This is a genomic window from Streptomyces sp. CLCI03 (assembly GCF_053615355.1).
The window spans coordinates 57,672-283,929 of sequence record NZ_CM132132.1; the positions used below are offsets into that span (position 1 = coordinate 57,672).

Sequence of the window (226,258 nt, forward strand, 5' to 3'; positions counted from 1 at the left end):
AGTGCGCCCGCCGGGGTCACCGAGAACGTGTCGGGGGCGTCTTCGGCGAGCAGGCCGAGGGCGGTCAGGGCACGCAGCAGGCGTGTCATGGGCTGGTGCGCGGCCCCGGCCGCGGCGGCCACGTCGGCAGCTGTGCGCGGTGCGTCGCCGATCAGTTCCACGATCTCCAGGCGGACCGCCGCGCGCAGGGTGTGCGCGGCCATGCTCCCGAACGCGAGCCGGACGACGAGTTCCCGGCCTGCCGCCGTCTGTGCTGCTCGTACCTCGGTGTTCATCACGGGCCTTGGTTCCTTCCTTCGGGTCGACCGATCACCGGTCGGTCCGGATACGGGTGGTCAGGTCTCGGTGGACGTGGTCAGGCCGGCCAGTGCACCGGGCGTGCACCCGGCGAGGGCCTGGACATCGCGGTGAAGATGGGGCTGGTCGACGTATCCGCACGCCGCGGCGACGTCGCCGGCTCTCGCGCCGGCGAGGAGCGCCCGAGCGGCGTGGTCGAAGCGGACCAGCATGGCGGCGCGTTTGGGGGTCAGACCGACCTGGGCGCTGAACCTGGCCCATAGCCGCTTGCGGCTCCATCCGCAGGACGTGGCCAGGTCGCCGATCCGTACTTGCCCGCGGCCGGCCACGATGGCGTCCCAGACGGCGGCGACCTCGGCAGCCATGGGCGGGGCCCCGGCGGCCCTCCGTCTGAGGAATCCGTCCGTGAGCGCGAGGCGTTCCTGCCAGGATGCGGTGTCGGCCAACTGCTCGCGCAGCAGCCGGGCGTGCCGCCTCCAGAGGTCCTCGAGTCCGGTGATGGAGCCGTCCAGTTCGAGCGGGGAAACGCCCAGCAGGGCGTAGGCGGCCCTGGGTGACAATGCCACCTCGACGCATTCGACGCCCTCGCCGCGAATACGGGCCGGACCCGGTGAGAGGGAGGCGACGAGACCGCTCAGCGGCCGGTTCCCGGAGTCGCTCTCCACCGTGACCGGGCCTGCTCCGAGCCCGATGACGACGATGACGGCGGGCTGCGGCAGGACCCGCATGTCCAACCCGCTGCCCGTACGGTCCCGGAACCCGGCCATCCGTACGCCGTCGAGTGAGGTTCCCCCCAGGGGGCGGGCGACCTCCCAGCGGTTGTGAGCGGCGGTGCGCTCCGGGGGCGTGTCCCCCACGTCGTCTCTGGACATGCCTCCAGGCTCGCTGAAGGCGCGGGCCCTTGTCTTGGACAAAAATTCCGCGCCGTTCCGCGGTCCTGCCGTGCAGGGGGCGGATCGGGACCGGCGGGAGGCGAGTTCGAACCAGGCACCCCGGATCCGGTCCTCGGCCAGGGGTCACTCCCAGGGGCCGGTGCAGTGGGGCGTGTACGGGCCGAAGCAGTCGCCCTTGCGCGGCTGCGCCCGGAGCACCGTGCAGGTGCTCCGGACGCAGCCGGCGGGTCAGGCGTGCTCGGGGGCCATGGCGCCGATCATCTCCGCCAGCACGGTCCGCCGCTCCTCCCCCGGGCGGGGGCGGAGCGGACGGGCCAGGCGTGCGCTGTCGTAGTGCCAGCGGTGATCGAGGTCCTGGGCCACCGCTTCGGTGGCGCGGGACTGCGCCCCGGTGCCGAGCAGTTCCGTGAGGTCCTGCGCCAGATCCTGCCAGGACACGTGGCCGCTGCACGCGTTGGCGACCCCGTGCACGGGCCGGTCCAGGCATGCGACCACCGCACGGGCCAGGGCGGCCGCGTGCACCCAGGCGGCTCCGTACCAGTCGTGGCCGTCCGTGCCGGGACGCGGCAGGTCGATCGGGTGGCCCTGGCGGGCGGCCTGGTAGAGCGTGCCGATGGCACCCCAGCGCAGCTGTTCGCGCAGCCGGTCGTGCGCGCCCCAGACGATCGGTGAGCGTACGGCGCTCGCGCCACCGCGCCCCTCGGTGCCCGCGGCACGCAGCAGCATGGCCTCGCAGTCGAGCTTCGTCCTCCCGTACGGGCTCACGGGCTCGTGGGACGGTGCCTCCTCGGCGACCCGGTCCGTGGCGGGATGACCGTAGGCGTCGACGCTGCTGACGAAGACGAAGGGGCCGCGCCGCCAGGCGTCGACCATCGTCTCCATCGCCGCCCTGTCGATGTCGTGCCGGGTGAAGGTGCAGGCGGCGTGGACGACCGCGTCCGCCTGCGCCACGGCGTCCCGCAGTCCGGCCAGGTCGGAGAGGTCGCCCTCGATGACGTCGACGCCCTCGGTGGCGATCAGATGGGCGGACTCGGGCCGGGCCAGCGCGAGCACGGGGCGCCCCTGCGCGACGAGTTCGCGTACGACGAACGCGCCCACGCCACCGGTCGCGCCGGTGACCAGCACCGTTCCCGGGCGGACGGCGCGGGAGCGCGGAGCCGGCCTGCTCGCGGTCTTCGCGGCGCTCTGCTGCGCCGCCCGTTCGTCGAGGAGTGCGGTCAGGGCCCGCGGTGTGCGGGCCTGGAGCACGTCGAGACCGGTGAGCGGCAGTCCGAGGTCCGTACGCAGCCGCTCGGCGAGCTGAACGGCCTTCAGTGAATGGCCGCCGAGGGCGAAGAAGTCGTCGTCCGGCGACGGCGCGAGGCCGAGGACCTCGGTGAAGCCCTCCGTGACGGCTTCGGCCGTGGGGCCGCAGGGGGTGCCCGGCGCGGACGCCTCGGGCAGTCCGGGGAGCCGGGTGTGATCGAGCGGGCCGGCGGTCGTGCGGGGCAGCGCGTCGAGGAGCGTGACCGTGGCGGGCACGGCCTCGGGTGCGAGCGAGCGGCGCAGGAGACCCAGCAGTTCGTGGCCGGAGGTGCCGACGCTGTCGTGGAGGACGGCGTAGGCCAGGGGCGGTCCCTGATCGGGCTGGACCACGGTGGCGTCGGCGACGCCCGGGTGGGCACGCAGGGCTTGCGCGGCGGGGTGGCGGTCGCCTTCCGGCGTGTCCTGCCGGGCGTCTGCCGGAACCGCTCCGTCCCCGGCGCCTTCCGCTTCGGTGCCTTGCCGCTGGTCTTCCGGTACGGCACCCTCACCCTCCGCAGCGGCGCCGTCCGCGCCGGCCCGTGCACCGGAGGCGCTGTCGTCCGGGTCGGGAAGAGGGAGCGTGCTCAGGGCGCGTTCCGGGTCGGCCGCGACCGCGTGGAGCAGGGCCGCGTAGTCCCGCAGGGCCGCCTCCGCCACGGTGTCGTCCAGCGCGTTCGGGTCGTACTGGACCAGTGCCCGGGGCCGTACGGCCCCGTCGCCGGGTGCCAGGCCGTAGGACAGGGTGAACTTCGCGCCGTCGGAGGGTACGTCGACGTACTCGGCCGACGTACCGGGCAGCCGCAGGACGGTCGGCTCGCCGAGGACGTCGGAGGTGACGCGGACCAGCGCGGTGCCGTCCGCGCCGCGGGCTCCGGCGCCGAGGCGTTCGAGGACCAGGTCGAAGGGGATGTGCCGATGGCGCTGGGCTTCGAGGAGCGCGTCGCTCACGCGCCGCAGCAGCTGGGCGAAGGTCGGGTCGCCGGAGGCGTCGACCCGTACGGGCAGGGTGTTGACGCACAGGCCGACCAGGCCACGCATGGCGGTTCCGCTGCGGTGGGTGCCCGCCACGCCGATGACGAGGTCGTCGTCGCCGGTGAGGCGGTGCAGTGCGGCGAAGGCCGCGGTGAGCGACACCGCGAAGAGGGTGGCCCGCCGCTGTGCGCCCAGCGCCCGCAGGGCGTCGGGCACGGCGGGCTCCAGCGGCACGCTGCGCGCGGCTCCGGGACGTACGGATGCCTGCGGCGCCGCCGCGGGCCGGGGCAGGCGCGGCGGGACGGCGTCGGCCAGCAGGTCGCTCCAGCGGTCCAGTTCCGCCGCGAAGCCGGGCAGGTCCTCGTGCTCGCGGCGCGCGTGGTCGGCGTACTGCGGCGGTACGGGCAGGGCGGTGCGGCCGTTCCCGTCGGTGGCTTCCGCGTAGAGGACGGCGAGTTCGTCGGCCACGGTCTCCAGTGAGGCCCCGTCCACGGCGATGTGGTGGAACGTCAGCAGCAGGGTGTGGTCCTGCGGGCCGTGGCGTAGGACCAGCGCCCGTACGGCGTCGCCCGCGGCGAGGTCGAACGGCCGGGCCGTCTCGCGCCGCAGCAGCCCCGGGGCGTTCGCCGGGTCGGTGTCGACGACGTGTACGGGGATCGTCCGTGGCGTCGGGAGGACCTCCTGGTGGGGCTCGCCGGCGCGCTCCGTGTAGCGGGTGCGCAGGATGGCGTGCCGGGCCACCAGCCGGGTGAGGGCGGTGGCGAGGGCGGCCACGTCGAACGGGCCGCGCACCCGGGTGGCGAACGGTACGTGGTACGAGTCGCCGGCTCCGCCGAGCCGTTCCATCAGCCACATGCGCCGCTGGGCGCGGGACAGGGGGACGACGCCCGCGGCCGGCCGGGCGGTGGTTCCGGATTCGGCGGTGTCCTGCGGTGCGCGACCGTCGTCGACGGCGTCCGCGGCGGCGGTGGGCCCGTCCGTCGTCCGCCGGCTTTTCCCGGCGCGGGCCCTGCGCAGCAGCTCCTGCTGGAGCTGGTCCTTGCGGTTGCGGGCCGCGGAGTCGGTGTCAGTGGACATCGCTGTGCTCCGGGGTCTCGGGGTGGAGGTCTTCGTGCGCGGCCAGCAGGACGCGTTCGACCAGTGCGGCCTGCGCGGCGACGGTCGGGGCGGCGAAGAAGTCGGCGAGGGAGAGTTCCACTCCGAGCTCCTCGCGGAGGTCGTCGGTGACGGCGAGGGCGAGGAGGGAGTGGCCGCCGATGAGGAGGAACTCGTCGTCGGCTCGGGTGACCTCGATGCCCAGTGCCTGGCTCCACACCTCGGCGACGGCCTGTTCCAGTGGTGTCATCCGGGCCGCCGGCACGTCGGCGGGCCGGCTCTCGGTGGCGTGCGCGCGTCCGGAGAGGGCACGCCGGTCGACCTTGCCGGCCGGGGTGAGGGGCAGCCGCTCCAGCACGGTGACCGTGTCGGGGACGAGATGGCCCGGCAGGACGGCGGTGAGCCGCTCGCGCAGCGCCGTGCCGTGCGGGACGGGGCCGGGCGCGGCGACGACGAACGCGACGAGGCGCGCCTCGGGGGTGCCGGCGCCGTCGACGGTGACGGCGGCGTCGTCCACGTCCGGCTGCTCGCGGAGGGCGTGTTCGACCTCGGCCGGTTCGATGCGGAAGCCGCGCACCTTGACCTGGTCGTCGTTGCGGCCGTGGAACTGGAGGATGCCGTCGGTCCGGAGGGAGACGATGTCGCCCGTACGGTAGAGCCGCCCCGTGGCGGCCCGCTCGACGAACCGCTCGGCGGTGAGTTCGGGCAGGCCCGTGTATCCGTGGGCGAGCCGGCTGCCGCCGATCCACAGTTCGCCCCGGTCGCCGTCGTCCACCGGGTGACCATCGGGGTCCAGGACGTGCGCCGTGGCCCCGGCCATGGGTCGGCCGATCGGGACGGGCCCCTCGCAGTCCCGTGCGGTGACCCGGTGGGCGGTCGCGAAGGTGGTCGTCTCGGTGGGCCCGTAGCCGTTGACGAGTTCCAGCCAGGGAAAGGCGGTGAGCACCTCGCGGGCCTGTGCGGCGGCCATCGCCTCGCCGCCCACGACGACCGAACGGAGCTGGGCGAAGACGCGGGAGCGGCGGGCGGCGAGCTGGTGGAAGAGGGCCGTGGTGAAGAACGCCACGGTCACGCCGTGCCGCTCCACGTGCTGGGCCAGGTCCTCCAGGGAGGGCCGCTGCTCGGTGCATACGACGACGGCCGCGCCGTTGGCGAGCGCGACCCAGACTTCGAACGTCGAGGCGTCGAAGGTCATCGGGGAGTGGAACAGGACGCGGTCGCGGCCGGAGACGGTGACGTAGTCCGGTGCGGTGACCAGCTCGGCGATGGCCCCGTGCGGCACGAGGACGCCCTTGGGGCGACCGGTGGAGCCGGAGGTGAACATGATGAAGGCCGGGCTGTCGGGGTCGGACGCGTCGAGCGGCCGACCGGTCGTCAGCGGAGCCTCGGGCAGGGCGAGGACGGGGCCGGGCAGGGTGGCCGCGTCCAGCAGCTTCGCGTCGCCGACGGTGAGCGTCACCTCCGCGTCGGCGATCATCGCCTCGGTGCGCGGGCGGGGTTGGGCGGGATCGAGCGGCACGCATACGGCACCGGCCAGCCACAGGCCGAGCTGCGCGACGATGGTGCGGGAGGACCGCGCCGTCAGGAGCGCCACCCGGTCGCCGCGCTCGACCCCGTGCTCGCGCAGGTACGCCGCGAGGGCGCGGCCGGCCCCGAGCAGACGGCCGTAGGTGAGGGTGGTGTCGCCGTCGACGACGGCGAGGGCGTCGGGGGTGCGTTCGGCGTGCCGCGCGACGAGTGCGGGCAGGGCGGTGGCCGGCGCCGTCGGCCGGACGGGCGCGGCGGTGGCCGCGTCCGGCGGCGGTACGGGGGTGCCGTGCGCCGGGTCGGCGGGCAGCGGGGTGACGGTGGTCATGTCAGGCTCCTTCCGGGCGCGCGGTCAGGCGCTGGTCGAGGAGGGCGGCGAAGGCGCGCAGGTCCGTGCTGCGCAGCAGCTCGGGCGCGCGCAGGCGCACTCCCGTCTCGCGTTCGACGGTCGCCAGCAGCCGTGCGGCGACCACGGAGGTGCCGCCGGCGTCGGTGAAGTGGTCGCCGAGGCCGGTGTCGGGCCGGCCGAGGAGGTCGCGCACGGTCGTCAGCACGAGCCGTTCGGCGGCGGTGACGGCAGCGACCGCGTCCGTGCCGGTGCCGGCAGCGGCCTCGACGGGATCGCCCGAAGCGGCGGCCAGGGGCGATTGCGGCGCCTGGGCCTGAGCCGCCAGGGCGGGGCGGTCCACCTTGCCGTTGGCGTCGAGCGGGAAGCCCTCGACGATCCGGACGGCGGCGGGAACGGCCTGCTCGGGGAGCCAGGACCGGACCGCGTCGAGGAGGTCCCCGGGCGCCGGGTCGGCGCCGTCGGTGGGCCGTACGTGGGCGACGAGGCGGCCGTGGCCGGAGCTGTCGCGCAGGACGGTGACGACAGCGGCGCGTACCCGGGGATCCTGCTCGAAGGCGGCCTCCACCTCGGCCGGTTCGATCCGGACTCCGCTGATCTTCACCTGGTCGTCGAGGCGGCCGAGGAAGTCCAGGCTGCCGTCGGTGTTCATCCGTACCCGGTCGCCGGTGCGGTAGAGCCGCTCGACGGCGGGCAGCTCCGCGTCCGGCGCGGGCGCGGTGAACCGGCGTGCGGTGAGCTCGGGGTCGAGGTACCCCAGTGCCAGGCAGTGGCCTCCGACGCGCAGTTCGCCCTCCTGCCCGCGGGCGACGGGGCGGCCCTCTTCGTCCGTGACGACGAGGGTGACGCCCGGGAGCGCGGTGCCGATGGGCGGCGGGGTCGGGTCCCCGGCCTCCGGGTCGGTGCCGCGCATGGTGTGGGTGGTGGTGACGACGGTGGCTTCCGCGGGGCCGTAGGCGTTGTGGACGGTAGCGGTGACATCGGCGCCGGGGCGGCGGCGCATGCGGTCGCCGCCGACGACGAGATGGCGCAGCTTCAGGTCCTGCGGCCACGGGCGGTCCAGGAGCGGCTCGACGGTGGGGGTGGCCGCCACGGCGTGCGTGAGGGCGGTGTCGCGCCACCAGTCGGTGAGGACGCGGCTGTCCCAGCGGGTGTCGTCGGGTGCCGGGACGAGGGCGGCGCCGGAGGTGAGGGCCGCCCACAGTTCCAGCAGGTGCGGGTCGAACGCGACGCCGATGAGCAGGGACTGGCGGTCGCCGGGGGCGAGGCCGGTCTCGGAGCGGTACCAGTCGAGGGCGACGGAGAGCGAGGACTCGGCCACGGCGACCGCCTTGGGGCGGCCGGTGGAACCGGAGGTGAGGACGGCGTACAGGGCGCCTTCGGGGGCGCGCCGGGTGCCGTGGACGGAGTCCGCGACGGCCGCCACGGCGACGGCGGGGGCGTTGACTCCTTCGGTGGGCAGCGGAAGCGGGAGGTGCTGCCCGCCGCGGTGCTCCTCGGGCAGGAGATCCGGGTCGCCGATGAGGCAGGCGACGTCGAGGTCCTCGGTGACGGCCTGGATGCGGCGTTCGCCGGGCCGGGGGCCGAGGGGCAGGTAGACGGCGCCGAGCCGGGCGAGCGCGACGGCGGTCACGACCAGGGCGGTGGACCGGTCGAGGCAGACGCCGACGAGGTCGCCGGGCCGGACCCGGTCGGCCAGATCGGCGGCGACCAGTGCGGCCGCCGCGTCGAGGTCCTGGTAGGTCCAGATCCGCGGGCCGTCGATCACGGCCGGGGCCTGCGGGGTGTTCCGGGCCCAGCCCTCGAAGCGGGCGAGGACCCGGGTCGGTTCGGCGCCGGGGCCGTGGGCGACGCTCGGCGCGGAGCCGGCGGGGGCGGAGTCGGGGCCGGTGGCGAGGGCGGTGTCGAGGGGCAGGGCGGGGGCGGCGGGCGTGGCCGGGGACTGGATCATCACGACTCCGTGGAGGGGGTGGTGGTGGCGAGGGCATCGGCCTGGTCGGCGAGCACGGGGTTGCGGAAGAGGATCCGCAGTGGCGGGCGGGTGCCCAGCCGGGGCTCGAGCCAGGCGGCCAGCTCGGCGGCCAGCAGGGAGTGGCCCCCGCTGTGGAAGAAGTGGGAGCGGGCGTCGAAACGGCTGTGGCCGAGGACCGTGCGCCAGCCTTCGGTGAGCAGCTCCGTCATGGGGTCGTCGGACCCGGTGGTGGCCGCGGGCTCGGGGTCGGCGTCGGTCCGGGCACCGGGGGCACCTTCGGTGCCGTTGCCGGGCCCGGCGGCTGTGTCGGCGTCGAGCGCCGCCGCACGCCGGGACAGGGCCGTACGGTCGGGCTTGCCGCCGGCGAGGGTCGGCATGACGTCCAGCCGTGCCCAGCGGGCGGGCACGAGGGGACCGGGCAGGCGGCCGCTCAGCTCGGCGTGCAGCGCCTTCTCGTCGAAGTCCGCGTCGTCGGCCCCGGCTTCGAGGAAGCCGACGAGCCGGGGCCCGCCGGAGCTCTCCCGGTCCAGTACGACGGCGCAGGAGCGGCCCCCCAGTACCGCGGACGCGGCCGCCTCGATCTCCTCCAGCTCGATGCGGTGGCCGCGCAGCTTGATCTGGTTGTCGCGGCGCCCGAGGAAGTAGAGCAGGCCGTCGAGGCCGCGGTATCCGAGGTCACCGGTGAGGTAGACGCGCTGTCCGCCGGCTGCGTCGAGGGTGACGAACCGGGCGGCCGTCGCCTCCGTGTTGCCCGCGTAGCCCTCGGCGAGACCGGGGCCGGCGACGGCGAGTTCGCCGACCGCGCCGGACGGCAGCGGGCGGTGGTGGGCGTCGAGGACGTGGATCCGCTCGCCCGGGAGCTCGGTGCCCAGGGGGATCTCGGCGCCCTCGGCGAGGGCGTCGCGGGACACCTCGTGGACGGTCGAGCTGATGGCCGCCTCCGTGACGCCGTACACGTTGAGCACGGTGGCGTCGGTGTCGGCGAGGACGCCGCGCAGTGCCTCGACGGGGAGGCGCTCTCCGCCGAGGACCACGAGCCGGGGCGCCCAGCTCTCGTCCCGCAGTACGGGGCGCAGGTCCTCGCGGGTGGCGAGGAAGTAGCTGGTGGGCAGGTTGGCGACGGTGACCCGGGCGGACACCAGCGCTTCGGCGAGCTCCGCGCCCGTGGGCACCTCGTACTCGGGCAGGACCAGGCACGCACCGGCGTACAGGGCCGGCAGCACCTCTTCGAGCGCGACGTCGAAGGACGGCTGGGCGAACATCAGCACCCGGTCCGAGGTGGTGAGGCCGAAGCGGTCGGCGGTCGCCGTCAGGTGGTGCACCAGCGCCGCGTGGCCGACGGCGACCGGCTTGGGCGTGCCGGTGGAGCCGGAGGTGTGGATGACGTACGCGGTACCGGGGAGTTCGGTGGTGCCGTGGGCCGGGGGCAGGACCGGGGCGTCGATCCGGGCGGTCGGCAGTCCTTCCGGCAGGGCCGGGGTGCCGTCACCGGTGAGGACCAGCGCCGGGGCGAGCCGCTCCAGCAGCAGGCCGAGCCGGGCCGGCGGATCGGACGGCGAGAGCGGGCAGTAGACGGCGCCGGTCCGCAGGCAGGCGAGCAGGGCGACGAGGGAGTCGGTGCCCCGGGGCAGTACGACGGCCACCGGACGGCCGGGCGTGACGCCGGCGGTGCGCAGCCGCTCGGCGAGGGAGCCGACGCGCTCGTCCAGTTCGCCGTAGGTGAGCCGGCGGGCGCCGCACAGCAGCGCCGGCTGCGACGGGTGCCGCCCGGCGACGGGGTCCAGCGGATCGCGGTCGGCGGGGACGGGCACGGGCTCGGCGGCCGGCTCCACGGCGGTGGGGTCCAGGTCGGCCAGCGGGGTCTCGGGGCTGTCGAGGTAGGCGCGGAGCAGGTCCAGGAAGCGACCGGACAGCAGGCGGGCGACGTCCTCGCCGAACAGGTCCGTGTCGTAGTCCCAGACCAGGGTCATACCGGGCGAGCCGTGGCGCGTGGTGACGCCGCGCCGGTCGTCCGGGAGCAGGACCACGTCGAGGTCGAAGCGGGTGGTGCCGGTGTTGAAGCCCTCGAAGAGGGTGATGTCGAGGCCGGGTACGTCGATCTCGGGCAGCGGCGCGTCGTGGGCGCTGAACATGACGGAGAAGAGGGGGTTGTCGGCGCCGGAGGTGTGCATGCCCAGTGCCCGGGTCAGCTCCTGGACCGGTACGTCCTGGTGCGGGAGCGCCCGGATGAGGGTGTCGGTGACCTCGTCCATGGTGTCCTGGGCGGGTGCCGCGCCGTCCAGGACGAGCGGCAGCGGGATGGTGTTGACGAACATGCCCACGGCGTCCTCGTAGCCGAGGGGGCGGTTGCCGACGGCGGTGCCGATGACCATCCGGGAGCGGCCGCTGTGCCGGCGCAGGAGCTCGGCGAACAGTCCCAGGAGCGTGGAGAAGGGGGTGAGACCGCGTGAACGGGCGTGCCCGCGCAGGCGTTCGGCGAGATCGGCGCCGATCGTCTGGCGCAGCTGTCCGCCGTGGTGCTTGCGGCGGGCTCCGGGGCGGGTCAGGCCGGGCAGCGGCAGGTCGTGCTGCTGATCGCGCAGTTCGGCCCGCCAGAAGTCGAGGGATTCGGGGGCGTACGCGGCCTCGGCGCGCTCCTGGACGTGGTCCGCGTACGAGGAGGCGGGCGGGAGCTGGAGGGTCTCGCCGAGGACGTGGGCGCGGTAGACGCGGAAGACGTCGTCGAGCAGGATCGCGAAGGAGTGCCCGTCGTGGATGAGGTGGTGCTCGACGTGGATGAGCCGGTGGTGGCGCTCGGCCAGGCGCACGAGCGTCCAGCGGATCAGCGGTGCCTCGAACGTGTCGAGCGGTGTCTCGGCCTCGGTGCGCAGGAGGCGCGCGAAGGCCGCCTCGGGGTCCGCCTCCGAGCTGAGGTCGGTCGTGCGCAGCCTCGGCGCGCACGCTCGGGCGACCCGCTGCGCCGGTACGGAACCGGCGGAGGCGACGAGTTCGAGCCGCAGGCCGGGGTGGCGGGCGAGGGTGGCTTCGAGACCCAGGCGCAGCGCGTCGGTGTCGAGCGTGCCCCACAGGTCCAGTGAGGCGGTGAAGTTGTAGGCGCGACTGCCGGGCTGCATCTGCTCGTGCAGCCAGACGATCTCCTGCGAGGAGGAGAGGGGAAGCATGGGCGATCCCTGAGGTTGTGGGTCGGTTTCCGGTGCCGGGTCACGGTCGTGTCCGGCGGTCGTGCGGACGGCGTCGCGGGTCGCGCGGTGCCGCTTTCTGCGTGGGGGGGGATGCCATGGGGGGAAGTCGTGGGGTACGCGGTGGCGCGGGAGGCCGGGTGGCCGGGAGGGCGTGGGCTCCGGTGCGCGGCGGTCACGGGTCCGTGACGCGCCGGGGCGCCGCGGCGGGATCGGGTGCCTGCAGGGCACGCGGGCGTGCGGTCGGCGGTCTCCCGGGATGTGTGCGTGGTGCGGGCCGTACCGCCGGTGGCCGGGTCGCCGCGGCGCGGCGTGCGCGGGTCGGCAATGACTCGGGGCGGCGGCGCGGCACGGTCACTGCACGGTGCGCTCCGAGGGGCGCAGCGCGTGGGTGAGCGCGTCGAACGCGCGGTGCGCGCGCTCGTCGTCGAGCACCGCCCGGTCCCACACCATCCGCAGTCGGATCTCCGCCCCCTGGGTGACGGAGACGGCGAAGGGGCCGCGGACGGGTCTGCCGTCGACATGGACCTCCCGGCCCTCGACACCGGCCAGTACGAGGGGCGGACGACGGCTGTCGTCGTCCACGGTGAGCAGTCCGTCGAGCCCTCCGGTCCAGGCGGAGCCGGCGGCCCGAGCCGCGGCCACGACGGCGTCGAACGGTACGTCGGCCCGGTCGAGGTCGTCCCACCAGGCGTCGGCCAGCGCCTCCTGGTCGGTGCCGCTGCCGGGTCCGTCCGCCTGCCCGGTGTCGGCCGGGAAGACGAGCGTGTTGAGGAAGCAGCCGACGACCGGCTCCGCGCCCGGCGGACGGCCGCCCCACGGGTAGCCCAGCGGGACGGTGCGGCCGGGGCCGTACAGTTCGCGGGCCGCGGAGCGGCAGGCGTCGAGCAGTGCGGGGAAGGACACGCCGCTGTCGTGCGCGGGCAGCCGGGCCTGCGCGGCGCCGCTGGGCCGCGCGCCCTCGGGGACACGGGCCGGACCGGGCGCCGGGGCGTGGGCCCGCAGCGCGCGCAGCCGGCCGGCCCAGTAGGCGGCCGCCTCGGGCGTCTCCGCCTTTTCCTCGGCGGCGAGTTGGCTCAGGACCACGTCGCGGTAGGCCGTGAGTTCGGCGTCCGTCTCCCCCGGTGCGACGGGGGCACCGATCGCCTCCTCGCTGTAGGCGGCGCCGAGTTCGTCGACGATCCGCGCCAGGGAACGGCCGTCGCAGACGGCGTGGTCCAGGGCGACGGCGAGGATCTCCTCCTCGTGTTCCTCGTCGCGTACGAGGAAGAGCCTCAAGGGGGAACCCTGGCCGTCCCAGGAGTCCAGCGCGCGGCGCAGCGCGTCGGCGGCCGACTCCCCCGGCAGGAGGGCCGGGCGCGCCAGGTCGACGTCCGGGTCGGCGACGCGCAGGACGGGGGTCCCGCGGACGACGCCGGGCCGTGAGCGCAGGGCCGTGTGCCGTGCGGCGAGCCTGGACGCCGCTGCCCGCAGGCGTTCGGGGTCGACGGTTCCGTACGGGAACGCGAAGAACATCGGCACCAGGTCGGGGCGGCCGGAGGGGTCCAGCGAACGCACCAGCAGGAAGCGGCGCTGCGCTCCGGTGACCGGCAGTACGGTGTCGGACCGGTCGCCGGTGAGGCGCCGGTAGCGGGCGAGGTACTGACTCGTGATGCTGGGCACGTGGTCCTCTTCGTCGTCGCCGCAGTCGCGCGGGCGGGTGGCGCGGCCCCTGCGGACGGGGCGGTGAGTGGTCGGTGGCGGCGGGCGGGGGCCTGGCGGCGGCCGGGGTGGGGCGGTCAGCGGGTGGGAGCGGGGGTGGGCCGTTCGTCACCGTCGACGGCGGCGGTGGCGGTGGCGGTGGCGGTGGCCGTGAAGCGCGGTGCCCCGGGTTCGGCGCCGGCGTCCGCGTCCTCGTGCGGTCCGGGCAGGTCCCGCATGCGGCGCAGCGGGGAGAGCAGCAGCGGCAGGGGTACGGCGAGGATGCCGACGGCGCACCAGGCGAGGGCCGTGCGCGATCCGTAGGACTGGGCGAGGGCTCCGCCGAGGAGGGCGCCCAGCGGCAGGGTGCCCCACATGAGGAAGCGCAGGGTGGCGTTCATCCGGCCGAGCAGCCGCGGCGGGCACATGCCCTGGCGGAAGCTGACCTGGGCGACGTTGTACACGACCGCACCGAAGGAGACGACCGCCGATCCGGCGGCGAACAGGACGGCTCCGAGCAGCCCGTGCCCGGACAGGGGCCACAGCAGCGCGAACGGGCCGGTCACGAGGACGGACAGGAGCATGACCCGGGCCTGCCCCAGGCCGGCCGCGAGGCGTCCGGCGCACACGGCGCCCAGGAGACCTCCCACGGCCGACGCGGACAGCACCAGCCCGAGCCCGCCGGCCTGCAGTCCGACGACACGGACGAGGTGCACGGTCTGGGTCGCCATGAGGACGGCCGTGCAGAAGTTGGCGAGGCCGGTCGTCAGGGCGATGACGCGGAGCAGCGGATGGCCGAAGACGAAGCGGACGCCCTCGCCGATCTCCTTGCGCAGGGAGGCTCCCGCAGCCGCGGGCTCGGGTGCTTCCTCGGTCCGCCGGACGCGCTGGAGGAAGAGGGCGGAGAGCAGGTAGCCGACGGCGTCGACGATGACCGCGAACTGCGCCCCGACGAGTTGGACGAGTCCGCCGCCGATACCGGGACCGGTCACGTGGGCGGTGGAACGGACCGTCTCCAGGGCGCCGTTGCCGGCCACGAGCTGGTCACGGGGCAGGATCTGCGGGAGGTAGCTCTGGTGCGCGACGTCGAAGAACACGGTGGCCACGCCGGTCACGAGCGCGACCACGTAGAGCTGGGCCATGGTCAGGGCGCCGACGAGGGCGGCAGCGGGGATGCTGGCCATCGCCACGGCGCGTAGCAGGTCCGCGCGGATCATCAGGGGACGCTTGCGCATCCGGTCGGTGAGCGCTCCGGCGGGCAGGCCCACGAGCAGGAAGGCGGCGGTCTCCGCGGCGGTCAGGAGGCCCACCTGAAAGGCGGGAGCGTCGAGTTCGAGGACGGCCACCAGCGGCAACGCCACCAGGGTCACTTGTGCACCGAGCTGTCCGGTGGCGGCTCCCGCGATTAGCAGTCGGAAGTCGCGCAGGCGCAGAGGGCCACCGGGGGTGGCTCGGGATGTGTCGGACATGTGAACGACATTCACGGACCCATCGCTCAACAGTCAAAGTAAACCTGTCACTTTCGGACTTGTTTTGCTGCGCTACGGTCACAGATCGGAAAATCTTTCGCGCCATCCGGGGTACGGCCGCCTTAATTCCTGTCGGTTGCGTATGCGGCGCGAGGCGGACGGGGCAAGGGGGACCGGGGGCGCAAGGAGCCGTCGAGCGGCGCCACTTACCCTGAGTAACGGATTCCATCCTGACCGAAAAGACCCACCCCCGACCGCGCCCCCGCGGAGCCATCCATTCCGTCCGCTATGCGGACGGCCGGCACCGCTCAGCCACACCACGCCCCGCGTCGGGAACCCCGGACGGGGCCACGTATCACCTCAGGCCGTCCCGCCCCGCCCGATCGGCGCCGGCCGTGGTCCGGCGCGCACGGAGGTCGCCCGACCCACAGGGTGGACCGCCGTCGTACCGGTGATGCCCAGGAGAAGTCGGAGGCGCCGCTGCCCGTGCGTCTCATACCCTCGGCCCGAACCGACCCGTCGAAATCACCAAGGACTCTGTGAATCACTCCGATCTCCTCGCCAAGGCCCCCTCGCTCGCAGCCGGCATGGCCGCCGCCACTCACAGCCCGGACGTCCAGCTGTCCCAGACTCGCCACCGCGCCTCGCTCGTGGCGGGCTGGCGCATCGCACCCGGCTCCACCGTCCTCGAACTGGGCTGCGGCCAGGGCGACATGACCGCCGTCCTCGCAGAGGCGGTCGGTCCCGAAGGGCGCGTGGTGGCCGTTGACGTGGCCTCACCCTCCTACGGGGCGCCGGTCACGCTCGGAGAATCGGCAGCCCGGCTCACGGCGGGCCCTCTCGGGCCACGCATCGACTTCCGCTTCGGCACCGACGTCCTCGACCCGTCGGTCGACTTCCCCGAAGGCACCTTCGACCATGTGGTGCTGGCACATTGCTCCTGGTACTTCGCGTCGCTGGGACAACTGCGAGACACGCTGGCCCGGGTGCGGCCGTGGGCGCGGCGACTGTGCTTCACCGAATGGGACCTGACGCCTACCTCCGACGACCAGTTGGCGCACCTGCTCGCCGTGCTGGTCCAAGGACAGGTCGAGGCCGCGGGATCGCACGGCGAGGGCAACGTCCGCACACCCTTCTCCCGTGAGAGCCTGCTGCGGCTCCTGCCCGAGGCCGGCTGGACGGCCGACGGCAGCGATCCGGTCGACACCGAAGAACTGCAGGACGGCGACTGGGAAATCGCAGCTTGCCTCGAACTGGTGGGAAGCGATGAGCATCTGGCCGCGCTGCCCGAACCGGTGCGACAGCTCGTCCTGAGTCAGGCCGACGTCCTCCGGGCCGTTGCCGAGCCGCGCGGCAACCGCGCGCTCGCCGCGTATTCAGTCACCGCGCGCTGACATGGCCCCCGGCCGGACCCCAGCACACCGCCCTCGGCTGCCGCCCACGCCCATCCGGCTCCCCTTGCCCTGAGCCGTGGGCGGGCCGCCGTAGCCGCCGTCGAGCCCGCCCCCGGTCATCGGCGTCGAAGCCCGAAGCTATGAGCGGCGTGAGCGATGCGTTCCCTGGCGCGAGCCGCCCGGCGGCGCTAGCCCACGGCGGTGGGGTCCTCGTCGACGACGGCCAGGGTGAACGCGTGGCCGGCCGGGTCGGCGTAACGCCGCAGGGTGGTCCGGCTGCCCGGCAGGCTTCCGTCGTCCTCCGCCGCCACCGGGCGCGCTCCGAGGGCTACGGCCTCTCGCTCGGCCTCGTCGAGGCTCCGCTGCTCCACGAGAATGCGCACGTGGGCTTGTTGGGAGCCCTCCGGGAGAGGCCAGCTCGGCGGTACGTGGTCGGGGTCCCGGCGCACTCCGAGGACTACTCCGGTGCCGCCGGTGATGAGGAGGAGCTCCGCGTCGCCCGGTGCCGGTCCTGCCGAGGCACCAAGCAGTTCGGCGTAGAACTGCGCCAGCGACTCCGGCTCGGCGCTGTCCAGGACGAGAACGGCTGTCTTGGGTACGGTCATGCACCCCGTGTGCCCGCTGCCGGTGCCCATACACGGGGCGTGCGTGGCCGGAGGGCCGCGCTCGATCCCTCAGGAGCGGACGCGGAGTGCGACCTCTCACTTCTGGTCGCCCGATACGGCGCCCATGTCCTCGACCATGAAGTTGCCGTCGAGCGCCGCCCACACCCGCTGCACCGCACGAGGGCCTCCATGGAGGGTGACATCGACCGCGCCCTTCGCCCGTACGGGTACCGCCTGACGCTCGGCCGGTTCAGCCACCGGAACGTTCTTTTCGTATCCGTCCATCAGGGCGTCCTCTCTCGTGCGTGCGGCATCGGTGCGGGTTCGCCAAGCGTGGCGGGTCGGCCGTCGTGCAGCCGTCGGAGGGCGGGTCCGGCCGCGGCCGCGAGATTCCACGTCCCGGTGTCGTGATTCTGGTCGAGTCGGCGTGCGGGCAGGCCAGCCGCACCGTCAGCGCGGGGCGGGGCGGGGCGGGGCGGGGCGGGCGGGTACCTGGTCCAGGTGGCGCGGGGAGACGTGGGGTCGGCCGTGGTGGGTGGTGTCCAGCGAGCGCGCCCACCGGTCGTTCGCATACAGCGGTGTGGCCCTTCACCCTATGGATGAGTTGCGCCACGAGAGTGAATACGTCCGAGTGTTGAGCAGGCGCCACGGTTTCACTCTGGTGTGATTTCAAGCTGAATCTCGGGCTGAGCGCTTCGGCCCCGACGTGCTGCGCGAGAGGCAATACCGGTGGGCTCACAAACCTGGTGGGAGGACCTTCCCAAGGTCGAGTGGCCCGACGTTCCGTCAAGCGTCACCACGCGCGCAACGTGGTACCACCAGAACATGCGCAGCGCCCGCTGGAGGGCGAAGTTGCTGGATCTGGCGATCCTGGTTCTAGCCGCGGGAGTGCCCTTCGCCGTCGCGGTCAAGGCTGACAACTGGGTTGTTGCGCTTCTGGGGTCCCTCACCTCCCTGCTTACAGGGATGCGCCATGTCTTCGACCCCCAGGGAGACTGGATCAGCTTCGCCCGGGTGTACGTGCAGATCGAATCCGAAGTCATCCGCTACAAGCAAGCTTTGGATGAGTACAGCGACCCGGCCTCCGCCCCACGCGTTCTTGCTGCGCGCATCGAAAAGATCGCGGTGGAGGAAACCGGCGAATGGACCCAGCGTCTTCCCCGCCCTGCCACCCCAGGAACCGGCCCATAGCGACAACGCCTTCCGGAATCCGTCCGGCAGGCTCGGCCCACGGGTCACCGGCCACTCCCGTGCGCATGGCCGGCACGTCTCGCCCGGTACCGCGGCGTCGGCCGGAGCGGGGTCAGCCGGCGGCTGCCGCGGACCATCCGGGTGTCTCGTCGTCCGGGAAGGCGCTACCGCCGTCGGCCGGTACGGAGCCGGGAGGCCAGGACGCGAGCAGCCGGTCGTCGGCAGCGGCGACGCGGTGGGCGGGCGGCTGCGGTGACGGGCGACGGCCGGGTCACGGACGCCGCCGCTCTCGGCCGAGGCCGGATCGGGAGCGGCTCCTCGCCCTCACCGCCGTCCGCCACGCCCCGGCCCTGGTCGAACGGCGCACCGCCTTCGGACGAATCGCCGGGCCACCCCACCGCACCGGCCGGACAACCACCGACCCGCCGACCCGCCGACCGACGAGGACGAACTCCTTGGCCGCGGCAACGCCGGACTGACCTGCGGGGGCAGCCGCGCAGGTCAGTCCGGTCAGAGGGTGTCGAGTGACTCGCGCGCGGTGAAGTGGTACAGCCCGACCCTCGGCTTGGCGACGGTACCCGTGGTGGCGAGTGGCAGGCTGACGCCGTCGGCGTTCGGCATGTGGCTCGGGTCGGCCAGGATGTTGATCTCGTCGGCCACGGGACCGCCGCCTCCCGAGGGGTTGAGGTCCACCGCCGCGTAGGTGGTCGCCCCGGGCCGCACCGGGTGCGCCGGCGCCCCGCCCAGACCCTCGGGCGGCGTGGCCTGGATGCCGAGGGCGGAGCCCTTGGCGCTGAAGCCGATGGCGGGGTGGAAGTCGAGGCCGCACGTGGTGGAACCGTTGTTGGTCACCGTGACGACCCGGACGGTCGCCGGGAAACCCTGCGGCGAGGTGACCTTGACGGTGAGGTTCCTGGCGGAACAGGGGTGGGTGTAGGCGTAGGCGTCCTCGGTGGTCGGGTCGGTGCCGCCCGTCGCCTTCCCCTTGCCGTCGGGGTCCGTCGGCGTCGGGCCGGCGGCGCCCGCCGGATCGCCGGTGCCACTCGGGCCGGCCGCCGTCGGAGTCGCCGACACCGTCGCCGTGCCGGAAGCGGCCGGGGTGCCGGAAGCCGACGGCATGCCCGTGCCCGCCGTCGGCGACGCCTTGAGCTTCCCGTCCGTGCCGCCGCTGCCGCCGCTCCCGCAGCCGGTCAGTGCCAGGGCGAACCCGACGGCGGTGGCAAGGGCCGCAGCACGGCTCCGGTGGATGCGCATGGTGGAACTCTCCGTCTCGTACCTTCGGACGAAAGTCGCCCGAACGGCAACAATATGATCTACGCGGTCCGGTGAGCCGGGAACGACACCTACACCCCGCGCCCCGGACGACCGACGGCCCACCGAACCGACCGCAGGACCCATTCCCGGACCGACCGCGGCAGGGGGCCCGCGTCCCCGGCCGCCTCGGCGCAGGTCGTGGCCCTGCTGGTCCGCTGGGATAGGGCCGCCCTACAGCGAGGTGACCGCCCCGGGATCCCACCGCTCCCCCTCCATCGCCCGGACCCCGGAGACGGAACAGGCCTGCGGGCGTGGTGCGTCGCGTGTGCGGACGACGGTCTCGGGAGCGACGGTCGGACTGCAGGTCGGGCCGGGACGTACAACCCTGGCGGTAGCCGGGAATCAACTTCCGGCGGGCCGACAGGGGCGGTGGGCGGCCGTTACGTTGTCGCCGCCCGAACATCCGTGACGGAGGAGCGCCGCATGACCCGTTCGGCCCACCACCCCCGCAGGCGCGTGGCATGGGGGACCTCCCTGATCCTGATCGCGATCACCGCACTTCTCGGAGGGGGCGCGCCCGGCGCCTCCGGAACGGCAAGCGCCGCGGAGGTCGGGACCACGTCCGTCCCGGTCCTGTCCTGGGGGCCGTGCGACGGGGCGAAGGACGGCTTCGAATGCGCGACGGCCCGAGTGCCCTTGGACCACCGCCGGCCCTCCGGGCCCACCCTCGCGCTCGCGGTCACCCGCCGACCGGCGGCCGACCCCGCGCACCGGACCGGCGTCCTGGTGCTGCACCCGGGCGGGCCCGGGAACTCCGGGGTCGACTTCGCCCGCAACAGCTACGAGGCGCTGCCCGCCTCCCTGCGCGACGCGTTCGACGTCGTCGGGTACGACATGCGCGGCGTGGCGCGCAGCGGGCAGGTGGAGTGCTGGGACGACCAGGAGTACGCGGCCGCGGTCGACGGAGCGCGCGGCGCGCCGGGGCCGGGGTCAGGGGCCCTGAGGGAGGCGGTGCGCCAGGCCGCCGACTTCGCCGCCGCCTGCCAGGAACGCTCCGGGGACCTTGTTCCGTTCGTCGGTACCGGGTCGAACGCCAAGGACCTCGACCTGCTGAGACAGGCGTTGGGCGAGGAGACGCTCACCTTCTACGGCCGTTCCTTCGGCAGCTACGTCGGTACGGTCTACGCCGCGCAGTTCCCGCGGCGGGTGCGTGCCATGGTCCTGGACGGGGCCTACGATCCGCACCGCTACGCGGACGTGCCGTACGCGTACGACGCCGCGCAGTTCACCGTCCTGGACGCGGCCGTCGGCCGGTTCCTGGACTGGTGCGGGCGCGAGGTGGCGGCCTGCGGGTTCGGTGAGGGCCGGCCACGGCAGGCGTTCGAGGCGTTGAAACGCGACCTGGACGCGAACCCGGTGATCACCGCGAGCGGACGTCCGGCCACCGGCTACACCCTGGCCTACCGGCTGATGTTCAACATCAACGCGGGCAAGGAGATCTGGCCGTACCTGGGACAGGCCCTGCGCTCGGCCCAGGCACGGCAGGCCTCGTTCCTTCTGTCACCGCCCTCCCCCGCGTCGTTCGACTTCCTCACCGTCAACACCGCCGTGGAATGCGCCGACCGCCGCTACCCCGACAACCGTCTGCTGCTGGGCGCGCTCTTGACCGTCGAGACGGCATCCGCACCCCTGCTCGGGCCGCCCATCGGGTGGGGGCCACCGACCTATGACCACAACCACGCACCCGCCTGCACACAATGGCCGGCGCAACGCCCCAGCCGCTTCGAGGGCTCCTACCGGGCTACCGGTTCGGCCCCGATCCTGGTCCTCGGCACGACCGGAGACCCCGACACCCCCTACCAGGACGCCGTGACCCTCGCCGGAACACTCGACAGCGGACGCCTGCTGACCTTCGACGCCGAAGGACACACCGCCTACAACCGCAGCACCTGCGTCAGCACCCTCGTCGACGCCTACCTCAGCACGCTCGCCCTGCCCCCACGAGGCACTGTCTGCACGGACGAGACACCCCCACAACCCCTCGGCCACCGCACCCCGATCATCGGGACCGACGAAACACAGGACGCGATCCCCGCTCCACACTGACAGCCACGAACGGGCGGAGGGAGCGGCCGCCGGACGACCGGGCTCCGGGCGTCACCACAGGCCCGGGGCCGGTCCTGACGCCCCGGGAGGACAGGCTGCCCGTCGCACCATCCGTCCGAGGGGCGTAGCGGGCCTGGTCCCTGCCTCTGCTCCTCACCGCGCGGCTCGCGGCCTCGGGATGCGTCACCGTCCGCCCGGTTCCTGCCTCAGCGATTGCGGTCAAGTACGACCACGTCATCGCCCATGCCGATGACGAGCCCTTGGCCGACGGCGGTCATGCACTGGGCCCGCGTCGGCAGCGCGACCGTCTCCCGGGGCCGGGCCGGCGCGAGATCCCAGACGTGGACCGTACCGCTGCCGTCCAAGGTGATGGCGTCCGTACGGTCGTCCCACGTGGTGCAGGCCACCGCGAGAACTCCTGACGGGTGTCCCGCGAGGGTGGACCGTAGGGTGCCGTCCGTCAGATCCCAGACTTGTACCGTGGCGTCGTTCCCGCCCACGGTCAGCGCGTGGGGGCGACCCTCCAGGACGGTGCCGGCGAGTGCCCGTATCCAGTGGTGCCCCGTGTGAACGGTGGCGGTGACACGTCGGCCCTTCTCCGTGAGCCGCCACAGTCGCAGTGCGGCGTCATCGCTGCCCGTGAGGAGGTGGGGGCGGCCGTCGACCGTGACGGGCTCCATGGCCCGCACCGCCGACCGGGTGCGGTCACTCTGGAGCGGACGCTCCGCGTCCTCGTCCGGATCCCACACGCGGATGGTCCGGTCCTCGTCCGAGGTGACCACGCAGGGACGACCGTTGACATCCGCCCACGCCACGGTCTCCACTCGGCGGTCGGGTCCGGGAAAGTCCCGAAGCCCGGTCCCTGCGGCGAGGTCCCAGACCCGGGCGACGCCGCAGCAGCCTCCGACGGCAGCGTAGGGGCTGTCGTGGACCGTTGTGCACGCCAGCGCCTGCACACGGTGCCCGTGGGGCAGGGTGCCTCGTTCCGTCCCATCGGCCAGGTCCCAGACCCGTATGGTGGTGTCGCCTCCGGTGACGACGTGCGGACGGCCGTCGATCTCCACGGCGTCCACGGCCTGCACGGTCCCGGTGTGTCCCTTGCGTCCCGCGGGCAACTCGGCGTCACCCAGGTCCCATACGCGCGGGGGCGCGGAATGGCCACCGCTCACCGCGTACGGGCGCCCTTCGATCTCCGTGGTGGCCAGCGCGTCCACATAGCCGTGGTGCCCGGTCAGGACGGCGCGCTCCGTGTGCTCGGTCAGATCCCACACGTGCACCGTGCAGTCACCACCGGCCGTCAACACGTGGGGGCGTCCTTCGAGGTCGAAGCAACTCACGGCGGCTATCCAGGAGGGGTGCCCGTCCAGCACAGCGCGCTGCGAGCCGTCGGTCAGGCACCAGACCCGTGCCGCGTGCTCCCCGCCGCTCCCGGTGACGGCGTGGGGGATGCCGTCGATCACCGTGCAAGCCACCGAGTGGACGGCCGACGTGTGACCGGTGAGCACGGCCCGCTCGACGCCGTCCTCCAGGTCCCACAGCCTCACCGTGTTGTCATAGCCCCCGGTCACGGCCACGGGTCGACCTGCGACCTCGCTGAACGCCACCGCTCGTACTTCCTCGGTGTGACCGGGCATCCGCGCACGTTCCGACCCGTCGACCAGGTCCCACAGCCGGACCAGGCAGTCCTCTCCCGCCGTGACGGCGTGCGGTCGGCCGTCGATCACCGTGCAGCCCACCGCGCGTATCCAGCCCTTGTGGCCTCCGAGGGCGAACCGCTCGGCCCCGGTGTCCAGGTCCCACACTCGTAGGCTGCCGGAGCAGGTTCCTGTGACGACATGGGGGCGCCCGTCGATCTCGACGCAGTCCAGTGCGTAGACCCCGTCGTCCTCGGTGATGACAAGGCGTTCGGTTCCGTCGACCAGGTCCCACACACGGACGTTCGCGTCGTAGCAGCCGGTCACCGCATGGGGACGCCCGTCGATGACGGTGCACGCGACGGCGTCCACGCCCAGCCCTGTCTTGGTGAAGCGCAGCGCCGGATGAACCATCGTGCCGGTCGCCCAACGCGGCCGCCACGGGCGGCCGCGAGACAGCTCCCGGGCGAGGGCGGTCTCGCCGTGGCGCGCGGCGTCGACGGCGAGGATGTCCCGCCTTTCGGGCAGGCTCGCGGTGGCATGGACGTGGACAGATGCCCGGTAGATACTCCGCCGCACCGAGCCCCGGGACGAGCCCGGGATGTTGAGCGCGCGGAGCAGTCCCCGCGGGTCCGCGTGCACCAGGTAGGCAGCGTCCTCGAGTATCTCGTCCAGGGCACCGGCCGCGGCGGCGTGGGCGGCGAGATGGTCGACGATGTACGGTGCGGCAGCCGGCCAGTCGCGGTGCCCACTGTCCCCGTCGAGGGGCACCTCGGCCAGCAACGCGCTCGTGATCGCCCGTTGCGTCTGCCGCTCGCCCGACCGAGCACCCCGGGCACGCAGCCGGTAGGCCACGCCCTCCGGTGTCTGTGTCTCGACCAGGAGTTCGCCCGCCCGGTCCCGGAACACGCTCACGTCCTGAGCCGTCCACGGGTGACCCGACAGGGCACGTGCCAGGACCACCCACAGGGCGAATGGCAGGCCCTCGCCTTCGGCGAACGCCAACGGCCGCAACAGCGCGGCTTCATCGTCGGAATCCGGCGCCGTCCCGACGGCCCTGGTGCCGTTCGCCATCCCCGCACACTCCTCGCAGCCCGTTCATGGCCCGGTCCCTCCCCACTGCGGGTGGACGGGTCACCAACCTGGTCACGGATGCTACAGACAGCCGCTCGGTGGCGGAGGCCTCCAGCGCCGCGGCGCAACCCCGGCGGGCGGGGTGGGGCGACGGTGCACGAGATGCCGAAGCCGAGAAGGCGGCCGCGAAGAAGAGGCGGCCAAGCCGTTCGGAGCCGTCTGCGGCGGTGTTCCGGTGGACGAACGGCTCAGAGCACGCCGTGGGTCTCCTTGAAATGCCCGCATCTCACCCACTGGTCGCCGCCCACACCGCCGTGGTCGGGGAACTCCGTCCGGCAGGGGTCGTCGCCACCCGAGCCCTTGTAGCGTCGGCAGCGGCACCGGTGCGGGGTCGGCGGAGGTGGCAGCTCTCCGGAACACTTGAATTCGAGCGAGTTCCACTCAGCGCGGCTCAGCTCCAACCCCGACTCGCGGATCATCTCCATGGCCTTGTCCTGCGCTTCGATGAGCAGCGCGGCTGCCTCAGCCAGAATCTGCGACTGCGCGTCGGTCCTGTCGTTCCTCTTCGACACGGACATCTGCGTCCTCCTGATCGGTCAGATCTGGGCGTGCTCGGATTCCGTGTGATCGCAGGTCCTGGTGGGCGATCCCGTGCCGAAATCCGGGCCGGTGAAGTCGGTCCAGGAGTTGAGGCAGGGTTCTTCGCCGCCCGAGCCGCCATAGTCGCCGCAGCCGCAGAAGTGCGGGGTCGGCGGAGGGTCCAGTGCGGCGCGCACGGGCGGCTCCTCCGGTTCATCCATCAGGGGCCAAGAGAACGAACAGCGAGCGCGCTGTATCGCGCCCGGTACGAGCTGCGGGGTATCTGTCACCGGCCGCTGATGATTCCGGCAGGCTGCGGGCCTGGCCCGCAACCGGTCGGTCACGGTCTCCGTCCGTCCAGTGGCCGAGGACACCGGCCTCCAGGGCAGCGCCGCAGCCGCCGCGAAGACGACCTCCAAGAAGACGGCCTCGAAGAGGAACCCCACAGAGCCGCCGAGGAGCCGGATGAGGTTGGAAGGGAGCTCCGTGAGTTCCGCGGGGAGGGGAGGGCCCCGTGCCGCATCCGTCAACTGCCGCGTCTGGCCGGATCGGACCCGGCCGATCATGCGCTCCCCCAGGGGAGTCAATTGCCAGACGCATATGCGCGTCGTGGCCGGTTCCGTCTCCGAGGGCCCTACCGTGGCGTGCGCAACGCAGGCTTGACTCGGGCGCCCACGTCTTGCCGTCCATGTACCGACCACGAAAGGGGTGAGCGTGAACGCTCGCTTCGGCATGAAGCAGAGAGTCGTGCTTGGGTTAACGGCGCTGATCGCGATCGCCGCCGGGACTGCCCCGGCCTCCGCCCTGACCGGCGCAGATCTGGGAAGCTCGCACCACTGGGGCGTCATCACCCGCAACACCATCGGCTCCCCCGTCGCCGCGCTGAGGGACGGCCCGTACGGATCGTTCGGTGTGACGGGGACCGCCGCGAGGCCGCCCTACGGCCGAGGCAGCCTCGGAATCGAGGTCGCGGACCGCTCCACCTCTCTCACTCCGTCCAGTGAGAAGGTCAGCTTCGGCAACGAGGTCGACTTCTACGGCAAGCCGATCCTCGGCACCCAGGGTCTGAACCAGGTCGGTTTCCACGTATTCCAGACCGGCGAGAACATCTCCTACGGCGGCCCGACGAACATGCCGAACATCACGTTCGAGATCAATCCGAACCTCACCGCGACAACCACCACCTACTCGTCGCTGGTCTGGCTGCCACCGGCCTCCCCCGTGACGAACGCCTGGAGCGGCTACCTGGACGCCACCACGACCGGTACCTGGTTCCTCACGGGCAACGCGGGCACCGCGACGGGCTGCAACCTGGCGACCCCGTGCCCCTTCCCCCAGCTGAAGACCGCGCTCAACGACGGCGGCGCACAACCGACCATCTACACCGCCGCGGTGGGCAAGGGCCGCGACAACATGTGGATCGGCGCCGTCGACGGCCTACGGATCAACAGGACCATCTACGACTTCGAGGCTTCCGGAGTCAAGACACGTCGCACCGGCTGAACGCCTGACCGGCAGGGCATCGTCGTCCGCAGCCGTGAGGCCGCGGACGACGATGCCGGCACAGTGCGGCCCGGCCCGGTCCGGCCACGGTGAACGGCGACGGCCGGTTGGCGAAGTAGATCACGAACAGGCGGCCCGCGGACGTGATCCCGATGTCTTCGCCTTCGGAATCTGCGGGCCCCACCGGGCCCCTCGGGTCGGCCGCGGCCGCGTCGAGCAGGTCCCGGACCGTCTCCTCGGCGTGCTCGGGGTGTTCGGGGAGTTCGGGGAGGACCTTCGCGGCCGGTGTCGAGCGGCGGACCCGCGTACGAGTGCGGGCTCACCCGCGGCGCCGGCCGCGCAGCTCGGCCTTGTCCACAAACCCCGTCTCGCAGCGCCCGGAAGCCGTGAACGCGTCGACCGCGGGAGCGGTGTCGGCCGACCTCTCAGGCTCCCGGGCCGCTCGGCCGCTCGGTGGCGGCGGGGACGGAGTCCTCCGTGTAGTAGCGCCGGAGGAGTTCCCGCTCGGCGTCCCGGTGCGGGAACATGAAAAGGATCAGCAACGCACCCAGGGCAACGGCGGCCAGGCCGACGGTGTACGCCCAGTCGTCGCCGTGGAGGAACGACTGCCGTGCCGCCGCGACGATCTGGTCGGCGTACTGGGGGTGCTGCTGAGCGACCTGCCCGGCGGAAGCGAACGACTTCGTCAGCTCGCTCTGAACCTGGTCCGACACGTCCTTGCTCTCGGGGGAAGCGGCGATCGCCGCGCTGAAGGCCGAGGCGTAGCCGGCGGTGAGGAGTACGCCCATGACGGACTGCATGACGGCCCCGCCGAGGTCCCGTTGCAGGTCGGCGGTGCCTGATGCCATGCCGGCCCGTCGCACGGGCACCGATCCGGTCAGCGAGTGGGATGCGGGCGTCCCCGCGAAGCCGGCTCCGATTCCGATGAGCACGTAGGCGAGGCCGATCTGCCAGTAGCTGCTGTCCTCGCCCCAGAACAGCAGCATCCAGGCAAAGGCGAGGAAGAGGAACGTGTAACCGATCAGCAGGGTAGTGCGGGCGCCGCGTGTCTCGACCAGCTTCGCGGACCGTGGTGCCACGAGCACGATCATCACGACGAGGGGGAGGATGGCGGCACCGGCTTCGACGGGGTTGTACGCGAGTACGTTCTGCAGGTACTGCTGGCTGATGAACGCCGACCCCATCATGGAGCCGTACACGATGATTCCCGCGCACGCGGCGACCCAGAACGTACGCCGGCCGGCGATATGGAGGTCGTACAACGGGTTGGGGGCCCGGCGTTGGCGCCAGAAGAACGCCGCTCCGGCAGCCAGGGCGATCACGACGAGGCCGACGACCAGTGCCCCCTGGCCGGGGACGGCGGCGAAATTGATCGCCAGCACCAGTCCCGCGATCAGGAGGACGGACAGGATGCCGCCGAGGTTGTCCACCGGTTCGGCCGACTCGTTGGCGTGTGCGGGGACGAACAGCAGGGCCATGACCAGCGCGACCACGGCGAGGGGCAGAGTGACCAGGAACACCGACCCCCAATAGAAGCGTTCGAGCAGCGCGCCCGCGATCACCGGCCCGAGCAGGGAGATGCCGCCGCCCAGGGCCGACCACAGCGCGATCGACTTCGTCCGTTCCGGCCCCGCCCACAGGGCGGTGATCAGCGCCAGGGTGGTCGGGTAGGCCATGCCGGCCGAGAGCCCGCCGAGAACTCGGGCCAGCACGAGGACGGTGTCGTTCGGCGCGTACGCGGCGAGCAGGCAGGCGGGGACGGACAGAGCGATGCCGAGGAGCAGCAGCAGCTTGCGCCCGTGACGGTCGCCGACCGCACCCAGATAGAGCACCGATGCGGCCAGACCGAGGGAGTACCCCACGGCAATCAGGTTCAGCATGGTCTGGGAGGAGTCGAAGGCCTTCCCGATCGCGGGCAGCGCCACGTTGGCCACCGACAGGTTCAAGTTGGCCACCGCGGCAACGATGATCAGGGACGCCAGAACGAGCGATGCCCGCCCCGGGGCCTCACGCGGAACGTCGATGCGAGGCGCGACGCTTTTCGACATGGAACCTCCGGGGCGAAGTCGGGCTCGGCGAGAGTCTTGCCTGATCCGCCGCGCAGCACATCGCCCCATTGGGATGACACGCGCAAACCTCGTCCTCGATGCCGACCACGCCCCTGACCGACCCCGGCCACCGCACAAGGAACAGCCCCGCGATCCGTCTCAGCGAAGGTTGACCGTCTGACACCCCCGGTCAGGCTCCGACAGGCGCCCCAGCTCCCAAGGGGGAACGCGGCCACCCCGTGTGACTGAGCGCCGTGGAAAGGCCCGTCCGGCGAACTGCACGCTCACTGCCGCGCCACGGACAAGCCGTCTCGCCCATGAGGTGAAGGGCTCGGAAGGCCGGCCTCCGCCACGGGCCGCCGTCCCTCACCGGCCTTCGGCGCCGTGACCGGTCGGATTCCCACTCCCCGCTCTAGTCAAAGTTGACTAGAGTGGCCGTATGACCGCGAAAACGATTCCGATCCTGCCGTGCCTCACCCTCCGGCCCGTCCTCGACTTCTACGTCGCGCTCGGCTTCGAAGTGACCTTTCAGCAACGGAGCCCCAACCCCTACGCGGTCGTGGAGCGAGGAGGTATCGAGCTTCACTTCTTCGGCCTGAAGCAGTACGAGCCGACCCGGTCGATCAGCACGTGCTACGTGGTGACCGACGACGTCGACGGCCTGCACGATGCCTTCCGGACCGGCCTCAAGGCGGCGTACGGGAGGGTCCCCACGCGTGGGCTGCCGCGCATCGGGCCGCTGAAGGACATGTCGTACGGCGTGCGGCAATTCCTCATGACCGATCCGGGAGGCAACTGCATCCGTGTCGGGCGACCGACGGGCGGGGACCCACACCACCGACCCGCACCGGACGAGACCTTCGCCCGTGCACTTCACATGGCGTCCCTGTTCGCGGACTCGAAGGACGACCCGAGCGGCGCCGCGAGGATCATCGATCGCGCCCTCCGCATGAAGGACGAACGACCCACCCCGGTGCAACTGTTCCGCCTCCTGGTCCTGCGAGCGGATACCGCCGGCCGCCTCGGCGACAGCGAGACCATGACGACCGCCCTCGATGAGGCCGCTGCAGTTCACCTCACCCCCGAGGAACAGGAGTCGGTCCACGACGACATCGCACGCTTCAAGGATCTCCGCGGGACTCTTCGGTCGCCATGACGTCCTGCCCCGCGTCGATCACATACTCGACGAGCTCGGCCCTGACGGCCGCGCGGACGGAGATGTCGGTGCTCTCCCTGATCAGCCGCAGAGTGAGGCGCCGCACCATCGCGGCAGCGCCCTCCCCCAGGTCACCGTCGTGGCCGGGCGCCGGCAAGGTGGCGACCACCGCCGCGAGGGTATCCGTGCATGACCGGTCGACCTGGGCGAGGGCCATGAGTGCGTCGTTCCCCGCGGTCCGGGCCAGGTGCGGTGAGGTCGTGAGGATCTGGTCCAGGATGACACCGACATGCGGCCACCGGCCCGGGGCTGCGGCTGCGGTGAGGACGGTCATCGAGCGGGCGATCCGGGAAGCGGGCGGGGCGGGCCGGCCTTCGGCGGCCCCGGACAGAACACTGACCAGTCGCGGTGCCCAGATCGCGGGCGGGTGCGCGGACAGGGCGCGCCCGGGGATGGTGAGGGCCAGGAAGTCCTCCGCGAGCCGGTCCGGGTAGAGGGGTTCGAGGGCCGAATCCGCGAACATCGCGGGGTAGCAGACGGCATGGTCCTTCAGGATCCGCTCGGTCGGGGTGCCCAGTCCGAGACCTGCCACGGTGTCCCATGCCTCGGCGTACGGTGTCGCACCGTGCAACGCGGTTCGAAGGTCGTGCCGCGGGCCGCGATCCGTTCCCGGGCCGGTAGGGAGTACCCCTCGGGGCGGGGCAGGGAAGCGCGCTCCTCGTCGGTGACGATCAGCAGGATGTCGGGGCGACCGGTCATGTCGTGCCCTTCGCCCGCCACGCGTCGACGGGGAGGTCGGACGGCGGTCGACCGCCTCGCGCGCACTGGTAAGGACGTCGTCGAATCTAGGGCGGGAGGTCGGTCGGGACCGTTCGGGACGCGACCGACCACGGCCGGACGGGTGATGCGGATTCGCCCGCCGGGCCCGCACAGGATCGCGAGTACGAGGTCGAGGTGCCGCTCGCGCGGTTTTGTGGGTGACCCGGTCCCGTCGCTCGGCCACGGGCTCGGGTGCTGGTGGACGGGTTCGGCGTGCGGATCATCGCCGCCCGCCCCCGACGCCGCCGAGGTCATAGGCCGGTGGGGTGCGCGTGGCCGGCGTCGACAGGGACAGCGCCGCGTGCTCCCGGTGGGCGGAGACGACCAGGAGGTGATCGGCGGGTTCGCGGCGCCCCGCCGCCCCGTTTTGAGTGCTCCGGCGGCGTGCTGGTGGACCCGGGCGACGGTGGAGTCGACCGACACGGTCCAGTCGATGTCGTCGTCTGCATCCGCGGCGGCCGGGACCGAGGCCGGGACAGGAGCCGGCAGGCATCGGCCGCCGGTCGGGCGAAGCACCTTCGCGGTCGGTCCGCCGCGTGGCGCCCAAGGTCGTGGTCGCGGGCTCGCCGGCCCGGGGCCCGGGGTATGGGGGCCGGCCCTCGTCGTTCGTCGGACTTGTTCCGTACGCTGGCTCCATGCGTACGCGCCCCACCCTGAGCTGGACCCCCGGCGAGGACCTGCGGCCGGGCACCACCGATCCGGGGCCGGTCGCCGACGCGCTGCGGGCCGGCGGCGTGCTGGTGCTCAGCGGAGCGGGCCTTTCCACGGAGTCGGGCATCCCCGACTACCGGGGCGAGGGCGGAAGCCTGCGTCGGCACACCCCGATGACCTTCCAGGAATTCACCACGAGCGCGCACGCCCGGCGCCGATACTGGGCACGCAGCCACCTGGGCTGGCGCACCTTCGGCCGTGCCCGACCGAACGCCGGGCACCGAGCCGTGACCGCGTTCGGGCAGCACGGACTGCTCTCGGCGGTGATCACCCAGAACGTCGACGGTCTGCACCAGGCCGCCGGCAGCAACGACGTGGTGGAACTCCACGGAAGTCTGAACCGGGTCGTCTGCCTTTCCTGCGGCACCTTCAGCACGCGCCGGGAACTCGCCCACCGGCTGGAGGCAGCCAATGCGGGCTTCGAACCCATGGCCGCCCGGCTGAATCCGGATGGTGACGCCGACCTCACCGACGCACAGGTCGGTGACTTCACCGTCATGCCCTGCTCGGAGTGCGGCGGTCTCCTCAAGCCGGACGTGGTGTTCTTCGGCGAGAACGTTCCCCCGCGCCGGGTCGAGCGCTGCCGCGAACTGGTCGACGCCGCGACCTCACTCCTGGTCCTCGGTTCCTCGCTGACGGTGATGTCCGGCCTGCGGTTCGTCCGCCAGGCTGCCCAGACGGGAAAACCCGTCCTGATCGTCAACAGGGACCCCACGCGAGGCGACCGGCACGCCGCCACCCGCGTCGCGCTCCCCCTGGGGGCGACCCTGACCGCCCTCTGCGATGCGCTGAGCATCCCCGTCGACGGCCGGACGGGCGACTGACCCAAGGCCTGCCGGAGCCTGAGCGGCATCGGAGATGTGCCCTGGACGGCGCTGCGGCTTTCCTGAGGCGACAGCCGTGCCCGCGGTCGGCGTCACCCGGTACGAGGGAGATCCTCGGCGCGACCGCTTCGCGTTCCGAAGGTGCCGAAGTGCTCGACCGACCGCATGTCCTTGGCCCGGTGGGCCGTTCGCCTCTCCGTCAGAAGGGAGGTTCGAGATCGCCGCGGCCATCGCTGTGCGGCCCGCAGTCCCAGGGCTCCTCCTGGAAAGGTGCGATGTCGGAGACGTCGTGGCCCCATGTTTCGAGGGCCTTCCATGCAACGCGCCGGTTGAAGTCGTCGCCGCTGGTGTCCAGGATGCGGCGCGCGTGCACGGCGAGGTGATCGCGGTGCCGGGCGAGCGCGGGGTGTTCGGCGACGACGAGCGCGGCGAGACCGGCGGCTTCGCGCACGTCCTCGTGACTGTCCTGCAGGAAGGGCGCGACGGCTCGATAGAGCATCGGGCGCAGGTCCCGGAAGGCCGCCGGCATGGTGCCGGGGGTGAGGAAGCCAGGGAAGTACTGCTCGGTGCGGTCGACGATCTCGTCGGAGGCGTCGTAGGCCGTGGAAGCCAACCAGCTCAACAATGTCGCGCGGATGGGGACGTTGCGATACGGCCGGCGGGTCATGGCCGCCGGGTGGGCGAGGATCCCGGCGACATACATGACGACGGGGGCGGTGGCTTCGTAGATGCTGTTCTGGTGGCCGACCAGCTCGCCCAGTTCCGACAGTGCGGCGACCTGCACCTTGGGATCAGGTTCCAGCAACCGTGCCAGGACTTCGGGAAGGCATTCACCGTTCCCGAAAGCCGTCTGGAGCGAACTCCAATCGGTCTCCTGCAGGACCACCTGGTAGGGCGGCACGTCAGGCTCGCGGGGCGCCCCGGCCTGGGCGCTGCTGTGGTTCACAGGCCAAACCTAGCCCGGACCTCTGACACGATTCCCCTCCGGGCAGTGGGACCCGCGGGCCGTACGGTGCGGGCCGACAGCGGCCCCTCGGCCGGCACGGGTTCGGGTTCCCCTGGTCGGCCCTGGGAGGCCTCGGCCGCGATGAGGGGTGCGTGGTCGTCGTCAGGAGGCGCGCCTCAGGGCCGGTGTCGTTCCTCGCCCTCCAGCAGGAGCCGCTTCTGCGGCTTGCCCATCGCGTTGCGCGGCACCGCCTCGATGAAACGGACCTCGCGCGGACGCTTGTGGGCGGACAGGCGTGCCGCGACGAAGTCGGTGAGTTCGCCGCCGCTGACGCCCTCGGCCACCACGAACGCGACGATCCGCTCGCCGAGGTCGGCATCCGGGACACCCACGACCGCCGCCTCCCGCACCCGCGGATGGTCCAGGAGCGCGTTCTCCACCTCGCCCGCCCCGATCCGGTACCCGCCGGACTTGATCATGTCGGTGGAGGCACGCCCGACGATCCGGTGCACTCCCTCCTCGTCGACGGCCGCGATGTCCCCCGTACGGAACCAGCCGTCATCCGAGTACGCGGCCGCCGTCGCGTCCGGTCGGCCCAGGTAGCCCGAGAACAGCGTCGGCCCCTTCACCTGGAGCTCCCCGATCTCCGCGCCCGCCTCGGCCACGACCCGCGTGGCGATGCCCTCCAGCGCGGTGCCGACCGTACCGGGGGCCACGTCACCACCCGCCCGCCCGCTGACCGTGATCAGCGTCTCGGTCATCCCGTACCGCTCCACGACCCGGTGTCCGGTCAGGTGCTCCAGGTCGCGGAAGACCGGGGTCGGCAGTGCCGCGCTTCCCGACACCAGCAACCGGGCCCCTGACAGGGCTGCGGCCGCTTCCGGCACGGCCGCGATCCGCGACCACACGGTGGGCACGCCGAAGAACAGGCTCCCGCCCGCCGCCGCGGCCTCCGCGTACGCCTCCGGCGTCGGTCGGCCCGTATGCAGCAGCCGACTTCCTGTCCGCAGAGCCCCCAGCACGCCCAGCACCAACCCGTGGACGTGGAACAACGGCAGCCCGTGCACCAGGACGTCCCCCGGACCCCACTCCCAGGCCCCCGCCAGCGCGTCCAGGTCCGCGATGATCGCCGCCCTGCTCAGCACCACGCCCTTGGGCACACCCGTGGTCCCCGAGGTGTAGAGGATCAATGCCGGATCCTCCGCCGCGGACGGTACGGGGCCGGGCTCCGGCGCACGGCGGGCGAAGTCCACCTCCAGGAGCCGGGCGCCCGAGTCCCGCAGGATGTGGTCACGCTCCATCGGCCCGGCGTCGGGGGGCACCGGTACGCACGGCACCCCCGCCAGCAGGCCACCGACCACCGCCGCCACCGTCTCCAGCGAGGCCGTCGCGGTCACCGCGAACGCCGGAACCGGCCCCCACCCCGCGAGATCGGCGGCCACCGCCCCGGCGGCACCCAGCACGTCCTCGTACGACGCGGCACGCCCCGCGACCGACACCGCGTCCCCGCGGTCGCCGAACACCCCGGTCAGAGCAGTCAGCATGACAACACCCCCCAATCGACACCATCACGAACAGCAGCAGGACGACACGACCAACGAAACCACAGGGCCACACGCACCACTCCACCCTTATGATCAACCGAACCCCACCACACCCCCGGCACCGACCGCCCGGCACCGCACTGCTCGGCCGGTCCGGCCCCGGCACCGCACGGCGCGACCCGGCCTCACCCCCGGCCCGGCACTGCGCACCGATCTCGGCACCGCACGGCACCACCCCTGGCACGACCCGGCACGAACAGCCCTGCCCGGCCTCTCGGCCCGGCAGCGGGCGCCTACCGGAACACCAGAGAGAGGAACCACGTGGAAACCGCACGCACCGCAACCCTCATCGCCGCGACGATCGCCTCCGGCCTCATCAGCGGCCTGTTCTACGCATTCAGCGTGGCCGTCATGCCCGGCCTCGCCCGCAGCGGCGACAAGACCCTCGTCGAAACCATGCAGAACACCAACAAAGCCATCCTCAACGGCTGGTTCATACTCGCCTACCTCGGCGCGCCCCTCCTCACCGCCGTCACCCTCGTCCTCCACGCCACCGACCCTGACACCCGCGACGCCATCGTCCCGTTGGCGGTCGCACTCGCCGCCTACGTGGCCACCATGGTCATCACCGGGCGCATCAACATCCCGCTCAACAACGCCCTCGAACAGGCCGGATCCCCCGAACACACCGACACCACCACCGCCCACACCACCCGCACCACCTTCGAAACCCCCTGGAACAGGGCCAACACGTGGCGAACGCTCCTCACCGTCGTGAGCCTCGTCCTCCTCACCTACACGCTCACCCTCCACTGACGGCACGGCACCAGCGGTAACGCGGACGTCGACACCGAGCCACCCCTGTCACGTCCGCCCCACTGCCGGCGATGCCACACCCGACACGGACACCGGCACGAACACGGGCACGGGCACGGGCACCGGCTCGGGCACGACCGTCTACGGTCGCTCGAAGAGCTGCAGCACCCCGCCGACCGAGAAGCACAGCGCACCGGTCAGCGTCCCCCAGTTGGCGATGTCGACGTTGACCAGGCTTCCGGTGGCGGGTCGGGTGAAGGCCGCCAGCGCGGAGATCATGAACAGGATCGAGCCCAACTGGTTCACCGCGACCACCCACCACCCGAGACCTCGGGAGCGGAAGCACGGCCAGGGCCGGTGGCAGATCTCGGCGAACCCCAGATGCCCGGAGATCAGGAACAGCACGCACCCGATCACGTCGGGGGTCCAGATCAGCCGGTTGACCTGACTGACGCTCAGGCCCTCCAGGAAGGAGTCCAGCAGGTTGACGCCGAACACGAGCGTCCCGGTGAACAGGACGAACATGCTCAGCCAGTCCAGCCGCATCGGCTCGTACCCCCACCACCGCCAGCCTGTCGGGGCCTGGAATCCGCCGTCCGGGGCGTGCCGAGGCCCGTTCAGCACCTGCAGCACCGAGACGTAGCCCCCGGTGTTGAAGAACAGGCCCCCTACGAGGTACACCCACGCGCTGACGAGCGGATCGCCCGTACCGAACTGCGCGACCGCGGCTCCGGCGGCGAACAACGCCCCGCCGACGATGAACGCGGTGGAGGCGATGGCGTTGAGCCTGCGTACGCTGCTCAGCGCGCCGGGATCGGCGGTGGCGACCCGGTCGACCGTGTCCCCCGGGCCCCGGACCGACAGCGTGCCGCGCTTGCGCGCCGGCCGTGAATCCCAGACGACCGTGTCGCCCTCGGGACGCCGCCACGTGCGTCGGGTGATGAACGGTCCCGCGCCTTCGACACTTTCCAGAGACTGTCCCACGAGGCGAGACTAGTGCTGAGGCCGGTACCCGCCCGTCAGCGAAACGACCCCTGCGTCCCACCCACCTTCGTGGAGACCTTCTTCCGCCGTTCGCACGGTTCCTGAACACCGGCCTGCTCACCGAGGTCCAGGGCCATAGGGGTGAACACCGCGGGTGGCCCGTCACGAACGTCAAAGCAGATTGTCAGACCTGTATGACCATGTATCAGGTTCTTCCGCGTCAGACCTCCCGCTCCGCGACGAAGGCCTCGCACCGGCTCCCTTCAGGCCTGCCGGAGCCTGCCGAGCGGCGTCGTCTGCGCGAGCAATGGGGTCTGACGACCCAGCAGTTGTCAGTCGCCTTCGGGGTGACCCCGGCCACCGTGCGGTCCTGGGAGTCGGGGCGCACGGTCCCCCGGGGACCCCGGCGAGAGGCTTACCGGCTCTTCCTGGCGGGCTTGGCCCAGCCCGGAGCGAACAACCCCGCCACGAAGCCGGAACGGGATCCGGTCCCCGTGCGGCCCGCCGCGCCGGCCGTCCGCCGGCCACAGCAGGGCCCGGACAGCCCGCCCCTGACACCACCACGCGAAGCAAGGTCGTCACAGCCTCACCGAACCGGCGCCACCGAGCCCCCGCCGCTGCCGGTGGCCCCCGACCGCGGAGAGCAGGTTTCCCCGGAGCGGCTCCGCCGACTCCGACTTCTGGGCGCGGCAGCCTGCGTGTGGTCCCTGGCCTTGTGGGTGATCCTCAGCTGCCCACCCCCTCTGTAGCGGATGACGGCCCGTCCGAGGGCGATCACACGATGTCTGTGACGGTGACCTTCACTGTCACGGGGGATGCGGCGGCGGCCCCGGCGACCGCCCTCCGTACGGCCCGGGGGACGTCGGTGGCCCGGCGCCGTTCGAGGTCTGCCAGAGCTTTCCGACAGTAGGCGCACCGGCGCACGTGAGGATCACATGCCGCGCCTTCCGTACCCTCCCGGACAGATGTCAGGTCACGTCCGCGGGCGAGGAACTCGGGACGATCTTCATCGGATGAGCCGAGGGGCTCGGGGTGGTTCATCGCCATGCGGCCATCGCCTCCGTCAGAACGCGCCGGGCTCTGAAGACGCGCGCCCGGACCGCTTCCGGGCTGATACGAACCTCCTGGGAGATCGATCCATAGGGCCGGCCCTCGATTTCGCGCAGTACCCAGCACACCCGCTGCTCTGAGGACAGGCAGGCCAGAGCCAGGCCCAGATCACGGGCGGCGGCCTGTGATTCGGCGGCCCGGGCGGGCGAGGACCGGTGGTCCGGTGCGGTCGGTTCCGGGACGGTGTCGAGGCCGGTGGACGGTTTGCGGGCACGCAGCAGGTTCAGGCACCGGTTGGTGACGATGCGGTGCAGCCAGGTACCGAAACCCGCATGACCCCGGAACTCGGGCAGCTTGCGCCAAGCACTGATGAAAGCGTCCTGCACGGCGTCCTCCGCCTCTGCGCTACTGCCCATGAGGCGTTCGGCGAGCTGGAGCATGGAGGCCGAATGACGTTGCACGAGCACCTCGAACGCCTCCTGGTCTCCTTCGGCCGCTCTTACGGCCAGCAGTTCGTCGCCGACCGCGGACTCGCCCCCCTGCCCGTCGGTGTCCGATCGCGCCCTCGCACCCGGGCTCGTTCCAGCCGTCACTTCTTCGACACCCCTGACGTCGTCTTCGTTACGGCCGCAGATTCCGGACCGTCGTTCGGGGTGTTCGCAGAAAAGGTGCATAAGGGATGCGCGGCCCCTCAAGCATGCGCACCGCGTCCGTGCCCGGGGGGAGCGCCGGGCTGTACGTGCGGGTGGGGTCCATCGACGTGCTGGTACCCGGACTCGCGTTGCCTTCGCACTTCGTCAGGGTGCGCGGAAGTGATGGATCCGAAGTTTCCGTACCCTCGCATCTCGTGAGGTTGCAGGCCGTCGGGAGGGAACTCGACGGGGTCCCGCTCCTCGCGCACCTCATGGACAGCGCCCTCCTCGGGCAGATGCGGCTGGCTCTCGGGAGCCGGCGGTGGGGGTTCGTTCGCCCGAACCCTTTGGCCCAGCTTGAAGCCGGCGAGCAAAAAGCCGACGATGGCCGATCCGACGAGCAAGAACCATGCAATGTCGCTCAGCGTTGCATCGACGCTCAGATACATGTTCCTCTCCTGACGCCTTCTGATCTGCATTCTTTCGACGCCGTCGAAGGCACCGGCAATTCAGCGCCCCACCTTTCGGCTCGCTCGACGTCCTCGCGACTTTTCGAAGCAGCCCACGTGGCGAAAGAAGGACCGATGGATGTCGCCGCGGCGAGACAAGCGTGTTCCCTCCACACGCCCGCTTCATGCAACTTCTTGACAATCATGATCGCTTCCGCTGCTCGCCATGGATGCATTCCATGCCATGGATCTGCCGCAGTCGAACCTAGAGCGGAACAGAAAGGGAAACCACTTGCATTGTTTGTGCAGTGTCCAGGTGCTCACGTGACGTCCGGCCCACCTTCGCGTGAACCCTGGAGCTCCAGCCGGCTCTCCGAGCCGCGCCCGGACGTGATCACGAGTGCGACGCTTTCGTTGCGGAAACGATGCGACTTTCCCCAGCCGCCACGTGCGGTCACTCTGATCTCCTCGGGCCGAACCAAGCGATCTGCGGGAGCAACGATGACCCTGCGCGACGAACTGCCGGTCGATCACCCCCTCAATCGGGTCTACCGGGTGGGCGCCGCACTGTGCGGACTCCTGCTCCTCGTCTTCGGCTGCCTCGGGTTCGCGGGCAGCCTGTCCGCCTTCGACACCGACGGTCAGCAGATCGCCGGCCTGTCCACCAACGGACTGCTCAGCTCCGTCTCAGTGGTGTTCGGGTTGCTGCTGTTCGTTGCCGCCCTGTTCGGAGGAAACGTCGCTTCGACCGTCAACATCGTCGTCGGAGTGCTTTTCGTACTGAGCGGGTTCGTCCACCTTTTCCTGATCGGCCGGCCCGGGAACATCCTCGACTTCGGCATGACGAACGTGATCTTCAGCTTCCTGATGGGACTGCTCGTCATGACCTTCGGCATGTACGGCCGCGTCAGCGGTGGTCTCCCCCACGACAACCCCTACTGGCAACAGCGCCACCCCGCTCAAGCCGTCGGTGCCACCACCACGAACCGGCCCCGGTTCACGCCCACGGCCCCGGCCCCGGCGGCCAAGCCCCAGCTGCCGCCCGGGCGGTGACGGATCGATGGACGGTGAGGACCCGCGGGTACTGGTGGTGGGAGCCACGGGCGAGTTGGGCACACTCGCGGTCGATGTTCTTCTTCGGTGCGGCGCGCAGGCCGCACTGTGCGGCCGCGACACCGGCCGCCTGGCCGCACTTGCCGAGCGCACCCGCTGCCCGGCCCGCCGTATCGATGCCTACGACCTCGACGGCTGCGGAGCCGCCGCACCTTGGGCGGCCGCCGCGCTCGGCGGACTCGACGGCGTCCTCGTCACCGTCGGCGTGCCTGGCTTCGGGCCCGCGGCCACCACGCCCAATGCCGTCGCCGAGCACCTGATGACCGTGAACGCCCTGTGCCCCATGGCAGTTCTTCGCGGCGCGGCGTCAACCGTCGGCGACGGAGGATTCCTTGCTGCCGTGACGGGCGCGATCGTTGACACCCCCCTCACAGGCACCGCCGATTACGCCGCGGCGAAGTCGGCGCTTTCCTGCTGGCTCGGCGTCCTGGCCCGCGAGGTCCGCAAGCGGCAGGTGGCCGTCATCGACGCGAGGCTGCCCCACATGGCCACGGGTTTCGCCGGTCGCGCCATCTCGGGGCATCCCCCGTCGCTCGCGCGAGCCGCGGACCCCGCGATGGAGGTGTCCGCACTCGTCGATCAGCTGCTCCGCCACCTCCGTCCTGTCCGACAGATACCGGTGGCCGCCCCCGAACAAAGGAGAACCGGTCCGCCGGCCCCGTAGTGAACAGCACGATCAGTTGCACCTGGAGAGAGTCATGTCCACATCCAAGGTGCCGCCGGGAGAGACGCCCCCGGCGGAAGGTTCCACAGGTTCTGCCCACATCGAACGTGCGGACGGAGGGCCCTGGGAGCACCCAGGCGCGTTCTTGGTCCTCATCGTGATCGGTGCGCTCATGGTCGCCGCGTTCTTCATCGCCCGTATCTGGGGGTGGTGATGAGCGCTGCCCGACGCGAGAAGCCGGCCGAGAAGGGCCGACCTCCGGCCGGCACCGGGACGTACGACCCCGTCTTCGGGATCACCACCGGGGCGGTGGCCCGCCACCTGGGAGTCTCGCCGACCACCGTCCGTTCCTGGGAACAGCGCTATGGCATCGCGCCCGCGGCACGCGAAGGAGGAAGGCATCGCCGCTGGACGCCCGAGGACGTGGCCATGCTGGACGAGATGTGCAAACTCACCTCGACCGGAGTCCCGCCGGGCGAGGCAGCCCGGGTGGCCATCGCCCATCGCGCACCCACAGCCCCCGAGGCCCCTCGATCGCCCGCCGAAACGATCCCGCATGCCGCGAGAGCACAATCGACACACTCGTCCACCGCGGGCAGTGGCCTGCCCCTCGGTGCGGTGCGGCCGGAGTGCCGCGGACTGGCGCGCGCTGCTGTCCGCCTCGACAGCCCGGCCATCGAAGCCATGCTCGATGACGTCATGCGCGACCACGACCTCGTCACCGCCTGGGACGAGGTGATGGCACCCACCCTCCACGCGGTGGGCCGCAAATGGGGAACGACGGAGGACCGGTACGTGGAGGTGGAGCACCTGCTGTCCTGGCATGTGTCGACCGCACTGCGCAAGGCATCCGTCTCTGCTTCTCGGGAGGACGTGGACGGCGCGCCCGTCCTGTTGGCCTGCACGCCCGCCGAACAGCACACGCTCCCTCTCGAGGCGTTGGCCGCCGGACTGGCCGAACGCGGGCGGCCGATGAGAATGTTCGGCGCAGCCGTTCCGGCCGATGCCCTGGACGAGGCGGTACGCCGCCTGGGGCCTGTGGCCGTGGCACTGTGGTCGCAGTCCCGCACCACCGCCGACACCGCCCTCGCCCGGCGGGTCGCGCAGACCGGATTCGGACTCAAGGGCGCTCGCCACGCTCCGCGAGTCCTGCTCCTGGGCCCCGGCTGGCCCGCGTCCGCGGTCGGGGCGGGCATGTCCCGGCCCAAAGGCCTGCGCGAAGCGATCGAAACGGTCTCTCGTCTGTACACGGAGCCCGCCGCCCGTGCCACAGCCTGAGGGACACCACACGTGCGCGACTCGGCTCCGCCGCTCGCCACCGGAGAGGAACACGGCCGTCCCGACTCCCCACCGCTTCGGGGCTGTGCCGGTGCGTCCCCCACCCGCTGATCGTCCACATCGGCGGTGCGGAGCAACTGGACGACTGGGTCCAGGAGGTGCCCGCGACGGCGCGCCTGCCGGGCCGAACGCTTCTGGCCGGGGCCGCTCACGCTGGTCCTGCGCCGCGGTCCTCGCGTGCCCCTCGAAACGACCGGTGGCTTGGAGACGGTCGCCGTGCGCGTGCCCGACCACCCCGTCGCGCTCGCGCTGCTGTCGGCCTTCGGCGGCGGTGTCACGGCCCCGTCCGCCAACCGTTTCGGCGCGGTCAGCCCGACGACCGCGGACGACGTCCGTGCCGAACTCGGTGACTCCGTCGACTTCGTGCTGGACGGCGGCACCTGCGAGGTCGGAGTCGAGTCCACCATCGTCGACGCCACCGGTGAGGTCCCGACCATCCTGCGGCCCGGCGGAGTGACGCGCGAGGACCTCGAAGCGGCGCTCGGGTACCGGCTCACGGTCCCCTCGACCAGCGGCATCCGGGTTCCGGGCCGGCACCCGTCCCACTACGCGCCGCGTGCGCGAGTCGTCCTCGTCGAGCCGGAGAAGGTCGTTGCCGAGGCCGAGCCCGCACAGGAACTGGGGCACCGTGTCGGTCGCAGGCCCGCTGTCGGTGACGGCCGTCCCCCCGCCCCTGTGTACGGGTCTCACCTGGTCGTGCGCTCCACCCGCCCGTCAGCGAAACGAGCCCTCCCCACGCGTGCCATGACCCGGGTGGTGGAATCCCGGGTGCCGGAGCCTCGGTGAACACGCACAGTGGGTGGTCAGGGCGAGACGACCGCCCGGAACGGCACCGGATCGGCACCGGAACGGAAGTGCGGCGCATGGCCTCAAGCACACCCGACCACGTCATCGTCCTCTTCGGCGCCACGGGAGACCTGGCCCGCCGCAAGCTGCTGCCGGGCCTGTTCCACCTCGCCAAGGCGGGGCTGATGCCCCGGCGCTACCGCATCGTCGGCTCCGCGCCGGCGGCCGAGGCCCTGAGCGACGAGGATTTCCGCGCCCACGCGCGGCAGGCCGTGACCGAGTTCGGCCGTTCGCGCCCCGAAGGCCCCGTATGGCAGGAGTTCGAGTCCTCCCTGTCCTTCGGCTCGGCCGACCCCAATGCCCCGGAGCCGCTGGTGGCGGCTGTCCGGGCGGCGGAGCAGGCCGTCGGTGGCACTCCGCGACGGCTCTTCCACCTCGCCGTTCCGCCCGTAGCGTTCACCTCGATGGTCGAACTCCTCGGCGCGACGGGGCTCGCCCAGGACGCCCGGGTCATCGTGGAGAAGCCCTTCGGCACCGACCTCGCGTCCGCCCGCGCGCTCAACGGGGCCATCCATGCCGTGTTCGACGAGTCCCGGGTGTTCCGCATCGACCATTTCCTCGGCAAGGAGGCGGTCGACAACATCCTCGCCCTCCGGTTCGCCAACGGTCTCTTCGAACCCCTGTGGAACCGCGAGCACATCAGCCATGTGCAGATCGACGTACCCGAGCAGATCGACATCCAAGGCCGGGCGCACTTCTTCGAGGGCACCGGAACCTTCCGCGACATGATCGTCACTCATCTGTTCCAGCTGCTCGGGTTCGTCGCCATGGAACCGCCGGTGGTCCTCGACCCGCAGTCGCTCCGGGACGAGCAGGTCAAGGTCTTCCGCAGCATGCGACCGCTGGACCCGGCCCACGTCGTCCGCGGACAGTACACCGGCTACCGCGCCGAGCCCGGGGTCGATCCGGCCTCCGACACCGAGACCTTCGCCGCCCTGCGCGTCGAGATCGACAACTGGCGCTGGGCCGGTGTCCCCTTCCAGCTGCGCTCGGGCAAGGCGCTGGCCGAGGGCCGGCACGTCGTGACCCTGGGGTTGCGCGAGCCCGTCCTCGGCATGTTCCCCCTCAACGCGCGGGCCGCCGTCGACGGGCGGGGCAACGAACTCGTCATCGACTTCGCCGATCCCGGCTCCATCACCGCACGGTTCCTCGTCAAGGAACCCGGCCCCACCATGCGGTTGGCGGAGGCCGACATGGTCTTCGGCTATCAGAGCTCCTTCACCGCCGACAACTCCCTGGAGGGATACGAGCACCTCCTCCTGGAGGCCATGCTCGGCGACCAGTCCTTCTTCACCCGGTCCGACGGCATCGAACGCCTGTGGGAGATCTCGGCCCCGCTGCTGGACTCGCCGCCTCCCGTGGAGCCGTACGCCCCCGGAAGCTGGGGGCCGGACAGCATCGACGCACTCGTCGCCCCGCACCGCTGGCACCTTCCCGACCGGCCGACACCGTTGTGACGGACGACGGACGGACGGTGAGTCCGGAACGAGGTGATCGCTGATGCGCGGGGCACCCGGCGAGGGAACGGCCTTGGGAACGCCTCCGGATCTGGCGGCCGACCCGTTGATCGAGTTGGTGACGCGCACGGCGACCGCCGTGCTCCGGCCCGATGCGGAGCGCATCGCCGTGGAAGGGGTCTCCGGCGCCCGGTTGGACGCGCCGGCGCGGTGCGGTGCCTACGGGATCCTCGGGTACGAGCCGACGCCCGGAAGCGGTTGCACCGCGAACCAGGTGGTCCGTGAGGTGCACGAGGTCCTCTCCGCCGTCGATCCGTCCACCTGGTTCGTCCACACCCAGCACTTCGCCCTGGTGAAGGCGCTGAAGAAGAGCGCCGACACCGCTCAGCGGGACCGCTGGCTGCCCGACCTGGCCACGGGCGCACGGCGGGCGACGGCCGGCTTCGCGTATCTGCGTCATCCGCGGCCGCCCGTGTCCGCGGAGCGCTGCGCGCGGGGGTGGCGGCTTCGTGGCCGTGTGCCCTGGATGACCGGCTGGGGCCTCGCGGAGATGGCGCTCGTCGGAGCCGTCACCGCCGATGACCGGGCCCTGATCGTACGCGTGGACACGGGCCCCGGCATGGCCGTGGTGGCGTCGCCGCCGCTGTGGGCGATGGGCGCGACGCACACGGCGGCCGTCGAGCTGCGGGATGTCGTCGTTCCGCCGGAGGACGTGATCTCCGTCGAGCCCAGGCCGGACTGGGCCCGGTCCTACGATCTGGAGAACGCGAACGCCAACCCGGCCGTCTTCGGGCATCTGCGTGCGGCCGTCGATCTGTTGCCGGCGGTCGCGCCGCGGGCCGGGGCCACGTACGAGACCCTCGCCCATCGGCTGGCGGAGGAGGCGGCCCGGCTGCGCGGTGAGGCGTACGCGATGCGGGACGAGCCGGCCGCCGAGCAGGGGGTACCGGCCCGGACCGAGGTGCGGGCCGCGGCCTTGGACCTGGGGTGCGGGCCGCCACCGCCTGTGTGGCGGCGACGGGAGGGCGTGCGGTGCAGTACGGGAACACGGCGGGCCGGCTGACCCGGGAGGCCCTCTTCCACCTGATCCAGGCCCAGACCTCGCAACTACGGCAGGCCACCGCCGAGGTGACGCTCCGAGGGATCCGAGGCGGCCGGCGCGAGCGGCCGGCGCCGTCGGACGTACTGCGTCAGAGGGGTTGGAGCCGCCGGCGCAGGAGGCAGAACTCGTTGCCTTCCGGATCGGCGAGGACGTGCCAGCCTTCGGTTCCGGTCTGGCCCACGTCTGCGGGCCTGGCACCGAGGGCGAGGAGGCGTTCCAGCTCGGCGTCCTGGTCGCGGTCGGTGGGGTTGACGTCGATGTGCAGGGGGAGCTTCCCGGTTCGCGGGTCGCTGCTGGGGCTGAGGACGAGGGTGGGCTGCGGTCCACCGAAGCCGACGTCGGGCGGCCCGATCTCGATGCTTCCGTCGTCCTCCCGGCCGAGTTCGACGTAGCCGAGGACCTCGCTCCAGAACGCGGCGAGTCGGTCGGGGTCGGCGGCGTCGATGACCAGTTCACTGATGCGGCATGCCATGCCCGCCAGTGTAGGGAGGGCGGCGTCGGGGAGTCAGCCGTCAGCCGCGCGTCGGTCCGCGCGGCGGCCGTCCGCGCGGACGACCTCGCCCCGCGGCGGGAACATGGCGCCGCGGGGCGAGGTCAGGGCGCGGGTGCTACGCGGTCGGGGCGGCGGGGTGGAAGTTGATGCGCTCGCGCACCACGGGGAAGCCGGCCTTGGCGAAGTTGGCGGCCATGGGGAAGTTGCCCCGGTCGGTGGCTCCGGTGACGGCCTCGGCGCCGTGCTCCACCAGGAAGTGGGTGCACTCCGCGAGCAGGTCGTAGGCGTAGCCGCGGCCGCGGTGCTCCGGGAGGACACCGATGAAGCCGATGGTCGGTCCAGAGGGGTTGTGCGCGGGGATGTGGATGCCGGCCAGGTCGCCCTCGGGTGTGCGGGCGACCTGCCACCACTCGCGCGGGGACGGGCACCAGTGGAAGAAGTCGAGCTCCTCCTGAGCCGCCTGGTCCAGGCCGCCTTCCGCGATGGCCTTCAGCGAATGGGCGTCGAGTGTGGCCGCGTGGATGCGGCGCAGCGCGTCGAAGAAGACCGCGTCGTCGGCTTCCGGGGCGAAGACGAGGCGGCCGGGCCGCTCGGGGAGTCCGCGCTCCGGGGTCCAGCGGTACAGGAACCGCTCCACCAGGAGCTCGTAGCCCGCCGCTCGGGCGGCGGCGAAGCGTGTCTCGGCGGCGGTGGCGAGGTCCGGGTGGTCCCGCCAGTCGCCGGGGAGGTTGATCTCGAGTTCGACCTGCCAGGGGGCGGAGCGCAGGAGTTCGGCCCCTGCCTCCACCTCGCCCTCGGCGACGTCGAACCAGTTGACGTTGACGGGTTCCTTGTCGTCGGTGCCGCCCCACCAGGCGCCGCGGGCGACGACCGTGCCGTCGCGCAGGGCGACCCGCTTCCAGTCGGGGCGGTGCGTGGTGCGCTCGTGGGAGGCGCGGGCGTTCAGCGGGTCGGGGTGTGCGTGGAACAGCTGGGCGTCGCTCTCGTCGAGCGCGCGGATGACCAGATCGGTCATGGATTCCTCCGGGATGTGTACTGCGTGGAGCGCTCCCGGGTTCGGATCAGACGAGCCACACCGGGGTAACGGGGAGGGAGCGCTGGGTGGTTGAGCACTGCACGGCACTCGCCTCCTTCCGTTCGCTCGTGCGATGTGGTCCGAGCCCGGACGATACTTGATCATCGGCAGGTGTGTCCACGTCTTTTGCGGGGCGGAGCGGTGTCCCGGCCGCCCGTGGGGTGGTGGCGAGAAGTCACTTGGAGAGGAGACCGGTTGAGGCGGGCCATGCGATTCACCGTGACGTCGGCGGAGCTGATCAAGGTGTACGGCCTCGACGGCATCACCTGGTTCCCCCATCAGCGCAGTACGGGTGTCGACGCCCGTACCGGCGCCTTCCTCGCTTCGGTGCGACTTCCCGAGTCGGTCGTGTTCGCCGCCCGCACGGACGTCGAGGACCGTACGGTCCGGGGGTCGACGCGATCACCCTCGGAACCCGGTTCGAGCACTACGGGCTCCGGTGCCCCGAGGAGAGTCGGCAGTGGTGGGCCCTCGGGTACCTGTTCACGTCGTTGCTCGCCCTGGATCCCGTATCGGGCAGGGTGTACGCGTTCCCGGAGGGCGCACTCGGTCACGTCGCGCTGCATCGGGACGTCGAGTCGCTCGTGTTCGCGTTGATCGAGCTGCGCAAGGTCGAGATCGATCACGACAACGGGGTGTCCCCGGAGGAACTCGCCGCCCGCTTCCGGGATATCGTCGGGAGGTTCGACCCGACAGCGTTCGCCGACGAGGAGTCCCCGTGGAACCTGGCCGTGACTACTCCCCCACCTAAAGGTGGGGGCTTCTCGCTAAGCCGGTTGAGCTTTGCGACGGGCCAGCCCAGCCCGCAGAACGTTGGAGGCCCCCACGATGTCGGCGTGCGCTTGATGGCCGCAGCCAACGCAGTGGAACTTCTCCTGTGTGGGCCGGTTCTCCTTTGCGACATGCCCGCATTCGGGGCAGGTCCGGGAGGTGTTGCGGGGGTCCACGGCAATCACTTCCCGTCCGGCACTCTCAGCCTTGGCGTGCAGGATCGCGAGGAACACCCCCCATCCGGCGTCGGCGATGCTGCGGTTGAGCCCGGCCTTGGCGGCGGCCCCGTTGGGCAGGAAGCTGCCCGGCGACCCGGGGTCCGGCTTCGGTGCAGGGGCCTTGCTCATGTTGCGGATCCTGAGGTCTTCATGCGCGATGAAATCGTGCTCACGGACCAGGGTGAGTGCGGTCTTGTGAGCGTGATCGAGGCGTTGGCGGCGGACCTTGCGGTGCAGGTCGCCGACCTTGGCCACGGCCTTCTTACGCCGGTTGCTGCGGCGCTTGCACCGGGCAAGGGCCTGCTGTGCTGCTTCGAGCTCAGCGGCGGCTTTCCGGCCGTGCCGGGGATTGATGATGTGCTCGCCCTTGGAGGTGGTGAGGAACGAGGCGATGCCCATGTCGATGCCGACGATGCTGCCGGTCGCAGGCAGCGGCTCGGGCTGTGCCTGCTCGGCGGTCAGCACCACGTACCAGCGCTTGCCTTCACGCTTGACCGAAACGGTCTTGACCTTCCCGGCCACCGGCCGGTGCTGCTTGACCTTGACGTGACCGACACCCTGGAAGCGGACGCGGGTCTGCGCATCGTGTGGCGTGCTGTCCCAGCGGCATCCGTCGCCATCCTTGGGGAAGTCAACGGTGTCGAACCAGTTCACCCCACGGAAGCGCGGGTGGCCGGGCGTCTCCCCGGACTTGATCCGGCGGAAGAACGCGGCGAACGCCTTGTCCAGACGGCGCAAGGTGGCCTGCTGGCTGGAGAACGACCAGCGGCCCTGACGCTCCGGGTCGAACGCGCGGATCTCCTTGAGCTGCCCGGACTGCATCCCGTACTTGATGCTCGTCTTCGAGGTGTGCCGGTAGGCATCACGGCGTTCTTGGAGGGCGCCGTTGTAGAGGCCGCAGTGGTCGCGCAGCATCTCGCCGAGCGCGATCGTCTGGCCCACGGTGGGCCGCATGAGGAACTTGTACGCACGGATCACCCGACCCACCCCCTTCCTGGTCGGTTCGTTGATCCTACTATGTTTGGCGTATGTCACCACGCTGGGAACCAAACCCCGACATCCGTACCGGTCGGCACGTCTCCTACAACCTGCACGCACACTTGGTGTTCGTCACGAAGTACCGCAAGGGCGTTTTCGATGACGACATGCTCGGCCGGTGCGAAGAGATCATGCGAGAGGTGTGCGGCAACTTCGAGACCGAGTTGCGCGAGTTCAACGGCGAGTCCGACCACGTGCATCTGCTGGTGCACTATCCGCCGAAGGTGGCCCTGTCCAAGCTCATCAATTCGCTCAAGGGCGTCAGCTCGCGGTACCTGCGCGCCGAGTACACCGGCCGGATCAACCGGATCGGGATGGGGTCGGTGTTCTGGTCCCGTTCGTACTTCGCGGGGAGCTGCGGCGGAGCGCCGCTCAGCATCATCCGTCAGTACATCGAGGGTCAGGCACATCCGACAACCTGACCGTCACCCCGGAGGCGCAGGGAACTCCGGCGCTTCGCGCCTCCGGGGTAAGGATGCGTTTCCCTCCCCGGCTGAAGCCGGGGATACCCACGCAAGGAGAGAGATGGGCTGTATCGCCGTCCTGAGCACTTCGCCGACGTGGCGGAGCGGTTGCGGGCGGTCGCGACCGAGGTTGCCGTGCCCGAGCTGCACCGGGGTTCGCTGCTCGCCGATACGGCCGTGGTCCAGGCCGCCGTCGACGCGCTGCGGGAGCCCGCGGTCGTGCTCGGCCATTCCTACGGCGGTTCGGTGATCACCGGGGTGCGCGGAGCCGGACACCTGGTGTACCTGGCGGCCTTCGTGCCGGATGCCGGTGAGAGTGCGGCCGGGCCGGGTGGGGCGTCGGCGCGGCTCCGGGACGCGATCCGGTCCGAGCCCGACGGCTCGACCAGCCTGTGCCCCGACCGGGCCGCCGCCGCCCTCTACAACGACTGTCCCGCACCGCTCGCCGCCCGGGCGGTCGGCCTCCTGCGCGCCCAGGCCCCCGGCTGCGGGCGAGGAGTCCCCGAGTCGCAGAGTTGGCGGAACGCCCCTTCCACCTACGTCGTCTGTGGCCAGGACCGGGCCGTCGACCCGGGCCTGCAGCGCAGGATGGCCGCGCGGTGCACCGACGTGCGCGAGTGGTCGACGGGCCACTCGCCCTTCGTGGGCCGGCCCCGGCTCGTCGTCGGGCTCCTGCGGGAGCTGCTCGCGACGACTCCCCTGTGACGCCGTCCGCTTCCGGGAATTCTCTGGTCCCCGCGGCCTTGACCTGCGACTATCTGCGGATGCTTATCCTTGCCGACGATCTCGGCCATCTTTCCTACACCGTCACGGGCGAAGGTTCACCCGTGGTGCTCGTCCACGCCGGCGTCGCCGACCACACCATGTGGGACGCGGTCGTGCCCGCCCTCGCGGAGCGTTACACCGTCATCCGCTACGACCTGCGGGGCTTCGGCGAATCCGCTCCTCCGGCCGGGCCGTTCAGGGAGACCGATGACCTGTGCCGTCTGCTGGACCACCTCGGTCACGAGAGCGTCCGGCTCATCGGCGCGTCCTGGGGCGGGCGGGTGGCCGTGAACTTCGCGCTCGCCCACCCGGGCCGGGTGCGGTCCCTGACGCTCCTCGCCCCGCCGTGGCCCGGCTATGACTGGTCCGCGGACATGGTGGCCTACGACGAGGCCGAGACGGCGGCCCTGGCGGCGGGTGACCTGGACGCCGCGGTCCGCGTGAACCTGGACATGTGGCTGCGCGGGCCCGGCCGCGGTTGGGAGGACGTCGCCCCGGGGCTGGCCGAACGGCTCCGGATCCCGGTGCGGACGTCGTTGGTCCACCAGGACGCCGTCGGGGAGCACTCGCAGGGTGGCCCGGCGGGCGACATCGCCTCGATCGCCGTGCCCACGCTGGTGGGGATCGGCCTGCTCGACGTCCCGGACTTCCAGGAGATCGCCCGCCGGTACGCCGCCCGGATCCACGGGGCCACGCTGGTCGAGTTCCCCGACGCGGCCCACCTCATCGCACTGGACGCGCCCACCGAACTCAGCACGGCTCTGGAGTCGTTCCTCGCCGAGTCCTGAGTGCGTCCGATGAAGGTCCGGCCGCCCGTGGAGGGTTCACGTGTGGACACCGCCACCGCCCCGGCCGGACCTTCGCCCGCGCGGGCCCTCAGGCCGGGTCCGCCGCCACCTGGGTGTTCTGGCAGGCCGTCAGCAGCCAGCGGCCGTCCGGCTCGCGCGTCATCACGTAGAGCGGGGCTCCCTCGGTGTCGCCGTCCGGCGAGCGGTAGAGCCGGCGTACCTTCACGGCCGCGACGTCCGGGCGCAGGAACTGGGTGTGCACCACCTCGTAGGTGACCTCCCCGTCCCAACTCGCCTTCGGCAGCACCGCCCGCGTGAACTCCGCTATCGCCTCGAAGCCGATGAGGACCTTGCCGTGGCCGGTGTCCACAGGGCCTCGGGATGGAAGAGCGCGAGGAATCCCTCGGCGTCCTTGGCGCGTTGCGTCCGCTCGACCGTGGCGACGACCTGCGCGATCGCCTCAAGGGAAGCGGCCCGTGCCACCTGTTCCGTCTGCTGCGTCTGTGCCGTGTTCATGGACACGATCATGTTTCCTCGACCGCACTTGAGGTCAAGGGGCGGGCGAAACGCGGGTGCCCCCGTCCCCGGGACGGTGCAGGATCGGTCCATGGACAACAAGGTCATGACACGGCTCGGCGATGCCCTGTCGTCGGGTGCTCCGGTCCGCGTCCACCGGTCCGCGATCCGGGGCGCGGATCGACTCGACGGTTTCGTCGTCGCCGTGAGCGCGGCGTGGACGCTGATCGCCCTGTGCGGTGATCTGCGGCTCGACGGCTGGGCGGCGGTGCGTACCGCGGACGTCACGAAGGTCGGACGGCGGGGGGGTACGGACTGCCTGACCGTCCGGGCCCTTCGCCGGCGTGGGCACTGGCCGGCCCGGGCGCCCGAACCGGCGCTCGCCCTGGGCGGGTTGGCGGACCTGGCGCGGGATGCCTCGCGGGCGTTCGGGCTGGTGTCGCTGCACGTCGAACGGGAGGCGCCGAACGCCTGCTGGATCGGCGAAGTGGCCGCGGTGCGGCCGAAGTCGCTGCGGCTGCGGGAGGTCGACACCGAGGCGCGGTGGCGCCCCGGGCTGTCGAAGTTCCCGTTCGAGGACGTGACCCGGGTGGGCTTCGGCGGGCGCTACGAGCGGACCCTGTCGGAGTTCGCCGGGCCGTACCGCTGACGGACTCGGCCTCCGTCAGGCCCCGTCGGCCGGGGGTGCGGGCGTGGTGATCCGGCGGACGGCTTCCACCACCGCCGCGCGGTGCTCGGCCAGCCGCTCGGCCGCCCAGCCGGTGCCCGCCGCGCCCGCCGCCGGGCCGCCCATCGCTCCGAACCAGGCCTGTGACAGGCCCATGACCAGCGTCAGCACATCGGCCGCGGGCACGCCGGCGTCGATCCGACCCGCTTCCTGCGCCCGTCGCACCGCCGCGATCTTGCCGTCGTAGGAGGAGGACTCGGCGTCCGTGGACCCCGGGCGCTCCAGTTGCTTCCACAGCACGAGGCGCATCAGCTCGGGCCGCTCGACGAGGTGGTCGAAGACCGCCCCCGCGTAGCCGGGCAGGTCCTCCACGTCGAAGGCGACGGATTCGGAGCCCGTCGCGAGGGCCCGCTGGAGCACGGCGTCGAAGAGCTGCTCCTTGTTGCCGTAGTAGACGTAGATGAGCCGCTTGTTCGCCTGCGCCGTCTCGGCGATGCGGTCGACGCGCGCACCCGCGATGCCGTACGTGGCGAACTCGGTGAAGGCCGCGTCGAGCAGCCGTGCCTTGGTCGCGCTGGAGTCCCGTGCCATGGCCGCAGCCTAGCAAGTAACTATCCAGTTATTGACAAACCAGACCGGCCTGTCGCAGACTCGAACTATCCAGTTAGTTACTTCTGCACGAGGAGCACACCATGGAGATCCGCGCACTGGGCGGTCAGGGCCTGAAGGTCGGCGCCGAAGGCCTCGGCCTGATGGGCATGAGCGCCCACTACGGCGCCACCGACGAGACCGAGTCCCTCGCCACCATCGACCGCGCCCTGGAGCTGGGCGTCACCCTCCTCGACACCGCCGAGGGCTACGGCCCCTTCCGCAACGAGCAGCTGCTCGGCAAGGCCCTGGTCGGCCGCCGTGAGGCCGCCGTGGTCGCCACGAAGACCGGTGTCGAGTTCTCCGACGAGGGCGCCTTCCTCGGCCACAACGCGAGCCCCGAGTACATCCGCCGCTCGGCCGACCGCTCCCTGCGCCACCTGGGAGTCGACCACATCGACCTGTACTACCTGCACCGCGTCGACCCGAACGTGCCGATCGAGGAGAGCGTCGGCGCCCTGGCCGAGCTGGTCGAGGCCGGAAAGGTCCGCCACATCGGTCTGTGCGAGGTCTCCCCCACCACGATCGCCCGCGCCCACGCCGTGCACCCGCTGGCCGCCGTACAGACCGAGTACAGCCTCTTCGAGCGCGGCATCGAACACGACGGCGTCCTCGACACCCTCCGGGACCTCGGCATCGGACTCGTCGCCTACTCCCCGCTCGGACGCGGCTTCCTCTCCGGCGCCATCACCAGCCCCGACGACTTCGCCGCCGACGACTTCCGCCGCACCGACCCGCGGTTCCAGGGCGAGAACTTCCACCGCAACCTGGCCGTCGTGGACCAGGTGCGCCGGCTCGCCGCGGAGAAGGGCGTCACCCCCTCGCAGCTCGCCCTGGCCTGGACCCTCCAGCAGGGCGCGGTCCCCATCCCGGGCACCAAGCGCCGCCGCTACCTGGAGGAGAACATCGCCGCCACCACGGTGACGATCACCCCCGAGGAGCTGGCGGCCATCGACGCCGTCGCACCGCACGGCGTGGCCTCGGGCGACCGCTACGCGCCCGAGCTGATGGCCTCCCTGAACGGCTGATCTTGTCAGGGTGCGGATCCGGGCGGGCCGGGGAGGGCCGGCGGGGCGGCGGACGGGGAAAGCGGTGACAGGGGCGGCGGACGGGCTTTCCCAGCGCGAGCGGCAGACGGTGCGCTTCCACCTCGGCTGCCTGGCCGCCCTGATCCCCTACCACCAGCGCCCCGCCCTCGTCGACACACGGGGCGAACACCCGCCGACCACGCGCGCCCACGCCTGGGACACCGTACGCGCCCACGGCGGAACGGCCCGGGTACGTGAGGTGGCCGCCGCGCAGCCCGACCACGAGGACCCGACCGACGCCGACATCGCCCTGGCCTGCGCCGAGGCGGATCCGGAGCCGTTCCTGGAGACGGCCCTCGAACGTCGGCTCGGCACCGGCGCCCTGCTCCGAGCCCTCCGGGCCGCGCACCGCAATGCTCCTGATCCCTGGCGGGCCCGGCGCGCGACGGGGCGCGTCCTGGCGGAGCCCTACCGGCTCGGCCGCCGCCTGCCGCGCACGGCCGCGGACGTACTGGTCCGGCGTCCGGACTGCCCGCCCGAGGTGGCTGTCGTCCTCCGCACCGGGCAGCCGGCCCGCCCCGGGCGCGGGCTGCCGCCACCGGCGCCCACCTCCGGCACTACCCGGGCTCGCTGCCCGAGCTGCTCGCGGAGGTGTCCGCCGCCCACCCGGACCCGCCGGACCCGGACGCCCGCACCACCCGGGACGCCCGGGACGGGTTCACAGCATGACGTGCTTGACCTGGGTGTAGTCCAGCAGGCCGGCCATCGAGAGGTCGCTGCCGTAGCCCGAGTGCTTGACCCCGCCGTGAGGCATCTCGGAGACGGTGGTGCCGTGGGTGTTCACCCAGACGATGCCGGTGTGCAGGGCGCGGGTCGCACGCATCGCCCGGTCGTGGTCCGTCGTCCACACACTGGCGGCGAGGCCGTGGCGGACGTCGTCGGCCAGGTACAGGGCCTCCGCCTCGTCCTCGAAGGGCTGCACGGTCACGACGGGGCCGAAGATCTCCTCCTGCACGATCTCGTCGTCCTGGCGCACACCCGCGACGACGGTGGGTTCGTGGAAGAAGCCGGGGCGCGCCAGGCGGGCGCCGCCCGTGACGATCTCGGCGCGTCGCGGCAGCCGGTCGAGCAGGGACCGTACGGACGCCAACTGGGCCGCGTTGTTCAGCGGGCCGAAGTCGGCGTCCGGATCGCCCGGGCCGCCCGTGCGCAGGGTGCCCACCTCGGCCGCGAAGGCCGCGAGGAACGCGTCGTGCACCCGCCGGTGGACCAGCAGCCGGGTGGGCGCGGTGCAGTCCTGGCCCGCGTTGTAGAAGGCGACGGCGGCGAGGGCGGCGGCGGTCGCCTCGACGTCCACGTCCTCGTGGATCAGGACCGGGGCGTTCCCGCCGAGCTCCAGGTGGACCCGTTTGAGGTCGGCGGCCGCGGCGGCGGCGATCTGCCGACCGGCGCGCACGCTGCCGGTGACCGCGATGAGGGCGACGTCGGGGTGGGCGGTGAGGGTGCGGCCGGTGTCGCGGTCGCCGCAGACCACGTTGAGCACGCCGGGCGGAAGGTGCTCGGCCGCGACACGGGCCAGCAGCGCCGACGACGAGGGAGTGGTGTCGGCGGGCTTGAGCACGGTCGTGTTTCCGGCGGCGATCGCGGGGGCGATCTTCCACACGGCCATCATCAGCGGGTAGTTCCACGGGGTGATCTGGGCGCAGACCCCGACCGGTTCACGGCGCAGTACGGAGGTACGGCCTTCGGTGTACTCGGCCGCGGCGAGGCCCGGCAGATTGCGTGCGGCCCCGGCGAAGAAGCGGACGGTGTCGACGATCGCGGGCAGTTCCTCCGTCCGGAACTGGCGGGACGGTTTGCCGGTGTCGCCGGTCTCGGCGGCCACGAAGGCCTCGGCGTGCTCCTCGATGGCGTCGGCGAGGGCGAGCAGGGCGCGTTGGCGTACGGCCGGGGTGGTCGTGGACCAGTGCGCGGAGGCGGCCACGGCCGCCGCGCAGGCGGCGTCCGTGTCGGCCTTGCCGGAGCGTGGGGCGTGGCCGTGCGGGGAGCCGGTGGCGGGGTCGACCAGTTCCATGGTCTCCCCCGAGGCGGCGGGCCGGTCCGTGCCCGCGATGTGGTTGAGCACGGGGTCGGTGTCAGCCACGGCGCAGCGCCTCCTCGGCGGCGGCGCGTCCGGTGCGTACGGCGCCTTCCATGTAGCCGGCGACCCACTGGTCGGATCCGCAGACGTAGAAGGGTGGTTCGTGGGTGCCGTGGTGGCGGCCGACGGCCATGACGTCGCCGGGGGTCCACTGGGTCACGTACCCCTGGGTCCACGGGTCGGTGCCCCACATCCGGACGTAGGTGGCGAGCGGCCGGTACGCCGCGTCGCCGTAGAGGCGGGCCATGTCGTCGAGGAGTTCACGGGTGCGCAGCGGGGCGGGCGCGCCGAGCAGGACACCGAGCCTCTCGGGTGGGACGAGGGCGGAGAGGATCCCGTCGTTCTGCGGCCAGGTGCTGCCGAGAACCCCTTCGCATTCGGAGAGGCCGCTGCGGCCGAGGTCGCGCCAGAACGGCCGGTCGTACGCGGCGACGAACTTCGCGGCGAGGGCCTGGCGTTGACGGTGCAGGGAGGCCAGTCGCTCGTCGGACACGCCGGTGACGGTGACCTGGCGGAGCGGGCCGACGGGCAGGGCGCTGACGACGACGCCGGCGGTGAGGGTCTCCCCGCCGGCCAGGCGGACGGTGCACGGGCCGGGGCGGCGGATGCAGACGGCCTCGACGGGTGCGCCGGTACGGATGCGTCCGGCGAGGGCGGAGGCCATGCGCAGGGCCACCGTGGCGGATCCCTCGGCGACCCGCAGGCCCTCCCAGGCCTCGTAGTCGTAGGTGCCGGGGCCGGGGACGGCCGCGTGCTTGCGCAGGGCGGCGAGCAGTGAGGTGCGCTCGTACGAGCCGTCGGCGAGGGCGAGTTGCCCTATCTCCCAGAGGCGGACGACGGCCGGGGTCGCGCCCTGGGCGCGCAGCCATGCGGCGACGGAGGTGCCGTCGAGGGCCGTCGCGTCGGGGTGGGACCAGGGGTCGGCCGGGTCGACGGCATGGGCGAGTGCGCGGAAGGCGGCGGTGACCTTCTCGTGGCAGGCGTCGTCGCCGGGGCCGAACCAGTGGGGCGGATCGCCTGCGCTCACCCCTTCGGGCGTGGCGCGGGTGAGGGCGCCGGGCTCGGCGACGTAGCTGGGGATCAGGGTGAGGCCGAGTTCCGCGGCGAGGCCCAGGTAGGCGGTGTGGGCGCGGCCGACGACCTCTCCGCCGAGCTGGACCAGCCGTCCGTCGGGGAGTTCGGTCTGTTCGACGCGTCCGCCGACCCGGTCCCGGGCTTCGACGACGAGGACGTCGGCTCCGCCGGCGGTTAGGTCGCGTGCGGCGGCGAGGCCGGCCAGGCCGGCGCCGAGCACGATGACGTCGTGGTTCATGGGGGTGTCCTTCGGTGAGGGCGCGATCGGTTCGGAACCGGGGTGGGCCGGGGCGGGCCCTGCGGCTTCAGTCCATGACGAGGCAGTGTTCGGGCTTCCAGCCGATCTCCACGCGTTCGCCGCCGCTCCAGCGGTCCTCCCTGCGGGAGCGGACGGTGTTCTGCTCCAGTACGGACACCGTGATGCCGGGGGCCAGTTCGATGAGGTAGGTGGTGGTCGGGCCGCAGTAGACGGTCTCTCGGACGACTCCGGTGGCGCGGGCCATGTCCGGCTCCAGGTCGGACAGCCAGATCTTCTCGGGGCGGATCGAGAGGTTGACCCTGCTGCCTTCGGTGACGGCGGGCCGGTGGCCGACGGGCAGTTCGGGGCCGTCGTCGAGGACGACCCGGCCGGCGCGGTAGGTGCCGGGGACGAGGTTGGACGTGCCCATGAAGGAGGCGGTGAAGCTGCTCGTGGGGCGCTCGTAGACGTCCTCGGGCGTGCCGCACTGCTCGACGCGGCCCTCGTTCATGACGGCGAGGCGGTCCGACATGGTCAGTGCCTCGTCCTGGTCGTGGGTGACGAAGACGAAGGTGATGCCGACCTCGCGCTGGATCTGCTTGAGCTCGACCTGCATGTGGCGGCGGAGTTTGAGGTCGAGGGCGGCCAGCGGTTCGTCGAGGAGCAGCACCTGGGGCCGGTTGACGAGGGCGCGGGCGAGGGCGACGCGTTGTTTCTGGCCGCCGGAGAGGGTGGTCGGCTTGCGGTCGGCAAGGTGGCCGAGCTGGACGAGGTCGAGCATGCCGCAGACCCGTTCGCGGATCTCGGCGCGGCCGACGCCCTTGCGCTTGAGGCCGAAGGCCACGTTGTCGGCGAGCGAGAGGTGGTCGAAGAGGGCGTAGCTCTGGAAGACGGTGTTGACGTTGCGCTTGTTGGGCGGCAGGCCGGTGACGTCCTGGCCGTCGAGGAGGACGCTGCCCGTGCTGGGGTCGGAGAAGCCGCCGATCATCCGCAGGAGGGTGGTCTTGCCGCAGCCGGAGGGGCCGAGGAGGGAGAAGAACTCGCCCGGGGCGATGTCGAGTTCGACGTCGCGTACGGCGTAGGTGCCGCCGGCCGCGGGGTACTGCTTGCTGACGCGGTCGAGCCGGACGGCGGGGGTCGGGTGGATGGGTGTCGGGGTCAGCCGGGTCGAAGGGGTCTGCGCGGGGGCGATCGGGGGCTCGGGTGCGGTGGGCATGGGTGTCACTTCCCGGAGAGCAGGTCGAGGCCGCCCTTGCGCCCGAACAGGCGCGGGATGGCGAGGGCGAGGACGATGAGGCCGATGGAGCCGACCAGCATCAGGGTGCCGACGGCGTTGATGGTGGGCTGTACGCCGAACCTGATCGCCGAGTAGATGCGCACGGACAGCGGTTGCGGGTCGACGCCGGTGGTGAAGTAGGCGAGGACGAAGTCGTCGAAGACCAGGGCGAAGATCAGCACCGCGGACGCGAGGATGCTGGGCAGCAGCGCGGGCAGGGTCACCAGGCGCAATGCCTGTCCGCGGGTGGCGCCGAGGTCCATGGCGGCCTCTTCCACCTCCGGGTTGAGGGCGGCGATGCGGGAGCGGAGGATGACCGTCACGTAGGAGATGGAGAAGGTGATCTCGGCGAGCATCACGGTGGTGGTGGAGAGGGTGATGCCGAGGCCCTTGAAGAGGAGCATCGCCGCGACGCCGGTGACGATCTCCGGGGTGATCAGCGGGACGAGCATGATCAGGCCGGCGAAGGAGCCGAGGCGGCTGCGGCTGCGTACGAGGCCCAGGGCCAGGGCCACGCCGAGGACGAGCGAGCCGGCCATGGCGACCAGGGACACCCGCAGGCTCATGCCGAGCGAGTCGAGGAGCACCTCGTCGTGCAGGAGGGCCTCGTACCAGCGGAGGCTGACGCCGTCGAGGACGGTCAGGGACTTCTGGGAGTTGAAGGAGAAGAGGACGACGACGCCGACGGGGAGGTAGAGGAGGGCGAAGAAGAGGGCGGTGACGGCGATGGCGAAGCGGGGGCGGCGCTCGGCTCCACGCCGGCGGCGCCGCGGGGTACCGGAGTCGGTACGGGTGCCGGTGCTGTCGGTGGCCGTGGGGGTGCCGGTGTCGGTGTCGGTGCTCATCGGGCGGCCTCCGCCTCGTCCTTGCGGGTGCGTCGCAGGTAGCCGAGCATCCCGAGGAACAGGACCGCCATCAGCAGCATGGTGAGGGCGGAGCCCAGCGGCCAGTTCTGGCCCTGGAAGAACTTGTCCTGGATCAGGTTGCCGATCATGATCTGGTCGGGGCCTCCCATGAGCTGGGCGCTGACGAAGTCGCCCATGGCGGGCAGGAAGACGAGGACGCATCCGGCGGCCGCTCCCTGCCGGGTGGCGGGGACGGTGACGAAGAGGAAGGTGCGCAGGGGGCCGCCGTAGAGGTCGCGGCCGGCCTCGATGAGCGAGATGTCCATGCGCTCCATCGCCGCGTACAGCGGGATGATCATGAAGACCACGAAGCCGTAGACGAGTCCGGCGACGACCCCCACCCCGGTCTGCAGGATCTTGGTGTCGCCGTCGGCGAGCCCGATCGCGCGCAGGGCCCTGAGCAGCGGGCCGTCGTCGGAGAGGACGACGGACCAGCCGTACATCCGGACCAGGTAGTTGGCGAAGAACGGGACGACGATCGCGGCGATCAGCAGGTTCTTGAAGCGGCCTCCGCGCAGCGCGATGGCGTAGGCGACCGGGTAGGCCACGGCCAGGCTGATGAGGCAGGTGATCAGCGCGTAGCCGAGGGAGCGCAGCAGGACGGTGCTGTAGGCGGGGTCGGCCAGGGCGGTGAGGTTGGCGAAGTTGAGTCCGAAGCGCGGATTGCCGAGGGGGTCGGTGGTGCCGAGCGCCAGGGTGGCGACCAGCAGGAGGGAGGCGACGAGGAAGCCGGTCATCCAGAGGGTGCCGGGGAGCAGGAGCCAGGTCCACAGGCGTGGCTGCCGTGTCCGGGCGGTGGTGCCCGGCGTGTCCGCGGGCCGTTTCCGGTCCGGGGCGGGCGTCTTCGACGCGTCCGGGTCCTGGGGCGGCCGGAGCGCGGTGCCGGTGTGGTTGCTGCGTGTCGCCATGTCAGCCGGCCTTCACGTCGGTCCAGGCGGCGTCGCGGGCCCGTTCGCCGGCCGCGTCGCCGTTGCGGAAGAAGAGGTCGGCCGCCAGGTCGTCGGCGGTCACCAGGCACTGGGGGAACGGCTCGACGAGCGCGGCGTAGGTGTCCTCGGTGCCGCGGACCGGCATCGGGTAGCCGATGTACTCGATGTTCTTCTTCACGTTCTCCGGGCGGAGCATGTAGTCGATGAAGAGCATCGCCGTGCCGGGGTGCTGCGCGTTGGCGGGTATGGCGTAGCAGTCGGAGTTGACGGGGGCGCCTTCGCGGGCGACCTCGAAACCGAAGACCGACGGGTCCTCGGCCTGGGCGAGCATGGCGGCCATGTCACCGCTCCACGCCTGGGTCATGTCGGCGTTGCCGTTGAGGAGGTTGTTGTAGCTGTCGCTGGAGAAGCCGCGCAGGCGGGGGCGGAGCGAGCGCAGGGTGTCCGTGACGCGGTCGAGGTCGGCCCGGTCGCCGGTGGTGAGGCCGAGGCCGAGTTTGAGCGCGCCCAGGCCGAGCACCTCGTCGCGGTCGTCGAGGACGAAGACCTTGCCCTTGGCCTTCTCGTTCCACAGGTCTTCCCACGAGCCGGTCAGGTCGCCGAGCCGGTCCCGGCGCCAACCGATGCCCGTCTTGTACATGGTGAACGGGACGGTGTGCGCGGAGCGGGGGTCGTACCAGGGGTCGGCGAAGTAGTCGTAGCCGCCGAACACGGCTTCGGCGCCGCGTAGCCGGGAGTGGTCGATCGTACGGAGCCGGCCGCCGGTGGCGAGGCGCTCGGCCCATTTCGCGGTGGGGAAGATGATGTCGTAGCGGTTGCCGGCGTTGAGTTTGGCGGCCATGCCCTCCATCGAGTCGTAGTTCGACTGGACGACCTTGACGCCGTACTCCTTCTGGAAGCCTTCGAAGACGCTGGGGTCGACGAAGTCCGCCCAGTTGAAGTAGACGAGGTCGCCGTCGACCTTGACGTCGATGGGTGCTTCCGCGGTCGCCTTGCCGGCCGGGTCGTCCGAGGCGGCGAAGCCGCAGCCGGCGGTGGTGAGGGCGAGGGCGGCGGCGGTGCCGGCGCGGAGGAAGGAGCGTCTGGTCGGGGGGAGTGCCTCGGGGGACATGGGGTCCTCTCCGTAGGGGCCGCAGGGGGACGGCGGGAACGAGCGGTACGTGGGGGCTCGGTCGTGCGGCGGACGCGGTGCGGGGGAGCCGCGCTGCGGTCGTGCGGTGTGCGGTGGTGCTGCCGTGCGGTGGTGCGGTGGTGGCGGGCGCGGTCGCCGACGTCTACGAAGCGGCGCCGTCCAGGTCCGCCCGGATGCGGCCGGCGAACCAGCCGACCGCCGACTCGCGGCGTGAGAGCGGTCCGGGCTCGAACCCGGGAGTGGAGAGGCCCTTCTGCACGCGGGCGACCAGTTCGGCGTCCTCGTCGTTGGTGATCCAGCCGATGTGGATGTTCAGGCGCCGCGCGAGGCGGGTGCGCAGGCTGGTGCCGCGGCGGGTGTAGAACGCGCCGGGTACGGCCACGCGGTCCACCGCCGTGGGAATCGCGGTCCAGGCCAGTACGTGGTCGGGGTAGAAGTCGATCAGGGTGTTCGGGTAGATGACCGCGTATCGCCAGATCCGCCGGTCGGCCTCGCCGAGGCCCGGCATCGGCGCGGCGATGCGCTGGTAGAGGCGCTCCGCCCAGTTCGAGGAGGGCTTGTCGCGCAGCGGCGAGGCGAAGAGCGCGTAGGACTCCTCGATGTCGCAGGTGTAGCCCTGGTAGTCGAGCAGCCGCATCAGGCCGGGGTGGGCGACCGGGACGTGGTAGCCCTCCAGGTAGTTGTCGACCGCCACCTTCCAGTTGGCCTGCTGCACCTCGGCCGCGGCCAGGTCGTGGATACGGGCGCGGCCGATGGGCACGAGGTCGGCCCCGGCGTAGTGGCCGACGGCCTCGGCGAGGCCGGCGCAGCTCGTGGCCAGCGGTACCGCGTCGAGGTCGAGGTTGACGAAGACGAAGCCGAGGAAGGACTCGACGCGGGCCGGGAAGAGCCCGAGCTTCGGCTTGTCGAGGCAGGGGATCTGGCGGGCCTCCGGGGCGCCGACCAGGCTTCCGTCGAGGCGGTACGTCCAGCCGTGGTAGGGGCAGCGGATCGCCTTGCCGTCCGGTTCGGGGGCGGTCACCAGTCGGGTTCCGCGATGGCGGCAGACATTGAGGTGGGCGGCGAGGCCGCCGTCCTCGGTGCGGACCACCAGGACCTCGCGGTCGGCGACGGTGGCGGCGAGCCGCGCGCCGGGGTTCGGCAGGTCGGACTCGTGGCAGACGAGCTGCCAGGACCGGCCGAAGACGTGCCGGCTCTCGGCGGCCGCGGTCTCGGGATCGGTGTAGTAGCGGGCCGGGAGGGCCGGCCCGGGGATGTCCGTGGCAGGGGCCTCGCGGCCGGCCGGCGCGGGAGCCGCGGTGGCGCCCGGTGGGCCGGTCGGGTCGGTGCGGGCCGAACCGGTGGTGCCGGTGGCACCCGTGGTGTGGGCGGCGCCGGCGGTACCGGCGGTGCGTTCGTACCGGCCGGTTCGGCCCGTCGGTGATTCGGGAGCTCTTGAGTGCATCGGTGACTCCTCCGTGCCGGCGTGCGGCGATCGGTGTCGGCGTTCGATGGCGAGGCGAGGCGGGTGGGGCGGGGGCAGGGCAGGGCGGCCCGGCGACGGGCAGGAGGTCGGGGCGGGAGGCCGGGACCGGCTGACCGATTGGACAGCCACATTGCTGGCTCATTTCCGCCGGGTCAAGACTTGTTCACTGACCGATCGGTCAGCTAGCGTAATTCTTGCCTGACCGATCGGTCAGCAAACGTGCTTTCCTGTCGCCGCACCGGCCCCGTTCCCCGTTCTCCCTGCTCATAGGGGCGGCCCCGGCCGTGCGGCCCGCCGGGCCCGTTCCGTCCCGGGCCCGCACCCCGATCCCTCCCGATCTCCCGATCTCCCGATCTCCTGATCTCTCGATCTCCCCGGAGGCACGCATGAGCGGTCATCGGCGTCTGGACTGGCTCGGGCTCACCCCCGAACCGGAGCGCGAACTCCCCACCGCGGTCGCCGCCCTGCGCGCCTCCTCGCACGGAGCGTCCGCGGGGCACCCACCGCACGACCTGGCGGCCGTCGAACGGCGCCGCGTGGAGCGCCTGATCCTGCGCGGCAACCGACACAGCTGGCTCCGCTACCTCGCCGAGGTCACCGACCTGGTGACCGGGGTGGCCGCCGGGTCCCGGCCCGGCGACCCCACCGCCGCGCTGCTCGCCGGCGAGGTCGTCCTCGACCACCACCACATGCTCATCGGCCTCCCGGGACCCGGATACGGCCGTACCGCCCAGGACCGCACCGCGCTGGAGAGCGCCGTACGGACCCTGCGCACCCACACCACGACAGGAGCCGGCCGATGACCACGATCCGCCTCCCGACGGCGCCACCGCCGGGCACCGTCCTCGGAGCGGCGCCGCACCTCACCGAGAGCGCCGACGCCTACCGCGCCACCGGCGGCTACGACACGGCCACCGACCCGGAGGAACTGCTCGCCCACCTCGACGCCGCCGGGTTGCGGGGGCGCGGTGGGGCGGGCTTCCCGGCCGCCGTCAAATTGCGCTCCGTACGCGGCCGCGGCGGCTCCCCCGTCGTCGTGGCGAACGGCGAGGAGGGCGAACCGGGTTCGGTCAAGGACCGCTGGCTGCTGCGGGCCCGGCCGCACCTGGTCCTGGACGGCCTCGCCCGTGCCGCGGCCGTCACCGGGGCCGTACGTGGCTTCGTGTACCTCTCGGACCCGGCGGCGGGCGAGAGCGTGCGCCGGGCCCTCGCCGAACACCCGCCGCCGCTGCCCGTCGAGGTGGTCGAGACCGGCCACACCTACGTCGCCGGCGAGGAGAGCGCGGTGGTCCGCCGGATCGACGGCGGACCGGCGCTGCCCACCGCCAAGCCGCCCCGCCCGTTCGAGCGCGGGGTGGGCGGTGCGCCGACCCTCGTCTCCAATGTCGAGACGCTCGCCCGGATCGCCCTCACCGCCACCCGGCCCGACCTGCGGCGCGCCATCGCCCGGAGCACCCTGGTGACCCTGTCCGGCGGCCCGGCCACGCCGATGCTCACCGAGGTCCCCTACGGCATCCCGCTGCGCACGCTCGCGGCGCGGTACGGGGCCCCGGAGGCGGCCGGAGCCCTGATGGGCGGGCTGTTCGGCGGTCTGGTCGACGCCCGCGCCCTGGACCTCCCCCTGGAGCCCGGAGCGCTCACCGCCGCCGGCACCGCCCTGGGGTGCGGGGCCCTCCACTTCCTCGCTCCCGGCGGCTGCCCGGTGACCACCGCCGCCGACGCGGCCGCCCACCTCGCGGCCGAGAGCGCCCGGCAGTGCGGGGTCTGCGTGTCCGGCACCGCGGCCGTCGGCACGGCCCTGTACGGCCTCGCGTCCGGGACCGCCGGCCCGGACACCGAGGACAATCTGCGCCGCTGGTCGCAGGGGCTGACCGGGCGCGGCGCCTGCGGACTCCTGGACGCCGCCGCGGGGATCGCGGGCAGCCTGCTCCGCGCCTTCCCCGCACACGTCCGCTCCCATCTCGCCGCGCCCTGCCCGGTGTGCGCGGCCGCCACGCCCGCGGCCGGCCGCCGCCGCCTCACGGTGGCGGTGCCGCAGGTCGCCTCCCCGCTCACCGCCCTCCCCGGCACCCCCGTGCCCGCACTGAAAGGAACGCCATGAAACTCCTGCTGGACTCCACCCGCTGCCAGGGCTACGGGCTGTGCCAGGAACCCGCACCCGACCTGGTCGAACTCGACGAATGGGGTTACGCGAACGTCATCGCCGTCGTCGTCCCGGCCGGCACCGAGGACGCCGCCCGCGCCTGTGTCGAGAGCTGCCCCAACTCCGCGCTGCGTGTGGAGGGATGACATGGGACGCGATCTGACCGCCCTCTTCGACCCCCGCTCGGTCGCCGTCGTCGGTGCCAGCGACGACCCGGCGAAGTACGGCCACGCGGTGGCCGCCCAGGCCCTGCGCGCCCCCGACCGGCGGCCCGTGCACCTGGTCAACCGGCGTGGTGGCACCGTACTGGGCCGCACCGCCGCCCCCTCCCTGACCGCCGTCGGCGAACCCGTCGACCTGGTGGTGATCTCCGTACCCGGCGCCGGCTTCGAGGCCGCCGTCGACGAGGCCCTGGCCTGCGGGGCGAAGGCCCTCGTCGCCATCACCGCGGGCTTCGCCGAGGCCGGCCCCGCGGGCCTGGCCCGGCAGCGGGCGGTCGCAGCCCGGGTACGGGCCGCCGGAGCCGTCCTCGTCGGCCCCAACTGCCTGGGCATCGCCGACAACACCACCGAGCTGTACCTCGCCTCGGACCGCTTCGCCCCCGGCGGGATCGCCCTGCTCAGCCAGAGCGGCAACCTCGCCCTCGAACTCCAGCTCCGCGCCGAGCCGCACGGCCTGGGCTTCTCCCGGTTCGTCTCGCTCGGCAACCAGGCCGACGTCACCCTCGTCGACCTCGTCGAGGACTGTGCCCGCCACGAGGCCACCTCGGCCATCGCCGTGTACGCCGAGGACTTCGGCGACGGCCGGGCCTTCGCGGCGGCCGCCGCCGCGGCGGGCAAGCCGGTGGTCCTGCTCACGGCCGGCCGGGGCACCGCCTCCGCCCGCAGCGCCCAGTCGCACACCGGGGCGCTCACCACCTCGGCCGACGTGGTCGCCGCCGCCTGCCGCGACGCGGGCGTCGAACTCGTCCGTACGCCGCGGGAGATGACCCTCGTCCTGGCCGGACTGGCGGGACCCGCCGGACCCGCCGGACCGGGTGCGGGGGTGCGTACGCGGGGCCGCCGTACCGCCGTCTTCACCGACGGCGGCGGCCACGGTGCGATCGCCGCCGACGCGGCCGAGGACGCCGGGCTCCAGGTACCGGAGCTCGGCGGGCCGACGCAGGACCGGTTGCGGACCGTGCTGTGGGAGCAGTCCTCGGTCGCCAACCCCGTCGACCTGGCGGGGATGGGCGAACAGCGGCCCCTCTCCTACGCCGACACGGTCGGGGCACTGCTCGACGCCGACGAGGTCGACGCCGTCCTGATGACCGGCTACTTCGGCGGTTACGCCGCGTCCGAGGGCGGTCTGGGCGGCGGCCCGGCCGGGGGCTCCGTACTGGCGGAGGGCGAGACCCGCGCCGCCAAGGAGATCGTCGCGCACCTGGCGTCCGCCGCCGCGAAGCCGCTGGTCGTACAGTCGATGTACCCCGGGTCGCCGAGCTGCCGGGTGCTGGCCGAGGCCGGGGTGCCGGTGTTCGCCGCCACCGAGGACGCCGCCCGCGCGCTCGCGGCGATGACCGGACGGCCCGGCCCGGTGGACACCGCCGGTGTGACCCCGCTGCCCCGCCCCGCCCCGCCGCTGTCGGACCCGGGCTATCACGGCGTGCGGGCGCTGCTCGATGCCGCCGGGGTGCCGTTCCCGGCGGCGCGCGAGATCACCGACGAGGCCGGACTGCTCGCCGCAGCAGCGGAGTTCGACGGCCCGTACGTGCTCAAGGCCCTGCACCTGCTGCACAAGTCCGACGCCGGCGGGGTGGCGCTGCGCCTGACCGACCGGGACGCGCTCCTGGCCGCGTACCGGGAGATGCACGCCCGACTCGGCGCGCCCGCCTACTCGGTGGAGGCGATGGCCGACCTCACGGACGGCATCGAGCTGATCGTGGGCGTGAACCAGGACCCGCGGTTCGGGCCGGTCGCCCTGGTCGGGCTCGGCGGCGTCCTCACCGAGTCGCTCCGCGACGTCGCCTTCGCGCTCGCGCCCGTACCGGCCCGGCGGGCCGAGGCCCTGCTGCGCTCTCTGCGCAGCGCCGCGCTGCTGGACGGCGTACGCGGCCGGCCGGCCGTCGACGTCGCCGCCGCGGCGGCCGTCGTCGAGCGCATCACCACGGTCGCCGCGGCGCACCCGGAGATCGCCGAACTGGAGGTCAACCCCCTGCTGGTGCGCCCGGACGGCGCGCTCGCCCTGGACGCGCGGGCCGTCCTGCGCTGACCGCTCCACCCCCACCCCCCTGTGCTCTGGAGGACTGACTTCACATGGACTTCCGCTACACATCCGAGCAGGCCGACCTCAAGGCCCGCGCCGCCGCCTACGCGCGGCTCCTGATGACCTACGAGGACCGGTCGGAGGAGGCCGGCGGCCCGCTGCCGGTGGAAACGGTCCGCGAACTGACGCGCGCCGCCGTCGACGCCGGTGTCTACGCGATCAACATGCCCGCCGAATGGGGCGGCGCCGGGCTGTCGCTGCTGGACCAGGTCATCGTCGAGGAGGAGTTCGGCAAGGTCACCAACTGCCTGTGGGACATCCCGTGGCGGCCCGCGAACGTCCTGGCGTACGGGACCGAGGCGCAGCGGGAGAAGTACCTGCTGCCGGTGATCCGGGGCGAGCGGTTCGACGCGTTCGCGGTGACCGAGCCCGGTGCCGGCTCCGATCCCGGTTCGGGCACGAGCACCGCGACCCGTACCGACGGCGGCTGGTTGCTGAACGGCGAGAAGTGGTTCGTGACCTGCGGGGACATCGCGGACTACCTGCTGGTGCAGGCGGACGCGGGACCGGAGCGGGCGGCGACGCTGTTCTTCGTGGACAAGCAGGCGCCCGGGGTCGAGATGACGCGGGTCCCGCGGTTCATGCACTCCGCGGTCAACGGGCACCCCGAGTTCACCTTCACCGATGTGTTCGTCCCGGACGAGGACGTGCTCGGTGGGGTCGGCAACGGCTACGAGCTGACCAAGGAGTGGTTCACGGACGAACGGCTGATGATCGCCGCCCGGACGGTCGGCGCCGCCGAGCGGGCCCTGGAACTCGCCCGGGACTGGGCGATCGAACGCCGGCAGTTCGGCTCCCCCATCGCCGACTTCCAGCTCATCCAGGGCATGCTCGCGGACTGCGCGGTGGACATCGCCGTGAACCGGGCCTACACCCACCAGGTGGCCTGGGAGGCCGACCGGCCCGAGACCGACCCCAAGACGCTGCACGCGAAGGCCTCGACGGCGAAGCTCGCGGCGAGCGAGGCGGCGGGTCGGGTCATCGACCGGTGCGTGCAGATCTTCGGCGGGCGCGGCTACGACCGTACGTACCCCGTCGAGCGCATGTACCGCGAACTGCGCGTCGACCGGATCTGGGAGGGCACCTCCGAGATCCAGCGCCTGATCATCGCCAACGAGCTGATCAAGCGCGGCACCCGGGTCCTCGCGCTGCCCTCGCCCTCCCCCGCCGACCACCCCGTCTCCTGACGACCGCTCCCCCACCACGACCCAGAGGACAGACAGACATGGACTTCCGCCTCACCGCCCGTCAGGAAGAGCTGCGGAGCGCGGCGCGCGCGCTCACCGACTTCATCGAGAAGTACGAGCTCGACTGCGAGGAGAACAACGGGCTGCCCCCGCAGGCCCACACCGAGATCCGCGACGCCGTCCTCGACAGCGGGTTGCAGGCCGTCAACATGCCGAAGGAGTGGGGCGGCGCCGGCCTGACCATCCTGGAGCAGGTCACGGTCCAGGCGGAGCTCGGCCGGCTCACCGGAGCCCTGTGGGACATGGTGTGGCGTCCGGCCAACGCCCTGTCCTTCTGCACGCCCGAGCAGCGCGAGCGCTACCTCGTCCCGGTGATCCGGGGGCAGCGCCGCGACTGCTACGCGGTGACCGAGCCCGAGGCCGGCTCCGACCCGCAGAACCTGCGGACCACGGCGACCCGGACCTCCGGCGGCTGGGTGCTGAACGGCGAGAAGTGGTTCGTGACCGTCGGCGACCACGCCGACTTCATGATCGTGCTGGCCGCCGCCGGGGAGGAGCGCGCACCGACCCTCTTCCTCGTCGACAAGGACACCACGGGCATCGAGATGACCCGCGTGCCGAGGTGGATGCACACCTTCGTCTACGAGCACCCCGAGTTCACCTTCACCGAGGTGTTCGTCCCCGAGGACGCTGTGCTCGGTGAGGTGGGCCAGGGATACGACATCACGCGCTCGTGGTTCACCGAGGAGCGGCTGATGATCGCCGCCCGCACGATCGGGGCGGCGGAGCGGGCCCTGGAACTCGCCCGGGACTGGGCGGTCGAACGACGCCAGTTCGGCTCCCCCATCGCCGACTTCCAACTCATCCAGGGCATGCTCGCCGACAGCGCCGTCGACATCGCCGTCAACCGCGCCTACACCCACCAGGTGGCCTGGGAGGTCGACGAGGGCGTCCTCGACCGCAAGACGCTGCACGCGAAGGCGGCCATCGCCAAGCTGGCGGCGAGCGAGGCGTCGGGCCGGGTCGTGGACCGGTGCCTGCAGATCTTCGGGGGGCGCGGCTACGACCGCTCGTACCCGGTGGAGCGCCTCTACCGCGAGCTGCGCGTCGACCGGATCTGGGAGGGCACCTCCGAGATCCAGCGCCTGATCATCGCGGGCGAACTGGTCAAGCGCGGTACGGGAGTACTGCGGATGCCGTCCGCGGAGTGACGCACGGGTGGGGGGCGACCCGGGCCGGTGGTCCGGGTCGCCCCCCACGCGCAGGGACCCAGGAGCGTCAGCATCAGAGGAGGGAGGACCGATCGATGACCGATGTCGAACGGGTCGGGATCGTGGGCTGCGGACTGATGGGATCCGGTATCGCCGAGGTCTGTGCCCGGGCCGGGCGGGGGGTCGTGGTGGTGGAGACGACCCGTACGGCGGCGGCCGCCGGCCTGGAGCGGATCACCCGCTCCCTGGAACGGGCGGCGGCGTCGGGGAAGCTGACGGCCGCCGAACGGGACGCGGCCGTCGGCCGGATCGCGGTGACCACGGACGTGGCACGCCTCGCGGACCGGGACCTCGTCGTCGAGGCGGTGGCGGAGGACGAGCGGGCGAAGCTGGAGGTCTTCGCCCTGCTCGACCGGGTGGTGGAGCGGCGGGACGCGATCCTCGCGACCAACACCTCCTCCATCCCCGTCATCCGGCTGGCCGCGTCCGTGTCGCGGCCGGAGCAGGTCGTCGGCCTGCACTTCTTCAACCCCGTACCGGTCCTCGCGCTGGTCGAGCTGGTGCCCTCGCTGCTCACCGCGGAGGAGACCGTCCGGCGGGCGGGCGCCTTCGCCTCCGAGGTGTTGGGCAAGGAGGTCGTCCGTGCCCGCGACCGGGCCGGGTTCGTCGTGAACGCGCTCCTCGTGCCGTACCTGCTGGCCGCCGTACGCATGGCCGAGCACGGCGCCGCGTCGGCCGAGGACATCGACCGGGGCATGACCTTGGGCTGCGCGCACCCGCTGGGGCCGCTCGCCCTGGCCGATCTGATCGGCCTGGACACGGTGCAGGCCATCGCGCGGTCGATGTACGCGGAGTACCGGGAGCCGCTCTACGCCCCGCCGCCGCTGCTGGCCCGGATGGTCGACGCGGGCCGGCTGGGCCGAAAGTCGGGCCAGGGCTTCCACACGTACGGCGACCGCGGAAGCGGTGCGATGCGCGAGGATGGTGGTGTGGTGGCCACGGCAACCGGGCCCACCCGCCCGGTCCACGGGCGCCGACACGGGGAGCAGCCAACGTGACCAAGGCCGAGCGCGCACTCGAGACGCGTGAGCGCATCCTCATCGCCGCGTGCGAAGTCATCGCCGACATCGGCTTCGAGAACGTCAGCATGCGCAAGGTCGCCGAGCACGCCGGTGTGTCGAAGGCCCTGTTGCACTACCACTTCGACACGCGGGAGAAGCTCTTCGCCGAGGCGATGACGCACTCCTTCGCCCAGACCGGTACGGACACCGAGGGAGTTCCCGACTCGGTGTCCTCCTCGGTGGTCCTGGCCCGCATCCTGCGGAGCATGCTGCCGACGGACGCGGAGCTTCGCCAGGACTGGAAGCTCTGGCAGGAGTTGTGGGTGCGGGCCCAGCGCGACGCGGCGGCCCGGCACTTGGCCGTCGACCTGTACGACCAGCTGCACGCGTGGGTCGGCGGCGCCGTGGAACGCGGTGTCCGCTCGGGGGAGTTCGCCGCGTGTGACGTCGCCGCGCTCGGCACCCTGGTGCTGGCCCTGTGCGACGGCCTCGGCATCCGGCTGATGCTCGACGACCCCCGGGTGGATCTCGCGACGGCCCGGGAGACGATCTGGCGGGCCATCGCCCCCACCCTGGGCATCGATCCGCGGTTCCCGGAGGTGTGACGGGCGCGTTCCGCGCGTCCTTCCTGTTCGGGTGTTCGGTCGGCTCAGCCCGGTCCGTGCACGGTCTGGACGTTGCCGAGCGCGTCGACGGTGAGCGCGACGCGCTCGGTCCTGTTCCCCATGGCCAACACGATCCACACGACCCCCCACAGCAGGCAGGTGAAGATGGTCAGGATCGCGTGCAGGAGGTGGTTGACGTTCCCGCCGCGTACGAGCACCGCCTGGGTCGGGGAGCGTGATTCGACGCGCCAACCGAGGACGACGTACTGGTTCACCGTCCAGTCGAGGATCGCGGTGCGCCGCGCGTCGTCGAGGGGCTCGCCCGGGGGTGCGTAGAACATTTCCGGGGGCGGCTCCGGGAGCGGCCCCCAGCCCTTCGGTTCGTCGGACTTGGCCATCGGTCCTACCTCCCCACGCGTCGGGGCCGCCGGAGGGCGGCGCCGGGCGGGACGGTCTCGGTACGGTCCCGCACATCCCAGGGTGCGCCGGACGGCCGGGTCCAGCATTCCGGGCCGGCCTGACCAGGCCTTTCGCCGGATGGACGGTCGAGTTCGACCTGGTCCTGGCGGGCATTGTCAGTGGCTCGCCCTACAGTGCGAGGCATCCCATTCAAGGGTTGAGGCGGGCTGCCTCGCTGCACGATCCCGCCCCACCGGACCCCCTCGGGGGACAGCGACCGGTGGGGTGGCGCGCGGCCCCTGCGACCGGGTCGGTCCCAGAACTCGCCGTCGCGCGGCAGGGCGGCGAAGTGGTCGGGGTCATGGGAGAGGAAGACCCGGATGCCGGCCCGGGACAGCGCGCGGAGGCGCCCGTAGGTCAGCATCTTCTCCTCGGTGTTCCAGTCGCTGAGCACGGGCACGTTGCGGTCCAGTCCCTGCTGGAGGTGCGCGGCGTCGCCCATGAGCGCGATCCGGCCGTGGTGGTCGAGGTCCAGGATGACGCCCTGGTGACCGGGGGTGTGGCCGGCCGTGCGCACGAGGGTGAGCGTGCCGTCCCGGAACAGGTCGGTGTCACCGCTCAGTTCGAGGAAGTCGTAGTGCCGGCCGCCCGCGCAGTCCCCGAAGGCGTAGGCCCGGGCCGTCCAGCGGTCCGGCCACCAGGCGTGGCGCAGTTCGTCGTGCTGGGCGACGTGCACGGCGTGCGGGAAGTAGGTCATCCCTCCCTCCGGGTCCGCGACGCGGTGGTTCACGCCGGTGTCGAAGAGGATCGGTCCGTGGGGCGTGCTCGATGACGGCGACCGTCGAGGGCACGGTGACCGTACCGCTCGCCCCGTACAGCAAGGCGCTCCTCGGCATGGTGAAGCGTCCCGCGTCCACGGTCGTCACGCGCATTCTCGGGGTCACCGCAGGGACCTCCCTACCCACGTGCCGGCGGGCGGACATCTCCTGTCTGATTAGGCCGGCCGGGGCGGGACCACGCGTCGGAGGGCCTCGGTGAGGGCGGGCGGCGAGTCCACCGAGACGTACACCGTCGACGCCTCCACCGGCCCGGCCGGTCCGAGATCGAGGAGTACGGGCGGGTCGAGGTGCACGGCCACGTTCAGGGCGCTCTCCACCGAGCAGGCCGCCGCCCCCGGTTCGCCGGGTACCGGCCTCGGGCCCCGGCCGGGAACGGTGCGAACCACCGGGGACGTGGAGCGGACCGCCGAGCGCGGCAGGGTCACGTCCCCGAGGAAGGCCGTCCGCAGGATCACGTATTCCTCGCCCACCTCGTGCGGGTGCCGGACCAGCGCCGCCACCAGGCCGAGCCCGCCGAGGATCATCAGGAGCTCCAGCGCCGCGTGCAGCGGCCGGACGGCGGGCGGCAGCATCGAGGAGAACAGGAAGGCCACCACGATCTCCGTCACGGCCAGGACCAGGACCACCTGCCGGGTCCCGGCCGAGTGCCGGGGCCCCGGTACCGACGGACGCCGCAGTGCCGTCGCCGTCAGCGAGCGGGCCCATATCCGTACGATCCCGGCCCGGCCCGGCCGGAACGTCACGCCCCCCGTCGTCGGGCCCACCACCGTCATGACCGCCCCCTGCCCGTCGCCGTCCTGCCTCGTTCCGCCTCCAGGCTCGCGCGCGCCCGGCGGAGCGGACAGTGACGAATGTCAGGGATGTGCCGGGAACACACCAGGGGTGCGCGGACGGTACCGCCACCGGGTCCGCCGCGGCCGGGGAATCGGTGAATCGGGGGCGGCGTCCCGGACCGGTCGGCAGGATGGGGCCATGGACCGTGGGGACATGGGACCGCGCGGGTCGCGGCCGGTGGTGGTGCGGGTGCCGGTGGAACCGGTGGAAGCCGCGAGGGAGGCCGACGCGCTCGACGCCGTGGCGCGTACCGGCGATGTGGTGGTGCGCGGCCCGCTGTTCGGAGTGGCGGCTCGGTCCCCCGGGGACGGGCCGCGCTGGCGGGTGGTGCTCGAAGTGACGGCGGGCTGCCCGCAGCAGGCGCGGGACGGGCTGAATTCGCGGCTGTGGTTCCACGCGAAGGACGAGGCGCGGGATCGGGCGGAGCGGCGCGAGCTGCTGGCGGCGGTCGCCCGGCTGGAGAGCGAGCGCGTCGACGAGCTCCTCGTCGCCGGGACCCGGTACCGGGTGGTGCGCGCCGAGGAGTACGCCGCTTCGGGTCCGGGCGGGATCGAGGCGCCGCGCCCGACGGATCCTGAGCCGTTGGTGCCCGACTGGGACCGGGCCGCTCGGGAGCCCGGGATCGACGAGGCGCTCGTCATGGATCCCGACGCGCCGGTCACCCCTACCCAGGCGTTCGAACAGCTGGCGCTGCGCGACCTGTGCTACACGGGCGGTCGGTTCCCCGAGGAGGTGCGCGCCGACTCGCGGCGGGCCCTGGACACCCACCCGGACGTGCTGGTGATGCCGCCGACCTTCGGCGTCGTGGAGCGGACCCGGGACGGCTGGCGGCCGGTCAGCGGACCGCACGCGACGCCGCACGCCGCCCGCAGGTCGCTCGACTTCGCCCTGACGTGGATGTGGCCCCGGATGCGGGGACACATCCCCGAGGACGCCGACCCGCGCACGGACGCCCGTACGTGGACGGCCGCGGGCGGCGGGGGGCCGGCCGACGTGCGGGCCGCGAAGCTGGCGGCGTACGCCGGGGCCGCCGATACCCTCCGGGTCGGCCGCGTCAACCGGCTGGAGTTCCAGGACGTCGTGTACCGGATCGTCCGGACCCGGCGCCTGTTGCGCTGGGGGCCCGACGGACCGGAGGGCCCTCGGCCGTCCGACGTGAACAGCCAGGAGCCCACCCGTATCCATCTCGCGCTCGACGAGGACGGGCGCGTCCTTCCCGACGACTGACCGGTGACACGGGTCGGACCTCCCCGTGGAAGTCGGCGCCCGCCGGGCGTTTCGACGTGCGCCATGGGGCCTTCATGGGAAACGGTGTACCCGCCCCACCGCGCGACCTTGCTGTGCGCCCCCGCCGATGCCCGACCGAGGGAGACACCCATGAACTGGACGCTCGAAGTCGTCCCCGTCCCTGTCACCGACATGGATCGCGCGAAGAGTTTCTACGCCGACCAGGTCGGCTTCGGCGTCGACCTCGACGACGAGGTCTCCCCCGGCGTGCGCATCATCCAGATGACCCCGCCCGGTTCCCGGTGTTCCGTCGCCATGCTCCAGGGCATGCCCGAGGTGCCCGGGGGCCGGGTCATGGCGCCCGGCACCCTGCACGGCCTTCAGCTGTGCGTCACGGACATCGATGCGGCCCGGGAGGAGCTGGTGGCCCGGGGCGTGGACGTGTCGCCCGTGCAGAACCTCGGCGCGTCGGGCTGGCAGGAGGGCAAGGGCGGGACCTGGAACTCCTTCATGACCTTCGTGGACCCGGACGGCAACAGCTGGGTCGTCCAGGAGGCTCCCTCGGAGCTGTCCGAGCGCTGACCGGGACGGCGCCGCGCGCGCCCGGGTACGTCGCGCCGGCGGGCAGATGTACCAAGCCCGCCCCCCTGCGGGGTGGAATCCCGGCGCGTACAGCCCGGGCGCTCGCCCACAAGGCCAGTACATTCCCCATTTAATCCGGTTAATCCGAATCCGGTTCGTTCTGCTTTGGGGATGTGCCTTGCGTCGTACCGCTGTCGCCCTGACCCTGCTGACCGCCCTCTCCTGCGGTTCCTTCGTGGGATCGCAGGCCGTCTCGGCCGCGAGTGCGTCCACCGGTGGTGGCAGCGGCGGTGGCGGCGGCCGGGGCACCAACATCCTGGTCGTCGGCATCGACAGCCGCGCCGGGCTCTCCGCGGCCGAGAAGCGGCGGCTCCACGTGGGCGGCAAGGGCTGCAACTGCACCGACGTGATGATGCTCGTCCACCTCTCCCAGAACCGGCGGCGCGCGAGCATCGTCTCCATCCCCCGCGATTCCTACGTCGAGTACGCGAGCACGACCGCGACCGCCACCGCCCCGGCCCGCAGCGGCAAGATCAACGGTGCCTACGCGGTCGGTGGTGGCCCCCTGGCCGTGGCCACCGTGGAGAAGGCCACCGGACTCCACATCGACCACTACGTGGAGACCGGTTTCACGGGCTTCGAGCAGACCGTGAACAACCTCGGCGGCGCCACCGTGTGCACCGACAAGCCGCTCAAGGACGAGAACTCCGGGCTCGACATCGGCGCCGGCCGCCACCTCGCCGACGGCGACCGCGCACTGCGCTACGTCCGGGCCCGGCACGTCAACCTCCGGCCCGGCGACCTCGGCCGGGTCCGCCGCCAGCAGCGCGTGGTCAACGACCTGCTGGCCCGGCTCACCGCGGAGGGCGCCCTCCGCGGCCCCATCAGCACGGCGCGGACCGTACGCACCCTGCTGAAGACCGTGCGCACCGACGCGCGCACCGGCCTGGACGACCTGGTCCGCATCGGCTGGGCCCTCGGTCACCTGCGCGCGGACCGGACGGAGTTCGCGACCGTGCCCATCCGACTCTTCGACCACCGCGTCCCGGGCGTGGGCTCCACCCTGGTGTGGGACGAGGCCCGCTCCGCCGCCCTGTGGGACGCGCTCGGCGCGGACCGCCCGATCACGGGCGACACCCGGATCCAGCCCGTCGCGGAGAATCCGGCCCCGACCGACCCGGCCCGCTTCGCCGTCCGCGTGGACGACGCCGATGTCGCCGCCGCCCTGCGCGGGGGCGGGTTCGTCGTCACCGACACCTCGGCGACCGCGCCCGCCCAGCGCCCGGCGGGCCCGCCGGTCATCCGCCACGCCACCGGCCAGGAGGAGAACGCGGCGACCGTCGCGGCCGCGCTGCCCGGCGCCCGGCTGCAGGCCGACCCGACGCTCGACGCGGTCGTCGAGGTCGCCGTCGGCGCACAGCCCGTCCAGGTCAAGGCCGTCACCTTCGACCGCAACGTGGCCGACGGCGCGCCCGTGACCGCCGACCGCCTCCGCTGCGCCGAAGCGCCGGCCGCGGCCGGCGCCGCCCGGCCGGGGAGCGCCGTGGAGCCATCCGGGCGACGATGAGAGATGGGGACCACGCACAGTCACGAGGCCGTTCCCAAGGAGCGGGTGCACGATGCATGAGGAGATGCCGCTCGACGACCTGATCAGCAGCGCCGCCCAGGACGCCGGAGGCTGGCTGGGCGCCCTGCCGGTCGCACTTGTGGCCACCAGCAACGACGGGATGATCGTGCGCTGGAACCACGGCGCCCAGCAGCTCCTCGGCTACGCCCCGCCCGAGGTGCTGGGGCGGCACATCTCCGACCTCCTCCATCCGGGAGCCGACCGCAGCCTGGGCCGGTCCTTGTGGGAGACGGCCGCCACGGGGCGCGGGGTCATGGGTACGGTCACCGCCTGGCACAGCAAGGGTCACCCGCTGGAGCTGGAGATCTGGGCCTGCCCGGTCCCGGACCGCCGCCACGGCGCCTCGGCCGTGCTGGTCTTCGCCGCGGACGCGCACGCGGCCCGCCGTATCCGCGGGTCCTCGGCCGTCTGGGACGGGCTGTTCGCCCGCTCGCCGGTCGGCATCGGGGTCCTCGACACGCAGCTGCGGTTCCTCCAGGTCAATCCGGCCCTCGAAGCGATGAACGGGCTCGCCGAGTCCGCCCATGTCGGACGGCGGCTGGCCGAGTTGCTGCCCGAGGTGAACGCCGACCAGATGGAGGAGGCGATGCGCCAGGTCCTGGACACGGGTGAGCCGGTCCTCGACCGGCGTCGCACCGGCCGGACCCCGGCCGACCCGGACCACGACCATGTGTGGTCGTGCTCGTACGTACGTGTCGAGGATCCGGGCGGCCGGCCGATCGGCGTGATCGCCTCGCTCCTCGACATCACCGCGCAGCAGCGGGACCACACCGAGGCCGAGGCGGGCCGGCGCCGTCTCGCCCTGCTCAGCGAGGCGAGCTCCCGGATCGGCGCCAGCCTCGACCTGGAGCGCACGGCGCAGGAGCTCGCCGACCTCGCCGTCCCGCACCTGGCGAGCGCCGTCACGGTCGACGTCCTGGACTCCCTGGCCCGCGGTATCGAGCCGGGCACGGGTCTGGCCGGCGGGGTGGCCCTGCGGCGGCTCGGCAAGGCGCCGCTGACCGGATCCGCCGTCACACAGGCCTTGGCACCCTTGGGGCGGACCCTCATCTTCCCCTCGACCGCCCCCTACACCCAGGCCCTGGCCGCCCGTCAGTCGTTCCTGATCGCCCACCTCGACGAACGGACCGTCGCCCCCGCGGCCCGGCACTCCCCCAAACCGGCCCAACTCCTGGAGCTGGGCGTGCACTCCTTCATGATGACCCCGCTCATCGCCCGCGACATGGTCCTCGGCGTCGCCACCTTCTACCGCACCGGACACACCGGCCCCTTCGGGTCGGACGACGTCACCCTCGCGACCGAACTGGCGGCCCGCGCCGCCATCAGCATCGACAACGCGCGGCTCTACCACCACGAGCACGAGACCGCGGTCGTCCTGCAGCGCAGCATGCTCCCGCAGCACGTCACCCCGCCGCCGGGGATCGAGATCGCCCACCGCTACCTGCCGGCCAGCGATGTGAACGAGGTCGGCGGTGACTGGTACGACGTCCTGCCCCTCAGCGGTGGCCGGGCCGCGCTCCTCATCGGCGACGTCATGGGCCACGGCATCGCGGCCGCCGCCGTGATGGGACGGCTCTCCGCGACCGTCCGCGCGCTCGGCCGCCTCGACATGCCTCCCACCGCCCTGCTGCACCAGCTCGAAGCCGCCCTCGCCGACCTGTCCGACCCGATGCTCGCGACGTTCCTCTACGTGGTCTGCGATCCCGCCACCGGCCACTGCTCGGTCACGCGCGCCGGGCATCCGCCCCCGGCCGTGGTGCAGCCCGACGGCACCGTGTACCTCGTCAAGACCCCTCCGGGCGTCCCGCTCGGCGTCGGCGGCATCTCCTTCACCACCACCGACATCGACGTGCCGCCCGGCAGCACCCTGATCCTGTACACCGACGGGCTCATCGAGGCGCGCAGGCGCGACATCGACGAACGGCTGGCCGAGCTCACCGGCCTGCTCGCCGCGCCCCAGCAATCGCTCGACCACCTCTGCGACTCCCTCATCGCCCATCTGGTGCCCGCCTCCGCCGACGACGACATCGCCCTCCTCGCGGCCCGAATCGGCGCACCCGACCACCCACCACCCGTGTGATTCGGGCCATCGGCCCTCCGGCGCTGTCACCGCGCACGTCCGTCCCCGTACAGTCCGTGATGTCGAAGTGACCCTCGGGCACCGTCCCGGCAGCCGGACAGGAGAAGAGTCGTGGCCATCGACGCCAGGAGCGAGCCACCCACCTCGCGGCGGTCCGGGACGGGGCGGCCGGTCCCCGAGGCCGATGCCGACTGTGTGGAGCGGTGGCGCGCCCACCAAGGCGAACTGGTCGACCTGTTGACGCGGGTACGGGAACGGCTCGGCGGGGTCGCCGCGTTCCGCATCGGGCCACGCCCCACCGTGCTGGTCACCGCGCCCGAGGCCGTGCAACACGTCCTCGCCCTGCACCCCGACCGGTACGTCAAGCGCTCCCACCGCGCCCGTCTGCTCATCGGTGACGGGGTGCTCGCCGCGACCGGCGACGCCTGGAAGGCCCAACGGAAGCTGCTGCAGTCGCAGTTCACCGGACGAGGGATGCGTCGCTACGAGGAGCGGATCATCGGGGCGGCCCGGACCACGGCCGCACGCTGGGCCGACCACGCGCGCACCGGGCGGACCTTCGACCTGGGTGAGGAGATGCGCCGCTTCGCCCTCGACACCATCTGGCGGGCGCTCACCGGGCACCCGCTCGACGACACCACGGCGCACGAACTGACCTCCGTGGCCACCGTGGTGGCCGCGCTGCCGAGTCTGCCCGCCGACCAGGTGGACGCCCGGGACGCCGTCGCCGAAGACCTGGCCCGGATCGACGAGGTCGCCCGACGGGCGGTGGGCGCGGCCCGGGACGGCTCCCCCGGCCCCGACGGGCCGGGGCTGCTCCAGGTGCTGGTCGACGCCTCGGCCGAGCGCCCCGAGTACACCGACCGGCTGGTGCGGGACGAGCTCGTCACCCTGCTGGTCGCCGGCCACGAGACCACCGCGACCACACTGACCTGGCTGTATCTGCTCCTCGACCGTCACCCGGCGGCCCGTGAGGAGGCGCTCGCGGCCGGTCGCGAGGGGTCACCGGAGCGGCGCGAAGCCATCCAGGCGCTGGTCGGCGAGACGCTCCGGCTCTACCCGTCCGCGTGGATCCTGCCCCGGCACGCCCCCGAGGCCGAGGTCCTGGCGGGCTACCACGTCGAGGCCGGCACGGATCTGCTCGTCTGCCCCTACCTCACCCATCGGGATCCCGAACTGTGGCCGGATCCGGAGCACTTCGACCCCCGACGCTTCACCGTTGCCGGCGGCCGCCCCACCCGGCCCGGCGCCTACCTGCCGTTCGGCATCGGCCCCCGTGCCTGCCTCGGCCAGCAGTTCGCCCTGCGGGAGTCGGTCGCCCTCCTCGAACTCCTGCTGCCCGCCCACGTCCCGTACTTCCGATCCGTGCCCACCCGGGCGGCGTACAGCATCACCGTGCGCCCCGACGGCCCGACGCCGGTCACCCTCACCCGCTGAGGGGTGGGCACCCCTCGTCCCCGGCGGCTCGCCCCTGGCGACGGCTACTCCAGCAGCTTTCGCCGGGGGCGGTAGCGTGCCCGCACCCCCTGAACGCACGGCCTGCGCGCCGAGCAGATCGATCGGAGGATCACCTGTGCCTCGAGAGGCGCCGTACCTCGAAGTGGCCGCCGCGCTGCGCGGCCGGATCCTCGCCGGAGAGTGGGAGGTCGGCGAGCGCCTGCCGTCCCGGGTGCGGCTCGCCGAGGCGTACGGGGTCGGCCGGAACGTGGTGCAGCGGGCCATGGACCGTTTGATCATCGACGGTCTCCTCGAGGGGCGCGCCGGATCGGGTACCTACGTCCGGGTGCCGCGCGAGCGTCTGCGGTTGGTCCGCTCACGGCATCGTGAGCGCCGGGAGGGGCCCTCCCTCCGTTCCGCCACGCGGGAGAAGGGCCGGGCCGATGCCTGGGATTCCGAGAGCCTGCTGCGGGTGCCCGCCCCGGAAGACGTCGCACGCCGGCTGGACATCGGCCCCGGAGACCTGTGCGTGCACACGCGCTACGAGTTCCTCGCCGACGGGCAGCCCGTCCAACTCTCCGCGTCCTGGGAGCCGATGGCGCTCACGGACGGAACGCCCGTCGTGCTGCCCGAGACGGGTCCCCTGGCGGGCCGAGGGGTGGTCGAGCGCATGCGCTCCATCGGTGTGGTCGTCTCGACCGTGGTCGAGGTGCCGCGCCCGGCCCGGGCCACGCCGGTGCAGGCGCACCTGCTGGGGATCGGTGTGGGGGACCTCGTGCTCACCATCGAACGCACCATCTACGACACGTGGGGACGCCCGGTGGAAACGGCCGACATGGTGATCCCCGACGCGCGCCGCGAGGTGGTCTACGCGTTCGGGGTCGACCGCCCGTAGTCGCCTGTCCGTAGCCGCCCGACCGTCGCGGCGCCCTCGCGACCCCGACCGTAGGACACTGCCATGCCCCGACCTTGCCTGCCCGGCCTGCTCCGTGATCCGGACTTCGGGCGCCTGTTCGCCGCCACCGCGCTCGGCCAACTCGGCGATCGCATCACGTTCCTGGCACTGCCGTTGGTCGCCGTCACGGCTCTGCGTGCCGATGCGTTCCAGGTCGGCCTGCTGGCGGCGACGACCTCGGTCGGTTCGCTCCTCGTCGGGCTGCCGGCGGGGGCGTGGGTGGACCGTGTGCGCAAGCGTTCGGTGATGATCGCCGCGGATCTCCTCCGGGCGGCGGCTCTCGCGACGGTACCGGTGCTCTGGTGGGCCGACCGTCTCACCGTCCTCGGGCTCTACGCGATCGCCCTGATCCATGGGGTGCTGACCGTCTTCTTCGACGTGGCGTACGTCGGCCTTCTCCCGCACCTGGTGGGACGCGGCCGTCTGGTGGAGGGCAACGCGAAGCTGTCGGCGGTCCGCTCCGCGACGAGCATCGGTGGGCCGGCGCTGGCAGGACCCCTCGTAGGTCTGGTCGGAGCGCCTGTGACGCTGCTGGCGAGTGCGGCCGGACTGGCCGCGTCGGGGTTGGTCGCGCTCGGCATCCGCACGCGCGAACGGAAACCGGAGTCCGGTGATCGCCCTCGACCGGGCCGGGAGATCGCGGAAGGTCTGACCTACACCCTGGGGCACCCCGCCCTGCGTGCCATCGCGCTCGGGGACGCCCTCTTCAACCTCTCGCTGGCCGTCTACCTGAGCATGCTGCCGGTGTTCCTGGAGCGAGAGGTGGGACTGCGGCCCTCCGGGATCGGTCTGATCCTGTCGGGGATGGGTGGTGGGGCCTTGGTGGGCGCGCTGCTGGCGAGGACGCTCTCGGAGCGGGTCGGGCTCGGTCCGGTCATCTGGCTCGCGTCGCTGGTCACCTGCCCGTCGACCGTCCTGATGCCGATGGCGCGACCGGGCTGGAGCGTGTACGTGGCCGCGATCGGGCTCGCGGCGCTCTCCCTGGGCGGGGTCGTCCGCTTCGTGGCTCAGTCGAGCGTGCAGCAGGCCGTCACACCGGATCGGCTATTGGGCCGGATGAGCGCGACGAGTCGGTTCGTGTCCTGGGGCGGAATTCCGCTCGGCGGGCTCCTGGGCGGAGCCTCGGGCTCGGTGTACGGACCGGCGGGAGCCTTGTGGATCGGGGCGGCCGGCATGACGCTGAGCGTGCTGCCCGGCTTCCTGTCGCCGCTGCGGGCCATGCGCACACCGCCCCCGCGACCGCTGACCTCACGGGCGGATCGTGCTCGAACAGGCGCGGCGGATCGCGGCCAGGGTGTGTGAGACGTCCTCGTCCGTCGTGGACCAGTTGCTCACCGAGATGCGCATGACGCGGCGGCCGTGCCAGGTGGAGCCGCTGATCCAGGCCTCCCCCTCGTCGAGGAGGCGGTCCAGCACCCGGTCGGTGCGTTCGTCGTCGCCGAACTCGGCGCAGACCTGGGTGAAGACCACGTCGTTCAGGACGGTGGCGCCGTCGATGGCGTCGATGCCGGTGGCGAAGGCGTGGGCGTGTCGGCACAGCCGGTCGACGAGGTCGGCCACGCCCGCGCGGCCGAGGGAGCGGAGGGCGGCCCATACGGTGAAGGCGCGCCCGCGGCGGGAGAGTTCGGGGACCTTGTCGATGGGGTCGCCGTGTTCGTGCTGGATCAGGTAGTCGCCTTGCAGGCCCATGGCCGACCGGAGTGCGGCGGGGTCGGCGACGAGGGCGAGGCCACAGTCGTAGGGGACGTTCAGGGTCTTGTGGGCGTCCGTGGCCCAGGAGTCCGCCGTGGCGCAGCCGTCGGTGAGGTGGGCGTAGGTCGGGGAGGCGGCCGCCCACAGGCCGAAGGCACCGTCCACGTGCACCCACGCGTCGGCCTCGCGGGCGGCGCGGATCGCCTCGGGGAAGGGGTCGAAGGCCCCGGAGTGGATGTCGCCGGCCTGCAGGATCACGAGCGTCGGAACGGAGCCGGAGCCGGCACCGGAACCGGGGCCGGGGGTCGCGAGGGTGTGGCGCAGGGCCTCGGCGTCGACGCGTCCTTGCGCGTCCGCCTCGACGAGTTCGGGCCGACCGAGCCCCAGGTAGCGCAGGGCAAGGTCGATGGCCATATGGCGGTCCTGGCCGGCGATGACGCGCACGGGCGGACCACCGACGAGTCCGTCGTGGGCCACGCTCCATCCGGCGCGCCGCAGCACCGTGTCGCGCCCGGCGGCGAGGCAGGTGAAGTTCGCCATGGTGGCGCCGGTGGTGAAGCCGACGGCGCTGTCGGGCGGGAGGCCGAGCAGGTCCAGCAGCCAGGCACCGGCGATCTCCTCCACCGCCGAGTACGCGGGCGTGACCGCCCGCATCACACAGTTCTGGTCCCAGGCACTGACGAGCCAGTCCGCCGCGAGCGCGGCCGGCTCGGTGCCGCCGACCACGAACCCGTAGAAGCGACCGCTGGGAAAGGCGGTGAGCCCCGGCTCGCAGGCCGTGGCCAGCAGGTCGACGACGTCGGCGGGCGTGCTCGGCGCGTCGGGCAGCTCGGCTCCGAGCGCGCGCACGATCTCGTCGACCGAGGCGCGGGCGGGAACCGGGCGATCGGACAGAGCGGCCAGCCAGCGGACGGCATGCCCGTGCGCCTGTCGGAGCGCCGCCTCGCGCGCGTCCATACCTCGGACTATGGGACAGACCCCGCCCGCCCGCAAGCGGTGGGCCGGCGGGCTGCGGGGCGCGGTTGTCGGTGGATGACGGTGTCAGTGGATGACGCTGAAGCTGCGCCAGGGCAGACTCACCGGTGCCGTGACGTTGGACAGGGTGGTGGCCACGTAGATCCCGTCGGCCTTGTCGGTCTTCCGGCAGTCCTCGGTCCGGTACAGGACGACGTCGACGAGGGTGTTGTTCTCGACGTGCGTGGCACCCTTCGGGATGCCGATCTTGTGGCAGCCGACGACCAGCGTGTTGGAGTAGCTCAACTCGACCGGCGAGTCGTGCCCGCGGAAGGTCAGCATGCCGACGGTGCTGCGGCCCAGGCCCGAGCAGGCGCTGGCCGTCAACAGCAGTGCTGCGACGCCCACGATGGTGCTGATACGTCGGCTGTGGGACATGGGCTCGGTCCTCGTCTGTGCGGTGGTGACGGTCCTTGTTCCACAGCCTGACCCGGTGGGGCGCGGCCGTCCTCCGTTGCTCGGCCGACCGGATGAACGCGCACGCGCCGGGACCGTCACCCCGCGCTCTGGTACCCCTAGAGGCTCAGGGCGTCCTCCGCGTTGTTCATCCAGGCGGTCACCGAGTTCTTGGTGGGCGAGACGTAGAAGCCGGGGGTGGACGCCTTCAGCGGTGTCTGCGCCAGGTCGGACTCGGTGTTCATGGTCAGCGCGATCGAGTTGACGGTCTTGCCCTTGCCGTCGTCGGCGCCGCCCATGAGCCCGGCGTAGGCCGACTGGCCCGGCTCCAGCCGCAGCGCGTCCTCGATGCCGGGGGCCGCGCCCCGCTCCGTGGCCTGGCCGTCCAGATCGCCGAAGGTGACGATCGGATGTCCGAGCGCCCGGCACGCCTTGGTGCCCTTGTTGGTGATCTTCAGTAGGTAGCTGCTGGTCGTGGGCTCGGCCAGGCTCGCGGTGAACGTCACGTCGTACGTGCTGCAGGGGAAGACGTCGTGGTCGGGGTCGGCCCCGCCCGACTTCGGCGGCTTCGTGGGGGTCTCGGTCTTCTTCGGCGCACCGGACTTCGACGGAGTCGCACTCGGGGCGGCGGTGGCGCTCCCGCTCGGGCTCGCGGTCGGGCTCGCGCTCGGTGTCCCGGGCCCGCCCGCCGCATCGTCCTCGGTGGGGCCACAGGCCGTCAGCGCGAGTGCGGATACGGCGGCGAGAGCGATGGCTGCCTTGCGTACGGTGCTCATGATGGTGGTCCCCCCTGGGGAAAGCGCGTGGAACGCGCCGGGCTGGGCCGGGCTGGCTGAGCACCAGCGTCCCGTAGAAGCTTCACAGCTTGGTGACGGTGCGTCGTCGGATCGACCACGGTTGCGAACGCGGCCTGATCGGCGAGGGACGACCGAGGCAGGCCCTAGCATCTGGGTCCATGGGGACATCGGAGGAGAACGGCCGAGCGGGCGCGTGGCGGGTCACGGTGCGGGCGCACGGGCGCACGGCCGGTCTGCCACCGGACGGCGCGGCCCGTCCCACGGGCCGGCCGCTCGCCCGGCGGCAGGACCTGCGCGTCCACGGCACCCCCGGGAAGATCAGCTGCGTGGACGACCTCGGCCGTACCCGCTGGACCGCGCTCTGTTCCGGGGTTCCCAACGCCGCCCACATCTCCGGTGGACGGGTCCTCGTCACCACGGACTCGCTCGCGTACACGCCCTGGGGAAACCTCGGCCCGGCCCTGCTCCTCGACCTGGCGGACGGCAGCCGGATCGCCGAACTGCGCGGCGCGCGCGGTGCGGCGTTGGGTGGCGGCCGGTTCGTCCTGGGTCTGGAGGGCTACGACGTCTTCGACACCTGGGCCTACGACCGCGACGGCACCCTGTACGACTCCTGGCGCAGCTACGGCCACTACGTGGTCGGGACCGGCATCCGCGTCGTGGAGACCGACCGGAACATCCCCACCGGCAGCCGGGTGGTCCGGCTGCTGCCCGGTGGCACCGTCGAACGCGGACCGGCTCTGACCGACCCGCAGGCCCCGGAGCCGCTCGTCCTCGCGGACGGCACCATCCTGGTGCTCGACGCCGGGGTGCTGCGCGCCGTCGGGCGCCGGCTGGAGGACGAGGTCCTCGCCGAGCTGCTGCCCGTCGACCCCGAGGACGCCTGGCGTCACCACGGCGCGCTCCACCGCTCCGGTGACGAGATCACCGTGACCATCACCGAACGACACCCCGACCGGCCCGGCGAACACACCTACCGGACCTGGACGGTGACCCTCCGGCCGGGCGGATGAACTCGCGCGGGTCGGGTGCCGGCGGGTCCGGCGGCCCTTGGGCCGGCCGGGAGGCCGTCAGTTCGCCACGACGGTCAGGACGGCCGAGACGACGGTGACCGCGGACGCGGCCACCATCCAGTTCCGTGCCCGCCCCGACAGGACCGCGATCCTGTCGGCGTCCGCGTCGGCGTCGTCCTCCTCGGATTCCTCTTCCGGCTCCCGCCGGCGCGGACACGACCCACAGGCCGGATCGTGGACCAGTGTGTCGAGCCAGACGACACCGTCGAGCGGCGCCCGAGCGAACAGCATCCCGTCAGATTCCATAACCGGACAACGCCATGATCCGCATCAGGCCACTGCCGGAGACCGGACCGAGGCCCAACCGTTGCCGACCAGCCGATCGGACAATGCGGTGAGCGCACCGGAGGGCCCGGTGCGCGCCCGGATCACCGGCCGCGGCGGTTGTCGTAGATGGTGAGGCAGAGTTCCTTCATCGCGCTCTCCGCCCGCTTGGGGTCCGCGCCGTGGTCGATGGCTTCGAGGGCGGCTGCCGCCGAGCTCTGGACCGGGTACGGCAGGCCCTCGTAGGCGGAGATGCGGTACGCCATGGTGCGGCGGGCCTTGCGCTCGGCCTCGCTCACCCCGTCGGGGGTGAGCGGGAAGACGGCCGCCTGGTAGGTCGCGATGCAGACGAGCGCGGCGTCGGCGAGGCCTTCGGCGTAGCCGTCGGCCGGGGCGTCCTCGCTGTCGGGCTGGAACAGCGCGAGGACCTGCCGGCGGGAGAAGTACGATCCGAGCCCTGCGCCGAGGCCTGCCACGGCCGCGAAGACCACGGCCATCAGCCGGCCGGACAGGAGCAGGCCGAGGCAGGCTCCGGCGACCGTGCCGCAGGTCACCAGGACGAAGGTGATCATCAGGTGGATGCGCGAGCCGAGCGGGGACTTCATGGCAGCAGTATGCCCAAGGCCGTCGGCGCGCAAGGAACCGGAAGGAAACCGGCAGGAACCCGGCGGGCCACCCCGCGCCCGGTGGGTCAGGCGCGGCGGTCGGCGGCGTCGAAGCGGGCCAGGGCCAGGGCTCCGCCGTGCAGGCACTCCTCCAGTGCGCGGAATGTCGCCCGGTCCAGGCCGCCCAGTGCCTGCGCCACCTCCTCGGTGGCGTCGCGGGCGATCTCGCCGGCCAGCTCGCCCGGCGGGGTACGGGGTCCCAGCTTGCTCACGGCCGATGCGGCCCGGGCCGGGGTGAGCAGGCCGGTGCCGTGGGCGAGCAGCCAGCCGGGGACTCCCGCGGCGCCTTCGGCCGGCGCCTGGTAGGGGCGCGAGCCGTCGAACCGCTCGTCCTCGGCGAAGGCGGGCTGCTTGAACTTGGCCATGGGCCGCCCTGGTTCACGGGATCCGTCGGCGGGTTTGACGACGAGCCCCTCGGCGAGGTTGTCGGGCAGCGCGGGCAGGCCCAGCAGTCCGGGCAGCCGGGTGGGGAAGATCGTCGGCAGCTCCTGGAGGCGGGCGAGCGGGCCTTCGGCGAGCAGCGGGACGCAGAGCAGCCCGGCCTCGGCGGCCGCCGCGCGCAGCGTCCGGTCCCCGACCCAGCGCGGGCCGTCGTCGTGGGTGACGGTGGCGTCGAAGGGGAGCCAGAGGAGTTCGGGCGCGTACCAGACGCCGGTCTGTACGGGATCGACTCCGGGCGTGGCGGGTACGTCGGGGTGGGGGTAGCGGCCGCCGGCGAGTTCTCCGTAGACGGTGACGACCACGGAGGCAGGCGCTCCGGTGTCCTCGCGCAGGCTCTGCGCACAGCGGGTCGCGGCCACCGCCAGCGCGGGCCAGATCCTGCCGACGCCGAAGAAGTCGTCCAGCCCGCCGTCCGCGAGCAGTTCGCGGCGCTTGGCGGGGTGCGCGCCCGACGCGTCGCACACGACGGCGAAGTTGGCGCCGTGGATCTTCTCGTGGGCGACCCAGTTCCGCCCGCGTGCCTCGCCCAGCCGGGCGTTCGAGGGGATCTTCGGGTACGGGGTCCAGGGGCGGGGTTCGGGGTGCACCGGTTGATCGTAGCGAGCGCGTCCGTGAAGATCCCTTCTGTTTCCCGCCGGCCAGACACCCCCGTAGGGTGACCGGGAAAGATCCACATCCTGATGCGGGGGTATCCAGGCATGTTCGCCGTGATCTACCGGTGGCGGCTCCGTCCGGGCATGGAGCGGCAGTTCACCGAGGGCTGGCACCGGGTGACGGCGGCCGTCCACGCGCGGTGCGGCAGTTACGGGTCCCGGCTGCACCGGGCGGACGACGGTAGCTGGGTGGCGTACGCCCGCTGGCCCGACGAGGAGTCACGGGAACGCTGTGCGGCGCCCGACCCTGTGGGGGTCGCGATGATGGTGGAGGCGATCGCGGAGCGTCTGCCGGAGATCCGGATGGAGATCGTGGACGACATGCTGGCGGAACCGGACCAGGTCGCGGGCACGACGCCCGGACCGTGAGCGGGCCGGCCGTGAATCCTTTGATCACCGGGAGTCGGCACCTAGCATCCGCACCATGTCTACCAATGAAGAGATCATCGAACGCGCCCTGCACCGGATCGACGCGGGTTACGTCTTCCCGGACAAGGCCCAGGTCATCGCGGCCGGGATCCGGAGCCGGCTCGCGGCCGGTGCCTACGAGGGCCTCGACGGGCCGGCGCTCTGCGAGGCGGTGACGGCTCACCTCCAGGAGGTGTGTCCGGACAAGCACCTGCGTCTGCTGTGGACGGACGAGCCGCAGTCGCTGGACCCGGTGGACGAGGACGGCGGGCAGGCCGCCTTCTCGGCGCTGCTCCGGACCGAGAACCAGGGGATCCGGCGCGTCGAGCAGCTGGAAGGGAACATCGGGTACATAGAGATCCGGCTGATCGCGGGCGCCGTCGAGGGCGCGAGCGCGATCGGCGCGGCGATGCAGCTGGTCGCGCACAGCTCCGCGCTCGTACTGGACCTGCGGGGCTGCCGCGGCGGTATGCCGGAAGGGGCCGCGATGTGGTGCAGCTACTTCTTCGCCGACGACCAGGTGCACCTGAACGACATCTACGACCGGTCCTCGGACAGCACCCGGCAGTACTGGACGATCGCGCACCTGCCCGCTCCCCGCTACCTGGACCGGCCGGTCCACATCCTCACCAGCGGGGACACCTTCTCCGGGGGCGAGGACGTGGCGTACACCCTGCAGGCGCGGGGGCGGGCCGTGGTGGTGGGTGAGACGACGCGCGGCGGCGCCCATCCGACGGCCCGGCACGCGGTCGACGAGCACATGCTCGTGACGGTGCCGACGGCCCGGTCGATCAACACCGTCACGGGCGGCAACTGGGAGGGCGTGGGAGTCGTTCCCGACATCGCCGTACCGGCGCAGCAGGCGCTGGAGACCGCGCTCAAGGCCGTCCAGCCGGGCGTCTGACCCCCGCACCTCCTCGGACGGGGTTCAGATGGGGTCCACGTCCAGGAAGGCAGCGAGGGCGGCCTCCGTGGCACCGGCGGCGCCCGGCAGGGCCAGTTCAGCCCAGATGACCTTGCCCTCGGGCGTGTAGCGGGTGCCCCAGTGCTCGCTGAGCTGCGCGACCAGGAACAGGCCGCGTCCGCCCTCGTCCGTCGTGGCGGCGTAGCGCAGGTGGGGGGCGGTGCTGCTGCCGTCCCACACCTCGCAGGTCAGGTTGTGGTCGTGGAGCAGGCGCACCCGTACGGGTCCGCTGCCGTGCCGCAGGGCGTTGGTGATCAGTTCGCTGAGGATCAGTTCCGCGGCGAAGCCGAGGTCGGCCAGGCCCCACTCGTCGAGTTTCTTGGCCGCGGCGTTGCGCGTGGCTCCGACGGCGCTCGGCTGGAACGGTACGTCCCACTGGGCCACCCGGTCCGGCCCGAGGGTCCGGGTCCGTGCGATGAGCAGGGCCACGTCGTCGGTGGGCCGGGGCGGCAGGAGCATGTCGAGCACGGCCCGGCAGCTCTCGTGCGGGTCCCGGTCGGGGTGGCTGAGCGCCGCCCGCAGCAGTTCCAGCCCTTCGCTGATGTCCCGGGTCCGCTCCTCGATCAGCCCGTCCGTGTAGAGCACGAGCTGGCTGCCTTCCGCGAGGTCCAGCTCCGCGGTCTCGAAGGGCATGCCGCCCAGCCCCAGCGGGGGTCCGGCCGGCAGTTCCACGATCTCCGTCGTGCCGTCGGGGGCGACCACCAGGGGTGGCAGGTGGCCGGCGCGTGCCATGGTGCAGCGCTGGGACACCGGGTCGTAGACGGCGTACAGGCAGGTGGCGCCCAGCACGCCGCCGTTCGCGTCGTCGCCCTCCCCGTCGTGGTCGATGCGTTGTACGAGGTCGTCCAGGCGGGCCAGGATCTCGTCGGGCGGCAGGTCGAGGGAGGAGAAGTTGTGCACGGCCGTACGCAGGCGCCCCATGGTGGCGGCGGCGTGCAGGCCGTGGCCGACGACGTCTCCGACGACCAGTGCGACGCGGCAGCCGGCCAGCGGGATCACGTCGAACCAGTCCCCGCCGACCCCGGACTGCGCGGGCAGGTAGAAGTGCGCCACGTCCATGGCGCTCTGCTCGGGCAGGGCGCGTGGCAGCAGGCTGCGCTGGAGGGTCACGGCGAGGGCGTGTTCCCGGGTGTAGCGGCGGGCGTTGTCCATGCTGACGGCCGCACGGGCGACGAGTTCCTCGGCCAGGGACAGCTCGTCCTCGTCGAAGGGTTCCTGTTTCTGCGAGCGCCAGAAGTTGACCACGCCGAGGACGACGCCCCGGGCCATGAGCGGGGCCGCGATGAGCGAGTGGATGCCGTAGTCCACGATGGCCTGCGCGCGCGGCGGGTCCTGGGCCTGCCAACCCGGCGCGTCGGCCAGGTGGGGCACCAGCTCGGCCCGGCCGGTGCCGTAGCCGCGCGCCTGAGGGGTGGACGGCAGGAAGTCGATCAGCCGGCCGACGGGGTAGAGGGGATGGTCGGAGCGGATGCCGCTGACCGCGGTGCGCCGCATGTCGGAGCCTGCCCGGGGCTCTTCGCCGTCGATGACCTGGTCCGCCAGGTCGACGGTGACGAAGTCCGCGAAACGGGGGACGGCCACGGCGGCGAGTTCCTCGGCGGTCCGCACCACGTCGAGGCTGGTGCCGATGTCGCCGCCCGCGTCGTAGAGCAGCTTGAGGCGCCTGCGGGCCGTTTCCGCCCGGGTGGTCAGGACCTGCATCTCGGTGGAGTCGCGAATGGTGACGGCGGCGCCTTCCGGCCGGCCGCGGGGGTGGGTGGGCCGCTGGTTGACGACGAGCAGCCGGTCGCCGCTCTCCAGGACCTCGTCGGTGGCCTCGCGGCCGGAGAGCAACAGGTCCGCCATCCGGCGGTCCAGGCCCGGTACGTCGGCGATCTCGCGTCCGTCGGCGTCCTCGGGCAGCCCGAGCAGGCGCTTGGCCTCGTCGTTGGCCAGCAGGAGCCGGCCTTCGCCGTCGGTGATCAGCACCCCTTCGCGGACGGCGTGGAGCACCGCGTCGTGGTGCTCGTACATGCGGGTCATCTCCTGGGTGCCGAGCCCGTGGGTCTGGCGGCGCAGGCGTCTGCTGATGAGCGCGGTACCCACGGTGGCGAGGGCCAGGCCGGTGGCGATGGCCAGGAGGATGACGGGGAGCTGGCGGTCCACGACGCCGGTGACGTTCTTGACGGTGAGCCCCGCCGAGACCAGGGCGACGACCTTGCCGTCGGACGCGGTGACGGGCACCACCGCCTGGATCTCCTTGCCGAGCGGCCCGTCGACGCTCTCGGTGTGGACCTGGCCCTTGAGCGAGGGCTCGATGGTGCCGACGAAGCGTTTCCCGATGCGGTCCGGCTGGGGGTGGCTGTACCGGATGCCGTTGGTGTCCATCACCACGATGAAGTCCACGCCGGCGGCCTTGCGCGTGGTCTCGGCGAGGGGTTGGAGCGTCGCGGACGGGTCGGACGTCTTCAGGGTGTCCTGGAGGCCCAGGGAGTGGGCGAAGGTCTGGGCGACGGACACCGAGCGGTTGCGTGCCTCACGTTCGGTGTCGTGCCGCGACTGCAGGACCAGGGCCAGCAGGGCCCCGGCCGCGAGCAACACCACGATCGCCACCTGGAGGATGAATACCTGTCCGGCGACGCTCTTCTTCCGGCTGCCTAGAGGTGACCGCACCGACGTGCCCGGCACGGGTGGCGAGGAATGGTCACGAACCCAGTTGTAGCACTTCCGGGCGCCGGCGGCCCCCGGCATGCACGGTATGCGCCCGGAATGTCACGCCTGGTCCCCCGATGGTGTCAGTCGGCGTGGCGCTGGGCCGCGGTCCGGACACCGTCGGCGGCCGCGCCGGACGGGGTCTGCGAGGGCTGCGGGGTGGCGCCGGGGGTGGCTCCCGGAGAGGCCGGCTGCGCGCCTTCCGCGGTGCCTTCGGGGGTGCAGGTGACCTCGTCGCGCGGCGTGTAGTGGGTCTTGAAGTCCTCGTGCTTGACTTCCCTGCCGCCCTGCACGAAGGTCCGGCCGACCGTGACGTCGAAGCCCTCCAGCGGGGTCTGGACCTCGCAGGTCTCCCCACTGCCGGTCCGCTTCCCGGGCGGCGTGATGTTGGTGCGAGGCCCCTTCGTCGCCCGTATCTCGTCGTACTTCTTCGTCCCGAGGAGGGAGATCGTCAGCGAGGTGTCGGTGGACGTGGCCCGGATGTAGAGCGGGTGGCCGGTGTCGTTGAGCCAGCGCAGGTCGAGGGTGCCCCAGGCGACGGTGGCCTCGCGGCCCTCGGGGTAGCGCTCGATGTAGAAGGAGTGCGCGCCGTGCTCGACGGGCTTGACGCCCGCGAAGAAGGCGGCGTTGTACATGGTGGTGGCGACCGCCGAGACACCGCCGCCGGGCGATTTCACGTACTGACCGTCGTTGATCATGATGCCGTCGACGAAGCCGTTCTCGGGGGTGCGCTCGCCGACCGTGCGGTTGAAGCTCCACTCCTGGCCCGGCATGACGACGGAGCCGTTGATGAGCTCGACGGCGCGGCCGATGTTGGTGGTGCGGTACGGGGCGGCCGGGAATTCCACGGTGAAGGAGGAGACCTTCTCCTTGATGCCGAGCCGCCGCGCCTCGTCGGCGGTGAGGTCCGGCTGCACCGCGACGGTGGCGACCTCGCCGCTACGGGCGGCGCCCGAGCGGGTGAGCAGCGGCAGCACGGCCCGGCCGAGCGCCTCCTGGGTGACCTGGCGTCCCGTACGGCCCTGGTCGGCGATCACCACGCGGCCGTCCGCGGTGAGGCCGGGAGCGGCGTTCCGGGGCGGGTGGGTGACCGCGTCGATCGTGGGTGCCACGGCGGGGTCCGCGAGCAGCCCCTTGGCGTCCAGGTCGGGCACGAGGCGGCCCTGTCCGTCGGCCCGCATCTTCAGGTGCTCGCCGAGGACGGCGGGGGGTATGGACATCCGCTCGCCGGCGACGGTGAGCGTGACGGGCGCGGACATCGCGGGCTCGGCGAACTGCCGCATGGCCCGTCCGGTCTCCTCGGCGCCGACGCGCGGCTGCGTGCGTGTGACCGGCAGGACGACGGGGCCCTTGTCCGGGCTCAGGTAGGTGTCGCGGAGGGTGCCGATGGCCTGGTCCTGGACGAGGGAGACGCCGGGGAGCGGGGCGACGGACTTCGCCGTGCCGTGCTCGAAGGCGATCACGCCGTCGCGGACCCGCTGCTCGGTGGTCCTGCCGAGGCGGTCCACGGCGGCGCGGGCGGTCTGCTCGTTCATGGTGATCACGGGCGCCACGTCGTGGGTGCCCGAGGCGAAGAGGCTGCCGACCACGGCGACCGGATTCGATCCGGCCCGTACGGCGCGGTCGACGGTGGCCTCGGTGTCGAGGGAGAGTCCCAGAGCGGCGGGATCGGCCTTCTCCACCCGGTCGCCGATCTTCATCGTGATCGGGGCCGCGGCGGCGGGTCCCAGCTCGCGGGTGAGTGTCCGGCGCGCCTCTGCCCGGCTCATGCCGCCGAGGTCCACGCCGAGGACCCGTGTGCCCTGGTCGATGTCGCCTCCGACCGCGAGGGCGGTTCCGTAGAGGCCGCCCAGCCCGAGTACGACGGCTCCCGCCACCGTCACCGGCAGAGCGATCCGTCGGTTGACAGTCCAGCTGCGCACGCGTCCCATATCTCTCCCGTGGCGCCCACCGGTTCCTCAGGTGGCGCGGGCCGCAAGGCAGCCATATACGACAATTACGGGAAATAATGATCCCTGCTGGATGAGCCATTTGGGGACGAATGTAATCGTTGTCACGATTCTGCCGTGCCGTCGGTGCCGTCCGGGCCGGCGACGACGAAGACATCGGACAGCGGTGCCGTGTCGGCTCCCGCGCTGATCAGCAGGTCGTAGGTGCCCGCGGGCAGCACGCCGATCTCCACCTGCCGCCGGCTCCGTGCGACCGTGAGGTCGCGGGCGACCACCGGCCGACCGGTGGTCCGGGCGGTCACCGACAGTCGCGCCGGTACCTCGGGCAGTTCCTCCTCGCTGAGCGCGCTGACGGCGCCGACCTCGCAGACGACCGGTTCGTCGGCGAGGTAGAGATCGTCACCGAGGTAGCTGAACCACGAGGTCACTGCGGCGCGCAGATCGTCGATGCGTACGTCGTGCAGGGACCGGAGGATGCCGCCGAGGTGGTCGAGCATCGCGTCCTGGTTCTGCAGGCTCCCGTGCTTCTGCGGGACGAAGGTCCGGGCGTCCTCGGTGCCGGAGAGGGCGGCGGACAGCTTGGGCACGGTGCCGTCGCCCCCCTCGTCCGCGTCCCCGCGGAGCATCAGGGTCTCGACCTTGTGATCGGTGAGCCGCGCCGACTGCCGGGTGGGCTGGTCCATGCCGACGATGGGGTGGTAGACCACCTGGTTGGACTCCCAGGCGGATTCCTGCCGGTTGGAGGTGGCCGCCTTCTCCATCTCGCAGAAGAAGTCGGTGAGGTGGTCGCTCCACCGCGGTTGCCAGTCGGGCAGCCCGGCCTTGGCCGGGGTGGCCGACTCGCCCTCCGGCCCGAACACGCACTTGTAGACGGGTACGAGCTGATGCAGGCCGGTGAAGGAACGCAGCAGGCGCGTGAGGTCCTTCTCGAAGGGGCCGAGCCGCTTGTGGAAGCCGTTGCACAGGAACTCGACGGCGTTGAGCGATCCGTAGAACGGGGTCCCGAAGGTCACGATGGCCCGGGTGTCCTTCCAGCCGCCCAGCACCTCGACGAAGTAGCGGGAGACGAGCCCGCCCATCGAGTGCCCGATCAGGACGAGCTGGGCCGCCGGGTTGCCGCTCGTCCCGCGCCAGTCCCGCAGCCAGGTGGCGCTCTGCTCGGCGAGCCTGCGGGCGGCGACCCGGTTGTCGCGGCGCCAGTCGTAGGGGAACGGGAAGTAGTTCCGGCCCTTCTGCAGGTCGAACCGGGCCAGCAGGAACTTCTCGATCGCCGTGTAACCGTCGATCTTCCACAGGCCGGGCAGGGTGTGCAGATCAGGCACGAGGCGATCGGCGGCGACGCCGTCGCCGAGATCGTCCACGAGCCAGTCGTCCTGCCCGAGTTCGAGGGATTCCAGCGAGCCGCCCAGACTCGACAGCGCGCCGAGGACCGCCGAGGCGGAGGGCGCCCACACGTCCTTGCCGTTCCTGGTCAGCACGCTGCCACCGATTCCGGGAAGCAGTACGACGACATCGGCCATCGGGATCTTGGCCATGAGCGAACCTCCTAGGGAGAACCCCCTGGTCGGACGAAGGGATCGGCCGCGTCCCCGTAGTGCTGGTAGGCGGCCCAGGAGCTCCAGCGTTGCCCGCTGGGCGTGACGTCCGGGCCGGCGGGGCCTTCCGGACCGTCGGGAACGTCGGGAACGTCGGAGCCCTGCTCGCGCAGCCCGTAGAGACGTCTGCGCGCCGCGCGGACGGCGCCGCCCACCGTCGGGGTCGCCTCGCCGGGGCCACCCTTGAACAGGTGCGTGTAGAACTGATCGGCGAAGGAGATCCCCTGGTCGTCGGGGATCCGCCAGGCCGCCCCGATGTAGTGCCCCACCCCCATGCGCAGGAACTCGTCGGCGAGACTCGGCACGAGCGCCGCCTGCGGATTCCCCCAGGGACTGCGGCCCGCGAGGCCGGGCTCCACGGCCGGGGTGCCGGGGCCGGCGGCCTCCCCGAGCCGGGCCGTGTAGCAGGCGTTGGCGACGACGATCAGGGGCGGGCGTTCGAGCAGGGCCAGTTCCTGGGCGGTCAGCAGGCCGTCCGCGAAGACCCAGCCCGAGCGTCGTCCCGTACCGGAGAGGTCGAAGTCGCTGTGCCCGCAGTAGTGGACGATGTGGTTGCCTCCGCACAGCAGGACCCGCAGGACGTCCAGGCGCCGGGCGGGGTCGACGCCCGGCTGGCGGAGCGAGTTCGCCGCGCCGACGAAGAGGCTGACCCTGGCACCGAGTTCCTTCAGCCGGGAGGCCACCGCGAGGGCCTCCTGGCGGGCTCCCGGCAGATGGAAGCCCTTCTCCGGGTCTCCCGGGTCGCCGATCACCAGGGCGCGCAGCGGTCCGTCCGCCAGCCCCTCGGTCATCACCCGCGAGTAGGTGGTGCGCAGTTGTCGGGACAGCTGCGTGCGGATCGCCAGGGGGGCCCGCTTCTCCATCCCGGCCTGCTGGATCTCGGCCAGGAACTCCCAGGGGACGGAGGCCGTGTCCCGGTCCAGTTCCAGCAGTACGGTCGAGTCGTCGGTGAGCAGCCGTTGGAAGTCCGGCGGCACCACGAACCGGGACAGCAGGTCGGGCAGTTCGCACGCGTCCTTGACGCTCGGTTCCGTCAGCCGGTCGACGAGCTCCCGCAGCAGGTCCAGGTCCACCGGCACGAGCCGCTCCGGTACGGTGGCCCGCCCGGTCATCGCCGCCCAGCGCAGGCCGCCGACCCCCGACTGGACGGACATCCGGACGGGTACCGCGTCGTCCTGGGCCTCCGCCGGTCTGCGGACCGTCAGGGACAGCTCGGTGCGTTCCACCGAGGCCAGGTCCGCGAGCTGTTCGCGGATCATCCCCTGGATGTCGGGGTCGAAGTCGGCCAGCACGGTCCGCAGGACGTCCTCCCCGGCCGTCGGCGCGGCGAGGCCGGTGAGCGCCGACAGGGCGTACACGGCGGCGGAGGGCCCGAACAGTTCGCCGCCGCTCTCCTCGCGCAGTCCGGGGACGATCCGTACCTGCGGGAGCTTCGCGGCGGAGTCCGTGAGGGCGAGGTGGAGCTGCTCCGCGCGCAGCCGGTCGACCTCCAGGACGAGTACGTCGGTGAGCCGGGGCGGCGGTGCGGGCGGGCCGAGGGGTGCCAGGGTGTCGGCGAAGCCCCGGACGAGGGCGCGGGCCGCCTGTTTGACGGTCAGGTTGCCGGTGCCGGAGCCGACGAGCACGGTGGCCATGGTCGAGACGTGCCCGAGCCCGAGCGCTTCGCCGAGCAGGGAGGCGTACATCTGGACGGCGCGGCGTTCGGTCAGGGTGCCCATCGGTCCCATGCCGACGACGGCGGCGCACCGCACGGGTCCTTCCTTGCAGGGGAAGTACGTGACTTCGCCCAACTGGGCGTCGATCCAGCCGAGCTTGGTGTGCTCCGTGATGACGCGGCGGGGGTCGACGGAGATGGCCCGGTCGAGCGCGAGTTCCGCGGCGGCGGGCACGACCGATTGGTAGTGCCCCGTGACGTGCAGATCGGCGGCGATCCGGGCGATGTCACCCCAGATCACCGTGATGTTGAGCGTTGGACCATCGGTGCGCGGGGGCCGGTCGGGGGCGGGGACGGGAAAGCGTGCGGGCGGGTTCGAGGCCGTCGGTACGTCCTCCAGCAGGTCAGCGATGCGAGCGGCGGCGGGGGTGCTCACCACGCTCCTCCCTTCGAGTCGCCCGAGCTTCTCGATCCGAGTGCGTCACATCTGTCTCCCCCACTGGATTATCCCACTGCCGGCGGGTGCGGCCAGCGGGGCCGGGGGTGGCCCGATCCGGGCGAGCGGGCCGGACCGGGCGGGTCGACAGGGCCCGGCGGGCCCTCGTTCCCCGGCGAAATCAGGATCAACTCGGCTTTCGGGGACCCGCGTTGCCGTCGTCGGATCATCAGGGTTAGATTCCTGGAAACTTCTCCAATTCGAGCGGGGCTGACGTGTCAGAGCTGACGGGGAGCGGGGCCGAGCCGCTGGAGTCGGAGGACCCACGACGGATCGGGTCGATACCGCTCGTGGGCCGGCTCGGGGCCGGCGGCATGGGGCGTGTCTACCTCGGGGTCCGCGAGGGTCGGTACGTCGCCGTCAAACAACTGCTGGCCTCGGTCGTGGGTGAGGACCAGGACTTCCTGCGCCGGTTCGGGCACGAGTTGGACAATCTCGCCCGGCTGCCCGCCGGCGCCACCGCCCCGCTGCTCGACAGCGATCGCACCGCCACTCCCCCGTGGTTCGCCACCGCGTACATCCCCGGGCTCACCCTGCGGGAGGCCGTCGACCTGCACGGCGGCCCGCTGCCCGCGCGGGCGCTGTGGCTGCTGCTGCGGGAGGCCGCGGCTGGGCTGGCCGCGGTGCACGCGCTGGACATGGTGCACCGGGACGTCAAGCCGTCCAACGTCATGCTGACCCTCGACGGTCTCACCCTCATCGACTTCGGTGTGGCCCGGGCCGCCGAGCAGAGCCGACTGACCCTGACCGGCATGGTCGTGGGGACGCCCGCCTACATGGCGCCCGAACAGGCCTCGGGTCGGAAGCGGTTGAGCGGGGCCACCGATGTCTTCGCGCTGGGCTCCGTACTCGCGTACGCGGCCTGTGGCCGGCCGCCGTTCGGCGACGAGTCGGGACACGGGGTGCTGTACCGCATCGTCCACGAGGAGCCCGACCTGGAGCCGTTGCGGGAGCTGGAGCCGGACCTCGCCGAGCTCGTCGCGGCCTGCCTCGACAAGGACCCCGAGGGCCGTCCCACCGCCGCCGAACTCCTGGAACGCGCCCGCGCGCACGGCCCGTTCACCGACCCGCTGTGGCCGGAGGCCGTCACCGAGCGTCTGGCCGAGCGGGCCGCCTTCGCCGCGCACGTGCGGGAGCCCGACGTGCCGACGATCCCGCTCACGGGGGAGAAGGCGGAGGCCGAGCCGGAGCCCGCGCAGGAGCCGGCCGCGGCGCCCCCGGCCACGGTCCGGCCGGAACGGACCGAGCGGCGCCGCCGGACCCGCGTCCTGCTCGCCGTCCTGCCCGTCGTCGTGGTCGCGGGCGGTACGACCCTCGCCGTCCAGCACCTGCCGTACACCTCCGCGCCGCAGGCCGGGGCCGGGAACTCCCCGTCCGCCCCGGTGACGGCGCCGGCCGACCCGCCGGCGTCGACGGTGGGCGGCAACCCCTCGGGTACGGCCGCCCCCAGCCAGCCACCGGCCCAGGACCCGGGACAGGCCGGTACGGCTGCTCCCCCGGCCGGGGCCGTGGGCGGCGTGGGCGGCGCCGCGCCCGGGACCGGCACCGTCCCCGGCTCCGGCTCCGGCTCCGGCGGTGCGCAGCCCGGCTCGGGCGGCGCCGGGAACTCCGGGAGTGCCGGCAACCCCGCGAACGCGGGTGGTTCGGGCAGTACGCGCCCCTCCAACGGCGGGACGTCCACGGCGCCCACCACCGCGGCGCCCCCGGCGCCTCCCGCGTCCGGCACCTTCCGCTTCCGCAACGGCAACAACAGCAAGTGCATCACGCAGGTCTTCGGCGCCTCGGACTACGGCGACTGCGCGGACGCGAGCGCCCGGTGGACGGTCCAGAGCAGGCCGGACGGCAGCTTCAAGCTCGTCAACCAGCGGGGCGGCGGCTGCCTGTACGCCAACATGCTCGGCCAGGCGGTCTTCGTCGGCGACTGCTCCACCAACGGCACGACGCAGCTGTGGCGTACGGGCTCGGGCGGCAGCCTCCGCAACGACTTCAGCGGCGGCTGTCTCGACCTGGGCATGAGCGGCGGCCTGGTGACCAACACGTGCGGCGGGGAGGCGTCGCAGCGCTGGACGAGGCAGAGCTAGGGCCTGTCTTTCGGATCGGGCCCGGCATGATCCGAAAGACGGGCCCTAGACCGTCCCGGCCAGGTCTTCCGTCCGAGCCTGCCCGCGGAAGGCCGCGGGCGGCAGGCCGTAGGCCTCGCGGAACGCCCGGCTGAACGCGGAGGCGTGCAGGAAGCCCCGCCGGGCGCCGATGACGTGCACGGGCACCCCTTGGTGCATCGGGTCCGCCAGGTCCTGGCGGGCCCGCGCGAGCCGCTGGCCCTGAAGGAAGGCCGCGACCGTCGCCCCGTCCCCCTCCTGCTGGAAGACCCGGTGGAGATAGCTGACGGAGATGTGGTGGGCGGCGGCGATCGCGGGGACGTCCAGCCGCGGATCGTCGGCGTTGTCCCGGATGAAGGCCATCACGCGGAGCGCCAGAGCACGCCGATGCGTCTCCGGCGTCAGGGACCGGTCCGCTTCGAGGACGCCGGCGAAGAGCGAGGCGATGAGATCGGCCAGTACGCCGCTCAGGCGCGGGCCCTCGGCCGGCCGGTAGGACCGGCTGTCCTTGGTCACCTGGTCGAGGAAGGTGGCCAGCAGGGCCCCCATGCCCTCGCGGGCCGAGATGCGCTTGCCGATGACCCGGCCGGCGGTCTGCGGGGGCAGCGGCAGCAGCGCCTTGGGTACCTCGACCCCGATGATCTCGACGGGATGCGGGCCGGAACTGATGTCGAACGGCCGTGACGTGTCACTGGTGTGGATGTCGAACACACCGTGCACCACGGTGTCCTTGCCCAGGGTGACCGCTCCCGCCCCGCGCTTGATCAGCGAGAGGTGGAAGTGCTCGGGGTCCGACCTCGCTATCAGCTTCGGTGTGCGCCGGAAGGTCAGGGGACGGCATTCCATCGGATAGACCGTGATCCCGCCGAGCGAGATGACGCGCTGGTTCACCCAGAAGTCGGCGGCGTACTCACTGTGCATCTCCATGGGCGCATGCGTCTGCGACATCAGGGCCCGCCAGCTCTCGAAACGGTCGGCGGGCGCTAGTTCCGCGCTGCGGAAGGTTGTCTCGGGCAGCATGATCACGGGTTTACACCGGCCGTGGCGGCCCGCGCAACAAGAGCCGGAGCCCCGGGGGCGGGCGGCGAGGCGACTCTCCGTCAAGACACTGTGTACGCCAGGCCAATGCGCGGTGCTCCGGGGCTTGCCAGAGTGGGCGCCGGAGGGTCGGTGAGGGGATGGGAAACCGGAGCCCCGCCGACGAACGGAGACCTCGCGTGGTCCCGGCACTGAGCTGACGCCGCCCGAGGACGGGGGTTTCGGGCGGCGTCAGCTCAGTGCCGGGACCAGGACGTCCGAGCCGTTCCTTTCGGATCTTGGCGGTCGTGCGGGAACTCGGGCAGGCTGTGCGGCATGGTCTCAGTGGTGCAGAACGTGGCGATCGACTGTTCGGATGCGTATGAACTGGCTCGGTTCTGGAGCGAGGTGACCGGTCGCCCGCTGCATCCGCAGGCCGAACCGGGCGACCACGAGACCGTGGTGATGCTCGCGGAGGGCCCGCTGCTGTACTTCAACCAGGTGCCGGAACCGAAGACCGTCAAGAACCGGGTCCACCTGTGCCTGCGCCCGGCGACCTCCCGCGAGGAGGAGGTCGAGCGGCTGGTGCAGCTCGGAGCCACCCTCGTCGTCGATCGCCGACAGCCCGACGGCTCGGGCTGGGCGGTGCTCGCCGACCCCGAAGGCAATGAATTCTGCGTCCTGCGCGGCGATTCCGATCACGCCGCGACGCCCTGAGCGTCCCGCGCCGGCCGGTCGCGGCCGCGGGTCCGGGAAGCGGCGGAGGCGGGCCTCGATCACTCCCCGCGAGCGCCCGGAAGCGTAGCGCGCGAACCGAGGATCCCGGTCCGTACGACTACGACTTTTGGCGGAGGGACCGGGGCTGCCGATGATCTAATCTGCGCGCTATGTGGTCTCCTCTCCTCCGCTTCCTCGCCGCTTCCGGCAAGGCGGCGGTCCTGCTGCGGTCCCTCGCAGCCTGTGTGCTCCTGGCCGCGGCCTGGGCGGATGTACGGGCCGGGGCGTTCACCGGATCGGTGTCTCCGGGCCTGCTCGTGCTGTCGGCCGTCCTCGTGGGCGTCGCCCTCGTCCCGCTGCCCCTGTGCGAAGAACCTCGGCCGTTCGTCTACGTCGGGGGCGCCGCCGCCGCGGCCTCGCTGGTCTGCTCGGCGGCCCTGTGGCTGGGTCACGACGCCGCCGGCGCCCCGTCCGCCCACCCTGCGTTCGAACCGGTCGCCCTGCTGGTGGTACTGGCCTTCGTCACCCGGCGCGGCCCGGCGGTCTCCGGCGCTCCGGTCGCCCTGCTGCTGGCGGCGGCCGTCGTCGCGCGTCCGCTGTCCACCGGCGTGCGGGAGGACAGTCTGATCGTGGCTCTCGGCCTCACCCTGGCCACCGTCCTGGTGGCGGGGGCGAGTGCGACCGCGCGGCTGGTGGTGGCGGTCCGGCGGCAGCGCGCCCATCGCACCCGCCTCGAACAACGGATCGAGCTGGCCAGGGATCTGCACGACTACGTCGCCCACCACGTGAGCGGCATCGTGGTGCAGGCACAGGGCGCCCGGGCGGTCGCCGCCAGGCGGCCCGACCTGGTGCCGCCCGCGCTGCAGCGCATCGAGGAGACGGGCGCCGAGACCCTCGCGTCCATGCGACGGATGGTCGCCGGCCTCGCGGCCGGCGAGAGCGACGCGGCGCCGACCGCGCCCGCCGGTATGGACGACCTGCGGGCCCTGGTGAGGGGGTTCGCCCTGAACGGCGTACCGGCACACCTCACCGAGGAAGGGCCGACGGACACCGTGCCGCCCGAGGTGGCCGCGACCCTGCACCGGGTGACGGTGGAGTCCCTCACCAACATCCGCGAGCACGCACGGCACTGCCGCCACGTCAGCGTCCACGTGCGCGTCCGTCCCCACGAGGCAGCCGTACGGATCACCAACGACGGGACGGGGCCTCGGGCCTCCCTCTCGGGCTACGACCTCAAGGGCCTCGGCGAACGCGTCACGCTGGCCGGCGGCACCTTCCGGGCCGAAGCCACCGCCGAGGGCGACTGGCAGGTCCGGGCCCGGATGCCGCTCACCACCCCTCGCTCGGCCTAGGCGGAGGTCTTGCCCCGGCCGCCCTTGGAGCCGCCGTTCGTCGGCGGGTAGCCGGGCCTCGCCGGTATCGGGGGCCGGGGTGGTGCCGGCAGGGGCGGCAGGGCCGGCGCGTGCAGCCAGGCGTGGAACAGCTCGTCCAGCGGCTCGGCCGTGTAGCGGGCGACGTGCTGGGTGAAACCCGCGGTGGACACCACCCCGTGGCGGTGCACCGTGGCCCAGTCGCGCAGCATGCGGAAGAAGGCGCTGTCGCCCACCGCGCAGCGGATCGCGTGCACGGTGAGGCCGCCGCGCTGGTACAGGCGGTCGTCGAACATCAGCTTGCGGCCGGGGTCGCCCAGGCGCAGGTCCTGCGGCTGCGAGGCCAGCAGTCGGTGTGCGGCGGCGGCCAGTTCGTGCGCGGTGCGCCCGCCGGAGCGTTCCGACCAGAGCCATTCGGCGTACTTCGCGAAGCCCTCGTTGAGCCAGATGTGCCGCCAGTCGGCGATGGTCACGCTGTTGCCGAACCACTGGTGCGCGAGCTCGTGGGCGATGAGGCGTTCCGAGCCGCGGACGCCGTCCACGTGGTTGGCGCCGAAGGTGGACAGGCCCTGTGCCTCGACGGGGACGTCCAGTTCCTCGTCGGCGACGACCACCGCGTACTCGCCGAAGGGGTAGGGCCCGAAGAGTTCCTCGAACAAGGCCATCATGGCGGGCTGCCGGGCGAAGTCACGGGAGAAGCGCGGCAGCAGGTGCGCCGGCACGTGCGCGCTCTGCGGGACGCCACCGAGGCCGGGGTCGCCGAGGAGCACCGTCTGGTACATGCCGATGGACAGGCCGACCAGGTAGCTGGAGGTCGGCGCGGACTGCTCGTAGACCCAGGTGGTCGTGCTGGCCTTCGTCGTGCGCGTCAGGAGGCGGCCACCGGCCACGACCGTGTACGGGGACGGCGTGTTGACCGAGATGTGGTACGAGGCCTTGTCGGCGGGCCGGTCGTTGCACGGGTACCAGGAGGGCGCGCCGACGGGCTGGCTGGCCACCAGCGCGCCGTCGGTCAGTTCCTCCCAGCCGAGGCCGCCCCAAGGGCTGCGCACCGGCTTGGGGTTGCCCGCCCAGTGCACCTCGACGGTGAACGCGGAGCCGGCGGGCAGCGGCTTGGCCGGGCGGATGCGCAGTTTGCCGCCGCGGTGGGAGTAGTGCGGCGCCCGGCCGTTCACCAGGACCCGGCCTATTCTGAAATCGGCCAGGTTCAGGTGGAACTCGGCGAGCGGCGCCCGCCCGGCGATCGCGCTGAGCCGGGCCGTTCCCGCGAGCCGGTTGGGCCCGGGACGGTACTCCAGAGCGAGTTCGTACCGGTGCACTCGGTAACGGGAGTCGCCGTTGGCCGGGAAGTACGGGTCCGATGGCTCTGTTCTGTGGCCGCTCACTGCCGCTTCCGCTCCCTGCGCTGTGCTCGTACGACGTGCTGGTGTACCGGTGTGCCGGTGCCGCCCTGCTGCCTACCGCGGCGGGGCGGGCCCGGTCAGGACCGCCACGCCTCGATGGGATTGCCCAGCCAGCGGGTGTCGGCGGGGACGGATTCCCCGGCCATCACGAGGGATGCGGGGCCCAGGGTGCTGCGGGCCCCTACCGTGCTCCCGGGCAGGACGATTCCGCCCGGGCCCAGGGTGGCGCCCTCGCGGAGCACCACAGTATCCGTCCTCAAGATCCGGTCGTGGAAGAGGTGCGTCTGCAACACACAGCCGCGGTTGACGCTGACTCCGTCGCCGAGCACCACCAGGTCCGTCTCGGGCAGCCAGTAGCTCTCGCACCACACGCCCCGGCCGATCCGGCCGCCGAGCGCGCGCAGCCACAGGGCCAGCACCGGTGTGCCGGGAACCGATCCGGCCAGCCACGGCACGGCCAGCACCTCCACGAAGGTGTCGGCCAGTTCGTTGCGCCATACGAAGCCGCTCCACAGCGGGTGCTCCCCCGTCCGGTGCCGGCCGACCAGCAGCCATTTGGCGGTCACGGCGACCGCGCAGGCGGCCGTACCGGCGATGAGCAGGACCGCTCCGGACAGGAGTGCGGCTCCCCAGATCCCCGGACCGCCGCCCGTGATCAGGGCGCAGAGAGCCGCTCCGGTCAGCACGGCCAGGGCGGCCGAGCAGAACACCGGGACGAGCCGGCACAGCTCGACGAGGCCGCGTGCCCACAGCAGCCGCGCGGGGGGCTCGTAGGTGCGGCTCTGGTCGGAGTCGGCGGTGGACCGGGGCAGTCGGACCGGCGGGAGTCCCAGGTAGGAGCTGCCCTTCTTGGCCTTCTTCGGGGTGGCGGACAGGACGCCGACGAGTCCGTCGTCCGGCACGCTGCGGCCCGGGGCGGTCATGCCGGAGTTGCCGAGGAAGGCGCGGCGGCCGATCTCGGAGTGTCCGATGCGCATCCAGCCGCCGCCGAGCTCGTAGGGGGCGGTCAGCGTGTCGTCGGCGAGGAAGGCGCCCTCGCCGACGGTGGTGAGGCTGGGCAGGGCGAGCACGGTGGACACCTCGGCGCCCCGGCCGATCTTCATGCCGAGCAGCCGCAGCCACACCGGGGTGATCAGCCCGGCGTACAGCGGGAAGAGCGTCTCGCGGGACAGGTCCATCAGTTGGGTGACCGTCCAGGCCTGCCAGCCGACCCTGCTGTGCGTCGGGTGGGTTCCGGTCCGCAGGCCGAGGCTGAGCAGACGTACGGAGACCAGCAGCAGGGCCGCGTACGCGACCCCGTAGGCGAGGGCCGCGGGCACCACGGCGACGAGCGTTCCGCGCAGTGCTTCGGTGAGCCCGGCGTCGGCTGGGACGAAGCGGCTGACGACGAGCAGGGCGGGCAGGGCGGCGAGGACGGGCAGGGTGGTGAGGCCGAAGCCGGCCGCTCCGTAGGCGGCCCGCCAGAAGAGTCCGCGCGGCGGGCGTTCCCCCGGCCAGTTGTGCTTGGCCTTTCCGAGTTTCCCGGCGGGTGCGCCGGCCCAGCGCTGGCCGGTCGGGATCTGTCCGACGACGGCGGAGCCGGGGGCCACCTCGGCGCGCTTTCCGACCCGCGCGCCGGGGAAGAGGATGCTGCGGGTGCCGACCACCGCGCCCGCGCCGACCTTGATCGCGCCGATCTCCAGGTGGTCCCCGTCCAGCCAGTGGCCGGTGAGGTCCACCTCGGACTCCACGGCGCAGCCGCGGCCGAGTTTGAGCATGCCCGTGACCGGGGGCAGGGAGTGCAGGTCCACCTCTGGGCCGATCTTGGCGCCGAGGGCCCGGCCGTAGCGTTCCAGCCACGAGCCGGTGAGGGAGGTGGCGCCGGCGCATTCGGCGAGCCGTTCGGCCGTCCAGAGCCGCAGGTGGACGCTGCCGCCGCGCGGGTGGCGTCCGGCGCGCACGCCGCGCAGCAGGAGGCGTGCGCCGCCGGCGGCGATCGCGAGCCGGCCGGGCGGGCTGAAGAGCAGCAGGGCTCCGGCGGCGACGAGCCACCAGGAGGCGGTGGGCGCCCATGGGAAGGGCCCGAAGTGGTGCAGGACGTTGCCCAGGGCCAGCAGGGCGACGGTCCAGCGCAGGCCGACCAGGGTGAACAGCGGGATCAGCAGCAGCGTCTGGGCCACCTGGGAGCGCAGCGGGACCGGTGCGACGGTGCGGGCCTCGCCGTCGCCCTGGGCGGACTTCTCCAGGTGGCGGGCCAGCTTGCGCAGGGTGGGTTGCTGGTAGATGTCGAGGACTGCGGCGCTCGGGTAGCGGGTGCGCAGCCGGGTGGTGAGCTGGGCGGCGGCGAGGCTGCCGCCGCCGATCGCGAAGAAGTCGTCGGCGGCGCTGGTGACGGTGACGCCGAGGGCTTCGCCCCACTGCTCGGCGAGCCAGGCCTCGGTGCCGTAGAGCTGCTCGGTGGGGCCGGAGCTCTCCAGTTCGGGCAGCGGCCAGGGCAGGGCGGCGCGATCGACCTTGCCGGAGGTGCGGGTGGGCAGTTCGGCGACGGGTGCGAGCAGCGGCACGAGGGCGGCGGGCAGTTCGGCGCGCAGCCGGGTCACGGCGGCGGCGTGGTCCCAGCCGTCCTGGGTGACGAGGTAGCCGACGAGCAGCTGGTTGCCGCTGCGGGCGGTGCGGACGGCGGCGGCCGCGCCCGCGACGCCGGGCAGGGCCTGGAGCGCGGCGTCCACCTCGCCGAGTTCGATCCGGCGGCCGCCGAGCTTGATCTGCTCGTCGGCGCGGCCGAGGAAGACGAGGCCTTCCGGTTCGGCGCGTACGAGGTCGCCGCTGCGGTAGGCGCGCTGCCAGCCGAGGGTTTCGAGCGGGGCGTACTTCTCGGCGTCCTTGTCGGGGTCGAGGTAGCGGGCGAGGCCGACGCCGCCGATCACGAGCTGGCCGCTGCCGCCCATGGGTACCGGCTCGCCGGACTCGTCGACGACGGCCAGTTCCCAGCCGTTCAGCGGGAGGCCGATGCGGATCGGCTCCTCGCCGGTCAGCAGTGCGGCGCAGGCGACGACGGTGGCTTCGGTGGGGCCGTACGTGTTCCAGACCTCGCGGCCTTCGGTGACCAGGCGCTGGGTGAGTTCGGGCGGGCAGGCCTCACCGCCGAAGATCAGGAGCCGGACCTCGTTGAGCGCCTCGGGCTCCCAGAGCGCGGCCAGGGTCGGCACGGTGGAGACCACGGTGATCTCCTGCTCCACGAGCCAGGGGCCGAGGTCGGCGCCGCTGCGGACCTGGGAGCGGGGTACGGGCACGAGGCAGGCGCCGTAGCGCCAGGCCAGCCACATCTCCTCGCAGGAGGCGTCGAAGGCGACGGAGAGTCCGGCCATGACGCGGTCGCCGGGGCCGATGGGCTCCTCGGTGAGGAACAGGGCGGCTTCGGCGTCCACGAAGGCCGCGGCGCTGCGGTGGCTGACGGCGACGCCCTTGGGCTTGCCGGTGGAGCCGGAGGTGAAGATGATCCACGCATCGTGTTCGGGTCCGGGACGGGAGGCGGCGGCGCGGGCGCCGGCCTCCGGCTCGCCGCCTGCGTGGATGCGGTGTCCGCCGCCGAGGACGGCGCGGACCCCGGCCTCGCCGAAGACCAGGTCGGCGCGCTCGTCGGGGTCCTCGGCGTCGACGGGTACGTAGGCGGCGCCGGCGGCGAGGACGGCGAGGACGGCCACGTACAGCTCGTTGGTCCCGGACGGCACGCGGACGCCGACCCGGTCGCCGAGTCCTACTCCGGCGGCGGCGAGGGCCCGGCGCCGGCGCTCGACCTCGACGGCCAGGGCCCGGTAGGTCAATCGGGTGGTTCCGTCGTCGAGGGCGAGCTCGTCGGGGTAGGTCCGTACGGTCGCCTCGAAGATGTCGACGAGGGTGCGGGTGGGGGCGGCGGGCCCTGCGGTGAAGCGGGCCGACTTGCCGGTCTCCTCCAGCGTCTCCCCGTCGTCGAGCAGCGTGAGTTCACCGTGCTCAGGTGTGACTGCCATCGGCCCTCGCGTCTCGTTCCCGGCACCGTCCGGGTCGCCGGCGGAGCCCGGGTCTGCCCAGGTTGTTCCGGCCCAGCGCCGAACAACCCACCAGTCTAGTGCGCCATCAAGGATTTTCTTGTCGAAGGCTTGCGCGTGGCTGGGAAGAGACGGTATTGGCGTCGCGACATGTGGGTGAATTCCGGCTGTCGGACCGTTCCGGGGGCGGCACGGACCGTGATCGGCGACTCACATATCGTCGGCCGTCATGAACGATCGTGTTGCGCCCGTGCGGCGGTTTCTCGTCCTCCACGACTACGGCATGGGCGGCCTGTGGTGGTGGGTCCACGCACGGTCGGCCCGAGAGGTGCGCGAAACGTTCGCGGAGGTGGAGGTCGTCGACACCGCCGCGAGCGTCGAGCAGGCCGAGGGCTGGGACCTGGACGAGGTCCGAATCGACGGGACGAGCATGCCCGGCGCGTTGGCGGACCTACGGGCCCGGCGGGAGGCCCAGCGGGGCCTCGACGGCTTCGGCGCGCTCGCCGACCGGGAGATCGTGTGGCTGCGGCGGCCCTGGGACGACGAGGACGGCGGAGGCCGGACGCTGTACCTGCTGGAGGTCGAGTCCGACGGCCGCAGGCTGCGCCAGGTCGAGTGGGGCCCGGACGGCCCCGGTGTGCGCAGCGGCCCGGACGACTGGCCGTTCAACCCGCCCGTCGTCGACCTCTTCGACCCCGAACTGGTGGGCATGGAGATCGGCGAGGACGAGTTCGAGACGGCGTGGCTGCGCGCCCGGCCCGTGGGCCAGGAGTAGCGCGAGGGCCGGCCGGGCACGGCGGTGGCGCTACGCGCAGTCCGGGCACAGGCCCCGGTAGGTGACCTCGACCCCGGACACCGCGAAGCCGAAGCGCTCGTCCGCCGGGAGGCCGGCCAGCGGGTCGTCCGTCGGGTGGACGTCGCGGATGAGCCCGCAGGCGGAGCACACCAGGTGCTGGTGGGGGTGGTGCGCGTTGGGGTCGTAGCGCTTGGCCCGGCCGTCGGTCGTCACCTCCACGACCTCGCCGAGGGCCACCAGCTCGCCGAGGGCGTTGTAGACGGTCGCCCGGGAGATCTCCGGCAGCCGCCGCGCCGCGCGGGCGTGCACCTCGTCCGCCGTGAGGTGCACGTGGTCACCGTCGAGGACCTCCGCGACCACGCGCCGCTGCGACGTCATCCGCCAACCACGCCCGCGCAAACGCTCCAGCAGGTCACTCATATCGGCCCACCTATTCAGGTTCGACGGGGTGCCCCGAAGTTTATCGGCGGACATCCGGGATCCGAACGAATGTGGACCTGGTGTCCTTCTTGACTTGGATTGCGTCCATCGTAGGATCGGTTTCGTAGATAGCCAAGAGACAGGAAGACTCCAGAGCGGCAGGTGACAAAGACGTGACGGATCACCGCCGAGGAGCTGCCCGGTGCCGGTACGCGCGCACCGACTGCCGGAGTTCCCTTCTCGCAACCGTCCGGGACGGTGACCCCTCGGCGTCGTGGCGATCGACGAGGCCGAGCCCCTGCACCTGGGGCCCTGCGCCCCGACAGTTCCATCGCATTCGGTCGCAATCAGTCGCATTCAGTTCCTGAACACCGTGATCCGCCTGGTACGGAAGGATTCCCATGTCTGAGAACCATGATGCAATCGTCACGGACGCCAAGTCGGAGGGTGGGGAGGGCTGTCCGGTGGCCCATGGACGAGCCCCGCACCCGACCCAGGGCGGCGGAAACCGCCAGTGGTGGCCTGAACGGCTCAACCTGAAGATCCTCGCCAAGAACCCCGCCGTCGCGAACCCGCTCGGCGAGGAGTTCGACTACGCCGCGGCGTTCAAGACCCTCGATCTTCCCGCGGTCAAGCGGGACATCGCCGACGTGCTGACCACCTCCCAGGACTGGTGGCCCGCCGACTTCGGCCACTACGGCCCGTTCATGATCCGTATGGCCTGGCACAGCGCGGGCACCTACCGGATCAGCGACGGCCGCGGCGGCGCCGGCGCCGGCCAGCAGCGTTTCGCCCCCCTCAACAGCTGGCCGGACAACGGCAACCTCGACAAGGCCCGCCGTCTGCTGTGGCCGGTCAAGCAGAAGTACGGTCAGAGCCTCTCGTGGGCCGACCTCATGATCCTCACCGGCAACGTGGCCCTGGAGTCGATGGGCTTCGAGACCTTCGGCTTCGGCGGCGGCCGTCCCGACGTGTGGGAGCCCGACGAGGACGTCTACTGGGGTCCCGAGACCACCTGGCTCGACGACGAGCGCTACACCGGCGACCGCGAGCTGGAAAACCCGCTCGGCGCGGTCCAGATGGGCCTCATCTACGTCAACCCCGAGGGCCCGAACGGCAACCCCGACCCGATCGCCGCGGCGCGCGACATCCGCGAGACGTTCCGCCGGATGGCGATGAACGACGAGGAGACGGTGGCCCTGATCGCGGGCGGCCACACCTTCGGCAAGACCCACGGCGCGGGCCCGGCCGAGAGTGTCGGCGCCGACCCCGAGGCCGCCCCGATGGAGGCGCAGGGACTGGGCTGGAGCAGTTCCTTCGGCACCGGCAAGGGGGGCGACGCGATCACCAGTGGTCTGGAGGGCATCTGGACCAACACCCCGATCACCTGGGACAACACCTTCTTCGAGATCCTGTTCGGCTACGAGTGGCAGCTGTTCAAGAGCCCCGCCGGCGCCCACCAGTGGCGGCCGAAGGACGGCGCCGGCGCGGGTACCGTGCCCGACGCCCACGACCCGTCCAGGACGCACGCCCCGACGATGCTGACGACGGACCTCTCGCTGCGGTTCGACCCGGCCTACGAGCAGATCTCCCGGCGCTTCCTCGCGAACCCCGCCGAGTTCGCCGACGCGTTCGCGCGCGCGTGGTTCAAGCTGACCCACCGCGACATGGGCCCGATCGTGCGCTACCTCGGCCCGGAGGTCCCGACCGAGACGCTGCTGTGGCAGGACCCGCTCCCCGCGGTGACCCACGAGCTCGTCGACGCCGCCGATGTCGCCGCGCTCAAGCGGCAGGTCCTCGCCTCGGACCTGACGGTGTCCCAGCTCGTATCCGTCGCGTGGGCCTCGGCCTCGTCCTTCCGCGGCAGCGACAAGCGCGGCGGCGCCAACGGCGGCCGGATCCGCCTCCAGCCGCAGAGCGGGTGGGAGGTCAACGACCCGGACCAGCTGGCCGCGGTGCTGCGTACCCTGACCGGCATCCAGGAGTCCTTCAACTCCGCCCAGAGCGGCGGCAAGCGGATCTCGCTCGCGGACCTGATCGTGCTGGCCGGTGCGGCCGCCGTCGAACAGGCCGCCGAGGACGGCGGGTTCGCCGTCCAGGTTCCCTTCACCCCGGGCCGCGCGGACGCGACGCAGGAGCAGACGGACGTGGAGTCCTTCGCCGCGCTGGAGCCGGTCGCCGACGGGTTCCGCAACTACCTCGGGAAGGGCAACCGGTTGCCCGCCGAGTACCTGCTGCTCGACCGGGCGAACCTGCTGACCCTCAGCGCCCCCGAGATGACGGTCCTGGTCGGTGGCCTGCGCGTACTGGGCGCGAACCACCAGCAGACCCCGCACGGTGTCTTCACCGCGACCCCCGGGTCCCTCACCAACGACTTCTTCGTCAACCTGCTCGACCTGGGTACGACGTGGTCGGCGACGTCCGAGGACGCCAACGCGTTCGAGGGCCGCGACGCCTCGACCGGCCGGGTCAGGTGGACGGGCACCCGTGCCGACCTCGTCTTCGGATCGAACTCGGAGCTGCGCGCGCTCGCGGAGGTCTACGCGAGCGACGACGCGAAGGAGAAGTTCGTGAAGGACTTCGTCGCGGCGTGGGACAAGGTGATGAACCTGGACCGGTTCGACCTCGCCTGATCATGAGGTCCGGGCCGGCCCCACCGGCCGGCCCGGACCTCCCGCACCACGCCTACGGCTCGGCGTGGACGCGGCCCACGACGAGCCGGACCGCGCCGATCGTCAGGTCGGGATCGTGCACCTGTACGTAGTGGTCGCTCCCGGTGGCCAGGAACTGCGGGGTCTGGTTCCCCAGCTCGACCAACTTCCGCTGCACCTGGGGCCAGGCCCGCTCCAGGGTGTCCAGGAGGTCCTTCGAGGTTCCGGGCGGCGCGGCGAACGGTTCCGTCTTGCTCAGTACGGCCATGGGGACCGCCGGCAGCCGCGGCGCGGCGGTGACGGCGTCGATCGCGCCGTCGATGTCCACCCTTTCGAAGTCGGGACGCGCGTCGAAGGGCGTGCCGGGCCTGTCGAGCAGCGTGCGGTACGCGGCCCAGCGGGTGCCGAAGAGGGCGCGGATGTCCGTACCGAAGGCGTCGACGAAGACCAGCCCCGCCGTCTCGCGGGGGTGCCGTTGGGCGTAGAGCCGGGTGATCATCCCGCCGAAGGAGTGGCCGACCAGCACGTAGGGGCCCGGCAGGCGGGCGGATGTCAGCAACGCGTCGAGATCGTCGGCCATCGCGGTGAGGGCGCGGATGCCGTCGACCGGCGTGCTGCGGGTGGTGAGCGCGGGCGGATCGACGTACCGGACGGTACCGGGCCGGTCGTAGCGGCAGACCCGGGTGAACGCCGCGACGCCGGGGAACACCGCCGGGGCTTTCGGTACGGGCGGGCGGGTGTCGGTGATGGTCCAGGTGTCGGAGGAGTCGTGCAGCCCGGACTCCAGGATCACGGTGGGGCTGCCGCTGCCTGCGCAGCTCAGATAGATCTTCCGGCCGGCGCCCACGTCGACCTGGCCGGAGAAGTCGCCGGTCGCCGGTACGGAGGAGGGCGCGGGCGGTGCGCCGCGCGGGGCCGAGGGACCGACGCACCCGGGAACGGCGGCCACGAGCGCCGCCGTCAGGAGGACGGGCAGCAGCGGAATTCGGTGTCGCATCGGCTCTCCGGGTCCCTCGTCGGCGCCCCTGCCCGATCATCCGGCACGAGGGGCCGCGGGCCCGGCATTGCCGGACCGGGAGTCGCGGCCCCTCGGCGGCCGGGTGGCTACCCGCCGGCGCCGGAGGCCACCTGGGCCATCTCGCGCTCCACCGCGGCGATTTCCTCCTGACGGTCCATGAGGAGGAGCTGCTCCTGGTAGCGGTGCAGGGCCTTGACGAGCAGGAGGTCCCTGGCCGGCTCCATGGCGTACATGCGGCGCGCGGCGTCGACGGCCTCGGCCCGCAGGGCCAGGGCGATGTCGGGCAGATGGGCGAAGTCCTGACGGCTGTACTCGTACAACGCCTCGGCCAGCAGTGGCAGATACGCCCGTGCGTTCACCTGGACGAGCACACGGTAGGCGGCGACCTCCTGACGGGCGGGCAGGGTCTGTGATCCCAGGAGGGCAACTCGGGCTCGGAGTATCGCGTCGTGACCGGCATGCGCTGAGTAAGTCATGACGGTGATTCTGAAAGCCGCAGACCGGTCCGAACAAGGGCGATTCGCTGTGCCGTTGGTCCTACGAAAACGGCCTCTGACCTGTCATGATTGATACGTGTTCACCCCTGCGCCCCAGGAAGCGGGTCAGCAGCCGAGGAACGACAGGCGGACCTGACGTCGGGGGTTGTCCCGGTTGGTGTCCACGAGGGTGACGGACTGCCAGGTTCCGAGCTCCAGGAGTCCGTCGATCACGGGCAGTGTCGCGTGGGGTGGGACGATCGCGGGCAGCACGTGGTCGCGGCCGTGGCCGGGGGAACCATGGCGGTGCCGCCAGCGGTCGTCGGCCGGCAGCAGGGACGCCAGGGCCTTCAGGAGATCGTCGTCGCTACCGGCGCCGGTCTCGATGACGGCGAGCCCGGCGGTCGCGTGCGGCGTGAAGACGTTGAGCAGTCCGCTGCGGCCCCGCGCCACCTCACCGAGGAACGAAGCGCAGGCGTCGGTCAGGTCATGGACGGTCTCCCGGTCCCCGGTCGTCACGTCGATGGTGCGTGAAACGAAGATGTCGGCCATGACCGCATCCTTGCGCCCGACGGCCCAGCAGAGCGGCAACCCGGGCCGGTGTCGGCCGGTACGTCCATCCCGCCGTACCCCGGGCGGACGGGCCGGCGGGCCGGGAGTCCGGGGATACCCCTCAGCCGTGCCGCGTGGCTCGAACTCACGCTGCGGCCCATGCGTGATCAGCCGCTGACGACCCGGGCCACCTGTGGTGAGGGGCTTGCGCGACGTCAGGCCTCGGCCAGTCCCGTGACCTCCCGCACGTGGCGCAGGCTGGGCGGGGCGAGCACCTCGTTCAGCTGCTGGAAGATCTGCCGCGCGGCGACCGCGTTCCAGTCCGCGGGAAGCAGCTCGGCGGGCAGTCCGGGGTCGAGGTAGGGCAGGCGGCGCCACTGGGTGAGCATCGGGACGTAGTGGCGGAAGGCCTCGGCGCCGTCGATGGCGGGCTGTTCGGCCAGGCTCGCGGCGACGGGTCCGTAGGCCTCGGTGAAGCCCGCGTACTGCTCCTCGATCGCCGGGAAGTCCCACCAGGAGCTGACCGTTCCGGGCAGGTCGCTGAAGGCCGCGTACTCGGCGGCGAACAGGTGCACGTACGCGCTGAGTCCGAGCCGGACGAGCATGTCGCGGGCGTCCGGGAGGAGGCGGCCGGGCGCCAGCCACACGCCCGGGGCGATGTTCCCGAAGCCCAGCCAGGTCAGCCGGGTGCGCAGCTGGTAGCGGTAGGAGCGCTCGGACTCCGGTACGGAGAAGACGGCCATGGCCCAGCCGTCGCTCAGCTTCGCCGGTTCCAGGCTGCCGAAGATGCGCCGGTCGCCCTCGTCGAAGACGGGTTGCGCACCCGGGCTGAGCCGGTAGCCGGTGGCGCCACGGCGTTCCGGTTCGAGGACGCCCTTCTTCTTGAGCCGGGAGATCGCCGAGCGTGCCGCCGGGCCGTCCACGTCCAGTTCGGACATCAGGGTGATCAGGTCGGCGACCGAGATCCAGCCGCCGAGGCGTCGCAGGAACGCCCCGTAGACCGTGTTGATCAACGAGCTGGGCCTGAGGGGACTGTCCGCCATGATCGCCTTCCGTCGGATGCGGTGGCGATCCTATCGACCTGGGCGAACGGGTCGCCGCCCAGGTCACGGTCCCCGGCGGCGGGCTCAGAGGCGGGTGGCCCGCTTCAGGAGCCCGAGGTCGACGAACTTGAAGTCGGTGTCGGTACGGGCCTCACCGTCGGCTCCGGTGGTCGCCGGGGTGTTGTGGCCGTCCTGGACGACCAGCAGGCCGTTCGGGAACTTCTTGCCGAGCGGTGCGGTCGTGACGGCGGCTCCGTCGCACTCCTGCGAGCCGTCCGGCGAGCCGGGCTTCGCACCGTCGCCGATGCGGAAGCCGCTGACGTAGGCGTTGCCGTGCTCGCGGTCGAAGACGGCGAAGGTGTCGTCACCCTGGCTGGAGGCGAGCAGGTAGCCGCGGCGGCCGGGCTGCTTCGGGTCGCGCCAGATGGTCAGGCCCTCGACGTCGGCGGAGACGTGCCGGCCGCCGAAGCCGGGGTCGGCGCCCGCGTCGCACTCCTCCGTCCCCGGGTTCCAGGTGCCGGGGACGCCGAAGGAGCGCACCTTCTCGATGAGGCGGGCGGGCGAGCGCAGGTCGGCGTCGAGCTTCCAGATGCCGACGTCCTCCTGACCCGCGTACAGGTCACCGGTGTCGGGGTCGACGACCATGCCCTCGACCTGGGGGCGCTCGCCCGGTTCGCCGCAGGACGTCCAGGTCGTGCCGTTCGGCAGGGTGAAGGAGGCGGGCAGCGAGGTGGTGCGGACGGTGCGGTAGCCGACCTTGCCCCGGGCGTTCGGCAGCAGTTCGGCCAGCGCGAGGTCGGTGGCGTGGCGCCGGCTGGTGACCGCGTACGAGCGGCCGCTGCGGCGGTCGGTGTAGGCGGCGAGGCCGTAGGCGGTCCGCTGGTCGTCGACCTCGTCCTGTGAGGTGGAGAAGACCAGCGGGGCGGCCGTCTCGTCGGTGACGTCGACCAGCGGGGCGGTGGGCCGCTTCGGGTCGATGCGGTAGACGCGCAGCTGGTCGCGGCCACGGTCGGAGACGACGGCCACGTCGTGCCGGCCGTCCGGGAAGCGGAGTCCGGTGATCAGGTCGACGTTGTTGAAGCGTCCGGGCTTGTCCCCCTCCCTCGGCGGCGCGGGCGCGGGTAGGGACTGCACCTGGCGTCCGTCCAGGTCGTAGACGCGCAGGCCGCCCTCCTTGGCGGTGGCGATGACCAGGCTGGCGTCGGGGTTCGCGGCGTTGCGCCAGATCGCCGGGTCGTCGGCGTTCGCGTTGCCGCCGGCCTCGTCGTCGAAGAGGGAGGGCGTCTCGACGGAGGCCGTCACCCGCGGCAGCGGCGGTGTCGTGCCGCCGTGGCCCGCGTGGGCGTGCGCCGGTCCGGCGATCGCCCCCAGGGCCACCATGGCCGCCGCGGCCACGACCGGGGTCCGCCTGCTCGGGATCACGCGCATCTTGCCTCCTGTGGGGTGTACGGGGGGGGTGCGGCCGGCCGAGTGGTGTGCCGGGGTCCTCCGGCGTCCCGCGACGGGCCGCCCCCACCGTGGGCCACGTTCGGGTGACACCCATGGAGCGGGCATGGCGTGCGCATGACCGAATGGTGAAATCCGGCGGCCCCGGAGCCTTCCACGGAGCTTTCTTAGCGGAACGTTAGATCTGCGTGGCGGACCTTGTCCGGGTACGACGGCCGCCGCATGCTCTGGGCACTCCCCCATCGCCGGGGCAGTCCTCCCGTCCCCCATCAGGGACTTCCCTCTGGAGCCGCCATGTCCTCGTCCGCCGTCATGCCCGCGTCGCCGCCCGGGGACGAGCGCAGGAAGCGCCGCCTGGCCCTGGTCGGCGGCTCCCTCGGCAATCTCGTCGAGTGGTACGACTGGTTCGTCTACGCCAGTTTCGCGATCTACTTCGCCGATTCCTTCTTCCCCGGCGACAACCCGACCACCCAGCTGATGAACACGGCCGGGATCTTCGCCGTCGGCTTCCTGATGCGTCCCGTCGGCGGGTGGATCCTGGGCCGCGCCGCCGACCGGCACGGGCGCAAGAGCGCGCTCACCCTGACCGTCACCATGATGTCGGTGGCCGCCCTGCTGATCGCCGTCGCCCCGACCTACGGGCAGGCCGGATACTTCGGCGCCCTGGTCCTGCTGCTCGCACGACTGCTCCAGGGGATGAGCATCGGCGGGGAGTACGCGGCCAGCGCCACCTACCTGACCGAAGCATCGGCCCGCAACCGGCGCGGGCTGGGCTCGTCCTTCCAGTACGTGTCGATGACCTGCGGCCAGCTGCTCGGACTGGGCATCCTGATCACTCTTCAGCACACCCTGACGACCGCCCAGTTGGAGAGCTGGGGTTGGCGGATCCCGTTCCTCGTCGGGGCGTTGTTCGCGGTGGTCGTCTTCTGGCTGCGGCGCCGGCTGCAGGAGACCGACGCCTTCAAGGAGGAAACGGCTTCGGCGGAGGGCGAGGACGCCCACGACGACAGCACGCGCGGCACGCTGAAGGCCCTGTGGCACTACCGGCGGCAGGCGGGGCTGGTCATGGCGCTCACCCTCGGCGGCACCGTCGCCTACTACACCTACACCACCTACCTCACCAAGTACCTGGTCGGCAGCGCGGGCATGGAGAAGACCACGGCCACGCTCGTCAGCTTCACCGCGTTGGCCCTCTTCGCCGTGCTGCAGCCCTTCGCCGGCATGCTGTCCGACCGGATCGGCCGCCGGCCGCTGCTGATCACCTTCGCGGTGGGCTGCACCGTCGGCACGTACCCGATCATGACCGCCCTCGGATCGGCGTCCTCGTACTGGTCCGCGCTCGGGCTGTCCCTGCTGGCCCTGGTCATCGTGACCGGCTACACGTCCATCAACGCGGCGGTCAAGGCCGAGCTCTTCCCGACCCGGGTACGCGCCCTGGGCGTGGCGCTGCCGTACGCGATCGCCAACGCGCTCTTCGGCGGCACGGCGGAGTACGTGGCGCTGTGGTTCAAGAACAGTGGGCACGAGACCATGTTCTTCTGGTACGTCTCCGGATGCGCGCTGATCTCCCTCGTGACGTACGTGCTCATGCCGGACACCCGCAACGCCGCCCTGAGCCGCGCCGAGGCCGAGGCCGACGGCGAGGCCGCACGGGAACGGCCGGCGGCGGCTCCCGCCGAGGCGGCACACTGATCCTCCGCTCCCCGTGGTCCGGCGGCCCGTGGCTCGGGCGGCCCGTGGTCGGTGGCCCGTGGCGCGGTCCGGCGGCTCCCGTAAGCTGCTGCGCCGGGCCACGGGGGTCGGGATCCGGTGGCTCCGTAGGAGCGGCTCCGGTAGGTCGGGGCTCCGGTCACAGGTCGTGAGGGACTGTCTATGCACGCGCTGCTCGTCGAGGACGACGACCGCATGGCCCAAGCCCTCGGCACGGCCCTCGCGCAGCGCGGGCACACCGTCCGCCGGGTCGGGCGCGCCCTGGACGCCTTGCGGCACGTCCGCGAGGCCGAGTTCGTGCTGCTCGACCTGGGCCTCCCCGACCTCGACGGGCTGGAGCTGCTGCGGCGGCTGCGGACCGTCTGCGACGCGCCGTTGATCGTCGTGACGGCGCGCTGCGAGGAGCGCGACATCGTGCAGGGGCTGCGGGCGGGGGCCGACGACTACGTGGTCAAGCCGTTCCGGATGGCCGAGCTGATGGCCCGGATCGACTCCGTACGGCGCCGGACCGACCCGCACCCCGGCCGTACGGCCATCCCGGAACCCGCCGCGACCGGGTCCCGGCCCGTGCGCACCGGCGATGTCGAGGTGGACCTCGCCGGTCGCACCGTCACCGTCGCGGGAGCCGAAGTACGGCTCACCCGCCGTGAGTTCGACGTCCTCGCCTTTCTCGCCGCCCGACCGGACGAGGTCCATGCGCGGGCGGTGATCCTGGACCGGATCTGGGGCGACGTCTTCCTCGCGGCCTCCCGCTCCCTGGACGTCCATGTGGCGGGCATCCGCGCCAAGACCGGCCGCTCGGGCCTGGTCCGTACCGTCCGGGGCTTCGGCTACCAGCTCGGCTTCCCGGCTCCGGCCGACACCCCCGTCCCGGAGGCGGGGGACGCCCCGGACGCGGGGGGCGACGAGCGGTGAGGCGCCGGCTGCTGGCGGTGTTGATGGTGCTCATGGGGGCGGCGGCGCTGCTGCTCTGCGTCCCCCTGGCCGATGCCTACGCGCGGGGGCGCACCGAGCACCTGCTCCTGCAACGGCGCTCCGAGGCCGTACGGTTCGCCGACCTCGCCGACCGGATGCGTAGCGCCGCCGACCGGGCGGAGCTGTCGGCCGAGATCGGCCGCTACGCCCAGCTGTACGGAGCCGGGGTGGTCGTGGTCGACTCCGCCGGGGCGACGGTGGCGCGGGCCGGGACCGGTCCGGCGGCGGAAGCCGCCACGGACGCGGCCACCGACGATTCCCCGCGCGTCGGAACCTCGGACGGGTCGGACGCCCGTCGCCGCGCCCTCACCGGTCGCTCCACCGACCGACTGCCCACCCTGCGCCCCTGGGGGCCACGCACCGTCGTGCTGGCCGAGCCGGTGGGCCGGGACGAGCGGGTGAGCGGGGCGGTCCTGATGGCCGTACCCACCGAGGCCGCCCGCCGGGACGTGACGGTCCGCTGGTCGCTCATCACAGCCGGGGCGTTCGCCGCCTTCGCGGCGGCCGCCCTGGTCGCGGCCGGGATCACGCGCTGGCTGATGCGGCCTGTACTGGACCTGGACCGGGCCGTCGAGCGACTGACCGCCGGCAGCCTGCAGGCCCGGGCCGTGTCCGACACCGGTCCGCCGGAACTGCGCCACCTGCGTCAGCACTTCAACACCATGGCGGAGGCGATGGCCGACTCCATCGGCCGGCAACGCGACTTCGTCGCCGATGCCTCGCACCAGCTGCGCAATCCACTGGCCACGCTGGTGCTGCAACTGGAGAACGTCGAGCCGCACATCGCGCCCGGCCCCGGCCTGGCCGAGCACGGCCGCGCCCTGGACGAGGCGGAGCGCCTGGAGGAGCTGCTCGACGGCCTGCTGGCACTGGCCCGGGTCGAGTCGGGGACGGCGGAACTGACCGAGGAGGACGTGTCGCGGGCGGTACGCGAGCGGGTGGCGGCCTGGACGCCGGTCTTCCACGCGGCGGGGGTGGACCTGGTGGCCGCCGACCTCGCCGAAGGCCTGCGGGCTCGCACCCTGCCCGACGCGGCGGGCCGGGTCCTCGACGCGCTGCTCGACAACGCCGTCAAGTTCGTCCCGCGCGGTGGCCGCGTCGAGGTGCGCGCCGGGCAGGAGGCCGACGGGAGTACCGCCGGCCCGGCCGGTCGCGCCGGTTCCGTCGTCGTACGGGTCACGGACGACGGTCCGGGCGTACCGGAGGAGCACCTACCGCTGCTGCTACGCCGCTTCGCGCGCTCCCCGGAACACCAGAACGTCCCCGGCAGCGGCCTGGGACTGGCCATCGCCGACGAGATCGCACGGATCAGCGGCGGCCGACTCGACGTCGGCGGCCACGAGCCGCACGGCCTGATGGTGGAGCTGCGGCTCCCGGCCTCGGGCTAGGCCGTTTCTTTTGGATCACCGGATCGCTGCTCTGGGATGTAGCACCCGCTCCTCCTCGGGCTTCAGCGCCGCCGACCGAGAAGGGCAGCCTGCTGCTTCTTGAGTCGCGCGAAGCGAGTGGTGGCGTACTCCTTCAGCTCGGGCCCCGGGAACTGGATGACGGACTTGTATTCGCCGAACTCACCAGATGCCCAGCGCGCCGCGGTGATCTCGTAGCCAGCGACATGGGCGCACAGTACGAGCAGGACAGGCGGCACCTCCTCCTCGATGAGGAGGTCGGCCTTCGTGACGACCACATCGCGCATCTTCTGGATGTTGGGCAGGAAGACGGTCGTGGCCCAGATGCGCCACTCGGCGAGCTCCTCCTCGGTGGGGGGAACGTCGTGGTCGAAGGGGTGGACCCCATCGGGGCGGGCATACCGCTCGCAGAACGCCTCATAGGCACGACTGTTGGCCTCCATGAGCGCGAAGAGCGGGCCGTAGAAGTCACTCAACTGCTGGCTCACTCGGGCGAGCCGGGCCTGCCGCTGCGCGAGCCGCAGCCCATTGAGGTACGTCGCCAGGTATCCGACGAAGGCCAGACTGACAGTCATGATCACGGTGCCCATGGCGAGGATAGTAGGCCCGCTTCCTTCAGACCATCTGATCGTTGGTGTAGTTGTGCCGTTGACTGACGTGCAGTGGGCACGGATCGAGCCGTTGCTCCCAGACCGGGCGCCAAAGCGGGGTGGCCGGTGGCGGGACCACCGCGAGGTGATCGACGCGATCGCCTGGAAGTTCCAGACCGGATCGCAGTGGGTTCACCTGCCCGAGAAGTACGGCAACTGGCGGGGCGTCTACAACCGGCTTCGTATGTGGGCCGTCGATGGCACCTGGGAGCGCGTGTTCACCGCGCTCGTGGCCCAGGCCGACGCCGACGAGGACCTGAGCTGGACGGTCTCGGTGGACTCCACGATCGTGCGCGCCCACCAGCACGCGGCCGGGGCCCGCAAAGGGGGCCCCGGCCGACGAGCCGGACGACCATGCCATCGGTCGCTCCCGCGCCGGAGTGACCACCAAGACATCTCATGTCGTTGGCGGGTCAAGTTGCGTCGCCGGCGAGTGGGGCTGAGCCTTCACCGGCTCGCCGCGCGGTTGCAGAAGGCGGTAGCGTCCTCGGTATGCTGGACGGTCCTGATGTGGCGGTGGCTCTGCGAAGCGGGGTGCGTACCCGCTCTGATGCGTGGGAGTTCGTGCGCTGGTTCGCCGACGCCTGGATGGGCCGTCCGGTGGAACCGGAAGACGGCTTCACCGCAGAAGAGTTGGCGGTCGTGGAGGCTGATCTGGGATTCGAGCTGCCGGCCGCCTTGGGTGAGGGGTATGCGCTCTTCGGCCGTCGGGACGACATGACCCGGCAGCAGGACCCTCTGGTTGAGCCGTCCGGCCTCTACGTCGATGACGCCATGGGGGGCGTCCTCGTCTACCGGCGTGAGAACCAAAACTGCGCTTCCTGGGGAATCCCGCTGGCTCAGATCGAGCAGGACGATCCCCCGGTGGTGGTGGAATCGGGCCAGGGGTGGATTCCCTTTCTCGACCGGATGTCCCTGGCGTGGGTGGAGCTGGTGCTGGGCGAGTCGCTCTTCGCGGCGGACAACCTCTATGACGCCTGCGAGCTGCCCGACACTCTGATGACGGATCTCCACGCCCGCTATGCCCGGGTCGGCCTGCCCGACCATCCGATGTGGGCGAGCGAGGACGACTCGCCGGTCCGCTGGTACGCGGCTCCTGGCCGGTTGGTTCGCCGGGACGGCCTTCAGGACCAGTCGTGGATCCATGCGCGTGGGCGCACGATTTCCGATCTTGAGACCGTCCGCGAGGAGCTCCCGGGCCCCTGGGTCGGCTGAAGCCACACGCCGCTTCCGGCGCGGGCAGACGATCATGCGGCAAGCCTGAGGGAGTGCGCGAAGGGCCGTGCGGGGTCGTAGAGGGTGCGGGTCTTCAGGCAGTGGTAGAGGCAGCCGAGGAGCTTGTTGAACAGGTTCCGTAGGGCTGCGGTGTGCCGTTCGCCGCTGGCGCGTCGGCCGTCGTAGTGCTCACGGGGTTCGTGCGAGCGCAGGGCGCCGAAGGCCCACATGTAGCCAGCTGAGGCCAGGCGTTGGTTCTTGACGGCCCTGGCGACCACGACTCGGCTGCGGCCGGAGGCGCGGGTCACCGGGGCGGCGCCGGCGTATGCCTTCAACGCCCGGGCGTCGGCGAACCGCTCCCGGTCGCCGCCGATCTCGGCAAGGACCCGGGCTCCGGACGTCACCGACAGTCCGGGGAAGCTGGTGATGATCTCCGAGTCCGGGTGGGTGAGGAACGCTTCCTCGACAGCCGTTGCGAGGGCGTCGACGCTCCGGCAGGTCGCGTCGAGCTGCTGGATGAGCGCCTGGGCCTGCCTGCCCATAGCCTGTTCGACCTTCGGCAGGTGGTGCAGGCAGTCCCTGCGGAAGATCTCCCGGAGTCGTTCGACCTCGGTGTCGATCCCGCGTCGGAGCCGTCCGGCGCGGTTGAGCAGTGCACGCAGCTGGCTGCGGGTGAGCCGGGCGGCTGCAGCCGGGGTGGGTGCCGCGGCCAGGACCGCCCGGGCGTGGCTGGAGTCGAGGCCCAGCGTGCCGGCACCGTGGAAGGCCTGGAGGGCGGCGGGGAAGTATTCGCGCAGGTGGGAGCGGAGTCTGTTGACCATCTGGGTCTTGTCCCAGATCGCGTCCTGGTGGGCTCGGGCCAGGACCGCCACGGCTTGGACGAGTTCGCTGTCGGCGGGCAGCGGCCGGTGGGCGGCCATGTCTGTGCGGAGGATGTTGGCCAGCACGCGGGCGTCGGCGGCATCCGACTTGGCCCGGGCGACGCTGCTGCGGTCGCGGTAGCGCGCGGCGGCCAGCGGGTTGATTGCGTAGACCTTCCGCCCGGTGGCCCGCAGACCGGCTACCAGCAGGCCACGCGGAGTCTCGATCGCTACCGGTATGGGCTCTTCGGAGCTGTCGCCGTGGCGGGCCAGCAGTTCCAGCAGGGCGTTGAAGCCGGCGCTGTCGTCGCTGATCCTCAACTTGGCCAGTTGGGCGCCGTCCTGGTCCACCAGCGCGACGTCGTGGTGGTTCTCGGCCCAGTCGATGCCGCAGAAGATCCTGCTCAACCTCGTTCTCCTTGCGCGTTGCGTCGTTGTGCTGGTCGGCTCCGTGCGGAGCACGCGGCGCTCTGATAGAAGTGCTCGGGGCACGCCATCTCATGAGCCGTTCGTGTCTCCAGCGACCGGCAGGGACCTCGGTCTGCTGGAGAGCTCTGGGCTCGCGAACTTCTGAGAGGTCGGCCCCTGTCGGCGGGCTGAGGACATGAAACCGGGCTGACTACCGCCGGGCGGGGCGCGGTCTTGCTGAAGGGATCGCGTCCCCGGATCCACCTTGGGCCTCCACCCGGCGGCGTAGTGAGAAGGAGCCGGTCTGACCCGAGGGATCACAGTTCCGGAACGGGGCAGGCTTCCACCTCGCCAAGCGGGCCCTTGCGCTTCCGTGCTCGGGCTCACTCCTGAGCTATTAGATTCACCTCGCTGCCGACGCCGGTTGCCGGCCGCTCGCCTTCGTTCTCACTGCCGGACAGGCCGGTGACGCACCCGCCTTCGCGCACGTGATGGCCAGCTTGCGCGTTCCCCGACGACGCGGACGGCCCCGCACCAGGCCAGACGTAGTCCTGGCTGACAAGGCGTACTCATCACGCGCCATCCGCGAACACCTACGCAAACGCGGCATTCGGGCAGTCATCCCCGTTCCGGCGGACCAGCAGGGCCACCGGCTGCGGCGAGGCAGCCGGGGCGGCAGGCCACCCGCCTTCGACCGCGAGGCATACAAGCAGCGCAACACGGTCGAGCGATGCATCAACCGCTCGAAGCAGTGGCGGGGCATCGCCACTCGCTACGAGAAGACGGCGACCATCTACCTGGCAGGACTGCACATTGCAGGCATCTTCCACTGGTCCGCCCGATGATCCAAACGAAACGGCCTAGGCCCAGGCCGTCCCTAGCCGTACACCGACCGGTAGTGGCCGACCGCGCCCGGATGCAGGGGCACCTCACCGGTGGAGATGGCGAACCGCGGCTCCAGCCGGGCCCCCGCCGTCACCTCGCGCAGCAGGTCGCGCCACCGGTCGAACACCACCTGGAGCAGGTCACGTACGGCGCCCGGCGGTACGTCGGCCCGTGCCAGGAGGTAGTTGCCGACCCCGATGGTTCCCACCGGCTCCGTCAGCCCGTACACCCCGGCCGGCAGGGTGACCGCCGAGTAGACGGGGCCGTAGCGCTCCCGGAGCGCGCCGACGTGGGCGTCGAGCGGCAGGAACCGCAGCGGCAGCTCGCGGGCCAGGTCCGCCAGGGCCGGGGTGGGCACCCCTCCGGACCAGAACAGCGCGTCGACCGAGCCCTCGCGCAGGGCGCTCACCGACGGTGCGAGACCCAGTTGCCGCTCGTCCGCCGCGGCGGCCTCCGACGCGGGGGCGCCGTCGAGCCCGGCCGCCCGCAGGACCCGTTCCGCCACCACCTGTACCCCCGAGCCCGCAGCGCCTGACGCGACCGGGCGCCCGGCGAGATCCCCCACCGAGCGCACCGGCCCGGCCGCGGGGACGAGCAGGTGCGTGTAGTTCACGTACACCCTGGCCAGGGCCGTCGCGGCGGTCGGCCTCGGGAACGACTCCCGCCCGAGCACCGCGTCCTCGGCGGCGTCCGCCATGGCCAGGGCCAGCTCGACCGAGCCGTCGTCCAGCTTGCGCAGGTTGTCCACGCTGGCCGCGGTGCTCACCGGGACGATCTCGATCCGGAGACCGCTCGCCGCGACGGCCTGCGCGAGGGCCTGCCCGAACGCGTTGTACGGCCCGCCCTCGGGTCCCGTGGCGAGCCGTAGCCGCCGAACCGGTCCGGAATCCCCCGAGCAGCCGGCCGACACCCCCGCCAGGACACCGAGGCCCAGGCCCATCAGCCGCCGTCTGGTCACTTCTGCGCTGGTCACGGCGGAAGCCTAAGGGCTGTCCCGTAATCCCCGGCGGGCGCGCGGCGCCAGCTACGGCACCTCGCCGCGTTGTCGGGATCGCCCAAATACGCCCAGTATGAGGACGACCCTCCGCCTTGCGATGCACCGCATCTGACGCCGCGCGCTGACCCACCGCGGATTACGGGACAGCCCTTAGGCCGGATTGTCAAGCCACGGGATTCCGGGTCGTGACGTGTTCCTTCCTCCCCTTTTCCCTGGGTGGGGGAATGGCGAGGAAAGAACCGGAGAAACTCATGCGTATCACGACGATCATCACCGCCGCCTCCATCGCGGCATTCGCCAGTGCCATCTACGCCTGGCGCCTCCCGAAAATCGACTGCCGAGATCGGCATGTTCTGCCGATATTTCTCCACCACGACGACGTTTCGTTGTGGATCCAAATACTCTGCGGGTTCCTGTCGGGCGTGAGTGTGGTCCTGCTCAACAGAGTGCTGCCCCTATGGGCGAGTTTCGCCGTCTTCCTGGCAGCGTCACTGCCCTTTGCGGAACTGGCGCGCCGCCGCCACAATCGCCGTGTCGAAAGCCTCAGCACCTCGGCCGGTCGGAAAGACACGCCCTGGTCCCGACCGGCGCTGTGTCGCCGCGCCAGGAGAGAGCCCGCAGCCGGGACGCCATGGTCGTCACGTTCACGTCGCGATGCCGGGGGTCTTCGGGAGCTTCCGGGAAGGGGCCGATGACGGTGGCGGCCTTCGGCACCGTCCGAGCGTCGCGGGTGGGCGGCGTGGGCCGATGCCTGTGCGGGCAGCTTCAGCGAGCTCTGCACGTACCGGTACGGGGACGGCGGCCGAGGCCGACGTGCGCCGACCGGTCTGCCGGAACGTCCCTTCGCCGACGACGCGTTCGACGCGGCGATCGGCGACTTCGTCGGGAACGATGTCGGACAACCCCGTTCGGCTCGTGAGGAGTTGCGCCGGGTGAGGGGCCGGGGGGCGGATCGCCGTCACGATCCGGGTCACCCCGGCGGCTGCCGGACAGGTGCTGCTCGGGCAAGCCGCCCAAGCGGCGGGCGGCCGACCGACGCGCCTGCCTGCACCGGCTCCCGGAAACGACTCCTCTCGCGACGAGCAGGGCTTCGCCGCGCGGCCGGCGGGAGTCGTCCTGCGGCCGAGTCGGGCCCGCGCCGCCGCTGACCTCCGTACGCCCCGTCCCCCGTCCCCCGTCCCCCGTCCCCCGTCCCCCGTCCCCCGGTAGCGTCGCCGCCATGCGCTACCACCACGTCGACGTCTTCACCGACCGCCCCTACAGCGGCAACAGCCTCGCGGTGTTTCCCGAAGCCGATCCGCTGACCGGCGCCCAGATGCGGGCGATCACGCAGGAACTGCGGCACTTCGAGTCCGTCTTCCTCGTCCGCGACACCGCACGCGGGCGCTCACGCACGTGGCGGGCGCGCGTCTTCGACCTCGCGGGGGAGCTGGACTTCGCCGGGCACCCCCTCATCGGCGCCGCCGCGGTGCTGCACGCCCTGCACGGCGCCGCGGACCACGAGGCCTGGACCCTGCGCCTGCCCGGCCGTCCGGTGGAGGTCACCACCGAACGCCGGGGCCCTGGTCGGTACGCGAGCCTCCTCGACCAGGGCGCGGCGGCGTTCCTCGGTCGCCCCGACCCCGAGGGCCTGGCCGGCCTCTTCGCCCTCGAACCGGCCGATCTGGACCCCGATCTGCCCCCGGAGGTGGTCTCCACGGGCCTGCGCTACCTGGTGCTCCCCGTACGCGGCGACGCGCTCGCCCGCGCCCGTGTCACTCAGCCGCTCGACGCGCCCTTGGCCCGCGCCGGCGCCGAGTTCGCCTACCTGCTGGACGCCGCGGCCATGGAGGGCAGGCACTGGAACAACGACGGGCTCCTGGAGGACGTCGCCACCGGGAGCGGTGCGGGCTGCGCCGCCGCCTATCTGCGCGGCCACGGCCGGATCGGCTCCGGGGAGCGCACCCTGCTGCGCCAGGGCCGCTTCACCGGGCGACCCAGCAAGATGACCGTCAGCGCCGACGGCCACGGCCGCGCCATCGGCCCGGTACGCGTCGGAGGCGGCGTCGCACTCGTCGGGGAGGGACACCTGCGCGAGCTCCCGCCCTCCTGAGGGGCGCGAGGCTCGCCGAGCGAGCGGGGTCACGCGGACCTACGCTGATGGTGTTGCCCGGGTCCTCGGACGGCAGGAGACCATGCCGTGAAGCCAACCCACCTCCGGCTACGCCGGGCCTGCGCGGCCGCCGCCGCCACAGGAGTGCTCATCGCCCCGGCGGCCGCGGGCTCCGCGTCGGGGGCGTCCGCTCCCGAACGGTCCGCCCCCTTCTCCGCGGCCGCGGCCCCCACGCCCACCCCGACCCCCACCCCCACTCCTTCGTCGGACGCCGATACGGGCTTCACGGCGCTCACACCGGCCGTCGCGGCGCAACTCGACGCCGCCGTGCGCCGGGTCATGCGCGAGGCGCGGGTGCCGGGTGTGACGGTCGGGCTGTGGGCCCCCGGCAAGGGGAGCTACCTACGGTCCTTCGGCGTGGCGGACAAGGCGACCGGCGCACCGATGACTCCCGACCTCCACGTGCGCATCGGCAGTGAGACCAAGACGTTCACCGTCACCGCCCTCCTCCAGCTCGTGGACCAGGGCAAGGTGGGTCTGGACGACACCATCGGGAAGTACGTCGCAGGCGTTCCGAACGGCGACCGCATCACCCTGCGGGAACTGGCCGGCATGCGCAGCGGGCTCTTCAACTACAGCCTGGACGAAGCCTTCGTGAAGAAGTTCGAGGCCGATCCGCAGCAGTCCTTCACACCGCGGCAGTTGCTCGACGTCGCCTTCGCGCACCCCGTGCTGTTCGAGCCGGGCGCGGAGTTCGACTACAGCAACACCAACCTGATCCTGCTCGGTCTGGTCGTGGAGAAGGTCACCGGCCGGCCGCTCCACGACGTGATCACCAAGGACGTCCTGGGACCGGCCGGGCTGCGCAGCACGGTCTTCCCGACGAGCCCCGCCCTGCCGGCGCCGTACGCGCACGGCTACACCGACCAGACGGCCTCGGGCCGGGTCGAGGACTCGACCCACTGGAATCCGTCCTGGGCCTGGGCCGCCGGAGAGATGGTCTCCGACGTCCAGAACCTGCGCAGTTGGGCCCGTACCCTCGCCACCGGCACGCTGTTGAAGCCGGCGACGCAGGCCGAACGCCTGAAGACCACCCCGATGGACATCCCGGGCGCGGGCTACGGCCTCGGCATCTTCGACGTCCAGGGCTGGATCGGCCACAACGGCTCGATCCCCGGGTACGAGGTGCTGCCCGTCTACCTGCCGTCCGCCCAGGCGACGATGGTCATCGTCCTGAACACCGACAGCCAGTACAAGGGTCAGGAGCCCAGCACGCTCTTCGGCGAGGCGGTCACCGGCATCGTCACTCCTGATCACGTGTATCCCGGCCACAAACCGGTCGCGCCCAAGGCGGGCTGACGGCGGGGGCTGCCGTGAGCGTGGTCATCGGTACGTGGAACCTGGAGAACCTGTGCCGCCCCCTGCCCCCGGGCAGCCCGCGTTCGAACCGCTGCGCCGCGAAGGACGAGGCCACCTACCGGGCGAAGCTGGAGGGCCTCGCGGCCACCATCGACCACCTCGCGCCCGATCTCCTCGGCGTCCAGGAGGTGGGCAGCCACGAGGCGCTGACCGATCTGGTCGACCGGCTCGACGGCGACTGGCACGTCGCCCTGTCCACCCATCCCGACCGGCGCGGCATCCGGGCCGGCTTCCTCAGCCGCCGGCCGCTGACCGTGGTCGAGGACCGCACCGCCTTCCCGGACCATCTCCCACCCGTCCAGGTCGAGGACGACGGAACGATGACCAGGAGGATGGGGCGCGGCGGCCTGGTCGTCCGGTGGAGTCCCGCGCCCGGCCACACCGTGTCGGTGGCCGTCTGTCACCTCAAGTCGAAGCTGCTGACCTTCCCGGGCAACCGCCACAGCACGGACGACGAGCGACTGCGGGCCCGCTACGCCGCGTACGCCCTGTACCGCCGCGCCGCCGAGGCCGTCACCATGCGCTTCGTGGCCGACCAGCTGCTGCGCGGCGACGGTCGTACGCACGAGGTGATCGTGATGGGCGACCTCAACGACGAGTTCAAGGCGGCCACCACGCAGATCCTGTACGGCCCGCCCGGCTCGCAGATCGGCACCGGTGGCTTCCAGGACACCGACCTCGGCGACCTGCGGCGCCTGTGGAACCTCGCGCCGAGCATCCTGGACCAGGGTGGTTTCTCCCGCGTCTTCGAGGGCCAGAAGGAACTCATCGATCACATCCTGGTGAGCCGGGCCCTGTTGCCGCGGCTGGAACGGGTCTTCACCGGCCCCGAGCGGCTGCCCACGGTGGACGGCGCGCACCCGGCCGCACCGCACGACAGCCCCTCCGACCACGCGGCGGTCCTCGCCGTGCTCGACTACTGACGCCACGCTCGACCCGTGCTCGACCACCGACCGTCTCCCCTCTTCCCGCGGTTCCCGGCCGTCCCGCCCGTCGCACGCGCCGACCGGAAAAGCCCTGCCGGCAAGCGGAGGCTGATGGTCCCTCAGTGTCGGCCCGCGGCCGGAATCGGCTGGGAGAAATTCCGGTCGGCCGACCGATTTCACGCCGATGGACAATCCGGAAACAGCCGGTAAAACACAGCCGCTCGGCCGCCGGTAGGGCCCTGATCGGCCGCGTTCAAAAGATGCCCGGGTCAACTGTGTTGTCCGCCAGATGAGTTACTACCCAGAAGACATGGAACGTCGCACAGAGTTCGGGTAGCTTTCTGTCACGTCGCCGCCACACCCGGGGCACAGGGCCCCATGGGACTAGCGGCACAAAGGACCCGACCCCTGTTGACGACAGCAACCGAAGTCTTCACAGTCCGGCCGTACACCCCGCATTGCCAGGTGATCAGCACCGAAGGCGATCATGCCGTCATAGGCATTTCCCCGGGGAACAGTTACTTCTCGGCCCAACGTGTCAATGACCTTGCCCACTGGGGCCTGCGCAACTTCGAGCAGGTCGATCTCATCTACACCGACATGCACGTGGCCGAGATGTACGAGGCTCTCGGCTACGGCGAGGACGAAGCACGGCGGAAGGCGGTGAAGAACCTGCGCGGCGTCCGCGCCAAGGTCAACAACGCCGCCGCGGAGGCCGATCCCACCGGCGCCCGCCTCCGTGCCCGCCCGATGTCCTCACTCACCGACATCCCCGCCTACCGTGCGCTCCACCGGCACCTGACCAACCTGCTGGACACCGACCCGGAGTTCCGCAAGACCAGCAACTCGCTGGTCGATGCCTTCCTCTCGTCCAAGGTGCTGAACGGGAAGGCCGCCACGACGCGACAGCGTGAGGTGTGCCTGGAGTACGTCTGCGCGGAAATGCCGCTCTTCCTCGACACGCCGGCCATTCTCGGTGTGCCGTCCTCCCTCAATTGCTACCACCAGCTCCTGCCCATGGCGGAACTGCTCTACTCACGCGGCTCGGGCCTGCGCGCCTCGCGCAACCAGGGTCACGCCATCATCACCCCCGCCGAAGGAGCCTCCGATGACCACTGACACCCTGCTCGACTTCCCCTTCTCGGCGCGCGGCGATCAGCTCCCGCCCGAGATCGAGGACCTGCGCAGCGAGCCGGTGAAGCGGGTACGCACGATAGCCGGCGACGAAGCCTGGCTGGTCTCCTCCTATCCGCTGGCCAAGCAGGTCCTCGAAGACCCCCGGTTCAGCCTGAAGGACACCTCGGCCCCCGGCGTGCCCCGCCAGTACGCGCTGACGATCCCGCCCGAGGTCGTCAACAACATGGGCAACATCACCGGCGCGGGGCTGCGCAAGGCCGTGCTCAAGGCGATCAACCCCAAGACCGACGGGCTCACCGACTGGATGCGCGCCCAGGCCACCAGCCTGGTCGACGGCCTCCTGAGCCACGGGGCGCCGGTCGACCTGCGCGGCCAGTTCACCAACCCGTACGCCGAGAACCTGCACTGCCGCATCCTCGGCGTTCCCGAGTCCGACGCGCCGCGCCTCGCGGCCAGCCTCGACATCGCGTTCATGAACTCGGCCTGCCCGGTGACCGGCGCCAAGCTCAACTGGGACCGCGACATCGCCTACATGGTGGAGCGGCTCGACGACCCCACCACCACCGGCCTGATCGCCGAGCTCGCCGCTCTGCGCAACGACCCCGACTACGACCACCTGACGGACGAGATGCTCGCCACCGTGGGCGTCACCCTGTTCGGTGCGGGGGTCATCTCCACCATGGGCTTCCTGACCATGGCGATCGTCTCCCTCCTCCAGAACCCGGAGATGTGGGAGCGGCTGCGCAAGGAGCCGGAGAAGATCCCGGCCGCGGTGGACGAACTCCTGCGCATCAACCTGTCGATCGCCGACGGCCTTCCCCGGCTCGCACTGGAGGACGTCACCCTGGGCGACGTCGAGGTCAAGAAGGGCGAGCTCATGCTCGTCCTGGTCGAGGCCGCCAACACCGACCCCGACGTGTACCCCGACCCGCACGTCGCGGACATCGACCGGCCGAACGCCGGCACGCACCTCTCCTTCGGAGGCGGACAGCACTACTGCCCGGCCACCGCTCTCGGCAAGCGGCACACCGAGATCGCCATCGAGGTGCTCCTGGAGAAGATGCCCGACCTCGCTCTCGCCGTGCCGGTGGACCAGCTCGTGTGGCGTACCCGCTTCATGAAGCGCATCCCGGAGCGCCTGCCCGTGCTCTGGTAGATCGCGTCGGCGCGGGGGGACGACGCGCCTGCTCGATGATGGCCTCGGCCGGGGGGAATCCGGCCGGGGCCATCGCCCTGTCCTACGTCAGGAACGCCGCCGTGGTCGCCACGAACCGGTCCGCGTCATCGAGCCAGGGGTGGTGGCCCGCGCCGGGTTGTACGACGAGTGTGGCGCCCGGGATCAGCTCGGCGAACGCGGCCACCGCCCGAGGGGGGCTGTTCACGTCGAACTCCCCCGCGAGCAGCAGCGCGGGGTTCCGCCAGGTGGCGAGCGCGGCCCGGGTGGCCTGCGGGTCGAAGGCGCCGTCGGCCGCGAAGAGGGTGACGGCTTCCGTGTTGTCCGGGCGGGCCGCCGCGTGGTGCCGCCGGGCCGCGTCGTCCCAACGTCCGTGGAAGAAGGGGCTGATGGCCTCCCGGTCGCCGGCGGTGCCGGCGCCCTCGGTGATCGCCCGCAGCGCCGCGAACGCCTCGGGGAACCAGGGCTCGTCCTTCCGTAGCCGTGCGAGTTCCCGTCGGCTCTCTCCCGTGATCTCCACGCCGACGGCCCGGGTGCCGGGGGTGATCAGGGCGAGCCTGCGGACCCGGTCCGGGTACCGGGCCACGTACCGCGCGGCGAGGTTCGCGCCGCCGGAGTGGGCGAGCAGATCGATCCGGGCGAGACCGAGGTGCTCGCGCAGGGCCTCGACGTCCTCGACGAGGCGGTCGCAGCGGTAGGAGGAGGTGTCCTCGGGAACCGCGGACCGGCCGGTGCCGCGCAGGTCCAGGGCGATCAGCCGGCGGTGCGCGGACAGACCTCCGAGGTCACCGAGGTAGGCGGAGTCCGCCGGGCCGCCGGGGAGACAGACGAGCGGGTCGCCGCTCCCGTGGACGCGGTAGGCGAGCCGGGTTCCGTCGGGCGCGGTGAAAGTGGGCATGTCGCGGATCCTGCCGGCCATAACCTGGTTGTACAACCAGGTTATGAACGAAAGGGTGCCCGGGTGTATAACCGATTTGTGGCAGACCGAGAGAGTGACGAGGGCGCACCCGGCACGCTGACCGAGGAACAGGCCGTGCGGATGCTCGCCGGGATGAACGAGGTCATCCGCGCCGGTGAGGAGATGCGGAAGCTGCGCGCCGAGATGATCAAACTGTTCGTCGGCTTCGGCTGGACCCAGGACACGATCGCCCGGATCGCGGACATGAGTCAGCCCGCCGTCTCCAAGCAGGTGGCGAAGTACGGGATCGAGGACCTCGCCGCGCCGATGGGGCTCGCCCTCGACCAGTACGACATCCCGTGGCTCGAAGGGCGCCTGTGGGGGCTCGCGGAGGCGGTCGCCGAGACCCTCGACACCGCGCGCTGCACCCGCTGCGTCGATGCCCTGGCCCGGGGCCGCAAGCGCTTCACGCCCCGCACCGTCGACGAGCTGCGGCGCCTCCTCGAAGACGACCTGACACGCCGTCGAGCGGAACTGCCCGCCGCCTTCCGGGCCGCGTACGACGAGATCAGCCGCGGCCTCGACGTCCCGCCCAAGGCGACGACCGGCACCACCGCGCCGGTGGCGGCCTCGCCCTCGGTCCGCCGTACCCTCGCCCACCAGGTGCAGCGCGACCGGCTCCGTGACGCGTACTGAACCCGCGCCCCTGTGGTTGTACGCCCGCGAGAGCAACCACTGGGACGTCACCTTCCGCGGCGGCGGCGCGGCCTGCACCTCCGCGGCCGGCTCCTGAGCGCCGCACGACCACCGAGCGGCCCGGCCGGGCCCGGCGCACTCCCGCGGGGCCCGGCCGGGCCTCACCGTCCGTCCTCCCCCAGCACCTCCCCGATCACGTACCTGGCGTTGGCCGCCATCGCCGGGTTCGTCCTGCGGTAGTAGGGCAGCGCGTTCAGCGCCTGCGAGAGCGTCCTCCCCCGGCCGCGACGCCAGGTCACGTCGTCCACGCCGAGCTCCGCGCGGAAGACCGCCCTGGCATCGGCCGGCAACAGGTTCCACGCCGGGAACAGATCGCAGGCCGGATCCCCCACCCCCATGCACCCGAAGTCGATGACCGCGCTCAACCTGCCCCCGGCCACCAGCAGGTTCCCCGGCGTCAGATCGGCGTGCAGCCACACCGGTGGCCCGTCCGGCTCCGGAGCCCGCACCGCGTCCTCCCATACGGCGGCCACGGCATCGCAGTCGACGCCCTCCTCCGGGATCCGGCGCAGTTGCTCGATCGCCGCCCGGGTCGGCGCGTCGAGCAGGGCGAGCGACCCTCCGCGGTAAGCCTTCGGCGCCCCCGGCAGGGTGACGCACCGCATCGCCGCCACGAACCCGGCCAGGTCGCGGGCCAACGCCACGGGCTCACGCAGCGCCCCCGCCTCGGGGTTCGCCCCCGGCAGCCACCGCAGGACCGACCACGACCACGGGTACCCCTCGGCGGACTTCCCGGTCCCGAGGACTTCCGGGACGGGCGTGGGCAGTCGGGGTGCCAGGCGGGGCAGCCACTCCCCCTCCATCGCCACGTCCTCGGCCCCACCCGCCAGCATCGGCAGCCGTATGACCATGTCGTCACCCAGCCGGTACATCACGTTGACCGTGCCGGGCGACGGCAGCCGCTCCACGGGCAGGTCGGCCCACCGGGGGAACTGCCCGGCGATCAGCCGGCGTACGAGGTCCTCGTCGACGGGGTGCGCGCCCGGATGCATCTGTGCAGTGCTCATGGACCGCCATCCGATCGTCGACCGCCCACGAGGTCAAACCCTTTTGCCGGAGCGCCCGCGCGGCGCCGTTGCCCGATCGGGGTCGTGATCGTTTGCGTGACCGACAGAACATTCGGGGCGGTCATCGACGGACGGGCGAGTGGTCGGGTTGAGAGTCACGAGAAGGACTCTGCTGCGGGCGGCTTCGACCGGCGCCCTGACGGCGCTGCTCGGCCGCGTCCCCGAGGCGTCGGCCACGCCCGGTGGGGTCGCCCCGGGCGACGCCACGGAGAACCTGGTCCGGCTGCGGTTCACCCGGGCGACCAACGGCGCGGCCACCGCCACCGCCACCGGGGAGCGGGTCGTCGCCGAGGTGCAGGGCGTTCTCTGGTCACTGCCCCCGAACGGCGCCCCGGCGACGCCGCTGACCCCGCCCGACCTCGAACCCGGCCGTCCGGTGCTCTCCCCCGACGGCCGCCAGGTGGGGATGAGCGCCTACCGCGGCGGCACCTTCCACATCTGGGTGATGAACGCGGACGGCTCCGGCCTGCGCCCGCTCACCGACGGCCCGTTCGACCACCGCGCGCCCGCCTGGTCACCCGACGGCCGCAGCCTCGCCTTCTGTTCCGAGCGTGGCGGCGATCCGGTGGCCGGGAGCCCGTACCGGATCTGGACCGTCCCCGTCACCGGGGGCCGCCCGCGCCGGCTGACGGGACTCCCCGGACAGCACGGTCCCGGCCAGGACGGCGAGTGGGAGGACTTCGACCCGGTCTGGTCACCGGACGGCGCGCGCGTGCTGTTCGTACGCGGCACACCCACCGGGGAAACCCTGACCGCCCGGACCATCGCCTCCGTCGCCGCCGAACCCACCGTCGGGGACCCGGTCCGCGTCGAGCACACCGTCACCGACGGCCGGCTGCTGGCCCCCGCGCTGTCCCCGTCCGGACGCACCGCCTGGCTGTCCGCGGCCCCCGGCCCCCGCAAGGCCGAGAACCTCTCCCTCGTCGTCGACGGCCGGCCGGTCCCCCTCGACGGCGACCTGGCGCCCGCTCCCCCGCGCTGGATCGGCGACGACCGGCTGCTGATCACCCTCGACGGCCGGTTCCGGGTGATCCGCCCGCACCGGGAGGACGGCACCGCCGGCCGCGAGATCCCCCTCGACGCCACCCTCGGAGTGCCCCGGCCCCGATACCGGGTCAAGGAGTACGTCCTGGAGGCCGATCGGAGCCTTCCGGTCCGGGGCATCCACCAGCCCGCGCTCTCCCCCGACGGCCTCGGTGTCGCCTTCGCCGCGCTGAACGCCCTGTGGGTCGCCCCCGTCAGCGGCGGCGCGGTCCGCAAGGTCGTCCAGGCCCCCGTCACGGCGTACGTACAGGGTCCGGTGTGGAGCCCGGACGGCCGCGCGCTGGTCTACACCGACGACCGCGACGGCCTGAACGGCGTGCGTCGCCGGGAACTCGACACCGGCAGGGAGGCCGTCCTGGCTCCGGGCGGCCGCGTCTACGGCGTGTTGTCGCCGGACGGCACGAAGCTCGCCACCCTCGACCTCGCAGGCAGGCTCCTCGTCCGCGACCTCGCGACCGGGACCGAGACCCCGCTGGTCACGTCCCTCGGAGGCGGCGGTCTGCCCGGCCCGCCCAGCTGGTCCCCCGACGGCCGCCACCTCGCCCTGTGCGACCGCAACCGGCTCAGCCGGCGCTTCCGCGAGGGCTACAACCTCATCCGGATCGTCGACGCCGGCACCGGGGCGGCCCGCCTCCACGCGCTCGCCCCGCACGCCTCGCTCTCGGACCGCTACGCCTCCGGCCCGGTCTGGTCACCCGACGGCCGCTTCCTGGCCTGCGTCGCCGAGTCGGCCCTCTGGCTCTTGCCCGTCGCCCCCGACGGCACCCCGACCGGACCGGCCCGCCGCCTGACCGACGAACCCGCCGACCATCCTTCGTGGTCCGCCGATTCCCGCACCCTGCTCTACCAGTCCTGCGCCCGGCTTCGCCTGCTGTCCCTCGACGCCGCCGGCGCACCGGCCGGAGCACCCCGGACCGTGCCGCTCTCCCTGACCTACCGGCGCCCCGCACCCGTCGACACCGTCGTGCGCGCGGGACTGCTGTGGGACGCCACCGGCTCCGCGCCCCGGGCCGACGTCGACATCCTGATCGCCGGCGGCCGGATCACCGCCGTCGAACCGCACCGACCGGGCCGCCGCGCGACCCGCACGGTGGACGCCTCCGACGCCACGGTCCTGCCGGGCCTGTGGGACTCCCACGTCCATCCGTACCCCTACACCTACGGGGCGCGGCAGGGCGCGCTGCACCTCGCCTACGGGGTCACCACCGTGGTCTCGCTCGGCGGTTCCGCCTACGAACAGGCCCGGCTCCGCGAGGACATCCGGGCCGGACGGCTCGCCTCCCCCCGCCTGCTGGCCGGCGGGGAGCTCCTCGACGGCTCGCGCGTCGCCTACAGCATGGGGCGCGCCCATCGCACGCGTGCGGGGTTCGCGCGCTCGCTGGCCCGGGCGGCGGCGCTGGACTGGGACTTCGTCAAGACGTACGTACGGGCGCCGTACCCGTACATGGCCGAGGCGGCGCGGTTCGCGCACGAGCGACTCGGTGTCCTGGCCGGCTCCCATCTGTGCGCTCCTGGCATCCGGTCGGGCCAGGACCTGACCACGCATCTGGTGGCGACCGAGCGTGCCGAGTACGGGCACGGCGCGACCCCGCGGGGGCACACCTACCAGGACACCCTGGAGGTCTACACGCACGGCGGTTTCGACCTGATCGCCACCCCCTTCACGGCGCTCCCGCTGATCGGCGCCGACCCGGCGCTCGCCGACGATGTCCGGGTGACGTCCCTGATGCCGCCGTGGGACGCGGCGGCCGTGCGGGCCGCGGCGGCCAGGCCGCCGAGTACGGAGCAGAGCCTCGCCCTGGAGCGGGAGGTCGGCGTCTACCGGAGCGTCATGACGGGCGGCGGGCGTCTGGCGCTCGGCACCGACGCACCGCTCACCCCGGTCGGTCTCCATCTCCACCTGGCGCTGCGGGCCTTGCACCGGTACGGCCTGTCACCGGCGGAGGCTCTGACGACGGTGACGCTGACCCCGGCGCGGATGTTCGGCGTCGCGGACCGGCTCGGCACGATCGAGCCCGGCCGGATCGCCGACCTCACCCTGATCGGGGGCGACCCCTTCACCGACTTCGACGACCTGGTGCGCGTACGGTCCACCGTCCGCGGCGGGACGCTCCGCGAACGCCCTTCCCTGGAAAGGGCCTTCACCTCGGCCGCCCCGGGGTCCGGGGACTGGCGAACGGTGCTGGACCAGATGCTGCGCGACGGCTGCTGCACCCCGCACGACCAGGCCGTCACCTTCGGATCATCGCGCTGACCAGATGAAGAGGGCGGCGTCGCCGGTGTCACTCTCTCGGCATCCGGGTCGCCACGTGATCCATGCGGCCCGGGGTTGTCGGAGCCTGCCGGCAACATCGATCCCATGAATGTCACCCGTACCACGCCACCACGGCCGATCGACGTGACCGCGGTCCTCCCTCAGCTGGCGCCGCTGGCACGCCCGGCGATCCGGTTGCACCCCCGCCCCGGTTCCCCCTCGGCGCACGACAGTTCGGTCGGCGGGCCGTTGCTGTGGCCCGCCGACGAGCCGTGGCCGTACTGTCACGAGTCGCACGACGAGGCGGGTGATCTGTACGAGGCGTACGAGGTGCTCGCCCGGTCGCCCGACGATTGGGACGAGGGTCCGAACCCCATGGTGCCCGTGGCCCAGTTGTACGTACGTGACATACCCCTGCTGCGGCCGCCGGGCGATGCCGATCTGCTCCAGGTGCTGTGGTGCCCGTTCGAGCACGAGCCCGACTACAAGCCTCCGACCGCGCTGTTCTGGCGGACCTCCACCGAGGTGACCGACATCCTGGCGGCCCCGCCCGGGCCGTTCGCCGTGGAGTACGACGGCTACGTGCCACGTCCGTGCGTGCTCGCTCCGGAGCAGATCACCGAGTATCCCCACTCCACGGAGCTGAGCCCGGAGTTGCGACAGCAGCTCCGGGACCGGGGCAGGTGGCCGTCGGCCGGACCCGGTGCGGACAGCTCCGACGCTTCGCGCCCGGAGGCGTTCTACAACCACCACCTGTCGCTCGCCCCCGGCTGGAAGGTCGGCGGCCGGCCGCCCTGGGGCCTCACCGATCCCGTCGCCCGGTTCTGCGCCGCCTGCGGCGCCGGTATGGTCCCACTGCTGACCGTCTGCTCCGGTGAATGGGACAGGACCAAGCGGAGTTGGATCCCGTACGAGGATCGATCCCTGACCCCGCTCGACGACCGCGGCGTGTCCAACCCGCCCGACGTCCACATCTCCAGGACCAACCACCTGCAGCTCTACGTCTGCCCGGAGTCCCCGGAGCATCCGCACACCGACCTGATCCAGTGAGTCGCCCCCGGGGCCCGGCCCACCGGCCCGGCCTGTCGGTGGTCACGCCTGCAGTCGCCGCATGGCCGTGAACGACAGGACGGCCGTACCGCGTGGCGGCGGCGGGGTCACGGTGGTGCGGACGGCGAGCCTCGGGCTGTCACTGGCCCGGAAGTTGCGGTGGCTGGTGGAGGATGCCACGGCCGAGGACGGTCCGCGGTGCGAGGACCTGTACGACGCCGTGCTGCCGGCCGAGGCGGGCCGGGAGCGGTCCGTCCCGGCGCCGTCGCGCCTGGCCGGCGTACGGGTGGACGAGCGGACCTGGCAGCGCTTCCGCGCGGCCCATCCGGGGGTGGACGGGTCGGCCGCCGCCTGGCTCGCCCGACTCCGCACCGCGCTCGCGCCGTGCGTCCAGGCCTGAGCGGTCAGGCTTCGGCGGTGGCCGTCCGTAGCCGGCGCAGTCCGGCGGCGGAGAGTTCGAGCAGTTCGCCGCGGGTGAGGTCGTGGTGCGTCAAACTCTCCTCGCAGGCCCCGCCGGAGGGCCCGCCGGACGTGATCAGGGCTGGTCGTACCAGGCGAAGGCGGCGATCCGCCAGCCGTCCTCGGTGCGGACGAACTGGATGGTCTTGGTCCCGGCCCCCTCGAAGGGCTTGCCGTCCAGGGTCCCGGACTTGCGGTACTCGCCGAAGCGCGACGCGATGTCGCCCACGATCTCGGTCCGTTCGGAGGTCTCCCACTCGGAGAAATCGACCAGGCGGCCGCCGGCGGCCAGCAGCCGGCGGCGCGGCTCGATGAACTCGTCCACCGTGTAGACCGTGAACTGCGGTCCGGTCATGGTGATCACCCCGCCCGGCAGGACGAGGCGCCGGATCCGGTCCAGATCGGCGGCCTTGCCACCGCGGTTGTCGAACGCGCCGAAAAACTCGGCGGTCACCACGTCTATTTCGGCCTTGGACGACATGGCGCGACAGTAACACCGAGGATGACCGCCAGGGCATCGCCCGGGATCGCCCCGCCCGTCGGATCGGGCCGAGGGTCACCTCGTCGGCGGACCGAACAGGGTGACGCCGAGGAGTGGACGATGCGCTAGGTCGTCTCTTTCGGATCTTGCCGGGCCCGGCAAGCCCGGCACGGCACCTCATCCCCCAGACTCCGTCCGGGGGGACCCCCAGGTTGTCGGGGCACACGAGTACGTCCGGTACACGAGCGCCCCTCCGCCTTGCGAGGCACCGCACCGGACGACCCGGGCCCATCCGACAAGATCCGAAAGAGACGACCTAGAGGTCGATCCAGTAGCGCCGCTTGGGGCCGATCAGGGTGTCGCGGACGTCCTCCAGCAGGCCGCCGTTGCCCTCGATCGTGCGGATCGACGCCTCGTTGTCCGGGTCGCAGGTCAGCAGGACCCGGTCCATGCCCAGGACGCGCGCCTCGTGCAGGACCGCCCCCAGGGCCCAGGTGGCCAGGCCCCGGCGACGTGCCGAGGGCCTGACGCTGTAGCCGATGTGGCCGCCCGCGTCGAGGAGGAAGCCGTTGAGGTAGTGCCGCAGGTCGATCGCGCCCAGGTAGGTGTCGCCCTCGACGATCCACCAGTACGTCGCGTGGACCCGGCCGTGGTCGACCGGCAGGGTGCGGTCCGAGCAGCGGCGCAGTCGCTCCACCCAGGCCGCGAAGCCCTCCGGGGAGTCCACCTCGTCGTCGGAGCCGAGCCCGCCGCCGTCCAAGTGGACGTCGGGGCCCCATTCCCGCTGCGCGGCTAGCCAGGAAGCGTGCAGGTGGGGGCTGGGGGATATGAGCTCGGGCATACCTCGGACGATAACAGTCGGCCGGTCCGGTCGACGTTCTCCGCCGGGAGGGCTCCGTACCGGCGCCGGCCGTGGCGCTCAGGCGGAGCCGGTCGGGAGGGTCCGGGCGCGGGCGATGACCAGGGCGACGTCGTCGTGGTCGTCGGTGCGGCGCAGGGAGTCCAGGAGACGGTCGCAGGTCTCCTCCAGCGGGCGTCCGGTGTCGGCGAGCAGGGTCAGCAGCAGGTCGAGGCGTTCGTCGATGGGCTGGTCCCGGGTCTCGACCAGACCGTCGGTGTAGAGGACGAGCTGGTCCCCGGGGTCCATGGCGATGGACGTGGACTCGAAGGGGATGCCGCCCACGCCGAGCGGGGCGCCGGTGGGCAGGTCCAGGAGCCTGGGCTGCCGGCCGGCGCGGATGAGGACGGGGGGCAGGTGTCCGGCGAGGGCGACCCGGCACTCGGCGGCGTGCGGGTCGTAGACGACGTACACGCACGTGGCGATGGTCTCCTCCAGTGCGGCGGTGGTGTGGTCCAGCTGGTGGAGCACCTGGGGCGGGTCGAGCGCGAGTTCGGCGAGGGTGCGGGTGGCCGTACGCAGCTGTCCCATGCTGGCGGCGGCGTTGATGCCGCTGCCCATGACGTCCCCGACCACGAGGACGGTGGTGTCGTCCGGTCCGGCGATGGCGTCGAACCAGTCGCCCCCGATCTCGCTGCTGGCCGCCGCCGGCCGGTAGCGGTAGGCCACCTCCAGGCCGGGTGTGGGCGGCGGGTGGTGGGGCAGGAGGTGGTGCTGGAGGGCGAGGGCGGTGTGGTGCGCGTTGCGGTACCAGCGGGCGTTGTCGATGCACACGGCGGCGCGGGCGGCGAGTTCGCCGGCGAGCACGATGTCGTCGTCGTTGAACGGCAGTGGGTTGCGGGTGCGTTTGAGGTCGAGGGCGCCCAGCACCTCGCCGCGGGCGATCAGCGGCACGGCCAGGTAGGAGCGCAGCCCGGCGCGGCTGAGGAGGTCGGCGGCGGTGCTGTCGCGGGCGATGCGCGAGATGTCCTGGGCCTGTACGTGGGCGACGAGGACGGGGTGGCCGGTCGTCACGGACTGGGTGACCAGCCGGTCCGCGGCGTAGCGGGCGATGTCGCCGGGCGGGTCGGCGGCGCGCACGGCGTCGCTGGGATAGGCGGCCGCGAGGGCCAGGGCGCGGAACACCGCGGGCTCGTGGGCGGAGGACCGCAGGGTCGGCCGGCCTTCGAGGACGGAGTCGAGGATGTCGACGGCGGCGATGTCGGCGAGCTCCGGGACGACGACGTCGGCGAGCTCACGGGCGGTCTGGTCGAGGTCGAGGGTGGTGCCGATGCGGACGGTGGCGTCCGCGATGAGCGCGAGCCGGCGGCGGCTGCGGGCGATCTCGATGGCCGCGCGGTGACTCTGGGTGACGTCCACCACGGAGGTGGCGAGCCCCAGGACCCGGCCGGTGGCGTCCTCCAGCCGGTAGTAGGACACCGACCAGGCGTGTTCGGTGCGGTCTCCGCCGTGGGTGCGGCCGGCGGTGAACTGTTCGAGCAGCGGCGTTCCGGTGGCCAGGACCTGGCGCATCGCCGATTCGGCGGCTTCCGCGTCGTCGAGGAAGGCCAGGGCCTCGCGGACACCCCGGCCGATGTGCTGTTCGGCGGGCAGCCCGTTGATCCGCTCCAGGGTCGGGTTGACGAGCACGTACCGCAGCTCGGTGTCCAGGACGGCGAGGCCGATCGGGGACTGGGCCACGAGGCGCGCGGACAGGGCGAGGTCGCGCTCCAGCTGGCGCAGCCGGGTGCGGTCGGTCGCGATGCCCAGGGCGAACATGTCGCCGTGCTCGTCGAGCAGCCGCATGTTGCGGAATTCGACCAGGCGTGTGGTGCCGTCCCTGCGGCGTACGGGGAAGGCGCCCGCCCAGTCACCCGCACCGCCCATGACGCGTGCGAACAGCTCCGTGACCAGGCCTACGTGCTCCTTGGCGGCCAGCAGCCGGGCGGCGGGTTGGCCCAGCGCCTCCGCGGCCGTCCAACCGAACAGCTGCTCGGCCTGCGGGCTCCACAGGGCGACCCGCCCTTCGGAGTCGAGGACGACCGCCGCGACGTTCAGGACGTCGAGCAATCCGCTCGGCGGGGTGACCCCGGACATGCCGGGCCTGAGCCCACCGGTCCCCGACCCGTCGATCGCTCCCATCGGCGACGCTCCTTCCGGCATCGTCGGCCCGCTGCCGCCCGCCGCCACCCGCCCTGGGGCGGTTCGAGGCGTACGGCTTCCTCTCATCGTGCCCCCGAACGTGCCCGGCAGCGTCCGGAGCGTCCGCGCCGGTACGGGGACGCGCCCGTCTCGGGCCCGTCGGACCCTCGCACGCACGGAACGACGGCCCCCGCAACCCTGACCTTCGGCGGGGTCCGGGAGGCCTTTCGGCCGGGGCGGAAGGACCTCCGGCGTTCCTACGGTCGTCCTCATGGAATCGAACACCCGATACGGATGGGCCCGACGGCTGCCGCTCGCCGCCGCGACGGCAGGGGCGGGCGCCGCGGCCGTGACCTGGGCGGCGCCGGGCGGCGTGCTGGGCACGAACGAACCGGCGCACGTCACGCGGGGCGTCTCCGCGGCGGCCTACCGGTCGCTCGCCCGGAGCGTGGCGGACGACTGGCCGGCCTGGGCCGGGACGGCACTGGAGGCGGCGAGCGAAGCCACCGTGCTGCTCCTGGGCCTGCTGCTGCTCGGGGCGGGCCTGTCGGCCCTGCGGCGGCGTGACGTGCCGGCTCTGGCCGGGGTGGCCCTGGCGGCCGCCGGGACCGTGACGGCCTACGCGCTCAGCGAGGCGTTGAAGCTCCTGGTCGACGAGGAACGGCCGTGCCGGGCCGTGGCCGGGGCTCCGACGGTCGCGCCGTGCCCCGCGCCGGGTGACTGGTCGTTCCCGAGCAATCACGCCACCCTCGCCGCCGCGCTGGCGGTCGGGGTGACCCTCCTACGCCCCCGGCTCGCGGCCCTGGCGCTGCCGGTGGCCGCGGCCGCCGCCCTGCTGCGGGTCCTGGTGGGCGTGCACTACCCGCACGACGTCCTGGCGGGCGCGGCGCTCGGGGCGAGCGCCGTGGTGACCGTACGGATCCTCCTGCTGCCCGTGGCCGCGCGCGCGAGCTCAGCGCTCCTCTTGCGGCTCCCGGTCCCCGGACGGCACCGGGACCGCTCCGGCCTCGTGGGCCAGCACCGCCGCGGCGGCCCGGTTGTCGACGTCCAGGCGGGCGAGGATCGAGCTGACGTGGGCCTTCACCGTCCCTTCGGCCAGGTGCAGCCGGCGCGCGATCTGCCCGTTGGACAGGCCGCCGCCGAGGAGGCCCAGGACGTCGCGTTCGCGCGGGGTCAGGGCGTCGACGCGGGCCCGGGCGGCGCGGCGGCGGCCCGCCCGGGCGCCCGCGCCGTCGGCCGCGAGATGGGCGACGACGCGGGCGGCGACCTTCGGTGACAGGTAGGCGGCGCCGTCGGCGACCGCCCGCACCCCGGCCTGCAGTTCCTCCGGATCGCCGGACTTCACGAGGAAGCCGGTGGCGCCCTCGCCGAGCGCGCGCAGGATGTAGTCGTCCTCGCCGAAGGTCGTCAGCATCACGACTCCCGTCGCCGGTACGGTCCTTCGTATCTCGGCGGCGGCCGTGATGCCGTCCGTCCCCGGCATCCGGATGTCCAGGACGGCCACGTCCGGGCGGTGGAGCTGCGCGAGCCGTACCGCCTCGTGGCCGTCGGCGGCCTCGGCGACGACGGTGATGCCGGGATCGGCGGCCAGGACGGCGCGGACACCCGCGCGGATCATCGGCTCGTCATCGGCGATCAGGATCCGGATCATCGGACTTCCTTCCCGGTGAAGGTGTCGGTGGAGACGAGTCGGCCGGCCCGGAAACAGAGCCGGTAGATGTCCCCGGAGCGGTCTGCGAAGGGGTCGGCGGTCTGTACGTAGTACTCGCAGGCGGCGCCGGCCGGTCCGGGGAGGGGGACGGCCGGCCGGCGGGTCGTCTGCCGTGGCGGCAGATACGGCGCCACCTCGGCGCGGGTCTGCCCGACGGCGAGCCGGGCGTGGTCCTGCGGGTCGAGGACCGACTGCCGGGCCGTCACGGTGTCCCGGCCCCGCACCCCGAGGATGAGCACGGCCGCGGTGCACAGCGGCACCAGCACGGCGGCGGTGGCGGTGCGGCGCAGGCGGCGGCGCGCGCTACGGTGCTCCGCGGGCAGTGCGCCGGTGGTCCGGACCGGTCCGGTGGGGCGCGGTAGGGCCGCGCCGGGTCGGTGCGGGAGTTCGGCGCGGACGGCGAAGCCGTCGCCGTCGGGGCCCGCGGTGAAGGTGCCGCCGGCGAGCCGGACCCGTTCGTCGAGGCCGATGAGACCGAGCCGGTCGGTCTCGCCGGGGGCGCCGGGGGCGCCGGGGACCCCTGCGGAGGTGTCCGGACGGACCGGGCCGTTGGTCACGGCGACCTCGGTCCGGCCCGCCCGGTCGGCCGCGCCGGACGGGTCCGCCTCGTCCGCCGGGTCGGCCGGGGCCGCCGTGTGTCGGACGAGGACGCTGGCTCGGGAGTCGGGCGCGTGCTTGGCGATGTTCGTCAGCGCCTCCTGGACGACCCGGTACGCGGCCCGGTCGACGGCACGCGGCGGCTCTCCGGCCGCCGGTGCGCCTTCCACCCGCAGCCGGACGTCGAGTCCCGCTCCCGCTGCCCGGTCCACCAGGTCTTCGATCCCGCCGATCCCGGTCGCCGTGCCGCTCCCCGGCCCTGCCTCCGGGTCCGAGGGTTCGCGTAGGACACCGATCACCTCGCCGAGTCGCTCCACGGCGGCGCCCGCCCTGGACCGGATGTCCCGGGCGGCGGTGCGGTGGGCGTCGGGGAGGCCGGCGGCCAACTGCAACGCTCCCGCCGACAGGGCGATGAGGCTGAGTTCGTGACCGAGGAGATCGTGCATGTCCTGCGCGATCCTGGTCCGTTCACGCAGGCGGGCCCGTTCGGCGAGGAGCCGCTGTTCCCGCTCCAGCCGTGCGGCCCGCTCCCAGCCGGCGCGCACCAGTTCGCGGTACTGGCGCAGGAACCGGCCGGCGAACCACGGCAGCATCGCCGTGCACAGCAGCATCAGGACGAACCGGTTCGCCCACCCGAGCCACTCGGGCACCAGGAGCAGGGTTGACGCGGCCGCCACGAGCAGCACGGCGAGGGCCACCGCCGCGTTGCGACCCGACCCCGGCCCGCGGCCGGCGACGTACGCGCAGAGCGCCGCCGGGACCCCCCACCACAGGTCGGTCACGCTCGCGCCGACGGCGGCGACCACCGCGCCGAACAGGCCTGCGGACACGACCGGTTGCGGCACCGACCTCTTGATGATCATTGATCTCACGCACCCGACCCTACGGAACTTCCCCGGCACGGCGGCACTGCCGAAAGTCCGCCTTCGGCTCCCGAGCGAACCCGGACCCGGCACGTCACGGCGCACGGGTCCCGACCGCGTACGCTCGGCGAATGGCGAAATACTTCGATGTTCACCCCGAGAACCCCCAGCGGCGCACGATCGACAACGTGGTCGACATGATCCGCGGTGGGAAGCTCATCGCGTACCCCACCGACTCCTGCTTCGCGCTGGGCTGCCAGCTGGGCAACCGCGACGGCATCAGCCGGATCCGGTCGATCCGTCACCTGGACGACCGTCACCACTTCACCCTGGTGTGTCAGAACTTCGCGCAGCTGGGTCGGTTCGTCCAGATCGACAATGACGTGTTCCGTGCCATCAAGGCGGCGACCCCCGGCAGTTACACCTTCATCCTCCCCGCGACCTCGGAGGTGCCGCGCCAGCTGCTGCACCCGAAGAAGAAGACGGTCGGAGTCCGTATTCCCGACCATGTCGTCACGCAGGCGCTGCTCGCCGAGCTGGGTGAGCCGCTGCTCTCCAGCACCCTGCTGCTGCCCGACGAGCCGGAGCCGATGACGCAGGGCTGGGAGATCAAGGAGCGGCTCGACCACGAGGTGGACGCCGTGCTGGACTCGGGTGACTGCGGTACCGAGCCGACCACCGTGATCGACTTCTCCGGTGGTGAGGCCGAGATCGTACGCCGGGGCGCGGGCGACACCTCCCGGTTCGAGTAGGCGCCGCGCCGGACTCCGTTCAGAGCGTGGACTCCGGTTTCACGTCGGGGTAGATGCCCAGGTACCGGTACGCGCCGGACTCGACCCGGTAGAGGTGGGCGGTGCGGGCTCTGGTCAGGACGTGCGAGTTGAAGTCGAAGGACAGCGGCTTGGCCAGGCCCTCGTGGGCCGTCCGGAAGATCCGACGGGTCACACCCGCGCGGTCCCGGCCGTCCTCCGCCAGCCCGGTCAGGGCCGCGGCCAGCAGGCCCACGGCGTCGTAGGCCTCGGTGGCCCAGCGGGCGGGCGCCTGCCCGTACGCGGCGCGGTGGGCGGCGACGAACTCGGCGGCCGAGGGGACGGCCTGCGGGTCGGTGAACAGGGAACTGAACATCCAACCCTCCGCGGCCGGGCCGGCGTCCGTGAGGAAGGCCGGTTCCATCGCGTGCTGGATGCCCATCCGCCGGCCCGGGAACCCGCCCTCGGTCAGGGCGCGGGCCATCCGGGCGGCGCGCTGCGGTGAGGTGCCGGCGTAGACGACTCCCTCGGCCCCGGCCTCCATCAGCGCGCGTACGACGCCGGCGAAGTCCGAGCCGCCCTCCGGGATCCGGTGGACGCTGAGCGTGCCCTGGGACGGCGGGTTCTGTTGCAGGCTACGGACGAACGCGTAGGCGGGCTCGCCGCCTTCGGCGTCCTCCACCAGGCCGGTGCGTGCGACGGGCCGGATCCGGGTGAAGTAGTCGATCACCGGGAGGGCCAGTTGGTCGCCTGCCGGGCGGGTGGCGACGACCGTGCGCCAACCCACTCTGGAGGCGGCGGTCTCGGGGCTGTCGGCGGACACCAGCAGCAGGGCGAGTTCGGCCGTTTCGCAGGTGGGAGCCAGGTCGGGTACGGCGGCGTCCCAGGTGGGGCCGACCAGGGCGAGCACCGCGGGGTCGGCGGCCAGCTCCTTGACCACCTGCGCGGCGCGCGTGGCGTCCCCGCCGTCGTCCGCGACGCGCAGGGCCAGCCGGAACGCAGCGTCCGACCGGCTGTTGTGCCGCTCCACCGCCATTTTCATACCGCGCTCGTGGGCCTGGCCGGTCTCTTTGCCGGGCCCGGTCAGGTCGGCCTGGAGGGCGAGGGTGTGGGTGGCGAGTTCTCGGGCGGGCGGCTCGGTCGTGCCGCGGGCTCGGCCCCGGTTGGTGAACCAGGCGACGGGCGCGCCGACGAGTGCCAGGCCCGCGCCGGCCCCGAGCAGCCGTCTGCGGGTGAGGCCCCGTACGGTCGCCTCCGGCGCGTCGATCCGGGTCGGTTCCGGGGCGGGCAGGTCCAGGGCCCGGGTGGAACGCTCGGCGATGAGGCGGGGCAGCGGGGGCGGCAGCCAGTCCTCGCCGTCCGGGCCGGGCAGGCCGTCGCCGAGTACGAGGCGCAGCGCGTCCGGTGTCGGCCGGGCCGCCGGGTCCTTCGCCAGGCAGGCCGACACGATGTCGAGCAACTCCGAGGGCAGATCGGAGAGTTCGGGCTCGTCGTGCACCGTGCGGTAGACCACCGCGGCCGCGTGGCCGCCGCCGAAGGGACCGTGGCCGGTGGCCGCGTACGCGAGGACGCAGCCGAGGGAGAACACGTCGCTCGGGGCGCCGGCCGCGACGCCGTCCGTGCGGGCCTGCTCCGGCGCCAGGTAGCCCGGGGTGCCGAGGACGGCGTCCACGGCGGTCAGCGTGACGGCGCCTTCCGCCCGAGCGATCCCGAAGTCGATCAGCCGGGGCCCGTCCGGGGCGAGCAGGATGTTGCCCGGTTTGACGTCACGGTGGACCAGCCCGGCGGCGTGCACCTGGACCAGGGCCTCCGCGAGCCGCGCGCCCAGGGTCCGTACCGCCCGGACGGGCAGCGGACCGTACCCTCCCACGGCCTCGGACAGGGAGGGGCCGGGGACGTAGGGGGTGGCCAGCCAGGGCTCACGCGCCTGCGGGTCGGCGGCGACGACCGGGACCACCCAGCGGCCGGTCAGCTGCCCGGCGGCCTCCACCTCGCGCCGGAACCGGGCCCTGAAGTCCGGGTTCGCGGCGTGGTCGGCGCGGATGACCTTGACGGCGACCAGGGTGCCGGCGGCGGACCGGGCGAGGTACACGGTGCCCATGCCGCCCGAACCGAGCCGCCCCAGCAGCCGGTTGCCGCCGATCGTGGCCGGATCGGCGGGGGTGAGGGGGCGCATCCGGGCTTATCCCGCCGCGGGTTGGAGGGCCGGGCCGACGTAGCGCATCCGGCCCCCTTCCACCTTGTGCGTGAAGTAGGTGTTGCCCGTGACCTGCTTGCGCTCGTCGAAGGTGAACGCCTTGGTCAGGCCCTGGAAGGTGCCCTGGCCGAGCGCGGTCAGCAGCGCGGCGCGGGTCGGGCGCCGGCCCCCCGCCGCGGTGGCGACCAGCCGGTCGATGATCAGGCGGGTCGCGTCGAAGGCCTCCGCGGTCCAGATGTCGGGGGCCGATCCGTACGCCGCCCGGTGGGCGCGGGTCACCTCGGCGACCTCGGGGGCCTCCGGCGCGGTGTACGGGGTGAAGACCTGCCAGCCTTCGGCGGCCGGGCCGGCCGCGCCGAGGAACTCGGGTCCGGCGATGGTGTAGTCGGCCGCCCGGGGGCCCTTGAATCCGGCGGCGGCCAGGAGACCGGCGACCTTGGCCCCGCCGGCGGGCGTGCCGGTGTAGAAGAAGCCGTCGATGCCGTGCGCGAGCAGGTCGGTGACGACCGGGGCCAGGTCGGTGGTGCCGCGGGGGACGACGCGACCGTAGTAGGTGGCCCCGGGGGCGAAGATCTCGATGGTGCGGCCCAGGAGCTGGGCGGCCTGCCAGGTGTCCGTGTCGCCACCGCGGTCGCTCAGGATGCCCATCCGCCGGACGCCCTGCTTCCCGGCGAGTTGCAGGTTGACCACGGCTGCCTGGGCCGAGGAGATCGGGCAGCTCTGGAAGAAGCTGCGCCGGTTGGTGACGCTGAAGGTGGTGGCCAGGGCTGACACGGTCACGAGGGGTACGGAGGCCTCGCCGTAGAGCTCGACGCACGGGATGACGGAGTCGTTGCCGGTGGGACCGACCACGGCGAACAGGTCCCGGTCGGCGATGAGTCCGGTGGCGACGGCCGCCGAGCGGTCGGCCTTCCCGCCGTCGTCGGCGGTGGAGACGGTGAGCGTGAAGGGCTTGTCCTTGCGGGAGTTGAAGGCGTCGACGGCCAGGCGCACCCCGCGTTCCTGGGCCTGTCCGGCGGCCTTCTGCGGGCCCGAGAGGTCGGCGTGCACACCGATCACCCACTGTCGGGGAGCCTCCGCGGCCGAGTTCTCGGGCCGGTCCTGATCGCGCAACGCCAGCCAGGCGGCGATCCCGCCGCCGGCCGCGAGCACGGCGCCGCCGGAGGCGAGGGCGAGGAACCGCCTGCGGGAGGGCGCCGGCGCGGACGTGCCGGGTGCGGGAGCGGCGTCCGGGTCGGCGACGGTCTCGTCGATGCCCGGCAGGGCGAGCAGTGCGGCGGCGCGTTCGGCGATGGTGGCGACGACCGGGTCGGGCAGCCAGTCGGTGCCTTCCCCCGGGGTGTCCTCGGTCAGGGCCGCGTCCAGCTCGCTCGCGCTGGGGCGGATGTCGGGGTGTTTGGCGACGCAGGTGCGCAGCAGTGCGGTGAGTTCGGGGTCGGCGAGGACCTCGGGGCCGAAGTCGGGCTCGTCGTGGACCGTGCGGTAGAGCACCGCGTCCACGGTGCCGGTGCCGAAGGGCAGCCGTCCGGTGGCGGCGTACGCGAGGAGGCAGCCGAGCGAGAAGACGTCGCCGGCCGGTTCGGCGGGGCGGCCTTCGGCCTGCTCGGGCGAGAGGAAGCCGGGGGTGCCGAGCACCGCGTCGGCGGAGGTCAGGGCGGTGTGCTCGCCGCCGCGGGCGATCCCGAAGTCGATGAGTCGGGGCCGGTCCATGCCGAGGAGGACGTTGCCGGGTTTGACGTCGCGGTGGACGAGGCCCTGCTCGTGCATCACGCCGAGGGCCTTGGCCAGGGCCTTGCCGAGGATGCGTACGGCGCGCAGCGGGAGCGGGCCGTGGGCGGCGACGGCCTCGGCGAGGGAGGGTCCGGCGACGAAGGAGGTGGCGAGCCACGGTTCGGAGGCGTCCGGGTCGGCGCCGGTGACGCGGACGGCCCACGGGCTGTCCACCTCGGCGGCGATCTCGGCCTCGCGGCGGAACCGGGCCCGGAAGTCGGCCTCTTCGGCGTACTCCGCGCGGATCACCTTGACCGCGGCGAGCGCGCCGTCGTCGGTCCGGCCGAGGTAGACGACGCCCATGCCGCCGGCGCCGAGGCGTCCGAGGAGCCGGTGGCCGCCGATCCGGGAGGGATCCGAGGGGTGGAGCGGCTCCATCAACCCGCCGCCTTTCCGAGCTGTTGCTTGGCCTGGATCATCATCACGCTCGTGCCCTGGGCCACGAAGAGGGTCAGGTCCTCGTTCGTGACGCCTTTACCGGCCTTGGCGGAGATGGCCATGGTGACGGGTCCGAACTGGGCTTGGGACCAGGTGTAGGGGTAGGGACCGCCGTCCTGCGCGTTGACGTAGTAGCCGGATTCGGAGAAGGCGTCCTCGGTCCAGGCGTTCAGCTGCTCGCCGAGGTAGAGGGCGCCGCCCCACAGACTCTTGAGCTCCTCGCCTTCCCGCAGCTTCTGGTCCGGGCACCGCAGCACCTCTTCCATGGCGCGGGCGGTCTCCCAACCGGATTCCTCACGGTTGTGGTGGATGGTGACCGTGGCGCTGATCCGCACGCGGCCGCGGCCGTCCTTGGCCGGGATGTGGAAGTGGCGGGTGCCGGTGGCGAGCACGTCGTCCGGCAGGCCCTCTGTCTGCCAGACGCAGGCCTCGTCGAGCACGGGCCAGCGGCCGGGATCGCTCTCGAACGGTGTGCTGCGCACGACCTGGGGCCCGAGGTCCTGCTCGGCGATGATGATGCGGCCGAGCAGGTCGCGGGCTGCGGCGGCCGTCCTCGGCTGCTTGGACTCGTCGAGCGGGGGCATCGGGATGGCGGTGGCCGCACCGGGCCGGGCCGTCGGGGAGCTCGCACCGGTGCCGCCCGTGCCCGAACCGCCCGCGCTCGGCGGTGTACCCGATGGTGTGGCCGACGTACCCGGGGTGCCGCTCGACGCGGCGCCCTTCGGCGTACCGTCGTCCGCGCAGCCCGCGACGAGGAACAGTCCCGCCATCGCACAGCCCCAGGCGCGCAGGCCGGCCTTCCCTCTGCTCTGTCCTACCAGTCCCCCCACGGCACGGATGGTACCCCGCCGTGGTGGCGATTAACTGGCATACGGAAAAGGTGGGTTGACGGAGCGGCATCCTGGTGGGCGATGTCGACGGCGAGATCGCCCAGGTAGGTCGCGTACGCACCGTCGGTGATCGAGCGGGCGATACCGATGAGTCGGCCGTCCTCGGCACGGGCGACGACGACGAGGTCGGCTCCGGCCGGCATCCGGGCGAAACGCTCGACGTCGTGCACGGGACGACGCTCGGCGAGGGTGGACGCCCGGTAGAGGCCGAGGACCTCTTCAATGCAAACCGGTCCACCGGTATGTATTGCACCGCATCCGGGCATGCTCGAAGAGGCGTCCACACATGGGAAGGGGCCGCTCGTGCTCACTCAGGTTCTCAACTGGCTCCGACGACTCACCGGACGCTCCACCGACACCCCCGACGACGCGGCCGCGCCGCTGAGCGCCCGCGCCCCGATCTTCACCGCGAACTTCCAGTCGACCTCCCAGTGGGTGGCCGGCCGGTCCTGGGCCTATCCGAACGGCGGCCCCACCAACACCGGTGACAACAAACTCGACTACCTGGTGGCCGACCCCTCCTACAGCCGGACCGGCACCTTCCGTGCCACCCGCCGCCCGGACGGCAAGTGGAACGCCGGCCTGCTGACCACCGAGGGCAGCCAAGAGGCGTTCATGGTGCGGGCCGGTGACGTGCTGGAGTCCCGGGTCCGACTGCCCGCCGAGATCGGGGCCTGGCCGGCGATCTGGACCTGGCGGGACGGCGGCAACGAGATCGACATCTTCGAGTACCACCCCGACAACCCCGACCTGCTCGAACTCTCCAACCACGTCAAGGGCGGTTCGCGCTACCACCGGGACTCCTCCATCGCCCCCGGCGCATGGGTGGACCTCAAGGTCGAGTTCGGGACGCGCTCGGTGGTGTGGTGGGTCAACGGCACCCGGGTCTTCGCCGACCGGCGGGGCGTCGGGCGCAACTGGCGTGCGTACCTCATCGTCAACCTGTCGGTGTGCGCCGGCCGCTACCACCCGGCTCCCGCCCCGGGCGTCTCGCAGATGTCCTACGAGGTGGAGTACCTACGCGTCCACCGCCCCTGACAGAGCGTTCCGTCCCGTGGGGGATGTTCGGTATCGCCGGGCCGCTTTCCCGGGCCTGCAAGGCTCATGGGGAAGCAGTCACAGCCGGCCGACCCCGACCCCGACCCGGCCCCCGGCCCGGGGTCGGCGGGTCGAGGGCGGGGTCACAGTTGGGGGACGTACGGGGCGAGGCCGACGATGAGGACGGACCGTTCACCCGGGCCGGGGTCGGAGCCCATGCGGACCGGGCCGACGTAGTGGCTGACCCGGTGGTCGTGGACGGCGTAGCCGTCCAGGGGGTCGGTGAGGGTGAAGTCGGCGTGGATGTCCGTCCACGGGTCCTCGGGCTGGAGGCCCGCGCTACCCGGCGTGGCGATGACGTTCTCCCCGCCGACGACGTTGGTGCGGCTGATCAGGTGGGCGAAGGTGAAGGTACTGGCCGAACCTCCGTCCTGGTGCAAGCAGTTGGGGGTGGAAACGGCGTCCTGCCCAAGACGGTCGACGCCGAGCCGGATCAGGTGGACACCGATCCACAACGGCCGTCTCCCCAGGTTCTTCAGGGACAGGACCTGGTCGATGTCCCAGCGCAGGAGTCGCAGCAGCAGAGCGTTGCCGCGTAGCTCCTCGGGGATGGCGGGGAGCACGCGCCGCTTGCGCGGGGATGCGGGGTCGTCCTCGTCGTCGCCCTGGGAGAAGTCGGTGACCGTGCCGTGTACGGGGTCGGGGGTTCCGGGAATCCAGGACAGTTCGTCCTTCCACGGCAGGTACACGGCATGGGAGTACCGGCGGAACCGATGCGTCCCCGGAGCGTACGGGTCCGGCGGCAGAGCGGCGAAGACCTCCCGGATCCGGGCCAGATCGCTCGCGGTGGAGCCGTCGGGGGCGATACCGAGCTGCTCAGCACCGAACCGGGCGAACCCGCGTGCACGCAGTCCGTCCATGCCCCCACCCGGGCCCACCGCATCGGCATGCGGTCGCCCCTGGGGCTCGGCCTTTCCCACACGCTCCTCCAACAGATCACCACCGGAGCCGTGCGCCGACGACCCCGTGCCGACCCTACACACCCGTCCCGGGTACGCCCCCCCACCGGGCGGAGCGCATCGCGACCACGCGACGGACGGCGGGTGCGACACCCGGCCGGGTGCTTCCGAGGATCGTTTCCGGGTGGTTCGGTACGGGCGATCATCCCGCTCACACATCGGAGTGCATTTCCCATGCGCATGCCCACGCGCGTCACCGTCGCCGCCCTCCTCGCCCTGGCCCCGGTGACCGTGGCCTCGGCCTCGCCCTCGGTAGCGGCACCGGAGCCGAACCCGGCGCCGTTGTTCACCGCCACCCACGCGGTGCCCGGCCAGTACATCGTGACCCTGGAGAAGGGGGTGGACGCGGCGAAGACGGCGCAGCGGCTGGGACTGAAGGCGAGGTTCGTCTACACCTCGGCACTGAACGGATTCGCGGTCCCCCTGACCCCGCTCCAGCTCACGCTCGTCCGCGACAGCCCGGGGGTGAAGTCGGTGGAGGAGGACGCGAACGTGCGGTCCGTGCTGGAGGCGTCCACCCGGCCCGGGACCCGGTCGCCCTCCGCGTCCTGGGGGCTGGACAGGATCGACCAGCAGGAATGGAACGACGACGCGGGTACGGGTGACGGCGGGTTCACCACGCAGGGCAACGGCGCGGGCGTGACCGCGTACATCCTCGACACCGGCATCGAGTACGGGCACTCCGAGTTCGGCGGGCGTGCCGCCTTCGGCTTCGACGCGGTCGGGGACGGCAGGGACGGCGCGGACTGCCAGGGCCACGGCACGCACGTCGCGGGCACGGTGGCGGGCAAGACGTACGGGGTGGCGACGAAGGCCGCTCTGGTCAGCGTCCGCGTGCTGGGCTGCGACGGCCAGGGCGCGTACTCGGGGATCATCGCCGGGCTGGACTGGGTCGCGAAGAACGCCAAGCAGCCCGCCGTGCTGAACGCCTCCTTGGGCGGCGACCTGTCGCAAGCCGTCAACGACGCCGCCGACGCCGTCACGGCCGCAGGCGTACTGCCGGTCGTCGCGGCCGGCAACTCCGCGAAGGACGCCTGCGCGGTCTCCCCGGCCTCCGCGTCGAAGGTGGTCACGGTCGCCGCGTCGAACAGGTACGACGAGGAGACCTCCTTCTCCAACTGGGGCACGTGCGTCGAGCTGTACGCGCCCGGCGAGGCCATCGTCTCGGCGCAGCTCGGCGGCGGCTCCGTCGCCCAGGACGGCACGTCCATGGCCGCCCCGCACGTGACGGGAGCCGCCGTGCTCTACAAGCAGGCACACCCCGCCGCGCCCCCGGAGGAACTCGCAGCCTGGCTGGGCGACGAGTCCACCAAGGACAGCTTGACCAAGGTCAGCGAGTCCAGCCCGAACGAGCTGCTGTTCACCAACGGGCTGTAGCCTCCGGCTCGCCCATCAGGGCCGGGGCGCCCACGCTGTGGCCGACCGCGCTCAAGAGGCTTCGGCGATCGGCTACGGGGCGGCGCTCAGGGCGCCGCAGGCCTGGTGGCCCCACCGGCTGCCGTTCTTGGTGATCATGTCACCGGCGGCGTAGGGCTTTCCGCAGGCGCAGCTACCGGGGAACTTCGCCTTGATCGCGCGGGATCCGCCACCGCCGCCCGACGCGGTACCGGCGGAGGCACGCTTCGCCGGCGCGGCCGACCTGCGGCGCGCGGGCGAGGCCGCGACCGGAGCCGGTACCGGCATCTCCGGGCTGCCGAGGGCCGTACCGGCGGCCTCCTGCCTGGTCGCCGCGTCACTGGCCGCCTGGTCGGCGATCGCGTTCAGATGGTCGCCGTCCTCGCGGTGCGCGGGAACGTACTGGAAGGTCACGTCACGCTCGGCCAGCAGCCGGTCGATCGCCTCGACGAGTTCACGGTTGGCGACCGGCTGACCGGAGGCGGTCTTCCACCCGTTGCGCTTCCAGCCCGGCAGCCACTGCGTCACCGCCTTCATGGCGTACTGGGAGTCCATCCGCACCTCGACGGGCGTGCCCGGGTCCACCGCCTCCAGCAGCCGCTGGAGGGCGGTCAGCTCCCCGATGTTGTTGGTGGCCCGTCCCAGCGGGCCGGCCTCCCAACGCTCGGGGCGTCCCTGGGAGTCGGCGATGACCCAACCCCAGCCGGCCGGCCCGGGATTACCTTTGGCCGCTCCGTCACAGGCGGCGATGATGCGATCAGACATCCCCCGATCATGCCTCATCCCGCGGGGCTTCCCGATCGGTCACCCCGGCAGCACGTCCTTGGCGACCAGGCGCGACCCGTCGTAGCAGAGGCGGTAGAGGTCGACCTGGTCCAGGAGGTTGCCGTTCGAGCGGTAGTAGGCGCAGTCGGTGCCCGGGGGTACGGGTAGCGCCCGGACGGCGTCCGGCAGGTACCGGAACTGCCGCTCCGGAAGGAGCCGGTCCACCTCGACCCGGTCCTGGCCGGGCCGGAGGGCGGCGAAGTCGACGGGGCGCAGCACGCAGCGAGGAGGCGGTCGGTCAGGTCACGCAGGGCGGCGGGTTCGGCGGTCCGTACCCGTACCGAGGCCGAGGTACCGGCGGTGGGCAGCTCCGCGATGGGGGTGTCGGCCAGCAGCCGGCCCTTGCCGATGACGACGAGCCGGTCGGCGGTCAGCTGCATCTCGCTCATGAGGTGGCTGGAGAGGAAGACCGTACGGCCCTGCGCGGCCTGCGCACGGACGAGTTCGCGTACCCAGCGCACGCCGTCCGGGTCGAGTCCGTCGACCGGCTCGTCGAGGATCAGCACCTGCGGATCGCCGAGGAGGGCGCCCGCGATGCCGAGCCGCTGGTACATGCCGAGCGAGAACGCCCCGGCGCGTCGGCGCGCCACCGCGGCGAGGTCCACCGTCTCCAGGACCTCGTCCACCCGCCGTACGGGGATGCCGTTGCTGCGGGCCTGGGCGACCAGGTGGCTGCGCGCCGAACGACCCGGGTGCAGGGCTTTCGCGTCGAGGAGGGAGCCGACCTCGCGGACCGGGTGGCGCAGTGCCTCGTACGGTTTCCCGTCGCTGAGTGCCTGGCCGGCACTGGGCCGGTCCAGGCCGAGGATCATCCGCATGGTGGTCGATTTCCCGGCGCCGTTGGGGCCGAGGAAGCCGGTCACCCGGCCTTCCTCGATGTCCAGGGTCAGTTCGTCCACGGCGACGGTGCGGCCGTGGCGTTTGGTCAGGCCGCGCAGGGTGATCACGTGTGTCCCTCCGATGTCGGTGGTGCTGCGACGACCGTAGGAATCACGTGGGCCGGGACACATCGCTCGCAGGTCGGCGATCGGACGCCTTACTTTCGTCGGGGGTCCCCCGACGAACGGCCGTGCCACCGCCCGCCGTTAGACTGCGCCGGTGGTGCAGGTACTGCTGGCGGACGACGAGGCGATGGTGCGGGCCGGGGTACGGGCCATCCTGGCGAGGGATCCCGGGATCGAGGTCGTCGCCGAGGCGGCCGACGGGCACGAGGCCCTCGACGCCGTACGCCGGCTGCGGCCCGCCGTCGCGCTGCTCGACATCCCGATGCCACGGCTCGACGGGATCACGGCGGCCGCCCGGATCCACCACGAACTGCCCGGCACTGCGGTGATCATGCTGACCACCTTCGGCGAGGACGAGTTCATCGATCGCGCCCTGCCTGAGGGTGCCAGCGGTTTCCTGCTCAAGGCGGACGACCCCCGGGAACTGCTCGCGGGCGGGCACGCGGTGGCCGCGGGTGGCGCGTACCTCTCTCCGAAGGTCACCGCCCGGGTCGTGGCCGGACTGCGCGGCGGGCGGACGACCGGCGCCGTTCCGGCGCGGCACGCCGTGGCAGGGCTGACGGAGCGGGAGAAGGACGTCCTGGCGCTGCTCGGCATCGGGTTGTCCAACGCCGAGATCGCCGCCCGTCTACGGCTGGTCGAGGGGACGGTGAAGGCTCACGTCAGCGCGATCCTGGGGAAGCTCGGCGTGCGGAACCGGGTGGAGGCGGCGATCGCCGCGCACGAGGCGGGGGTGGTCGAACAGGCCCGCCGGACCGGCCCGTGAATCGCCCCGTGGATCGCCCCACCGACGGATCGGGGCGGACGGGGCGCCGCGGCAGGCGGGGCGCCGCCTGCCGCGCGTCGATCAGGCGCCGGGTCCGTCGGCGGAGAGCAGCGCGCACTTCTCGAAGTTCATGCATCCGCAGGCCAGACAGTCGGCCACGGCGTTCCGCAGGATCTGCGTCTGCTCGATGAACCGGTCCAGCTCGGGGAGCTTGCTCTCGGCGAGGGCACGCCACTGCCGGGTGGCGCCGCGCTCGGCGTCGCCGTCGAGCAGGCCGCGGATCTCGGCCAGGGTGAAGCCGGCCCGCTGGGCCATCTTGATCAGTGCGATCCGCCGCACGGTGCCGGCCGGGTAGACGCGCCGGCCGGCGGCCCGTTCGGCGGGCGGCAGCAGGCCGACGCTCTCGTAGTAGCGCAGGCCCGAGGGATTCATCCCCACCTGCCGAGCGAGCTCACCGATCCCGACCTGTCGCACGCGTCACTCCCCCTTGACTTCAAGTGCGCTTGAACCATGAGTCTGACCTGGTGACTCGCGTACGGACAACTCGCCTCCTCCCTCAAACCTATCGGCCGCTGTTCGCCCATGCCGACTTCCGACGGCTGCTGCCCGCGTTGGCGGCCTCCGACCTGGGTGACGGGATGAGCATCGTCGCCGTGGCCTGGCTGGCCATCGAGATCGCTCCCCCGGGGCAGTCCGGGATGCTCCTGGGCGCCGCGCTCGCCGCGTACGCGCTTCCGGGGGCCGCCGGAGCTCTGCTCTTCGGGCGGTGGCTGCGCCGGCTTCCCGCCGCGCGGCTGCTGGCGGCCGACAGCCGGATCCGGGCGGTGCTCCTCGGCTGCGTGCCGCTGGCCTGGGCCGCGGGAGTGCTGCACCCAGTGCTGTACGTGGCCCTGCTCGCGGGCTCGTCCGTCCTGCACGCCTGGGGCAACGCGGGCAGGTACTCCCTGCTCGCGCAGATCCTTCCGCCCGAGCATCGGCTGGCCGCCAACGCGCTGGTCAGTTCCAGTGTCTCGGCGTCCATCGTGGTCGGTCCCGCCCTGGCCGGATTCCTGGCGGTGGTGGTCGGTCCGGCGTGGCTCATCGGCCTCGACGCGCTGTCCTTCGCCGTGCTCGCCGCCCAGGTCGGGCGGCTGCGCGGTGCGGCGGCCGGGCGGGACGGGAGGGGCGCGAAGGGCGAGCGGGACGGGGAGGCGACGCCGGCGGCGCCGGTCGACGCCGACCGGTCGGCAGCCGGTCTGCGCCTGCTGCGCAAGCAGCCCGAACTCCTCGGTGTGCTGGCCCTGACCTGGTTCTTCAACTTCCTCTACGGGCCGGCGGAGGTGGCGCTCCCGTTGCACGTCACCGACGACCTGCACGCCGGGGCGGGCCTGCTGGGGCTGTACTGGACGCTGTTCGGAGCGGGCGCGGTGCTGGGCGGTCTGGCGGCGGGTGCCCTGCGGCGGTTCCCGCTCTGGCCGGTCACCCTGGGGATCGTCGCGGGGTGGGGGCTGGCGCTCGTACCGTTCGGGCTCGGCGCGCCGGCGGCCGTCACCCTGGCCTGCTTCACCCTCGGCGGCCTGATCTACGGTCCGTTCACGGCGCTGTCCTACACCCTCTTCCAGGAACGCACCCCGGCAGCCTCCCTGACCACGGTCCTCGCCGCCCGCAGCGCCGCCCTGCTGACCGCCGGGCCGGTGGGCACCGCGCTCGGCGGCCCGCTGATCGCGCTCCTCGGGCCCCGGCAGGTGCTGGCCGCGTCGGGGCTCGCGACCGTCGCGCTCGCCGTGATCGGTGCCGCGATCCGGGTCCGGGGGCTGCGGCGCGTCAGGACCCCTGCGCCCGTGTCACGGCCGACCTGATCCCGTCAGCCGGCCGGCCGCCGGGCCGGTCAAGGCACATCCGCGTCCGCGCCGCGCTCCACGCGGGCACCGCCCGGAGGTCGGGAGACGGATCAGGGCCGTGCGGCGATGCCGCACGGCCCTGTCCTTTCCCCGCGGCCCGTTCAGCGAAGGGGCGGGGCGGGGAAACGGTTCTCCGGAGCCCGGCCGTCAGGCCGGGCCGTCGTCCGGGATCAGGCGGGGGTGATGTTCTCCGCCTGCGGGCCCTTCTGGCCCTGCGTGATGTCGAAGGTCACGGCCTGACCCTCCTGGAGCTCACGGTAGCCAGAGGCGTTGATCGCCGAGTAGTGGGCGAAGACGTCCGGGCCGCCGCCGTCCTGGGCGATGAAGCCGAAGCCCTTTTCCGAGTTGAACCACTTCACAGTTCCCGTAGCCATGTTCATGCCTTCCCGTTGACGTACGTCTTCCACACGGCGTGGAAGACGGAGGTGATCGCCCTGGTCCTACGGCACAACACAGCAAAACTGCCCACACCGAGAGGTACGGGCAAGGCACTTGGAACCACGACAGCTACCCGTGAAGGTACACGCCTGCACGCACTGTCACCAGGGGGAATGATCTCGCCTTCGGGGCGAGATTCAGCCCTTTCGCCCACACTCCGGGCGCGACCGGACGTAAATGCGTCGAGGACCGCCCCCGGGATGCCGTACTGTGAGGTCTACCGACGCGGGGTGGAGCAGCTCGGTAGCTCGCTGGGCTCATAACCCAGAGGTCGCAGGTTCAAATCCTGTCCCCGCTACTGCAAGGAAGGGCCCGGATCCTCATGGATCCGGGCCCTTCTGCTGTGCCTGGCCCGTCCCCTGGAGCGGCCCGGCGCATCCGCCGGCCCGCCGCGTCCGTCCGGATCGGGGGACCCTGCGGCCCCGCGTCCGCGTCACCCGGTGGACCGGCGGCGCCGCCACCCCGCCTCGCCCTGGCCGCCGCGACGATGAGTACCCCACCCACCGTGTGACGGCACTCACACGACGATCTGTCGTCCGGTGTCGACCGGATGGGGTGCGGGGGGCGTATGCCCGGTGAGAGGGACACATGGATTCAGGAGCGATTTTTTGACCATCGAGGAGTTCGAGGAGTTCTACGCGCAAGCGGCAGGACGGCTCACAGGACAGCTCTACGTGATGCTCGGTGACCACCACGAGGCGCAGGACGTGGTGCAGGAGGCCTTCGTCAGGGGATGGGGCCGCCGGCGTCAGCTGGACCGCGACGGCCGGCCCGAGGCGTGGATCCGTACGGTCGCGTGGCGGCTCGCCGTCAGCCGCTGGCGCGGGCGTCGGCGCACCGCCGACGCCTGGCAGCGGACCGCTCCGGCCGGGCACGTGGAGGGGCCCGGGCCGGAGGCGGTGGCCCTCGTCGAGGCACTGCGGCAACTGCCCTTGAAGCAGCGCCGGACCATGGCGCTGCACTACGTGTGCGATCTGACGGTCGAGCAGATCGCCGCCGAGACCTCGCTGTCCACGAGCACGGTCAAGACCCACCTGTCCCGGGGCCGGGTCACGCTCTCCCGCCATCTGCAGGACCCCCGCATTGAGGAGGCCCCCGATGCCTGACTCCCACGACCCGCTGCGGCCACTGTTCCGGGAGGCGGCCTCCGCCGGACAGGCCGCGAGCACGACCCCGCCCGTCGGCGTCATCGAACGGCGCGGTGAACGGCACCGCCGGCACCGCATCGTCGGTATCGCCGCCGCCTGCCTGCTGGTCCTCGCCGGATCCGGTGCGGCGCTGTCCGCCTTCCTTCCGCAGGACCCGGGGCCGACCCTGCCGGCGACCACTCCTTCTCCCGTGGCCCCGTCCCCGACCTCGGCACCGCCTCCGCCGGCCCACTCCACGACGCCGACGCTCAACTCGGCGCTGCCGCCGCGCAACACCACGCCGCCCCCGCCGCTCGGCAGCATGATGCCGCCGGGCAACACGACGGCGCCGCCGGCCGATCCCACCGGCACCGCGACCCGGAGCATGTCCCCGACTTCCCCGCAGTCGCACCGGTAACCCCTCTCTCCCTCCGGCCCGCGCTCCCTCTCCCCGCAGCACATCGCCCGTGGACACCGGCCCGAACCAGGGCCGGTGACTCCGCACGCCCTCAGACGGCCAGGAGATATCGATATGTCTGTTTCGTCACCCCAGCGGCGACCGGTCGAGCTTCCCGAGCCGCCCACCACCTGGCCGCCCGTGCGCGAGACCGATCTCCTCCCCCGCCGCCCCCGCCGCTCCCTCCCGGGGTTCCTGCGCCTCGGTCCGGGCGAGCGCGAGGTGCTGTGGCTGTACCTGCTGACCCGGATCGGCATCTGGGCCACCGCGGGCGCCGTCGGCTGGCTGTTCCCCGCCGACGGCGCGGCCCGTGAGCCGGCTTCGTCGCTCTCGCCCTGGCAGCAATGGGACTGGTGGTTCTACCTCCACATAGCCCAGGACGGATACTTCCCCGGCCAGGCCGGACCCTGGACGGCCGGCTGGGACAACCGCGAGGCCTTCCTGCCCGGCCTCCCCCTCGTCCTGCGCGCCGTCCACACCGTGATCCCCGACTGGGCCGCGGCCGGCGCGCTGATCTCCTTCCTCTCCGGAGGCGTCGCCGTCCTGGCCCTCGCCCGGATCGCCCACCATCACCTGGCCGACCTCGAAACGGGCCGCCGCGCGGTGGCCTTCCTGCTGCTCTCGCCGTGCGCCGTGTTCCTCGCCGCCGGCTACACCGAGGCACTCTTCCTGGCCCTGGCCCTCCCCGCATGGTTGGCGGCCCAGCGCCAGAACTGGCCGGCGGCCGCGGTACTGGCCTGCCTCGCCTGCTCGGTCCGCGTCACCGGTCTCTTCCTCGCGGCCGCCCTCGCCCTCCACTTCGTCCTCACGGCCCGCGGCCGCACCGCCTGGCGTTCGGCCCCGTGGCTCCTCCTGCCCGCCCTCGCCCCGGCCCTCTACAGCTGGTACCTCCAGACCCGGACCGGGGACTGGATGGCCTGGAAGCACTCCCAGGAACGCGGCTGGTACCGGGACTTCCACGCGCCGTGGGACGCCTGGGCGAACACCTGGGACGCCGCCTTCCACCACATCCACCCCACCGGCAACGCGCTGATGTGGCAGGCGGAGCTGTTGGCCATGGTGGTCGGTGTCGTACTCCTGGCGCTGCTGGTCCGGGGCCGCCGCTGGCCCGAAGCCCTGTACATCGCGCTCACTCTGTGGGCCCTGGGCACCTCGTACTGGTACACGTCCATACCCCGCTCCACCCTCCTGTGGTGGCCGCTGTGGATCGGCCTGGCCTCCTGGAGCCTGAAGCGCCCCCGGATCCGGACCGCCTACCTCTACGTCGTGGCGCCCCTGTCCACCACGGTCGCCATCACCTTCCTCACGGGCCGCTGGGCGGGTTAGGCCGTCTCGCCGACTGGCCCCTCTCGCACGGTGGGCGTTCCATCGAAGGGTGGGCCTTGTCCCGTGGGGCTCCTCGCGGCAGGAGATCGCCATGATCGGAGTCAGGACCGCGCACCCGGGCCGGGCCCGGACGGCGCTCCTGTGTGCCACCGCTCTGCTCGGCACGGTCCTGCCGGCCGGCGGCGCGTGGGCGGCGCCCCGGGCGGGCGCGGCGGCCGCGTCGTGCGTCGCGTCCCCCCAGCCCACCGGCGGCGAGGCGAAGCAGATCCTGGACATCGCCGAGGCGGCGCGGAAGGAGCTGGACCTGAACGCCGTCCTGCTACGGGTCACCCGCGACGGGCGGGAGGTCGTCACCGTGGCTCTCGGCGAGTCGATGACCGGGGTCCCGGCCACGGCCGACATGCACTTCCGGGCCGGTTCGGTGGCCATCGTCTACATGGGCATCGCCATGCTGCAACTCGTGGAGGACGGCAAGGCCGACCTCCACGACCCGATCTCGCGCTGGCTCCCCGACGCGCCGCACGCCGACGAGATCACCCTGCGCATGCTCGGCGCCTCCACCTCGGGCCTGCGCGACTACGTGCCGGACCCGAAGTTCCTCGCCGCCCTGTACGCCAACCCGTTCCGCCAGTGGACCCCCGACGAGCTCGTGGGCATCTCCGCCGCCCACCCCCTGCTGTACGAGCCCGGGACGAGCTGGAGCTACTCCCACACCAACTTCGTGCTCCTCGGGCAGGCCCTGGAGAAGATCTCCGGCATGCCGCTGGCCGAGGTGATGGAGCGGCAGATCACGGGGCCCGCCGGACTGGACAACACCCGCAACAGCTTCACGCCCCAGATCGAGGAGCCCGTCCTGCACTCCTTCGACGCGGAGCGCGGCAAGTACGAGGAGTCCACCTACTGGAATCCCTCCTGGACCACGGCTCCCGGCGCGGTCCTGAACACCCACATCTGCGACCTGGCCCGCTCGGCCGGGGTCGTGGGTACGGGTGAACTCCTCTCGCCGCAGAGTTTCAAGGTCCAGCTCGACCCGGGCACGGTGGGCCTGGGCGGCAACACCCCGGGCTGCGCGCCCAAGGACTGCTTCCGCCAGCTCCCGGCCCGCCACTTCGGCTACGGCGTGATCGTCCAGAACGGCTGGATCCAGTCGAACCCGTCCTTCGCGGGATACGCGGCCATCCAGGCGTACCTCCCGAGCGAGCGCCTGGCGATCGCGGTGTCCACGACGGTCGGCCCCAAGGGCCCCGAGACCAACACGGCGCAGACCATCGCCGGCCGTATCGCCGCGGTCCTCACGCCGAAGAACTCCCTGGCGGGATGACCACCGCGTCGAGTCGGACTCGGGCGCCGAGGATCAGCCGTCCCCCTCCGCGTCCCAGCAGGCCCGTAGGTGTTCCCGCAGGTCCGGAACGGATGCCGCCGCACAGGACATGACGATCACGAGCCTGCTGAGATCGACGCCGTCGGACCGCCTGGTGCGGGACCACCGCCGGCCGGCCCGCACCAGGGTCCCGAACAGCCGCTGTTGCCCGGCGGGATCGCCCGGCAGGATCTCGTCCGCGGCCTCGATGACGAGTACGTAGTGCTCCGCGGGCAGCCAGTGCAGATCGCGCAGACAGTCGAAGAGGGCGTTCCAGTTCCACCCGAAGTAGTCCGGCAGCTTCAGCCTGTCGTAGAAGTGTGTGAAGACCGCGTCGGTGTCCCCCATCTCCCGTCCGTCGAGGCGCACCACGTACGTCGTGCCGGTCATGGACAGCAACAGGTCGACAGGCACGGCCCCTTGCTCCGGAACCACATGTACCCAGGGCGCGATGCGCACGCCCTCACCTCCCCCTCCGCCGGTACCGGAAACCGCGGCGAGCCGCAGCGGCGGCCTGCACGTACGTCGATCTTCCTCCACCGGCCGCAGAGCCGGGGCACGGCCCCTGACAGGCTGTCCGGCCGGGCATCGAGGGGGGAGCCATGGCAGAGGTCGCCGGACCGCTTGGTGGGCGACAGCCTCGCGGTCGAGGTACGGCTCGCCCGGTCGGTCGGTGGGGAGGAGGTCTCCGTGACCGTCCGCGGGATCGCCACGGCCGAACTGGAGCTCCGGACCGACACCTTGCTCGCCGCCTTCGCGCAGGGCTGAGACCGACCGGGCGCGGGGTCGAGCCCCGTGACATCGGGTCGGCGGCCTTGGTGCGTGGAGGCCGTGCGGCATGATCTGGATCATGACGCATCCCTCCCTGCCGACCACCGAGTCGGCCGTCGCCGCGATTCGTGCCGTCGCGGCCGAGTACCGGTCGGCCATGACCGTCACCCACGACATCGGCGCCGATCAGACGTCGCGGCGGACCTCCGCGGCCCCGTTCACCGTCGTCGACCCCGACGGATCCCTGCCCCACGAGGCGTTCGTCGAGCTGGCCGGCAGCCCCGCCGTCAGCGTGCGGCTCTTCCCCGAGGACGACGCGACGATCACGGTCGACGGGGTGGAGTTCCACGACGTTCCCCGGGACTCCGTCCCCGCGTTCCTGAGGTCCGTCCTCGGCGGCCTGGCCTTCGTGAAGGGCCGCTTCTTCCCGCCGGGCTACTGGCTCTCGGTGCCCCTGCCCGGCGACGAGACGTACCGGGAGAGCGTGGGAGGCCTCTCGCTCACGCCCTGGCTCTCCGGCCGCGTCCGCCCCTGAGCCCCGCCCCCGAACCGCGCCGACCGCACCGGGGCCCGGTCCCCGCAGGCAGCACGCCTGCCCCGAACGGGCCCCCGGCCGGTCACCGGGCGCGCATACTCGGAGCATGGCCGACACCACCACCGTCGAGGTCGACACCGATGTGCGCGACCGCCTCGCCGTGCTCGCCGCGAACCGCGGACTGAGCCTGCGCGCGTACCTCGCCGAACTCGCCACCGCCCAGGAGAACGAGGCCGCGCTCGCCCGGGCCGCGCGCGCCTTCGAGCGGGCGCTGGAGCGTCCCGGCTTCCGTGAGGGTTTCGCCCGCGATTTCGGCCGCCCGGCGTCCCGCGACTGATCCGGTGCGGGCCCGTGGGGCCGCCGACGGGCCGGGTCCGTGAAACGTACCTATCCTCGGAGAAGGGGCTGCCCCGAGCGCTGGAGGACGGCTGTCATGACCGAGGCGAGCGACGCGGCCCAGGTGGACCGCACCCTGAAGGCCCGGCACCGCGCGATGTGGGCGCTGGGCGACTACCAGTCGGTGGCCTCCCACGTCATTCCGCAGCTGGGGGCCGTGCTCGTGAAGGAGTGCGGCGTCCAGCGCGGCGACCGGGTGCTCGACATCGCCGCGGGCTCGGGCAACGCCGCCATTCCGGCCGCCCTGGCCGGGGCCGACGTGGTGGCGTCCGACCTCACTCCCGAACTGCTGGAGATCGGCCGACACCTGGCCACGGTACGCGGCGCCACGTTGGAGTGGCGGGAGGCGGACGCCGAGCACCTGCCCTTCGCCGACGGCGAGTTCGATGTCGTGATGTCCTGCGTGGGCATCATGTTCGCCCCGCACCACCGGCCCGCCGCCGAGGAGATGCTGCGCGTCTGCCGCGCCGGCGGCACGGTCGGGCTGATCAACTGGACCCCGCAGGGCTTCGTGGGTCGGATGTTCGCCACGATGAAGCCGTACGCGCCCCCGCCGCCGCCCGGGGCCCAGCCGCCCCCGCTGTGGGGGGACGAGGAGCACGTGCACGAGTTGCTCGGCGACGCGGTCACCGATGTGGACGCGAGCCGCCGGACGGTCCGCGTGGACCGCTTCACGGGTCCCACGGACTTCCGGGAGTTCTTCAAGGCCTGCTACGGACCCACCGTCGCCGTCTACCGCGCCGTCGCCGACGATCCGGACCGGGTCGCCGAGCTGGACGCGGCGCTCGACGCCCTCGCCGCCGAGCACACGGTGGACGGGGTCATGGAGTGGGAGTACCTGCTGCTGACCGCCCACCGCCGGAGCTGACCGCCCGCCCCGCGCGCTACGCCGCCCCGCCCCACCGGTCAGTCGAGGACCGGGTGCACCTCCGGATGGGCGTCCCACCACTCCTTGTGGAAGGGGTTGTTGTCCACGTTCGCCAGGTAGGCGCGGGCCGCGGCCCGGTAGAGCAGTTCCGCCTGCCCGGCCGAGAGCGCCGCGCGGCTCCAGGCGAGACGGATACGGCCGATGATGGGGGTGCCGACGAGCGGGCGCATCACCGTGCCCTCCCCCGACGGGGCCGTCGGCTGGCTGAGCGCCACCGCGCGCCCGGCGGCGATCAGGTCGTGCTGCATCTTGCGGTCGGTGATGCGGTAGCGCAGTGAGGGGCTGAATCCGGCCTTCTCGCACGCGGTGACGAGCGCCTCGGGGCCACCGTCGTCGTCCTCCACCAAGGTCATCCACGACTCCCCGGCCAGGTCGGCCAGTTCGATGCGGTCCCGGCCCGCGAGTGGGTGCCGCGCGGACAGCCGGATGCAGAACGGTTCCTTGGGGATCAGCGTCCTGGCCAGGGCTCCTTCGGGCAGCGGTACCTCGTGGCCGTTGACCTCCCCGTACACGATGGCGTCGTAGCGTCCGGCGCCGAGCAACCGCGCCAGCACGGTGACCGAATCCTCCAGGTCCACGGCTATCTCCCGGCCTGACATGGACAGGTCGGTCTGGGCGAGGAGGCCGTCGAGCAGGACGAGCATGATGCAGCCCAGCCGGAGCGGACCGCCGGTCGAGATGGCGCGTGCCTGCGCTCCCAGTGCGTCCATCTCGCTGAGTACGCGACGCGCCTTGGCCAGCACGAACTGGCCCAGTGCGGTGGGTTCCACCCCGCTGCGACCCCGTACGAAGAGCTCGCCCCCGGTGACCCGTTCGATGCGGCGCAGCTGGGCGGAGAGTGCGGGTTGGGACACTCCGAGCCGCCGCGCCGCGCCCCCCAGGCTGCCCGCCTCCGCGATCCGGCAGACGGCTTGCAGATGCCTCAACTCCAGCTGCATCCGGGCAGCGTACGAGTCGGGCCGCCGCGGCACCATAACGCGGACCTTATGCCTCACGAGATGTCCCAATCTCGTCATGTTCACGCTCATACTCGGCCGCGAACGACACTCATCCCCGACCCCCCACGATCGGAGTGGACGTTGCATCCCAGCAGATGGACGGCGGCCGTGGCAGCGATGGCGCTGACCGCGAGCCTCGCCGGCGCTCTGGCCGGGACGGCATCGGCGGCGCAGCAGGCGCAGCCCTCCCCGTCCCAGAAGGACACACCGGCCGCGCGTGCGGTCGCGGCCGCCGACCAGGCCGTCGACAGCGGCCTGGACTCCCTGGTCAACTCCTCCCAGGAACAGTACGAACGACGACTCGTCACCCCTTGGGTGAAGGACCTCTACTCCGTCTCGTACGAGCGTAGCTACCGCGGCCTGCCGGTCGTCGGCGGCGACGCGGTCGTGCTCGCGGACGGCACCGGCAAGGTGCGCGCCCTCCAGTCCGCCTCCTCCGTGCGCATCGACGTCTCCACCCAAGCGTCGGTCTCCGCGAAGGAAGCCGAGTCCACCTCGCGGGCGAAGCTGGTCTCGGTCGACAAGGTCGAGAGCAGCCGGCTCGTGGTCCGCCTCAAGGACGACAAGCCGGTGCTGGCGTGGGAGACCGTGCTGAGCGGCCGGACCAGGACCGCGCCCAGCAAGCTGCACGTCTTCGTGGACGCGCGGACCGGCGCCTTCGTCGACAGCTACGACGACGTGGTCGCGGGCACCGGCAACAGCAAGTGGAACGGGCCGGGCCCGGTCACCATCGACACCACCAACTCCGGTTCCACGTACACACTGCGCGACCCGGTCCGGACCGGCCTGAGCTGTGCGGACTACAGCACCGGCACGGTCTTCTCGAAGTCCTCCGACTCCTGGGGCACCGGCAACCCCACGAGCAAGGAGACCGGCTGCGTCGACCTGATGTTCGCGGCGCAGAAGCAGTGGGACATGCTCTCCCAGTGGCTGGGCCGCAACGGCGTCAGCGGCAACGGCCGCAGCTTCCCCGCCAAGGTGGGCCTGAGCGATCTCAACGCCTACTGGGACGGCAGCTCGGTCACCATCGGGCGCAACAGCGCGAACGAGTGGATCGCCGGGATCGATGTGGTGGCGCACGAGTACGGGCACGCCATCGACTCCAACACCCCGGGCGGCACCAGCGGCCAGGAGTCGGGGCTCGGTGAGGCCACCGGCGACATCTTCGGCGCGCTGACCGAGGCCTTCGCCAACGAGCCGGCCCCCTACGACACCCCGGACTACACGGTCGGCGAGGTCATCAACCTCCAGGGCCGGGGCCCGATCCGGAACATGTACAACCCGCCGGCGGTCAACAACGACCCGGCCTGCTACAGCTCCGCGATACCCGGCACCGAGGTGCACGCGGCGGCCGGTCCTCTGAACCACTGGTTCTACCTGCTGGCCGAGGGCACCAGCCCGGGCGGCGGCAAGCCGAACAGCAGCACCTGCAACGGCACCTCGCTCACGGGTGTCGGCGTACAGAACGCCGGCAAGATCTTCTACGGCGGCATGCTGCTCAAGACCAGCAGCATGTCCTACAAGAAGTACCGGACGGCGACGCTGAGTTCGGCCAAGTCGCTGGACGCCACCTGTGACCTCTTCAACAAGACCAAGGCCGCCTGGGACGGCATCAGCGTGCCCGCCCAGACCGCCGATCCGACCTGCACCCCGAGCGGTCAGAACAACGACTTCTCGATGTCGCTGAGTCCGTCCTCGGGCACCGTCCAGCAGGGCGCTTCCGTCACCACCACGGTCGGCACCACGGTCACCACGGGCAACGCCCAGTCGGTGACGCTGACCGCCTCCGGTCTGCCGGCCGGCGTGAGCGCCTCCTTCAACCCGGCCACCGTGCAGTCCGGCCAGTCCTCGGTGCTGACCCTGACCGCCACGGCCAACGCGGCTCCCGGCGCGTCCACGGTCGTCGTCAAGGGCCAGGGCGCGAGCCTTTCCCACACGGTCGACTACGCGCTCAACGTGGGCGGGACCCAGCCCGGCAACGACCCGCCGGACATCGACGTCGCCAAGGTGCAGGCGCACCTGACCCAGTTCAACACCATCGCGAGCCAGAACGGCGGCCACCGCCGGGCCGGCAGCGCCGGCTACACCCAGTCGCTGGCGTACGTGAAGGGCAAGCTGCAGGCAGCCGGTTACACCGTCACCGAGCAGAACTGCACCTCCTGCACCTACCCGTCGAACAACCTGATCGCCGACTGGCCCGGCGGTCCCGCCGACCAGACCGTCATGTTCGGCGCCCACCTCGACGGCGTCTCGGCCGGCCCCGGCATCAACGACAACGGTTCGGGCTCCGCGACCCTGCTGGAGAACGCCCTGGTCCTCGCCCAGAAGAACCCGACGATGACCAAGCACGTGCGCTTCGCCTGGTGGACCGACGAGGAGCAGGGCCTCAACGGCTCCGAGTTCTACGTCAACCAGCTGAGCAGCGCCCAGCGCAGCGCCATCAAGGCCTACTACAACTTCGACATGGTCGGCTCGACCAACGGCGGCTACTTCATCAACAACGTCAACTCCACCACCGCCGCCCCGCTGAAGGCGTACTGGACCTCGCTGAACCTGGCACCCGAGGAGAACACCGAGGGCCAGGGCCGCAGCGACGACTACTCCTTCCAGCAGGCCGGTATCCCCACCTCCGGCTACGCGGCCGGCGCCAGTGCCCGCAAGACCTCGGCGCAGGCCACGAAGTGGGGCGGCACGGCCAACGCCGCCTACGACCCCTGCTACCACAGCTCCTGCGACACCACGAACAACATCAACGCCACGGTGCTGAACCGCAGTGCCGACGGTGTCGCCTACGCCGTCTGGAAGCAGGCGGTCGGCGGTGAGACCCCCGCGCAGGACTTCTCCGTCGCCGTCAGCCCGTCCGCGGGCAGCGCGGCCCCCGGCGGATCCACCTCCGCCACCGTCAACACCGCCACCGTGAGCGGCGCCGCCCAGACCGTCGCGCTCTCCGTCTCCGGCGCGCCCGCCGGCGTCACCGCGACGCTCAGCCCGACGTCCGTCCAGTCCGGCAGCTCCTCGGCGCTGTCCGTCCAGGTCGGCGCGAGCACCGCGCCCGGCACCTACACCCTGACGGTCACCGGCTCGGGTACCGTCAGCCACACCAGCACCTACTCGCTCACCGTCACGGGTGGCGGCAGCTGCACGCCGCGCCAGCTCGTGACCAACGGTGGCTTCGAGAGCGGCTCCAGCCCGTGGAGCGCGACGGCCGGCGTCATCACCAACCAGTCGGGGCAGGCCCCGCACGGCGGCAGCTACAAGGCGTGGCTGGCCGGGTACGGGTCCACCCACACGGACAGCGCCGCCCAGACGCTGACCGTCCCGTCGGGCTGCTCCACGTACCGGCTCGGCTTCTTCCTGCACATCGACACGGACGAGGACGAGAACGTCGTCTACGACCGGTTCACCGTCTCGGTGGCCGGCCAGACCCTGGAGACCCTCTCCAACCTGAACGCGAACTCCGGCTACGTGGAGAAGTCCTACGACCTCTCGCCGTTCGCCGGCCAGACCGTCACCCTGAAGTTCACCGGCACGGAGGACCAGTCCCTGCAGACCTCCTTCGTCGTCGACGACGTCACCGTCCAGGTGAGCTGACGCCCACCTGAGCCACCGACCGGAACCAGCCCGGCCCGGCCCCCGCACCTCGGGGGCCGGGCCGGGCCCGTCGCATCCCCGAGCACCGCCGCAGCGGGTGATCCGGCCGACCGGCGGCGGCGCGTCCCGTCCCGTCAGTGCTTGCCGGGGCCCCGCTCGGGAGCGATCATCGCGACCAGCCCGTAGTCCAGTTCCGAGCCGTCGACGAGGAGGGCCTCGACCGTGCGCGTGCTCGGGTCGATGTCCGCCTCCACGCCCTGCCCGCGGTAGCGCGGGTAGCCGGAGGCGCCGGTCTCGCCGGTCGCCTCGACCGTGGCCACCCGCAGGGCCCGGTCGGCCGCGGACTCGCCGCGCAGGTTCTCGATGTGCTCGGGCACCAGCAGGATGTCGAAGCTCTGCGGCTCTGTGCTCATGGATCGAAGCTACCCGATGAGGTGCCCCGGAGCGGGCGTGCACACGCCCCGCCTCGTAGGCTCTGCGGGACCCCCACCCGGATGAAGAGGAACGACATGAGCGGCGACACCCCGAGCAGGATCCTTCTCGTGGCGAGGGAGACCACCCTCAAGGGCCTGCTGGAGCGCCTCCTCGTGGCCCGGGGGTTCGCCGTCGTCGACGGCGGGACCGGGGTGGACACCGTCTCGCTGCTGGGCAGCGCCGGCCCGATCGATCTGGTGATCTGTGAGCGCACCGGGCCGGGTCTGGACGAGGTGGCGCTGTTCGAGGAGGTCCGCCGGCACCCCGATCACGGGCGGGTGCCGATCCTCGCGCTGCCGCCCGCGGATCCGGAGTGCACGGTGCGCGCGCTGGAGGCCGGCGTGAGCGACTGTCTCGCGAAGCCGTTCCATCCCACGGAGTTCATGGCCCGCGTCGAGCGGCTGGCCCGGCCCACCGAGGCCTGATTCCGCTCTTCGGGCTCCGGCCGGTCGTCCGGATCCGGCCGGTCCGGGCCGGGGGACACGATTGGCCGGACATCGCCCTGGTCGGGCCCGCTCAGGGTTCCTACGATGCGGTCACCCGGTCTTCACCGATCGGGACTTGTCAGGGACATGCCCAGATTCCCCTTCCTGGGCCTGCCCCGTTCCACCCTGCACACCGGTCTGTGACGACCCGGCCCCGCTCTGGCCGGCCGCACCCCCACCCCTCCGGCACACAGGCATGCCCGCCTGCGCGCCGCCCGGTACCGAAGCAGTGGATCGGAGAAACATGTCCGGTGGATTCCTCGTGAGCGGCGCGATCGGCGCCCTGCTCACCGCCACCCTGCCCACGCACGCCACCCCCTCCACGATCGTGAACCCGCCGCCCGACCGCATCGTGATCGAGGTCGCCACGGTCAACGGATCCGGGTGTCCCAAGGACACCGCGGAGGTCGCCGTGTCCCAGGACAACACCGCCTTCACCGTGACCTACAGCCAGTACCTCGCCCAGGTCGGCGGCGGCGCGCCGCCCACCGCGGCGCGCAAGAACTGCCAGCTCAGCCTGATCGTGCACGTGCCCCACGGCTTCACCTACGCGATCGCCAGCGCCGACTACCGCGGCTACGCCTCGCTGGCGCCCGGCGCGAAGGCCACCGAGAAGGCCTCGTACTACTTCCAGGGCTCACCGGACACCGCCGCCCGCACCCACAACTTCAGCGGCCCGCAGGAGGACAACTGGCAGGCCACGGACGTGACCGACTGGGCCCAACTGGTCTGGGCGCCGTGCGGGGTGCAGCGGAACTTCAACATCAACACCGAGCTGCGCGTGACCAGAGGCACCTCGTCCCCCTCGTCGACCAGTTACATGACGATGGACTCCACCGACGGCAGCATCAACACCATCTATCACCTGGCCTGGAAGGAGTGCCCCGGCAAGTGATCGACCCCGCTCCCGGCCGCCCCCCGCTGCGCGTCCTCGCGCGGCGGGGGGCGGTAGCCGCGGTCGCGGACCAGGCGGGCGGTGAGTGCGGTGAAGGCCCGGGCCGCGGCGCTCTCGTACGCGCTCTCGCGGCGCAGCAGGGCCACCGTCCGGGACGGGAGGGCGGGGTCGAGCGGTACGGGGCGCAGGTACGGGTGGTCGTCGGTGACGGCGTCGGGCAGGACGGTGGCCAGCGTGGTGCGCCGGACGATCTCGGTGAGGGCCTGGACGGAGTTGGCCTCGACCGCGATGTACGGCCGGACGCCGTGGGCGGCGAGATAGGCGTCGACGTGCTCGCGGGTGGCGAAGTCCCCGCTGAGCAGGGCCAGTCGGCGCGTCGCGAGGTCCCGCACGGTCAGCGGGCCGGGATCCGCGTCCGCGGCGGCGACCAGCCCCAAGGCCTCCGTGAACAGTGCGGTGGCCGCGATCCCGGGCAGGTGCGGCCCCTCGAAGGCGAGACCGAGGTCGTGCTCGTCGGCGAGCAGGCCGGCCTCGATCCGGTCCTGGGGCATCTCCCGGATCTCCAGCGTGATGCCCGGGTGGGCGCTGTGGAGCTCGGCGACGAGCGGCCCGACGAGGTACGCGGTGAAGGTCGGGGTGAGCGCGAGACGCAGGTGGCCGCGGGAGAGGTCGGCCAGGTCCAGGACGGCGCGCTCGGCCGCGGCCAGGTCCCGTAGGGCGCCGCGCGCGTACTGGACGTAGGTCGCACCGGCGTCGGTGAGCCGCACGGCGCGCCCGGTCCGGTCCAACAGCTGGACCCCGACGGTGCGTTCGAGCTGCTTCACCTGCTGGGACAGAGTGGGTTGGGAGATCCGCAGCTCTTCGGCGGCGCGGGTGAAACTGCCGTGTTCGGCCACGGCGATCAGATAGCGCAGGTGACGCAGTTCCAGAGCCATGAGCGCGACTATAGATGACATCGATGGCAGACATGGATATTGCGTCTTGGACACAATAGATGCAGGTCATGCATGGTGGAACACGTCAAGCCCCACAGCGGGCGCATCCCACCGAAGGGAGTGACCGTGCAGACCGCACCCACCGCACAGGCCTTGCCTGCCCCCGGCGCCCTCACGGACGGCGTCGCGCGATTCCAGCGCGAGGTGTTTCCGGCCAAGGCGGACCTCTTCGCCCATCTGGCCGGAGTGCACCGGCCGACGACCCTGTTCATCGGCTGTTCGGACGCCCGCGTGGTGCCCGAGCTGATCACCCAGAGCGAGCCGGGCGAGTTGTTCGTCGTCCGCACCGCCGGAAATCTCGCCCCCGCCCACGCACCGGGCACGGACGGGGTGGCGGCGAGTGTCGAGTACGCCGTCGCGGTCCTGGGCGTCACCGACATCGTCGTGTGCGGGCACTCCGCCTGCGGGGCGATGACCGCCCTGGCCGAGGGATCCGACCTGAGCGCCGCCGCCTCCGTCGCGGGCTGGCTGCGCCACGCGGACGCCTCGGTGGCCCGCACGGCGCGGGTGGCCGGCCCCGAGCGGCTGTCCGTCCTGATCCGCGAGAACGTACGCGCCCAGCTCGCCAACCTGGCCACCCACCCCTCGGTGGCCCGCGCGCTGACGGCGGGGACGCTCACGCTGCACGGCTGGGTCTACGACATCCGCTCCGGCGGTGTCACGGACGTCGGCACCACCGCGACCGGCTGACCCGTCGCCGCCGCCGTCCCCACACCCCCGTATCCCCGCATCGCCTCATCCCCCTCCTCCGAAGGACACCTTGATGCTGCACGCCCAGTTCGATCCCACCGCCCGCCAGAACCTGGCCGTCACCGCCGTCGACGCCAAGACCCGTAAGGACCTGTCCTGGCAGCAGCTCGCCGACGCGACCGGCCTGTCGGTCGCCTTCGTCACCGCCGCCCTGCTGGGCCAGCACGCCCTGCCCGAGGCCGCCGCGAAGGCGGTCGCCGACCTGCTGGACCTGGACGCGGACGCGGTACGGCTCCTGCAGACCGTCCCCACCCGCGGATCGATCCCCGGCGGCATCCCGACCGATCCGACGATCTACCGCTTCCACGAGATGCTGCAGGTCTACGGGACCACCTTGAAGGCCCTGGTCCACGAGCAGTTCGGGGACGGCATCATCAGCGCGATCAACTTCAAGCTGGACGTCAGGAAGGTCGCGGACCCGGAGGACGGCGAGCGCGCGGTCATCACCCTGGACGGCAAGTACCTTCCCACGCGCCCCTTCTGACGCCTCCTCAGGTCGACTCGTCCGCGCGGGGCTGCTCGCCGAGCATGCGCGCGGCGAGGCTCCGGTGGGTGGACTTCCAGCGCTGGTGGCGCTCCTCCAGCCCGCCGAACGCGGTGCGGAAGCGGTTCCACTCGGCCTCGTCGAAACGGGCCGAGCGGCGCAGGTCGAGGTAGGCCCGGACCACCGTGTCGTGTCCCTCGGCCGCCGCCGCGGCCCGTACCGCGGGGACCTGGGTGAAGGCTTCCGACCCCAGCCGCCGGGCGGTCGGGAGGCCGCACAGGATCTCGAAGCGCTTGTACTGTTCGGACTCGATCGCGCCGGCACCCTGGGTGAACTGCTTGAAGGCCGAGAAGTGTCCGGGCCGCATCGTGGCCACCATCCGGAAGAGTGCCGAGGCCCGGTCGAGGAGACCCGCGGCACGGTCCACATGGTCGGCCGCCGCGGCCAACCGGCCGGCGCGCAGCGCCCCGATCGCTTCCCGTACCTCCGCCGCGATCGCCGTGAAGACCATCTCGTGGGCCTGGAGGACCCTGATGAAGAAGTACTCGTCGTGCAGTACGTACACGGGCTGGACCGTCGCCTCGAACCAGTGGCCGGTCTCGGCGCCCCTGGGCCGAGGAAGGTCGCCGTCGGAGTCGCCGGCGTGCCCGACGGCCGCCCAGCGGTCCGTCCCCACGGATCTCGGATTCATCGCCACTCGCCTCCTGGACCTGGTGGGCCTCACGCCGTCCGGGTGAGGTAGGAGATTCCAGTGGGCCTGATCGGAGCACCGCCCGTCATGTCTCGAACATTCGTGTCTTGACAAGGGCGGAAGGACACGCGCAGAGCCTCCGGCCCGGTCGGGCGGGAGGCTCTGTGGCATACGGTTCGGTGCCCACCCCGGCGGCCGGACGGCCGCTGCGCGCCGGTGGAGGAGGCGGATCCGTGGAACCGTGGATCCGGGTGGAACAAGCCGGGGCCCCGTGGGCACTCGCGCAGGCGTCGGAGGCCCCGGCTCGCACAAGGGGAGTACGTCAGCTGCCGGCCGAGACGTTGCCCGACAGGACCGGGATGTTGTCCAGGATGTGCGAGAGGGGCTCGTCGCCCTTGGCCTGGGTGGAGTTCTCGGTGCACTGCTGGTTCTGCGGGTTGGACAGGACGTTGATGTCCTGGACGCCGACGTTGGCGAGGACCGCGAGCAGCGACTGGGCGTTGACCTTGACGGGCAGACCGACGCAAGGCTTGTTCAGGCTGCCCTGGACGACCCCGAGCTGCGGGCTCAGGTCACCGGCGGTCTTCTGGTTGCCGTAGATCTGCGAGGCGCCGTTGCCCTGGACGGTGTTGACCCCGTTGTCGTTGCCGATGGCCATGGCCGGGCTGGCGAGGGCCGCGCCCGCGCCGACGATCGACGCGGTGGCGGCGGCGGTGGCCATGAACTTCTTGATCATCAGTGGTCCTTCTGTCGCACGAGTGCACGGTGATAAGCACCTTGATCAACGGCCGGGCGGACCACAGGTTGCGACGCTTCACCCGAACAGCCCTACCGCGTCTCGCGCCCCCGGACCGCCACGCTGAGCTCGGCGACGTAGTGCTCCTCCACCCATCCGTCCGGGAACCGTTCCATGAGGACGGCTCGCTCGTCCTCCAGGAAGGCGTCCGTGCCGGGCTCGCCGATGAGGAACAGGGAGTGGGTGGACAGCTTGGCCAGATGCGTGTCGACCGGGACACGACGCGACCACGCCAGCCGGCGGTCGGTGAAGCGCAGCCCCTCCTGGGAGAGGGCGCGCTCGTTGATGTACCAACCCGGTCCGAACCGTTCCTCGATCCGGTGCTGCTGATCGGCGATCCAGGCGACCTCGGTGTCCGGATCGTTCTGCCACACCGCCAGGGCCCCGCCCGGGCGCAGCACGCGCAGGGCCTCGGGGACGGCGTGCGCCGGGTCCGTCCAGTGCCAGGACTGCGCGTACGTCAACAGGTCCAGGCAGCCGGAGGTCAGCGGCAGCCGGTTGCCGTCCGCACGGATCAGCGGGGTTCCGGGGTTGCGGCGCCGGAACTCCTGGGCCATGCCCTCGCCCGGCTCCACCCCGACCACCAGGGCCCCGCGGGCTTCCAGCAAGGCGGTGGCGATCCCCGTTCCCGCCCCGACGTCGGCGACCCGTGCTCCCGCCAGCGGAAAGCCGACCATCTCCGCCAGCGTGTCGAAGAGCGCGGGCGGATACGCGGGGCGATGGGCCGCGTAGCGTGCGGCCGCGGAACTGAAGGAACGAGCACGGGATTCGTTCGTCATGGCGTCCATGATGCCGGTGTCCCGGAGCGGCGCGGAGAGGCAGTCCCCCATGGTGGCCGCACGGTATGTCACGTCGCTGGTAGGGGCGTTGGAGCGATACGCCGGGCAGCCCGCGCTCGGCGTCGGCCCGGTCGTCCTCGCCTTCCAGGACGTGCTCGACGGGGCCCACCGGCTGGCCGGGGTGCTGGCCGGGGCGGGCATCGGGCGCGGCTCGGGGCTGGCCTGTGTCACGGGGGCGAACCGGCCGGAGGTGCTGCTGGTACGGATCGCCGCGCACCTGCTGGGCGCCCGGCTGACCCAGGTGCTCGCCGGACCCGCCCTGTACGGGCTGGACTTCGTCCTACGGGACTGCCGGCCGGACCTGATCGTGCACGATGTGCCGGTGCCCGCGACCGAGGCGCCCGGGCTTCCGCTGGCCGAACTGCTCCGCCGGGCCGCGGAGCGGGATCCTGCCGCGGTACCGGTGCGGGCACGGGAGGACGACGTGGCGCGGGTGACCTACACGGGCGGGACCACGGGGCGCCCCAAGGGGGTGGCCTCCACCTTCGGGGCGATGGCGGCCCGGAACGCCGGACGGCCGGCGGCCTGGTCGGGGTCCGTGTACCTGTCGGTGACCTCGCTGGCGCAGCGGTCCGGGGGGCGCTGCCTGGAGCAGTGGCGGGCCGGGGGCCGCGTGGAGATCCTGGAACCGTTCACGCCCGGCGGGTTCGCGGCGGCCTGCCGACGCCTGGGGCCGGTGGCCACGTACCTGACGACGTCGATGGTGTACCGGCTGCTCGACGACCCGGCGACCGCCCACGGTGTGCCCGGACTGGAGGCGGTGTCCTACGGCGATTCGCCCGTCCACCCCGAGCGGCTGCGCGAGGCGGTGACCCGCTGGGGCGGCCGGTGGCGGCAGGGCTACGGCACGAACGAGGCGGCGGTGATCTGCCGGCTCTCCCCCGCCGACCATGATGCGGCGGTGGCCGGGCGGCCGGAGCTGCTGGCGTCGGTGGGACGGCCCGTGGCGGGGGTGGAGGTGGAGGTGCGCGACGCACGGGGCGCGACGGTGGCGACCGGCCGCACGGGCGAGGTGTGGGTGCGGTCGGCGTCGATGATGACCGGGTACTGGGGCCGGCCCGGACCGACGGCGGAGGTCCTGCGGGACGGCTGGCTCCGGACGGGGGACCTCGGGCACTTCGGGGCCGACGGTCATCTGTTCCTGGACGACCGGCTCCACGACGTGGTGATGGTCCACGGGGACAACGTGTACTGCGTGCCCGTCGAGGCCGCGCTCGCCCGGCATCCCGCGGTCGCCCAAGCCGTGGTGGTGGGGCGGTACAGCGACCTCACCGGCGAGGAGGTGTGCGCCTTCCTGGTGCCGGCAGCGGGGTACGAGCCCGACGCCGGGCTCGCCGCCGAGGCCTGCGACCTGGTGGAGAAGGACCTGGCACCGGCACACCGACCGACCGCCGTGTTCTGGGAACGGGCGATCCCGCTGACGGCGCGCGGCAAGCCGGACAAGCGCCGGCTGCGCGCACGGGCGGCCGGCCGGCGGCCGTAGGCCGGCCGTGAGGGTGTCTCGCCGCTCAGGGGCGGGCGGCGGCGTAGGTCCAGAACTGCCGCATCACCTCGGGCGCGGCGGGACCGGACAGCTCCCGCTGGGTGAGCAGCACGGTGACCGTGCCGGTGGCCGGGACGATGTGAGCGGCGGTGCCGGTGCCGCCGATCCAGCCGTAGCGGCCCGGTACGTTCCACGGGTCGAGGCGGGCCACGTCGACCGAGCCGCCGAAGCCCCAACCCTGGCCTTCCAGGAACAGGGCGCCCGCCGCGCGCTGCGGCGCGGTGAGGTGATCGGTGGTCATCTGCCGCACCGAGTCCGCCGAGAGCAGCCGCCGGCCGCCCCCGTAGGAGCCTGCCGCGAGCAGCATCCGGCCGAAGGCGTGCAGGTCGTCGACGGTGGAGACCAGGCCGCCCGCGCCGGACGGGAAGGCGGGGAGGGTGCTCCACCCGCCGTCCGGCGCGTCCACGAGCTCCGAGCCGCCGCCGTCCGGGGTGGCTCGGTAGTAGCTGGTGAACCGGTGGATCTCCCCCGGCGGTACGGCGAACGCGGTGTCCCGCATGCCGAGCGGCTCGAAGACGCGCTCGGCGAGGACGTCCGGGAAGGTCTGTCCGGTGGCGCGGGCGATCAGCACCCCGAGGATGTCGGAACAGGTGTTGTAGAGCCATGCCTCGCCGGGCTGGTGGAGGAGCGGGATCCGCCCCAGGGCGGCCGTCCACGCGTCCGGCGCCGCCACCTCCTGCGGCCTGGGCGGCCCCTGCTTCAGCGCGTCGAACAGCGGGGCCACGGCGGGCAGCGAGAAGTCGGCGGGGAAGCCGTACCCGGCGCGGAAGGTGAGGAGGTCCGCGACGGTGATCGGACGCGCGGCGGGCACCACGTCGTCGAGCGGCGCCGACGGGGTACGGACGACCATCGGCGCCGCGAGCTCGGGAAGCCATCGGGCCACGGGCAGGTCGAGGGCCAGCAGTCCGTCCTCGACCAGCGCCATGGTGGCCGCGGCGGTCACCGGCTTGGTGACCGAGGCGACGCGGAAGAGGGAGTCGCGGGCCATGGGCGCGGTACCGGCCGTGTCGACGGAGCCGACGGCCGCGACCTCGATATCTTCGCCGTGTGCCACCAGGGCCACCGCGCCGGGCAGGGATCCGGCACCGACGTGGGCCTCCAGGAGGCCGCGCAGGTCGTCGCTCATCGTGCACCTTCTCGTACGGATGGATGTTCCGAGGGGGTGACTGCCGCCGGGCTCCGAAATCATCGGTCCGAGGCGACCGGTGCGGCACGACCGCGCGGGGCGGGCCCGGCCGGGGCCCGGCCGGGGCGGGCCCGCTACGCGGCCGGGACCACCGACGCGCGTATCGCGGAGGCCCACTCGCCCAGCAGGGTGGCGTGGCGGATCCGCTCCGCGTCGGAGAGGCGGCCCTCGGCGCGCGCGAAGAGGCAGCGGATGTCGGCGTTGATCTCGGCGAGGGAACGTTCGGGGACGAGGTGATCGTCAGAGGTCGGGCTCACGTGATCAAGAGTAGGCGGCGCCTCTGACAACGGTGGACCATGTCCGTCATGCGGACGCCCCGAGAGCGGGGCTCGTCCCGCTCGTCCCGCTCATTCCGCGAGCCGGGCGGCCCGGAGGCGAAGGTAGCGGCGCTCCGGAACGCTGAGCGTGAGGCCGGCGGCCTTCGCGTAGGCGGCTCTCGCCTCCGCGCGCTCGCCCGCCATCTCCAGCAGATGGGCCCGTACGGCCTCAAGCCGGTGGTGACCCGCCAGCCGCTCGTCCCGGTCCAGATCGGCGAGCAGGGCCAGGGCCCGCCGCGGCCCGTGCACCATGGCCACGGCGACCGCGTGGCCCAGGCGCTCCACGGGGCCGGGGACCAGGCGGATCAGTACCTCGCCTTGAGGCGCCGTTTCGCCCGGGTGATCCGCTGCGCCATCGTGGCCTCGGGCACCAGGAGGGCGCGGGCGATCTCCGCGGTGGTGAGGCCGCCGACCGCCCGCAGGGTGAGGGCGATCCGGCCCGCGGGTGGCAGTTCGGCGTGGCAGCACAGGAAGAGCAGGGCGAGGGTGTCGTCCTCGGTGGGGGCCCGGTCCTCCCCCGGTGGCGGTGCCACGAACGCGTCGCGCGGGGTCAGCGCGGCGGCCGTCTCCTCACGGCGCCGACGCGCGTCCTCGCTGCGCAGCTGGTCGGTGAGTCGGCGGGAGGCGACGCGGATCAGCCAGCCGCGGGGATTGGCCGGGCGCCCCTCCTCGGGCCACTGCCGGGCGGCGGCGAGCAGGGCCTCCTGTACGGCGCGCTCGGGGTGAGCCCCGGGCCGGGGCCGGGGCCGGTGGCCGGGCCGGGTTCCGGGTCCGGGTCCGCGTCGGTCAGCACATCTCGGTCCCCGAGCGGCTGTCGACGGGGTGGACGACGACCGGGTAGTTGGGTGCGCCCTCCGGCACCGGACAGGCGTAGGCCCGGGCGGCGATCTCGGCGGCGCGGTCGAAGTCCGCCACGTCCACGATCCAGTACCCGGCGAGCACCTCCTTGGCCTCGCCGTACGGTCCGTCGGAGACCACGGGAGTGCCGTCGGCGGCAGCGGTCACCAGGCGGGCGTGGCGGGGGTCGGCCAGACCTTGTCCGTCGACCCATTCGCCCGACTCGGCGAGGTCGTCGTTGAGGGCGCCCATGTGGTCGAACATCGCCTTGAGGTCGGCTTCGGACCATCCGGGGCCGTCACTGTTCGCGGCGCCGCCCATGGCGTCGTAGTCGGACTGCTTGCCGAGAACCATCAGCATGTACTTCATGGGGTGCCACTCCTTCTGTTCCGCGCGGCGGCTCCGAAACCAGGTTCGGGATCGGGATCGGGAGCCTTTCGTAGGGGACGTCGGAGCCGTCCTTCCCATTTCGACACGTCGGCCGCGGCCGCGCGACGGTTTCGGCCGGAGGCTGCCCCGTACGGCCCAGTAGGCTCATCACATGAAGATCATCGACCTTGAGCCCGGCGATCCCCGGCTCACCTCCGACCTCCTCCCCGTGCTGCTCGAACTGCGTCCCCACCTCACGGAAGAGCTGTTCCTCAGGATCCTCACGGAGGCGCACGGCCAGGGTCTGCGCTTCACCGCCGCCTACGACACGGACGGCCGGTGCGTCGGCGCGGCCGGCTGGCGGATCGTCGTCAACACCGCGTCGGTCCGCTCGTTCTACGTCGACGACCTGGTCACGGCTGCCGCCGCCCGCTCCACCGGGGTGGGCCACGAGCTGCTCGCGCACCTGGAGCGGCACGCCCTGGCCGCCGGCTGCACCGCCCTCACCCTGGAATCCGGCACCCAGCGGACCGACGCGCACCGCTTCTACTTCCGCGAGCGGATGGCCGTCACCGCCTTCAGCTTCGAGAAGCCGCTCGGCTGACGCGTCCACCCGCACGTCCGGACACCGTCCTGGCACCATGACGGCATGGAACGTGTGCTTGGAATCGGTGGGTACTTCATGCGGGCGGCCGACCCGGCGACCCTCGGCGCCTGGTACCGCGACTGCCTGGGCGTGGACGCCGACGAACACGGCCTGTGGCAGCAGGGCGCCGGGCCGACGGTGTTCGCTCCGTTCGAGGCCGAGACCGACTACTTCGGCTCCCGCACCCAGCAGACCATGCTGAACTTCCGGGTCCGCGACCTCGACGCGATGCTCGCGCAACTGCGCGCCAAGGCAGCGGACGTGGACCCCGAGACGCAGGACATGGAAGGTGTGGGTCGCTTCGGCTGGGTCACCGACCCGGAGGGCAACCGGATCGAACTGTGGCAGCCCGCCTGAACCCTTCGGCACATGTCCGGTCGCACCACCCGGACGAGGTGCACGAGGCCGCAGGCCACTCTCCCGGAATTGGCCTTGCCTCGCGGGCGATCGGCCTCGATACGTTCGCGGCATGCGCATCCGGATCGTAGACGCCTTCACCAGCCGCCCCTTCACCGGAAATCCCGCCGGTGTCTGCCTGCTCCCGGCCGGCCCCTGGCCGGACGACGCCTGGCTGGGGCAGCTCGCCGCCGAGTTGAACCATCCCGAGACGGCCTTCGCCCTGCCCCTCCCGGCCGGGGCCGAGGCCGACTGGGAGATCCGCTGGTTCACCCCGCTCGTCGAGGCCGACCTGTGCGGCCATGCCACCTTGGCCACGGTCCACACGCTGCGCCGGGAGGGGCTGCTGACCGGCGGCCCGGTGCGCTTCCTGAGCCGGGCCTCCGGTCTGCTCACCGCGTGGGCCGAGGCGGAGGAGGACGGGGACGAGTGCGAGGGCGAGGAGGGGGAGATCACACTGGACTTCCCGGCCGCCCCCACGACCGAGGTTCCGATCCCCGCGGGCCTCGCCGACGCCTTGGGCGTCCGGCCCGAAGGCACCTTCCGTACGGGCGCGCTGGGCGATCTGCTCGCCGTGCTGCCCGACGAGGCCACCGTACGGGCGCTGCGGCCCGACCTGGCGCGGATCGCGGCTCTGTCCCTGCGTGAGGAGTTGCGCGGGGTCATCGTCACCGCGGCGGCCGCCGCCGGGGCGGAGTCCGGGTACGACTTCGTCTCCCGGTTCTTCGCTCCCGCGCGGGGCATCCCCGAGGATCCGGTCACCGGCAGCGCCCACACCGCGTTGGCGCCCTACTGGGCGGCGCGGCTGGCCCGCCTCGACGCCCTCACCGGGCTGCAGGCCTCGGGGCGTCCGGGGCGGGTGAAGGTTGCGCTCCAGGGGGACCGGGTCCTCCTCACGGGGCGCGCGGTCACCGTCCTGGAGGCCACGCTCCGCGTCTGATCGGTCCTCGGGGAACCGTGACCGAACCGTCGCCGCCTCGACGCGTGATCGACCTCGTCGGCAGGGCCGCCGCCTTGCTAGCTTCCTGCCGAAGCCGACCCCTGGAGGACCGATCCCATGCCAGTATCCCGAGGCCCCCGCAGCGCCCTGAGCGCGGCGGCCGTGGCCACCGTCCTGCTGGCGGGCGCCACCGGATGCGGGGAGAAGCACGGCGCGGCCCCGGTGGCGGCCTCCGTTTCGGCGTCCGCGGAGGCATCGGCGTCGGCGTCCGCTTCCGAGTCGGTATCGGCCTCCGCCTCTCCGTCGTCCCCGGCCGCCTCGGCACCCGGATCCTCCGCGCCGGCGAGCCCGACCCCGACCACGCCCCGGGCCGTGACGCCTCCCCCGGCGCCGACCCGGCTCACGGTCTCGGTCGACACCCGGGGCGGCCGGCTCGCCCTCGTACGCGGCGGCGCCCCGCAGGAGTTCGCCGTCACCCTGCGGAACGGCAACTCCGCCGCGTACCGGCACGTGCTGGTCGCCTTCCAGATGGAGATGCTGGTCGGCGAACCGGGCGCACGGGCGGGCAGCGGGCCGGGGTTCCTGCTGGAGCGCTTCGACCCGGCCTCGGGCAGTTGGCGCCCGGCCGCCCTGCGCATCGCCAACGACACCGCACCGCTGTCCCTGTACTCGGGTGGCAACCCGCTCGCCCGCGAGGCCGTCCGCACCGAGCGCTACCGCCTGAGCGCCACGGCGGGCGGCCCCACGGGCAGCAGCCCGGTCGTGGTGTCCTTCATCGACACGGACGCCGACAGCGAGGTCGCCGCCCATGTGGTCCTCGCGCACAGCACCCGCTAGGGGTTGAGGGTCCAGGTGAACTTGCCGCCGCTGAGCCAGTGGACCACTTCCAGGTCGTCGAGGTCGTGGATGATGATCCCCGCCTCGGCGGCGATCAGGAGCACGTCCGTCATCGAGCTCGCCCTGCCGACGAACTCGCCGTCGACCTCCACGATGCGGAAGGGCGGGTTTCCGGGTTGCACCCCTCGTACGGTGATCCGTGCCGGGGAGATGTGAGGTGTCGAGCCTTCGGTCATGCGGAGACGGTCGCATGCCGTGGCCGGTGACGGGCTCGGCGACACGTTCCGAGGGGCCGATCGGTTGCCTCCGCGCCCGTCCGCGGGTCGGCGGCGGGCCTCTGCGGGACCGGTGGTCAGGCCGGTTCCCCGACCGTCTCCCCGAGGGCGGACGCCGCGGTGCGCCAGGCCGCGGTGACCGCCTGACGGGCCCGGTCCGTGGCCTCCGGCACCCGGTCGGGCAGCTGCAGGGGGGAGCCGATGTGGACGTGGAAGCAGGGGCGGCGCAGCGGAGCGGTGACGACGCCGGCGAGCTGCTTGGCGCCGCTCCCGGAGCAGAGGCGGCGGGCACCCGCCTGGCCTACGGGCACGATCGGGGCGCCGGTCGCGGCGGCGAGCCGGGCCAGGCCGCTGCGGAAGGGGCCGGGAGCCGTCTCCCCCGCGTCGCGGCGCACCGGGAGGCGGCCTTCCCCGTAGAGCAGCACGCTGCGGCCCGAGGCGAGGGCCACGGCCGCGGCGTCGAGGGAGTCGGCGGCGCGGGCGGTGCCGCGGTGGACGGCGATATGGCCTTCGCGGCGCAGTGCGGAGCCGAGCAGCGGTACCCGCCAGAGGCCACTGGTGGCCAGGATGACCGGCTCGATCCCGTGCCGGCGCAGGGCGGCGACCACGACGGCCGGGTCGGCGAGGGAGGTGTGGTTGGCGACCAGGATGGCACCGGGGGCGTCGGGCCGGACCCCGGGGTCGGCGGTGACGGTCAGGCGCCCGAAGGCGGGTACGAGGGCGGCGGCGATTCGGCTGAGCATGGACGACCCCGTTCGGCTGGTGCGGTGGTGGTGCGGTGCGTTGTCGCCCCATGGTCGGCCGGTGGGACGGGCGGGGTCATGAGTAGGCGTACTCAGCGAATATGACCGAACGGTCACAAGATCCAGCGCGTGGAACGACCGGGGCACCGGGGGTATCTAGCAGTGCGGCGGGGCCCATGGGGCCTCTCCGGTCGTATCGGCATGATGTGAGCAGCAAGGCGGGGCTGGGATGAAGGCGGTAACGGTGGCGGGCGGTTCCTCGGACGACCCGAAGATCGAGGCAGAGACCACCGTCCTGGAGGGGGAACCCGAGGCGACGGCCGACGCCGACGCCGGGGTCGCCGGTACGGACCGGGCGGAGCCGGAGGCCACGGACTCCGACGAGCCGGCCGGTACGACGACGAAGGGTGCCCCGGCGGAACCGGAGGCCGACCCCCGGACCGCGCCGAAGGGCCACACGGCCGCCGAGCCCCGGCCGGGGGCCGAGGACGAGGCGGAACCTGAAATCGCGGCTCGCCCCGAGAAGGACGACGAGCCCCAGGGCGAATCCGTCTCCCGGGCCGAGCCGAAGGAGCAGGCCGCCACCACGCCCGCGGCCGAGGCCGAGGACACGACCCACCCCGAGGACGACGACCAGCCCCAGGCCGAAGCCGAAGGTGAGCCGGAGGCGGAGACCGAGGACAAGAGCGGCACCGAACACCCGGGCGAACCCCGACCCGAGACGGACGCCGCCCCCGCACCCGAGGCCGAAGCCACCGCCCAGGCCGAGCCGAAGGAGCAGGCCGCCACCACGCCCGCGGCCGAGGCCGAGGACACGACCCACCCCGAGGACGACGACCAGCCCCAGGCCGAAGCCGAAGGTGAGCCGGAGGCGGAGACCGAGGACAAGAGCGACGCCGAACACCCGGGCGAACCCCGCCCCGAGGACGACACCGAGCCGGAGTCGACGACCGACGGCGACGGCGGACCTGTTGCCGCGGACCAGGCTGACGCCGCATCCGAGCCGGAGGCTCCGGGCGGGGACGCTTCCGACGCCGACGCCGAGCCGGTGGTCGATGCACCGTCCGACCAGACCATGCTCATCACCCGGCCCAAGCCGAAAGCCACCGAGTCCGACACCGACGCCGACGCCGAGCCGGCGGCCGAAGCACCGTCCGACCAGACCATGCTCATCACCCGGCCCAAGCCGAAAGCCACCGAGCCCGAGGCTCCGCGGAAGGCTCCGTCCTGGGCGCGGGAGGCCGCGCCGGACACCGGTGCCGACGCCGACCCCGAGCGGACGAGCCAGTTCGTCGCCCTCAAGGACGTCGACCTGCCGGCGCCCGTCGCGCCGCGGGCTCAGCCTCCCGAGGCACGGGTGGCCGCGCCGCCGGCCCCCGCCGCACCGCTGCCCCCGCTGGAGCTGCTGGCCGACCTCACCAACACCCCTCCCCCGACGGAGACCCCCCGCCGGACCGCGGTGCGCCGCGTCAAGATATGGACGCCGATCCTGCTGCTCCTCGTGGGCGCGGGGGCCGGTGCCCAACTGCTGCGCCCCCTGCCCGCCCCGCAGCTCGTCGCCGCCGACACGGACCGCACCATCGGCGGGCAGTTCTCCGTCCCGTGGCCGGCCAAGGGTCAGGGCGCCGTTCGCGTCTCCGGCTCCGGCGACATCGGCACCTTCGGGGAGCAGAAGCCCGTCCCGACGGCCAGCGTCGCCAAGGTGATGACGGCCTACGTGATCCTCAAGGGCCACCCGCTCCGCAAGGCCGACCCGGGTCCGGACATCACGATCGACGCGAAGACCGTGGCGGACGGCAACTCCGACCACGAGTCCCGCGTCGTGGGTCTGACCGTCGGGCAGAAGTTCAGCCAGCAGGACGTGCTCAAGATGCTCATGATCCCCTCGGGCAACAACGCCGCGCGCCTGCTGGCGCGGTGGGACACCGGCACCGACTCCGAGGCCGCGTTCGTCGCGAAGATGAACGCCGCCGCCAAGGAGCTCGGGATGACGAACACCACGTACACGGACCCCAGCGGTCTGGACTCGGGCACCGTCAGCACCGCCGTCGATCAGCTGAAGCTCGCCGAAGCCGTCATGAAGGACGAGGTGTTCCGCTCGATCGTCGCGCTCCCGAACGCCAGCATCAAGGGGTTGTCCACGCGGCTCGAGAACAACAACATCCTGCTCACCTCCCAGGGGCTCAGCATCCGGGGGATCAAGACCGGTTCCAGCACCCCCGCCGGCGGGGCCCTGATGTGGGCGGCGTACAAGTCGATCGACGGCAAGGACCAGTTGATCCTCGGCACGTTGATGGATCAGCATGTGGACGGGCCGGACGAGGACGGCGGGAACAGCCTGAAGCTGGTGCTGGCGAACAGCAAGACGATCATCGAGGGGGTACGGACGGCGCTCGCGTCGGCTCCGGTGATCCGTAAGGGCGACCTCGTGGGCCATGTGGACGACGGGCTCGGCGGCCGTACGCCGCTGGTGGCCACCAAGGACCTGAACGTGATCGGCGTCCCGGGCCAGCAGCTGAAGCTGTCCCTCAAGGCCGGTGCCGGTGACGGTGCGGGCGCCGGTCCGCTGCCGCACACCGCGAAGGCCGGTGCCGAGGTGGCCGTGCTGACGGTGGGCAGCGGGGAAGGGGCCCGGAGCGTGCCGGTGGCGGTCGAGGACGCCCTCGTCGAGCCCGGCTTCGGCACCCGGCTCACCCGCGGTCGCTGACCGGACGGACACCGCCGACCCCGGCAGGGGTGGGGAGGCCGCGCCCGTCGGGCGCGGCCTCCTCGTGCTCAGGCGCCCGGCGGGACCCTGGACGGGCGGCCCGTGCCGCGCGTCAGGGAGTGGCCGAGGATGCCCGCGAGGGCGGCGAGCACGCCGCCCGCGGCGGTCCAGATCCAGCGGTCCGACCACCAGCCGCCGGACCAGCCGTCCTCCGGCTCGCGCAGGGTCGCGGTGACGGTACCGGCGACCAGCGGGGTGGAGAGCGTGCCGTCCACCGCGCTGATGCCGCCGGTCTCCTTGACCTCGGCCTCGACCGCCGCGCGTACCGGCAGGCCCAGGTCCTCCTCCGGCGCGTCGACGACGGTCAGCCGGACGTAGTAGCTGCCCGGCAGCGGATCGTTGGCCCACGGCTCGGCGCCGGCCCGTACGGTGCGCAGGGTGCAGGACAGTTCGACCGTGGCGGCTTCCTTCGCCGCCGCGGCGGTCTGCGTGCCGTAGGTGCACGCCTGTCGGCGGCGCAGTCCGTCGTACACGTCGAGCTGCCAGGTCGAGGCACCGTGCCGGACCTTCGACTCGGGCAGGGTGACGGCGGCCTTCACCGTGGCGCGCTGCTGAGCGTCGATCGGCACCACCCAGTAGAGGTAGTCGCCGCTGGACGCGCCGGCCGTGGCCTTCTGGCCCGGGCGGAACGCCGCCGCGGTACGGAAGCTGGTGCCGGCCTCGGTCGGAGCCGATTCTGTCGTGGCCCCGCCCGGACTCGCGCTCGCACTGGCGCCGGCGCTCGGCGAGGACGTGTCCGCGACGGCCGTGCCCACGGCCGTACCCGCCACCGCGAGGGCGGCTGCCGCGGCCAGCAGGGACGCGGTCAGTGTGCCTACTCTACGCATCAGTTGGTCCTCCAGACGGAGATGCGCCAGCGGGAGATCCATCCCCACACCAGACCGGCCAGCAGTCCGGCGAGCGCCAGCACGGCCAGCAGCCACCAGCCCCGCCCGAGACCGAAGGCGGCGACGTCGGAGGCTTCGTCGGGGCCGTCCACCAGGTCGATGGTCAGCTCGACGGGCATGCCCGGGGTCGTCTTGACGGAGGCGGGAGCGGAGAAGGAGTTGCTGACCTGGAGGCAGACGGTCTCGGGCACGGGCTTGTCGTCCGAGTCCGCGCCGTCGATCTCGGCCTTCGGGTAGCGCAGGCCGGTGGAGAGGACGTCGGTGCGCCCGTCACCCGCCTCCGAGCCGCGGACGATCTCGCGCCCGTGGACGGTGGTGGCGCGCAGCAGGACGCCGTAGTCGTTGTTGACGGCGCGGTCGGCGCCGATGCTGACGGAGGCGCGCAGCTCCTGGCCGGGGAGGACGTCGACCCGGTACCAGCGGTGCTCACCGAAGGTCTCGCGGTCGCTGTAGAGGCCGGCCTTCAGCTGCGGGGCGTTCGCGCACTGCTTGGCGCCCTCGGTCGCCACCGGGTTGACGACCGGGTCCGCGGCGCGGTCGACGAGTTGTTTCACTCGGCTGGAGAGGTCCGCCTTGTGCTGCACCGAGGTGTAGGTACCGCCGGTGGCCTCGGCGATGCAGGTCAGCTGCGCCCGGGTCTTGGCGTCCGGGACCAGACCGAGGGTGTCGATGACCAGGTGGATGCCCTTGGCGGCGATGTCACGCGCCACTTCGCACGGGTCGAGCGGGGCGCAGGTGTCCTCGCCGTCCGTGATGAGCACGATCCGCTTGGAGCCGTTGCCGCCTTCCAGGTCCTGGGCCGCGCCGAGCAGGGCCGGTCCGATCGGCGTCCAGCCGGTGGGGGCGAGGGTCGCCACCGCCGTCTTCGCCTCGGTCCGGTCGAGGGGGCCGACCGCGTAGAGCTGCTTGGTGTCCTTGCAGCCCAGGGCCCGGTCGTCCCCGGGGTAGTCGGCGCCCAGGGTGCGTATGCCGAGGCGTACCTCGGCCGGGACCGCGTCGATGACCTCGTTGAAGGCCTGCTTGGCCGCGGCCATGCGGGTCTGTCCGTCGATGTCGTTGGCCCGCATGGAGCCGCTCACGTCGAGGACGAGGTCGACCTTGGGGGGTTCCTTCGCCGTCGGTTCGTCGGCGGCGGTGGCGCTCGCCGGGAAGAGCCCGACGGCCAGGGCGGCGAGCAGGCCGCACGCCCCGGCCGCAAGCCGTTTTCTTGTGATCATCGCCGGATCGTATTGAGGATCGTCCGGCAATCCAAAACGGGCTGCCGGCCGGGGCTTTCGGGGCGTCCGTGCGGTGTACGCGGCCTTGCGCCGACCGCCCACGGGGTGTCGGGCGGGGCGGACCGGCGGATATCCGGGTGCATGGGGCGGAGCGTCCGATCTAGGCTCCGGGGATGAGCGCTACCCGTATCTTCCGTATCACCGTCCGCGGCTCCTTCGACGGTCTCACCGACGAGCAGAGGGCCGAGCTGCTGGCCGCCGCGTCCGAGCACGACATGCTGCGCGCGGAGTTCACCGCCGAGGGGCACCTCTCGTACGACCTCGCGGCGCGCCCCTTCTTCACCTTCCGCTTCCTGGATTCGGGTGAGGCCGAGGAGGACATCCTCGACGCGACGGCCCGGGCGGAGCTGGCGGCGGAGGGCTGGCTGGCCGAGCGCGGGTACGGCTTCAAGCAGCTGAAGTCACAGGCCCAGGACATGTCGCTGGCCCCGTTGGGCAAGCGCCGGCGGCGGGAGGCCGCCCGGTCCGACGCCTGACGGATCGGTCCGACGCCTGACGGATCGGTTCGGCCCCGCCAGGTCGGTGGGGCCCCGTCGGGTCGGTGGGGCCCCGTCGGATCAGTTCGGCGGCGGGTTCGCGGCGAAGACGTGCGCGAGGTGGGCGGCCAGTTGCCGCGGGGAGGGTGGGGAGAGCCGGGCGCCGAGGTATCCGTCCGGCCGGATCACGAAGGCCGTGGGTTCCTTAGCCGCGTACAGGCGGGCGAACTCGCCCCGGCCGTCGGTGTAGACCGGCAGGGTCGTCCCGTCGGCCTCGACCACGACGTCCGCGTCCGCATCGGCGCCCGGGGCGGCGTCCGGGTCGGCCGCGCGCACCACGCAGACCTCCATCCGGCCGCCGGAGGACTCCCGGGCCGTCCGTACCAGCTCGTCGAGGGCGGGGCCGGACCCGGGCTCCGCCCCGGCCCCCGCCCCGTACAGCAGCAGGACGTGGTCCCGCTCGCGCAGGACGTCGTACAGGCGCATCGGGTAGCCGGTGATGGGGCCGGTGAGGCCGGCGCAGTCGGGCGCCCGGTCGCCGGGCCGGGGACCATCGCCCGCGCCGGCCGGGTCCACGGACGGGCTTCCCCGGTAGCCGACGAGGAGTTGGGCCTCGCGCATGATCAACGTCGCGGGGTCGTCGGGGTCGTTCTCCATCCCCTCGACGGCATGCCGAACGGTGCGGCCGACGACTTCCTCGCCGACGGGCCGGCGCTCGGCGTCGTAGCCGGCGAGCAGATCGGGGTGGGCTGCGCCCGCGCACGCCAGGGCGAGTTTCCAGGCCAGGTTCCAGGCGTCCTGGATACCGGTGTTCATGCCTTGGGCGCCCGTCGGCGGGTGGATGTGGGCCGCGTCCCCGGCGACGAAGACCCGGCCGTCGCCATAGCGGTCGACGATCCGGTGGCTGATGCGGAACATCGAGGTCCAGCGGATGTCGTAGGCGGTCGTGGGCTGCGGTGAGAGCCGGTCCAGGACGGTCTGGATGTCTGCTTGCCCGGGGCCCCGGCCGCTCTGCAGGCCGTGGGTGATGCCGTCGGAGGCGGCCTCGGTCCCTCCCGCCGTGGAGAGTTGGGGCGGCACCATCATCGACATGCGGTACCGGCCCCGGCCGGGCAGCGGGATGCAGACCAGCACGTCGTCGACCGCCCCGGCGCCGTCCACGTGCATGGCGCGCACGGCGTATCCGGGCGGCAGGTCCCAGTCGACGCGTACGTCGCCGAGCATGTACTCCTCGGCGAAGGCCCCGCCCTCGTAGCTGAGGCCGAGGCCCTTGCGGACGATGCTGTGGGCACCGTCGCAGCCCACGAGGAAGCGGGTCCGTACCTCTTCCTCCGCCCCCGAGGCGGTACGCAGCCGGCAGGACACCCCGTCGGCGTCCTGGGCGAACGACTCCAGTTCCGTGCCTCGTTCGACCGCGGTGCCGAAGCGGCCCAGGTGCGCGTCGAGGATGCGCTCGGTCTCGTACTGGGGCAGCGCCGCGAACCCGTACGGGACTTCGGATGGCAGGGAGAGGTCGACACGGGGCTGCTCGGCCCCGTTGACGTAGAGGATCTGGCCCCGCATCGGGACGGCCGCCTCCAGGGCGGTGCGGGCCAGTCCCATGCGGTCCCACACCTCGAAGGTGCGCGGCTGGATGCCCACGGCCTTGGCGAACGGCAGCCGGGCGGGCAGCCGGTCGACGATGCGGCAGGAGACACCCCGTCGGCGCAGCTCCGCGGCGGCGGTCAGCCCGACCGGGCCGGCGCCGACGACCAGTACGTCCGTTGCGTAGGTGTGCGCCACCGGCGCCTCCTGGCGTGCGGCCCCCGGAGAAATGGGTGTCCCTCCATGGTGGCCGCCCGCCGGGTGTCCGGCATCTTTACTCGATCACGAGGTCCACGGCGATGTTGCCGCGGGTGGCGTTGGAGTAGGGGCAGACCTCGTGCGCCTTCTTGACCAGCAGGGCGCCCGTCTCGCCGGCGAGGGACTCGGGGAGCTCGACGCGCAGGACGACGGCCAGGCCGAAGCCGGCGCCCTCCTTGATGATGGAGACCTCCGCGGTGACCGAGGCCTCGCCGGTGTCGACCTTGGCCTGGCGGCCGACCAGACCGAGCGCGCTGGCGAAGCAGGCCGCGTAGCCGGCCGCGAAGAGCTGCTCGGGGTTGGTGCCCTGCCCGTTGCCGCCGAGCGCCGGGGGCATGGCGAGGGCGAGGTCGATCTGACCGTCGGAGCTGACGGCGCGGCCCTCGCGGCCGTTGGCGGTGGCGACAGCGGTGTAGAGCGCGTCCATGAGAGGTCCTCTCGCAGAAATGAACCGTGGTGGCGGCCGGTGGTCGACCGCGCTCCACTACTAGAGCACACAATTCAGTTGTGCACAATTCAATGCCTCGCAAGTCCTTCCCGGGTACACTGGGCGTCATGACCGAGCAGCCCACCGCGACCCACGCCGACCAGGACTTCCTGCGCCTCGACGGACAGATCTGCTTCGCGCTGAACGCCGCGAGCCGCGCCTTCGGAGGGCTCTACCGGGTCGTCCTGAAGGACCTGGGGCTCACCTACCCCCAGTACCTGGTGATGCTCGTGCTGTGGGAGCACGGCGAGATGCCGGTCAAGGAGATCGGGCAGCACCTGCGACTGGACTCGGGAACGCTGTCCCCGCTGCTCAAGCGCCTGGAGGCGGCCGGACTGGTCCGCCGCGAGCGCAGCACCGAGGACGAGCGGTCCGTGCACGCCCACCTGACGGAGGCGGGCGTCGCGCTGCGCGTCCGGGCGGTGGAGGTGCCCCGGCGGATCGCCGCCGCGACCGGCTTCGAGCTCACCGAGGTCCTCGACCTCCAGGCCCGGCTGAACCGCCTCACCGCCGCCCTCGACGCCGCCGTGCCCCGGGAGGCCGGAGAGGCGTAGCCGCCGCCCGCACCGGACACTGGGTCCGGGAGACCGGGGGGCGGGAAGCGGGAGGCGGGGCGGCGGGCAGGAGGTGCGCGATGGACCCGGTTGCGGCGCTGGACCGGATCGCCTTCCTGCTGGAGCGTGCGCAGGCGCCCACCTACCGGGTACGGGCCTTCCGGTCCGCTGCGGCCGCCCTCACCCGGATGGGCGAGAGCGAGGTGGCCGAGCGGGTCGCGGCCGGTTCCCTGGAGGCCGTGAAGGGCATCGGCCCCAAGACGGCCCAGGTCGTCCGGGAGGCACTCGGCGGAGCCGTCCCTGCCTACCTGCAGACGCTGGAGGACGAGATCGCCGCGCTCCCCGAGGGGCCGCCGGCCACACCCGCCGCGACCGCGCTCCGGGCGGCCCTCCGCGGGGACTGCCACGTGCACTCCGACTGGTCCGACGGCGGCAGTCCGATCGAGGCGATGGGTCGGGCGGCGGCCGCCCTGGGCCATGAATGGGCCGTACTGACCGACCACTCGCCGCGCCTGACCGTCGCGCGAGGACTCTCCCCGGAGCGGCTGCGCGAGCAGCTGCGGGTGGTGGCCGAGCTCAACGACACCTGGGCGCCCTTCCGGCTGCTCACCGGAATCGAGTGCGACATCCTCGACGACGGGTCCCTGGACCAGGAACCGGAGCTGTTGGACCGGCTCGACCTGGTCGTCGGCTCGGTGCACTCGAAGCTGCGGATGGACTCCCCCGCGATGACCCGGCGGCTGCTGGCGGCCGTACGGAACCCGCTGATGGACGTCCTGGGCCACTGCACGGGTCGGCTGGTCACCGGCCGGACCCGGCCGGAGTCGCGGTTCGACGCGGAGGCCGTCTTCGCGGCCTGCGCGCGGAGCGGCACGGCAGTGGAGATCAACAGCCGACCCGAGCGGCTGGACCCGCCCCGGCGGTTGCTGCGGCTCGCCGTCGCGGCCGGCACCTTCTTCGCGATCGATACGGACGCGCACGCCCCCGGCCAGCTCGACTGGCAGATCGTCGGCTGCGAGAGGGCGGTGGAGTGCGAGGTTCCGACCGGGCGTGTCATCAACACCTGGCCGGCGGAAGAGCTCCTGGCGTGGACCCGCACGCGGGAGATGCCCTGACGGCCGTCCCGTCGCACCCCGCGGCGGACCGCGACGTGTGTGTTTTCGCGGGTGCCTCGCGTGGATCGCGCAATTCGCGGTATCGCGTGTCGCGTGTATCGCGGGCGTATCGAAAATCGGATACGCCCCCGCAACCGCCCCCCGCGTGGAATGTCGGCATGAACCATGACGCATCCCTGCCGGCACCGCCACCACCCCGTCGCACGCGCGCGATCGTCCTCCTGGCCCTCGCGGTCCTCGCCCTGGCGGGCGCCGCCTACGTCCTGCGGCGGCCGCTCATGATGTCCGCCCCGATGTGCGCGGCCGGCCGGTGGCACGGCTGCTACGACACGTTCAACGGTGTGGTGCTCATGACCTTGGCCACGCTGCCGGTGGCCCTGCTGGTGGCGTGGGCCCTGGCGCGCCGTCGACGCGCCGTCGGCGTCGCGTCGGCGTGGCGGCTGTCGCTCGCCGAGGTGGGCATGGTCCACGGCACGGTGCCGTTCGTGTGGATGACCATGATGCCGGGCGGTGGGGCCGGCGTGGTCCCCGCCCGGGTGAGCCTGGTACCGCTGCGGGACCTGGTCACGATGGGGCCGCTCGGGATCGTCGGCAACCTGCTGGTCCTGGCGGCGCTGGGCTTCTTCGCCCCGATGCGGTTCGCGGCGGTGGCGTCGCTGCCGCGGATCCTGGCGCTCGGGGCGGGCTGCTCGATCCTGATCGAGACCGCCCAGTACGTCCTGCGGCTGGACCGGGTCTCCTCCGTGGACGACGTCCTGGTCAACGCCACGGGCGCCGTGCTGGCCGCCCTCGCGTCACGCCGCCGGTGGCGCGGCCGGCGCGGCACGACGGGGGCGCCGTCCGACCCGCCGCGCCCCACCCCGGCGCCCGCGGCGGCTGGCCGGGTCGTGTGACCGGCGGTCGCACAGCGTCGCATACGTCGACGATATGGTGCGCTGCTTAAGCTGCGGACATGCGCGTACTGATCGTCGAGGACGAGCCCTACCTGGCCGAGGCCGTCCGCGACGGTCTACGACTGGAGGCGATCGCCGCCGACATCGCCGGCGACGGCGCCTCCGCCCTGGAACTGCTCAGCGTCCACTCCTACGACCTCGCGGTCCTCGACCGCGACATCCCCGCCCCCTCGGGCGACGAGGTCGCCCGGCGCATCGTGGCCTCCGGCAGCGGCATCCCGATCCTCATGCTCACCGCCGCCGACCGGATCGACGACAAGGCCTCCGGGTTCGGGCTCGGCGCGGACGACTACCTCACCAAACCGTTCGAGCTGCGTGAGCTCGTCCTGCGACTGAGGGCCCTCGACCGCAGGCGCGGACACGCCCGGCCCCCGGTCCGCAAGATCGCGGGGCTGCGGCTCGACCCCTTCCGCCGTGAGGTGTTCCGCGACGGGAACCATGTCGCGCTCACCCGCAAACAGTTCGCCGTGCTGGACGTCCTCGTCGGCGCCGAGGGCGGGGTCGTCAGTGCCGAGGAGCTGCTGGAGCGGGCCTGGGACGAGAACGCCGACCCCCTCACCAACGCCGTGCGCATCACCGTCTCCGCACTGCGCAAACGGCTCGGCGAACCATGGGTCATCGCCACGGTGCCCGGCGTCGGCTACCGCATCGACGCCGGTACGGGCCCCACCGCCCCCGGCCGTACGCGTGGATAGACGACCCGGGCTCAGCGCCCGCCTGAAGCTCACCCTCAGCTACGTCGGGTTCCTCGCCCTCGCCAGCGCCCTGCTGCTCGCCGTGGTGTGGGTGTTCCTGCTGCGCTACGTACCCGACAACTCCCAGGGCCTGCTCGGGATCTCGCCCAACCGCTACCTCCTGGTGCACACCTTCGCCCCGGCCGCGGCCGTGGCGATGGCCTTCCTGCTCGTGTTCGGCCTCGTCGGGGGATGGTTCCTCGCCGGCCGGATGCTCGCACCGCTCACCCGGATCAGGGACGCGGCCCGGCTGGCCGGGGACGGGTCGCTGTCCCATCGGATCCGGATGCCCGGCCGTCAGGACGAATTCCGGGATCTCTCCGACGCGTTCGACGCGATGCTCGAACAGCTGGAGTCCCATGTCGCGGAGCAGCGACGGTTCGCCGCGAACGCCTCCCACGAACTGCGCACCCCGCTGGCGATCTCGCGGACGCTGCTCGACGTCGCCCGCGAGGACCCGAGACGGGACCGGGGCGAGCTCATCGAGCGCCTGTACGTGGTCAACACGCGGGCGATCGACCTCACCGAGGCCCTCCTGCTCCTCGGCCGCGGCGACCGGGGTGGTTTCGCCCGGGAAGGCGTCGACCTCTCCCTCCTCGCCGAGGAGGCCGCCGAGACGCTGCTTCCCCTCGCCGAGCGACGCGGGATCACGCTCGACGTCACCGGCGGGGCGGCCCCGACCGTAGGTTCGGCGGAGCTGCTGCTGCGCATGGTGACGAACCTCGTCCAGAACGCCCTCGTCCACAACCTGCCCGCCGGGGGCACCGTGACGGTCCACACCGAGGCGTACGGCGCCACGAGCGTGCTGCGGGTCGAGAACACGGGCCCTCGGCTCCCCCCGGAACTGGTACCGACCCTGACCGAACCCTTCCGGCGGGCAGCGGACCGGGTACGCACCGACGAGCACGCCGGCGTGGGCCTCGGCCTGGCCATCGTGCAGAGCGTCGTGCGCGCCCATGACGGAACCCTCGCCCTGGTCGCCCGCCCCGCCGGCGGTCTCCTCGTCACGGTGCGGCTTCCGGGCACGCCGTAGGTCTTCGGGCCTCAGCGGGTGCCCGGGGTGATCAGGCCGGTCTCGTACGCCGCGATCACCGCCTGGGCGCGGTCACGCAGGCCGAGTTTGGACAGGACCCGGGCCACGTGCGTCTTGACCGTGGCCTCGCTGAGCCGGAACCGGGCGGCGAGTTCGGCGTTGCTGAGGCCGCGGGCCAGGGCTTCGAGGATCTCCAGCTCGCGCGGGGTCAGCGTGCCGAGGTCGCGGTGCAGGGGCGTCGTGCGCTCCCCGGCCGTGGCGAACCGCTCCACCAGCCGCCGGGTGATCGTCGGGGCGAGCAGCGCGTCCCCCGAGCGGACCAGACGGACCGCGGCCGTCAGGTGTTCCGGGGTGACGTCCTTGAGCAGGAAGCCGCTCGCGCCGGCGCTCAGGGCCGCGTACACGTACCGGTCGAGGTCGTAGGTGGTGAGGATGACGATCCGGGGCGGGGTCGCCTCGTCGGCGAGGATGCGGCGGGTCGCCTCCAGCCCGTCGGTGCCCGGCATCCGGATGTCCATCAGGACGACGTCGGGCCGGGTGCGCCGCACCGCGGCCACCGCCTGCTCCCCGTCGGCCGCGTCGGCGACCACGTCGATGCCGTCCGCCGTGAGGATCATGCGGAATCCGGTGCGCACCAGGGCCTGGTCGTCGACGATCACCACGCGGGGTGCCGGCGGGGCCGTCTCGGTCACATCTCCTCCACGGGGATCACGGCGCGGAGCCGGTATCCGCCGCGGGGGCCGTCGCCCGCCCGCAGCGTACCGCCGTACACCGAGAGCCGTTCGCGCAGGCCCACCAGGCCCCGGCCGCCGCCCGGGGTCGCGGGGGTGCGCGGCGCGCCGCCGCTGTCGGCCACCTCGACCCGCAGTTCGCCGGGCGCGTACTCCACCGTCACCGACACCCGCGCCCCGGCGGCGTGCCGGACCGCGTTGGTGAGACCTTCCTGCACGACCCGGTAGGCGGCGAGGTCCACGCCCGGGGCCAGTTCGGGCCGGCTGCCGTGGACCGCCAGGTCGACGGGGACCCCGGAGTCCCTTACGCGGCCGGTCAGTTCCTCCAACCGGTCCAGGCCGGGCTGTGGGGCCAGGCCCACATCGCGCGCCGGGTCCGAGGCGTCGTCCCCGGAGTCGTCCCCACCGTCCCGGCCACCGTCGGACATCGTCAGCAGGCCCATCACGTGGCGCAGTTCCGACATCGCCGTACGTCCCGCCGCCTCGACGGCCCGCATCGCCTCGCGGGCCTGGTCGGGCGAGGCGTCGAGCACCTTGCGCGCCGCGCCCGCCTGGATCGTCATCATGCTCACGTTGTGGGTCACCACGTCGTGCAGTTCCCGCGCGATGCGGGCGCGTTCCTGTTCGACCGCCCGCCGGAGCTGATCGCGCTGCTCCTCGCGCAGGGTGCGCAGGCGTTCACGCCAGCGGTGGATGCCGTGTGCGGCGAACCCGGCGGGCAGGAGGACGAGTACCGGTACCACTCCCCCGTCCACCTTCGGGATCAGGGGGAAGGCGGCGGTGAGCACCATCCCGGCGAGCACCGACAGGACGGTCGAGATCCGGTGGGGGCTGTGCATCGCCGCGCTGTACGCGGCCACCAGCCCGGAGGCGAAGACGATCGTCGTCGCGTCCTGCGCCACGTTCCCCTGGTGGAAGAGGACGGTGGCGCCCATGACCGCCCAGTAGACGGTCAGCGGGAACCGGCGGCGCAGCAACAGGGGAGCCGCGGTGAGCAGGGCCGCCATCAGCTCCCACGGCTCCATCGGCGGCAAGGTGTGCTGCACGAAGGGCACGAGCTGCGCGGGGCCCGGCCCTTCACCCATGCGTACGGGCGGCAGGGGCGGCGGCAGCGGGATCCCGGAGCTGCCGGGCGGCGGTTCCCCGATGTCGACGTACGAGCGGTTCAGGTCGCCGAGGACCGTGGCGACGGCCAGTGCGAGCGCGAGGAGCGCGTCGACCGCCCAGGCCCTGCGCGACATGCGCGGCCGGATCCGGTCGGCCCGGGCGGCGCGGGCCCGGCGGACGGCTGCTTCGATCATCGGGCCAGTCTGCCAAGAGGCAGGGATTCGCGGGTCGCTCCGAGGTCGGAGGGCCACCGCCGGCAGGCGTACATCGCGGGGATGACCCGCCGCCGGGTCCTCCCGGCACGGTAGGGACTTTCCGCACCGCGGCCGACGTGCCGGTCCGGGTCTCCTCCATAGCGTCGGGGCGTACCCGACACCCCGTCAGACGGAGGAACCGTGACCGAAGCGATCGCCGACCCGATCATCGACCTGCGCGAGGTGACCAGGAGCTACGACGAGGGCCCGCCCGCCCTCGCCGGGATCAGCCTCCAGGTGCGCCCCGGTGAGGCCTTGGCCGTCCTCGGACCTTCCGGCAGCGGCAAGTCCACGCTGCTCAACCTGATCGCCGGCCTCGACCGGCCCACCGCGGGCGCCGTCACCGTCGACGGGGTGCGCGTCGACACGCTGAGCGAGACCGCCTCCGCGCTCCACCGGCGCGCCCGGATCGGCATGATCTTCCAGTTCTTCAACCTGCTCGACGACCTCACGGTCGCCGACAACGTTCTGCTCCCGGCCCAGTTGGCCGGAGTGCCCCGCGCCCGGGCGGCGGACCGCGCCGCCGAACTCCTCGCGCGCCTGGGCGTCGAGCGGCACGCCCGCGCGTACCCGGGCCGGCTCTCCGGCGGTGAGCGGCAGCGCGTGGCGGTGGCACGGGCGTTGATGAACCGGCCGCCGCTGCTGCTCGCGGACGAACCCACGGGCGCACTCGACAGCGCCTCGGGCGCCGACGTACGGGAGCTGCTGCGCGGGCTGAACGCCGACGGGCAGACGATCGTACTGGTCACACACGACCTGGCGCTCGCCGAGTCCTGCGCGACGCGGACGATCGAGGTCGTCGACGGCCGGATCGCGCGCGATGTCGGCCGGGCGGTGACCCGATGAGGCCGGGCCGCGCCCCACGGCCGGGCGGCCTCGGGCGGGTGGTCCGGGCCGGCCTCGGCCGACGCCGTCTGCAGACCACCGTGATGACCCTGACCACGCTGATCGCCGTGGCCGCCGCGACCTTGGCGCTCGGATTGCTCGTCAGCTCCCGTGGGCCGTTCGACCGGGCCTTCGAAGGCCAGAACGGAGCGCACCTCACGGTCCGGTTCGACGGATCCGCGGGTGGCACGCAGCAGCGACTCGCGGACAGCGTCCGCACGGCCGGGGTGGCCGAAGCCGCCGGTCCGTACCCCCTCGCGTCGGTCCGCCTGTGGCCCCTGCGGGAGACCCCGCCGGGCTACACGCCGCCGCCCTCGACCCTGGTGGGGCGCGCCGCTCCCGACGGTCCGGTCGACCGGGTCGCCCTGGTCGACGGCCGGTGGGCCGCCGCCCCCGGTGAGATCGTGCTGGAACGGGCGACGCTGCCCCCGGGCATCCGGCCGGGCGCACGTGTGCGGGCCGAGCGGGCGGAGTTGACCGTCGTCGGGATCGCCTCGTCGGCGGGGCGGAGCGCCGATGCCTGGGTCGTACCGGAGCAGGTGGCCGGGCTGACGACGGCGGGTCCCGACCTCCAGATGCTCTACCGGCTCACCGCGTCCGGCACCGCCGAGGACGTACGCGCCGGGCAGGAGGCGATCACGGCGGCCGTACCGGGCGGCGCCGTCACCGGAGCCCGGTCGTACCTCGACGTACGCCAGGTCGCCCAGCAGAACACCGCCGCGTTCATTCCCTTCCTGACGGTCTTCGCCTTCGTGGGCCTGGCCATGTCGGTCCTGGTGATCGGCACGGTGGTGAGCGGGGCCGTGGCCGCCGGCACCCGCCGGATCGGGATCCTCAAGGCCCTCGGGTTCACCCCGCTGCAGGTGGGCCGCGCGTACGTGGCGCAGGCGCTGCTGCCGGCGTCGGCCGGGGCCCTGCTCGGCGTCCTCCTGGGCAACGCGCTCGCCGTACCGGTGATGGCGCAGGTCGCCGAGGTGTACGGAACGGCGGCGGTACCGGTCCCCGTGTGGGTGGACGTGCTGGTGCCCGCCGCGGCGCTGGCGGTGGTCGCGGCCACCGCGTTCGTACCGGCGCTCCGCGCCGCGCGGCTGCCGGCCGCCCTGGTGATCGGGCGTGGCGCTGGGATCACCGGGGCTCGGCGGGGTCTGCGGGCCCGGCACGCCCTGGGCCGGCTGCCGCTGCCGCGATCGGTGCTGCTGGGGCTCGCGGGTCCGCTCACCCGGCCGGCCCGGGCGGCGACGACGGGCTCGGCGGTGGCGTTCGGGGCTCTCGCGGTGACGCTCGCCGTCGGTCTGGGCGGCACCCTGGTCGCCGTGCAGACCGGGGGCGACCCGGATCGTTCCGGCGCCGTCACGGTACGCACCGTGCTTCCGCCGGAGGGCGGTCCCGAGGCCTCCTTCGCGGCGCGCCCGGCGGACCCCGCCGCCGTCGCGCGGGTGCTGGCGGAGCACACCGGCACCCGATCGTCGCGGCGGACCTCCCGTACCGAGGTGGACGTGGCGGGGCTGACGGGCGGCGCGCCGCTCGTGGCGTACGAGGGGGAGGGCGCGGGGGCCGCACCGGTGATGATCTCGGGGCGCTGGTTCGCCGCGCGGGGCGAGGCCGTCGTCGCGGGCCGGTTCCTGAAGGCCACCGGGCTGCGCGTCGGGGACGACCTCGTCGTCTCCGAGCAGGGGCGCTCGGCCCGGCTGACGATCGTCGGCGAGGTCTTCGACCTGGGCGACGACGGGATGACGCTGCGCACCTCGCTGGAGTCGGTCGCCGCACTGGAATCCCCTTATCTGCCGGCCGTGTTCGGGGTCGAGCTGACGTCGGGGACGGACCGGGACCGCTACGTCGCGGAGCTGAACCAGGTCCTGGAGCCGCTGGGCGCCCAGGCCTCGGCCACCGAGAGTCCGTCCTCGAGCGTCTTCACCGCGATGCGGGGGCTGATCGCGATGCTCACTCTGATGCTCGTCGCCGTGGCCGGGCTCGGCGTCCTCAACACGGTCGTCCTGGACACCCGCGACCGGGTCCACGACCAAGGGGTCCTCAAGGCACTGGGGATGACTCCCCGGCAGACCGTCGTCCAGGTCCTGACGGGCGTGGCCGCGATCGGCCTGGTCGCGGGGGCGGTCGGGGCGCCGCTGGGCGCCGCCCTGCACCGTGCGGTGATGCCGGCGATGGGGCGGGCGGCCGGGTTCACGATCCCGCAGGCGTTCATCGACGTCCACGGTGGGCTGCTGCCCCTCCTGATGGCCTTCGCCGGTGTGCCGCTCGCCGTGGCCGGCGCCTCGGCGCCCGCGTTCTGGGCGGCGCGCACCCGTACGGCGCGGGCCCTGCGCGCGGAGTGAGCCCGCTCGCCGCGGCGGCTCACGGGCGGAGTTCGACGACCAGCAGGACCACATCGGCTCCGGCCACCGCCATCGTGGCCAGGAACGGGAGCCTTCCGGCCGGCCGGCGGGCCGCGAGGAGCAGTGCCGTCGTGGTCGCGGCGAGCAGCGTCCAGCCGTACGTCGTCACCCGCCCCGGTGGACCCACGACCAAGGTGGTGGTCGAACCGAGGACGAGCAGCCCGGCCAGGGCGGCCGAGACCCGGCGGCCGAGCCGCTGCGGCAGCCCCGCCACGCCGGTGGCCAGGTCGTCCTCGATGTCGGGCAGCACGTTGGCGAAGTGCGCGCCCACGCCGAGGAGGGCGGCGGCGGCCGTCAGCCACGGGGGCGGCCAAGGAGCTCCGGGCAGGCCCAGCGTGACGAAGGCGGGCAGCAGGCCGAAGGCCAAGGCGTACGGGAGCCAGGAGGCGGCCGTGCTCTTCAGCCTGAGGTTGTAGGCCCAGGCGGCCGCCACGCCGACGAGGTGCGCCGCGCCGGCGAGCGGCCCGCAGGCCAGCGACAGCGCGACGCAGAGCAGCAGCGCCCCGGCCGCGGCCCAGGTGACGGCCGGGGCCGGCACCGTACCGGCGACGAGCGGTTTGTCCGGTCGGCCGGTGGCCAGGTCGCGCCGTAGGTCGACCCGGTCGTTGCACCAGCCGACCGACAGCTGTCCGGCGGCCACCGCGCCCACGGTGACGGCCGCCCGCGCCGGGCCGTGCCCCGCGGCGGCCGTCAGAGCGGCGGCGAAGAGGGTGACGGCGGCCGCGGGCAGCGGGTGGCAGGCGGCGGCCAGGCCGCGGATGAGGGCGGGGACGAGGGTGAGGCCGGACGCCGCACTCCTGGTGGCTTCGGCGTTCTCGTGGGTCTGCGTGGTTCGCGTCGCGGGCACGGCGACACGCTATGCGGCGCCGCGCCCGGTTCGCCTGATTCGTAATGATGTGTCAGTTGTTTTCTATGGTGACCGAATGACACGTGTTCTGGCAGTGCGCAGCGTGTTCCCGCCTCATCGCCACCCCCAGTCCGAGATCACGGAGGCGCTCGCCCGCTTCCTGCCTCCGGGCTCCGACACCGCCCTGCTGCGCCGGATCCACGGCTCGGTGCGCGTGGACGGCCGACATCTCGCGCTGCCGCTGGAGCGGTACGGCCCGGGGAACGACTTCGGCGCGACGAACGCCCTCTTCATCGGGACGGCCCTGGACCTCGGCGCCCAGGCACTCGAACTCGCCCTCCACGACGCCGGCCTGGCGGCCGAGGAGGTCGACCTGGTCATGTCGACCACGGTGACCGGGCTCGCGACGCCCTCGCTGGAGGCCCGCCTCGCCGCCCGCGCTGGCCTGCGTCCCGACGTACGGCGGGTGCCGCTCTTCGGCCTCGGCTGCGCGGCCGGCGCCGCCGGAGTGGGCCATGTCCACGACCACCTGACGGGCCGTTCCGGCCACGCGGCGGTCCTGCTGTCCACCGAGCTGTGCTCGCTCACCCTCCAGTCGACCGACACCTCGATGGCGAACCTGGTGGCCGGAGCCCTGTTCGGCGACGGCGCGGGAGCCCTGGTGGCGGTGGGACGTGACCACCCTCTGCACGCCACCGGCGCCGGGCCCGAGGTGGTGGCCGCCCGCAGTCGTCTCTACCCGGGCACCGAGCACCTCCTCGGCTGGGACATCGGCCACTGGGGCATGCGCATGGTGCTGGGCCGCGAACTGCCGGACCTGGTCCGGCTGCACGTGGCCGAGGAGGTCGAGTCCTTCCTCGCCGCGCACGACCTCAAGCCCGCGGACATCGACGCCTGGATCTGTCATCCCGGCGGACCGAAGATCCTCGACACCCTCTCGGACGCCCTCGCGCTGCCGGATTCGGCGTTCGCCGCCAGCCGGCGCTCGCTCGCGGCCGTGGGCAACCTCTCCTCCGCCTCGGTCCTGCACATCCTGGACGGCGTCCAGAGCGCGGGACCGCCCCCGCCCGGATCGGTCGGGCTGATGCTCGCCTTCGGTCCCGGCTTCGCGTCCGAACTCGTCCTCCTGCGCTGGTGACCCCGATGATCTCGATCCCCGCCCTGACCGTCCCCGCCTCCCTGACCCCGTACCTGCTGCTCATCGGCCTCGTCGCCGCCGAGCGGCTCGCCGAGCTGATCACGGCCCGCCGCCACACGGCGTGGAGCCTGGCCCGCGGCGGCCGCGAGTACGGCCGCGGCCACTACCCGGCCATGGTCGCCCTGCACACCGCGCTGCTCGTGGGCTGCGTGGTGGAACCCTGGGCGGCCGGGCGGCCGTTCGTCCCTCTGCTCGGCTGGTCGGCCCTCGCCGTCGCCCTCGCCGCCCAGGGACTTCGGTGGTGGTGCATCGCCACCCTCGGGAAGCGCTGGAACACGCGGGTGCTCGTCATTCCCGGGCTGCCGCTGGTGGAGAGGGGACCGTACCGGCTGCTGCGCCACCCCAACTACGTGGCGGTGGTGGCGGAAGGCGTCGCGCTGCCGCTGGTGCACACCGCCTGGATGACCGCGCTCGGCTTCACCGTGCTCAATCTGCTGCTGCTGCGCGTACGGATCGACTGCGAGGACGCCGCCCTCACCGACGGCGGCCGTCTGCGGGCGCCCGCCTCCGTCCCCTCGGCCGGCGCCGCCTCGTGATCGACCTGCTGATCGCGGGCGGCGGCCCGGCCGGACTGGCCACCGCCATCCACGGCGCGCTCGCCGGCCTCCAGGTGGTGGTCGTGGAGCCGCGGCCCACCCCCATCGACAAGGCCTGCGGGGAGGGGCTGATGCCGGGAGGCGTACGCCACCTCCGGGAGTTGGGCGTCGCCGTCGGCGGGCAGCCGTTCCACGGCATCCGCTACGTCGACGGCGTGAGCGGCCGTGCCGCCGAGGGGCTGTTCCGGTCCGGTCCGGGTCTCGGCGCACGGCGCACGGACCTCCAGGCCGCGCTGGCCGAACGCGCCGCGCAGCTCGGTGTACGGGTGCTCCCCGGGCGCGTCGACCAGGTGCGCCAGGACGTCCACCAGGTCACCGCGGCCGGGCTCACCGCCCGCTACCTGGTCGCGGCGGACGGCCTGCACTCGCCCGTCCGGCGCGGGCTCGGCCTGTCGGCGCCGCGCGCGCCCCGCAGCCCGGCCCGCTACGGACTGCGCCGCCACTACGCCGTCCCGCCGTGGAGCGACCTCGTCGAGGTGCACTGGTCACAGCGGTGCGAGGCCTACGTCACGCCGCTCGGGCCCGACCGGATCGGCGTGGCCGTGCTGACCTCCGACCAGGCCCCGTTCGACGTACAACTCGCCCGCTTCCCGGTGCTGTCGGAGCGGCTGGCCGCGGCGGCCGGTACGCCGGTGCGCGGGGCCGGGCCGCTGCGCCAGGGGGCCCGCGTACGGGTGGCGGGGCGCGTGCTGTTCGTGGGGGACGCGGCCGGGTACGTGGACGCGCTGACCGGTGAGGGACTCACCCTGGCCGTGACGGCCGCGGGCGAGCTGGTGCGGTGCGTGCGTGCGGGGCGACCGCAGGCCTACGAACAGGCCTGGCGGGACCTGTCGCGCAGCTACCGGACGCTCACGGCGTCCCTGCTGTGGGCCCGTCACCGGCCGCGCCTCGCGCCACGGATCGTCCCGCTGGCCGCTCGGCTGCCGCGGGTGTTCACCCGGGCGGTGAACCTGCTCGCGTGACCGCGCCGCGCGGGTCGAATCGGACCGCGCACGACCCCGAACGGCCACGCACGACCCGGACGGCCACGCACGACCCCGAACGGAACGGCACCCCGCGCACGAGGCGCGGGGTGCCGTTCCGGTGGAGCGGGGGGGGGCCGGGGCCGTGGGCCGGTCAGGCCGAGGGCTCCCGGCGGTTCCTCAGGGCCAGACCGGCGAGGACCGCACCCACCGCCGCGCACAGCACGACGGCGACTCCGGCCCCGGCCAGGGCGCCGCCCACCGCGCCCGCCAACGGGTCGTACCGCAGCGACCCGCCCAGCACGTGCAGGGCGACCACGCCGAGCGCGGTGGCCGCGCCCGCCCGCCACACCGCCGTGGTGTCCCGGAGCGCCACCAGCGCTCCGCTCACCAGGCAGAGCACGGTGACGAGGAGGGGCAGGTGGTCGACGGCGTCCGCGAACGGCAGGGCGGTCAGGTCGTTCGGCAGGTGCAGGGCGCCGCTGACCAGCAGGGTGATCGCGACGGGCCAGCGCAGGACGCGCCGCAGCGCCCGGTCGCGGGAGGCGGCGGGCGGGTCGGCCGGAGCGGTGCGCCGGGGCGGCTCCTGGTAGGGAGCGTCGTACAGCGCCGGGTACCTCGGTTCGTACGGTGCCTCGTGCCGCTCCTGCGCGGGCTGAGCGGAGGGTTCCGGGAGCGGGCCGGGCGGGGCGGCGTCCGGCGCCGCCGGACCGGCGGGCCCGGCGCGGCCCCGACGCTCCGTCTCCGCCGCGTCCTCCTTGCCGAGGATGGTCACCAGCAGGGCGACGTCCTCGATGGACCGTCCGACGGCGGCGGCGCGCAGCGTGAGATCCGCCTCGGCGACCTCGTGCGGCGACTCGCCCAGCAGGGCGACCATCCGTCGTACGTCCTGCACCGGTCGGGTCACGGCGGCCGTGCGCAGTGCGTCGTGCCCGGCGTCGGGCAGCGGGCCGCCCTCCTTGAGAAGGCTCACGAGTGCGGTGACCTCCTCGACCGGACGGCAGGTGGCCGCCGTTTCCAGCAGGGTCCGCATGGGCGGCGTGGTCGGCTCGTCCGGTGCGATGGGGTCGGGGGTCCCGCGGCGGTCTTCGTGCTGTTTCGCCGCGAGGGTGATGGGGTCATTCATGGAAAGCTCCGTTCGCCGACGCGCGGGTCTACGCAATCGCGCGCCGGTCATCGTGCGTCATGGGAAGCGCACGCTTTGTTACATTGAGTGCCACTTCCGCTCACTGCGCCATTCGGGGAGGGCAAACGGGGGTCCCCCGCCGGGCCCCGACCCCGGGCCCGAAGGGGAAAGGGCGTCGGCCGTGACCCACTTCCGCCGGTTCAGTCTCCGATGGGCCCTGCTGCTCCCCGTCGTGTCGCTGCTGCTGGGCGCCGCGCCCGGTCCTGACCGGCCCGTCGTGGACACCGATCGGGGGCCGGTTCGAGGGCTCGGGCACGGCGCGTACGACACCTTCGAGGGGATCCCCTTCGCCGCTCCCCCGACCGGACCGCTGCGCTGGCGGCTGCCGGAGACGGCCTCGCACTGGCAGGGCGTGCGCGATGCCGGGACGCCCGGTTCCCGCTGCGCGCAGCTGCCGGCCGTCGGGCCGGGCGGGCCGACCGGCTCGGAGGACTGCCTGTACCTCAACGTCACCGCTCCGGCGGGCCGGCCCGCGCCCGACGGGGGCCGGGGTCGGCCCGTCATGGTGTGGTTCCACGGCGGTGGCTTCTTCAGCGGCGCGGGCGACGCCTACCGGCCGGCGCGGCTCGCCGGGTCGGGCGGGGTGGTGGTCGTGACCGTGAACTACCGGCTGGGCGTCTTCGGGCTGTTCGGCCATCCGGAGCTCGGCGGGGCGCCCGATTTCGCCCTCGCGGACCAGCGGGCGGCGCTGCGCTGGGTACGGGCGAACGCGCGGCGCTTCGGCGGGGACCCGGGCAACGTCACCGTGTTCGGCGAATCGGCGGGGGCCCTCAGCGTCTGCGCGCACCTCGCCTCCCCCGCGTCGGCGGGCCTGTTCCACCGGGCGATCGTGCAGAGCGGCTCGTGCTCGACCACGGCGCCACCGTGGTCCCTGCTGCCCGGGCTCGGCACGTACGAGCCCTTCGCACCGGAGGCGCGTACGGTCGCGGCCGGCGCCCTGGCGGCGGCCCGACTCGGCTGCGACCGGCCCGGCGGGGTGCTGGACTGCCTGCGCCGACTGGACACGGGGGCCTTGGCGACCGCCGAACTGATGCAGCGCTTCTCACTGGTCTCCTACGGCAACAGCGTGCTGCCGCTGGAGCCGCGGCGGGCGCTGGAGGCCGGGCGGTTCCACCGGGTACCGGTGGTCCAGGGCTTCAACCAGGACGAGATGCGCCTCTTCCTCGCGCAGACCCTGGCCGGGTATCCGATCCCCGACCCGGCCGCCTACCGGGCCCGGCTGGAGCGGTCCTTCGACCCGCCGACCGCCCGCGCCGTGGAGGCCGCCTATCCGGCGTCCGCCTTCGCGAGCCCGGCGGTCGCGTGGGCCACCGTACTGACCGACGCCTCGTTCGCCTGCCCGACGCTGCGGGACGGCGCGGCGCTGGGCCGCCACGTGCCGGTGTACGCGTACCGGTTCAGCGACCGGGGCGCTCCCGATTTCACGGGTCTGCCGGTGCCGCCGGACCTGCCGTTCGGCGCGACGCACGGCTTCGAACTGCCCTACCTGTTCACGATCGCGCCGCTGACCGCACCGCAGCGCGGGCTCGCGGACCGGATGACCGGCTACTGGACGGAGTTCGCCCGCGGGGGTGTTCCGGCGGCGCCGGGAGCGCCGCGGTGGCCCGGCGGGCTGACCTCGGCCTCGGTGCTGTCGCTGGCGCCGGGGGCGGGCGGGATCCGCGCGGTGGACGCGCGGAGGGAGCACCACTGCGCGCTCTGGGACGCGCGGTGGCCCGGGGTCACCAGGGCTCGGTGATGTTCAGTTCCGGACCCGTCGCGGTCCGGAGGGTCACCGTCCCCGTGTCCCCGTAGAGCTCGTGCCGCCAGGCGGCGAACACCGTGGCGATGCTGCGGGCTGCGTCGCCCCGTCCCTTGCCCACTTCCCGGGTGGTGAAGGTGATCCGCGCCTCGCCGACCGTGCGGACCTTGCGGACGCGGACCTCCTTGATCACCACAGAGTCGACGTACCCGTCGTCGGCCTCGTGCTCGTGGTGGTAGGCGGTGAAGTCGCGGGTCATGTCGAACCAGTCCGCCGGACCGCAGGGGCCACCGCCGTTGCCCATCTCCCCGTCGGTCGGCGGGCCCGCGTCGGCACCGGTCTCCTGATCGGTGGGCGGGCCGGCGTACGCGCCCGTCTCTTGCTCCGTCGGCGGACCCGCGTACCCACCGGTCTCCTGATCGGTCGGCGGACCCGCGTACCCGCCCGTCTCCTCCTCCGTCGGCGGACCCGCGTACGCACCGGTCTCCTGATCGGTCGGCGGACCCGCGTACCCGCCCGTCTCCTCCTCCGTCGGCACGTCGAGATCGCACTCGGCCGACGTCAGCGTGGGTACGTCGGCGGGCGCCGCGACCTCCCCCGCCCGCGTGGTCCCGCACGCCGCCAGAGCGGCGCACAGGAGCCCCGCCACCACCAGCCGCCCGGTCATGGACACCGCAATCTTCGTCATGGCCGTCCCCCTTTCGGCCATCAAGAGGCGATTGCGGCGGCCCGGGTTCCATCGAGCACGAGCCGGTCCCCGACGCGGGCCGTTCCCGGGATCACGATCCTGGCGAGCGCGTCGAGCCGGTTGTCGTGGACCCGGGTGATCGTCCGCAGGATGAGCGGCGAGTGCGGCAGGTCCCCCTGGGCCTGGTTGGTCATCACGCACCGCTCGCTGGAGCGCAGGAACGCGATGCGGAGGGTGTCCCCCACCGTGGCCTCGCGCCCGATCCACTCGTCCTCGACGAAGGCCGGGGTGCCGGGCGGGGTCCGCACGAGGATGTTCGGGCGGAACCGGCGCTCGTCGACCGGAACGCCCGGCACCGCGCGGCGGATCCGGTCGAGGGTGGCGGTCGTGAGGACGCTGAGCGGCAGTTGGTCGAAGTGCGAGATCTCCCCCTCGCGGGCGAGCTCCACATCGGGACGGCCGAGGTGGCCGCGCAGGTACGCCGTGGGGTCGGCCACCACGTGCCCGTGCGGGTCGAGGAGTTCCGGAGGGCTCTGCTCCGCGGTGCCGCGCGGGTAGCGGGAGCTCAGCTGGAACAGGCCGTCCATCCGCCGGAAGCGTCGGGTGTTCTTGCCCGAGCCGAACCTGCCTTCCCCGTCGCGCACGGCGTACAGCCGGTCGCCCAGCAGGCCCCGCTCGTCGACGGCCACGCTGCGCAGGCGCTCGCCACTGGTCGACTTGATCGGGTACCGCCACAACCGCTCGATCACGCCCACGTTGTCAGCCACCGCTCCGACGCCCCTCCGCCAAGATCATTACCCTCGACGAGGAGGACTACGGTGGCCTCATGACCGGTTCCACCACCCCCGTGCTGCTCTACCTCGATGTCGACGGACCCCTCATCCCCTTCGGGGCCGGACCGTACCCCGCAGCCCCCGAGGGCGAGGCGAATCCCCTGCTCGCCCGGGTCGATCCGACGCTCGGGCCCGAGCTGGCGGCGCTGCCCTGCGAGCTGGTGTGGGCCACGACCTGGATGGCGGAGGCGAACGAGTGCGTCGCACCCCGGCTCGGCCTGCCGGAGCTGCCCGTGGTGGTCCGGCCGGAGCCGTCCGACGAGGACGGGCGGGGCGGGATCCACTGGAAGACCCCCGCGCTCCTCGACCACGCCGCCGGGCGGTCCTTCATCTGGGTCGACGACGAGATCACCGGCGCCGACCGGCACTACGTGACCGCCCGCCATCCCGGCCGGGCGCTCCTGCACCGGGTCGATCCGGGACGGGGCCTGACAGAGGCCGACCTCGGCGTGCTGCGGGCCTGGCTGCGCACGGGGTAGCCGCCGGGGCTCCGGCCGCCGTGCCGTGGGATCACCGGGCGAGGAGGATCTTCAGGGTGCGTGCCGTCGCGCGGGGGAACGCGGTGTTCCCGTTGTGGCCGCCGGGGATTTCCACCGGCTCCGTGCCCAGGCGGGCCGCCAGCGCCAGGGCGCAGCGGTAGGTGTGGACCGCCGGCCGGGTGGTCCGGCCCGTCGCCGCGATGATCCGGGTACCGGCGCGCGCGGCGGCCCGTACCGGCTCCGCCGGGTCCAGGTCGTCCGTGCTGACGGCCGTGAACTCCGTGCCGACGAAGAAGCCGAAGTTGGCCTGGCGGCGCGGGGTCAGGGGCTGGGGGGTGAGGTCGCCCTCGGTCTCGTCGTGCGCCGGGTCGATGCCGAGGTGCCGGGCGATCGCCGGGAACGCCGCCGACAGGCCCCCGGCGGCGTAGGCGTGCTGGATGTCCGCCAGTTCGGCCAGGTGCTCCGCGCGGTCCCCCTCGGCCAGCAGGTTCGGCATCACGGGCTCGTGTGCGATCAGGGTGCTCAGCAGGCCGGGGTGGCGGGCCACGGTCCGCAGGCCGATCGCGGCTCCCATGCTGAACCCGGCCATCAGTGCCGGTCCGTCGGTGACCTCGGCCAGCAGGCCGGCGACGTCGTCCGCGTGATCGGCCATGGTGACGGGCCGGGTGGGGTCGTCGAGGGTGCTGCGCGACAGGCCGCGGCGGTCGTAGGTGACGACCGTGAAGGTGTCGGTCAGGTGCGGGACGAGGTCGACCGTGCGGTCCGCGTCGCCTTCGCCGCTCTGGGACAGGAGGAGGACGGGGCCGCGCCCGGCGACCTGGAAGTGCAGGGTGGCACCCGGGACGGAGAGGGTGCGGGTGGCGATGGCGGTGGCGGCGGTCGCGGGGTACTGGACGCGGCGGCGGTCCTGGGCATGACGGGTCCCCCTGCTGACGTGTCAGCGGTATCTCCGGCTGACGACACGACAGTAATCCATCTGAATAGATGCATCAAGATAGATGCATCCATTCAGATGTACTCTGCCGCTCATGAACGGAGTCGAAGCGTTCCTCCTGGGGCGCACTCTCATGAAGATCGGCGAACAGGCGATGCCCGGGCCGAAGTCGGGGCCGGCGGGGTCGGTCCGCTCGGTGGTCGTCGTCCTCGGCGACGTCGTCTCCCACCCCGGGACCACGGTCGGTGAGATCGCCGCACGGACGGGCCTGCCGCAGAGTCAGGTCTCCACGGCCGTGGCCCGGTTGGAGCAGGCGGGCTCCGTCGACACGGAGCCCGACCCCGCCGACCGGCGCCGCCGACTCATCCGTCCCACCGGCGAACCCTCCGCACGGGTCACCGAGGTCCGCGCCACCACCATCGACGAGGCGCTCGCGGCGGCGCTGACCGGTCCCGACGGAACCGCCCCGACCCCGGACACCGTCCGTGAGGTCACGGCGGCCCTGGACCTCCTGGCCCGCAGGCTGACCCCGTCCGTCACCGCCCGCTGACCGGGACGGCGCTCGGGTTCGCCGCCCAGGACGCGGCGATCAAGCAGCGTTCCGCCGCCGCCAGGTGGGTCGCCGCGGCGAGCCAGGCCCAGGCGTAGCCGTCGGGCGAGGGGTCGGCCAGCCGGCCGAAGACGTCCCGCGGGCGGCGGTCGGCCTCGGCAGCCAGTGCGGCGGCCAGCTCGGCCGCCGCGGTGAGCCCCGCCCGGCGCAGCGGAGCGTACGAGGCCCCGGCCAGGGACTCCGTACCGCGCGCGGCCTCGGCGACGGCGCGGCGGCCACCGGCGACCCCGGTCTCCAGCAGGCGGCGCACCCGCCACAGCGGGGAGTCGGCCAGCGGGTCCGGGCCCTCGGCCGCCGGAAGCGGTACGGGGGCTGCGGCTCCCTGCGGGAAGTGTGCGCCCTGGAGGCGGTCGTAGCCGAGGTCGGCCCGGCCCAGCCACTCCTCGGGCAGCCGCAGCGTGTGCTCCGCGCCCGGCACCGGGCCCACGGCCACGGGGCGCAGCGTGGCGGTGCGGTCCAGGTCGGGGCGGCCCAGGACGCGCAGCCGGAGCCCCGGGTACGAGGCGATGCGGCGCAGGTTCTCCGTGTGCGCCAACTCCGGGTGCGGATGCGCGGGCAGCAGCCGCAGCAGGGGCGCGTCCGGCCGCGTCTCACGGACCAGGAGGTGCTCTCCGACCGCGCCGACGACCGTGACGTCGCAGCCGAGCAGCGCGGACTCGGCCGCGTCCGGATCGGCGAGCAACGCGGCGACGGCCTCGGCGGCCGGTCGGGCGAAGAGCCGCGCGGCGGGCTGTTCGGTCCAGGCGCTGCCCGGCAGTGGGGTGGCCCTGACCCCGCGTCCGGCGCCGAGCCGGCCCTCCGCGGAGACGGTCGCGCCGACGATACGCAGGCCACCGCGGGCGAGGCCGGCGTGGTCGAGGGTGGCGCCGCCGAGGGCGACGGAGGCGGAACCGGCGCCGCGGGCGCGGGCCAGGCCGCCGGGGCGGACGTCGGAGATCGAGTAGGGGGTGCCGTCCTGGGCCAGCAGGTGGGTGACCACTCCGCCGTATCCGGTGGCGGAGAGCACGGGTTCCCGGCACAGGCCGTGCACCTGGAGGCTGCCGCCCGGCGCGTAGGCGCGGCGGGCGGTGCCGGTGAGTGCGGGGTCGGCGGATCCGGCAGCCAGCAGTCCGGCGGTGTGGAGGAGCTCCCGGAAGGCATCGGTGAGGTCGCCGAGCCGCTGGCCGGCCCGGTGTTCGCGGGCGGCCCGGAGGCCGCGTACGACCCTGAGGGCGGCCGCTTCGGCCCGGATCAGCCCGGCGAGGCGGGCGGTGTGGGCGGCGCGCAGCAACTCGGCCTGGACCACCGCTCCCCCGGCGGTGACCCCGGCGGCGAGGGCTTCGGCGGCCACGTGCCACAGGGCGCCGGCGGCGCGCAGTTGGGCCGCGGTGAGGACCGGCGTCGCCGGCACGGTGGTCCCGACCGGCGCTGCCGGTGCCTCGGACGCGGCCGGTTCCGTGGATCCGGCGGGATCGGCGGCGGGAGCGGTGGGATCGGCGGGCCCGCCCGCCGCGGCCGCGGCCTGCTCCGCCTCCCCTGCCGGCTCCGGCGGGGTGTCCGCGAGCGGGGCCGCGCCCAGGGCGGCGGCCCGGTGCAGGCAGCGGGGTGCCAGCAGGCAGCTGCACGTGGCCTGGTCCGCCGTGGTGATCGTGCCCGCCGGACCGGGGCGCAGGGTGACGAGCGCGTCCTCGCCGAAGCGGAGGATGACGGTGCCGTCGGCCTCCAGGACGGCGCCCGCCGCGCAGCCCTCGGTGGCGGCGTCCAGCTTCTTGCGCAGGCGGGCGGTGAGGTTCTCGACGGCTTCGGCGAGCACCTCGGGTGCGACGGGCGGCAGTTCGGTGCTCAACGGGACTCTCCACGGAGGCGGTCGCCCACCCAGCGGGCGAGGGCGAGGGGACTGAGGGCGGCCACGGGCATACCGGCCGCCACGAGTTGCCGCGCGACCGGGACCGAGTAGCGGGGCGTCCCCTCGTCGTCGAGCGCGGCGCAGCCCAGCAGGTGGGCGCCCGAGGCGGCCAGCGCGCGGACCTCGCCGAGGAGCCCGCCGATCGGCGCGCCCTCCTCGAAGTCGCTGACCACGACGACGAGGGTGCGGCTCGGGACGGTGATCAGGGAGCGAGCGTGCGCGAGACCGGCGGCGATGTGCGTGCCGCCGCCGACCCGGACCTCCAGCAGCAGGGAGAGCGGGTCCTCGACCCGGTCGGTGAGGTCGACGACCTGGGTGGAGAAGGCCAGGAAGTGGGTGGACAGGGTCGGTACGCCGCCCAGCACCGCCGCGGTCAGCGCCGACCAGATGACGGACGCCTCCATGGAGCCGGAGACGTCGACGACCAGGATCAGCCGCCAGTCGGCCTCGCGGCTCGCCCGGGTGCTGAAGACGGGCCGCTCGGGAACGACGACCACGGTGCCGTCGGCCCGCCGCCGGGTGTGCGCGAGGTTGGCGCGCAAGGTGCGGGCCAGGTCGAGCTTGCCGCCCGGCCGCCGGGTGGGACGCGGGGTGGCGAGGCCGGAGAGGGCGGGGCGCAGGCGGGTGGCGAGCTCCTTGGCGAGTTCGTCCACGAGCCTACGTACCAGGGGGCGCAGGCGGGCGAGTTGGGCCTCCGGCAGCCCGCCCGCGAGCGACAGGACGGAACTGAGCAGTTCCACCGAGGGCCGTACGGACGCCGGATCGAGCTGGGTGAGGACGTCGGTGCGGCCCGCTTCGGCCGCTCCCGCCAGCACCTCCTCCCGGACGTCGGCGCCGAACAGCGCTTCCAGTTCCTGCGACCACTCCCGGGCGGTGGGGAAGGAGGCCTCCTGGCCGCCTCCCTGGCCCCCGCCCTGGCCGAGGTCGAGGTCGGAGGCGCCTTCGCCGCGCCCGGCGCCGTACAGCTCGTCCAACGCGTGGGCGTAGCGGCGGGCGCCGGCCGGGAGCCGGTCGCGTTCGCGGCCGAGCAGGAGCCGCCAGCGGTCGGCGGGGGCGAGCCGCAGGCCGTCGGCCCGGGGAGCCCCGGGGGCAGGCTCGGGCAGGGCTTCCGACGCATCCGGGACGGAGTCCGGTGTCGGGTCGGGGCGCGGTGTCGGGTCGGGGCCCGGCGTCGGCGCTTGCGTTCCGGGCAGGGGAAGGGCCTTGAGGGCGGCGAGTCCGGCCGCGTCGGCCGCCGCCCAGAGGGCGAGCAGGGCGGGTGACGCGTCGAGCGCGAGGTCGATCCGGTCGCCGAGCCGCTCGGTGACGGTGTGGAGCAGCCGGTCGCGGGCGGCGGGCGACAGGGCGTCGAAGCCGCCGCGCAGGGCCGGGAGCCGGTCGAGGAAGTCCTGGTCGGCGAGGTGCTCGACACGGTCGAGGAGCGGGGTGAGCGCGGCCGGGGAGGACTGCAGCAGCGGACCGGCGGCGGTGAGGAGTCCGCCGAGCCGCCGGGTCAGGGCGCGCCGGCTGTCGGCGGTGCCCGCGCTGTCGATCCATCCGGCGGCGCGGCCGCCCAGCTCGGCGGCCGGGTCGAGGTCGAGCAGGACCCGTACGGCCAGGGCCGCGCCCTGCATCAGCGGGGACGCGGTGGCGGCCAGGTCCGCGAGGGCGTCGTCCGTACGCAGGCCCAGGTGGTGGGCGGCGGCCCGGTCGGCGAGGGCCACGAGGGCGGCCGCGTCGGCGGGGTCCTCGCTCCCGGCGAGGCCGGGCAGGGCGCGCACGGCCGCTTCGAGGAGGTCGCCGGCGAGGTCCGCGGCGGCCGCCCGGGAGGCGTCGGAGGTGCCGGGCAGGTGGCCGCGGTGGAGGGCCTCCAGGAGATCGAAGGCGTCGAGGAGTTCGGGCAGGGTCGCGGTCTGCGGCAGGGCGGTGGCCGCCTCGTGGAGGCGTACGTCGACCAGCTCGGGCAGATCGCACCGCGCGGCGGCGGACAGTCCGGCGAGGATCTGCGCCGGGGTCGGCCCGCCCTCGGCGGCGGCCCGGCGGGCGGTGTCGCGCAGGGTGCCGGCGGCCGCCTGGGCGACGGTGACTCCGCGCACCCCGGCAAGATCCAGCCGGGCGGGGACGGAAGGCGTCCAGGAGAGCCGCCACTTGGTGCCGAGGGCGGTGCCGTCGCCGGTGGCGGCGACGGTGAGGGGCTCCCCGTAGGAGGCTCCGCACACGAGGAGCCGTTGCAGCAGGACCTCGCGGCGGCCGTCCAGGGCGGAGCGGAGCGGGTCGAGGCGGATCTCGCGGGGCGCGGGATCCTCGGGGGACGGCAGCCGCAGCTCGGCGAGTTCGGCCTCGACGGAGGGGCCGAGGCCGGAGCGGGGGGCGTGCGGGGTGATCCGGCCACGGGCGGTGCCGACGAGCACGGCTTCCAGGGCGCGGGCCAGCGCCCGGCCCCGGCCGAGGGGTTCCCCCTGGCCGAGGACGGTGGTGACGGCTTCGAGGAGCTCGCCGCGGCCGGGCGCGGGGAGCGCGCGCAGGGCGGCGAGGTCGCAGGCGAGCCGCAGGGTCTCGGCGGCCTCGCCGGTGCCCGCGGTGTGCCCGGCGCGGCGCAGCTCCCGGCAGAGCCCGGTGACGGCGACGGAGGCGGCCTCACGGACCCGGTCGGGGTCGCCGCCGGCTTCGAGGACGGCCTGCTGCCAGCGGGGGTCCCGGATCCCGGCCGGGTATCCGGAGCGGGAGTCGAGCAGGTCGAAGGAGTACGGCACGAAGGAGGTGACGGCCGAAACCGTGTCGGCGGCCGACGCCCCGGCAGCGGCGCCGCCACCGACCCGCGGAGCCGGCACGACGGACTTCGGCCCGAGGCCCGTGCCCGCGTCGTCGCCGCAGCCGGAAGCGGTGCCGGTTCCAGTGCCGGTGCCGGTGCCGGTGCCGGTGCTCGTGCCGGTGCCGGCGTCCGAGGCAGTGGCGGAACGTGATCCTTCGGCGGAGCCGGCGCAGGGTTCGGCCCGCGAGCCGTCGGCGGCCCGACCCGGGAGGACCGGGGCGTGGAACGCCCCGATCACCGCCGCCACGCGGTGGCCCGTGGCGACGGCGCCCGTGATCACGCGCCGCATGTGCGCTTCACGGGCCAGGTCCGTCGCCGGTACGGCGTCCGTGTCCGCGCGCAGCGCCCAGCCGACGCCGAGCGCCGCCCGCCGGACGGCTTCCGGCGAGCAGCCCGGTGCGAGGACCTCGACCGCCCGGTCCCACAGGTCGTCACCGTCGCGACCCGTACCGGCGGCGGACAGGGCCTGCGCGAAGGTCCCGCCTGTGGGGGCCGCGGCCGGGGACGGAGCGGGTTCCGCGAGCGAGTCCGGGCTCGGGGCCGTGGCCTCCTCGGGGTCCGGGGTCCGGGGGTCCCGGTCCGTGGCTCCGGTCGGCTCGGTCCAGCCTCGGTCCGCCAGGGGGAGGTCGCAGCAGACGACGGACGCGCCGGCCCGGCGGGCCCAGCGGATCGCGGCCAGCTCCGGGGAGAAGTCCGCGAACGGGTAGAACGCCAGACGGCCGTCCTCCCCCGTGCCCGCGAGGGCGACCGGGGCGACGGTCTCCGGGTCGGCGAGGTGCTCCAGCCAGGGCTGGAACTCCGCCGGGAGTTCGACGCAGACCACGTCCGCCCCCGAGGCGTCCAGCAGGGCCGGTACCACCGCGGCCAGCGCGGGGCTGTGGTGGCGCACCCCGATGAGGTACGGCTCGCGGACCGCGGCGAGGGCGTCGACCGCTGCGCGCGGATCGGTGTGCGTCAACGCAGGCTCCCGCGCAGGTCCCAGAGGCGACGCCACATCGGCGAACCGTCCTCGGCGCGGCGTCGGACCGGCCCGTCCCAGTACCCCAGCAGCCGTCCGTGGTCGGCCGGGTCGTCCTTGCGTACGACGCCCAGCAGGTGTCCCGGCAGCAGGTCCAGCACGTCCCCGCCCGGCAGGTACGCGGCGGCGACCCCGAGCGAGGCCGCCACCTGGACGGCTTCGGCGGTGGACATGACCGTGCCGGGGCGCTCCACGTCCCAGCCCTCGGCGGAGCGGCCGGAGCGCAGGTCGCGGAAGACGGTGACGAGCGCGTCGAGCACGGCGTCGTCGACCCCGAAGGCGGCGCCGGCCCGCTGGACGGCGGCCACCGCCTGGCGGCGGATCAGGGTGGCCTCGGCGTCCGCGTCGGCGATCGGGGCGACGGTCTCGAAGTTGAAGCGCCGCTTGAGGGCTGCGGACATCTCGGAGACGCCGCGGTCGCGCAGGTTGGCGGTGGCGATGACGGTGAAGCCGGGGGCCGCGGAGACCACCGCGTCCTCGGTCGCGGTCAGTTCGGGCACGCTGAGCCGCCGGTCGGACAGGATCGACACGAGCGCGTCCTGCACCTCGGGCAGGCAGCGGGTGATCTCCTCCACGCGGACGACGCGTCCGGTGCGCATGGCGGAGAGCACCGGCGAGTCGACCAGGGCCTGCGAGGTGGGGCCCTGCGCGAGCAGCAGGGCGTAGTTCCAGCCGTAGCGGAAGGCGTCCTCGGTGGTGCCGGCCGTGCCCTGGACGGTGAGGGCGCTGGTGCCGCTGACGGCGGCCGCCAGCAGCTCGGACAGCATCGACTTGGCGGTACCGGGCTCGCCGGTGAGGAGCAGGCCGCGCTCTCCGGCGAGGGTGACGACGCAGCGCTCCACGAGGGCGCGTTCGCCGACGAACTTGGGGGCGATGGCCAGCTTGGTGGGGAGTCCGGCGCGGCGCTTGGGCAGGGTCAGTTCGGCTCCGTCGCTGCCGCAGACGAAGGTGACGACGGCGCGCGGGGTCAGGGCCCAGCCGGGCGGGCGGGGGCCGGGGTCCTGGGCGGCGAGGAAGGCGAGTTCGGCGGCGTGGCGCTCCTCGGCGGGCAGCACCTGCCGGGCGGCGGGGGAGGTCTCTTCGGTGACGGTCATCGGGTTCTCCGGAGTGTGTCTGGGGTGGTCCGGGGCGCGGCGCACCTGCGCGCAGGTGCGCCGCGCCGGACGGGGTACGGGGGCGGCCGGTTCGGCGGCGGGCGCGGGTGCGCCTCGCAGCCTCACCTCATCGGCGGCGGGCGCGGGTGCGCTTCACCTTGAGCTCCTCGAAGCGCGGCAGGTCGCCGTCCTGGATCCGCCGCCAGGCCCGGCGGTAGAGCTCCGCGGCCGGTTCGAGCGGCACCAGTACGCCCAGCCAGGGCCGCTGACCGGTGCCCAGGCCGTACATCGGAAGCTTCCACTGCTCCACCGGCAGCGTCGGGGAGGACATCTCGGCCCACCCTCCGGGCAGGAACAGCGAGCGTCCGGCCCGGCTGCGGCCGGCGGCCACCACCAGGTCGGTGGCGGCCAGTTCGGCGCGGGCGGCCTTGAGCCGGGCCGGCTTCCAGCCGGTCCACCGGGCGGTGTTGCGGTCGGTGGGGTCGGGCATGGCGAGCAGCATGAGGTAGAGGGTGGCCGCGTCGGCGCCCAGTCCGTACCGGGTGCTCGCCTCCTCCACCACCTCGGGGACGGAGCGGCTCGGGTCCTGCGGCCACCAGGTGCCGTCCGCGGCCACGGCGCCGGCCGCGGGGGCGCCGGGGTCGGCGAGCAGCTCGGCGAAACGCGGGTCGTGGGTGGTGCGCAGCGCCGCTTCGGCGGCGGAGGGCCGCTGGTCGTCGCCGCGCAGCACCGGCAGGTACGGGTCGGAGCCGGTGGAGTCCAGCAGTGCCGGGCGCAGTGCCGGCTTGGGCTGGTCGTCGTGGGTGGCCATGACGACGGCGCCGTAGCGCTCGTAGCCCTCGCCGGTCTCGGTCGGGGTGCCCGCGGCCTTCCGGAAGTCGGGCAGGCTGGTGTAGTGCCCGATCTCCAGGAGCAGTTCGGGCGCGGCGAGCCGCTGCCGTACGGCGGTCAGCACGGGCGGCAGGGCCGCTCGTACGGAATCCCCCGCGGGCAGCCGATGGGCCAGCCAGGACGCCATGGCCACCGTGCCGGTCAGGACGGACACGGTGAAGAGGCCGGAGGCCGGCTCGGCGGGCTCCACGTGGTCGCCCTTCACCGTCCACGGGACGTCGACGGAGAGCTCGCGGGAGGCGGCCGGGTCGAGCAGGGCGGCCAGGGCGCGGTGCGCGGGCCAGGAGCCGCCGACGGCGCGCGCGGCTTCCGCGGCCAGCCAGTCGGGGACGGGGGTACGACGGCCCACGCGCCCGTTCCAGAGTTCCGCGGCGGCGGCGACGTCGGGGCCCTCGCTCCACAGCTTCGCCGGATCGGCGGGCAGCAGGGCCGCGACGACGGCCCGCCGCAGCTCGGTGTCGAGACCCCTGAGCTCGTCGCGGGCGTACGCGGCCTCGGTGGCCTTGACCCCGAGGGCGGTGCGCAGTTCCGGGGACAGGAAGTTGCGTTCGTTGCTGTCGATCTCCGGGAGCCCGGCGATCACCAGGCGGGCGAGGGCGCCGGAGACACCGGTGAGCTCGGCGAACTCCTCCGCGGCTTCCGGGCGGAAGGGCACGGGGCCGTGCTCGGCGGCCGCGCCGAGGAAGGCGCTCAGCCAGCCGGCGCCGCGTGCGCGGTCGCCGAGCGGGGCGTCGCCGCGCACGGTGTAGGGGCCGGGGACGGTGAACCGGCCGGTGGGGTCGTACAGCAGGGCACCGAACTCGTGGCCTTCGGGTACGGATTCGCTGTGCTCGCTCAGTGCGAGGACCGCTCCGCCGCCGAGCGGCAGCAGGCTGCGGTGGTGGACGTTGCGCTCGCCGTCCGGGGTGAGCAGGTGCTGCCGGTCGAGGCGGAGCAGGACCCGGCGCCAGCGGTCCGCGGAGCCTTCGGCCGAATCCAGGCCGAGAGCGTCGACGGCGGCGAGGAGGGTGAGCAGCGCCTCCCGCTGCTCGTCGGTGGGTGCGACGGTGGCGGCGCGGTAGGCGACGGCCGCGGGCTGGTCCAGCAACGGGGTCCAGTGGAAGGACCAGTACGGCAGCGCGGGCGTGTCGAAGTGCAGCCGGCCGGGCACCGGGGCGTCGTCGGTCCGCGTGCGGGCGGCGTCGAGTTGACCCAGCGTGTAGTGGACGGCGTCACTCTCGCCGCTCCAGCGGTAGTAGCGGGAGCCGATGAGGCCGCTGAGCCCGTCGACGATCAGCCCGTCGCCGGGGCCCTGTTCGCGCTCCTCGACGGGGGTGGTGTCGGGGTGCAGGCGGGCGGCGATCGCGTCCAGGTCCTTCTGCTGGGCGAGGGCGAAGCGGAGGACCTCGACGATGCCGTCGATGATCTTGGGGGCGGTGATCCGTGGTAGGGCCGCCGCGACCAGATCGGGCAGGTCGGCGGCCTTGTCGGCCGCGGCGGCGGCCTTGAGGAGCGAGGCGGCCGTCTCCCGGTCGGCGGCGCGCAGGACGGCCGAACCCTCGGTGTCGCGGGGGCGCAGGGCGTACCAGTGCGACAGCGGCGGAAGGTCCACGCTACCGGTGCCGAAGGCGGAACGGCGGCGGTGGCCGTCGCGCGAGCGGGCGGTGACCACACCGTCCGGGTCGCCGATGCTGAGCTCCCGCCAGCTCTGGGACAGCGCGCGGGGCCGGTCGTCGCCGGGGAAGAGGAGGGCGGCGACGGGCGCGTCGTGCCCTTCGGGCACGGCGACCGTGCGGCCGCCGGTGTCGGTCCCCTCCCAGCCGTTGCCGGAACGGCGTACGGTCCGCCAGCCGATCAGGCCGTCGGCGGGCTCGCCGAGGACGGAGCCGGGGACGGTGGGCGTGGGCCGCAGCCAGGCGTGCTGTCCGGTGCGCTGCCCGGCGTCGGAGTCGGCGCGCCGGGCGTCGGCGAAGAACGCGGGCAGGGACCCGCGCCCGTAGGTGCCGCCGGCCGGGTCGTACTCGAACCAGCCGCTGTCGCTCTGCTGGTCGTGGCGCCGCCACACCCAGTACGAGGTGCCGTCGCAGAGCAAGGGGCGCTCGTCCGGCAGCTTCGTGTCGCCGCGGTGCAGGACTCCGCCGCCCGTGACGCGCCCGCCGCCGGGGAGCGGCAGGGAGATCTGGTCGCTGCGCAGCGACCAGTGGCCGCGGTCGGTGTCCAGGGTCAGGACGGTGCCGGGCGAGTGGTGCCAGTAGCCCTGGATCCCGTTGCTGTTCCAGGAGGACCAGAAGACGAGGAGTTCACCGTCGACGTAGTGGAAGCCGTGGTTGTACGAGTTCCCGGTCGGCACGCGCAGGTCGTGCGTGAGGACGGTGGACTCGGCGTCGATGACCCGGACCTGGGTCTGGTTGGCGACGATGAGGTACGGCCAGGCCTCGACCACGGTCAGGTCGTCCCGGCCCTGGCCGGGGCTCAGTTCGTCGAGTGCCTCTTCCCAGGAGGGCCAGGCCAGTTCCTCGAAGAGGCCGCCGCGCAGGGTACGGGCGAGGGTTTCGGCGAGGTCCGCGGCCGCGGCGGCGGCCACTTCCTCGGGGGCGAGTTCCAGGGCTTCGGTGGGCAGCCACTTCAGGCGCGCGATGGCGTCGGGGACTCCGGGCAGGCCTGCGGCGGTGGAGGCGAGGGCGACGTCGCGCATCCACTCGGCCAGCAGCGGGCGGCCACCGGGCGAGGCGGCGACGGCGCGGACGACATCGGCGCTGCCGTCGCCCAGGTTGCTCAGTGCCCGGCGGAAGGCCGGGTGGAAGCGCTGGTCGGCGGCGAGGGCGAGCAGGTCGCGACGCCGGTCGCCGCCGGCCCACTCGGTCAGGTTGAGGTGGTCGTACCGGTGGCGCCGGTCCTCGGCGCCGGCCTCGGGGTCGACGACCGGGACGTCCAGGGCGAGCAGCAGGTCGAGGAGGTCGGCGTCCTCGACGCCGATCCGCAGGCCCGCTTCCCGTCCGGGGTCGGCGAGTTCGGTGCGCAGCCGGTCGGCGCAGTTCTCGACGAGGTCGAGGAGGAGCGGGAGCGTGGGGCGGCGGCCCCAGCCGGCGTGGCGGGCGGCGTGGAAACGCTCCAGCCAGCCGGCCGTGCCGTCGGCGCAGCGCTGCTCGGCGGGCAGTTCCCCGTCGGCGAGGCCGGCCGAGGCGCCGGACTCCTCCAGGATCTCCAGCCACAGGACGGTGAAATCGCCGCCGTCGCCGCTGGGCGGGGTCAGTCCGAGGAGGGTGCCGCGGATCGCGGGAACGCGGCGGGCGAGCGCCACGAGGGCGCCGCGGTGGGCCTTCCACCAGCCGAGCGCGGCGCGCAGGGTGGCGGGCAGGGGCAGCAGTTCGGCGAGGTAGTCCTGCTCGGGTTCGGTGCCGGTCAGGCCCGCGGCGCGGGCGAGGCGGCGTAGTTCGGTGGCGGCCTGGGCGGAGGGCGCCAGCCCGCCGGCGGTGCGGCGTACGCACAGGCGGCGGAAGCGCTCGTAGGCCTCGGCGGGCGTGACCCGGGCGGCCAGGGCCTTGCCGTAGCCGGTGAGCACCTTCACCGGCAGGGCGCCGACGAGGGCGAATTCGAGGAAGACGGCGTCGAGGCGGTCCTCGTCGACGGTCAGCCCGTACTGGGCCTCGGCGTCGCGGGCCCGACCGAACAGCTGGGCGGCGTAAGTGGTGTTCTCGACGGCGAGGAAGAGGCGCGCGGCCTGCTCGTGGAAGAGGGGCAGGAAGTGCGGGACGGACACGGCGAGACGACCGGCGAGTTCGAGGCAGGCGTCGAGGGCGGCCTTGGGCTTGGTCTTGGCCTGCCGGGCGATCCGGTCGAGTTCGGGGACGACGGCGAGGGCGTGGTGGCCGTCCTCGGGGTGGTGCACGAGGACCCATTCGGGGAAGCCGAGTGCCTGGCGTCGGCTCAGGCCGACGACGGGCGGCTCGCCCTCGTCCCGTACGAGTCCCAGGAATCCGGCGGCGAGGTCCTCGGCGGCGCCCAGCTCGGCGGGGGCGAGCCGGACGACGACGCGGTCGTCGCCGAGACCGGGGTGACGGTAGGAGCGCGCGGTCAGGTCCACGGCGTCCGGGCCGGCGCCGGTGGTGCCGGGCGGCAGGACGGCGCCGGACTTGAGCAG

193 protein-coding genes, 1 tRNA gene and 7 pseudogenes (2 of these 201 only partly in view) are annotated in these 226,258 nt (G+C 72.9%); 99 read left to right on the top strand and 102 right to left on the bottom strand.

Annotated elements, in window-relative coordinates:
• From ACWG52_RS00325 to ACWG52_RS00360, 8 genes are all read right to left on the bottom strand, one after another.
• A protein-coding gene (locus ACWG52_RS00325; RefSeq protein ID WP_389803347.1) for a methyltransferase crosses the window boundary here: on the bottom strand, nucleotides 1-275 show its 5' end (the start). It extends 769 nt beyond the left edge of the window; 275 of the gene's 1,044 nt are visible here — the first part of the coding sequence; its start codon is at nucleotides 273-275; its stop codon lies beyond the left edge, outside the window.
• Nucleotides 276-335: 60 nt separating this feature from the next.
• A complete protein-coding gene (locus tag ACWG52_RS00330; protein WP_453127404.1) occupies nucleotides 336-1,169 on the bottom strand; it encodes a helix-turn-helix domain-containing protein in 834 nt (277 codons plus the stop codon).
• A 249-nt stretch (nucleotides 1,170-1,418) separates the two neighbouring features.
• Nucleotides 1,419-4,523: a condensation domain-containing protein gene (locus ACWG52_RS00335; protein WP_453127406.1), complete on the bottom strand. Its 3,105-nt coding sequence runs from the start codon at nucleotides 4,521-4,523 to the stop codon at nucleotides 1,419-1,421.
• The gene (locus ACWG52_RS00340; RefSeq protein WP_453127408.1) at nucleotides 4,513-6,396 is read right to left on the bottom strand and encodes an amino acid adenylation domain-containing protein; all 1,884 of its coding nucleotides are present in this window, start codon (nucleotides 6,394-6,396) and stop codon (nucleotides 4,513-4,515) included. The genes ACWG52_RS00335 and ACWG52_RS00340 overlap by 11 nt, the downstream gene beginning before the upstream one ends.
• 1 nt (nucleotide 6,397) lies before the next feature.
• Nucleotides 6,398-8,365, bottom strand: a complete 1,968-nt coding sequence (locus ACWG52_RS00345) for a non-ribosomal peptide synthetase (RefSeq protein ID WP_390139150.1) — start codon at nucleotides 8,363-8,365, stop codon at nucleotides 6,398-6,400.
• Entirely contained in the window at nucleotides 8,365-11,547 is a 3,183-nt protein-coding gene (locus tag ACWG52_RS00350) for a non-ribosomal peptide synthetase (RefSeq protein ID WP_389803112.1), read from the bottom strand. Before ACWG52_RS00350 ends, ACWG52_RS00345 begins: the two co-directional genes overlap by 1 nt.
• Nucleotides 11,548-11,919: 372 nt before the next feature.
• Nucleotides 11,920-13,227 (bottom strand): condensation domain-containing protein, encoded by a 1,308-nt coding sequence (locus tag ACWG52_RS00355; protein ID WP_390166072.1) that lies wholly within the window; start codon nucleotides 13,225-13,227, stop codon nucleotides 11,920-11,922.
• 116 nt (nucleotides 13,228-13,343) lie between these two features.
• On the bottom strand, nucleotides 13,344-14,714 hold the full coding sequence (locus ACWG52_RS00360) for an MFS transporter (RefSeq protein ID WP_453127410.1): 1,371 nt from the start codon (nucleotides 14,712-14,714) through the stop codon (nucleotides 13,344-13,346).
• Nucleotides 14,715-15,253: 539 nt separating this feature from the next.
• On the opposite strand from ACWG52_RS00360, the gene ACWG52_RS00365 reads away from it, so the two are divergent.
• Nucleotides 15,254-16,108 carry a class I SAM-dependent methyltransferase gene (locus ACWG52_RS00365; RefSeq protein WP_389803103.1) on the top strand — a complete coding sequence of 285 codons (855 nt, stop codon included), beginning with the start codon at nucleotides 15,254-15,256 and terminating at the stop codon, nucleotides 16,106-16,108.
• 188 nt (nucleotides 16,109-16,296) lie between these two features.
• Here the strand turns inward: ACWG52_RS00365 and ACWG52_RS00370 are convergent, their stop codons facing one another.
• A complete protein-coding gene (locus tag ACWG52_RS00370; protein ID WP_389803100.1) occupies nucleotides 16,297-16,713 on the bottom strand; it encodes a VOC family protein in 417 nt (138 codons plus the stop codon).
• A 96-nt stretch (nucleotides 16,714-16,809) separates the two neighbouring features.
• A complete protein-coding gene (locus tag ACWG52_RS00375) occupies nucleotides 16,810-16,998 on the bottom strand; it encodes a hypothetical protein (protein ID WP_389803097.1) in 189 nt (62 codons plus the stop codon).
• A gap of 444 nt (nucleotides 16,999-17,442) precedes the next feature.
• Between ACWG52_RS00375 and ACWG52_RS00380 the strand changes: the two genes are divergently transcribed.
• Nucleotides 17,443-17,904 (top strand): DUF4231 domain-containing protein, encoded by a 462-nt coding sequence (locus tag ACWG52_RS00380; protein ID WP_389803094.1) that lies wholly within the window; start codon nucleotides 17,443-17,445, stop codon nucleotides 17,902-17,904.
• Nucleotides 17,905-18,414: 510 nt separating this feature from the next.
• Here ACWG52_RS00380 and ACWG52_RS00385 read toward each other — a convergent pair.
• Nucleotides 18,415-19,158, bottom strand: coding sequence for a DUF4232 domain-containing protein (locus ACWG52_RS00385; protein ID WP_453127414.1), 744 nt, complete (start codon nucleotides 19,156-19,158; stop codon nucleotides 18,415-18,417).
• A 483-nt stretch (nucleotides 19,159-19,641) separates the two neighbouring features.
• On the opposite strand from ACWG52_RS00385, the gene ACWG52_RS00390 reads away from it, so the two are divergent.
• Nucleotides 19,642-21,264, top strand: coding sequence for an alpha/beta hydrolase (locus tag ACWG52_RS00390; RefSeq protein ID WP_390166064.1), 1,623 nt, complete (start codon nucleotides 19,642-19,644; stop codon nucleotides 21,262-21,264).
• 206 nt (nucleotides 21,265-21,470) lie between these two features.
• On the opposite strand, the gene ACWG52_RS00395 is transcribed toward ACWG52_RS00390, so the two are convergent.
• From ACWG52_RS00395 to ACWG52_RS00405, 3 genes are all read right to left on the bottom strand, one after another.
• Nucleotides 21,471-23,972 carry a WD40 repeat domain-containing protein gene (locus ACWG52_RS00395; protein WP_389803087.1) on the bottom strand — a complete coding sequence of 834 codons (2,502 nt, stop codon included), beginning with the start codon at nucleotides 23,970-23,972 and terminating at the stop codon, nucleotides 21,471-21,473.
• A 248-nt stretch (nucleotides 23,973-24,220) separates the two neighbouring features.
• Nucleotides 24,221-24,550, bottom strand: coding sequence for a hypothetical protein (locus ACWG52_RS00400; RefSeq protein WP_389803084.1), 330 nt, complete (start codon nucleotides 24,548-24,550; stop codon nucleotides 24,221-24,223).
• Nucleotides 24,551-24,568: 18 nt separating this feature from the next.
• Nucleotides 24,569-24,748, bottom strand: a complete 180-nt coding sequence (locus tag ACWG52_RS00405; RefSeq protein WP_389803081.1) for a hypothetical protein — start codon at nucleotides 24,746-24,748, stop codon at nucleotides 24,569-24,571.
• Nucleotides 24,749-25,283: 535 nt separating this feature from the next.
• Here ACWG52_RS00405 and ACWG52_RS00410 point away from each other — a divergent pair.
• Nucleotides 25,284-26,054, top strand: a complete 771-nt coding sequence (locus tag ACWG52_RS00410; RefSeq protein ID WP_453127417.1) for a hypothetical protein — start codon at nucleotides 25,284-25,286, stop codon at nucleotides 26,052-26,054.
• A gap of 425 nt (nucleotides 26,055-26,479) precedes the next feature.
• Here the strand turns inward: ACWG52_RS00410 and ACWG52_RS00415 are convergent, their stop codons facing one another.
• Nucleotides 26,480-28,102, bottom strand: coding sequence for an MFS transporter (locus tag ACWG52_RS00415; RefSeq protein ID WP_389803075.1), 1,623 nt, complete (start codon nucleotides 28,100-28,102; stop codon nucleotides 26,480-26,482).
• Nucleotides 28,103-28,541: 439 nt separating this feature from the next.
• Between ACWG52_RS00415 and ACWG52_RS00420 the strand changes: the two genes are divergently transcribed.
• Nucleotides 28,542-29,258, top strand: a complete 717-nt coding sequence (locus tag ACWG52_RS00420) for a bleomycin resistance protein (RefSeq protein ID WP_390166058.1) — start codon at nucleotides 28,542-28,544, stop codon at nucleotides 29,256-29,258.
• On the opposite strand, the gene ACWG52_RS00425 is transcribed toward ACWG52_RS00420, so the two are convergent.
• A complete protein-coding gene (locus ACWG52_RS00425; RefSeq protein ID WP_389803069.1) occupies nucleotides 29,224-29,850 on the bottom strand; it encodes a hypothetical protein in 627 nt (208 codons plus the stop codon). The genes ACWG52_RS00420 and ACWG52_RS00425 overlap by 35 nt on opposite strands.
• An 862-nt stretch (nucleotides 29,851-30,712) precedes the next feature.
• Here ACWG52_RS00425 and ACWG52_RS00430 point away from each other — a divergent pair.
• The gene (locus tag ACWG52_RS00430; RefSeq protein ID WP_389803067.1) at nucleotides 30,713-31,612 is read left to right on the top strand and encodes an NAD-dependent protein deacetylase; all 900 of its coding nucleotides are present in this window, start codon (nucleotides 30,713-30,715) and stop codon (nucleotides 31,610-31,612) included.
• A gap of 199 nt (nucleotides 31,613-31,811) precedes the next feature.
• On the opposite strand, the gene ACWG52_RS00435 is transcribed toward ACWG52_RS00430, so the two are convergent.
• Together ACWG52_RS00435 and ACWG52_RS00440 are read right to left on the bottom strand one after the other, a co-directional pair.
• The gene (locus ACWG52_RS00435; protein WP_453127421.1) at nucleotides 31,812-32,513 is read right to left on the bottom strand and encodes a hypothetical protein; all 702 of its coding nucleotides are present in this window, start codon (nucleotides 32,511-32,513) and stop codon (nucleotides 31,812-31,814) included.
• Nucleotides 32,514-32,734: 221 nt separating this feature from the next.
• A complete protein-coding gene (locus ACWG52_RS00440) occupies nucleotides 32,735-34,102 on the bottom strand; it encodes an AMP-binding protein (protein WP_389803058.1) in 1,368 nt (455 codons plus the stop codon).
• Nucleotides 34,103-34,423: 321 nt separating this feature from the next.
• Here ACWG52_RS00440 and ACWG52_RS00445 point away from each other — a divergent pair, with 321 nt between their 5' ends.
• Complete coding sequence (locus ACWG52_RS00445; RefSeq protein ID WP_389803055.1) at nucleotides 34,424-34,918, top strand: anthrone oxygenase family protein; 495 nt, start codon at nucleotides 34,424-34,426, stop codon at nucleotides 34,916-34,918.
• 141 nt (nucleotides 34,919-35,059) lie between these two features.
• Here ACWG52_RS00445 and ACWG52_RS00450 read toward each other — a convergent pair whose 3' ends face one another.
• Nucleotides 35,060-35,902 carry a hypothetical protein gene (locus ACWG52_RS00450; RefSeq protein WP_453127423.1) on the bottom strand — a complete coding sequence of 281 codons (843 nt, stop codon included), beginning with the start codon at nucleotides 35,900-35,902 and terminating at the stop codon, nucleotides 35,060-35,062.
• Between the two features lie 200 nt (nucleotides 35,903-36,102).
• Between ACWG52_RS00450 and ACWG52_RS00455 the strand changes: the two genes are divergently transcribed.
• Entirely contained in the window at nucleotides 36,103-36,651 is a 549-nt protein-coding gene (locus ACWG52_RS00455) for a helix-turn-helix domain-containing protein (protein ID WP_453129102.1), read from the top strand.
• Nucleotides 36,652-36,939: 288 nt separating this feature from the next.
• Here the strand turns inward: ACWG52_RS00455 and ACWG52_RS00460 are convergent, their stop codons facing one another.
• Entirely contained in the window at nucleotides 36,940-37,464 is a 525-nt protein-coding gene (locus tag ACWG52_RS00460) for an RNA polymerase sigma factor (RefSeq protein WP_453129103.1), read from the bottom strand.
• A 179-nt stretch (nucleotides 37,465-37,643) separates the two neighbouring features.
• The gene (locus tag ACWG52_RS00465) at nucleotides 37,644-38,063 is read right to left on the bottom strand and encodes a DUF6479 family protein (protein ID WP_453127425.1); all 420 of its coding nucleotides are present in this window, start codon (nucleotides 38,061-38,063) and stop codon (nucleotides 37,644-37,646) included.
• Nucleotides 38,064-38,534: 471 nt separating this feature from the next.
• On the opposite strand from ACWG52_RS00465, the gene ACWG52_RS00470 reads away from it, so the two are divergent.
• The 7 genes and pseudogenes from ACWG52_RS00470 (at nucleotide 38,535) to ACWG52_RS00500 (ending at nucleotide 44,514) form a co-directional block, all read left to right on the top strand.
• A complete protein-coding gene (locus tag ACWG52_RS00470) occupies nucleotides 38,535-39,086 on the top strand; it encodes a DUF4383 domain-containing protein (RefSeq protein ID WP_389803044.1) in 552 nt (183 codons plus the stop codon).
• Nucleotides 39,087-39,093: 7 nt separating this feature from the next.
• Complete coding sequence (locus tag ACWG52_RS00475) at nucleotides 39,094-39,810, top strand: SDR family NAD(P)-dependent oxidoreductase (protein ID WP_390139115.1); 717 nt, start codon at nucleotides 39,094-39,096, stop codon at nucleotides 39,808-39,810.
• Nucleotides 39,811-39,844: 34 nt separating this feature from the next.
• Entirely contained in the window at nucleotides 39,845-40,024 is a 180-nt protein-coding gene (locus ACWG52_RS00480; RefSeq protein WP_389803038.1) for a DUF6480 family protein, read from the top strand.
• A complete protein-coding gene (locus ACWG52_RS00485; RefSeq protein ID WP_389803036.1) occupies nucleotides 40,024-41,088 on the top strand; it encodes a MerR family transcriptional regulator in 1,065 nt (354 codons plus the stop codon). The genes ACWG52_RS00480 and ACWG52_RS00485 overlap by 1 nt, the downstream gene beginning before the upstream one ends.
• Before the next feature lie 101 nt (nucleotides 41,089-41,189).
• Nucleotides 41,190-41,784, top strand: a pseudogene (locus ACWG52_RS00490) (L-threonylcarbamoyladenylate synthase); the annotation flags it as partial.
• Nucleotides 41,785-42,011: 227 nt separating this feature from the next.
• Complete coding sequence (zwf, locus tag ACWG52_RS00495; protein ID WP_389803033.1) at nucleotides 42,012-43,451, top strand: glucose-6-phosphate dehydrogenase; 1,440 nt, start codon at nucleotides 42,012-42,014, stop codon at nucleotides 43,449-43,451.
• Between the two features lie 43 nt (nucleotides 43,452-43,494).
• Nucleotides 43,495-44,514: an acyl-CoA dehydrogenase family protein gene (locus ACWG52_RS00500; protein ID WP_453127429.1), complete on the top strand. Its 1,020-nt coding sequence runs from the start codon at nucleotides 43,495-43,497 to the stop codon at nucleotides 44,512-44,514.
• A gap of 127 nt (nucleotides 44,515-44,641) precedes the next feature.
• On the opposite strand, the gene ACWG52_RS00505 is transcribed toward ACWG52_RS00500, so the two are convergent.
• Both ACWG52_RS00505 and ACWG52_RS00510 read right to left on the bottom strand, forming a co-directional pair.
• A complete protein-coding gene (locus ACWG52_RS00505) occupies nucleotides 44,642-45,025 on the bottom strand; it encodes a VOC family protein (protein WP_033216865.1) in 384 nt (127 codons plus the stop codon).
• Between the two features lie 136 nt (nucleotides 45,026-45,161).
• On the bottom strand, nucleotides 45,162-46,061 hold the full coding sequence (locus ACWG52_RS00510) for a GNAT family N-acetyltransferase (RefSeq protein WP_389803029.1): 900 nt from the start codon (nucleotides 46,059-46,061) through the stop codon (nucleotides 45,162-45,164).
• 224 nt (nucleotides 46,062-46,285) lie between these two features.
• On the opposite strand from ACWG52_RS00510, the pseudogene ACWG52_RS00515 reads away from it, so the two are divergent.
• Nucleotides 46,286-46,786: pseudogene (locus ACWG52_RS00515) on the top strand (SUKH-4 family immunity protein); the annotation flags it as partial.
• Nucleotides 46,787-46,888: 102 nt separating this feature from the next.
• Here ACWG52_RS00515 and ACWG52_RS00520 read toward each other — a convergent pair.
• Entirely contained in the window at nucleotides 46,889-48,088 is a 1,200-nt protein-coding gene (locus ACWG52_RS00520) for an RNA-guided endonuclease InsQ/TnpB family protein (RefSeq protein ID WP_390166052.1), read from the bottom strand.
• 50 nt (nucleotides 48,089-48,138) lie between these two features.
• Here ACWG52_RS00520 and tnpA point away from each other — a divergent pair, with 50 nt between their 5' ends.
• The 3 genes from tnpA to ACWG52_RS00535 all read left to right on the top strand — a co-directional run bounded on the left by tnpA (nucleotide 48,139) and on the right by ACWG52_RS00535 (nucleotide 50,165).
• Entirely contained in the window at nucleotides 48,139-48,570 is a 432-nt protein-coding gene (gene tnpA, locus ACWG52_RS00525; protein ID WP_389803021.1) for an IS200/IS605 family transposase, read from the top strand.
• Between the two features lie 150 nt (nucleotides 48,571-48,720).
• Nucleotides 48,721-49,317 carry an alpha/beta fold hydrolase gene (locus ACWG52_RS00530; RefSeq protein ID WP_390139221.1) on the top strand — a complete coding sequence of 199 codons (597 nt, stop codon included), beginning with the start codon at nucleotides 48,721-48,723 and terminating at the stop codon, nucleotides 49,315-49,317.
• A gap of 59 nt (nucleotides 49,318-49,376) precedes the next feature.
• Complete coding sequence (locus tag ACWG52_RS00535; RefSeq protein ID WP_390139112.1) at nucleotides 49,377-50,165, top strand: alpha/beta fold hydrolase; 789 nt, start codon at nucleotides 49,377-49,379, stop codon at nucleotides 50,163-50,165.
• A gap of 88 nt (nucleotides 50,166-50,253) precedes the next feature.
• Here ACWG52_RS00535 and ACWG52_RS00540 read toward each other — a convergent pair.
• Nucleotides 50,254-50,681, bottom strand: a pseudogene (locus ACWG52_RS00540) (SgcJ/EcaC family oxidoreductase).
• Between the two features lie 91 nt (nucleotides 50,682-50,772).
• Here ACWG52_RS00540 and ACWG52_RS00545 point away from each other — a divergent pair.
• A complete protein-coding gene (locus tag ACWG52_RS00545) occupies nucleotides 50,773-51,330 on the top strand; it encodes a hypothetical protein (protein ID WP_389803011.1) in 558 nt (185 codons plus the stop codon).
• Nucleotides 51,331-51,345: 15 nt separating this feature from the next.
• Here the strand turns inward: ACWG52_RS00545 and ACWG52_RS00550 are convergent, their stop codons facing one another.
• Nucleotides 51,346-51,939 carry a TetR family transcriptional regulator gene (locus tag ACWG52_RS00550; protein WP_389803009.1) on the bottom strand — a complete coding sequence of 198 codons (594 nt, stop codon included), beginning with the start codon at nucleotides 51,937-51,939 and terminating at the stop codon, nucleotides 51,346-51,348.
• A 101-nt stretch (nucleotides 51,940-52,040) separates the two neighbouring features.
• On the opposite strand from ACWG52_RS00550, the gene ACWG52_RS00555 reads away from it, so the two are divergent.
• Complete coding sequence (locus ACWG52_RS00555) at nucleotides 52,041-53,024, top strand: aldo/keto reductase (protein ID WP_390139110.1); 984 nt, start codon at nucleotides 52,041-52,043, stop codon at nucleotides 53,022-53,024.
• A gap of 718 nt (nucleotides 53,025-53,742) precedes the next feature.
• Here the strand turns inward: ACWG52_RS00555 and ACWG52_RS00560 are convergent.
• The 7 genes from ACWG52_RS00560 to ACWG52_RS00590 all read right to left on the bottom strand — a co-directional run bounded on the left by ACWG52_RS00560 (nucleotide 53,743) and on the right by ACWG52_RS00590 (nucleotide 62,162).
• Nucleotides 53,743-55,167: an aminobutyraldehyde dehydrogenase gene (locus ACWG52_RS00560; RefSeq protein WP_390139108.1), complete on the bottom strand. Its 1,425-nt coding sequence runs from the start codon at nucleotides 55,165-55,167 to the stop codon at nucleotides 53,743-53,745.
• On the bottom strand, nucleotides 55,160-56,476 hold the full coding sequence (locus ACWG52_RS00565; protein WP_453127433.1) for a flavin monoamine oxidase family protein: 1,317 nt from the start codon (nucleotides 56,474-56,476) through the stop codon (nucleotides 55,160-55,162). Before ACWG52_RS00565 ends, ACWG52_RS00560 begins: the two co-directional genes overlap by 8 nt.
• A gap of 67 nt (nucleotides 56,477-56,543) precedes the next feature.
• On the bottom strand, nucleotides 56,544-57,692 hold the full coding sequence (locus ACWG52_RS00570; protein WP_453127435.1) for an ABC transporter ATP-binding protein: 1,149 nt from the start codon (nucleotides 57,690-57,692) through the stop codon (nucleotides 56,544-56,546).
• A gap of 5 nt (nucleotides 57,693-57,697) precedes the next feature.
• Nucleotides 57,698-58,597 (bottom strand): ABC transporter permease, encoded by a 900-nt coding sequence (locus tag ACWG52_RS00575; RefSeq protein WP_389802994.1) that lies wholly within the window; start codon nucleotides 58,595-58,597, stop codon nucleotides 57,698-57,700.
• Nucleotides 58,594-59,565: an ABC transporter permease gene (locus ACWG52_RS00580; RefSeq protein WP_389802992.1), complete on the bottom strand. Its 972-nt coding sequence runs from the start codon at nucleotides 59,563-59,565 to the stop codon at nucleotides 58,594-58,596. The genes ACWG52_RS00575 and ACWG52_RS00580 overlap by 4 nt, the downstream gene beginning before the upstream one ends.
• 1 nt (nucleotide 59,566) lies before the next feature.
• Nucleotides 59,567-60,697: a polyamine ABC transporter substrate-binding protein gene (locus tag ACWG52_RS00585; protein WP_389802989.1), complete on the bottom strand. Its 1,131-nt coding sequence runs from the start codon at nucleotides 60,695-60,697 to the stop codon at nucleotides 59,567-59,569.
• 163 nt (nucleotides 60,698-60,860) lie between these two features.
• Complete coding sequence (locus tag ACWG52_RS00590; protein WP_389802987.1) at nucleotides 60,861-62,162, bottom strand: aromatic ring-hydroxylating oxygenase subunit alpha; 1,302 nt, start codon at nucleotides 62,160-62,162, stop codon at nucleotides 60,861-60,863.
• A gap of 407 nt (nucleotides 62,163-62,569) precedes the next feature.
• On the opposite strand from ACWG52_RS00590, the gene ACWG52_RS00595 reads away from it, so the two are divergent.
• The 8 genes from ACWG52_RS00595 (at nucleotide 62,570) to ACWG52_RS00630 (ending at nucleotide 70,694) form a co-directional block, all read left to right on the top strand.
• Complete coding sequence (locus ACWG52_RS00595) at nucleotides 62,570-62,986, top strand: hypothetical protein (protein ID WP_453127437.1); 417 nt, start codon at nucleotides 62,570-62,572, stop codon at nucleotides 62,984-62,986.
• Nucleotides 62,983-64,284: an NADH-ubiquinone oxidoreductase-F iron-sulfur binding region domain-containing protein gene (locus ACWG52_RS00600; protein ID WP_389802982.1), complete on the top strand. Its 1,302-nt coding sequence runs from the start codon at nucleotides 62,983-62,985 to the stop codon at nucleotides 64,282-64,284. Before ACWG52_RS00595 ends, ACWG52_RS00600 begins: the two co-directional genes overlap by 4 nt.
• Entirely contained in the window at nucleotides 64,281-64,472 is a 192-nt protein-coding gene (locus tag ACWG52_RS00605; RefSeq protein WP_030722029.1) for a ferredoxin, read from the top strand. Before ACWG52_RS00600 ends, ACWG52_RS00605 begins: the two co-directional genes overlap by 4 nt.
• A 1-nt stretch (nucleotide 64,473) precedes the next feature.
• Nucleotides 64,474-66,576 carry an acetate--CoA ligase family protein gene (locus ACWG52_RS00610; RefSeq protein ID WP_453127439.1) on the top strand — a complete coding sequence of 701 codons (2,103 nt, stop codon included), beginning with the start codon at nucleotides 64,474-64,476 and terminating at the stop codon, nucleotides 66,574-66,576.
• A 44-nt stretch (nucleotides 66,577-66,620) separates the two neighbouring features.
• A complete protein-coding gene (locus ACWG52_RS00615) occupies nucleotides 66,621-67,817 on the top strand; it encodes an acyl-CoA dehydrogenase family protein (protein ID WP_390139097.1) in 1,197 nt (398 codons plus the stop codon).
• A 38-nt stretch (nucleotides 67,818-67,855) separates the two neighbouring features.
• Nucleotides 67,856-69,028: an acyl-CoA dehydrogenase family protein gene (locus tag ACWG52_RS00620; protein ID WP_389802974.1), complete on the top strand. Its 1,173-nt coding sequence runs from the start codon at nucleotides 67,856-67,858 to the stop codon at nucleotides 69,026-69,028.
• Nucleotides 69,029-69,123: 95 nt separating this feature from the next.
• The gene (locus ACWG52_RS00625; RefSeq protein ID WP_390139096.1) at nucleotides 69,124-70,086 is read left to right on the top strand and encodes a 3-hydroxybutyryl-CoA dehydrogenase; all 963 of its coding nucleotides are present in this window, start codon (nucleotides 69,124-69,126) and stop codon (nucleotides 70,084-70,086) included.
• Nucleotides 70,083-70,694: a TetR/AcrR family transcriptional regulator gene (locus ACWG52_RS00630; RefSeq protein ID WP_033216830.1), complete on the top strand. Its 612-nt coding sequence runs from the start codon at nucleotides 70,083-70,085 to the stop codon at nucleotides 70,692-70,694. Before ACWG52_RS00625 ends, ACWG52_RS00630 begins: the two co-directional genes overlap by 4 nt.
• Nucleotides 70,695-70,738: 44 nt before the next feature.
• Here ACWG52_RS00630 and ACWG52_RS00635 read toward each other — a convergent pair whose 3' ends face one another.
• From ACWG52_RS00635 to ACWG52_RS00645, 3 genes are all read right to left on the bottom strand, one after another.
• Nucleotides 70,739-71,092, bottom strand: a complete 354-nt coding sequence (locus ACWG52_RS00635) for a hypothetical protein (protein ID WP_051762966.1) — start codon at nucleotides 71,090-71,092, stop codon at nucleotides 70,739-70,741.
• Nucleotides 71,093-71,097: 5 nt separating this feature from the next.
• A complete protein-coding gene (locus ACWG52_RS00640; protein WP_453127443.1) occupies nucleotides 71,098-71,850 on the bottom strand; it encodes a hypothetical protein in 753 nt (250 codons plus the stop codon).
• A gap of 237 nt (nucleotides 71,851-72,087) precedes the next feature.
• Complete coding sequence (locus tag ACWG52_RS00645; RefSeq protein ID WP_453127444.1) at nucleotides 72,088-72,675, bottom strand: hypothetical protein; 588 nt, start codon at nucleotides 72,673-72,675, stop codon at nucleotides 72,088-72,090.
• A 229-nt stretch (nucleotides 72,676-72,904) separates the two neighbouring features.
• On the opposite strand from ACWG52_RS00645, the gene ACWG52_RS00650 reads away from it, so the two are divergent.
• From ACWG52_RS00650 to ACWG52_RS00680, 7 genes are all read left to right on the top strand, one after another.
• A complete protein-coding gene (locus tag ACWG52_RS00650) occupies nucleotides 72,905-73,993 on the top strand; it encodes a DUF5954 family protein (protein WP_453127445.1) in 1,089 nt (362 codons plus the stop codon).
• 150 nt (nucleotides 73,994-74,143) lie between these two features.
• Entirely contained in the window at nucleotides 74,144-74,575 is a 432-nt protein-coding gene (locus tag ACWG52_RS00655; protein WP_389802957.1) for a VOC family protein, read from the top strand.
• Between the two features lie 178 nt (nucleotides 74,576-74,753).
• The gene (locus tag ACWG52_RS00660; protein WP_453127447.1) at nucleotides 74,754-76,142 is read left to right on the top strand and encodes an LCP family protein; all 1,389 of its coding nucleotides are present in this window, start codon (nucleotides 74,754-74,756) and stop codon (nucleotides 76,140-76,142) included.
• 52 nt (nucleotides 76,143-76,194) lie between these two features.
• On the top strand, nucleotides 76,195-78,282 hold the full coding sequence (locus tag ACWG52_RS00665; protein WP_390139089.1) for a SpoIIE family protein phosphatase: 2,088 nt from the start codon (nucleotides 76,195-76,197) through the stop codon (nucleotides 78,280-78,282).
• Between the two features lie 117 nt (nucleotides 78,283-78,399).
• Nucleotides 78,400-79,719 (top strand): cytochrome P450, encoded by a 1,320-nt coding sequence (locus tag ACWG52_RS00670; RefSeq protein ID WP_389803341.1) that lies wholly within the window; start codon nucleotides 78,400-78,402, stop codon nucleotides 79,717-79,719.
• Between the two features lie 136 nt (nucleotides 79,720-79,855).
• A complete protein-coding gene (locus ACWG52_RS00675; protein ID WP_390166028.1) occupies nucleotides 79,856-80,614 on the top strand; it encodes a GntR family transcriptional regulator in 759 nt (252 codons plus the stop codon).
• Between the two features lie 63 nt (nucleotides 80,615-80,677).
• The gene (locus ACWG52_RS00680) at nucleotides 80,678-81,976 is read left to right on the top strand and encodes an MFS transporter (RefSeq protein ID WP_389802946.1); all 1,299 of its coding nucleotides are present in this window, start codon (nucleotides 80,678-80,680) and stop codon (nucleotides 81,974-81,976) included.
• Here the strand turns inward: ACWG52_RS00680 and ACWG52_RS00685 are convergent.
• The 3 genes from ACWG52_RS00685 to ACWG52_RS00695 all read right to left on the bottom strand — a co-directional run bounded on the left by ACWG52_RS00685 (nucleotide 81,923) and on the right by ACWG52_RS00695 (nucleotide 84,552).
• Nucleotides 81,923-83,323, bottom strand: a complete 1,401-nt coding sequence (locus ACWG52_RS00685; protein ID WP_389802943.1) for a pyridoxal phosphate-dependent decarboxylase family protein — start codon at nucleotides 83,321-83,323, stop codon at nucleotides 81,923-81,925. The genes ACWG52_RS00680 and ACWG52_RS00685 overlap by 54 nt on opposite strands.
• A gap of 84 nt (nucleotides 83,324-83,407) precedes the next feature.
• Nucleotides 83,408-83,758: a hypothetical protein gene (locus ACWG52_RS00690; protein ID WP_389802940.1), complete on the bottom strand. Its 351-nt coding sequence runs from the start codon at nucleotides 83,756-83,758 to the stop codon at nucleotides 83,408-83,410.
• 137 nt (nucleotides 83,759-83,895) lie between these two features.
• Entirely contained in the window at nucleotides 83,896-84,552 is a 657-nt protein-coding gene (locus ACWG52_RS00695; protein ID WP_390166024.1) for a DUF4232 domain-containing protein, read from the bottom strand.
• A 179-nt stretch (nucleotides 84,553-84,731) separates the two neighbouring features.
• On the opposite strand from ACWG52_RS00695, the gene ACWG52_RS00700 reads away from it, so the two are divergent.
• Complete coding sequence (locus ACWG52_RS00700) at nucleotides 84,732-85,586, top strand: hypothetical protein (protein ID WP_389802934.1); 855 nt, start codon at nucleotides 84,732-84,734, stop codon at nucleotides 85,584-85,586.
• 57 nt (nucleotides 85,587-85,643) lie between these two features.
• On the opposite strand, the gene ACWG52_RS00705 is transcribed toward ACWG52_RS00700, so the two are convergent.
• From ACWG52_RS00705 to ACWG52_RS00715, 3 genes are all read right to left on the bottom strand, one after another.
• Complete coding sequence (locus ACWG52_RS00705; RefSeq protein WP_389802931.1) at nucleotides 85,644-85,877, bottom strand: hypothetical protein; 234 nt, start codon at nucleotides 85,875-85,877, stop codon at nucleotides 85,644-85,646.
• A 137-nt stretch (nucleotides 85,878-86,014) separates the two neighbouring features.
• Nucleotides 86,015-86,515: a hypothetical protein gene (locus ACWG52_RS00710; protein ID WP_389802929.1), complete on the bottom strand. Its 501-nt coding sequence runs from the start codon at nucleotides 86,513-86,515 to the stop codon at nucleotides 86,015-86,017.
• A gap of 86 nt (nucleotides 86,516-86,601) precedes the next feature.
• Nucleotides 86,602-87,603, bottom strand: a complete 1,002-nt coding sequence (locus ACWG52_RS00715; protein ID WP_453127450.1) for an RNA ligase family protein — start codon at nucleotides 87,601-87,603, stop codon at nucleotides 86,602-86,604.
• A gap of 93 nt (nucleotides 87,604-87,696) precedes the next feature.
• On the opposite strand from ACWG52_RS00715, the gene ACWG52_RS00720 reads away from it, so the two are divergent.
• Nucleotides 87,697-88,038 carry an antibiotic biosynthesis monooxygenase family protein gene (locus tag ACWG52_RS00720; protein WP_453127452.1) on the top strand — a complete coding sequence of 114 codons (342 nt, stop codon included), beginning with the start codon at nucleotides 87,697-87,699 and terminating at the stop codon, nucleotides 88,036-88,038.
• Nucleotides 88,039-88,093: 55 nt separating this feature from the next.
• The gene (locus ACWG52_RS00725) at nucleotides 88,094-88,981 is read left to right on the top strand and encodes a S41 family peptidase (RefSeq protein WP_389802922.1); all 888 of its coding nucleotides are present in this window, start codon (nucleotides 88,094-88,096) and stop codon (nucleotides 88,979-88,981) included.
• 24 nt (nucleotides 88,982-89,005) lie between these two features.
• Here the strand turns inward: ACWG52_RS00725 and ACWG52_RS00730 are convergent, their stop codons facing one another.
• The 4 genes from ACWG52_RS00730 to ACWG52_RS00745 form a co-directional block, all read right to left on the bottom strand.
• Nucleotides 89,006-91,633, bottom strand: coding sequence for a SpoIIE family protein phosphatase (locus ACWG52_RS00730; protein ID WP_389802919.1), 2,628 nt, complete (start codon nucleotides 91,631-91,633; stop codon nucleotides 89,006-89,008).
• 182 nt (nucleotides 91,634-91,815) lie between these two features.
• The gene (locus ACWG52_RS00735) at nucleotides 91,816-93,663 is read right to left on the bottom strand and encodes a VanW family protein (protein ID WP_453127454.1); all 1,848 of its coding nucleotides are present in this window, start codon (nucleotides 93,661-93,663) and stop codon (nucleotides 91,816-91,818) included.
• Between the two features lie 122 nt (nucleotides 93,664-93,785).
• A complete protein-coding gene (locus tag ACWG52_RS00740) occupies nucleotides 93,786-95,216 on the bottom strand; it encodes a lipase/acyltransferase domain-containing protein (protein WP_390139078.1) in 1,431 nt (476 codons plus the stop codon).
• An 11-nt stretch (nucleotides 95,217-95,227) separates the two neighbouring features.
• Nucleotides 95,228-97,366: a CHAT domain-containing protein gene (locus ACWG52_RS00745; protein ID WP_390166020.1), complete on the bottom strand. Its 2,139-nt coding sequence runs from the start codon at nucleotides 97,364-97,366 to the stop codon at nucleotides 95,228-95,230.
• A 275-nt stretch (nucleotides 97,367-97,641) separates the two neighbouring features.
• Between ACWG52_RS00745 and ACWG52_RS00750 the strand changes: the two genes are divergently transcribed.
• A complete protein-coding gene (locus ACWG52_RS00750) occupies nucleotides 97,642-99,507 on the top strand; it encodes a serine/threonine-protein kinase (RefSeq protein ID WP_389802909.1) in 1,866 nt (621 codons plus the stop codon).
• Between the two features lie 45 nt (nucleotides 99,508-99,552).
• On the opposite strand, the gene ACWG52_RS00755 is transcribed toward ACWG52_RS00750, so the two are convergent.
• Nucleotides 99,553-100,545, bottom strand: a complete 993-nt coding sequence (locus ACWG52_RS00755; protein ID WP_390139073.1) for an AraC-like ligand-binding domain-containing protein — start codon at nucleotides 100,543-100,545, stop codon at nucleotides 99,553-99,555.
• Between the two features lie 333 nt (nucleotides 100,546-100,878).
• Here ACWG52_RS00755 and ACWG52_RS00760 point away from each other — a divergent pair, with 333 nt between their 5' ends.
• Together ACWG52_RS00760 and ACWG52_RS00765 are read left to right on the top strand one after the other, a co-directional pair.
• A complete protein-coding gene (locus tag ACWG52_RS00760; protein WP_389802903.1) occupies nucleotides 100,879-101,259 on the top strand; it encodes a VOC family protein in 381 nt (126 codons plus the stop codon).
• 170 nt (nucleotides 101,260-101,429) lie between these two features.
• Nucleotides 101,430-102,611 carry a sensor histidine kinase gene (locus ACWG52_RS00765; protein WP_453127458.1) on the top strand — a complete coding sequence of 394 codons (1,182 nt, stop codon included), beginning with the start codon at nucleotides 101,430-101,432 and terminating at the stop codon, nucleotides 102,609-102,611.
• Here the strand turns inward: ACWG52_RS00765 and ACWG52_RS00770 are convergent.
• A complete protein-coding gene (locus tag ACWG52_RS00770) occupies nucleotides 102,608-104,014 on the bottom strand; it encodes a M1 family metallopeptidase (RefSeq protein ID WP_389802897.1) in 1,407 nt (468 codons plus the stop codon). The two genes, ACWG52_RS00765 and ACWG52_RS00770, sit on opposite strands and share 4 nt — an antisense overlap.
• 95 nt (nucleotides 104,015-104,109) lie before the next feature.
• Entirely contained in the window at nucleotides 104,110-108,021 is a 3,912-nt protein-coding gene (locus tag ACWG52_RS00775; protein WP_389802894.1) for a Pls/PosA family non-ribosomal peptide synthetase, read from the bottom strand.
• A gap of 247 nt (nucleotides 108,022-108,268) precedes the next feature.
• On the opposite strand from ACWG52_RS00775, the gene ACWG52_RS00780 reads away from it, so the two are divergent.
• Nucleotides 108,269-108,814, top strand: coding sequence for a hypothetical protein (locus ACWG52_RS00780; protein WP_390166014.1), 546 nt, complete (start codon nucleotides 108,269-108,271; stop codon nucleotides 108,812-108,814).
• Between the two features lie 30 nt (nucleotides 108,815-108,844).
• Here the strand turns inward: ACWG52_RS00780 and ACWG52_RS00785 are convergent, their stop codons facing one another.
• Nucleotides 108,845-109,255, bottom strand: a complete 411-nt coding sequence (locus ACWG52_RS00785) for a Fur family transcriptional regulator (protein WP_033216785.1) — start codon at nucleotides 109,253-109,255, stop codon at nucleotides 108,845-108,847.
• A 401-nt stretch (nucleotides 109,256-109,656) separates the two neighbouring features.
• On the opposite strand from ACWG52_RS00785, the gene katG reads away from it, so the two are divergent.
• The gene (gene katG / locus ACWG52_RS00790) at nucleotides 109,657-111,888 is read left to right on the top strand and encodes a catalase/peroxidase HPI (protein ID WP_453127462.1); all 2,232 of its coding nucleotides are present in this window, start codon (nucleotides 109,657-109,659) and stop codon (nucleotides 111,886-111,888) included.
• 52 nt (nucleotides 111,889-111,940) lie between these two features.
• On the opposite strand, the gene ACWG52_RS00795 is transcribed toward katG, so the two are convergent.
• From ACWG52_RS00795 to ACWG52_RS00815, 5 genes are all read right to left on the bottom strand, one after another.
• Nucleotides 111,941-112,903 (bottom strand): alpha/beta fold hydrolase, encoded by a 963-nt coding sequence (locus ACWG52_RS00795; protein WP_453127464.1) that lies wholly within the window; start codon nucleotides 112,901-112,903, stop codon nucleotides 111,941-111,943.
• Between the two features lie 107 nt (nucleotides 112,904-113,010).
• Complete coding sequence (locus ACWG52_RS00800; protein WP_389802881.1) at nucleotides 113,011-113,400, bottom strand: hypothetical protein; 390 nt, start codon at nucleotides 113,398-113,400, stop codon at nucleotides 113,011-113,013.
• A 126-nt stretch (nucleotides 113,401-113,526) separates the two neighbouring features.
• A complete protein-coding gene (locus ACWG52_RS00805) occupies nucleotides 113,527-113,952 on the bottom strand; it encodes a secondary thiamine-phosphate synthase enzyme YjbQ (RefSeq protein WP_389802878.1) in 426 nt (141 codons plus the stop codon).
• Nucleotides 113,953-114,167: 215 nt separating this feature from the next.
• Complete coding sequence (locus tag ACWG52_RS00810; protein ID WP_033216775.1) at nucleotides 114,168-114,995, bottom strand: PaaX family transcriptional regulator; 828 nt, start codon at nucleotides 114,993-114,995, stop codon at nucleotides 114,168-114,170.
• An 84-nt stretch (nucleotides 114,996-115,079) separates the two neighbouring features.
• Nucleotides 115,080-116,423: a phytase gene (locus ACWG52_RS00815; protein WP_389802874.1), complete on the bottom strand. Its 1,344-nt coding sequence runs from the start codon at nucleotides 116,421-116,423 to the stop codon at nucleotides 115,080-115,082.
• A gap of 330 nt (nucleotides 116,424-116,753) precedes the next feature.
• Between ACWG52_RS00815 and ACWG52_RS00820 the strand changes: the two genes are divergently transcribed.
• The 3 genes from ACWG52_RS00820 to ACWG52_RS00830 all read left to right on the top strand — a co-directional run bounded on the left by ACWG52_RS00820 (nucleotide 116,754) and on the right by ACWG52_RS00830 (nucleotide 120,514).
• Nucleotides 116,754-118,133 carry an MFS transporter gene (locus ACWG52_RS00820; RefSeq protein ID WP_390139219.1) on the top strand — a complete coding sequence of 460 codons (1,380 nt, stop codon included), beginning with the start codon at nucleotides 116,754-116,756 and terminating at the stop codon, nucleotides 118,131-118,133.
• Between the two features lie 180 nt (nucleotides 118,134-118,313).
• On the top strand, nucleotides 118,314-119,066 hold the full coding sequence (locus ACWG52_RS00825) for a response regulator transcription factor (RefSeq protein ID WP_389802871.1): 753 nt from the start codon (nucleotides 118,314-118,316) through the stop codon (nucleotides 119,064-119,066).
• Nucleotides 119,063-120,514: an ATP-binding protein gene (locus ACWG52_RS00830; protein WP_453127467.1), complete on the top strand. Its 1,452-nt coding sequence runs from the start codon at nucleotides 119,063-119,065 to the stop codon at nucleotides 120,512-120,514. The genes ACWG52_RS00825 and ACWG52_RS00830 overlap by 4 nt, the downstream gene beginning before the upstream one ends.
• Before the next feature lie 62 nt (nucleotides 120,515-120,576).
• Here ACWG52_RS00830 and ACWG52_RS00835 read toward each other — a convergent pair whose 3' ends face one another.
• Nucleotides 120,577-121,122 (bottom strand): hypothetical protein, encoded by a 546-nt coding sequence (locus ACWG52_RS00835; RefSeq protein WP_453127469.1) that lies wholly within the window; start codon nucleotides 121,120-121,122, stop codon nucleotides 120,577-120,579.
• Here ACWG52_RS00835 and ACWG52_RS00840 point away from each other — a divergent pair.
• Together ACWG52_RS00840 and ACWG52_RS00845 are read left to right on the top strand one after the other, a co-directional pair.
• Nucleotides 121,121-121,510, top strand: a pseudogene (locus ACWG52_RS00840) (IS5 family transposase); the annotation flags it as partial. The gene ACWG52_RS00835 and the pseudogene ACWG52_RS00840 overlap by 2 nt on opposite strands.
• Before the next feature lie 164 nt (nucleotides 121,511-121,674).
• The gene (locus tag ACWG52_RS00845) at nucleotides 121,675-122,397 is read left to right on the top strand and encodes an SMI1/KNR4 family protein (RefSeq protein WP_453129104.1); all 723 of its coding nucleotides are present in this window, start codon (nucleotides 121,675-121,677) and stop codon (nucleotides 122,395-122,397) included.
• A 32-nt stretch (nucleotides 122,398-122,429) separates the two neighbouring features.
• On the opposite strand, the gene ACWG52_RS00850 is transcribed toward ACWG52_RS00845, so the two are convergent.
• Nucleotides 122,430-123,665 (bottom strand): IS110 family transposase, encoded by a 1,236-nt coding sequence (locus ACWG52_RS00850; RefSeq protein ID WP_453127470.1) that lies wholly within the window; start codon nucleotides 123,663-123,665, stop codon nucleotides 122,430-122,432.
• A 401-nt stretch (nucleotides 123,666-124,066) separates the two neighbouring features.
• Here ACWG52_RS00850 and ACWG52_RS00855 point away from each other — a divergent pair.
• Nucleotides 124,067-124,510, top strand: a pseudogene (locus tag ACWG52_RS00855) (IS5 family transposase); the annotation flags it as partial.
• Between the two features lie 32 nt (nucleotides 124,511-124,542).
• Here the strand turns inward: ACWG52_RS00855 and ACWG52_RS00860 are convergent.
• Complete coding sequence (locus tag ACWG52_RS00860) at nucleotides 124,543-125,523, bottom strand: TAXI family TRAP transporter solute-binding subunit (protein WP_453127472.1); 981 nt, start codon at nucleotides 125,521-125,523, stop codon at nucleotides 124,543-124,545.
• 1,243 nt (nucleotides 125,524-126,766) lie between these two features.
• Between ACWG52_RS00860 and ACWG52_RS00865 the strand changes: the two genes are divergently transcribed.
• From ACWG52_RS00865 to ACWG52_RS00885, 5 genes are all read left to right on the top strand, one after another.
• Entirely contained in the window at nucleotides 126,767-127,639 is an 873-nt protein-coding gene (locus ACWG52_RS00865) for a PhzF family phenazine biosynthesis protein (protein ID WP_453127474.1), read from the top strand.
• Between the two features lie 87 nt (nucleotides 127,640-127,726).
• Nucleotides 127,727-128,998 (top strand): serine hydrolase domain-containing protein, encoded by a 1,272-nt coding sequence (locus tag ACWG52_RS00870; RefSeq protein WP_390139053.1) that lies wholly within the window; start codon nucleotides 127,727-127,729, stop codon nucleotides 128,996-128,998.
• Between the two features lie 14 nt (nucleotides 128,999-129,012).
• Nucleotides 129,013-129,981, top strand: a complete 969-nt coding sequence (locus tag ACWG52_RS00875) for an endonuclease/exonuclease/phosphatase family protein (RefSeq protein ID WP_390139051.1) — start codon at nucleotides 129,013-129,015, stop codon at nucleotides 129,979-129,981.
• Nucleotides 129,982-130,362: 381 nt separating this feature from the next.
• Nucleotides 130,363-131,103, top strand: a complete 741-nt coding sequence (locus ACWG52_RS00880; RefSeq protein WP_078909088.1) for a tRNA-dependent cyclodipeptide synthase — start codon at nucleotides 130,363-130,365, stop codon at nucleotides 131,101-131,103.
• Complete coding sequence (locus tag ACWG52_RS00885; protein WP_389802850.1) at nucleotides 131,093-132,277, top strand: cytochrome P450; 1,185 nt, start codon at nucleotides 131,093-131,095, stop codon at nucleotides 132,275-132,277. The genes ACWG52_RS00880 and ACWG52_RS00885 overlap by 11 nt, the downstream gene beginning before the upstream one ends.
• 82 nt (nucleotides 132,278-132,359) lie before the next feature.
• Here ACWG52_RS00885 and ACWG52_RS00890 read toward each other — a convergent pair whose 3' ends face one another.
• Nucleotides 132,360-133,193 (bottom strand): alpha/beta fold hydrolase, encoded by an 834-nt coding sequence (locus tag ACWG52_RS00890; protein ID WP_389802847.1) that lies wholly within the window; start codon nucleotides 133,191-133,193, stop codon nucleotides 132,360-132,362.
• A gap of 78 nt (nucleotides 133,194-133,271) precedes the next feature.
• On the opposite strand from ACWG52_RS00890, the gene ACWG52_RS00895 reads away from it, so the two are divergent.
• Complete coding sequence (locus tag ACWG52_RS00895; protein ID WP_389802844.1) at nucleotides 133,272-133,889, top strand: sigma-70 family RNA polymerase sigma factor; 618 nt, start codon at nucleotides 133,272-133,274, stop codon at nucleotides 133,887-133,889.
• Between the two features lie 161 nt (nucleotides 133,890-134,050).
• Here ACWG52_RS00895 and ACWG52_RS00900 read toward each other — a convergent pair whose 3' ends face one another.
• Complete coding sequence (locus ACWG52_RS00900) at nucleotides 134,051-134,956, bottom strand: aminoglycoside phosphotransferase family protein (RefSeq protein WP_389802841.1); 906 nt, start codon at nucleotides 134,954-134,956, stop codon at nucleotides 134,051-134,053.
• A gap of 148 nt (nucleotides 134,957-135,104) precedes the next feature.
• On the opposite strand from ACWG52_RS00900, the gene ACWG52_RS00905 reads away from it, so the two are divergent.
• The 3 genes from ACWG52_RS00905 to ACWG52_RS00915 all read left to right on the top strand — a co-directional run bounded on the left by ACWG52_RS00905 (nucleotide 135,105) and on the right by ACWG52_RS00915 (nucleotide 139,764).
• On the top strand, nucleotides 135,105-138,314 hold the full coding sequence (locus ACWG52_RS00905; RefSeq protein ID WP_453127479.1) for an amidohydrolase family protein: 3,210 nt from the start codon (nucleotides 135,105-135,107) through the stop codon (nucleotides 138,312-138,314).
• A gap of 105 nt (nucleotides 138,315-138,419) precedes the next feature.
• Nucleotides 138,420-139,364, top strand: coding sequence for a hypothetical protein (locus ACWG52_RS00910; RefSeq protein ID WP_389802835.1), 945 nt, complete (start codon nucleotides 138,420-138,422; stop codon nucleotides 139,362-139,364).
• 61 nt (nucleotides 139,365-139,425) lie between these two features.
• Entirely contained in the window at nucleotides 139,426-139,764 is a 339-nt protein-coding gene (locus tag ACWG52_RS00915; protein WP_390139043.1) for a hypothetical protein, read from the top strand.
• A gap of 135 nt (nucleotides 139,765-139,899) precedes the next feature.
• Here ACWG52_RS00915 and ACWG52_RS00920 read toward each other — a convergent pair whose 3' ends face one another.
• From ACWG52_RS00920 to ACWG52_RS00930, 3 genes are all read right to left on the bottom strand, one after another.
• Nucleotides 139,900-140,304 (bottom strand): Cif family virulence factor, encoded by a 405-nt coding sequence (locus ACWG52_RS00920; RefSeq protein ID WP_389802830.1) that lies wholly within the window; start codon nucleotides 140,302-140,304, stop codon nucleotides 139,900-139,902.
• 316 nt (nucleotides 140,305-140,620) lie between these two features.
• Complete coding sequence (locus tag ACWG52_RS00925; RefSeq protein ID WP_389802827.1) at nucleotides 140,621-141,145, bottom strand: GNAT family N-acetyltransferase; 525 nt, start codon at nucleotides 141,143-141,145, stop codon at nucleotides 140,621-140,623.
• Nucleotides 141,146-141,223: 78 nt separating this feature from the next.
• Complete coding sequence (locus ACWG52_RS00930) at nucleotides 141,224-143,323, bottom strand: SpoIIE family protein phosphatase (RefSeq protein WP_390139041.1); 2,100 nt, start codon at nucleotides 143,321-143,323, stop codon at nucleotides 141,224-141,226.
• Between the two features lie 271 nt (nucleotides 143,324-143,594).
• Between ACWG52_RS00930 and ACWG52_RS00935 the strand changes: the two are divergent.
• Nucleotides 143,595-144,227 (top strand): annotated as a pseudogene (locus tag ACWG52_RS00935) (phosphatase PAP2 family protein); the annotation flags it as partial.
• A gap of 48 nt (nucleotides 144,228-144,275) precedes the next feature.
• On the opposite strand, the gene ACWG52_RS00940 reads toward ACWG52_RS00935, so the two are convergent.
• Nucleotides 144,276-144,974 carry a response regulator gene (locus ACWG52_RS00940; protein WP_390139039.1) on the bottom strand — a complete coding sequence of 233 codons (699 nt, stop codon included), beginning with the start codon at nucleotides 144,972-144,974 and terminating at the stop codon, nucleotides 144,276-144,278.
• Complete coding sequence (locus ACWG52_RS00945) at nucleotides 144,971-146,494, bottom strand: sensor histidine kinase (protein ID WP_453129105.1); 1,524 nt, start codon at nucleotides 146,492-146,494, stop codon at nucleotides 144,971-144,973. Before ACWG52_RS00945 ends, ACWG52_RS00940 begins: the two co-directional genes overlap by 4 nt.
• A 131-nt stretch (nucleotides 146,495-146,625) precedes the next feature.
• Here ACWG52_RS00945 and ACWG52_RS00950 point away from each other — a divergent pair, with 131 nt between their 5' ends.
• Nucleotides 146,626-147,246, top strand: coding sequence for an L-threonylcarbamoyladenylate synthase (locus ACWG52_RS00950; RefSeq protein WP_033216746.1), 621 nt, complete (start codon nucleotides 146,626-146,628; stop codon nucleotides 147,244-147,246).
• Nucleotides 147,247-147,265: 19 nt separating this feature from the next.
• Here ACWG52_RS00950 and ACWG52_RS00955 read toward each other — a convergent pair whose 3' ends face one another.
• From ACWG52_RS00955 to ACWG52_RS00970, 4 genes are read right to left on the bottom strand one after another with little or no spacing between them, the layout of a single operon-like run.
• Nucleotides 147,266-149,419, bottom strand: coding sequence for a bifunctional serine/threonine-protein kinase/ABC transporter substrate-binding protein (locus ACWG52_RS00955; protein ID WP_453127483.1), 2,154 nt, complete (start codon nucleotides 149,417-149,419; stop codon nucleotides 147,266-147,268).
• 6 nt (nucleotides 149,420-149,425) lie between these two features.
• Nucleotides 149,426-151,588: a bifunctional serine/threonine-protein kinase/ABC transporter substrate-binding protein gene (locus tag ACWG52_RS00960; protein ID WP_389802814.1), complete on the bottom strand. Its 2,163-nt coding sequence runs from the start codon at nucleotides 151,586-151,588 to the stop codon at nucleotides 149,426-149,428.
• Nucleotides 151,588-152,478, bottom strand: a complete 891-nt coding sequence (locus tag ACWG52_RS00965) for a hypothetical protein (RefSeq protein WP_389802811.1) — start codon at nucleotides 152,476-152,478, stop codon at nucleotides 151,588-151,590. The genes ACWG52_RS00960 and ACWG52_RS00965 overlap by 1 nt, the downstream gene beginning before the upstream one ends.
• Nucleotides 152,463-152,708: a hypothetical protein gene (locus ACWG52_RS00970; RefSeq protein ID WP_390166006.1), complete on the bottom strand. Its 246-nt coding sequence runs from the start codon at nucleotides 152,706-152,708 to the stop codon at nucleotides 152,463-152,465. Before ACWG52_RS00970 ends, ACWG52_RS00965 begins: the two co-directional genes overlap by 16 nt.
• Nucleotides 152,709-152,919: 211 nt before the next feature.
• Here ACWG52_RS00970 and ACWG52_RS00975 point away from each other — a divergent pair, with 211 nt between their 5' ends.
• The gene (locus tag ACWG52_RS00975; RefSeq protein ID WP_033217267.1) at nucleotides 152,920-153,576 is read left to right on the top strand and encodes a LamG domain-containing protein; all 657 of its coding nucleotides are present in this window, start codon (nucleotides 152,920-152,922) and stop codon (nucleotides 153,574-153,576) included.
• Nucleotides 153,577-153,719: 143 nt separating this feature from the next.
• Here ACWG52_RS00975 and ACWG52_RS00980 read toward each other — a convergent pair whose 3' ends face one another.
• Nucleotides 153,720-154,496 carry a 2OG-Fe dioxygenase family protein gene (locus ACWG52_RS00980; protein ID WP_390139032.1) on the bottom strand — a complete coding sequence of 259 codons (777 nt, stop codon included), beginning with the start codon at nucleotides 154,494-154,496 and terminating at the stop codon, nucleotides 153,720-153,722.
• Nucleotides 154,497-154,769: 273 nt separating this feature from the next.
• On the opposite strand from ACWG52_RS00980, the gene ACWG52_RS00985 reads away from it, so the two are divergent.
• Nucleotides 154,770-155,972 carry a S8 family peptidase gene (locus ACWG52_RS00985; RefSeq protein WP_389802803.1) on the top strand — a complete coding sequence of 401 codons (1,203 nt, stop codon included), beginning with the start codon at nucleotides 154,770-154,772 and terminating at the stop codon, nucleotides 155,970-155,972.
• Nucleotides 155,973-156,044: 72 nt separating this feature from the next.
• Here ACWG52_RS00985 and ACWG52_RS00990 read toward each other — a convergent pair whose 3' ends face one another.
• Entirely contained in the window at nucleotides 156,045-156,755 is a 711-nt protein-coding gene (locus ACWG52_RS00990; protein WP_389802800.1) for a ribonuclease H family protein, read from the bottom strand.
• Between the two features lie 14 nt (nucleotides 156,756-156,769).
• The gene (locus ACWG52_RS00995) at nucleotides 156,770-157,762 is read right to left on the bottom strand and encodes an ATP-binding cassette domain-containing protein (protein ID WP_389802797.1); all 993 of its coding nucleotides are present in this window, start codon (nucleotides 157,760-157,762) and stop codon (nucleotides 156,770-156,772) included.
• A 184-nt stretch (nucleotides 157,763-157,946) separates the two neighbouring features.
• Between ACWG52_RS00995 and ACWG52_RS01000 the strand changes: the two genes are divergently transcribed.
• Nucleotides 157,947-158,585, top strand: coding sequence for a response regulator (locus ACWG52_RS01000; protein ID WP_453129106.1), 639 nt, complete (start codon nucleotides 157,947-157,949; stop codon nucleotides 158,583-158,585).
• Between the two features lie 81 nt (nucleotides 158,586-158,666).
• On the opposite strand, the gene ACWG52_RS01005 is transcribed toward ACWG52_RS01000, so the two are convergent.
• The gene (locus tag ACWG52_RS01005; RefSeq protein ID WP_030721810.1) at nucleotides 158,667-159,059 is read right to left on the bottom strand and encodes a MerR family transcriptional regulator; all 393 of its coding nucleotides are present in this window, start codon (nucleotides 159,057-159,059) and stop codon (nucleotides 158,667-158,669) included.
• Nucleotides 159,060-159,109: 50 nt separating this feature from the next.
• Between ACWG52_RS01005 and ACWG52_RS01010 the strand changes: the two genes are divergently transcribed.
• Nucleotides 159,110-160,423, top strand: a complete 1,314-nt coding sequence (locus ACWG52_RS01010) for an MFS transporter (protein WP_453127485.1) — start codon at nucleotides 159,110-159,112, stop codon at nucleotides 160,421-160,423.
• A gap of 212 nt (nucleotides 160,424-160,635) precedes the next feature.
• Here ACWG52_RS01010 and ACWG52_RS01015 read toward each other — a convergent pair whose 3' ends face one another.
• A complete protein-coding gene (locus ACWG52_RS01015; protein ID WP_030384970.1) occupies nucleotides 160,636-160,839 on the bottom strand; it encodes a cold-shock protein in 204 nt (67 codons plus the stop codon).
• Nucleotides 160,840-161,127: 288 nt separating this feature from the next.
• Here ACWG52_RS01015 and ACWG52_RS01020 point away from each other — a divergent pair.
• From ACWG52_RS01020 to ACWG52_RS01040, 5 genes are all read left to right on the top strand, one after another.
• Nucleotides 161,128-161,201: transfer RNA gene (locus ACWG52_RS01020), tRNA-Met, on the top strand.
• Between the two features lie 310 nt (nucleotides 161,202-161,511).
• A complete protein-coding gene (locus ACWG52_RS01025; RefSeq protein WP_033216727.1) occupies nucleotides 161,512-162,009 on the top strand; it encodes a SigE family RNA polymerase sigma factor in 498 nt (165 codons plus the stop codon).
• Nucleotides 162,002-162,448: a hypothetical protein gene (locus tag ACWG52_RS01030; RefSeq protein WP_389802788.1), complete on the top strand. Its 447-nt coding sequence runs from the start codon at nucleotides 162,002-162,004 to the stop codon at nucleotides 162,446-162,448. The genes ACWG52_RS01025 and ACWG52_RS01030 overlap by 8 nt, the downstream gene beginning before the upstream one ends.
• A 114-nt stretch (nucleotides 162,449-162,562) precedes the next feature.
• Nucleotides 162,563-163,813 (top strand): mannosyltransferase family protein, encoded by a 1,251-nt coding sequence (locus tag ACWG52_RS01035; protein WP_453127487.1) that lies wholly within the window; start codon nucleotides 162,563-162,565, stop codon nucleotides 163,811-163,813.
• Between the two features lie 91 nt (nucleotides 163,814-163,904).
• On the top strand, nucleotides 163,905-165,134 hold the full coding sequence (locus ACWG52_RS01040; protein WP_453127488.1) for a serine hydrolase domain-containing protein: 1,230 nt from the start codon (nucleotides 163,905-163,907) through the stop codon (nucleotides 165,132-165,134).
• Between the two features lie 33 nt (nucleotides 165,135-165,167).
• Here the strand turns inward: ACWG52_RS01040 and ACWG52_RS01045 are convergent, their stop codons facing one another.
• A complete protein-coding gene (locus tag ACWG52_RS01045) occupies nucleotides 165,168-165,587 on the bottom strand; it encodes a barstar family protein (RefSeq protein WP_389802780.1) in 420 nt (139 codons plus the stop codon).
• 210 nt (nucleotides 165,588-165,797) lie between these two features.
• On the opposite strand from ACWG52_RS01045, the gene ACWG52_RS01050 reads away from it, so the two are divergent.
• From ACWG52_RS01050 to ACWG52_RS01065, 4 genes are all read left to right on the top strand, one after another.
• Nucleotides 165,798-165,941, top strand: coding sequence for a hypothetical protein (locus ACWG52_RS01050; RefSeq protein WP_389802777.1), 144 nt, complete (start codon nucleotides 165,798-165,800; stop codon nucleotides 165,939-165,941).
• A gap of 82 nt (nucleotides 165,942-166,023) precedes the next feature.
• On the top strand, nucleotides 166,024-166,479 hold the full coding sequence (locus ACWG52_RS01055; protein WP_389802774.1) for a hypothetical protein: 456 nt from the start codon (nucleotides 166,024-166,026) through the stop codon (nucleotides 166,477-166,479).
• 106 nt (nucleotides 166,480-166,585) lie between these two features.
• On the top strand, nucleotides 166,586-166,816 hold the full coding sequence (locus ACWG52_RS01060; protein ID WP_389802772.1) for an antitoxin MazE7: 231 nt from the start codon (nucleotides 166,586-166,588) through the stop codon (nucleotides 166,814-166,816).
• Between the two features lie 96 nt (nucleotides 166,817-166,912).
• On the top strand, nucleotides 166,913-167,743 hold the full coding sequence (locus ACWG52_RS01065) for a class I SAM-dependent methyltransferase (RefSeq protein WP_161295465.1): 831 nt from the start codon (nucleotides 166,913-166,915) through the stop codon (nucleotides 167,741-167,743).
• Between the two features lie 38 nt (nucleotides 167,744-167,781).
• On the opposite strand, the gene ACWG52_RS01070 is transcribed toward ACWG52_RS01065, so the two are convergent.
• Nucleotides 167,782-168,741, bottom strand: coding sequence for a LysR family transcriptional regulator (locus ACWG52_RS01070; protein ID WP_389802769.1), 960 nt, complete (start codon nucleotides 168,739-168,741; stop codon nucleotides 167,782-167,784).
• 177 nt (nucleotides 168,742-168,918) lie between these two features.
• Between ACWG52_RS01070 and ACWG52_RS01075 the strand changes: the two genes are divergently transcribed.
• Nucleotides 168,919-172,392: a M28 family peptidase gene (locus ACWG52_RS01075; protein WP_453129107.1), complete on the top strand. Its 3,474-nt coding sequence runs from the start codon at nucleotides 168,919-168,921 to the stop codon at nucleotides 172,390-172,392.
• A 134-nt stretch (nucleotides 172,393-172,526) separates the two neighbouring features.
• On the opposite strand, the gene ACWG52_RS01080 is transcribed toward ACWG52_RS01075, so the two are convergent.
• Nucleotides 172,527-172,805: a hypothetical protein gene (locus ACWG52_RS01080; protein ID WP_389802766.1), complete on the bottom strand. Its 279-nt coding sequence runs from the start codon at nucleotides 172,803-172,805 to the stop codon at nucleotides 172,527-172,529.
• Between the two features lie 96 nt (nucleotides 172,806-172,901).
• On the opposite strand from ACWG52_RS01080, the gene ACWG52_RS01085 reads away from it, so the two are divergent.
• Both ACWG52_RS01085 and ACWG52_RS01090 read left to right on the top strand, forming a co-directional pair.
• A complete protein-coding gene (locus ACWG52_RS01085) occupies nucleotides 172,902-173,291 on the top strand; it encodes a response regulator (protein WP_389802763.1) in 390 nt (129 codons plus the stop codon).
• A gap of 304 nt (nucleotides 173,292-173,595) precedes the next feature.
• On the top strand, nucleotides 173,596-174,246 hold the full coding sequence (locus ACWG52_RS01090; RefSeq protein ID WP_033216715.1) for a DUF4360 domain-containing protein: 651 nt from the start codon (nucleotides 173,596-173,598) through the stop codon (nucleotides 174,244-174,246).
• On the opposite strand, the gene cynR is transcribed toward ACWG52_RS01090, so the two are convergent.
• Nucleotides 174,213-175,181 carry a transcriptional regulator CynR gene (gene cynR, locus ACWG52_RS01095; protein WP_390139024.1) on the bottom strand — a complete coding sequence of 323 codons (969 nt, stop codon included), beginning with the start codon at nucleotides 175,179-175,181 and terminating at the stop codon, nucleotides 174,213-174,215. The two genes, ACWG52_RS01090 and cynR, sit on opposite strands and share 34 nt — an antisense overlap.
• Nucleotides 175,182-175,307: 126 nt before the next feature.
• On the opposite strand from cynR, the gene ACWG52_RS01100 reads away from it, so the two are divergent.
• Both ACWG52_RS01100 and cynS read left to right on the top strand, forming a co-directional pair.
• Nucleotides 175,308-175,931, top strand: coding sequence for a carbonic anhydrase (locus ACWG52_RS01100; protein ID WP_390139022.1), 624 nt, complete (start codon nucleotides 175,308-175,310; stop codon nucleotides 175,929-175,931).
• 73 nt (nucleotides 175,932-176,004) lie between these two features.
• Nucleotides 176,005-176,475 (top strand): cyanase, encoded by a 471-nt coding sequence (gene cynS / locus ACWG52_RS01105; protein ID WP_453127491.1) that lies wholly within the window; start codon nucleotides 176,005-176,007, stop codon nucleotides 176,473-176,475.
• Between the two features lie 7 nt (nucleotides 176,476-176,482).
• On the opposite strand, the gene ACWG52_RS01110 is transcribed toward cynS, so the two are convergent.
• From ACWG52_RS01110 to ACWG52_RS01120, 3 genes are all read right to left on the bottom strand, one after another.
• Nucleotides 176,483-177,166, bottom strand: coding sequence for a tryptophan 2,3-dioxygenase family protein (locus ACWG52_RS01110; protein ID WP_389802752.1), 684 nt, complete (start codon nucleotides 177,164-177,166; stop codon nucleotides 176,483-176,485).
• Between the two features lie 322 nt (nucleotides 177,167-177,488).
• Nucleotides 177,489-177,902, bottom strand: coding sequence for a rodlin (locus ACWG52_RS01115; protein WP_375934352.1), 414 nt, complete (start codon nucleotides 177,900-177,902; stop codon nucleotides 177,489-177,491).
• Nucleotides 177,903-177,994: 92 nt separating this feature from the next.
• The gene (locus ACWG52_RS01120; protein WP_389803327.1) at nucleotides 177,995-178,750 is read right to left on the bottom strand and encodes a class I SAM-dependent methyltransferase; all 756 of its coding nucleotides are present in this window, start codon (nucleotides 178,748-178,750) and stop codon (nucleotides 177,995-177,997) included.
• 79 nt (nucleotides 178,751-178,829) lie between these two features.
• Here ACWG52_RS01120 and ACWG52_RS01125 point away from each other — a divergent pair, with 79 nt between their 5' ends.
• Nucleotides 178,830-180,284, top strand: a complete 1,455-nt coding sequence (locus tag ACWG52_RS01125; RefSeq protein WP_389802749.1) for an AMP-binding protein — start codon at nucleotides 178,830-178,832, stop codon at nucleotides 180,282-180,284.
• Nucleotides 180,285-180,309: 25 nt separating this feature from the next.
• Here the strand turns inward: ACWG52_RS01125 and ACWG52_RS01130 are convergent, their stop codons facing one another.
• From ACWG52_RS01130 to ACWG52_RS01145, 4 genes and pseudogenes are all read right to left on the bottom strand, one after another.
• Nucleotides 180,310-181,470: a serine hydrolase domain-containing protein gene (locus ACWG52_RS01130; RefSeq protein WP_389802747.1), complete on the bottom strand. Its 1,161-nt coding sequence runs from the start codon at nucleotides 181,468-181,470 to the stop codon at nucleotides 180,310-180,312.
• A 134-nt stretch (nucleotides 181,471-181,604) separates the two neighbouring features.
• A complete protein-coding gene (locus ACWG52_RS01135; protein ID WP_030718260.1) occupies nucleotides 181,605-181,787 on the bottom strand; it encodes a hypothetical protein in 183 nt (60 codons plus the stop codon).
• Between the two features lie 90 nt (nucleotides 181,788-181,877).
• Nucleotides 181,878-182,566, bottom strand: a pseudogene (locus ACWG52_RS01140) (sigma factor-like helix-turn-helix DNA-binding protein); the annotation flags it as partial.
• Between the two features lie 67 nt (nucleotides 182,567-182,633).
• Nucleotides 182,634-183,053, bottom strand: a complete 420-nt coding sequence (locus ACWG52_RS01145) for a YciI family protein (RefSeq protein ID WP_033216703.1) — start codon at nucleotides 183,051-183,053, stop codon at nucleotides 182,634-182,636.
• 172 nt (nucleotides 183,054-183,225) lie between these two features.
• Between ACWG52_RS01145 and ACWG52_RS01150 the strand changes: the two genes are divergently transcribed.
• The 4 genes from ACWG52_RS01150 to ACWG52_RS01165 all read left to right on the top strand — a co-directional run bounded on the left by ACWG52_RS01150 (nucleotide 183,226) and on the right by ACWG52_RS01165 (nucleotide 185,872).
• On the top strand, nucleotides 183,226-183,657 hold the full coding sequence (locus ACWG52_RS01150; protein WP_389802743.1) for a GNAT family N-acetyltransferase: 432 nt from the start codon (nucleotides 183,226-183,228) through the stop codon (nucleotides 183,655-183,657).
• A gap of 45 nt (nucleotides 183,658-183,702) precedes the next feature.
• Nucleotides 183,703-184,056, top strand: coding sequence for a VOC family protein (locus ACWG52_RS01155; protein ID WP_389802740.1), 354 nt, complete (start codon nucleotides 183,703-183,705; stop codon nucleotides 184,054-184,056).
• Nucleotides 184,057-184,168: 112 nt separating this feature from the next.
• Nucleotides 184,169-185,035: a PhzF family phenazine biosynthesis protein gene (locus ACWG52_RS01160; protein WP_389802737.1), complete on the top strand. Its 867-nt coding sequence runs from the start codon at nucleotides 184,169-184,171 to the stop codon at nucleotides 185,033-185,035.
• Between the two features lie 117 nt (nucleotides 185,036-185,152).
• On the top strand, nucleotides 185,153-185,872 hold the full coding sequence (locus tag ACWG52_RS01165) for a hypothetical protein (RefSeq protein WP_389802734.1): 720 nt from the start codon (nucleotides 185,153-185,155) through the stop codon (nucleotides 185,870-185,872).
• Here the strand turns inward: ACWG52_RS01165 and ACWG52_RS01170 are convergent.
• Nucleotides 185,869-186,108, bottom strand: a complete 240-nt coding sequence (locus ACWG52_RS01170; RefSeq protein WP_033216691.1) for a hypothetical protein — start codon at nucleotides 186,106-186,108, stop codon at nucleotides 185,869-185,871. The genes ACWG52_RS01165 and ACWG52_RS01170 overlap by 4 nt on opposite strands.
• A gap of 116 nt (nucleotides 186,109-186,224) precedes the next feature.
• Nucleotides 186,225-186,890, bottom strand: coding sequence for a lysophospholipid acyltransferase family protein (locus ACWG52_RS01175; protein WP_389802731.1), 666 nt, complete (start codon nucleotides 186,888-186,890; stop codon nucleotides 186,225-186,227).
• Nucleotides 186,891-187,119: 229 nt separating this feature from the next.
• Between ACWG52_RS01175 and ACWG52_RS01180 the strand changes: the two genes are divergently transcribed.
• Nucleotides 187,120-189,597, top strand: a complete 2,478-nt coding sequence (locus tag ACWG52_RS01180; protein WP_453127497.1) for a serine hydrolase — start codon at nucleotides 187,120-187,122, stop codon at nucleotides 189,595-189,597.
• A 68-nt stretch (nucleotides 189,598-189,665) separates the two neighbouring features.
• Here ACWG52_RS01180 and ACWG52_RS01185 read toward each other — a convergent pair whose 3' ends face one another.
• Nucleotides 189,666-190,484 (bottom strand): hypothetical protein, encoded by an 819-nt coding sequence (locus ACWG52_RS01185; protein ID WP_389802726.1) that lies wholly within the window; start codon nucleotides 190,482-190,484, stop codon nucleotides 189,666-189,668.
• On the bottom strand, nucleotides 190,484-191,761 hold the full coding sequence (locus ACWG52_RS01190) for a VWA domain-containing protein (RefSeq protein ID WP_389802723.1): 1,278 nt from the start codon (nucleotides 191,759-191,761) through the stop codon (nucleotides 190,484-190,486). Before ACWG52_RS01190 ends, ACWG52_RS01185 begins: the two co-directional genes overlap by 1 nt.
• 173 nt (nucleotides 191,762-191,934) lie before the next feature.
• On the opposite strand from ACWG52_RS01190, the gene ACWG52_RS01195 reads away from it, so the two are divergent.
• Nucleotides 191,935-192,297, top strand: coding sequence for a DUF6204 family protein (locus ACWG52_RS01195; RefSeq protein WP_389802720.1), 363 nt, complete (start codon nucleotides 191,935-191,937; stop codon nucleotides 192,295-192,297).
• 81 nt (nucleotides 192,298-192,378) lie between these two features.
• Here ACWG52_RS01195 and ACWG52_RS01200 read toward each other — a convergent pair whose 3' ends face one another.
• The gene (locus ACWG52_RS01200) at nucleotides 192,379-194,079 is read right to left on the bottom strand and encodes an FAD-dependent monooxygenase (protein WP_453127499.1); all 1,701 of its coding nucleotides are present in this window, start codon (nucleotides 194,077-194,079) and stop codon (nucleotides 192,379-192,381) included.
• Between the two features lie 76 nt (nucleotides 194,080-194,155).
• Complete coding sequence (locus ACWG52_RS01205; RefSeq protein ID WP_033216679.1) at nucleotides 194,156-194,566, bottom strand: organic hydroperoxide resistance protein; 411 nt, start codon at nucleotides 194,564-194,566, stop codon at nucleotides 194,156-194,158.
• A gap of 128 nt (nucleotides 194,567-194,694) precedes the next feature.
• Here ACWG52_RS01205 and ACWG52_RS01210 point away from each other — a divergent pair, with 128 nt between their 5' ends.
• The 5 genes from ACWG52_RS01210 (at nucleotide 194,695) to ACWG52_RS01230 (ending at nucleotide 199,015) form a co-directional block, all read left to right on the top strand.
• Complete coding sequence (locus ACWG52_RS01210) at nucleotides 194,695-195,180, top strand: MarR family winged helix-turn-helix transcriptional regulator (protein WP_390139013.1); 486 nt, start codon at nucleotides 194,695-194,697, stop codon at nucleotides 195,178-195,180.
• An 80-nt stretch (nucleotides 195,181-195,260) separates the two neighbouring features.
• On the top strand, nucleotides 195,261-196,295 hold the full coding sequence (locus ACWG52_RS01215; protein WP_389802713.1) for a PHP domain-containing protein: 1,035 nt from the start codon (nucleotides 195,261-195,263) through the stop codon (nucleotides 196,293-196,295).
• Between the two features lie 158 nt (nucleotides 196,296-196,453).
• Nucleotides 196,454-197,188 carry a VanZ family protein gene (locus tag ACWG52_RS01220; protein WP_389802710.1) on the top strand — a complete coding sequence of 245 codons (735 nt, stop codon included), beginning with the start codon at nucleotides 196,454-196,456 and terminating at the stop codon, nucleotides 197,186-197,188.
• A gap of 59 nt (nucleotides 197,189-197,247) precedes the next feature.
• Nucleotides 197,248-197,943 (top strand): response regulator transcription factor, encoded by a 696-nt coding sequence (locus ACWG52_RS01225; protein ID WP_453127502.1) that lies wholly within the window; start codon nucleotides 197,248-197,250, stop codon nucleotides 197,941-197,943.
• Nucleotides 197,936-199,015 carry a sensor histidine kinase gene (locus ACWG52_RS01230; protein ID WP_453127504.1) on the top strand — a complete coding sequence of 360 codons (1,080 nt, stop codon included), beginning with the start codon at nucleotides 197,936-197,938 and terminating at the stop codon, nucleotides 199,013-199,015. Before ACWG52_RS01225 ends, ACWG52_RS01230 begins: the two co-directional genes overlap by 8 nt.
• Nucleotides 199,016-199,026: 11 nt before the next feature.
• On the opposite strand, the gene ACWG52_RS01235 is transcribed toward ACWG52_RS01230, so the two are convergent.
• A complete protein-coding gene (locus tag ACWG52_RS01235; RefSeq protein WP_389802702.1) occupies nucleotides 199,027-199,707 on the bottom strand; it encodes a response regulator in 681 nt (226 codons plus the stop codon).
• Nucleotides 199,704-201,047 (bottom strand): sensor histidine kinase, encoded by a 1,344-nt coding sequence (locus tag ACWG52_RS01240; protein WP_389802699.1) that lies wholly within the window; start codon nucleotides 201,045-201,047, stop codon nucleotides 199,704-199,706. The genes ACWG52_RS01235 and ACWG52_RS01240 overlap by 4 nt, the downstream gene beginning before the upstream one ends.
• A gap of 201 nt (nucleotides 201,048-201,248) precedes the next feature.
• Here ACWG52_RS01240 and ACWG52_RS01245 point away from each other — a divergent pair, with 201 nt between their 5' ends.
• On the top strand, nucleotides 201,249-201,953 hold the full coding sequence (locus tag ACWG52_RS01245; RefSeq protein WP_389802697.1) for an ABC transporter ATP-binding protein: 705 nt from the start codon (nucleotides 201,249-201,251) through the stop codon (nucleotides 201,951-201,953).
• Nucleotides 201,950-204,325 carry an FtsX-like permease family protein gene (locus tag ACWG52_RS01250; RefSeq protein WP_453127506.1) on the top strand — a complete coding sequence of 792 codons (2,376 nt, stop codon included), beginning with the start codon at nucleotides 201,950-201,952 and terminating at the stop codon, nucleotides 204,323-204,325. The genes ACWG52_RS01245 and ACWG52_RS01250 overlap by 4 nt, the downstream gene beginning before the upstream one ends.
• Before the next feature lie 19 nt (nucleotides 204,326-204,344).
• Here the strand turns inward: ACWG52_RS01250 and ACWG52_RS01255 are convergent, their stop codons facing one another.
• Nucleotides 204,345-205,232, bottom strand: a complete 888-nt coding sequence (locus ACWG52_RS01255; protein ID WP_389802691.1) for a UbiA family prenyltransferase — start codon at nucleotides 205,230-205,232, stop codon at nucleotides 204,345-204,347.
• 76 nt (nucleotides 205,233-205,308) lie between these two features.
• On the opposite strand from ACWG52_RS01255, the gene ACWG52_RS01260 reads away from it, so the two are divergent.
• Genes ACWG52_RS01260 through ACWG52_RS01270 form a run of 3 tightly spaced genes read left to right on the top strand, consistent with a single transcriptional unit; the run spans nucleotide 205,309 to nucleotide 207,988 of the window.
• Nucleotides 205,309-206,370: a type III polyketide synthase gene (locus tag ACWG52_RS01260; RefSeq protein WP_453127509.1), complete on the top strand. Its 1,062-nt coding sequence runs from the start codon at nucleotides 205,309-205,311 to the stop codon at nucleotides 206,368-206,370.
• Nucleotides 206,371-206,375: 5 nt separating this feature from the next.
• Nucleotides 206,376-206,966 (top strand): isoprenylcysteine carboxyl methyltransferase family protein, encoded by a 591-nt coding sequence (locus ACWG52_RS01265; RefSeq protein ID WP_389802685.1) that lies wholly within the window; start codon nucleotides 206,376-206,378, stop codon nucleotides 206,964-206,966.
• Nucleotides 206,963-207,988: an NAD(P)/FAD-dependent oxidoreductase gene (locus ACWG52_RS01270; protein WP_389802682.1), complete on the top strand. Its 1,026-nt coding sequence runs from the start codon at nucleotides 206,963-206,965 to the stop codon at nucleotides 207,986-207,988. Before ACWG52_RS01265 ends, ACWG52_RS01270 begins: the two co-directional genes overlap by 4 nt.
• 154 nt (nucleotides 207,989-208,142) lie before the next feature.
• On the opposite strand, the gene ACWG52_RS01275 is transcribed toward ACWG52_RS01270, so the two are convergent.
• Complete coding sequence (locus ACWG52_RS01275) at nucleotides 208,143-209,114, bottom strand: hypothetical protein (protein WP_389802679.1); 972 nt, start codon at nucleotides 209,112-209,114, stop codon at nucleotides 208,143-208,145.
• A gap of 181 nt (nucleotides 209,115-209,295) precedes the next feature.
• On the opposite strand from ACWG52_RS01275, the gene ACWG52_RS01280 reads away from it, so the two are divergent.
• Nucleotides 209,296-210,912 carry a carboxylesterase/lipase family protein gene (locus ACWG52_RS01280; RefSeq protein ID WP_453127511.1) on the top strand — a complete coding sequence of 539 codons (1,617 nt, stop codon included), beginning with the start codon at nucleotides 209,296-209,298 and terminating at the stop codon, nucleotides 210,910-210,912.
• Here the strand turns inward: ACWG52_RS01280 and ACWG52_RS01285 are convergent.
• Both ACWG52_RS01285 and ACWG52_RS01290 read right to left on the bottom strand, forming a co-directional pair.
• The gene (locus ACWG52_RS01285) at nucleotides 210,896-211,603 is read right to left on the bottom strand and encodes a hypothetical protein (RefSeq protein ID WP_453127512.1); all 708 of its coding nucleotides are present in this window, start codon (nucleotides 211,601-211,603) and stop codon (nucleotides 210,896-210,898) included. The genes ACWG52_RS01280 and ACWG52_RS01285 overlap by 17 nt on opposite strands.
• A 20-nt stretch (nucleotides 211,604-211,623) precedes the next feature.
• Nucleotides 211,624-212,370, bottom strand: a complete 747-nt coding sequence (locus ACWG52_RS01290) for an MOSC domain-containing protein (RefSeq protein ID WP_453127514.1) — start codon at nucleotides 212,368-212,370, stop codon at nucleotides 211,624-211,626.
• 59 nt (nucleotides 212,371-212,429) lie between these two features.
• Between ACWG52_RS01290 and ACWG52_RS01295 the strand changes: the two genes are divergently transcribed.
• Nucleotides 212,430-212,915, top strand: a complete 486-nt coding sequence (locus tag ACWG52_RS01295; RefSeq protein WP_389802669.1) for an HAD domain-containing protein — start codon at nucleotides 212,430-212,432, stop codon at nucleotides 212,913-212,915.
• A gap of 31 nt (nucleotides 212,916-212,946) precedes the next feature.
• On the opposite strand, the gene ACWG52_RS01300 is transcribed toward ACWG52_RS01295, so the two are convergent.
• Complete coding sequence (locus ACWG52_RS01300; RefSeq protein WP_453129108.1) at nucleotides 212,947-213,780, bottom strand: alpha/beta fold hydrolase; 834 nt, start codon at nucleotides 213,778-213,780, stop codon at nucleotides 212,947-212,949.
• A gap of 163 nt (nucleotides 213,781-213,943) precedes the next feature.
• On the opposite strand from ACWG52_RS01300, the gene ACWG52_RS01305 reads away from it, so the two are divergent.
• Nucleotides 213,944-214,399, top strand: coding sequence for a MarR family winged helix-turn-helix transcriptional regulator (locus ACWG52_RS01305; protein ID WP_453127516.1), 456 nt, complete (start codon nucleotides 213,944-213,946; stop codon nucleotides 214,397-214,399).
• On the opposite strand, the gene ACWG52_RS01310 is transcribed toward ACWG52_RS01305, so the two are convergent.
• The 4 genes from ACWG52_RS01310 to ACWG52_RS01325 form a co-directional block, all read right to left on the bottom strand.
• Nucleotides 214,386-216,284 (bottom strand): hypothetical protein, encoded by a 1,899-nt coding sequence (locus tag ACWG52_RS01310; RefSeq protein WP_453127518.1) that lies wholly within the window; start codon nucleotides 216,282-216,284, stop codon nucleotides 214,386-214,388. The genes ACWG52_RS01305 and ACWG52_RS01310 overlap by 14 nt on opposite strands.
• Nucleotides 216,281-220,093: a vWA domain-containing protein gene (locus ACWG52_RS01315; RefSeq protein WP_453127520.1), complete on the bottom strand. Its 3,813-nt coding sequence runs from the start codon at nucleotides 220,091-220,093 to the stop codon at nucleotides 216,281-216,283. Before ACWG52_RS01315 ends, ACWG52_RS01310 begins: the two co-directional genes overlap by 4 nt.
• Entirely contained in the window at nucleotides 220,090-221,247 is a 1,158-nt protein-coding gene (locus ACWG52_RS01320; RefSeq protein ID WP_389802659.1) for an AAA family ATPase, read from the bottom strand. The genes ACWG52_RS01315 and ACWG52_RS01320 overlap by 4 nt, the downstream gene beginning before the upstream one ends.
• Before the next feature lie 127 nt (nucleotides 221,248-221,374).
• Nucleotides 221,375-226,258: the 3' portion of a DNA-binding protein gene (locus ACWG52_RS01325; RefSeq protein WP_453129109.1), read on the bottom strand. The gene runs 18 nt beyond the window's last position; only the last 4,884 of its 4,902 coding nucleotides appear in the window; its start codon lies off the right edge, out of view; it ends in the stop codon at nucleotides 221,375-221,377.

Coding starts and splice junctions, on each gene's coding strand:
- ACWG52_RS00910 (WP_389802835.1), top strand. CDS start 138,420: ATGAATGTCACCCGTACCACGCCACCACGGCCGATCGACGTGACCGCG.
- ACWG52_RS01065 (WP_161295465.1), top strand. CDS start 166,913: ATGACCGAGGCGAGCGACGCGGCCCAGGTGGACCGCACCCTGAAGGCC.
- ACWG52_RS00705 (WP_389802931.1), bottom strand. CDS start 85,877: ATGCTGTTCGCTCGGGCGCCGCTCGACGGTGTCGTCTGGCTCGACACA.
- ACWG52_RS00960 (WP_389802814.1), bottom strand. CDS start 151,588: ATGGAGCCGCTCCACCCCTCGGATCCCTCCCGGATCGGCGGCCACCGG.
- ACWG52_RS00385 (WP_453127414.1), bottom strand. CDS start 19,158: ATGCGCATCCACCGGAGCCGTGCTGCGGCCCTTGCCACCGCCGTCGGG.
- ACWG52_RS00335 (WP_453127406.1), bottom strand. CDS start 4,523: ATGTCCACTGACACCGACTCCGCGGCCCGCAACCGCAAGGACCAGCTC.
- ACWG52_RS00340 (WP_453127408.1), bottom strand. CDS start 6,396: ATGACCACCGTCACCCCGCTGCCCGCCGACCCGGCGCACGGCACCCCC.
- ACWG52_RS00775 (WP_389802894.1), bottom strand. CDS start 108,021: ATGGCAGTCACACCTGAGCACGGTGAACTCACGCTGCTCGACGACGGG.
- ACWG52_RS00580 (WP_389802992.1), bottom strand. CDS start 59,565: ATGGCGACACGCAGCAACCACACCGGCACCGCGCTCCGGCCGCCCCAG.
- ACWG52_RS00605 (WP_030722029.1), top strand. CDS start 64,281: ATGAAACTCCTGCTGGACTCCACCCGCTGCCAGGGCTACGGGCTGTGC.
- ACWG52_RS00475 (WP_390139115.1), top strand. CDS start 39,094: ATGGACGGTGAGGACCCGCGGGTACTGGTGGTGGGAGCCACGGGCGAG.
- ACWG52_RS01055 (WP_389802774.1), top strand. CDS start 166,024: ATGACGCATCCCTCCCTGCCGACCACCGAGTCGGCCGTCGCCGCGATT.
- ACWG52_RS00375 (WP_389803097.1), bottom strand. CDS start 16,998: ATGGACGGATACGAAAAGAACGTTCCGGTGGCTGAACCGGCCGAGCGT.
- ACWG52_RS00950 (WP_033216746.1), top strand. CDS start 146,626: ATGGCGAAATACTTCGATGTTCACCCCGAGAACCCCCAGCGGCGCACG.
- ACWG52_RS00585 (WP_389802989.1), bottom strand. CDS start 60,697: ATGTCCCCCGAGGCACTCCCCCCGACCAGACGCTCCTTCCTCCGCGCC.
- ACWG52_RS00640 (WP_453127443.1), bottom strand. CDS start 71,850: ATGACCTACTTCCCGCACGCCGTGCACGTCGCCCAGCACGACGAACTG.
- ACWG52_RS01285 (WP_453127512.1), bottom strand. CDS start 211,603: ATGACGAAGATTGCGGTGTCCATGACCGGGCGGCTGGTGGTGGCGGGG.
- ACWG52_RS01220 (WP_389802710.1), top strand. CDS start 196,454: ATGAACCATGACGCATCCCTGCCGGCACCGCCACCACCCCGTCGCACG.
- ACWG52_RS01295 (WP_389802669.1), top strand. CDS start 212,430: ATGACCGGTTCCACCACCCCCGTGCTGCTCTACCTCGATGTCGACGGA.
- ACWG52_RS00735 (WP_453127454.1), bottom strand. CDS start 93,663: ATGGGACGCGTGCGCAGCTGGACTGTCAACCGACGGATCGCTCTGCCG.
- ACWG52_RS01130 (WP_389802747.1), bottom strand. CDS start 181,470: ATGAGCGACGACCTGCGCGGCCTCCTGGAGGCCCACGTCGGTGCCGGA.
- ACWG52_RS00885 (WP_389802850.1), top strand. CDS start 131,093: ATGACCACTGACACCCTGCTCGACTTCCCCTTCTCGGCGCGCGGCGAT.
- ACWG52_RS01090 (WP_033216715.1), top strand. CDS start 173,596: ATGTCCGGTGGATTCCTCGTGAGCGGCGCGATCGGCGCCCTGCTCACC.
- ACWG52_RS00600 (WP_389802982.1), top strand. CDS start 62,983: ATGACCACGATCCGCCTCCCGACGGCGCCACCGCCGGGCACCGTCCTC.
- ACWG52_RS00465 (WP_453127425.1), bottom strand. CDS start 38,063: ATGCAGATCAGAAGGCGTCAGGAGAGGAACATGTATCTGAGCGTCGAT.
- ACWG52_RS00500 (WP_453127429.1), top strand. CDS start 43,495: ATGCGCGGGGCACCCGGCGAGGGAACGGCCTTGGGAACGCCTCCGGAT.
- ACWG52_RS00655 (WP_389802957.1), top strand. CDS start 74,144: ATGAACTGGACGCTCGAAGTCGTCCCCGTCCCTGTCACCGACATGGAT.
- ACWG52_RS01210 (WP_390139013.1), top strand. CDS start 194,695: ATGACCGAGCAGCCCACCGCGACCCACGCCGACCAGGACTTCCTGCGC.
- ACWG52_RS00865 (WP_453127474.1), top strand. CDS start 126,767: ATGCGCTACCACCACGTCGACGTCTTCACCGACCGCCCCTACAGCGGC.
- ACWG52_RS01110 (WP_389802752.1), bottom strand. CDS start 177,166: ATGAATCCGAGATCCGTGGGGACGGACCGCTGGGCGGCCGTCGGGCAC.
- zwf (WP_389803033.1), top strand. CDS start 42,012: ATGGCCTCAAGCACACCCGACCACGTCATCGTCCTCTTCGGCGCCACG.
- ACWG52_RS01250 (WP_453127506.1), top strand. CDS start 201,950: ATGAGGCCGGGCCGCGCCCCACGGCCGGGCGGCCTCGGGCGGGTGGTC.
- ACWG52_RS00755 (WP_390139073.1), bottom strand. CDS start 100,545: ATGCTGCCCGAGACAACCTTCCGCAGCGCGGAACTAGCGCCCGCCGAC.
- ACWG52_RS00900 (WP_389802841.1), bottom strand. CDS start 134,956: ATGAGCACTGCACAGATGCATCCGGGCGCGCACCCCGTCGACGAGGAC.
- ACWG52_RS00570 (WP_453127435.1), bottom strand. CDS start 57,692: ATGCCCACCGCACCCGAGCCCCCGATCGCCCCCGCGCAGACCCCTTCG.
- ACWG52_RS00535 (WP_390139112.1), top strand. CDS start 49,377: ATGCTTATCCTTGCCGACGATCTCGGCCATCTTTCCTACACCGTCACG.
- ACWG52_RS00420 (WP_390166058.1), top strand. CDS start 28,542: ATGACCGCGAAAACGATTCCGATCCTGCCGTGCCTCACCCTCCGGCCC.
- ACWG52_RS00845 (WP_453129104.1), top strand. CDS start 121,675: ATGCTGGACGGTCCTGATGTGGCGGTGGCTCTGCGAAGCGGGGTGCGT.
- ACWG52_RS01275 (WP_389802679.1), bottom strand. CDS start 209,114: ATGAATGACCCCATCACCCTCGCGGCGAAACAGCACGAAGACCGCCGC.
- ACWG52_RS00555 (WP_390139110.1), top strand. CDS start 52,041: ATGGAGATCCGCGCACTGGGCGGTCAGGGCCTGAAGGTCGGCGCCGAA.
- ACWG52_RS01150 (WP_389802743.1), top strand. CDS start 183,226: ATGAAGATCATCGACCTTGAGCCCGGCGATCCCCGGCTCACCTCCGAC.
- ACWG52_RS00820 (WP_390139219.1), top strand. CDS start 116,754: ATGCCCGCGTCGCCGCCCGGGGACGAGCGCAGGAAGCGCCGCCTGGCC.
- ACWG52_RS01205 (WP_033216679.1), bottom strand. CDS start 194,566: ATGGACGCGCTCTACACCGCTGTCGCCACCGCCAACGGCCGCGAGGGC.
- ACWG52_RS00430 (WP_389803067.1), top strand. CDS start 30,713: ATGCGTACGCGCCCCACCCTGAGCTGGACCCCCGGCGAGGACCTGCGG.
- ACWG52_RS00945 (WP_453129105.1), bottom strand. CDS start 146,494: ATGATCATCAAGAGGTCGGTGCCGCAACCGGTCGTGTCCGCAGGCCTG.
- ACWG52_RS00415 (WP_389803075.1), bottom strand. CDS start 28,102: ATGTCGAAAAGCGTCGCGCCTCGCATCGACGTTCCGCGTGAGGCCCCG.
- ACWG52_RS00805 (WP_389802878.1), bottom strand. CDS start 113,952: ATGGCCGACATCTTCGTTTCACGCACCATCGACGTGACGACCGGGGAC.
- ACWG52_RS01260 (WP_453127509.1), top strand. CDS start 205,309: ATGACACGTGTTCTGGCAGTGCGCAGCGTGTTCCCGCCTCATCGCCAC.
- ACWG52_RS00455 (WP_453129102.1), top strand. CDS start 36,103: ATGTATCAGGTTCTTCCGCGTCAGACCTCCCGCTCCGCGACGAAGGCC.
- ACWG52_RS01170 (WP_033216691.1), bottom strand. CDS start 186,108: ATGACCGAAGGCTCGACACCTCACATCTCCCCGGCACGGATCACCGTA.
- ACWG52_RS01030 (WP_389802788.1), top strand. CDS start 162,002: ATGCCTGACTCCCACGACCCGCTGCGGCCACTGTTCCGGGAGGCGGCC.
- ACWG52_RS01215 (WP_389802713.1), top strand. CDS start 195,261: ATGGACCCGGTTGCGGCGCTGGACCGGATCGCCTTCCTGCTGGAGCGT.
- ACWG52_RS00990 (WP_389802800.1), bottom strand. CDS start 156,755: ATGTCTGATCGCATCATCGCCGCCTGTGACGGAGCGGCCAAAGGTAAT.
- ACWG52_RS00480 (WP_389803038.1), top strand. CDS start 39,845: ATGTCCACATCCAAGGTGCCGCCGGGAGAGACGCCCCCGGCGGAAGGT.
- ACWG52_RS00915 (WP_390139043.1), top strand. CDS start 139,426: ATGGCCGTGAACGACAGGACGGCCGTACCGCGTGGCGGCGGCGGGGTC.
- ACWG52_RS00700 (WP_389802934.1), top strand. CDS start 84,732: ATGGGGACATCGGAGGAGAACGGCCGAGCGGGCGCGTGGCGGGTCACG.
- ACWG52_RS00810 (WP_033216775.1), bottom strand. CDS start 114,995: ATGGCGGACAGTCCCCTCAGGCCCAGCTCGTTGATCAACACGGTCTAC.
- ACWG52_RS01305 (WP_453127516.1), top strand. CDS start 213,944: ATGAACGGAGTCGAAGCGTTCCTCCTGGGGCGCACTCTCATGAAGATC.
- ACWG52_RS00615 (WP_390139097.1), top strand. CDS start 66,621: ATGGACTTCCGCTACACATCCGAGCAGGCCGACCTCAAGGCCCGCGCC.
- ACWG52_RS00695 (WP_390166024.1), bottom strand. CDS start 84,552: ATGAGCACCGTACGCAAGGCAGCCATCGCTCTCGCCGCCGTATCCGCA.
- tnpA (WP_389803021.1), top strand. CDS start 48,139: ATGTCACCACGCTGGGAACCAAACCCCGACATCCGTACCGGTCGGCAC.
- ACWG52_RS00815 (WP_389802874.1), bottom strand. CDS start 116,423: ATGCGCGTGATCCCGAGCAGGCGGACCCCGGTCGTGGCCGCGGCGGCC.
- ACWG52_RS00930 (WP_390139041.1), bottom strand. CDS start 143,323: ATGGGAGCGATCGACGGGTCGGGGACCGGTGGGCTCAGGCCCGGCATG.
- ACWG52_RS00940 (WP_390139039.1), bottom strand. CDS start 144,974: ATGATCCGGATCCTGATCGCCGATGACGAGCCGATGATCCGCGCGGGT.
- ACWG52_RS01320 (WP_389802659.1), bottom strand. CDS start 221,247: ATGACCGTCACCGAAGAGACCTCCCCCGCCGCCCGGCAGGTGCTGCCC.
- ACWG52_RS00685 (WP_389802943.1), bottom strand. CDS start 83,323: ATGGACGCGCGCGAGGCGGCGCTCCGACAGGCGCACGGGCATGCCGTC.
- ACWG52_RS00955 (WP_453127483.1), bottom strand. CDS start 149,419: ATGCGCCCCCTCACCCCCGCCGATCCGGCCACGATCGGCGGCAACCGG.
- ACWG52_RS00710 (WP_389802929.1), bottom strand. CDS start 86,515: ATGAAGTCCCCGCTCGGCTCGCGCATCCACCTGATGATCACCTTCGTC.
- ACWG52_RS01190 (WP_389802723.1), bottom strand. CDS start 191,761: ATGATCACAAGAAAACGGCTTGCGGCCGGGGCGTGCGGCCTGCTCGCC.
- ACWG52_RS00690 (WP_389802940.1), bottom strand. CDS start 83,758: ATGTCCCACAGCCGACGTATCAGCACCATCGTGGGCGTCGCAGCACTG.
- ACWG52_RS00510 (WP_389803029.1), bottom strand. CDS start 46,061: ATGACCGATCTGGTCATCCGCGCGCTCGACGAGAGCGACGCCCAGCTG.
- ACWG52_RS01000 (WP_453129106.1), top strand. CDS start 157,947: ATGGTGCGGGCCGGGGTACGGGCCATCCTGGCGAGGGATCCCGGGATC.
- ACWG52_RS00470 (WP_389803044.1), top strand. CDS start 38,535: ATGACCCTGCGCGACGAACTGCCGGTCGATCACCCCCTCAATCGGGTC.
- ACWG52_RS01185 (WP_389802726.1), bottom strand. CDS start 190,484: ATGCGTAGAGTAGGCACACTGACCGCGTCCCTGCTGGCCGCGGCAGCC.
- ACWG52_RS00650 (WP_453127445.1), top strand. CDS start 72,905: ATGGACCGTGGGGACATGGGACCGCGCGGGTCGCGGCCGGTGGTGGTG.
- ACWG52_RS01155 (WP_389802740.1), top strand. CDS start 183,703: ATGGAACGTGTGCTTGGAATCGGTGGGTACTTCATGCGGGCGGCCGAC.
- ACWG52_RS00720 (WP_453127452.1), top strand. CDS start 87,697: ATGCGGGGGTATCCAGGCATGTTCGCCGTGATCTACCGGTGGCGGCTC.
- ACWG52_RS01120 (WP_389803327.1), bottom strand. CDS start 178,750: ATGGACGCCATGACGAACGAATCCCGTGCTCGTTCCTTCAGTTCCGCG.
- ACWG52_RS00880 (WP_078909088.1), top strand. CDS start 130,363: ATGGGACTAGCGGCACAAAGGACCCGACCCCTGTTGACGACAGCAACC.
- ACWG52_RS01240 (WP_389802699.1), bottom strand. CDS start 201,047: ATGATCGAAGCAGCCGTCCGCCGGGCCCGCGCCGCCCGGGCCGACCGG.
- ACWG52_RS00400 (WP_389803084.1), bottom strand. CDS start 24,550: ATGTCCGTGTCGAAGAGGAACGACAGGACCGACGCGCAGTCGCAGATT.
- ACWG52_RS00545 (WP_389803011.1), top strand. CDS start 50,773: ATGGACAACAAGGTCATGACACGGCTCGGCGATGCCCTGTCGTCGGGT.
- ACWG52_RS00665 (WP_390139089.1), top strand. CDS start 76,195: ATGCATGAGGAGATGCCGCTCGACGACCTGATCAGCAGCGCCGCCCAG.
- ACWG52_RS00485 (WP_389803036.1), top strand. CDS start 40,024: ATGAGCGCTGCCCGACGCGAGAAGCCGGCCGAGAAGGGCCGACCTCCG.
- ACWG52_RS00330 (WP_453127404.1), bottom strand. CDS start 1,169: ATGTCCAGAGACGACGTGGGGGACACGCCCCCGGAGCGCACCGCCGCT.
- ACWG52_RS01265 (WP_389802685.1), top strand. CDS start 206,376: ATGATCTCGATCCCCGCCCTGACCGTCCCCGCCTCCCTGACCCCGTAC.
- ACWG52_RS01180 (WP_453127497.1), top strand. CDS start 187,120: ATGAAGGCGGTAACGGTGGCGGGCGGTTCCTCGGACGACCCGAAGATC.
- ACWG52_RS00370 (WP_389803100.1), bottom strand. CDS start 16,713: ATGACCGTACCCAAGACAGCCGTTCTCGTCCTGGACAGCGCCGAGCCG.
- ACWG52_RS01015 (WP_030384970.1), bottom strand. CDS start 160,839: ATGGCTACGGGAACTGTGAAGTGGTTCAACTCGGAAAAGGGCTTCGGC.
- ACWG52_RS00795 (WP_453127464.1), bottom strand. CDS start 112,903: ATGCGACACCGAATTCCGCTGCTGCCCGTCCTCCTGACGGCGGCGCTC.
- cynR (WP_390139024.1), bottom strand. CDS start 175,181: ATGGCTCTGGAACTGCGTCACCTGCGCTATCTGATCGCCGTGGCCGAA.
- ACWG52_RS00780 (WP_390166014.1), top strand. CDS start 108,269: ATGAACGATCGTGTTGCGCCCGTGCGGCGGTTTCTCGTCCTCCACGAC.
- ACWG52_RS01195 (WP_389802720.1), top strand. CDS start 191,935: ATGAGCGCTACCCGTATCTTCCGTATCACCGTCCGCGGCTCCTTCGAC.
- ACWG52_RS00350 (WP_389803112.1), bottom strand. CDS start 11,547: ATGCTTCCCCTCTCCTCCTCGCAGGAGATCGTCTGGCTGCACGAGCAG.
- ACWG52_RS00725 (WP_389802922.1), top strand. CDS start 88,094: ATGTCTACCAATGAAGAGATCATCGAACGCGCCCTGCACCGGATCGAC.
- ACWG52_RS01080 (WP_389802766.1), bottom strand. CDS start 172,805: ATGAGCACAGAGCCGCAGAGCTTCGACATCCTGCTGGTGCCCGAGCAC.
- ACWG52_RS00920 (WP_389802830.1), bottom strand. CDS start 140,304: ATGTCGTCCAAGGCCGAAATAGACGTGGTGACCGCCGAGTTTTTCGGC.
- ACWG52_RS00890 (WP_389802847.1), bottom strand. CDS start 133,193: ATGCCCACTTTCACCGCGCCCGACGGAACCCGGCTCGCCTACCGCGTC.
- ACWG52_RS00550 (WP_389803009.1), bottom strand. CDS start 51,939: ATGGCACGGGACTCCAGCGCGACCAAGGCACGGCTGCTCGACGCGGCC.
- ACWG52_RS01040 (WP_453127488.1), top strand. CDS start 163,905: ATGATCGGAGTCAGGACCGCGCACCCGGGCCGGGCCCGGACGGCGCTC.
- ACWG52_RS00760 (WP_389802903.1), top strand. CDS start 100,879: ATGGTCTCAGTGGTGCAGAACGTGGCGATCGACTGTTCGGATGCGTAT.
- ACWG52_RS01145 (WP_033216703.1), bottom strand. CDS start 183,053: ATGAAGTACATGCTGATGGTTCTCGGCAAGCAGTCCGACTACGACGCC.
- ACWG52_RS00620 (WP_389802974.1), top strand. CDS start 67,856: ATGGACTTCCGCCTCACCGCCCGTCAGGAAGAGCTGCGGAGCGCGGCG.
- ACWG52_RS00575 (WP_389802994.1), bottom strand. CDS start 58,597: ATGAGCACCGACACCGACACCGGCACCCCCACGGCCACCGACAGCACC.
- ACWG52_RS01115 (WP_375934352.1), bottom strand. CDS start 177,902: ATGATCAAGAAGTTCATGGCCACCGCCGCCGCCACCGCGTCGATCGTC.
- ACWG52_RS00985 (WP_389802803.1), top strand. CDS start 154,770: ATGCGCATGCCCACGCGCGTCACCGTCGCCGCCCTCCTCGCCCTGGCC.
- ACWG52_RS00925 (WP_389802827.1), bottom strand. CDS start 141,145: ATGCCCGAGCTCATATCCCCCAGCCCCCACCTGCACGCTTCCTGGCTA.
- katG (WP_453127462.1), top strand. CDS start 109,657: ATGTCTGAGAACCATGATGCAATCGTCACGGACGCCAAGTCGGAGGGT.
- ACWG52_RS00800 (WP_389802881.1), bottom strand. CDS start 113,400: ATGACTTACTCAGCGCATGCCGGTCACGACGCGATACTCCGAGCCCGA.
- ACWG52_RS00785 (WP_033216785.1), bottom strand. CDS start 109,255: ATGAGTGACCTGCTGGAGCGTTTGCGCGGGCGTGGTTGGCGGATGACG.
- ACWG52_RS01165 (WP_389802734.1), top strand. CDS start 185,153: ATGCCAGTATCCCGAGGCCCCCGCAGCGCCCTGAGCGCGGCGGCCGTG.
- ACWG52_RS00395 (WP_389803087.1), bottom strand. CDS start 23,972: ATGGCGAACGGCACCAGGGCCGTCGGGACGGCGCCGGATTCCGACGAT.
- ACWG52_RS01035 (WP_453127487.1), top strand. CDS start 162,563: ATGTCTGTTTCGTCACCCCAGCGGCGACCGGTCGAGCTTCCCGAGCCG.
- ACWG52_RS00360 (WP_453127410.1), bottom strand. CDS start 14,714: ATGTCCGACACATCCCGAGCCACCCCCGGTGGCCCTCTGCGCCTGCGC.
- ACWG52_RS00980 (WP_390139032.1), bottom strand. CDS start 154,496: ATGGACGGACTGCGTGCACGCGGGTTCGCCCGGTTCGGTGCTGAGCAG.
- ACWG52_RS00410 (WP_453127417.1), top strand. CDS start 25,284: ATGAAGCAGAGAGTCGTGCTTGGGTTAACGGCGCTGATCGCGATCGCC.
- cynS (WP_453127491.1), top strand. CDS start 176,005: ATGCTGCACGCCCAGTTCGATCCCACCGCCCGCCAGAACCTGGCCGTC.
- ACWG52_RS01070 (WP_389802769.1), bottom strand. CDS start 168,741: ATGCAGCTGGAGTTGAGGCATCTGCAAGCCGTCTGCCGGATCGCGGAG.
- ACWG52_RS00440 (WP_389803058.1), bottom strand. CDS start 34,102: ATGCTGACTGCTCTGACCGGGGTGTTCGGCGACCGCGGGGACGCGGTG.
- ACWG52_RS00835 (WP_453127469.1), bottom strand. CDS start 121,122: ATGGGCACCGTGATCATGACTGTCAGTCTGGCCTTCGTCGGATACCTG.
- ACWG52_RS00680 (WP_389802946.1), top strand. CDS start 80,678: ATGCCCCGACCTTGCCTGCCCGGCCTGCTCCGTGATCCGGACTTCGGG.
- ACWG52_RS00505 (WP_033216865.1), bottom strand. CDS start 45,025: ATGGCATGCCGCATCAGTGAACTGGTCATCGACGCCGCCGACCCCGAC.
- ACWG52_RS00740 (WP_390139078.1), bottom strand. CDS start 95,216: ATGGCCAAGATCCCGATGGCCGATGTCGTCGTACTGCTTCCCGGAATC.
- ACWG52_RS01060 (WP_389802772.1), top strand. CDS start 166,586: ATGGCCGACACCACCACCGTCGAGGTCGACACCGATGTGCGCGACCGC.
- ACWG52_RS00765 (WP_453127458.1), top strand. CDS start 101,430: ATGTGGTCTCCTCTCCTCCGCTTCCTCGCCGCTTCCGGCAAGGCGGCG.
- ACWG52_RS01160 (WP_389802737.1), top strand. CDS start 184,169: ATGCGCATCCGGATCGTAGACGCCTTCACCAGCCGCCCCTTCACCGGA.
- ACWG52_RS00610 (WP_453127439.1), top strand. CDS start 64,474: ATGGGACGCGATCTGACCGCCCTCTTCGACCCCCGCTCGGTCGCCGTC.
- ACWG52_RS01225 (WP_453127502.1), top strand. CDS start 197,248: ATGCGCGTACTGATCGTCGAGGACGAGCCCTACCTGGCCGAGGCCGTC.
- ACWG52_RS00590 (WP_389802987.1), bottom strand. CDS start 62,162: ATGCACTCAAGAGCTCCCGAATCACCGACGGGCCGAACCGGCCGGTAC.
- ACWG52_RS00345 (WP_390139150.1), bottom strand. CDS start 8,365: ATGATCCAGTCCCCGGCCACGCCCGCCGCCCCCGCCCTGCCCCTCGAC.
- ACWG52_RS00390 (WP_390166064.1), top strand. CDS start 19,642: ATGACCCGTTCGGCCCACCACCCCCGCAGGCGCGTGGCATGGGGGACC.
- ACWG52_RS00595 (WP_453127437.1), top strand. CDS start 62,570: ATGAGCGGTCATCGGCGTCTGGACTGGCTCGGGCTCACCCCCGAACCG.
- ACWG52_RS00565 (WP_453127433.1), bottom strand. CDS start 56,476: ATGAACCACGACGTCATCGTGCTCGGCGCCGGCCTGGCCGGCCTCGCC.
- ACWG52_RS00635 (WP_051762966.1), bottom strand. CDS start 71,092: ATGGCCAAGTCCGACGAACCGAAGGGCTGGGGGCCGCTCCCGGAGCCG.
- ACWG52_RS01085 (WP_389802763.1), top strand. CDS start 172,902: ATGAGCGGCGACACCCCGAGCAGGATCCTTCTCGTGGCGAGGGAGACC.
- ACWG52_RS00625 (WP_390139096.1), top strand. CDS start 69,124: ATGACCGATGTCGAACGGGTCGGGATCGTGGGCTGCGGACTGATGGGA.
- ACWG52_RS01175 (WP_389802731.1), bottom strand. CDS start 186,890: ATGCTCAGCCGAATCGCCGCCGCCCTCGTACCCGCCTTCGGGCGCCTG.
- ACWG52_RS01075 (WP_453129107.1), top strand. CDS start 168,919: ATGGCGCTGACCGCGAGCCTCGCCGGCGCTCTGGCCGGGACGGCATCG.
- ACWG52_RS00825 (WP_389802871.1), top strand. CDS start 118,314: ATGCACGCGCTGCTCGTCGAGGACGACGACCGCATGGCCCAAGCCCTC.